The 230,686-nt window shown below is 37.3% G+C and carries 249 protein-coding genes, 2 tRNA genes, 3 other RNA genes, 8 pseudogenes, 3 riboswitches and 1 other annotated feature (2 of these 266 cut by a window edge); of the genes and pseudogenes, 201 read left to right on the top strand and 61 right to left on the bottom strand.

Features of this window, described 5'->3' with window-relative positions:
• From QNH17_RS13795 to QNH17_RS13840, 10 genes are all read left to right on the top strand, one after another.
• Positions 1-596, top strand: the end of a protein-coding gene (locus QNH17_RS13795; RefSeq protein ID WP_283879208.1) for a 4-hydroxyphenylacetate 3-hydroxylase family protein. The gene continues 916 nt to the left of window position 1, outside the view; 596 of the gene's 1,512 nt are visible here — the last part of the coding sequence; the start codon falls outside the window, past its left edge; it ends in the stop codon at positions 594-596.
• A 21-nt stretch (positions 597-617) separates the two neighbouring features.
• Positions 618-1,100: a flavin reductase family protein gene (locus QNH17_RS13800; protein WP_283879209.1), complete on the top strand. Its 483-nt coding sequence runs from the start codon at positions 618-620 to the stop codon at positions 1,098-1,100.
• Positions 1,101-1,140: 40 nt separating this feature from the next.
• Complete coding sequence (locus QNH17_RS13805) at positions 1,141-2,130, top strand: catechol 2,3-dioxygenase (RefSeq protein ID WP_283879210.1); 990 nt, start codon at positions 1,141-1,143, stop codon at positions 2,128-2,130.
• 141 nt (positions 2,131-2,271) lie between these two features.
• A complete protein-coding gene (locus tag QNH17_RS13810; RefSeq protein WP_283879211.1) occupies positions 2,272-3,204 on the top strand; it encodes an FAD synthetase family protein in 933 nt (310 codons plus the stop codon).
• Between the two features lie 52 nt (positions 3,205-3,256).
• Positions 3,257-4,168, top strand: a complete 912-nt coding sequence (locus tag QNH17_RS13815) for an acetaldehyde dehydrogenase (acetylating) (RefSeq protein WP_283879212.1) — start codon at positions 3,257-3,259, stop codon at positions 4,166-4,168.
• Positions 4,165-5,178, top strand: a complete 1,014-nt coding sequence (dmpG, locus tag QNH17_RS13820; protein WP_283879213.1) for a 4-hydroxy-2-oxovalerate aldolase — start codon at positions 4,165-4,167, stop codon at positions 5,176-5,178. Before QNH17_RS13815 ends, dmpG begins: the two co-directional genes overlap by 4 nt.
• 17 nt (positions 5,179-5,195) lie before the next feature.
• Positions 5,196-5,981 (top strand): 2-keto-4-pentenoate hydratase, encoded by a 786-nt coding sequence (locus QNH17_RS13825; RefSeq protein ID WP_283879498.1) that lies wholly within the window; start codon positions 5,196-5,198, stop codon positions 5,979-5,981.
• A gap of 23 nt (positions 5,982-6,004) precedes the next feature.
• Entirely contained in the window at positions 6,005-6,796 is a 792-nt protein-coding gene (locus tag QNH17_RS13830; protein WP_283879214.1) for a 2-keto-4-pentenoate hydratase, read from the top strand.
• A gap of 27 nt (positions 6,797-6,823) precedes the next feature.
• Entirely contained in the window at positions 6,824-7,024 is a 201-nt protein-coding gene (locus QNH17_RS13835) for a 2-hydroxymuconate tautomerase (protein ID WP_283879215.1), read from the top strand.
• The gene (locus QNH17_RS13840) at positions 7,021-8,493 is read left to right on the top strand and encodes an aldehyde dehydrogenase (protein ID WP_283879216.1); all 1,473 of its coding nucleotides are present in this window, start codon (positions 7,021-7,023) and stop codon (positions 8,491-8,493) included. The genes QNH17_RS13835 and QNH17_RS13840 overlap by 4 nt, the downstream gene beginning before the upstream one ends.
• 309 nt (positions 8,494-8,802) lie before the next feature.
• On the opposite strand, the gene QNH17_RS13845 is transcribed toward QNH17_RS13840, so the two are convergent.
• Positions 8,803-9,702, bottom strand: a complete 900-nt coding sequence (locus QNH17_RS13845) for a VanW family protein (protein ID WP_283879217.1) — start codon at positions 9,700-9,702, stop codon at positions 8,803-8,805.
• A 1,360-nt stretch (positions 9,703-11,062) separates the two neighbouring features.
• On the opposite strand from QNH17_RS13845, the gene QNH17_RS13855 reads away from it, so the two are divergent.
• From QNH17_RS13855 to QNH17_RS13875, 5 genes are all read left to right on the top strand, one after another.
• A complete protein-coding gene (locus QNH17_RS13855; RefSeq protein ID WP_283879499.1) occupies positions 11,063-11,518 on the top strand; it encodes a GNAT family N-acetyltransferase in 456 nt (151 codons plus the stop codon).
• Between the two features lie 232 nt (positions 11,519-11,750).
• Positions 11,751-13,298 (top strand): spore germination protein, encoded by a 1,548-nt coding sequence (locus tag QNH17_RS13860; RefSeq protein ID WP_283879218.1) that lies wholly within the window; start codon positions 11,751-11,753, stop codon positions 13,296-13,298.
• 4 nt (positions 13,299-13,302) lie between these two features.
• Positions 13,303-14,403, top strand: coding sequence for a GerAB/ArcD/ProY family transporter (locus tag QNH17_RS13865; RefSeq protein WP_283879219.1), 1,101 nt, complete (start codon positions 13,303-13,305; stop codon positions 14,401-14,403).
• A complete protein-coding gene (locus tag QNH17_RS13870; protein WP_283879220.1) occupies positions 14,400-15,503 on the top strand; it encodes a Ger(x)C family spore germination protein in 1,104 nt (367 codons plus the stop codon). Before QNH17_RS13865 ends, QNH17_RS13870 begins: the two co-directional genes overlap by 4 nt.
• Before the next feature lie 200 nt (positions 15,504-15,703).
• Complete coding sequence (locus QNH17_RS13875) at positions 15,704-16,450, top strand: choice-of-anchor I domain-containing protein (RefSeq protein ID WP_283879221.1); 747 nt, start codon at positions 15,704-15,706, stop codon at positions 16,448-16,450.
• A 196-nt stretch (positions 16,451-16,646) separates the two neighbouring features.
• On the opposite strand, the gene QNH17_RS13880 is transcribed toward QNH17_RS13875, so the two are convergent.
• Positions 16,647-16,937, bottom strand: coding sequence for a GNAT family N-acetyltransferase (locus QNH17_RS13880; RefSeq protein WP_026564936.1), 291 nt, complete (start codon positions 16,935-16,937; stop codon positions 16,647-16,649).
• A gap of 31 nt (positions 16,938-16,968) precedes the next feature.
• Positions 16,969-17,184, bottom strand: a complete 216-nt coding sequence (locus tag QNH17_RS13885) for a (4Fe-4S)-binding protein (protein WP_283879222.1) — start codon at positions 17,182-17,184, stop codon at positions 16,969-16,971.
• 589 nt (positions 17,185-17,773) lie between these two features.
• Between QNH17_RS13885 and QNH17_RS13890 the strand changes: the two genes are divergently transcribed.
• Positions 17,774-18,271: a P-loop nucleotide/nucleoside kinase family protein gene (locus tag QNH17_RS13890; RefSeq protein ID WP_283879223.1), complete on the top strand. Its 498-nt coding sequence runs from the start codon at positions 17,774-17,776 to the stop codon at positions 18,269-18,271.
• Between the two features lie 274 nt (positions 18,272-18,545).
• Here the strand turns inward: QNH17_RS13890 and QNH17_RS13895 are convergent, their stop codons facing one another.
• Positions 18,546-19,823, bottom strand: coding sequence for an ATP-binding protein (locus tag QNH17_RS13895; RefSeq protein WP_283879224.1), 1,278 nt, complete (start codon positions 19,821-19,823; stop codon positions 18,546-18,548).
• A gap of 561 nt (positions 19,824-20,384) precedes the next feature.
• Between QNH17_RS13895 and QNH17_RS13900 the strand changes: the two genes are divergently transcribed.
• The 9 genes from QNH17_RS13900 to QNH17_RS13940 all read left to right on the top strand — a co-directional run bounded on the left by QNH17_RS13900 (position 20,385) and on the right by QNH17_RS13940 (position 29,652).
• A complete protein-coding gene (locus QNH17_RS13900) occupies positions 20,385-20,843 on the top strand; it encodes a hypothetical protein (protein ID WP_283879225.1) in 459 nt (152 codons plus the stop codon).
• Entirely contained in the window at positions 20,840-20,989 is a 150-nt protein-coding gene (locus tag QNH17_RS13905; RefSeq protein ID WP_283879226.1) for a hypothetical protein, read from the top strand. The genes QNH17_RS13900 and QNH17_RS13905 overlap by 4 nt, the downstream gene beginning before the upstream one ends.
• Positions 20,990-21,237: 248 nt before the next feature.
• Positions 21,238-21,978: a GntR family transcriptional regulator gene (locus QNH17_RS13910; protein ID WP_283879227.1), complete on the top strand. Its 741-nt coding sequence runs from the start codon at positions 21,238-21,240 to the stop codon at positions 21,976-21,978.
• A gap of 255 nt (positions 21,979-22,233) precedes the next feature.
• The gene (gene deoD / locus QNH17_RS13915) at positions 22,234-22,953 is read left to right on the top strand and encodes a purine-nucleoside phosphorylase (protein ID WP_283879228.1); all 720 of its coding nucleotides are present in this window, start codon (positions 22,234-22,236) and stop codon (positions 22,951-22,953) included.
• An 89-nt stretch (positions 22,954-23,042) separates the two neighbouring features.
• A complete protein-coding gene (locus QNH17_RS13920; RefSeq protein ID WP_283879229.1) occupies positions 23,043-24,431 on the top strand; it encodes an MFS transporter in 1,389 nt (462 codons plus the stop codon).
• A 955-nt stretch (positions 24,432-25,386) separates the two neighbouring features.
• Positions 25,387-25,659, top strand: a complete 273-nt coding sequence (locus tag QNH17_RS13925) for an HU family DNA-binding protein (RefSeq protein WP_283879230.1) — start codon at positions 25,387-25,389, stop codon at positions 25,657-25,659.
• Between the two features lie 1,048 nt (positions 25,660-26,707).
• On the top strand, positions 26,708-27,349 hold the full coding sequence (gene bluB, locus QNH17_RS13930) for a 5,6-dimethylbenzimidazole synthase (RefSeq protein ID WP_097974747.1): 642 nt from the start codon (positions 26,708-26,710) through the stop codon (positions 27,347-27,349).
• 294 nt (positions 27,350-27,643) lie between these two features.
• Positions 27,644-27,940 carry a hypothetical protein gene (locus QNH17_RS29885; protein WP_349632575.1) on the top strand — a complete coding sequence of 99 codons (297 nt, stop codon included), beginning with the start codon at positions 27,644-27,646 and terminating at the stop codon, positions 27,938-27,940.
• A gap of 353 nt (positions 27,941-28,293) precedes the next feature.
• Complete coding sequence (locus QNH17_RS13940) at positions 28,294-29,652, top strand: SMI1/KNR4 family protein (protein ID WP_283879231.1); 1,359 nt, start codon at positions 28,294-28,296, stop codon at positions 29,650-29,652.
• Between the two features lie 363 nt (positions 29,653-30,015).
• Here the strand turns inward: QNH17_RS13940 and QNH17_RS13945 are convergent, their stop codons facing one another.
• Positions 30,016-30,834 carry a mechanosensitive ion channel family protein gene (locus QNH17_RS13945; RefSeq protein ID WP_283879232.1) on the bottom strand — a complete coding sequence of 273 codons (819 nt, stop codon included), beginning with the start codon at positions 30,832-30,834 and terminating at the stop codon, positions 30,016-30,018.
• 236 nt (positions 30,835-31,070) lie between these two features.
• Between QNH17_RS13945 and QNH17_RS13950 the strand changes: the two genes are divergently transcribed.
• The 3 genes from QNH17_RS13950 to QNH17_RS13960 all read left to right on the top strand — a co-directional run bounded on the left by QNH17_RS13950 (position 31,071) and on the right by QNH17_RS13960 (position 32,157).
• Positions 31,071-31,394, top strand: a complete 324-nt coding sequence (locus tag QNH17_RS13950) for a hypothetical protein (protein WP_283879233.1) — start codon at positions 31,071-31,073, stop codon at positions 31,392-31,394.
• Entirely contained in the window at positions 31,360-31,566 is a 207-nt protein-coding gene (locus QNH17_RS13955) for a hypothetical protein (protein WP_283879234.1), read from the top strand. The genes QNH17_RS13950 and QNH17_RS13955 overlap by 35 nt, the downstream gene beginning before the upstream one ends.
• 114 nt (positions 31,567-31,680) lie before the next feature.
• Complete coding sequence (locus tag QNH17_RS13960; protein WP_283879235.1) at positions 31,681-32,157, top strand: 2-phosphoglycerate kinase; 477 nt, start codon at positions 31,681-31,683, stop codon at positions 32,155-32,157.
• Between the two features lie 363 nt (positions 32,158-32,520).
• Here the strand turns inward: QNH17_RS13960 and QNH17_RS13965 are convergent, their stop codons facing one another.
• The 3 genes from QNH17_RS13965 to QNH17_RS13975 form a co-directional block, all read right to left on the bottom strand.
• Positions 32,521-32,721 (bottom strand): cold-shock protein, encoded by a 201-nt coding sequence (locus QNH17_RS13965; RefSeq protein WP_101646071.1) that lies wholly within the window; start codon positions 32,719-32,721, stop codon positions 32,521-32,523.
• A 469-nt stretch (positions 32,722-33,190) separates the two neighbouring features.
• The gene (locus QNH17_RS13970; RefSeq protein ID WP_283879236.1) at positions 33,191-33,688 is read right to left on the bottom strand and encodes a phosphatase PAP2 family protein; all 498 of its coding nucleotides are present in this window, start codon (positions 33,686-33,688) and stop codon (positions 33,191-33,193) included.
• A gap of 2 nt (positions 33,689-33,690) precedes the next feature.
• Entirely contained in the window at positions 33,691-34,479 is a 789-nt protein-coding gene (locus QNH17_RS13975) for an alpha/beta fold hydrolase (RefSeq protein WP_283879237.1), read from the bottom strand.
• A 429-nt stretch (positions 34,480-34,908) separates the two neighbouring features.
• Between QNH17_RS13975 and QNH17_RS13980 the strand changes: the two genes are divergently transcribed.
• Positions 34,909-35,334 (top strand): MaoC family dehydratase, encoded by a 426-nt coding sequence (locus QNH17_RS13980; RefSeq protein ID WP_283879238.1) that lies wholly within the window; start codon positions 34,909-34,911, stop codon positions 35,332-35,334.
• 214 nt (positions 35,335-35,548) lie between these two features.
• Entirely contained in the window at positions 35,549-36,016 is a 468-nt protein-coding gene (locus QNH17_RS13985; protein ID WP_283879239.1) for a hypothetical protein, read from the top strand.
• Positions 36,017-36,206: 190 nt separating this feature from the next.
• On the opposite strand, the pseudogene QNH17_RS13990 reads toward QNH17_RS13985, so the two are convergent.
• Positions 36,207-36,896, bottom strand: a pseudogene (locus QNH17_RS13990) (aldo/keto reductase); the annotation flags it as partial.
• Positions 36,897-36,962: 66 nt separating this feature from the next.
• On the opposite strand from QNH17_RS13990, the gene QNH17_RS13995 reads away from it, so the two are divergent.
• The 9 genes from QNH17_RS13995 to QNH17_RS14035 all read left to right on the top strand — a co-directional run bounded on the left by QNH17_RS13995 (position 36,963) and on the right by QNH17_RS14035 (position 45,419).
• Positions 36,963-37,916 carry an NAD(P)/FAD-dependent oxidoreductase gene (locus QNH17_RS13995; protein ID WP_283879240.1) on the top strand — a complete coding sequence of 318 codons (954 nt, stop codon included), beginning with the start codon at positions 36,963-36,965 and terminating at the stop codon, positions 37,914-37,916.
• Between the two features lie 264 nt (positions 37,917-38,180).
• Positions 38,181-38,528 (top strand): YolD-like family protein, encoded by a 348-nt coding sequence (locus tag QNH17_RS14000; RefSeq protein ID WP_283879241.1) that lies wholly within the window; start codon positions 38,181-38,183, stop codon positions 38,526-38,528.
• Between the two features lie 146 nt (positions 38,529-38,674).
• Positions 38,675-39,970, top strand: coding sequence for an IS110 family RNA-guided transposase (locus QNH17_RS14005; protein WP_283879242.1), 1,296 nt, complete (start codon positions 38,675-38,677; stop codon positions 39,968-39,970).
• 514 nt (positions 39,971-40,484) lie between these two features.
• Positions 40,485-41,243: a hypothetical protein gene (locus QNH17_RS14010; RefSeq protein WP_283879243.1), complete on the top strand. Its 759-nt coding sequence runs from the start codon at positions 40,485-40,487 to the stop codon at positions 41,241-41,243.
• A 376-nt stretch (positions 41,244-41,619) separates the two neighbouring features.
• A complete protein-coding gene (gene lepB, locus QNH17_RS14015; protein ID WP_283879244.1) occupies positions 41,620-42,159 on the top strand; it encodes a signal peptidase I in 540 nt (179 codons plus the stop codon).
• A gap of 219 nt (positions 42,160-42,378) precedes the next feature.
• The gene (locus QNH17_RS14020) at positions 42,379-42,591 is read left to right on the top strand and encodes a hypothetical protein (RefSeq protein ID WP_283879245.1); all 213 of its coding nucleotides are present in this window, start codon (positions 42,379-42,381) and stop codon (positions 42,589-42,591) included.
• A gap of 234 nt (positions 42,592-42,825) precedes the next feature.
• Positions 42,826-42,999: a hypothetical protein gene (locus QNH17_RS14025; RefSeq protein WP_283873172.1), complete on the top strand. Its 174-nt coding sequence runs from the start codon at positions 42,826-42,828 to the stop codon at positions 42,997-42,999.
• A 408-nt stretch (positions 43,000-43,407) separates the two neighbouring features.
• Complete coding sequence (locus QNH17_RS14030; protein WP_481858600.1) at positions 43,408-44,667, top strand: Nramp family divalent metal transporter; 1,260 nt, start codon at positions 43,408-43,410, stop codon at positions 44,665-44,667.
• Positions 44,668-44,900: 233 nt separating this feature from the next.
• The gene (locus QNH17_RS14035; protein ID WP_283879246.1) at positions 44,901-45,419 is read left to right on the top strand and encodes a YfiT family bacillithiol transferase; all 519 of its coding nucleotides are present in this window, start codon (positions 44,901-44,903) and stop codon (positions 45,417-45,419) included.
• Here the strand turns inward: QNH17_RS14035 and QNH17_RS14040 are convergent.
• Entirely contained in the window at positions 45,388-45,594 is a 207-nt protein-coding gene (locus tag QNH17_RS14040; protein ID WP_283879247.1) for a hypothetical protein, read from the bottom strand. The genes QNH17_RS14035 and QNH17_RS14040 overlap by 32 nt on opposite strands.
• 203 nt (positions 45,595-45,797) lie before the next feature.
• Positions 45,798-45,987, top strand: a riboswitch (cobalamin riboswitch).
• Between the two features lie 155 nt (positions 45,988-46,142).
• On the opposite strand from QNH17_RS14040, the gene QNH17_RS14045 reads away from it, so the two are divergent.
• From QNH17_RS14045 to QNH17_RS14265, 45 genes and pseudogenes are all read left to right on the top strand, one after another.
• The gene (locus tag QNH17_RS14045; protein ID WP_283879248.1) at positions 46,143-46,943 is read left to right on the top strand and encodes a HoxN/HupN/NixA family nickel/cobalt transporter; all 801 of its coding nucleotides are present in this window, start codon (positions 46,143-46,145) and stop codon (positions 46,941-46,943) included.
• Between the two features lie 330 nt (positions 46,944-47,273).
• A riboswitch (cobalamin riboswitch) is annotated at positions 47,274-47,451 on the top strand.
• A gap of 140 nt (positions 47,452-47,591) precedes the next feature.
• Positions 47,592-49,214 carry a precorrin-3B C(17)-methyltransferase gene (cobJ, locus tag QNH17_RS14050; protein WP_283879249.1) on the top strand — a complete coding sequence of 541 codons (1,623 nt, stop codon included), beginning with the start codon at positions 47,592-47,594 and terminating at the stop codon, positions 49,212-49,214.
• A 9-nt stretch (positions 49,215-49,223) separates the two neighbouring features.
• Entirely contained in the window at positions 49,224-50,000 is a 777-nt protein-coding gene (gene cobK / locus QNH17_RS14055; RefSeq protein WP_283879250.1) for a precorrin-6A reductase, read from the top strand.
• Positions 49,981-50,655, top strand: a complete 675-nt coding sequence (locus QNH17_RS14060; protein ID WP_283879251.1) for a precorrin-8X methylmutase — start codon at positions 49,981-49,983, stop codon at positions 50,653-50,655. Before cobK ends, QNH17_RS14060 begins: the two co-directional genes overlap by 20 nt.
• A complete protein-coding gene (locus QNH17_RS14065) occupies positions 50,630-51,766 on the top strand; it encodes a cobalt-precorrin-5B (C(1))-methyltransferase (protein ID WP_283879501.1) in 1,137 nt (378 codons plus the stop codon). Before QNH17_RS14060 ends, QNH17_RS14065 begins: the two co-directional genes overlap by 26 nt.
• Positions 51,741-52,937 (top strand): precorrin-6y C5,15-methyltransferase (decarboxylating) subunit CbiE, encoded by a 1,197-nt coding sequence (gene cbiE, locus QNH17_RS14070; RefSeq protein WP_283879502.1) that lies wholly within the window; start codon positions 51,741-51,743, stop codon positions 52,935-52,937. The genes QNH17_RS14065 and cbiE overlap by 26 nt, the downstream gene beginning before the upstream one ends.
• The gene (gene cobI, locus QNH17_RS14075; RefSeq protein WP_283879252.1) at positions 52,934-53,638 is read left to right on the top strand and encodes a precorrin-2 C(20)-methyltransferase; all 705 of its coding nucleotides are present in this window, start codon (positions 52,934-52,936) and stop codon (positions 53,636-53,638) included. Before cbiE ends, cobI begins: the two co-directional genes overlap by 4 nt.
• Entirely contained in the window at positions 53,638-54,417 is a 780-nt protein-coding gene (gene cobM / locus QNH17_RS14080) for a precorrin-4 C(11)-methyltransferase (RefSeq protein WP_283879253.1), read from the top strand. The genes cobI and cobM overlap by 1 nt, the downstream gene beginning before the upstream one ends.
• Entirely contained in the window at positions 54,414-55,550 is a 1,137-nt protein-coding gene (locus tag QNH17_RS14085) for a cobalt-precorrin 5A hydrolase (RefSeq protein WP_283879254.1), read from the top strand. The genes cobM and QNH17_RS14085 overlap by 4 nt, the downstream gene beginning before the upstream one ends.
• The gene (locus tag QNH17_RS14090) at positions 55,547-56,932 is read left to right on the top strand and encodes a cobyrinic acid a,c-diamide synthase CobB (protein ID WP_283879255.1); all 1,386 of its coding nucleotides are present in this window, start codon (positions 55,547-55,549) and stop codon (positions 56,930-56,932) included. Before QNH17_RS14085 ends, QNH17_RS14090 begins: the two co-directional genes overlap by 4 nt.
• Positions 56,901-57,530, top strand: a complete 630-nt coding sequence (locus QNH17_RS14095; RefSeq protein ID WP_283879256.1) for a precorrin-2 dehydrogenase/sirohydrochlorin ferrochelatase family protein — start codon at positions 56,901-56,903, stop codon at positions 57,528-57,530. The genes QNH17_RS14090 and QNH17_RS14095 overlap by 32 nt, the downstream gene beginning before the upstream one ends.
• Complete coding sequence (gene cobA / locus QNH17_RS14100; protein WP_283879257.1) at positions 57,527-58,288, top strand: uroporphyrinogen-III C-methyltransferase; 762 nt, start codon at positions 57,527-57,529, stop codon at positions 58,286-58,288. The genes QNH17_RS14095 and cobA overlap by 4 nt, the downstream gene beginning before the upstream one ends.
• On the top strand, positions 58,282-58,836 hold the full coding sequence (locus QNH17_RS14105) for a nitroreductase family protein (RefSeq protein WP_283879258.1): 555 nt from the start codon (positions 58,282-58,284) through the stop codon (positions 58,834-58,836). The genes cobA and QNH17_RS14105 overlap by 7 nt, the downstream gene beginning before the upstream one ends.
• A gap of 12 nt (positions 58,837-58,848) precedes the next feature.
• A complete protein-coding gene (locus tag QNH17_RS14110) occupies positions 58,849-59,388 on the top strand; it encodes a cob(I)yrinic acid a,c-diamide adenosyltransferase (protein WP_098574125.1) in 540 nt (179 codons plus the stop codon).
• 94 nt (positions 59,389-59,482) lie between these two features.
• On the top strand, positions 59,483-60,322 hold the full coding sequence (locus QNH17_RS14115; RefSeq protein ID WP_283879259.1) for a methyltransferase domain-containing protein: 840 nt from the start codon (positions 59,483-59,485) through the stop codon (positions 60,320-60,322).
• Positions 60,323-60,425: 103 nt separating this feature from the next.
• The gene (locus tag QNH17_RS14120) at positions 60,426-61,625 is read left to right on the top strand and encodes a CbiX/SirB N-terminal domain-containing protein (RefSeq protein ID WP_283879260.1); all 1,200 of its coding nucleotides are present in this window, start codon (positions 60,426-60,428) and stop codon (positions 61,623-61,625) included.
• Between the two features lie 96 nt (positions 61,626-61,721).
• Complete coding sequence (locus QNH17_RS14125) at positions 61,722-63,242, top strand: cobyric acid synthase (protein ID WP_283879261.1); 1,521 nt, start codon at positions 61,722-61,724, stop codon at positions 63,240-63,242.
• Positions 63,235-64,275, top strand: coding sequence for a nicotinate-nucleotide--dimethylbenzimidazole phosphoribosyltransferase (gene cobT, locus QNH17_RS14130; protein WP_283879262.1), 1,041 nt, complete (start codon positions 63,235-63,237; stop codon positions 64,273-64,275). The genes QNH17_RS14125 and cobT overlap by 8 nt, the downstream gene beginning before the upstream one ends.
• A 75-nt stretch (positions 64,276-64,350) precedes the next feature.
• Positions 64,351-65,226 carry a GHMP family kinase ATP-binding protein gene (locus QNH17_RS14135; protein ID WP_283879263.1) on the top strand — a complete coding sequence of 292 codons (876 nt, stop codon included), beginning with the start codon at positions 64,351-64,353 and terminating at the stop codon, positions 65,224-65,226.
• Positions 65,227-65,516: 290 nt separating this feature from the next.
• Positions 65,517-65,951 (top strand): DoxX family protein, encoded by a 435-nt coding sequence (locus tag QNH17_RS14140; protein ID WP_283879264.1) that lies wholly within the window; start codon positions 65,517-65,519, stop codon positions 65,949-65,951.
• 70 nt (positions 65,952-66,021) lie between these two features.
• Positions 66,022-66,846, top strand: a complete 825-nt coding sequence (locus QNH17_RS14145) for an MBL fold metallo-hydrolase (protein ID WP_283879265.1) — start codon at positions 66,022-66,024, stop codon at positions 66,844-66,846.
• Between the two features lie 259 nt (positions 66,847-67,105).
• A complete protein-coding gene (locus QNH17_RS14150) occupies positions 67,106-68,539 on the top strand; it encodes a sensor histidine kinase (protein ID WP_283879266.1) in 1,434 nt (477 codons plus the stop codon).
• A gap of 3 nt (positions 68,540-68,542) precedes the next feature.
• Positions 68,543-69,115, top strand: coding sequence for an ANTAR domain-containing response regulator (locus tag QNH17_RS14155; RefSeq protein ID WP_283879267.1), 573 nt, complete (start codon positions 68,543-68,545; stop codon positions 69,113-69,115).
• Between the two features lie 103 nt (positions 69,116-69,218).
• A complete protein-coding gene (eutS, locus tag QNH17_RS14160) occupies positions 69,219-69,560 on the top strand; it encodes an ethanolamine utilization microcompartment protein EutS (protein WP_283879268.1) in 342 nt (113 codons plus the stop codon).
• A gap of 39 nt (positions 69,561-69,599) precedes the next feature.
• A complete protein-coding gene (locus QNH17_RS14165) occupies positions 69,600-70,100 on the top strand; it encodes a EutP/PduV family microcompartment system protein (protein ID WP_283879269.1) in 501 nt (166 codons plus the stop codon).
• A 136-nt stretch (positions 70,101-70,236) separates the two neighbouring features.
• The gene (locus QNH17_RS14170) at positions 70,237-71,682 is read left to right on the top strand and encodes an ethanolamine ammonia-lyase reactivating factor EutA (RefSeq protein ID WP_283879270.1); all 1,446 of its coding nucleotides are present in this window, start codon (positions 70,237-70,239) and stop codon (positions 71,680-71,682) included.
• Between the two features lie 17 nt (positions 71,683-71,699).
• A complete protein-coding gene (locus QNH17_RS14175; protein ID WP_283879271.1) occupies positions 71,700-73,064 on the top strand; it encodes an ethanolamine ammonia-lyase subunit EutB in 1,365 nt (454 codons plus the stop codon).
• Positions 73,065-73,076: 12 nt separating this feature from the next.
• Positions 73,077-74,048, top strand: a complete 972-nt coding sequence (gene eutC, locus QNH17_RS14180; protein WP_283879272.1) for an ethanolamine ammonia-lyase subunit EutC — start codon at positions 73,077-73,079, stop codon at positions 74,046-74,048.
• Positions 74,049-74,063: 15 nt separating this feature from the next.
• On the top strand, positions 74,064-74,717 hold the full coding sequence (gene eutL, locus QNH17_RS14185) for an ethanolamine utilization microcompartment protein EutL (protein WP_283879273.1): 654 nt from the start codon (positions 74,064-74,066) through the stop codon (positions 74,715-74,717).
• A gap of 79 nt (positions 74,718-74,796) precedes the next feature.
• Positions 74,797-76,320, top strand: a complete 1,524-nt coding sequence (locus QNH17_RS14190; protein WP_283879274.1) for an aldehyde dehydrogenase family protein — start codon at positions 74,797-74,799, stop codon at positions 76,318-76,320.
• 15 nt (positions 76,321-76,335) lie between these two features.
• Positions 76,336-76,629 (top strand): BMC domain-containing protein, encoded by a 294-nt coding sequence (locus QNH17_RS14195; protein WP_144555092.1) that lies wholly within the window; start codon positions 76,336-76,338, stop codon positions 76,627-76,629.
• Between the two features lie 19 nt (positions 76,630-76,648).
• A pseudogene (locus QNH17_RS14200) lies at positions 76,649-77,278 on the top strand (phosphate propanoyltransferase); the annotation flags it as partial.
• A 242-nt stretch (positions 77,279-77,520) separates the two neighbouring features.
• Positions 77,521-77,796 carry a EutN/CcmL family microcompartment protein gene (locus QNH17_RS14205; protein ID WP_283879276.1) on the top strand — a complete coding sequence of 92 codons (276 nt, stop codon included), beginning with the start codon at positions 77,521-77,523 and terminating at the stop codon, positions 77,794-77,796.
• Between the two features lie 3 nt (positions 77,797-77,799).
• Positions 77,800-78,153 carry a BMC domain-containing protein gene (locus QNH17_RS14210; protein WP_283879503.1) on the top strand — a complete coding sequence of 118 codons (354 nt, stop codon included), beginning with the start codon at positions 77,800-77,802 and terminating at the stop codon, positions 78,151-78,153.
• A gap of 25 nt (positions 78,154-78,178) precedes the next feature.
• Positions 78,179-79,123: a malate dehydrogenase gene (gene mdh, locus QNH17_RS14215; RefSeq protein WP_283879277.1), complete on the top strand. Its 945-nt coding sequence runs from the start codon at positions 78,179-78,181 to the stop codon at positions 79,121-79,123.
• A 138-nt stretch (positions 79,124-79,261) separates the two neighbouring features.
• Complete coding sequence (eat, locus tag QNH17_RS14220; protein ID WP_283879278.1) at positions 79,262-80,665, top strand: ethanolamine permease; 1,404 nt, start codon at positions 79,262-79,264, stop codon at positions 80,663-80,665.
• Between the two features lie 175 nt (positions 80,666-80,840).
• Positions 80,841-80,951, top strand: a riboswitch (TPP riboswitch).
• Positions 80,952-81,096: 145 nt separating this feature from the next.
• Positions 81,097-82,092: an ABC transporter substrate-binding protein gene (locus QNH17_RS14225; protein WP_283879279.1), complete on the top strand. Its 996-nt coding sequence runs from the start codon at positions 81,097-81,099 to the stop codon at positions 82,090-82,092.
• A gap of 13 nt (positions 82,093-82,105) precedes the next feature.
• Entirely contained in the window at positions 82,106-82,396 is a 291-nt protein-coding gene (locus QNH17_RS14230; protein ID WP_283879280.1) for a thiamine-binding protein, read from the top strand.
• Entirely contained in the window at positions 82,396-83,163 is a 768-nt protein-coding gene (locus tag QNH17_RS14235; protein ID WP_283879504.1) for an ABC transporter permease, read from the top strand. Before QNH17_RS14230 ends, QNH17_RS14235 begins: the two co-directional genes overlap by 1 nt.
• Positions 83,160-83,900: an ABC transporter ATP-binding protein gene (locus tag QNH17_RS14240; RefSeq protein ID WP_283879281.1), complete on the top strand. Its 741-nt coding sequence runs from the start codon at positions 83,160-83,162 to the stop codon at positions 83,898-83,900. Before QNH17_RS14235 ends, QNH17_RS14240 begins: the two co-directional genes overlap by 4 nt.
• Complete coding sequence (locus QNH17_RS14245; protein ID WP_283879282.1) at positions 83,897-84,664, top strand: TatD family hydrolase; 768 nt, start codon at positions 83,897-83,899, stop codon at positions 84,662-84,664. Before QNH17_RS14240 ends, QNH17_RS14245 begins: the two co-directional genes overlap by 4 nt.
• Positions 84,665-84,921: 257 nt before the next feature.
• Positions 84,922-86,073 carry a class I SAM-dependent methyltransferase gene (locus QNH17_RS14250; RefSeq protein ID WP_283879283.1) on the top strand — a complete coding sequence of 384 codons (1,152 nt, stop codon included), beginning with the start codon at positions 84,922-84,924 and terminating at the stop codon, positions 86,071-86,073.
• Between the two features lie 300 nt (positions 86,074-86,373).
• The gene (locus tag QNH17_RS14255; RefSeq protein ID WP_283879284.1) at positions 86,374-86,832 is read left to right on the top strand and encodes a spore germination protein; all 459 of its coding nucleotides are present in this window, start codon (positions 86,374-86,376) and stop codon (positions 86,830-86,832) included.
• 4 nt (positions 86,833-86,836) lie between these two features.
• Positions 86,837-87,937, top strand: a complete 1,101-nt coding sequence (locus QNH17_RS14260) for a GerAB/ArcD/ProY family transporter (RefSeq protein WP_283879285.1) — start codon at positions 86,837-86,839, stop codon at positions 87,935-87,937.
• A 16-nt stretch (positions 87,938-87,953) separates the two neighbouring features.
• Positions 87,954-88,148, top strand: coding sequence for a hypothetical protein (locus tag QNH17_RS14265; RefSeq protein WP_283879286.1), 195 nt, complete (start codon positions 87,954-87,956; stop codon positions 88,146-88,148).
• Here the strand turns inward: QNH17_RS14265 and QNH17_RS29890 are convergent.
• Positions 88,135-88,670: pseudogene (locus QNH17_RS29890) on the bottom strand (lysozyme family protein). The gene QNH17_RS14265 and the pseudogene QNH17_RS29890 overlap by 14 nt on opposite strands.
• 264 nt (positions 88,671-88,934) lie before the next feature.
• On the opposite strand from QNH17_RS29890, the gene QNH17_RS14275 reads away from it, so the two are divergent.
• From QNH17_RS14275 to QNH17_RS14300, 6 genes are all read left to right on the top strand, one after another.
• Positions 88,935-89,348 carry a MerR family transcriptional regulator gene (locus QNH17_RS14275; protein WP_283879287.1) on the top strand — a complete coding sequence of 138 codons (414 nt, stop codon included), beginning with the start codon at positions 88,935-88,937 and terminating at the stop codon, positions 89,346-89,348.
• 25 nt (positions 89,349-89,373) lie between these two features.
• Positions 89,374-90,069: a zinc metallopeptidase gene (locus tag QNH17_RS14280; RefSeq protein ID WP_283879288.1), complete on the top strand. Its 696-nt coding sequence runs from the start codon at positions 89,374-89,376 to the stop codon at positions 90,067-90,069.
• Between the two features lie 83 nt (positions 90,070-90,152).
• On the top strand, positions 90,153-91,463 hold the full coding sequence (locus tag QNH17_RS14285) for a hemolysin family protein (RefSeq protein WP_283879289.1): 1,311 nt from the start codon (positions 90,153-90,155) through the stop codon (positions 91,461-91,463).
• A gap of 523 nt (positions 91,464-91,986) precedes the next feature.
• Positions 91,987-92,721, top strand: coding sequence for a cation diffusion facilitator family transporter (locus QNH17_RS14290; protein ID WP_283879290.1), 735 nt, complete (start codon positions 91,987-91,989; stop codon positions 92,719-92,721).
• Positions 92,722-92,791: 70 nt separating this feature from the next.
• Positions 92,792-93,397: a YitT family protein gene (locus QNH17_RS14295; RefSeq protein WP_283879291.1), complete on the top strand. Its 606-nt coding sequence runs from the start codon at positions 92,792-92,794 to the stop codon at positions 93,395-93,397.
• Positions 93,398-93,728: 331 nt separating this feature from the next.
• Positions 93,729-94,115: a GNAT family N-acetyltransferase gene (locus QNH17_RS14300; RefSeq protein ID WP_283879292.1), complete on the top strand. Its 387-nt coding sequence runs from the start codon at positions 93,729-93,731 to the stop codon at positions 94,113-94,115.
• Between the two features lie 310 nt (positions 94,116-94,425).
• Here the strand turns inward: QNH17_RS14300 and QNH17_RS14305 are convergent, their stop codons facing one another.
• Positions 94,426-96,108 carry an Ig-like domain-containing protein gene (locus tag QNH17_RS14305; RefSeq protein ID WP_283879293.1) on the bottom strand — a complete coding sequence of 561 codons (1,683 nt, stop codon included), beginning with the start codon at positions 96,106-96,108 and terminating at the stop codon, positions 94,426-94,428.
• A gap of 426 nt (positions 96,109-96,534) precedes the next feature.
• On the opposite strand from QNH17_RS14305, the gene QNH17_RS14310 reads away from it, so the two are divergent.
• The 3 genes from QNH17_RS14310 (at position 96,535) to QNH17_RS14320 (ending at position 99,308) form a co-directional block, all read left to right on the top strand.
• Positions 96,535-96,783 carry a hypothetical protein gene (locus tag QNH17_RS14310; RefSeq protein ID WP_283879294.1) on the top strand — a complete coding sequence of 83 codons (249 nt, stop codon included), beginning with the start codon at positions 96,535-96,537 and terminating at the stop codon, positions 96,781-96,783.
• A 215-nt stretch (positions 96,784-96,998) separates the two neighbouring features.
• Entirely contained in the window at positions 96,999-97,244 is a 246-nt protein-coding gene (locus QNH17_RS14315) for a hypothetical protein (protein ID WP_283879295.1), read from the top strand.
• Positions 97,245-97,571: 327 nt separating this feature from the next.
• Positions 97,572-99,308 carry a phospho-sugar mutase gene (locus tag QNH17_RS14320; protein ID WP_283879296.1) on the top strand — a complete coding sequence of 579 codons (1,737 nt, stop codon included), beginning with the start codon at positions 97,572-97,574 and terminating at the stop codon, positions 99,306-99,308.
• A gap of 48 nt (positions 99,309-99,356) precedes the next feature.
• On the opposite strand, the gene QNH17_RS14325 is transcribed toward QNH17_RS14320, so the two are convergent.
• The 3 genes from QNH17_RS14325 to QNH17_RS14335 are packed head-to-tail and all read right to left on the bottom strand — an operon-like array spanning position 99,357 to position 100,277.
• On the bottom strand, positions 99,357-99,626 hold the full coding sequence (locus tag QNH17_RS14325) for a Rossmann-fold NAD(P)-binding domain-containing protein (protein WP_283879297.1): 270 nt from the start codon (positions 99,624-99,626) through the stop codon (positions 99,357-99,359).
• Entirely contained in the window at positions 99,608-99,835 is a 228-nt protein-coding gene (locus QNH17_RS14330) for an NAD-dependent epimerase/dehydratase family protein (protein WP_283879298.1), read from the bottom strand. Before QNH17_RS14330 ends, QNH17_RS14325 begins: the two co-directional genes overlap by 19 nt.
• On the bottom strand, positions 99,795-100,277 hold the full coding sequence (locus QNH17_RS14335; protein ID WP_283879299.1) for an NAD-dependent epimerase/dehydratase family protein: 483 nt from the start codon (positions 100,275-100,277) through the stop codon (positions 99,795-99,797). Before QNH17_RS14335 ends, QNH17_RS14330 begins: the two co-directional genes overlap by 41 nt.
• A gap of 191 nt (positions 100,278-100,468) precedes the next feature.
• Here QNH17_RS14335 and gmd point away from each other — a divergent pair.
• The 3 genes and pseudogenes from gmd to QNH17_RS14350 all read left to right on the top strand — a co-directional run bounded on the left by gmd (position 100,469) and on the right by QNH17_RS14350 (position 104,214).
• Positions 100,469-101,556 (top strand): annotated as a pseudogene (gene gmd / locus QNH17_RS14340) (GDP-mannose 4,6-dehydratase).
• A 13-nt stretch (positions 101,557-101,569) separates the two neighbouring features.
• Positions 101,570-102,952, top strand: coding sequence for a sugar phosphate nucleotidyltransferase (locus QNH17_RS14345; protein ID WP_283879300.1), 1,383 nt, complete (start codon positions 101,570-101,572; stop codon positions 102,950-102,952).
• A gap of 725 nt (positions 102,953-103,677) precedes the next feature.
• Positions 103,678-104,214 (top strand): DUF6492 family protein, encoded by a 537-nt coding sequence (locus tag QNH17_RS14350; RefSeq protein WP_283879505.1) that lies wholly within the window; start codon positions 103,678-103,680, stop codon positions 104,212-104,214.
• A 30-nt stretch (positions 104,215-104,244) separates the two neighbouring features.
• Here QNH17_RS14350 and QNH17_RS30025 read toward each other — a convergent pair whose 3' ends face one another.
• From QNH17_RS30025 to QNH17_RS14365, 4 genes are all read right to left on the bottom strand, one after another.
• Positions 104,245-104,481: an NAD-dependent epimerase/dehydratase family protein gene (locus QNH17_RS30025; RefSeq protein ID WP_481858601.1), complete on the bottom strand. Its 237-nt coding sequence runs from the start codon at positions 104,479-104,481 to the stop codon at positions 104,245-104,247.
• A gap of 368 nt (positions 104,482-104,849) precedes the next feature.
• A complete protein-coding gene (gene rfbA / locus QNH17_RS14355; protein ID WP_283879301.1) occupies positions 104,850-105,731 on the bottom strand; it encodes a glucose-1-phosphate thymidylyltransferase RfbA in 882 nt (293 codons plus the stop codon).
• A 308-nt stretch (positions 105,732-106,039) separates the two neighbouring features.
• A complete protein-coding gene (locus QNH17_RS14360) occupies positions 106,040-106,843 on the bottom strand; it encodes a GDP-mannose 4,6-dehydratase (RefSeq protein ID WP_349632588.1) in 804 nt (267 codons plus the stop codon).
• Positions 106,840-107,001: a GDP-mannose 4,6-dehydratase gene (locus QNH17_RS14365; RefSeq protein WP_283879302.1), complete on the bottom strand. Its 162-nt coding sequence runs from the start codon at positions 106,999-107,001 to the stop codon at positions 106,840-106,842. The genes QNH17_RS14360 and QNH17_RS14365 overlap by 4 nt, the downstream gene beginning before the upstream one ends.
• Positions 107,002-107,055: 54 nt before the next feature.
• Between QNH17_RS14365 and QNH17_RS14370 the strand changes: the two genes are divergently transcribed.
• The 4 genes from QNH17_RS14370 (at position 107,056) to QNH17_RS14385 (ending at position 110,592) form a co-directional block, all read left to right on the top strand.
• Entirely contained in the window at positions 107,056-107,178 is a 123-nt protein-coding gene (locus QNH17_RS14370) for a hypothetical protein (protein WP_283879303.1), read from the top strand.
• A gap of 457 nt (positions 107,179-107,635) precedes the next feature.
• On the top strand, positions 107,636-108,874 hold the full coding sequence (locus QNH17_RS14375; RefSeq protein WP_283879304.1) for a hypothetical protein: 1,239 nt from the start codon (positions 107,636-107,638) through the stop codon (positions 108,872-108,874).
• A gap of 342 nt (positions 108,875-109,216) precedes the next feature.
• Positions 109,217-109,666, top strand: a complete 450-nt coding sequence (locus tag QNH17_RS14380) for an AAA family ATPase (RefSeq protein WP_283879305.1) — start codon at positions 109,217-109,219, stop codon at positions 109,664-109,666.
• Positions 109,667-109,692: 26 nt separating this feature from the next.
• Positions 109,693-110,592 (top strand): ROK family protein, encoded by a 900-nt coding sequence (locus tag QNH17_RS14385; protein ID WP_283879306.1) that lies wholly within the window; start codon positions 109,693-109,695, stop codon positions 110,590-110,592.
• Between the two features lie 94 nt (positions 110,593-110,686).
• Here the strand turns inward: QNH17_RS14385 and QNH17_RS14390 are convergent, their stop codons facing one another.
• Positions 110,687-111,982 (bottom strand): glycosyltransferase, encoded by a 1,296-nt coding sequence (locus QNH17_RS14390; protein ID WP_283879307.1) that lies wholly within the window; start codon positions 111,980-111,982, stop codon positions 110,687-110,689.
• 178 nt (positions 111,983-112,160) lie between these two features.
• Between QNH17_RS14390 and QNH17_RS14395 the strand changes: the two genes are divergently transcribed.
• The 3 genes from QNH17_RS14395 to QNH17_RS14405 all read left to right on the top strand — a co-directional run bounded on the left by QNH17_RS14395 (position 112,161) and on the right by QNH17_RS14405 (position 115,330).
• Positions 112,161-113,090: a glycosyltransferase gene (locus tag QNH17_RS14395; protein ID WP_283879308.1), complete on the top strand. Its 930-nt coding sequence runs from the start codon at positions 112,161-112,163 to the stop codon at positions 113,088-113,090.
• A gap of 144 nt (positions 113,091-113,234) precedes the next feature.
• Positions 113,235-114,581, top strand: coding sequence for a hypothetical protein (locus QNH17_RS14400; RefSeq protein WP_283879309.1), 1,347 nt, complete (start codon positions 113,235-113,237; stop codon positions 114,579-114,581).
• Positions 114,582-114,682: 101 nt separating this feature from the next.
• Positions 114,683-115,330 carry a glycosyltransferase gene (locus QNH17_RS14405; RefSeq protein WP_283879310.1) on the top strand — a complete coding sequence of 216 codons (648 nt, stop codon included), beginning with the start codon at positions 114,683-114,685 and terminating at the stop codon, positions 115,328-115,330.
• A 351-nt stretch (positions 115,331-115,681) separates the two neighbouring features.
• Here the strand turns inward: QNH17_RS14405 and QNH17_RS14410 are convergent, their stop codons facing one another.
• Positions 115,682-115,825, bottom strand: a complete 144-nt coding sequence (locus QNH17_RS14410; protein WP_283879311.1) for a hypothetical protein — start codon at positions 115,823-115,825, stop codon at positions 115,682-115,684.
• A 1,255-nt stretch (positions 115,826-117,080) separates the two neighbouring features.
• On the opposite strand from QNH17_RS14410, the gene QNH17_RS14415 reads away from it, so the two are divergent.
• The 8 genes from QNH17_RS14415 (at position 117,081) to QNH17_RS14450 (ending at position 127,153) form a co-directional block, all read left to right on the top strand.
• Positions 117,081-118,517, top strand: coding sequence for an amidohydrolase (locus QNH17_RS14415; RefSeq protein ID WP_283879312.1), 1,437 nt, complete (start codon positions 117,081-117,083; stop codon positions 118,515-118,517).
• 53 nt (positions 118,518-118,570) lie between these two features.
• On the top strand, positions 118,571-119,986 hold the full coding sequence (locus tag QNH17_RS14420; protein WP_283879313.1) for a M20/M25/M40 family metallo-hydrolase: 1,416 nt from the start codon (positions 118,571-118,573) through the stop codon (positions 119,984-119,986).
• Positions 119,987-120,274: 288 nt separating this feature from the next.
• The gene (locus tag QNH17_RS14425; protein ID WP_283879314.1) at positions 120,275-121,483 is read left to right on the top strand and encodes a M20 family metallopeptidase; all 1,209 of its coding nucleotides are present in this window, start codon (positions 120,275-120,277) and stop codon (positions 121,481-121,483) included.
• 60 nt (positions 121,484-121,543) lie between these two features.
• On the top strand, positions 121,544-122,566 hold the full coding sequence (locus QNH17_RS14430) for an ABC transporter ATP-binding protein (RefSeq protein ID WP_283879315.1): 1,023 nt from the start codon (positions 121,544-121,546) through the stop codon (positions 122,564-122,566).
• Positions 122,563-123,579 (top strand): ABC transporter ATP-binding protein, encoded by a 1,017-nt coding sequence (locus QNH17_RS14435; RefSeq protein ID WP_283879316.1) that lies wholly within the window; start codon positions 122,563-122,565, stop codon positions 123,577-123,579. The genes QNH17_RS14430 and QNH17_RS14435 overlap by 4 nt, the downstream gene beginning before the upstream one ends.
• Positions 123,580-123,594: 15 nt before the next feature.
• A complete protein-coding gene (locus QNH17_RS14440; RefSeq protein WP_283879317.1) occupies positions 123,595-124,545 on the top strand; it encodes an ABC transporter permease in 951 nt (316 codons plus the stop codon).
• A gap of 40 nt (positions 124,546-124,585) precedes the next feature.
• A complete protein-coding gene (gene opp4C, locus QNH17_RS14445) occupies positions 124,586-125,491 on the top strand; it encodes an oligopeptide ABC transporter permease (protein WP_283879507.1) in 906 nt (301 codons plus the stop codon).
• Between the two features lie 33 nt (positions 125,492-125,524).
• Entirely contained in the window at positions 125,525-127,153 is a 1,629-nt protein-coding gene (locus tag QNH17_RS14450; RefSeq protein ID WP_283879318.1) for an ABC transporter substrate-binding protein, read from the top strand.
• A gap of 185 nt (positions 127,154-127,338) precedes the next feature.
• On the opposite strand, the gene QNH17_RS14455 is transcribed toward QNH17_RS14450, so the two are convergent.
• Positions 127,339-127,908, bottom strand: coding sequence for a dihydrofolate reductase family protein (locus QNH17_RS14455; protein ID WP_283879319.1), 570 nt, complete (start codon positions 127,906-127,908; stop codon positions 127,339-127,341).
• 396 nt (positions 127,909-128,304) lie between these two features.
• On the opposite strand from QNH17_RS14455, the gene QNH17_RS14460 reads away from it, so the two are divergent.
• From QNH17_RS14460 to QNH17_RS14470, 3 genes are all read left to right on the top strand, one after another.
• Entirely contained in the window at positions 128,305-128,898 is a 594-nt protein-coding gene (locus tag QNH17_RS14460; RefSeq protein ID WP_283879320.1) for a thermonuclease family protein, read from the top strand.
• 90 nt (positions 128,899-128,988) lie between these two features.
• On the top strand, positions 128,989-129,315 hold the full coding sequence (locus QNH17_RS14465) for a hypothetical protein (RefSeq protein ID WP_283879321.1): 327 nt from the start codon (positions 128,989-128,991) through the stop codon (positions 129,313-129,315).
• A gap of 44 nt (positions 129,316-129,359) precedes the next feature.
• Positions 129,360-129,710, top strand: coding sequence for a rhodanese-like domain-containing protein (locus QNH17_RS14470; RefSeq protein WP_283879322.1), 351 nt, complete (start codon positions 129,360-129,362; stop codon positions 129,708-129,710).
• Between the two features lie 113 nt (positions 129,711-129,823).
• On the opposite strand, the gene QNH17_RS14475 is transcribed toward QNH17_RS14470, so the two are convergent.
• On the bottom strand, positions 129,824-130,426 hold the full coding sequence (locus QNH17_RS14475; protein ID WP_283879323.1) for a hypothetical protein: 603 nt from the start codon (positions 130,424-130,426) through the stop codon (positions 129,824-129,826).
• Positions 130,427-130,577: 151 nt separating this feature from the next.
• Here QNH17_RS14475 and QNH17_RS14480 point away from each other — a divergent pair, with 151 nt between their 5' ends.
• From QNH17_RS14480 to QNH17_RS14490, 3 genes are all read left to right on the top strand, one after another.
• The gene (locus QNH17_RS14480; RefSeq protein ID WP_283879324.1) at positions 130,578-131,156 is read left to right on the top strand and encodes a hypothetical protein; all 579 of its coding nucleotides are present in this window, start codon (positions 130,578-130,580) and stop codon (positions 131,154-131,156) included.
• A 120-nt stretch (positions 131,157-131,276) separates the two neighbouring features.
• The gene (gene aac(6'), locus QNH17_RS14485; protein WP_349632577.1) at positions 131,277-131,708 is read left to right on the top strand and encodes an aminoglycoside 6'-N-acetyltransferase; all 432 of its coding nucleotides are present in this window, start codon (positions 131,277-131,279) and stop codon (positions 131,706-131,708) included.
• 339 nt (positions 131,709-132,047) lie between these two features.
• Positions 132,048-132,746, top strand: coding sequence for a YjjG family noncanonical pyrimidine nucleotidase (locus QNH17_RS14490; protein WP_283879325.1), 699 nt, complete (start codon positions 132,048-132,050; stop codon positions 132,744-132,746).
• A gap of 49 nt (positions 132,747-132,795) precedes the next feature.
• On the opposite strand, the gene QNH17_RS14495 is transcribed toward QNH17_RS14490, so the two are convergent.
• Positions 132,796-133,335 carry a hypothetical protein gene (locus QNH17_RS14495; RefSeq protein ID WP_283879326.1) on the bottom strand — a complete coding sequence of 180 codons (540 nt, stop codon included), beginning with the start codon at positions 133,333-133,335 and terminating at the stop codon, positions 132,796-132,798.
• 307 nt (positions 133,336-133,642) lie between these two features.
• Here QNH17_RS14495 and QNH17_RS14500 point away from each other — a divergent pair, with 307 nt between their 5' ends.
• Entirely contained in the window at positions 133,643-134,128 is a 486-nt protein-coding gene (locus QNH17_RS14500) for a DUF2975 domain-containing protein (RefSeq protein WP_283879327.1), read from the top strand.
• A gap of 185 nt (positions 134,129-134,313) precedes the next feature.
• On the opposite strand, the pseudogene QNH17_RS14505 reads toward QNH17_RS14500, so the two are convergent.
• Positions 134,314-134,962 (bottom strand): annotated as a pseudogene (locus tag QNH17_RS14505) (AAA family ATPase); the annotation flags it as partial.
• A gap of 327 nt (positions 134,963-135,289) precedes the next feature.
• Here QNH17_RS14505 and rpsI point away from each other — a divergent pair.
• From rpsI to pqqE, 8 genes are all read left to right on the top strand, one after another.
• A complete protein-coding gene (gene rpsI / locus QNH17_RS30030) occupies positions 135,290-135,355 on the top strand; it encodes a 30S ribosomal protein S9 (protein ID WP_481858624.1) in 66 nt (21 codons plus the stop codon).
• 353 nt (positions 135,356-135,708) lie between these two features.
• Positions 135,709-137,637 (top strand): outer membrane protein assembly factor BamB family protein, encoded by a 1,929-nt coding sequence (locus tag QNH17_RS14510; RefSeq protein ID WP_283879328.1) that lies wholly within the window; start codon positions 135,709-135,711, stop codon positions 137,635-137,637.
• Positions 137,638-137,751: 114 nt separating this feature from the next.
• A complete protein-coding gene (locus tag QNH17_RS14515; protein WP_283879329.1) occupies positions 137,752-138,216 on the top strand; it encodes a hypothetical protein in 465 nt (154 codons plus the stop codon).
• Between the two features lie 467 nt (positions 138,217-138,683).
• A complete protein-coding gene (locus QNH17_RS14520; protein WP_283879330.1) occupies positions 138,684-138,938 on the top strand; it encodes a hypothetical protein in 255 nt (84 codons plus the stop codon).
• The gene (gene pqqB / locus QNH17_RS14525) at positions 138,926-139,852 is read left to right on the top strand and encodes a pyrroloquinoline quinone biosynthesis protein PqqB (RefSeq protein WP_283879509.1); all 927 of its coding nucleotides are present in this window, start codon (positions 138,926-138,928) and stop codon (positions 139,850-139,852) included. Before QNH17_RS14520 ends, pqqB begins: the two co-directional genes overlap by 13 nt.
• A gap of 5 nt (positions 139,853-139,857) precedes the next feature.
• The gene (pqqC, locus tag QNH17_RS14530; protein ID WP_283879331.1) at positions 139,858-140,604 is read left to right on the top strand and encodes a pyrroloquinoline-quinone synthase PqqC; all 747 of its coding nucleotides are present in this window, start codon (positions 139,858-139,860) and stop codon (positions 140,602-140,604) included.
• A 35-nt stretch (positions 140,605-140,639) separates the two neighbouring features.
• Positions 140,640-140,984, top strand: coding sequence for a pyrroloquinoline quinone biosynthesis peptide chaperone PqqD (gene pqqD, locus QNH17_RS14535; RefSeq protein WP_283879332.1), 345 nt, complete (start codon positions 140,640-140,642; stop codon positions 140,982-140,984).
• A complete protein-coding gene (gene pqqE, locus QNH17_RS14540) occupies positions 140,959-142,113 on the top strand; it encodes a pyrroloquinoline quinone biosynthesis protein PqqE (protein WP_283879333.1) in 1,155 nt (384 codons plus the stop codon). Before pqqD ends, pqqE begins: the two co-directional genes overlap by 26 nt.
• A 62-nt stretch (positions 142,114-142,175) precedes the next feature.
• Here pqqE and QNH17_RS14545 read toward each other — a convergent pair whose 3' ends face one another.
• The gene (locus tag QNH17_RS14545) at positions 142,176-142,556 is read right to left on the bottom strand and encodes a YkvA family protein (protein WP_283879334.1); all 381 of its coding nucleotides are present in this window, start codon (positions 142,554-142,556) and stop codon (positions 142,176-142,178) included.
• 319 nt (positions 142,557-142,875) lie between these two features.
• Here QNH17_RS14545 and QNH17_RS14550 point away from each other — a divergent pair, with 319 nt between their 5' ends.
• Positions 142,876-144,141, top strand: coding sequence for an MFS transporter (locus QNH17_RS14550; RefSeq protein ID WP_283879510.1), 1,266 nt, complete (start codon positions 142,876-142,878; stop codon positions 144,139-144,141).
• Between the two features lie 829 nt (positions 144,142-144,970).
• Here QNH17_RS14550 and QNH17_RS14555 read toward each other — a convergent pair.
• Positions 144,971-145,717, bottom strand: coding sequence for an AAA family ATPase (locus QNH17_RS14555; RefSeq protein WP_283879335.1), 747 nt, complete (start codon positions 145,715-145,717; stop codon positions 144,971-144,973).
• A 368-nt stretch (positions 145,718-146,085) separates the two neighbouring features.
• Here QNH17_RS14555 and QNH17_RS14560 point away from each other — a divergent pair, with 368 nt between their 5' ends.
• From QNH17_RS14560 to QNH17_RS14580, 5 genes are all read left to right on the top strand, one after another.
• Positions 146,086-146,589, top strand: coding sequence for a hypothetical protein (locus tag QNH17_RS14560; protein WP_283879632.1), 504 nt, complete (start codon positions 146,086-146,088; stop codon positions 146,587-146,589).
• A 689-nt stretch (positions 146,590-147,278) separates the two neighbouring features.
• Positions 147,279-148,640, top strand: a complete 1,362-nt coding sequence (locus QNH17_RS14565; RefSeq protein WP_283879336.1) for an amino acid permease — start codon at positions 147,279-147,281, stop codon at positions 148,638-148,640.
• Between the two features lie 327 nt (positions 148,641-148,967).
• Positions 148,968-149,915 (top strand): helix-turn-helix transcriptional regulator, encoded by a 948-nt coding sequence (locus QNH17_RS14570; protein WP_283879337.1) that lies wholly within the window; start codon positions 148,968-148,970, stop codon positions 149,913-149,915.
• 67 nt (positions 149,916-149,982) lie between these two features.
• Positions 149,983-150,522, top strand: a complete 540-nt coding sequence (locus QNH17_RS14575) for a DinB family protein (protein WP_283879338.1) — start codon at positions 149,983-149,985, stop codon at positions 150,520-150,522.
• Between the two features lie 15 nt (positions 150,523-150,537).
• Entirely contained in the window at positions 150,538-151,002 is a 465-nt protein-coding gene (locus tag QNH17_RS14580; RefSeq protein WP_283879339.1) for an EVE domain-containing protein, read from the top strand.
• A gap of 212 nt (positions 151,003-151,214) precedes the next feature.
• On the opposite strand, the gene ycaC is transcribed toward QNH17_RS14580, so the two are convergent.
• The gene (gene ycaC, locus QNH17_RS14585; protein WP_283879340.1) at positions 151,215-151,859 is read right to left on the bottom strand and encodes an isochorismate family cysteine hydrolase YcaC; all 645 of its coding nucleotides are present in this window, start codon (positions 151,857-151,859) and stop codon (positions 151,215-151,217) included.
• A 194-nt stretch (positions 151,860-152,053) separates the two neighbouring features.
• Positions 152,054-152,605, bottom strand: coding sequence for an NADPH-dependent FMN reductase (locus QNH17_RS14590; protein ID WP_283879341.1), 552 nt, complete (start codon positions 152,603-152,605; stop codon positions 152,054-152,056).
• A gap of 222 nt (positions 152,606-152,827) precedes the next feature.
• On the opposite strand from QNH17_RS14590, the pseudogene QNH17_RS14595 reads away from it, so the two are divergent.
• The 4 genes and pseudogenes from QNH17_RS14595 to QNH17_RS14605 form a co-directional block, all read left to right on the top strand.
• Positions 152,828-152,963 (top strand): annotated as a pseudogene (locus QNH17_RS14595) (low temperature requirement protein A); the annotation flags it as partial.
• A gap of 1 nt (position 152,964) precedes the next feature.
• Positions 152,965-153,193: pseudogene (locus QNH17_RS30035) on the top strand (YxiJ family protein).
• Between the two features lie 292 nt (positions 153,194-153,485).
• A complete protein-coding gene (locus QNH17_RS14600; protein ID WP_283879342.1) occupies positions 153,486-154,682 on the top strand; it encodes an FAD-dependent monooxygenase in 1,197 nt (398 codons plus the stop codon).
• Positions 154,683-155,127: 445 nt separating this feature from the next.
• Entirely contained in the window at positions 155,128-155,265 is a 138-nt protein-coding gene (locus tag QNH17_RS14605; RefSeq protein ID WP_283879343.1) for a hypothetical protein, read from the top strand.
• A 198-nt stretch (positions 155,266-155,463) separates the two neighbouring features.
• On the opposite strand, the gene rnpB is transcribed toward QNH17_RS14605, so the two are convergent.
• Positions 155,464-155,847: RNase P RNA component class B (gene rnpB / locus QNH17_RS14610), an RNA gene on the bottom strand.
• 276 nt (positions 155,848-156,123) lie between these two features.
• Between rnpB and QNH17_RS14615 the strand changes: the two genes are divergently transcribed.
• From QNH17_RS14615 to QNH17_RS30040, 8 genes are all read left to right on the top strand, one after another.
• On the top strand, positions 156,124-157,002 hold the full coding sequence (locus tag QNH17_RS14615; RefSeq protein ID WP_283879344.1) for an aldose 1-epimerase family protein: 879 nt from the start codon (positions 156,124-156,126) through the stop codon (positions 157,000-157,002).
• Positions 157,003-157,122: 120 nt separating this feature from the next.
• Positions 157,123-157,251 carry a hypothetical protein gene (locus QNH17_RS14620; RefSeq protein WP_283879345.1) on the top strand — a complete coding sequence of 43 codons (129 nt, stop codon included), beginning with the start codon at positions 157,123-157,125 and terminating at the stop codon, positions 157,249-157,251.
• A gap of 113 nt (positions 157,252-157,364) precedes the next feature.
• A tRNA-Ser gene (locus QNH17_RS14625) sits at positions 157,365-157,455 on the top strand.
• A 9-nt stretch (positions 157,456-157,464) separates the two neighbouring features.
• Positions 157,465-157,828: a transfer-messenger RNA gene (ssrA, locus tag QNH17_RS14630) on the top strand.
• Positions 157,829-157,846: 18 nt separating this feature from the next.
• Positions 157,847-157,918 (top strand) — tRNA-Lys (locus QNH17_RS14635).
• An RNA gene (gene ffs / locus QNH17_RS14640) (signal recognition particle sRNA small type) lies at positions 157,918-158,001 on the top strand. The genes QNH17_RS14635 and ffs overlap by 1 nt, the downstream gene beginning before the upstream one ends.
• Positions 158,002-158,644: 643 nt before the next feature.
• Positions 158,645-159,160, top strand: a complete 516-nt coding sequence (locus tag QNH17_RS14645) for a YkvA family protein (RefSeq protein WP_283879346.1) — start codon at positions 158,645-158,647, stop codon at positions 159,158-159,160.
• An 848-nt stretch (positions 159,161-160,008) separates the two neighbouring features.
• Entirely contained in the window at positions 160,009-160,089 is an 81-nt protein-coding gene (locus QNH17_RS30040; RefSeq protein ID WP_481858625.1) for a putative holin-like toxin, read from the top strand.
• Between the two features lie 325 nt (positions 160,090-160,414).
• Here the strand turns inward: QNH17_RS30040 and QNH17_RS14650 are convergent, their stop codons facing one another.
• Positions 160,415-160,864: a hypothetical protein gene (locus QNH17_RS14650; RefSeq protein ID WP_349632578.1), complete on the bottom strand. Its 450-nt coding sequence runs from the start codon at positions 160,862-160,864 to the stop codon at positions 160,415-160,417.
• Between the two features lie 176 nt (positions 160,865-161,040).
• Here QNH17_RS14650 and QNH17_RS14655 point away from each other — a divergent pair, with 176 nt between their 5' ends.
• The gene (locus tag QNH17_RS14655) at positions 161,041-161,184 is read left to right on the top strand and encodes a helix-turn-helix domain-containing protein (RefSeq protein ID WP_283879347.1); all 144 of its coding nucleotides are present in this window, start codon (positions 161,041-161,043) and stop codon (positions 161,182-161,184) included.
• A gap of 95 nt (positions 161,185-161,279) precedes the next feature.
• Here QNH17_RS14655 and QNH17_RS14660 read toward each other — a convergent pair whose 3' ends face one another.
• Positions 161,280-161,714: a CBS domain-containing protein gene (locus QNH17_RS14660; RefSeq protein ID WP_283879348.1), complete on the bottom strand. Its 435-nt coding sequence runs from the start codon at positions 161,712-161,714 to the stop codon at positions 161,280-161,282.
• A 396-nt stretch (positions 161,715-162,110) separates the two neighbouring features.
• On the opposite strand from QNH17_RS14660, the gene QNH17_RS14665 reads away from it, so the two are divergent.
• From QNH17_RS14665 to arsC, 6 genes are all read left to right on the top strand, one after another.
• Entirely contained in the window at positions 162,111-162,560 is a 450-nt protein-coding gene (locus tag QNH17_RS14665) for a DUF421 domain-containing protein (RefSeq protein WP_283879349.1), read from the top strand.
• A gap of 652 nt (positions 162,561-163,212) precedes the next feature.
• Positions 163,213-165,813: a phosphoenolpyruvate synthase gene (gene ppsA, locus QNH17_RS14670; protein ID WP_283879350.1), complete on the top strand. Its 2,601-nt coding sequence runs from the start codon at positions 163,213-163,215 to the stop codon at positions 165,811-165,813.
• A gap of 39 nt (positions 165,814-165,852) precedes the next feature.
• Positions 165,853-166,329, top strand: a complete 477-nt coding sequence (locus QNH17_RS14675; RefSeq protein ID WP_283879351.1) for a hypothetical protein — start codon at positions 165,853-165,855, stop codon at positions 166,327-166,329.
• 290 nt (positions 166,330-166,619) lie between these two features.
• Complete coding sequence (locus QNH17_RS14680) at positions 166,620-166,967, top strand: ArsR/SmtB family transcription factor (protein WP_283879352.1); 348 nt, start codon at positions 166,620-166,622, stop codon at positions 166,965-166,967.
• Between the two features lie 30 nt (positions 166,968-166,997).
• The gene (locus QNH17_RS14685) at positions 166,998-167,639 is read left to right on the top strand and encodes an MIP/aquaporin family protein (RefSeq protein WP_283879353.1); all 642 of its coding nucleotides are present in this window, start codon (positions 166,998-167,000) and stop codon (positions 167,637-167,639) included.
• 11 nt (positions 167,640-167,650) lie between these two features.
• On the top strand, positions 167,651-168,070 hold the full coding sequence (gene arsC, locus QNH17_RS14690) for an arsenate reductase (thioredoxin) (RefSeq protein ID WP_283879354.1): 420 nt from the start codon (positions 167,651-167,653) through the stop codon (positions 168,068-168,070).
• A gap of 408 nt (positions 168,071-168,478) precedes the next feature.
• Here arsC and QNH17_RS14695 read toward each other — a convergent pair whose 3' ends face one another.
• From QNH17_RS14695 to QNH17_RS14715, 5 genes are all read right to left on the bottom strand, one after another.
• Complete coding sequence (locus QNH17_RS14695) at positions 168,479-168,679, bottom strand: hypothetical protein (RefSeq protein WP_283879355.1); 201 nt, start codon at positions 168,677-168,679, stop codon at positions 168,479-168,481.
• Between the two features lie 66 nt (positions 168,680-168,745).
• A complete protein-coding gene (locus tag QNH17_RS14700) occupies positions 168,746-169,228 on the bottom strand; it encodes an ArsI/CadI family heavy metal resistance metalloenzyme (protein ID WP_283879356.1) in 483 nt (160 codons plus the stop codon).
• A 51-nt stretch (positions 169,229-169,279) separates the two neighbouring features.
• Positions 169,280-169,474 carry a hypothetical protein gene (locus QNH17_RS14705; protein ID WP_283879357.1) on the bottom strand — a complete coding sequence of 65 codons (195 nt, stop codon included), beginning with the start codon at positions 169,472-169,474 and terminating at the stop codon, positions 169,280-169,282.
• 70 nt (positions 169,475-169,544) lie between these two features.
• Positions 169,545-169,838, bottom strand: coding sequence for an ArsR/SmtB family transcription factor (locus tag QNH17_RS14710; RefSeq protein WP_144553496.1), 294 nt, complete (start codon positions 169,836-169,838; stop codon positions 169,545-169,547).
• 326 nt (positions 169,839-170,164) lie between these two features.
• Positions 170,165-170,377, bottom strand: coding sequence for a hypothetical protein (locus tag QNH17_RS14715; RefSeq protein ID WP_283879358.1), 213 nt, complete (start codon positions 170,375-170,377; stop codon positions 170,165-170,167).
• Positions 170,378-170,543: 166 nt separating this feature from the next.
• On the opposite strand from QNH17_RS14715, the gene QNH17_RS14720 reads away from it, so the two are divergent.
• From QNH17_RS14720 to pssA, 7 genes are all read left to right on the top strand, one after another.
• Positions 170,544-171,449: a phosphate ABC transporter substrate-binding protein gene (locus QNH17_RS14720; RefSeq protein WP_283879359.1), complete on the top strand. Its 906-nt coding sequence runs from the start codon at positions 170,544-170,546 to the stop codon at positions 171,447-171,449.
• A 74-nt stretch (positions 171,450-171,523) separates the two neighbouring features.
• The gene (gene pstC / locus QNH17_RS14725; protein WP_283879360.1) at positions 171,524-172,447 is read left to right on the top strand and encodes a phosphate ABC transporter permease subunit PstC; all 924 of its coding nucleotides are present in this window, start codon (positions 171,524-171,526) and stop codon (positions 172,445-172,447) included.
• Positions 172,444-173,331 carry a phosphate ABC transporter permease PstA gene (gene pstA, locus QNH17_RS14730; RefSeq protein ID WP_283879361.1) on the top strand — a complete coding sequence of 296 codons (888 nt, stop codon included), beginning with the start codon at positions 172,444-172,446 and terminating at the stop codon, positions 173,329-173,331. The genes pstC and pstA overlap by 4 nt, the downstream gene beginning before the upstream one ends.
• Before the next feature lie 31 nt (positions 173,332-173,362).
• On the top strand, positions 173,363-174,169 hold the full coding sequence (pstB, locus tag QNH17_RS14735) for a phosphate ABC transporter ATP-binding protein PstB (RefSeq protein WP_283879512.1): 807 nt from the start codon (positions 173,363-173,365) through the stop codon (positions 174,167-174,169).
• A 14-nt stretch (positions 174,170-174,183) separates the two neighbouring features.
• A complete protein-coding gene (gene pstB / locus QNH17_RS14740; RefSeq protein WP_283879362.1) occupies positions 174,184-174,957 on the top strand; it encodes a phosphate ABC transporter ATP-binding protein PstB in 774 nt (257 codons plus the stop codon).
• Between the two features lie 14 nt (positions 174,958-174,971).
• Entirely contained in the window at positions 174,972-175,631 is a 660-nt protein-coding gene (gene phoU / locus QNH17_RS14745; RefSeq protein WP_283879363.1) for a phosphate signaling complex protein PhoU, read from the top strand.
• A 627-nt stretch (positions 175,632-176,258) separates the two neighbouring features.
• The gene (gene pssA / locus QNH17_RS14750) at positions 176,259-176,756 is read left to right on the top strand and encodes a CDP-diacylglycerol--serine O-phosphatidyltransferase (RefSeq protein ID WP_481858602.1); all 498 of its coding nucleotides are present in this window, start codon (positions 176,259-176,261) and stop codon (positions 176,754-176,756) included.
• Between the two features lie 278 nt (positions 176,757-177,034).
• Here pssA and QNH17_RS14755 read toward each other — a convergent pair whose 3' ends face one another.
• The gene (locus QNH17_RS14755; RefSeq protein WP_283879365.1) at positions 177,035-177,334 is read right to left on the bottom strand and encodes an MTH1187 family thiamine-binding protein; all 300 of its coding nucleotides are present in this window, start codon (positions 177,332-177,334) and stop codon (positions 177,035-177,037) included.
• 58 nt (positions 177,335-177,392) lie between these two features.
• Positions 177,393-177,827, bottom strand: coding sequence for a CBS domain-containing protein (locus tag QNH17_RS14760; RefSeq protein ID WP_283879366.1), 435 nt, complete (start codon positions 177,825-177,827; stop codon positions 177,393-177,395).
• A 226-nt stretch (positions 177,828-178,053) separates the two neighbouring features.
• Between QNH17_RS14760 and QNH17_RS14765 the strand changes: the two genes are divergently transcribed.
• Positions 178,054-178,734, top strand: coding sequence for a glycosyltransferase family 2 protein (locus tag QNH17_RS14765; protein ID WP_283879367.1), 681 nt, complete (start codon positions 178,054-178,056; stop codon positions 178,732-178,734).
• 64 nt (positions 178,735-178,798) lie between these two features.
• Complete coding sequence (locus QNH17_RS14770; RefSeq protein ID WP_283879368.1) at positions 178,799-179,602, top strand: UTP--glucose-1-phosphate uridylyltransferase; 804 nt, start codon at positions 178,799-178,801, stop codon at positions 179,600-179,602.
• Between the two features lie 391 nt (positions 179,603-179,993).
• Here the strand turns inward: QNH17_RS14770 and QNH17_RS14775 are convergent, their stop codons facing one another.
• Positions 179,994-180,827, bottom strand: a complete 834-nt coding sequence (locus QNH17_RS14775; protein ID WP_283879369.1) for a MerR family transcriptional regulator — start codon at positions 180,825-180,827, stop codon at positions 179,994-179,996.
• A 118-nt stretch (positions 180,828-180,945) separates the two neighbouring features.
• On the opposite strand from QNH17_RS14775, the gene norA reads away from it, so the two are divergent.
• The 6 genes and pseudogenes from norA to QNH17_RS14805 all read left to right on the top strand — a co-directional run bounded on the left by norA (position 180,946) and on the right by QNH17_RS14805 (position 186,392).
• Positions 180,946-182,139 carry a multidrug efflux MFS transporter NorA gene (gene norA / locus QNH17_RS14780; protein ID WP_283879370.1) on the top strand — a complete coding sequence of 398 codons (1,194 nt, stop codon included), beginning with the start codon at positions 180,946-180,948 and terminating at the stop codon, positions 182,137-182,139.
• A gap of 71 nt (positions 182,140-182,210) precedes the next feature.
• Positions 182,211-182,312 (top strand): annotated as a pseudogene (locus QNH17_RS14785) (PEP-utilizing enzyme); the annotation flags it as partial.
• Positions 182,313-182,614: 302 nt separating this feature from the next.
• The gene (locus tag QNH17_RS14790) at positions 182,615-183,055 is read left to right on the top strand and encodes an SRPBCC family protein (RefSeq protein ID WP_283879372.1); all 441 of its coding nucleotides are present in this window, start codon (positions 182,615-182,617) and stop codon (positions 183,053-183,055) included.
• Between the two features lie 406 nt (positions 183,056-183,461).
• Positions 183,462-184,292: an alpha/beta hydrolase gene (locus QNH17_RS14795; protein WP_283879373.1), complete on the top strand. Its 831-nt coding sequence runs from the start codon at positions 183,462-183,464 to the stop codon at positions 184,290-184,292.
• Positions 184,293-184,448: 156 nt separating this feature from the next.
• Positions 184,449-185,636, top strand: coding sequence for an ATP-grasp domain-containing protein (locus QNH17_RS14800; RefSeq protein WP_283879374.1), 1,188 nt, complete (start codon positions 184,449-184,451; stop codon positions 185,634-185,636).
• Positions 185,637-185,654: 18 nt separating this feature from the next.
• The gene (locus tag QNH17_RS14805) at positions 185,655-186,392 is read left to right on the top strand and encodes an esterase family protein (protein ID WP_283879375.1); all 738 of its coding nucleotides are present in this window, start codon (positions 185,655-185,657) and stop codon (positions 186,390-186,392) included.
• A 161-nt stretch (positions 186,393-186,553) separates the two neighbouring features.
• Here QNH17_RS14805 and QNH17_RS14810 read toward each other — a convergent pair whose 3' ends face one another.
• From QNH17_RS14810 to hpaB, 3 genes are all read right to left on the bottom strand, one after another.
• Positions 186,554-187,024 carry a CBO0543 family protein gene (locus QNH17_RS14810; protein WP_283879376.1) on the bottom strand — a complete coding sequence of 157 codons (471 nt, stop codon included), beginning with the start codon at positions 187,022-187,024 and terminating at the stop codon, positions 186,554-186,556.
• A 4-nt stretch (positions 187,025-187,028) separates the two neighbouring features.
• Positions 187,029-187,523 carry a CBO0543 family protein gene (locus QNH17_RS30045; RefSeq protein ID WP_481858603.1) on the bottom strand — a complete coding sequence of 165 codons (495 nt, stop codon included), beginning with the start codon at positions 187,521-187,523 and terminating at the stop codon, positions 187,029-187,031.
• A gap of 332 nt (positions 187,524-187,855) precedes the next feature.
• A complete protein-coding gene (gene hpaB / locus QNH17_RS14815; protein ID WP_283879377.1) occupies positions 187,856-189,301 on the bottom strand; it encodes a 4-hydroxyphenylacetate 3-monooxygenase, oxygenase component in 1,446 nt (481 codons plus the stop codon).
• A 307-nt stretch (positions 189,302-189,608) separates the two neighbouring features.
• Between hpaB and QNH17_RS14820 the strand changes: the two genes are divergently transcribed.
• Both QNH17_RS14820 and QNH17_RS14825 read left to right on the top strand, forming a co-directional pair.
• Positions 189,609-190,502 carry a prolipoprotein diacylglyceryl transferase gene (locus tag QNH17_RS14820; RefSeq protein WP_283879378.1) on the top strand — a complete coding sequence of 298 codons (894 nt, stop codon included), beginning with the start codon at positions 189,609-189,611 and terminating at the stop codon, positions 190,500-190,502.
• Positions 190,503-191,320: 818 nt separating this feature from the next.
• Positions 191,321-192,316, top strand: a complete 996-nt coding sequence (locus tag QNH17_RS14825) for a zinc-dependent alcohol dehydrogenase family protein (protein ID WP_283879379.1) — start codon at positions 191,321-191,323, stop codon at positions 192,314-192,316.
• Positions 192,317-192,369: 53 nt separating this feature from the next.
• Here the strand turns inward: QNH17_RS14825 and QNH17_RS14830 are convergent, their stop codons facing one another.
• Positions 192,370-192,834 (bottom strand): low molecular weight protein-tyrosine-phosphatase, encoded by a 465-nt coding sequence (locus QNH17_RS14830; RefSeq protein WP_283879380.1) that lies wholly within the window; start codon positions 192,832-192,834, stop codon positions 192,370-192,372.
• Between the two features lie 329 nt (positions 192,835-193,163).
• On the opposite strand from QNH17_RS14830, the gene QNH17_RS14835 reads away from it, so the two are divergent.
• A complete protein-coding gene (locus QNH17_RS14835) occupies positions 193,164-193,937 on the top strand; it encodes an SDR family oxidoreductase (RefSeq protein ID WP_283879381.1) in 774 nt (257 codons plus the stop codon).
• 227 nt (positions 193,938-194,164) lie between these two features.
• Here QNH17_RS14835 and QNH17_RS14840 read toward each other — a convergent pair whose 3' ends face one another.
• A complete protein-coding gene (locus QNH17_RS14840) occupies positions 194,165-194,626 on the bottom strand; it encodes a hypothetical protein (protein WP_283879382.1) in 462 nt (153 codons plus the stop codon).
• A 241-nt stretch (positions 194,627-194,867) separates the two neighbouring features.
• Here QNH17_RS14840 and QNH17_RS14845 point away from each other — a divergent pair, with 241 nt between their 5' ends.
• The 3 genes from QNH17_RS14845 to QNH17_RS14855 all read left to right on the top strand — a co-directional run bounded on the left by QNH17_RS14845 (position 194,868) and on the right by QNH17_RS14855 (position 196,674).
• Positions 194,868-195,404, top strand: a complete 537-nt coding sequence (locus tag QNH17_RS14845; RefSeq protein ID WP_283879383.1) for a CBO0543 family protein — start codon at positions 194,868-194,870, stop codon at positions 195,402-195,404.
• A 432-nt stretch (positions 195,405-195,836) separates the two neighbouring features.
• Entirely contained in the window at positions 195,837-195,971 is a 135-nt protein-coding gene (gene yhfH / locus QNH17_RS14850; RefSeq protein ID WP_283879384.1) for a protein YhfH, read from the top strand.
• Between the two features lie 475 nt (positions 195,972-196,446).
• Positions 196,447-196,674, top strand: a complete 228-nt coding sequence (locus QNH17_RS14855) for a hypothetical protein (RefSeq protein ID WP_283879385.1) — start codon at positions 196,447-196,449, stop codon at positions 196,672-196,674.
• A gap of 38 nt (positions 196,675-196,712) precedes the next feature.
• On the opposite strand, the gene QNH17_RS14860 is transcribed toward QNH17_RS14855, so the two are convergent.
• The gene (locus QNH17_RS14860) at positions 196,713-197,342 is read right to left on the bottom strand and encodes a homoserine/threonine efflux transporter (protein WP_283879386.1); all 630 of its coding nucleotides are present in this window, start codon (positions 197,340-197,342) and stop codon (positions 196,713-196,715) included.
• 141 nt (positions 197,343-197,483) lie between these two features.
• Between QNH17_RS14860 and QNH17_RS14865 the strand changes: the two genes are divergently transcribed.
• From QNH17_RS14865 to QNH17_RS14875, 3 genes are all read left to right on the top strand, one after another.
• Complete coding sequence (locus QNH17_RS14865; protein WP_283879387.1) at positions 197,484-198,311, top strand: TrmB family transcriptional regulator; 828 nt, start codon at positions 197,484-197,486, stop codon at positions 198,309-198,311.
• Positions 198,312-198,590: 279 nt separating this feature from the next.
• Positions 198,591-198,941, top strand: coding sequence for a hypothetical protein (locus tag QNH17_RS14870; RefSeq protein ID WP_283879388.1), 351 nt, complete (start codon positions 198,591-198,593; stop codon positions 198,939-198,941).
• A 164-nt stretch (positions 198,942-199,105) separates the two neighbouring features.
• Positions 199,106-199,921, top strand: coding sequence for a lipid II flippase Amj family protein (locus QNH17_RS14875; RefSeq protein WP_283879389.1), 816 nt, complete (start codon positions 199,106-199,108; stop codon positions 199,919-199,921).
• Positions 199,922-200,570: 649 nt separating this feature from the next.
• Here QNH17_RS14875 and QNH17_RS14880 read toward each other — a convergent pair.
• On the bottom strand, positions 200,571-201,053 hold the full coding sequence (locus QNH17_RS14880) for a MarR family transcriptional regulator (RefSeq protein WP_283879390.1): 483 nt from the start codon (positions 201,051-201,053) through the stop codon (positions 200,571-200,573).
• Between the two features lie 138 nt (positions 201,054-201,191).
• Between QNH17_RS14880 and QNH17_RS14885 the strand changes: the two genes are divergently transcribed.
• From QNH17_RS14885 to QNH17_RS14905, 5 genes are all read left to right on the top strand, one after another.
• On the top strand, positions 201,192-201,947 hold the full coding sequence (locus tag QNH17_RS14885) for an NADPH-dependent oxidoreductase (RefSeq protein WP_283879391.1): 756 nt from the start codon (positions 201,192-201,194) through the stop codon (positions 201,945-201,947).
• 30 nt (positions 201,948-201,977) lie between these two features.
• On the top strand, positions 201,978-202,415 hold the full coding sequence (locus tag QNH17_RS14890) for a VOC family protein (RefSeq protein WP_283879392.1): 438 nt from the start codon (positions 201,978-201,980) through the stop codon (positions 202,413-202,415).
• 99 nt (positions 202,416-202,514) lie between these two features.
• Entirely contained in the window at positions 202,515-202,955 is a 441-nt protein-coding gene (locus QNH17_RS14895) for a VOC family protein (protein WP_283879393.1), read from the top strand.
• Positions 202,956-203,199: 244 nt separating this feature from the next.
• Positions 203,200-203,478: a binding site (T-box leader), on the top strand.
• Positions 203,479-203,541: 63 nt separating this feature from the next.
• A complete protein-coding gene (gene metG, locus QNH17_RS14900; RefSeq protein ID WP_283879394.1) occupies positions 203,542-205,176 on the top strand; it encodes a methionine--tRNA ligase in 1,635 nt (544 codons plus the stop codon).
• A 240-nt stretch (positions 205,177-205,416) separates the two neighbouring features.
• A complete protein-coding gene (locus QNH17_RS14905) occupies positions 205,417-205,590 on the top strand; it encodes a hypothetical protein (RefSeq protein ID WP_283873172.1) in 174 nt (57 codons plus the stop codon).
• A gap of 573 nt (positions 205,591-206,163) precedes the next feature.
• Here the strand turns inward: QNH17_RS14905 and QNH17_RS14910 are convergent.
• Positions 206,164-206,706 carry a PepSY-associated TM helix domain-containing protein gene (locus QNH17_RS14910; RefSeq protein ID WP_283873174.1) on the bottom strand — a complete coding sequence of 181 codons (543 nt, stop codon included), beginning with the start codon at positions 206,704-206,706 and terminating at the stop codon, positions 206,164-206,166.
• Positions 206,707-207,154: 448 nt separating this feature from the next.
• Here QNH17_RS14910 and QNH17_RS14915 point away from each other — a divergent pair, with 448 nt between their 5' ends.
• The 3 genes from QNH17_RS14915 to QNH17_RS14925 all read left to right on the top strand — a co-directional run bounded on the left by QNH17_RS14915 (position 207,155) and on the right by QNH17_RS14925 (position 208,607).
• Positions 207,155-207,493: a hypothetical protein gene (locus tag QNH17_RS14915; RefSeq protein ID WP_283873176.1), complete on the top strand. Its 339-nt coding sequence runs from the start codon at positions 207,155-207,157 to the stop codon at positions 207,491-207,493.
• 195 nt (positions 207,494-207,688) lie between these two features.
• Positions 207,689-208,195, top strand: coding sequence for a hypothetical protein (locus QNH17_RS14920; RefSeq protein WP_283873178.1), 507 nt, complete (start codon positions 207,689-207,691; stop codon positions 208,193-208,195).
• Positions 208,196-208,352: 157 nt separating this feature from the next.
• Entirely contained in the window at positions 208,353-208,607 is a 255-nt protein-coding gene (locus QNH17_RS14925) for a DUF7660 family protein (protein ID WP_283873180.1), read from the top strand.
• 157 nt (positions 208,608-208,764) lie between these two features.
• Here the strand turns inward: QNH17_RS14925 and QNH17_RS14930 are convergent, their stop codons facing one another.
• Both QNH17_RS14930 and QNH17_RS14935 read right to left on the bottom strand, forming a co-directional pair.
• On the bottom strand, positions 208,765-209,157 hold the full coding sequence (locus QNH17_RS14930; RefSeq protein WP_283873182.1) for a hypothetical protein: 393 nt from the start codon (positions 209,155-209,157) through the stop codon (positions 208,765-208,767).
• Positions 209,158-209,159: 2 nt separating this feature from the next.
• Positions 209,160-209,357 carry a helix-turn-helix transcriptional regulator gene (locus QNH17_RS14935; RefSeq protein ID WP_283873183.1) on the bottom strand — a complete coding sequence of 66 codons (198 nt, stop codon included), beginning with the start codon at positions 209,355-209,357 and terminating at the stop codon, positions 209,160-209,162.
• 251 nt (positions 209,358-209,608) lie between these two features.
• Here QNH17_RS14935 and QNH17_RS14940 point away from each other — a divergent pair, with 251 nt between their 5' ends.
• A complete protein-coding gene (locus QNH17_RS14940) occupies positions 209,609-209,812 on the top strand; it encodes a hypothetical protein (protein ID WP_283873184.1) in 204 nt (67 codons plus the stop codon).
• 578 nt (positions 209,813-210,390) lie between these two features.
• Here the strand turns inward: QNH17_RS14940 and QNH17_RS14945 are convergent.
• A complete protein-coding gene (locus QNH17_RS14945; RefSeq protein WP_144556147.1) occupies positions 210,391-210,594 on the bottom strand; it encodes a DUF1657 domain-containing protein in 204 nt (67 codons plus the stop codon).
• A gap of 34 nt (positions 210,595-210,628) precedes the next feature.
• Entirely contained in the window at positions 210,629-210,838 is a 210-nt protein-coding gene (locus tag QNH17_RS14950; protein ID WP_283873187.1) for a hypothetical protein, read from the bottom strand.
• Between the two features lie 469 nt (positions 210,839-211,307).
• Between QNH17_RS14950 and QNH17_RS14955 the strand changes: the two genes are divergently transcribed.
• Positions 211,308-211,517: a hypothetical protein gene (locus QNH17_RS14955; RefSeq protein ID WP_260871875.1), complete on the top strand. Its 210-nt coding sequence runs from the start codon at positions 211,308-211,310 to the stop codon at positions 211,515-211,517.
• A 290-nt stretch (positions 211,518-211,807) separates the two neighbouring features.
• Here the strand turns inward: QNH17_RS14955 and QNH17_RS14960 are convergent, their stop codons facing one another.
• Positions 211,808-212,125, bottom strand: a complete 318-nt coding sequence (locus tag QNH17_RS14960) for a hypothetical protein (RefSeq protein WP_283873188.1) — start codon at positions 212,123-212,125, stop codon at positions 211,808-211,810.
• Positions 212,126-212,295: 170 nt separating this feature from the next.
• Here QNH17_RS14960 and QNH17_RS14965 point away from each other — a divergent pair, with 170 nt between their 5' ends.
• From QNH17_RS14965 to QNH17_RS14985, 5 genes are all read left to right on the top strand, one after another.
• Positions 212,296-212,475: a hypothetical protein gene (locus tag QNH17_RS14965; protein WP_283873189.1), complete on the top strand. Its 180-nt coding sequence runs from the start codon at positions 212,296-212,298 to the stop codon at positions 212,473-212,475.
• Between the two features lie 682 nt (positions 212,476-213,157).
• Positions 213,158-213,838 (top strand): DUF3885 domain-containing protein, encoded by a 681-nt coding sequence (locus QNH17_RS14970; RefSeq protein ID WP_283873191.1) that lies wholly within the window; start codon positions 213,158-213,160, stop codon positions 213,836-213,838.
• A 732-nt stretch (positions 213,839-214,570) separates the two neighbouring features.
• Positions 214,571-214,726, top strand: a complete 156-nt coding sequence (locus QNH17_RS14975; protein WP_283873192.1) for a hypothetical protein — start codon at positions 214,571-214,573, stop codon at positions 214,724-214,726.
• Between the two features lie 200 nt (positions 214,727-214,926).
• Complete coding sequence (locus QNH17_RS14980; protein ID WP_283873194.1) at positions 214,927-215,163, top strand: hypothetical protein; 237 nt, start codon at positions 214,927-214,929, stop codon at positions 215,161-215,163.
• Positions 215,164-215,853: 690 nt separating this feature from the next.
• A complete protein-coding gene (locus tag QNH17_RS14985; RefSeq protein ID WP_283873195.1) occupies positions 215,854-216,234 on the top strand; it encodes a hypothetical protein in 381 nt (126 codons plus the stop codon).
• Positions 216,235-216,592: 358 nt separating this feature from the next.
• On the opposite strand, the gene QNH17_RS14990 is transcribed toward QNH17_RS14985, so the two are convergent.
• A complete protein-coding gene (locus QNH17_RS14990) occupies positions 216,593-216,721 on the bottom strand; it encodes a hypothetical protein (RefSeq protein ID WP_260871857.1) in 129 nt (42 codons plus the stop codon).
• 273 nt (positions 216,722-216,994) lie between these two features.
• On the opposite strand from QNH17_RS14990, the gene QNH17_RS14995 reads away from it, so the two are divergent.
• The 4 genes from QNH17_RS14995 (at position 216,995) to QNH17_RS15010 (ending at position 219,010) form a co-directional block, all read left to right on the top strand.
• On the top strand, positions 216,995-217,285 hold the full coding sequence (locus QNH17_RS14995) for a hypothetical protein (RefSeq protein ID WP_283873196.1): 291 nt from the start codon (positions 216,995-216,997) through the stop codon (positions 217,283-217,285).
• Positions 217,286-217,414: 129 nt separating this feature from the next.
• Positions 217,415-217,690 (top strand): hypothetical protein, encoded by a 276-nt coding sequence (locus tag QNH17_RS15000; RefSeq protein ID WP_283873198.1) that lies wholly within the window; start codon positions 217,415-217,417, stop codon positions 217,688-217,690.
• Entirely contained in the window at positions 217,668-218,231 is a 564-nt protein-coding gene (locus tag QNH17_RS15005) for a GNAT family N-acetyltransferase (RefSeq protein ID WP_283873200.1), read from the top strand. The genes QNH17_RS15000 and QNH17_RS15005 overlap by 23 nt, the downstream gene beginning before the upstream one ends.
• Before the next feature lie 203 nt (positions 218,232-218,434).
• The gene (locus QNH17_RS15010; RefSeq protein WP_283873201.1) at positions 218,435-219,010 is read left to right on the top strand and encodes a GNAT family N-acetyltransferase; all 576 of its coding nucleotides are present in this window, start codon (positions 218,435-218,437) and stop codon (positions 219,008-219,010) included.
• A gap of 239 nt (positions 219,011-219,249) precedes the next feature.
• Here QNH17_RS15010 and QNH17_RS15015 read toward each other — a convergent pair whose 3' ends face one another.
• Both QNH17_RS15015 and QNH17_RS15020 read right to left on the bottom strand, forming a co-directional pair.
• Positions 219,250-219,720 (bottom strand): DinB family protein, encoded by a 471-nt coding sequence (locus QNH17_RS15015; RefSeq protein WP_283873203.1) that lies wholly within the window; start codon positions 219,718-219,720, stop codon positions 219,250-219,252.
• A gap of 283 nt (positions 219,721-220,003) precedes the next feature.
• Entirely contained in the window at positions 220,004-221,227 is a 1,224-nt protein-coding gene (locus QNH17_RS15020; protein WP_283873204.1) for an IS110 family RNA-guided transposase, read from the bottom strand.
• 434 nt (positions 221,228-221,661) lie between these two features.
• Between QNH17_RS15020 and QNH17_RS15025 the strand changes: the two genes are divergently transcribed.
• Positions 221,662-222,111, top strand: coding sequence for a GNAT family N-acetyltransferase (locus tag QNH17_RS15025; protein ID WP_283873206.1), 450 nt, complete (start codon positions 221,662-221,664; stop codon positions 222,109-222,111).
• A 478-nt stretch (positions 222,112-222,589) separates the two neighbouring features.
• On the opposite strand, the gene QNH17_RS15030 is transcribed toward QNH17_RS15025, so the two are convergent.
• Complete coding sequence (locus QNH17_RS15030; RefSeq protein WP_283873208.1) at positions 222,590-223,246, bottom strand: TetR/AcrR family transcriptional regulator; 657 nt, start codon at positions 223,244-223,246, stop codon at positions 222,590-222,592.
• 233 nt (positions 223,247-223,479) lie between these two features.
• Here QNH17_RS15030 and QNH17_RS15035 point away from each other — a divergent pair, with 233 nt between their 5' ends.
• The 3 genes from QNH17_RS15035 (at position 223,480) to QNH17_RS15045 (ending at position 225,595) form a co-directional block, all read left to right on the top strand.
• A complete protein-coding gene (locus QNH17_RS15035; protein ID WP_283879513.1) occupies positions 223,480-224,118 on the top strand; it encodes a nitroreductase family protein in 639 nt (212 codons plus the stop codon).
• Between the two features lie 31 nt (positions 224,119-224,149).
• A complete protein-coding gene (locus QNH17_RS15040) occupies positions 224,150-224,446 on the top strand; it encodes a putative quinol monooxygenase (RefSeq protein ID WP_283873209.1) in 297 nt (98 codons plus the stop codon).
• Between the two features lie 942 nt (positions 224,447-225,388).
• Positions 225,389-225,595, top strand: coding sequence for a DUF5316 family protein (locus QNH17_RS15045; RefSeq protein ID WP_283873210.1), 207 nt, complete (start codon positions 225,389-225,391; stop codon positions 225,593-225,595).
• 830 nt (positions 225,596-226,425) lie between these two features.
• Here QNH17_RS15045 and QNH17_RS15050 read toward each other — a convergent pair.
• A complete protein-coding gene (locus QNH17_RS15050) occupies positions 226,426-226,608 on the bottom strand; it encodes a hypothetical protein (protein ID WP_144549427.1) in 183 nt (60 codons plus the stop codon).
• 268 nt (positions 226,609-226,876) lie between these two features.
• Positions 226,877-227,134 carry a hypothetical protein gene (locus QNH17_RS15055; protein WP_283873214.1) on the bottom strand — a complete coding sequence of 86 codons (258 nt, stop codon included), beginning with the start codon at positions 227,132-227,134 and terminating at the stop codon, positions 226,877-226,879.
• A gap of 451 nt (positions 227,135-227,585) precedes the next feature.
• Between QNH17_RS15055 and QNH17_RS15060 the strand changes: the two genes are divergently transcribed.
• A complete protein-coding gene (locus QNH17_RS15060) occupies positions 227,586-228,074 on the top strand; it encodes a hypothetical protein (protein WP_283873216.1) in 489 nt (162 codons plus the stop codon).
• 226 nt (positions 228,075-228,300) lie between these two features.
• Here the strand turns inward: QNH17_RS15060 and QNH17_RS15065 are convergent, their stop codons facing one another.
• Positions 228,301-228,615 carry a DUF3243 domain-containing protein gene (locus tag QNH17_RS15065; protein WP_283873217.1) on the bottom strand — a complete coding sequence of 105 codons (315 nt, stop codon included), beginning with the start codon at positions 228,613-228,615 and terminating at the stop codon, positions 228,301-228,303.
• Positions 228,616-228,853: 238 nt separating this feature from the next.
• Between QNH17_RS15065 and QNH17_RS15070 the strand changes: the two genes are divergently transcribed.
• Positions 228,854-228,979, top strand: coding sequence for a hypothetical protein (locus QNH17_RS15070; protein ID WP_283873218.1), 126 nt, complete (start codon positions 228,854-228,856; stop codon positions 228,977-228,979).
• A 197-nt stretch (positions 228,980-229,176) separates the two neighbouring features.
• On the opposite strand, the gene QNH17_RS15075 is transcribed toward QNH17_RS15070, so the two are convergent.
• Positions 229,177-229,539, bottom strand: coding sequence for a winged helix-turn-helix transcriptional regulator (locus QNH17_RS15075; protein WP_283873219.1), 363 nt, complete (start codon positions 229,537-229,539; stop codon positions 229,177-229,179).
• A 193-nt stretch (positions 229,540-229,732) separates the two neighbouring features.
• Between QNH17_RS15075 and QNH17_RS15080 the strand changes: the two genes are divergently transcribed.
• On the top strand, positions 229,733-230,686 hold the 5' portion of the coding sequence (locus tag QNH17_RS15080) for an MFS transporter (protein ID WP_283873220.1). 240 nt of this gene lie beyond the right edge of the window; 954 of the gene's 1,194 nt are visible here — the first part of the coding sequence; it begins with the start codon at positions 229,733-229,735; its stop codon lies beyond the right edge, outside the window.

Genomic DNA, 230,686 nt, shown 5'->3' on the forward strand with positions numbered 1-230,686 from the left:
TATTATTAAAAGCAACGGAAGCTGCTGGAACAAAGAACTTTAGAGGTGTCCAAGCTCAAATTGGTGAGGTTGTGGCGATACGTAATATGTTTTGGGGATTGTCTACTGCAATGGCAACGGATCCGGATAAAGGACCGAATGGTCTTGTTATGCCAAATGGTGCCTCCAGTGCTGCTTATCGAGCATTAGCGCCAATGAGCTGGGTGAGAGTGAAGGGTATTTTTGAACAAGTGGTAGCCGGTGGTTTAATTCAGTTGCCGTCTAGTTCAAGTGATTTTTTGAATCCTGAATTAAGACCTTTTCTTGATCAATATTACCGAGGAACAGGCATAAATGCTGTGGATAAAGTGAAGTTATTAAAAATGGTTTGGGATTCGATTGGATCTGAGTTTGGAGGAAGACATGAACTGTATGAGGTCAATTATGCCGGCAATCATGAAAATATTAGAATGGAAGCCCTATTCCATGCAGAGGCAGTCGGAGCAGCGGATCGTTACAAATCATTTGTTGACACAGCACTAAACGATTATGACCTAAACGGGTGGACAAACAAAACGTGGCTGGATGCTTTAGAAAAAGAACCAATTAAATTATAAACGGGGAGAGGAGTTGGCAGGATGGATGATCGTAAATTTAGAACGGCGATGGGGAAATTTGCAACTGGTGTGACCGTAATTACGACCGAAATCGCAGGAGAAATACACGGTATGACGGCAAATGCCTTTATGTCGGTGTCTCTTGACCCAAAACTAGTGGTGATTTCCATTGGAGAAAAAGCTCAAATGCTGGACAAAATTAAGAACAGCAAAAAATTCGCAGTAAATATTTTATCGGCGGAACAACAGGAATTATCGATGATATTCGCTGGTCAAATAAAGGAAAAAAGAGAAGTAAGTTTTGAGCAACTAGATGGCCTACCTGTGTTATCAGGGGCCATCGCCCAGGTAGCTTGCGAAGTGGTGAATGTCCATATCGAAGGAGATCACACCTTATTCATCGGCAAGGTAATGGATATCCACCTTAATGAAAAAGAACCGCTTATGTTCTTTAACGGAAAATATCGTGTTTTATCTGCTGAAGGAGTTTTAGCAAGTAAGTAATCAATTCGTTAAATGACAATAAAATTAGGAGGAAATAAAAATGACTTCTTACCAAGAACCTATTTACGATGTTGCTCAGCTGGCTCATGTGGAGATTCTTTCTCCAAAACTTGAACAATCAGTTGAATTCTTTACAAGATTTTTAGGAATGGAAGTAACTGCTCGGTCCGAAGGATCTGTTTATCTAAGGGCATATGAAGATTTTTACCATAATACTTTGAAAATTACAGAAGCAAAAGAAGCGGGAGTTGGACATGTCGCATGGCGTGCCTCCTCACCACAAGCCCTTCAGCGTCGCGTAGAAGAAATTGAAAAAACTGGATTTGGCCGCGGCTGGATAGATGGAGATATTGGTCATGGAGAGGCCTATCAGTTTACAACACCTGATGGTCATTTAATGGAAATTTTATGGGATGTAGAGTATTACAATGTTCAAGATGATCAAAGATCTAAACTATTAAATCGTCCATCAAAGCGGCCAGATCGTGGTGTACCCGTTCGTCGACTCGATCATATTAATCTAATGACTTCGAATCCTGGAGCTGATACGGACTTTATGTTAGATACTCTAGGCTTCCGGTTAAGAGAACAAATTCAAGATAACGGCCATGTACTTGGAAGCTGGATTAGTGTTTCCAATCTTGTTCATGAAATTGCCTATATGCAAGAGCCTAATGGGGTAAAAGGGAAGCTGCATCATCTGTGCTATTGGTATGGAATACCTCAAAATCTTTATGATATTGCCGATTTACTTAAAGATAATGGAGTTTTTGTTGAAGTCCCGCCTAATAAACATGGAATCAGCCAAGCATTTTGTATGTACGTAATTGAACCAGGTGGAAACAGAATCGAATTGTTTGGAGACGCAGGTTATATTATTACGGACCCAGCCTGGAAGCCTGTCGTGTGGGATATAAAGGATGTACCTGGCAACGGGGATACTTGGATTGGTACAGAATTCCCTGTATCTTGGTGGACACAAGGAACACCGATTACAAAAGATGAGTCTGCTGTAGTAGTGAAGCCTTAAAAAATAATAGTAATAGGTACTAGAGTGATGGATTCGATAGCAGGCACAGGTACATTGCTTGGATCGTAGATATTGCTGTCGAACCATCTTGAATGAGAGGGCTTTTGTAAAAAGTTATCTGTTATGGAGGAGGGAGCTTTCTTGGAAATCATTCATGTGACAAACACCAACCGTCAAAGTACTCTTTTAAAAGTAAAGCCTTGTGTGATGGCTCTAGGATTTTTTGATGGGGTTCATTTGGGTCATCAGCAGGTAATAAAAGAGGCAAAAAAACAGGCGGAGGAGAAAAAGCTCCCTTTAGCAATTATGAGTTTTTTTCCGCATCCGAAAGAAGTACTTTCCAATGGAAAAAAGATCGTTCCCTATCTTATGCCTTTAACAGATAAACAAAAAATATTTAAAAAGCTGGGTGCAGATGTTTTTTACATCGTTCAGTTTAATGCTGAATTTGCCTCCTTATCTCCAAAACAATTTGTTCAAAGTTATCTTCTCGACTTTGGAGCAATACAGGTTGTAGCCGGTTTTGACTTTACATATGGGTGCCGTGGAGAAGGAGACATGACTAGAATCAAAAGCGACTCGGATGGAAGAATCGCTGGAATAAAGGTAAATAAAATCGAGTTCGAGGGTGAAAAGATAAGTTCCACACTTATTCGAGATCTGATCTTTTTAGGAGAATTAGAGAAAATCCCACGGTATTTAGGTGATTATTATCAAATAAAAGGAAGAGTTCGTTTAACTAAGCATAATGCAGATATATTAGTCAATCCATATTATTTACTTCCTGCCTCAGGTTTTTACGAAGTAACTGTAACAAATAAATTGATAACTTTAAAGCTAACAGCTTTCGTTTTCAATGGAATGCTTAAATTATTATTTCCCCATGGTGAAAGTTTCCCTTTTAAAGAAAGTGAAATAATTAGACTTTATTGGAACAAACGCTTGACCAATGGATTTTCTAACCAAATAGATAGATGTCAGGAACGGGCCAGTTCAAATGGGATACTTGGATCGGTACCGAATTTCCTGAATCTTGATGGACAAGTGGGCCAACACTTACAAAGTGAAGTCTGATGAAGTCATAAAACCTTAATTGATAGATTAGTAAAAAGAGGGGTGAGAGGTCTTGACAAAAGTAAAAGCTGCGATTTTGGGATCGGGAAATATTGGAACAGACCTAATGTATAAAATTTTAAAAAATGAAGGGAATATGGATTTAGCTTTGGTGGCAGGCATTGACCAAGAATCAGAAGGTCTGGCAAGAGCACAGGCGAAGGGAATTCGTACAAGCCATCACGGAATTGAAGCCATCTTGGAAGACCCAGAGATTAGGATTGTCTTTGATGCGACAAGCGCAAAAGCACATAAGTTGAATGCACCATCACTGCGAGATAAGGGGAAATTAGCGATCGACATGACTCCTGCGGCTATCGGACCATTTGTCGTGCCAACAGTAAATTTAAATGAACATATGGATTCCATGAACGTCAACTTGATTTCATGTGGAGGCCAGGCAACTACACCCCTTGTTCACGCAGTTAATCGCGTTGTACATGTTCACTATGCTGAAGTAATTGCAACGGTAGCCAGTGTATCGATTGGTCCAGGGACAAGACAAAATGTAGATGAATTTGTTCAAACGACTGCGAATGCTGTTCAACATGTTGGCGGTGCCAAACTAGCGAGGGCAATTCCGGTATTTAATCCGGCAGAACCACCTATTAATATGACCAATTCTGTCTATGCAGTGATCAAGGAGGAATTTGATGAAGGAGCTGTCATTGCATCTATTCAATCGATTGTAGCTGAGATTTCAAGTTATGTTCCAGGATACAGATTAAAAGGCACTCCTTTTATCGATTACCGTGAAACACCTTGGGGACGGTTACCAACAGTAGTGATTATGAATGAGGTTGTAGGAGCTGGTGATTTCTTCCCTACCTATGCGGGGAATTTGGATATCATGACCGCATCAGCATATAAAGTAGGAGATTTATATGCCGGACATTTTCTTGGAGTGAAGGAGGTAAGCCGATGAAGATTCCTAGACTGACAGATACGACACTAAGAGATGGCGACCACGCGATTCACCATAGTTTTACACCGGAAATGGTCCGGACGATTGTTCGAAATTTAGATGAAGCAGGGGTGCGAATCATTGAAGTCAGCCATGGTTCTGGCTTAAATGGATCGACACTTCAGCAGGGGTTTTCAGTTCATTCTGAATTAGAACTGATTAAAGTGGCTGTAGAAACAGCGAAACAAGCAAAAATTGCTTCCTTATTCGTTCCTGGAATTGGAACGAGCAAGGAGTTAAGAGAAGCTGCCAAACTAGGAATCTCTGTTATCCGAATCGCTGTTCATTGTACCGAAGCAGATGTAACTGAGCAGTATTTTCGACTAGCGAAAGAATTAGGGCTCGAGGCGGTGGGCTTCTTGATGATGTCCCATTCTCAACCAGCAAAAGTACTGGTTGAGCAGGCTAAGCTGATGGAATCCTATGGTGCTGACTGCGTCTATGTGGTTGATTCTGCAGGGGCACTTGTTCAAAGTGGCGTTAGGGAAAGGGTTTATGCATTAAAGGAAGCGTTGTCCATCGAAGTTGGTTTTCATGCTCATAATAATCTTGGATTAGCGATTGGCAATTCAATTACAGCGCTTGAAGCAGGAGCAGACCAAATTGACGGGACCCTAAGGGGATTAGGGGCTGGCGCAGGGAATGCACCGACCGAAGTACTAGTGGCTGTATTAAATAAAATGGACGTGGATACAGGAATAAATCTTTCCATTTTAATGGATGCCGCCGAGGAAGTAGTGGCTCCGTTGATGCAGACTCCGATCATGATTGATCGTGACAACTTATCGAGCGGATATGCAGGAGTGTATAACAGCTTTTTATTACATGTAAGGCATGCAGCCGAAAAGTTCGGTGTTAACACCTCAGAGATTATGGAGGAATTGGGTAAAAGGAAGGCGGTTGCTGGGCAGGAAGACTGGATTTTAGATGTAGCAGTCGAACTTGCAGAGCAAAAAAAGTTAAAGATTTAGTGGTAGAGATAGGAGGAATCAATGTGACGATTGTTCAAGAAGCTGCCAGCCGCTTATTGGAGGCCGAGGAAACGAAGCAGGTCATTGAACCGTTAACCGTTTCCTATCCAGGGTTTACAGTGGATGAAGCCTACCATACACAATTAGAGATGATCCGCAGAAAAGTTGAACACGGTGGCATCATTGTTGGGAAAAAAATCGGAGCAACAAGTAAAGCTATTCAAAAAATGTTCGGCGTCAACCAGCCTGATTATGGTCATTTATTGGCTGATATGATGGTTGTCGAAGGTGAAACGATATCACTAGATCAATATATTCAACCAAAAGTAGAGTTTGAGATTGCTTTTAAATTGAAAAAGGATTTAAAAGGTCCTAATGTTTCTATCCTAGATGTCATTGAAGCAACAGATTATATCGTTCCAGCCATTGAAGTCATTGATAGCCGCATTCGAGATTGGCAGATCAAATTTGAAGACACCGTTGCAGACAATGGTTCTTCTGCTTGTGCGATTATTGGAGGGAAACCGACGAAGCTAGAAGGACTGGATCTTACCCATATTGGAATGGTTGCTTATCGAAATGGACAAATAATAGATTCAGGCGCAGGTGCCGCCGTACTTGGTAATCCGCTTCGTTCAGTTGCATGGCTTGCGAATTCATTAGGAAAATATGAGGTGGCATTAAAATCTGGAGAAATCGTCCTCTCAGGCGCTTTAACAAGTGCAATAGAAGTGAAGGACAATGACACGTTTACTGCTGAGTTTGCTCATATTGGTTCAGTAACGGCTTCCTTTACACGATAAAAATTAGAAACTAGGTGATAAACATGATTAAGACGGATGTGATCGATCAAATTGCTTTTGAACTATACAACGCGGAAAAACAGAAAAAGTCGGTTAATAAGTTTGTTGATGTCTATCCTGAATTGGATGAAGGATTAGCCTACCAGGTACAAGAACGTTTAATTGAAATGAAATGCAGGGAAGAACAGACAAAAAGAGTAGGTAGGAAACTTGGCTTAACGAGTAAGGCAAAACAAGTAATGATGGGTGTTCATGAACCATCTTACGGGGTATTGCTAGAAAGTATGCAACTGTTTGAAGGAGAACGCGTTTCGCTTTCACCATTTATCCATGCAAAAGTGGAACCGGAAATTGCTTTTATATTCAATAAGGAACTAAAAGGTCCGCATGTAACCGTAGCAGATGTACTAGCTGCAACAGAATATATTGCTCCGGCACTCGAAATCATCGACAGCAGGTTCCAAGGTTTTAGCTTTACACTGCAGGATGCGGTTGCCGATAATTCCTCTTCTTCCCGTTATATTATTGGAGAAAGATTCTATTCACCAGAAAATTTCGATTTGAAATTGATGGGAATAGTCTTCAAGCAAAATGGCGAAGTCGTTGCTACAGGTGCAGGTGCAGCTGTAATGGGGCACCCAGCAAGGGCAATTGCATGGCTAGCCAATAAATTGTATAAGGTTGGGCAGAGCATTCAATCAGGGGAAGTCGTCTTAAGTGGTTCCCTCACATCCGCAGTGAAGATTGAAGCTGGTGACCATTTTTCCGCAAGCTTTGATGGGCTTGGTTCCGTAGAGGCTGTTTTTACTGAATAAACAACAAGGTGAAGGGAGAGAGTTTTTATGCCATTTATTCAGATTAATATTCTTAAAGGCAGATCGCCTGAAAAGAAAGAGCGATTGATTAAAGAAGTTTCTGACTTAGTATCTGAAGTGTTAGAATCTCCGGTTCAAAATGTACGTGTGATGATCAATGAGGTAGAACCTGAACATTGGGGAATCGCGGGGGAATCTGTAAAAAAAAGAAATGAGGTTTCAACATGACAAAAGTACAAATCGGAGTCAGAGAAGTTGGTTTATATATAAACGGTGAGTATATGCAAGCAGGCAATGGGGCAACTTTTGATGTGAAAAACCCAGCTACCCAAGAAATCATTGCGAAAGTAAGTGAAGCAACGGTAGAGGATGTCGATAAAGCCTGTCGCATTGCTAGAGAGGCATTTGAAAAAGGCCCATGGCGGACGATGACTGTAGCAGAGCGTTGTGCAAAACTTCGCCGCATGGCTGAAATTATCCTCGAGCGAAAAGAGGAAATTGCTCGACTAGACGCTACAGATGTCGGAAAACCATTCCACTCTGCTGTCCAGCACGAAGTTCCACGAGCAGCACATAATATCAAGTTCTTTGCAGATTTCATGGAAAAACAGGGCGGGGAAACGTATCCGATGGAAGAAGAATATCTGAATTATACACGGTACGAACCAGTTGGGGTGGCCGCTCTCATTACACCATGGAACGTTCCATTCATGCTGACCACTTGGAAGCTTGGCCCATGTCTTGCTGCAGGGAATACAGCGGTGATTAAGCCAGCGGAAATGACTCCATTATCTGTATCCTTACTTGGTGAAATTGCCAAAGAAGCAGGGATCCCAGATGGTGTCGTAAACGTCATTCATGGTCTTGGAGGAGTAGTAGGAAATGCACTTACTACTCATCCTGAGGTGGATTTAATTTCGTTCACGGGGTCTACCTCTACAGGAAAAAGAATTATGAAGAGCGGAGCAGATTCCTTAAAAAAAGTATCCTTTGAACTTGGTGGGAAAGCAGCAAATATCGTGTTTGAAGATGCAAATCTTGATAAAGCCATCCCCGTTTCAATTCAAGCTGCTTTCATGAATTCAGGGCAAGTATGTCTCGCAGGTTCAAGAATTTTAGTTCAACGCTCCATCTTAGATGAGTTTATAGAAAGATTTAAGAAAGCGGCAATGGAACTGAAAGTGGGCGACCCACAGGAAGCTGAGACAAAAATGGGTCCAGTCGTCAGTGAAGAGCATTATAAAAAGGTAACAAGCTATCTTGAAATTGCCAAGGAAGAAAATGCGACCTTGATCTGTGGAGGAAAGAGACCTGATCTGCCTGTATATTTACAAAAAGGATATTATCTAGAACCTACTGTGTATGTTCAGGAAAATTCAAAAGCGCGGATTTGCCAAGAAGAAATTTTCGGGCCAATCGTCACGATTATCCCATTTGATACCGAAGAAGAAGCACTACAAATAGCAAATGATACAGAATATGGCTTGAATGGTGTGGTCTGGACGGATAACCTACAACGTGCTCACAGAATTTCTCATGCTGTTCGGGCAGGTACGATTTGGGTGAACTGCTGGTTTGTTCGAGATCTACGTGCTCCCTTTGGAGGTTTTAAGAAGAGTGGAATTGGTCGAGAAGGTGGACATCACAGCCTAGAATTCTTTACTGAAGCGAAAAATATTTGTATAGCATTAAAGTAGTTTTTGAAAATGAAATGTAAATAAAGTTAATTTAGCAATTATAAGGGTCTGCCTCCCAGTATGAATAAAGAAATGCCAATCGTACCGTAAAACACTCTCAAATGTTGAAGAATCAACATTTGAGAGTGTTTTTGTTTTGGTGGGACACATTTAGGGATCGGGGTCCAAAGTGCTCGACAATTTGTTAAAGTCATAGTCCGTTGTGAGGAGAAAGTAACTAAATTAACAGAAACTCATATTATAAGGCTCTTAAAAAGAGGTGAAACATTTGCCTGTTTTAGTGAAAAAAGAAAAAACCCCAAAGTAAATTTACTTGTGGGGATGTTTTTCATAGGGAAGATATGGAACTTTCTTAGGGGTATATGTAATTACATCAGAAGAATAAATTTCAATTATTAATTTGTTTTCTATCGATTTTGCAAGTATGAGTATAGGTTGATTGTAATCATTTTTAAAGATAAAATCAGGTCCATTCCAACTAACTGTGGCATCCCGTTTTGGTGGAACATATGAAACCTCTCTACTGTGTGAATTACGCTGAACAACTTTTAAACCAGCATTATCTACTGCATTAAAAAGGGTAGATGATACTTGACATATTCCACCACCAAAGTCCTCTGAAAATTCCCCATTAACGATTACAGTAGCTGGCATATACCCTTTTCCTGCTTTTCTTTCTCCAACCACTTTATTAAAGGAAAATATTTCACCTGGAAAAAGAACATAATTATTAATGGCTTTTGCAGCAAGATAAATATTATTGTTTCTTTCTTTGTTTTTGGAATTGAAGAATGTTACATATTCCCCAATTTTTTCACCTCTAATATTTCCAAGTAATTCACTGTCGACCCTTGGATAAATAGTTAGTAAGGGGACTTCTAATGTAGATGAGCCATTATTAAAATAATAAGAAAAAATATTTTCTGTGAAAACTTGGCGGTTTAAACGGTAACCGAGTTTTTCTGGTATAATATTCCCTTTTTTATCTATAATTGCATTTTTAGGATTTTTAGTTACTTGCTGGTCAATATCGTCCATGAATTTTTCAAACTTTTTTGTATCCAAAATGGGTAATATAGGCCAGTGCATTGAAAAGGTAGTATGGTTGGCAACAGAGATAGGATCACTGTTTTTAGTGATTACTAAACTTCCTGGCATAATCATTTGTTGAGATAAAATTATTATTCCAAGCATCCAACTGAAATTCATATGCTTAAAACCTCCCTAATTTTATTATGAGTTAAAATATCCATTTCATGTAATTGCAGCTTTTCTTTTATTACGGTCATTTCTGGAAATAAAACCTGAGGAAGAAGTATTAGAATGTGTTAAAAAAGTTGTTATCAGTTTAAATGAACTAAATGAAAATTATGATTAATTTTTTGAGACAATGGAGAGAGAAGAATTATATGAGTTTATTACTGGAGCAGCACGAATAGCTGGCTTTGAGTCTGAAGAAGACATAACTGAAGAATGGAGAGAATGGTAAACCTATTTGAACAAATGGGGATTTCTTTTAAGATTTGGTTGCTGCGGCAGCCTTTTTCTTTTTGTGCTAACGGGCAGTTTACTTAAAGAAGGAATGAAAGGATATTACCGTAATATATTGGTCATAAATATTGATTATTGCTGGTGAACGATGAAAAAGACCCCTAGTTTATTAATTTTTTTATTTTACTATTGGTTGTTACTGCTTGCGGTGGTCCTTTTACATCAACATCTTCCGATTTGTATGTAGATAAAAAGGCACATTCAAAGGATGATAAAGAAGCGTGGATAATAGCATATGCCCCCAACAGTATTACAGAAATAGAAAGAAATAAAAATGTGGTGCAAGAACTAATGGTCTGGAACTTGATTAAGGTTAATAAATCTTATTTTTCAAGTTACTCAAAAAAAGGAGATAATCCCTGGATATTAGAGCAAATTTAACATCTTGGTGACAATGCTACTATAAGATGATTAAATTTTAATAATCTCAAGGGTGCTTACTAAGAAGGTACAGCACAATTTTGGGTGCTTTTTTATTGACCTACTGGTCCGGTAATTTGAAGTCGAAAAGGTTAAACGAAGTAAAGGATAGAATTATTTAGTAGAGAAAAAAATGAATAGGTGAAAATCTCTATGAGATACAAAATGAGAATCTTTCTATTGAATGTTTTGATTTTTGGATTGCTTCTAATGAGTGATCTTCCAATTGAAAAATGTTTTCTTTGGATGTCTTACATCAGCCTTGCCTTTCTTGTTTCTATCGTGCTGTGGCAACTAATCGAGTTTATTTGGATACTCATCCTTCAAAAAAAGTCTTATGATCGCTTTTTCTTTTGGATAAAGCCAAAGTCAAAAAGAAAACTCAAGAAAAAAAGAAAAAGGTAAGTAAAAACTTGTTACACTAAAACTTTTCTTGTCTAAATCTTATGTAACTAACGGGTCCAAGAGGTGAATTAGGGGATGGTTTTGCTATCCCCTATCTTTTTGTACTAACTAGTAGATTAGTTGAACAAAATTTAGTTCAGGTGTTTAATTTATTACAGAACTTTTAAAGAATTGCGGGGGACTTAAATTGGATATGTGGGTTAATAAAGGATTTTCAATTTCCACAAATAAAGAGTATTTAGATCTACCATTAATACATAACTTCTTGAGTCAAGAAGCATACTGGTCAAAGGGCATACCCAAGCAAATAGTAAAAAAGGCAATTGAAAAATCTCCGCTATGTTTTGGAGTTTATAAAGGTGAAGCAGGAAAAGACAGTTTTGAACAAGTTGGTTTTGCAAGGGTAATTACTGATTTAGCAACGTTCGCTTATCTTTGTGATGTGTTTATATTACCAGATTATCGGAAATTAGGGTTATCAAAATGGTTAATGGATATTATCACAAATCAATCCGAATTACAGGGTGTTCGTAGATTTATGTTAGCTACTAATGATGCACATTCATTATATAGTCAATATGGTTTTGAACAGAATGTTAATCCCGAACTATTTATGCAAAAGGTACTTAAAAACCCATATAAACAGTAAGATTTCTTCAACTAAACTGGCTGCCACCCATTGGCGGCTTTTCTTTTTAAGAAAGTTCGGTGAAACAATAAATCAAATTCAATTTACTAGGGCGATTGATCAACTACCATGAAAATTAACTTCTGTAACTTCGGTAAAAAGGCAATACTTAGGGGAAGGATTAGAATATTTTTCCTTAGAAAATGCATACTAAAAACATAATCTAAAGCAATTGCAGAAAGGGACGGAGTTGATGTCATATTTTCTGAAGTTTTTAAGAGGAAAGCGCTCTTCTCGGTTCCATCAAGCAAGCTATAGTTCTAATCATCAGAAAAAAAATATGGAAGATGATGTCCTGGACTCTGATTTATCTCAAAATATAGAGAATATCCAACTGCTATTTTCTCAAGCCCCGGATTTAGTGATTCGTCGCTTTCCTATCGCATCGAGTAAAACGAAGGCCGCTTTGGTGTACTTGCCCGGATTGACGGATAAAGATGCGATTCATAATCATGTTCTGAAGCCATTGATGGACAGCTCTTTCGAACTTGATAAGGAACTGCCCATTACAATTGGAGATGTAGAAGTCGTCGATACGTGGGGCCAGATCGAAAGTGCGATTCTAGATGGAGATAGCGTTTTATTGTTACATGGACAAAACACCGGGTATCGATTAGATACAAAAGGATGGCCGCAAAGACAACTGAATGACCCTCAAAACGAAATCGCTCTTAAAGGTGCACATCAAGGGTTTGTGGAAACAGGGAGTCAGAATATCGCATTAATTCGCAGGTATATTCCCCATCACGAATTAATACTGAAAGAAATGACAATCGGTTTACGAGGAAAAACAAAGGTTTCTCTTTTATATTTAAGAGATGTGGCATCTGAAGACGTGCTAAGAGAATTGGAGTCACGGCTTCAAAAAATTACAGTTGACGCGATCATTAATACTGGCGAACTGATCGAGTTCATTGAAGACAATCCTTATTCACCCTTCCCGCAAATAATGTTGACCGAAAGACCTGATACAGCAGTATCCCAAATTCTCCAGGGAAGATTTGTGATTGTTTTGGACCGTTCTCCGAGCGTATTGATTGCTCCGACAAATTTTATGTCCTTTTTTCAGGCTGTGGATGATTACGGTTCCCGTTGGTTAATTTCTACCTTTATCCGAGTAAGCCGATTTTTAGCCTTTATAATTACCTTGTTTTTTCCCGCCAGCTATGTTGCGTTTATTTCCTTTAATTTTGAAGTCATCCCGATGGAGCTTTTACTTTCGATTGCTGAATCAAGGATACAAGTTCCATTCGCGCCTGTGCTGGAAGCGGTAATTATGGAGACAATCTTGGAATTGATGAGGGAAGCTGCATTAAGACTGCCTACTCCAATTGGTCAGACCATCGGCATTGTAGGTGGCATTATCATTGGGCAGGCGGCTGTTGAGGTGGGAATTGTCAGCAACATTATGATTATCGTCGTTGCCGTTACAGCCATCGCTTCTTATAACATCCCTAATTATGATATGAGTTCGTCCATTAGACTGTTAAGATTTCCACTGATGCTATCCGCCGCGATGTTTGGAATTGTAGGGATTGTGGTAGGGTGGATGACAGTAGTTGCCCATCTTGTTAGTCTTGAATCATTAGGCACACCATATGGAACTCCTCTTGCTCCATTCCGATTTGCAGATATGAAGGATGCATTTCTGCGCTTTCCTTTATGGACAATGAAAACCCGCCCAAAAGGAACGGGGGCAATTTCAACTATTCGACAAGGGCGAAATCGCACTAAAAGGTGAAACGATGAAGAAATATGCCTATAATGAAATCACGCTTATGCAGTATATTTTTTTGATTAATGGAACACAGGTGGGGACGGGAGTTTTATCTCTCCCGCGCATACTGGCAGAAAAAGCTGGAACTGACGGTTGGATTGCTATTCTAATTGGCTGGCTTTTCTCTGTGGCTGCCAGCATTTTTTTAGTTAAAACCGCTGCAAAATACCCTGAGGACAGCCTTTTCGAAATTCTAATACGTTTTTTCGGAAAAATACTGGGGAAAGTGATTTTCTCTTTTTACATGGTGTACTTTGCATTTTACGCTTGGACCATTCTTGTAAACGCCAGTCTCTATATCAAGGCATGGTTTCTGCCTAAAACCCCTGGTTATATCATTTTGCTATTATTTTCGATTCCGACTTTTTTTGTTGCCCGTAACGGTTTGCGCGTTTTAGGCAGGTACTCGGAACTATCCTTTTATATGGTATTGTGGATTCCTCTGTTTTTTTTGATACCGCTAAAGGATGGAAATTGGCTCCATTTCCTTCCTTTGCTTAAAGAAGGGTGGCAACCAGTTTTATCTGCTGTGCCGACTACTGTATTTTCCTTTTTGGGATTTGAAGTAGCGTTCTTCTTGTACCCCTTTTTACAAAAAAAGCAGCATGCGGTGCTCGGAATCACGATTGCAAACACCTTAACGATGTTGTTTTATGTATTTGTGACGGTCGTCTGCTTTGCCTATTTTAGCCCCGATGGGATTATTGAATTTAATCAACCTGTACTGAATTTACTTAAACTTATTGAATTTCGTTTTTTGGAGCGTTTTGACATGGTTTTATTGGCTGTATATCTGATTGTTGTTTCTACAGCCTGGATTCCTTGCGTATACATTGCAGCGTTTTGTTCTAGTCAATTACTTGGAAAACAAGATCACAGCAATTACGTGATTATTTTATTATTGATTCTTATTGGATCGGTATTTTGGCTCGATCCTACTTGGTTTGATTCGGAAGGGTGGCAGAAGAAGGTGGTCAAAGGCGGGCTGGTATTGGCATTCGTTGCCCCGCCCTTTTTATGGGTTTATAGCTGGATATATGAAAAGTTCCGTCGGAGGGTAAGCCATTGAAAAGGAAGATATTGCTTTGCCTATCGCTTGTGGCTATGTTGATGACCGGATGTGTGGACCAAATGTATGTTGAAGATGTCACTTTGTCACTAATACTTGGTTTAGACTTGGACGAGGATGACAATTTAGTGGTGTTCATGTCAAGTCCGGTGTTTAACAAAGAAGCAAAGGTAAAAGAGGAGAAAGTCGAAGTGAAGGCTGTTACGATTCGAGATTCCAGGGAACTGTTTGATCAAACCGTAATGGCTTTAACATCAGGAAGCAAAACGCAATTAATCTTAATCGGAAAAAAGCTGTTAAAACGAAAAAATTGGATTGATTATCTCGATCCCTTTTATCGGGACCCCAAAAATACGGTAACCACACGCGTGGTCGCCGTAGATGGACCTGTTTCGGATGTGATTTTTTTCAAGCCAGAAGACAAGCCTCGTCTCCCATTATATTTAACTAATTTAGTTGATACAGCCTTCAGAAGAAATGTCGCTGTAAAAACGACCATTCAAGAGTTTCATGAGCAAACGACGGAAAAAGGGATGACAGCAAGTATTACTGAGATGAAAAAAGACGGTAAAATCATGTTGACAGGCACGGCTCTGCTGGATGAAAAGGGAAGATATAAGTTAAGCATAACACCGCCTGAAAACAAATTATTACGCATCCTTCAGCATAAAACAAAAGGAGATTTCCCATTTACCATTTCAGTTCCTTTGAAATCGAATAGACAGGATAAACATTGGATCAGCTTTAGTACGCCGAGGATCAAGTTAAAAACAAAGGTAAGGTATAACGATCATTTTATTTTTGACACAGAGGTAAAAATGAGAATTGCCATTACAGAACGGCTTTTTCCATTCAATGTACGGAAGGACACAGTGAAACTGCAAAAGAGTATAGAAACGATACTGCAAGCAGATTTCGAGCGCTTAATCAAGAAAACGCAAACCGCCACCATTGACCCGTTTGGATTTGGGATTTATGCAAGAGCCTATACGTATCCAGAGTGGAAAAAAGTCCAAAATCAATGGGGGCAAGCCTTTTCAAAGGCTGATGTAAACGTCAAGGTAAGTGTAACAATTGGCGGGATGGGAACGATTAAGTAACTCGGGCCAATGATGTGATTTCATTTCAAGAAATGAGGAAGAAATTTATGAGTTTTCCAGCTAAAGCGGGCCATTTTTTAAGGGAGAGGTGACCTGATGGAAAAGCTGTTCACATCGTCGTGAGCTATTAGAATTTACGAATTATTAACAAAATAAAATATTAACCTCTTCCCTGTATTTGATTACGAAGGTAATTGTGAATGGGACTTGGTTTTAAAGATTATAATCTTGAAAAGAATGCGCTAGATGCTTTAAAGGATGGCCAAGTGAAACTATCCACACAGAACCTGTATGGTACCTACATGCCTGACGGGGTTGCTGCACAAAAAATTGGCGGCAAGAATTACATCTTTACAGCGAATGAAGGGGATGCAAGAGAATGGGGAGATTATGTAGACACCGGTTCTTATACCTTCCCTGGTACAAAATACAAAATTGATAGTATCTTAAATTCAGAAAGAGACGGGCTAGAAGCAGGTAAGAACTATATATATGGCGGCCGCTCCTTCTCCATTTGGGACGCGGAAACAATGGAACAAGTATATGATAGCGGAAGTGATTTTGAGAAAATAACAGGTAAGCTTTTTCCTGATGCGTTTAATTCATCCAACAACAAAACTGAACTAGATTCAAGAAGCGGAAAAAAAGGACCTGAGCCTGATGATATTAAGGTTATGAAAGTAAATGGTAAAACATTTGCCTTTATCGGTTTAGAAAGAATAAGCGGCATTATGATGTATGATGTAACAGATATCGAAAATGTAAAGTTCTATGATTATATAAACGTAAGAAACTTTGCAGGAAACGATATTGCAACAAGTGGAGATCTGGCCCCGGAAGGACTTTCCTTAGTGGAAGCAAAGGATAGTCCAACTGGAAATCCATTGCTACTTGTAGCAAATGAAGTGTCCGGCAATGTGAGAGTTTTCGAGATTAGTGGAAAATAGGTGGTAGAAGGTTAGTGAGATGTTCACTAACCTTTTTTATTTTTTCGTTGGTTTGGACCAACATTATTTTGTTATTGTAATCTCTCTTTTCATCCTAAAAAAAATAATTTAAAGTAATCCTTTATACAGTTCTTACAAGGGAGCTATAGGAACTATTGCCTAGAACCGCATTAATCGCTGTTTTAATAAAATGGCATTAATTTGCTAGTACATCTTGATACGCTTCCTTACTTTCAAGAACACTTTTTGCGTAAGGACATACAGGAATAATATATAAGTTTTCATCTCTTGCATATTCAGCTATCTTGTTTACTAATTCTTTGCCTAATCCACGACCATTATGTCCATCGTATACAACTGTATGGTTTACAATAATTAAATTTCTTCCATTTACATCTTTTCCGCTTGGGATAAATTGAATTCTTGCAATAATTTCATTAGATTCTTCAATATAGAATTCATTCTTGCCCATTTTAATTTCAGTCATTTCCACATTCTCCTAACTTTTTTAGTTCTGTTTATTTTTGCTCATAAGTAAGTGCTCTGCTTGGACAACGATCAATCACTTCCATGATTTTTTCAGCTGTGGCATTCTGTGGTGATACCCAAGGTCTTTTCTGGGTATTGAATACACTGGGCAATCCCTTTACACATTCTGCTGCATGTTTGCAAATATTGGATTTCCAAAATATTTTGATACCTTCAGCTTCATAAGTTTTAATATTTTCGCTCATAATATCCTCCTTCTAATAGTTCTGTGGGAATAGTAATTTTAAATTTATATTTCACAAAACTGTATGATGGGTTTTTACCAACAAACAAGCAACTTTGTAGCAGCATTATAAATTTTTGAAAAACAATATTAATTTAATAGTACTTTATGTTACAAGGAATCTCCAATTTGAGGCTTGTTATAAAATAAAATAATATAGACGGAGTGAAGTTATTTATAATTAGATTTTAGGATAGGGTCAGAGCCCCAACGTGCGATAAAAAAATGCTTAGCTTATTTCTTAAGCCGTTCTCATTTGAGGTACCCGCATAGTAAAAAAACAAATATATAAATAGTTATAGAAGCAGTGTGTTTCACATATGTAATTACACTGCTTTTTGTACGTTTTCAGTAAGATTATGTATAAAGTATTTATTGTAGCTTCTTTAACTAACTAGGCAGGTTTGTTAAAGAAGGAATATAAAAGAAATTGGTAGAATAAGTAAATTGGATATAAATCTTAACGTCTAAATATTAATAAGAGGAGAATGTCTATGGGAACTAACGAGGTAAAAAGGTTAAACTAAAATAAGCGCGGGGGGTTTAAAAATATGAAACAATTGGGGACGCTATACTTTTTCTGTGGAAAAATGGGAGCTGGAAAATCAACTAAATCACAACAATTGGCGAAAGATAAACATGCGGTACTGTTGTCTGAGGATGAATGGCTTTCATCTCTTTATCCCAATCAGATTGCATCATTTGAGGACTATCTAAAATTCTCAGCGCAGCTCAAGCCGTTGGTGAAAAAGCATGTCCAAAACATATTAAGTGTTGGTACAGATGTAGTGATGGATTTTCCAGCTAACACTCAAAAACTGCGAAAATGGTTTTTGGATATGGCGTCAGAGGTCAATGCAAGCCATCAACTAATTTTCCTGAATCTAAATAACGAGCAATGCTTACGTCAAATTGCACAAAGGCGTAACGAACAACCCGAAAGAGCAGCTTTTGACACGGAAGCAGTGTTTATTCATGTTACTAAATTTTTTGAAGCACCAGAGGCATCCGAGGGTTTAAATATTTTAGAGTTTAGCGGAAAAGAATAACAAGGAGTGCTCTAGTGAAAGAAGGGTAAATAAAAAAGTCGATTTCTTATTGGAAATCGGCTTTTTTAGGTTGAAACTTCCTTAACGTTGTAAATCCGCATTTTCCTGACTCTACCCCAATCTGAAAAACGAGATTGAAAACTTGTTTCATACTTTGAAAGACAAGTTGATAATATCCACTTTCTTTAAAGATAAGTACTTCAACTGTCTCAGTACGGTTATCTACGATCCAATACCCTTTAACTCCTGTCGGTTCATATACTTTTATTTTTAGCTAACGCACATTATTGTCAGTTAATGGCGTATTTTTACAATTATACAGAGGGAACCGAATGGTAAATGTGGTTCCTTTTCCTTTTTGGCTTTGGACGATGATTTTTCCATGAAGCGAGTCGATAATGCGATAGCTCACCATGAGTCCTATACCAGTTCCTTTTTCTTTCAGAGAATAAAAAGGTTGTCCAAGACGTTTCACTTCATCTTCATTCATCCCGACTCCCTCATCTTGGATTTGGATCAGCACATGCTGTGATTCCTGTTTCATGAGAATGGAAACCGCACCACCTTGATGTATCGCTTCGATGCCATTTTTGATGATATTGAGGAAGGCCTGTTTCACTTTTTGGGGATGACCCAATATCACACACTCTTGCTCCGGAAGTCGGACCTCTATGCTTACTTTTCGTTCTAAAGCATAGGAGTAGAGGATATTGACGACCGTTTGTATTGTTTCGCAAACATCGACGGACTCGTTCATATCCGCTTCTGGCTTGGCAAGCGAAAGATATTCGGTAATGACGTCATTTGCCCGATCTACTTCTTCTATACAAATTTGAACATACCCTTTATACGTCTCTGAAATTGGAGATTGTAGAAGTAACTGGAGAAATCCTCGATTGGTCTGCATAGGATTTCGAATTTCATGAGCAAAGGAACTCGCCAATTCTCCGAGTATCTTATATTTTTCCGCCTGTTGAGCTTCCATGTGTAACTGAGAATTTTCCCTTAAGGTTTCAATCAGAAAAATAGTTACAAAGGTGGCAACACATATCGTTAAAACTTCCTGAAGTGTGCTGAACAATTCCATGTCTTGCAAATCCACGAGGATGAAGATCAAGGACATCCCCAATGTTATCCTCCAAGTCAGTTTCATTCGACCTGCTCGATCTTGCTGGACGAAACGTGGATATGCTAAAAAAAACATGGGTAAGAGGAACAAGATTTCGTATACCGTTGAATAAAAACCAGTCCCTCCAAAGTACCAACGATACAACAATAAAATAATCGTGAGAACAATACCTGTTGCGTATCCATCTCCATAAAATATACCTATCATGAGTGCTACAAACCGTAGATCATTTCGCTCGTTTACATCCGAATAGATTGGGAAGGACATGCACAATACTAACGTAATCATTGCCAAGAAACTGAAAATTAATTTTTGACGCTTCGTTTCGATGAATTGATGACGATTGGTTAAATACATAGAATAAAAAAAGACAGGAATCAAAATAATCATTACTTGTAAGAGCAAATTTTTAGTATATTCCATACAGTTTACCTCATTGTTAAACTCATTCTAGTATAAAAGGAAACTGAATATAAAAACAGGGGAAAAAAATGGGTTCTAATGCAAAAAATTCAAAACAATCTCAATTAATCTCTAAAGCTTGGAGATACTGATACTATTACTCTAAAAAAGAGGTATGATCAGTATGGGGTCCTGATACGATTGGTTTATTAAGCATTGCAATTGTTATAGGTTTAGTAGATTATTGAAAAAGGGATTTTTCTAAATATAACCAATTTCGGGCTTTTTAATGTTAGACTTATGGTTGAAACGAAATATATTTGCTAAACAAACCTGTTGTTTAATTCTGTTCTGATTGATTTCCATAAGTGAGTGTGGTCGTATTGATAAAAGTTAAGAAATATTTTTTTATTGCACTTATTCCTTTTTTTGCGTCTATGGCATTAAATTTCCCTTTCCCTGATGTAAACCCATATGGAGACAATTGTTTCAGTATTTGATATACCTGTTCAATCGGCAAATGGAATAAATTATGTAGGAATTACGTCGTTATTATAACTAATATTTAGCCTGTATTTTCTCGTGAAATCTTTAAAAAAATATCATGTTCGATTAGTTATTACTGCTATTATGATAGCAATTTTTACTCCTACTTTCGTAGCCAGTTCATTTCAAAAAACTTTTGCTACTGGTATTTACGCAATTTCATATGAATTAGATGATAGTAAATGTAGTTTTGATAAGACTAATGAGACAACCTTACATGGGGTGTGTGAACTTCCTTTTAAAAATTACAGCAAAAATGATGTTCAGTTTACCATTGAATTTTATAAACGATATTCCTTTGAAGACGAAATACCTATGGTATCTCTCATGAATAACACTGCTCCATATAGGGTCAAGTTAAGAGGAAATGGGACAAAGCGTGTAATAATTGAGACAAATATTGATATCTCTAAGATGGAAAACCAAATTGATGGTGGCGAAGCTACGGGTGTTAATATTATCATTAAGTCGGGGAGAAGAAGCAGAAAATTATGATGCTCACTGGGAAACTTATTAAGTTAACGGGTATTTATGTTAAAAACGAGATTGCTGCTGCGATCCCTTTTGTTAGTCAACTAAAGAAGCAGGTTGAGGAGTGGTGTTTAACTTGTGATCAACAATCGGGTGCGTTTATGGAGTAACAAAAAAGCCTCATTTCTCAGCATTAAATTGAGAAATGAGGCTTTTAATATTGAAAATTCCTTAACGTTGTCAAATCCGGATTTTCCTGACGCTACCCCTAATTGCATTGGCATAAGCATGATGAATTTTTGAAGGTTAATTTCGTTAGGAAAGTAAGGTACAATAGAACAAAGGAAACATTATGTGAATATCGATCAGAAATGGATCGCACATTTATGAATTAAGAAAACTATAGGTGTATAGAAAAATGAACAATAAACTTAATGAACTCAATAAAACGAAAAAACCGTTATTCGTCACGGTGTATGATCAATTGTATAAACTGATCATGGATGGAACGTTTCCACCTGATAGCCGGCTGCCAACAGAACCTGAATTGTCCAAAGTATTTGGTGTCAGCAGAATGACCTTGAGACATGCTTTGGCACTTTTGCACGAAGATGGATTGGTTAAGAAGGTCCATGGTAAAGGGAATTTTATTACTAAATTTCATCAAAATGAAAGTATCGATGGCTTGGAGAAATTGGGGAACCCCTTGTATAAATGCTATACGGAAAAAATCGAGGAGGTTGAACTCGATTTCCGGATTGACTTAGTAACGGATTATGCAAGACAAGTATTAAGACAAGAAATGACGGCAGTGGTAGCATTGGAACGCTGGTATAAAAGCAGCGATAAGGTTGTCGCCTATGCTTTAACCATGATGCCAATAGAAGCCGTATCCGAGTTAAATCTAGATTTGCAGAATGAGGTGCAATTATTGGAGATGTTAGAAGAGAATGTATACGAACTCGCTAATTCCGCTTCTATTGAAATCAAACGTTCCAACTCCGTCAATACTCCATCGCTAAAATATCAAATTTTTGGCGGAGAAGAATGTGATTTGATTTTAGAAAGTGTTTTTATTAGTGATAAATATCCTGTTGTTTATAATAAATACTATATCCCAACAGAGTTTAGTCAAATTAGGATAAATGCGTCTAAATAAATTTATAACGTAAAAAAGCAGTGTGTTTCCTACGAAAACACACTGCTTTTTTGCTACAAAAAAACAAATTTTCAAAAAAAGATGGGTTGTCGATATATAAAAGGTATGATATCCTTTTCATTGTTAAGATATATACAAGTATTTATACAACTATACAACATTGTATAGTTGTATACATCAGGATGACAGCGGATACAAACCTGATAATACTAACGCAAATACTTCCTAGTAAACAATGAGAAGGAGAGAACAATGATGAGTACAACGATTCACAAGGAAACCCCGCATATTAAACCAAAAGGAGTAGAGATTGCTGAAACTATTCTTTTACCGGGAGATCCATTGAGAGCAAAATTTATTGCCGAAACGTATTTAGAGAATGCCGTTCAATTCAATTCCGTCCGTAATATGTTCGGATACACAGGAACTTATAAAGGGAAGAAAATATCTGTCATGGGAACAGGAATGGGCATGCCGAGTATGAGCCTTTATTCATGGGAGCTGATCCATGTATTTGGTGTGAAGAATTTGATTCGCATTGGTACCTGTGGTGCCATGCAGGAACATATGAATCTATATGATATCGTTTTTGCCATGGGCGCTTCTACAGATTCCCGTTATGTTCATCAATTCAATCTTCCTGGAGAGTTTTCCAATATTGCCTCCTTTGCCTTATTGGAAAAAGCAAAAAAAACAGCTGATCAAAAATGTCTTCCTGTACATGTTGGAAATGTCCTTACGAGCGATATTTTTTACAATGCGGATGAAACAGCCTTGGAAAAGTGGCGTAAAATGGGGATTCTATGTGCGGAAATGGAGACGGCTGGTCTTTATATGAATGCATCCTATGCGGGAGTTAATGCACTTACGATTTTAACAGTAAGCGATCATATTATTCGAAATGAACAAACGACACCGGAAGAGAGACAAGTTGCTTTTACCAATATGGTGGAAATTGCCTTGGAGCTGGCTTAAGCACTGAATATCGGATTGTCAGGCATTTGATTCCGACTAATAGGTGATTATGGACTGATTACTAAGAGAGATAGTAAGGAGAGGAATGTATGGCAACAATAAGTGCAAATGCGACCATAGCAGAAGCTAAAGAAGATAATGTCAAGAAAGCAGTACCTATTATCTTATTGTTATTTCTACTATGTTTAGTCATTGATAATTCGTTTAAGATTATTTCTGTCGATATGGCAAAGGATTTTCATATTTCAGCAACAGCCGTAAGCTGGCAGGCAACCCTAGCTGGTTTAGTGATTGGAATTGGGGCAGTAGTTTACGCGACCTTGGCAGATTCTATTAGTCTAAGAAAACTATTTAGCGTCGGGATTATTTTAATCTGTGCCGGCTCCGTTTTGGGCTATATTTTTCAACAATCGTTTTTGCTGGTAGTTGTTTCAAGGATTATTCAAACAGCTGGTTTGGCATCAGCTGAGACACTCTATGTGATCTTTGTAACGAAACATTTGCCTGCAAATGAACAAAAGAAGTTTTTAGGATTAAGTACGAGCAGCTTTGCGCTATCACAGATTATCGGTGCATTGACTGGTGGTTATGTTTCTACCTATTTCCATTGGACATCTTTATTTTTAGTTCCATTAGTCACTCTTCTCATCCTTCCTTTTATTTTAAAATATCTTCCTAAGGAAGAGGGGAAGGACACTCATGTGGATGTATTAGGATTATTTTTAGTTGGAGTAATCTCTGCAGCGCTATTATTATACATTACAGATTTCAACTGGATTTATCTTCTCGTGGTTATTGTGACTTTTGCCTTGTTCCTTGCTTATACCAGCAAGAATTCCAAAGCTTTCATCGGAATTTCGTTTTTCAAAAATAAGCAGTTTCTCTCGTTGCTTGGAGTCGCATTTGTTATTTATTCAGTTCAATTAGCGTATATTTTCTTGTTTCCGTTTTTACTTGAAAAAATTTATGGTTTTAAGCTTGATACCATTTCGTTAATATTAATTCCAGCATATGTATTAGCGGCAACGGTTGGAGTACTTTCAGGAAAAATTGCGAGAGTGATGGGAAGCAGGCAATGTATTACCATTGCTATGGCTGGTATTATTGTAAGTCTATTGTTAGGTGGATTTTTTGTAAAAACATCTGTTGTGATTTTTGTTGTATCCATGATTTTATTTTCTAGTTCATTTGCGTTTATGTACGCACCAATGCTCGATTCCTGCATTAGCACGATTGCAAAAGAAAATTCAGGAACTGCTATCGGAATTTTTAATTTGATTCTTAATGTTGCTGCATCGATCGGAATTGCTTATACTGCAGCCATGATGGACCATTCAGCAATGCGCACCCATCTTCTTGGCTATATAAGCAATCCGGTTGCTTCCATGTATAGTAATGTCCTATTTGTTCTTGCACTCATTACGATTTTCAGTTTAATTCTGTATTGGGGATTAGTGGGGAGGAAAGCGACGAGATAAATTACTTTACAGATTTCATTAGAGCTCCAAGCTTAAAAGTCTGGAGTTCTTTTTTTAAAGCTAGCTTTTTTATGTTTTATAGAACTATTTTACATAATCAGTGAATTTAGGAAATTGATAGATTTTAAAACGTTAATAAACCGACCTTTCGTTCGCTTCACAATTTTCTCTATACCATGATTTTATACATCGTTAGTTAATCACCGTGGTTTTTTCTTTCTTCAGCAATCGGGCGCTTTTCTTGAATAAGAAGGCGTCTTTCTGTATTGTACTGGATTCTGGAACAACAACAATTAATAGGGATTGGAGTTATATTAAGGTGTAGAAGAGATTGTGAAGGATTGCACTTAAACAAACGGATGCTTTAACACAAAGGAGATCGTCTATATGGCGGTCTTTTTTTACTAAATGGTAGGTGTACCTTTGAAATAAAGTCGTACTGTTTATAAAAAAGATGTACCGTTTTAAAGAAAGTTATACCGTTTACCAAAAAGTTGTATCGTTTTATTCCTTTTCAATTAAAGAATTCTATGTGAGTTTTAATCAAACTTTTTATAAAACTAAATGTTTATTCAAAAAGAACTGAATCCAATTTGATTAAACTTTTTTAAATTGGATTCGGTTTATTTTCTATAGAATAGGGATTTGTGAGTTGTTTTTAATTAAACTTTATTCCAAATCAGTTTAGGGAATGTGCCTAATAAAGTAACTGTCTAGTAAATTGCAAGCCGCCAAGGGGCTGGTCCTTGCTTTGGTCACTTGTGCTTGCTGAGATATGGTACCTGTCGATTTACTGATGCTTCAAAGTGTGAATATGTTAGTGAGTCGCCATACATTAAATTCCATTCATCACTATCATGTGTGGGATCACGACGAACTTAATGACAAACATGTAGAACATATGTTATGTTTTATCCCTACATAATTTAAAAATAAAAAGAAGAGGTGTTTGAATATGAATAAAACAGAATTAGTGAATGCTGTTGTAACACAAACAGAGTTAACAAAGATAAATGCTGCAAATGCGGTTGATGCATTGTTTGAAACCATCTCTAATACTCTTGCAAAAGAAGAGAAAATCCAGTTGATTGGATTTGGCACATTTGAGGTGCGTGAGCGTGCAGCTCGAACAGGTCGTAACCCACAAACTGGTGAAGAAATTCAGATTTCTGCTTCTAAAGTTCCAGCTTTTAAACCAGGCAAGGAATTAAAAGAAGCTGTTAAATAAGTTTGTTTAGTTCTTAAAGAATTGGCTCTAAGGTATGATCCCTAGAGCCTTTTTGTGTTTGAAATAGAGTGTCTATTCAGGGAGGCGTTTTGGACATACGGCTATATTATTAAAGAGATCAGGAGGAATTAGAAAACTTATCAAAGTAGATTGTGAAGATTTTTACTTAAACTAAAGATGCAGTTTAGTTGAAGAAGGGTAGGATTTTAATAAGAACTAACTAATAAAAAAGCCTCAGACAACCTCTGAGGCAAATTACATCATATTAGGGATAAATACGTTTGTAAAGAAATAATAACCAAGTGCACCCACTAACACACCAATAAGAACTAAAACAATCGGAAAAACATTCTTTTTCATAATCCCTCTCCTTTTTACTAAATTTTAACATATCGTCTTTTTCAAAGGTAATAGAAACTATCTTTATCGTTTAATTATCGGAAAACAAGACATGATGATATGTTCGCTGTGGCAGTCCTTTTCTATTGTTAAACTCCCATGAAAATAAAAAATAAAAAAGGGCATGAAAAAATAGACCCAGAAAAACCAGTTTTTAAAAAAAGGCTGAGCCTCTTGAAGAAAGAGTATAAGGTTAGCTGGTAAAACGAAATAGTAATACCTTTCTATTTAAAATAAAATCAGGAAAGCTGGCGCAACAACCAGAAAAAGGATTAATCTCCCATAAGTGCTACCCCTAAATGGGCGCGACAGTCGGTGGTACACCGTGGTCGTTGGAGTCAGACTAACGGATGGGCTCAAAGGCACCATAGTTCAAAGACCTTCTTCGCCAGCATTAAAACAGTATAGACTCCAAGATTAATTTTCATTCTCTGTGGTGAAGCGCTGATTTTTGCGCTTCATGGATGGCTAACGGGTAGCTTGAGTTACATATGGGATTCTGTCAATGATCGCTGCGGCGGTCATTTTTCTTGTTGAACAAACGTGGCAGGATAGTGTAAGAAGGAAATCCAATAATAAATGTAGAATAGTTCCATGCAGGAGGAAGAACGAGTAATGTTCTTCATTATTTGATAGGGAGAGAAATTTAATGTTTTCTAATGAAGAAAGAGATGCAATTTATAAAGCTATTTATTATAGGAGAGATATTCGAAGTTTTTTGTCAACTCCTATCCCAGAAAACAAGATACATAAAATATTAAATGCAGCTCATCATGCACCTTCAGTAGGTTTTATGCAACCTTGGAACTTTATTATCATTTCCTCTGACGAAATTAAAGAAAAATTAGCCTGGGCGGCAGAAAAAGAAAGACGAGCATTAGCTATTCATTATGAAGGGGAAAAAGAAATGAAATTCCTTGATTTAAAAGTTGAGGGTTTAAAAGAAGCTCCTGTAACTATTTGTATAACATGTGACCCAACAAGGGGAGGTTCACATGTATTAGGGCGAAATTCAATTCCTGAAACAGATATTTTATCAACAGCCTGTGCTATTCAAAATATGTGGTTAGCATCTTGTGCTGAAGGACTTGCGATGGGGTGGGTAAGTTTTTATAAAAAGAATGATATTCGAGATATTTTAGAAATACCACCACATATTGACCCTATTGCTCTTATATCTATCGGTTACACTAATCACTATCCAGAAAAACCTATTTTAGAATTAGCTAATTGGGAAAAAAGGCGTTCGTTAGAACATCTCATTTTTGAAAATAAATGGGGTAGAAACTAAACGGCTTATTCAACAAACGGGTGCTTTAACAAAGCCGGGTTCCTCCGGATACCGTCTTGTTAATTATTTTAGGAATTTTTACTAATTAATAAAATCACTTCTATTGCTATAATATTAATGGGTCGGGGGTTTTCATGCTCTCGGCTTTTTTCATTTTCAAAACAATTCCAAGTGTAGAATCTGTCATAGTATGTTAGGTTTTTGTATATGTATGTGACGGCATAAAAAAGTATAGTTTGGAAACTTTATACTTTATGTATGATTTGATCATTCAAATTGAGGTGAACTAACCTAATGACTTCAAAAAAGCATAAAGTCTTTAATTTTACTATTATACTGATACCATGGCTATCGTTGTTATTTATAGGGAAACGTAGTATAAAACGTTATTCTGGTGCAGGTGTTTTTATAGCTATTTTTGAAATTATAAATCATTTGTATGGACGTAAGAGGAAGTGGTGGGAATTTTACGAAAAGCCAAAATCATTTAAAAGGGATGAACTTCCTTTTGATATTGGTCCTTATTTGCCTATGTCTGTGTGGTTTCTTAAATTATCATATGGAAACTTTAAAAAATTTGTATTTATTTAATGCGATAGCAAATGGACTCTTTGCTTTTCTCTTCGTTCCTTCCTTAAAAAAAATTAAAATTGTTCGTCTAAATAGGTTAAACTATTTTCAATTCTTTATATATATTCATTACAAAGCGTATATATTGTATGCGGTACAGTATTTATTTGAAAAGGTGAAAGAGTATAACGGTGTACTTGAAAAAATAAAGATAAGGTTACTCAACTAACGGGTGCAAGAGTTAAAGAAGGGGATCGCTGCGGCGATCCTTTTTCTTGTTGTACTAACGGATGCAGTTTAGTACAAGAAGGTATTTACCAAAACCATATTGAATTATAATTTAAATAATGTTATCGAAGCGGGGGTTAAAAAGTATGGAGGATTTTAAAATCCTAATATCAAGATGGGAGCAAATACTACAAAAATTAGAGAACAATAACGGCAATGTCCACCCAATCGAAATTGGAAAGAAAGCAACGATACAGGAGATAGAAGCTAAAGAAAAAGAGTTAGGTTATCATTTACCTCCTTCGTATAAATACATATTACATAACTTGGGAAAATCACTTTCGTTTTATTACTCATTTTCTGAAGATACAATGATTCCTAGTGAATTTTCGGAAATATTCTCTGGAGAGATAAATTGGAATATTGACTTCCTTCAGAATTTAAATATGTTAGCTAACGAACTAATGGAAGATGGGGAAGATTATGGAAGGTCACTGAGGGGAAAATTAGAGTTTTCTCAAGCTGGAAATGGAGATATTTATGCGTTTGATATGTCTGTTGAGAGTGATGAGAAACCAGTAATTTATTGGGATCATGAAGAAGACACAGTTACTTATGTTGCGGATTCGTTTATCGATTATCTATTTAGGATTACTGAACTAGGGTGTATTGGTAGTGAAAAATGGCAGCTTGAATATTTTCTAAGTGATACGGGGTTGAATACTACAAGTCCAGCATCAGTTAAGTGGAAGCATTGGTTTGAGTCATTTTCAGAGACAACCTTAGATGATGTGAAAAATAACATGGAACAGCTAATAGCTTATGTTGTTTATCGAAAGAAATTAGATGAAGAAACAATCGACTTCCTCCAGAAATTTAATAGAAATGAGTTATTTGGCTTCCTTATAGAAGAATTACATAAAAAAGAGGCATTTAATGACCAGAAGATAATATGTGAGATTATCGGAAGAGTTTTAGGAATTTACGCAGAAACCTGGGTTAGAAGCTTATGGGAAACTAAACAAAATAATATGGATACTCGATTACGTTCCTATCTAACTTCTATGTGTATAAGTAAGGATAAGGGACTATCTTTAGTAATTAATTTTCTTGAACAAGAATCTAATAAAAAGATTACTGGGTATGAAGCACTTTCCCATCTTGGTGATTTTCATTCGAGGGATGTTATTTCGTGGATGGAGAATCATGTTAAATTTCCTGTGACAGAAGGCTGGGACGACCTCTTCGTAAGGTCAAACTTTTCATGGGATGACTTAGAAAGGTGGACTTCTTTAGAAGAGAAGCATGAAGTAACTGTAATTCACGCATTAGAAATGTATGTCCATGAGAAGGTCGCAAAAAATAAATTTACTCATGTTATATCAGATCTTCCAACAAAGTCGGAATTTATTGATTTTCTTGTTCAATTCCGTGCTAAGCAAGTGATAAAAAAGAGGATAATACCCATAGAGAATGTCATACAAAACATAAAAATATTTTATTAAGTTTGTGAAACAATGTACTTACGCTAACGGGTGCAAGAGTTGAAGATCCAGCTGCCATTTTTGGTGGCTTTTTTGTTCTTGGACTATCGGGGCAGGTTAGTGGAATAAGAAAAAATAAAAAAGCAAACTGGAGTTGATATGCCTATACTCCATAAGCTTTCCGTATAAATCGATCCAACCAATTTGTATATCGAGTTTAACTCGATTGTGTAAAGGGAATCTAATTTACCCCTGATTATAACTTTAGCTCAGAATCCTAAGTTTGACATCTGGCGTACAACGGGAGGGGGTCCGAACCACCTGTCTTTAATAAAATCCACAGAAAAAAAAGCAAGAGATAAGTACTCTTGCTTTTTATGATATTTAATGGCTTGTGTCGAGGCTCTCCGCCATCTTCAAGTCGTTTTTGTAGGCAGCCATTGCCAGTTCATACCTTACCTTTTTGCTCGCTTCCAAGAAATCTGCTTCTTTCACAAGACCTGATAATGAATACCTGTGACCCCTGAAATCCACGTTCAGTTCGGTGATTTGGTTGAATTTGAAACTCTCCACAGGAAAGCCGTGTTCATCCTTCAACAGGTATTCCCCGTATTTCTCGTTACATGTTTGTGCCACTTCTTCCATCACTTTAAAGGCATAGTCCGGATTTTGCTTATAGTTCAGGACAAGACTTTCGTTCACCCGGCGCATTCCCCGGTTTCCGTTCTGAAGTTCCACGATGCTGCTATAGGAGACAGTATAGAGGTATCCGTCAAACTGGCGAATCTTCAGGTAGCGTATGCTGATTTCCTCGATTTTCCCCTGACGGTTTCCATTGATGATGACATAATCCCCATGATGAATCTGACGCTCAAACAAGTAGGTCAGCCCCATAATGTAATCGCGAATGATATGCTGGAAGATTAATGCCAAGGCACCTGCCACCACTACCGAACCAGTGACAAACTTTTCCAGGTCGAAGAAAATGCTAAGTACATAAATAAAGAAGAACACAAGTCCCAATACCTTTGTCACTTGGTTGGCGAAATGCATCAAAGTCTCTTCCCGTTTTTCATCCAAGAAGTACGTTTTGTCAAAGAAAAGCTTGATGGATTTGCGGATCAAATAAACCGTAAGTATAATCAGCAGTGCCACCGTTAAAATTTTTACGGGCAACTGCTGGAACAGTCCCAAAAAAAACATCCTATCAACTCCCACTTTCTTTACACTATACCAAAGGTTGCGATAAGGGGAAAAAACTTCCTTTCCCAACAAACTTTAACGATAGCATGGATCCATTAAAAAAAGAAGCACTGTCCAGGCTTCTTGAGGAACGATTATATTTACTAACGGGGCAGTATAGTTTAATAGGAAGTAGATTCTCTAATCGAATAATTTGATATAATTTTCTTAAAATAGTTAAATTCGGAGGAGTAACTTTGGAAAATCAACGAATTACTAATAAAAAAGTATTGAAATACCTTCTAATTGTTGTAGCAGCTGTATTAGTTTATGTAATTTTTTATTCTCCTACTTTAAAAATGCCAATAAGTTGGGCGGGCGCTTGGGTAGCAATAGAAGCGGAACCAAGTTATATCCCTTTTGAATATAGTAAGAGTTATATGACTACTACTTCTTGTGGTAAGAGGTGCGATAAACTAAAATTACATTACTTATCAAAAAAAGCCGAGCTCGTTATAACTGCTACAGATTATGTAAGTTGGTATGATGACCCCAAATGGGATAAAAAAAAACAAAATTAAAGGAACAAAATATTTTTATCAAGAAAAAAACGGAAAGCAATACTTAGATTGGGAAGAAGAAAAAGAAGAGTTAGAATTAACAGTTGAATATCAAGGTGAAAACAAATTAACTAAATCAGAAATTGTTAAAATTGCAAACTCTATAAAAGCTGAGGGTAAGTTATTAAACTAACGGGTGCAAGTGTTCAACAAGGGGCTGCGGTGGCGGCTCTTTTTCATGTTCCGCTAACGTGGCAAGTGTAATAATCAACGTTTAGATTACAAATAAAACAGAACGGAGTAATATATGGTAATTTTAATAAGTGCTGTAGGTAGTACAGGTAAAACCTTGATGGCTCAAAAGTTACTAGAAAAATACCATATTTCTTATCTCTCTATAGACCATATAAAAATGGGCTTGTACAGAGGGGATAAGAATTGTGGATTCACACCACTAGATAGTACCGAAGTCATTGGAGATAAACTCTGGCCAATATTAAAAGGGATTATTATGACAAATATCGAGAATGAACAACATATCATTATTGAAGGATGCTATATATTGCCTCACTATATAAAGGATTTTGGCATAAATTATTCAGAAAAAATTATTCCAGTATTCTTAGGTTTTTCAACAAATTATATTCAAGAAAACTTCGAAACAAGAATAGTGAAAAATAGGAATGCTGTTGAACTCCGTAATTGGCCGGAAGAAAGAACGATAAAAGAACTAATCAAGGAACATAAAGAATTTAAAACACCAATGTTTACAAGCAGGTGTTAGGTATTTTGAAATCGAAAACGACTATGATAAAGAAATATTGAATGTTTATGACTATATAGAGGCTAAAAAGCGGAGAATCGATCTTATATAAATTGGGAATCTCAATTATGGGTTATTGAACTAACGGGGGCTATAATGAAAAAAGAAACAAATAAAAAAGGAGTGAACTTTAATTAGCCCACACTACAAATTTAATAAAAATAAATTAGGTTATTACCAAAATGTATGTTACAATTGGTCTACCATTTGATTTACTTTTTGTTTTCATGTGCCCTACTCATTTTGTGAGTGGGGTTTTTGTTTTGTTTATTTAAATAAACAAAACAGACTCTAAAATAGAGTCCGTTTTAATTTGATGGCTTATTAAGCTTTACGAACGTTAGAAGCTTGTGGTCCACGTTGACCTTGTTCAACGTCAAAAGTAACAGCTTGACCTTCATCTAAAGATTTGAAACCTTCGCCTTGGATAGCTGAGAAGTGAACGAATACATCGTCTCCACCTTCGCGCTCGATGAATCCGAAACCTTTTTCTGCATTAAACCATTTTACTTTACCGTTTTCCATTGTGTTTCCTCCTGCTGTGTGCTTTGCACACAATATGTTACTATCCTTGCACTCAGTGATCATCAAGACGAAAAGTTAATCTTATACAATCCTTTACACCGAACAAAAATAATTCTTATATATAGTAACATTTTAATAAAATATTTGCAAGGTTTCCAAAAAATTGTATCTCTAATCTAATAATAAAGTGTGAGCCTAATTAGCCCACTCCTAACACTTTTTACATTCGTATCATTATTTAAAGATGGAGTTATAATCTTCCTTTAAAGTTTGATGTAGTTAAGAATGTGAAGCAATGTTCTTTAACTAACGGAGCAGGATAGCCTTCGAAGGATGCCCTCGTATAGTAGGAACATCCCTTTTATTAAAAATACTTTAATATTATTACTATGAAGATTAATAGGGGTAATTCCATACGGATGGTGACCATATGGATAATAATGATACCCATATAGATAATGATGTCGCTCTATTTTCTTTTTGAAATTTTTAATAATTTATGAATGATCGTACTTGTAAAAGAACCTAAAACTGCACTTCCTGCAATATCAGAGGGATAATGGTGCCCTACCCAAATCCGTGACAATCCCGTTAAAACCGAGAACCCCAACATAATGGATCCAACGGTGCGTTGATAAAAGAGGACTATTGTTGAAACGGCAAAAGTTAGTAAAGTATGTTTACTTGGAAAGGAAGAATCGAATTTAGAGGGGGTAAGTATACGTACTCTCCTGTCTATAAAAGGACGTGGCTTAAAATAAAATAACTTAGTTATAAAATGCATGAATAATGTAATCACGATAGACACTACTGCTTCAATAAATCCATTCCTTTTTCTAAAAAGCAGAATCACTAAAATAAAAAAGAAAACAAATTTGATCTTGTTGGAAATAAGTATCATTGATTTATCGATAACCAAATAACGTCCGGAAAGTAAATTTATAACACGAAATAGTTTGACATCCAAGCTTATTCACCCCGTTTGCTAGAATGTTTCTCAATAAATTGATAAATAACTTTATTCAATTCACCTGCTGTTTTTGTTGGGAGCTGATGTTTAATGCCTTCAACAAAGGTTATTTCGTTTTGAGGAAGTTTACTATGTAATTGCTGTGCATAACGAAAAAATGGTTTATCCTTTTCGCCATATATGAGGGAAATAGGCATATTGATTTTTTTAAGTTGATTCGAACTGTTATAGTCCAAACTGTAATCATAGTATTGCAAGATGTTCCTTGCATCTCCTTTTTTAGCTTCTAGTAAAATTTTCTCGAATAACTCTTCTGTATCTGAATTGCTTTTTGATATTGACCAAGCCAAAGCAGGCAATGCCCCAATCTTTAAAAGGTTTTTAGCAAGAAGTATTCTGTTTTTTAGACGCCAGTCACTAACCTCAGACATTCCACTAATAATGATTCCACCTAAAATACGCCCCGTTGATGTTGATAACAAAAATTCCAATAGGATAGATGCGCCTGCTGAATAGCCACATAAAAAGGCTTGTTTAATTTCCAGATGGTTCATTAGTTTTTTTATATCCTCTACGATGAGTGGATAAGTAACGGGTTTGATTGAAAAAGGACTCCTTCCATGTCCACGTATATCAAAGGTAATGACCTGAAAATACCTGGATAGTTCTTCTGCCTGATATATGAAGTTTGTGGAAGTTAGAACAGGTGGATGAATAAAAATGATAGGAATCCCGTTTCCTTTAACAGAGTAGTAAAGGTTACTTTCATCAACTTCGAGGATTGGCATTATATCACCTCAATTTATAAAACCATGCTGTCATTTATTATTTGGCATTTTTGTTGAATCATACAAAAATAGCTGGGTCTTCCAAACTTTTTTACAACTCAAATTCCCACTCATCCCTTAGAATGTTAAATGTTCCTTGTTTAGAAAGCTCGCTCCTTTCCGAAATAGGTAATTTAGAAAGATTCTGAAACAGTCTACTTAAAGTAACGGGTAGCAAGAGTTAAACAAGAGGTTGCTGCAGCAACGTCTTTTTTTAAACTAAGGGAGGTAAATAAGGTATTTACAATTGCAGAGATGAATTATATATCCCCAAAAAAGTATTCTTTTCTATTAATTTTAGAGGATTTTGAGTATTTTTTTAACTTGATGTGCATTTGATGCTACCTTAATATAAACAAGTGCAAAAGTTTCTAAATAAGAGGTGTAATTATGAAGTTTGATGAGTTTACAGTTGGACAAGTGTTTGAAACTAAGTCCTTCAAAATGACAAAAGCGGATATTATGAGATTTGCAGGAGAATTTGATCCTCAATATATGCATTTAGATGAGGAAAAAGCAAAGCAGGGGAGATTTGATGGAATCATCGCTTCCGGACTACATACATTAAGCATTTCAGTAAGGCTTTGGATTGAACAAGGGATATATGGTGATGATATCATCGCTGGAACAGGGATGAATAATATGAAATTTATAAAACCGGTGTATCCTGGTGATGAATTGTATACCATCGCCGAGGTTATCGATAAGAAAGAGACGAAGAATTCATCGGGAATCATTACTGTATTGTTATCTACTTACAACGATAAAGAAGATAAAGTATTAGAAGTAGACCTGTCGGGATTGATTAAGCGATGATGTGTTGTAATTGAAAATAGGTGAAATAATCTACACAAGTCAATTACGGCTTATGGGTTGAGTATTTTCATAATTGCATTTTGGAAAGGGTCTTATTCGACTAACGGGTGCGATTGTTCAAAAAGAGCAATCGCTTTTCCTGTTCAGCTAACGGGAAGGTTAGCTTAATAATTGTGATTAATTATAAATTATTCAGGTTTAATAAGGAGGTCCTATGATAAATAAGAATATCGTTTGTCGAACTCCAGGTGTATATTCTGAAGGCATAACAAGGGGAAAATCATACCAAGTAATTGATATAAATGCTGACGAAGATATGGTTCGATTAAAATGCGACAATGGAAGATTAAAATGGTTTCCATTATCTCACTTTAATGTTAATAGTGAGGGCGTTATAGATTTAATAAGTTGGAAGTTTGATGATGAAGTATCAAATGATCCTAACGAAATAAATTGGATAGAAATAAGTATGAAAATGAGTGACGGAAGTGAAAGATGGTGTATTCTCTACACTCCAGAACGATTAAGAAACTTATTACAGCAACCAAATATATATCCAACAGGACTCCATATAAAGCATATGATAGTTGTTAAAAGTTACAATATAGAGGATAAACAGAGTGTTTTGGATTATCTAAATCAGGAGGACGAGTTGATTGGTGCAACATTACCATTAACTTAAGTTGATGATCGCTGCGGCAGTCATTTTTTCTTGTTGAACAAACGGGGCAGGTTAGTTTAAGTACATTCCTTCACAAAGTCATAAGAAACGTAATCTTACTAGTTAGGGAATTGGGCACTTATTTTAGTAAAGAACAAAACAAGCTGCCCAATAATAAGTAGGAATCCTTTCATTTTGTTATATATAATCATTAATAATAAAATTTAATGCTACGGAGCCCTTTCACCATCTCAGGATCTCTATGTGAGAAGAACAAACTCTCTTTCGTATCTAACGCAGCAATCGTATCCATATCTTCTTGACTTAATTCAAAGTCAAAGATATTTAAAGTTTTCGATGATTCTTTCCTTATGAACAGACTTTGGAATAACAACGATTCCTCTTTGTGTCAACCAACGTAAAATCACCTGGGCAACGGATTTATTATTCTTTTTGACTACCGATACTAAAACTTCATTCCCGAAGATGTTATTTAGGCAGGAGTTACTTATTATGAATAATCAAATCGTTCAGACGGTCCATCTGGAAGTTACTAACCTCAATCACTCTGATCTTCCTTCTTGGACAATTCCTTCATAGCACGCCAAGAGCCATATACATCACCAAATGGTTGATGAATTAAATATAAATCCAAATAGTCCAATTGCAGTCTTTCTAGCTATTTTGCAATTGCTTTTTGTGTGCTCTCTTAACCAGCATCCTGAATCCAGAGTTTTGTAGTAATAAACAATTCTTCTCTTGCTACGCCACTACGCTTAATTGCTTTGCCAACGGCTTCCTCGTTTTGATAAGCGGCAGCTGTATCAATTAATCGATAACCTGCCATAATAGCATCATAAACGCTTCGTTCACATTCATCAGCGTCTGTAATTTGATAAACTCAGAAGCCCAGTGTCTGGTCGTCTTAATTACAGACTTTTGAATAGTTAAATAAAAGGGTGAAGATATGTCTCATAAAAATTCTTATCAATGCATTATTGTCGGAGGTGGAATTGCTGGGTTGCAGGCTGCAATTCAGCTCGGGCGATACAATCATCAAGTACTTGTGATTGATAAAGGAGAAGGACGTTCCACATTATGTAAATGTTATCATAACGTATTAGGTTGGCCCGATGGTGTTGATGGACAAACGCTTCGTCACTTAGGAAGACAACATGCAGAGAAATATGGAGTAACTTTTAAGGAAGATGAGATTGTAAAAGTAGAAAAACAAGGGGAAAAGTTCAAATTACAAGGAACTTCACTAAATTGCTATGAAAGTAAATGCCTTTTATTAGCTACGGGTATAAAAGATCACATCCCATTAGAAATACCTAACTTAAAGGAATGTCTAGGAATATCAATATATATTTGCGCTGATTGTGACGGCTATGAAGTGACAAATAAAAAGGTGATTGTAGCTGGATCAGGTGATCCTGGGGCAAACATGGCTCTAACCCTTACGTACTGGACGAAGGAACTTATTTATATAAATTCAGACGGTAAGAAAATAAGTGAGGGTGTTCAAATGAATTTAGCTGAAAATGGAATTCCAATGATAGTGGACAAAGTTATTGGAGTAGAGACAAATGGTGAAGGACGGTTTACTGCCTTTTTGACAGGAAATGGAAATAAAATAAAAGGGGAACGAGGGTTTCTTGCCTTTGGTGGAAATAAAGTAAATACAGATTTGTTAAAACAATTAGGCATTGAACGACTAGAAAATCTACATATCCCAACAAATCCGAGGACGAAGGAAACAAATGTACCAAACGTTTGGGTTGCAGGTGATATCGGTGTTCACTCGGAGCTATTAACAATTGCAATGGGAGAAGGAGCACAAGCAGCGGTTTGGATCCATAAACGTATATTAGAACAAAGAAGGGACTCGATTGACAAATTTTTTTCCAATTCTTTTTAGAACACTCATGAAAATAGGGGAATTTGAAGAAAAAGTTAAGGAGTTTTTTCATGAAAGAAAAGGCATTATTTTTATCATCATCCTTATAGGCTTGGGAATGATGACATACTACGGCGTTAAATAAATCAAAAAAATCAAGATAGCTTTACCTATTAGACCATTATCGGATTCCAAGCTTTACTACCTTTAAGACCACGTAAAATTGGTCTTTTTATTTTTCCTTACATACAGAACATTTGTTTGCATATAATAAGAACAAAGGAGGTGTTCGTATTGACGATAAGAGACCGCGGAAAAGTTAAATGGCAGTTCGCCTTTGGAATGCCGGAGCTAATTAAGGCGCAACGTGATTTATGGCGTGATTCAGAACGTATTGAAAAACCGTTACTAGACGTTTATGAACTCGAGGAATTCGATCAGCGGATAGCTTACGCAATGGCGTATAAGCTAACGGTGAAGCTTAGCGTATGGTCTGACGGATTCACCACGGAGATTACTGGCGCCGTTAACCGCGTTGATCCGATTACGCATGAACTCCGAATAGAAGTAAAGCCTGGCGAATATGAACGGGTGGCATTCGAAGATGTGTGCGCAGCTACTGTCGTAGATTAGGTTTTTCTAATTAAACTAACGGGGCAGCATTCCTGTAATGAAAGAAAATGGGGTTTGAACAAAAAAATAACCTCTTGGTAGAATAAGAGAGTCCTGACGCTGGCCAGCAAAAAGGACAAATCTCTCAAAAACCAGGAGGCTTTAAAATGAATTATAACCAGAATAAGAAGATAGCTCAAATAACTTCTCAAACTCTTATTATAGGAGTTGATATTGCGAAGTTCAAGCATGTGGCACGTGCCCAGGACTATAGGGGATTAGAGTTTGGTTCACCTTGTTATTTTGAAAATGCACATGAAGGATTTGAGCATTTTCTTAAGTGGATTTCCGCCATCAAAAAAGAACAAAGTATGGATAAAGTTATAGTTGGCATGGAGCCAACAGGCCATTATTGGTTCAACCTGGCACATATTTTAAAAGAAAACGGGATTAAGTTTGTCGCAGTAAACCCCTTGCACGTCAAGAAAAGCAAGGAGTTGGATGATAACTCACCTACCAAGAATGATGTGAAAGATGCCAAAGTCATAGCTCAGTTGGTCAAGGACGGAAGATACGCCGAACCTACGATACCGCAAGGTGTTTATGCGGAACTCCGTGTGGCAAAGAAAATACGCGATCTTTTAACTGAAGACCTTCAAACAGTCCAAGGACAAGTACACAACTGGATTGACCGGTACTTTCCTGAATTTCTAAAAGTGTTTAAGAAGTGGGAAGGCAAGGCAGCGTTACAATTCTTAAAGCTTTATGCCTTTCCCCACGAGATAGCTGAATTCACTGAAGAAAAACTGCTCGTCCATTTAAGACTCTCGGTAACTCGGAGTGTAGGACTAAACAAGATCCGGGAGTTAAAACAGGCAGCAAGTAAGTCCATCGGACTTCTACAAGGTGCTGAAATGGCCAGGCTGGAGTTGAAAACCATTCTGGCTAAGTATGAATTAATCCAGTTACAATTCGAAGAATTAGATGCAAAAATAGAAGGCCTACTTGATGAAATACCAGGTGTTCAACAAATGTTAGCGATAAAAGGTGTGGGCAGGGATACAATTGCCGGCTTCTTCGCGGAAGTGGGGGATTTAGGTGAATACAATCATCCCCGGCAAATTATCAAGCTGGCCGGCTTAAGCTTAAAAGAAAATACATCGGGTAAGCACAAAGGAAAAACGACCATCACAAAAAGAGGCCGGAAGAAACTGAGGGCCCTGTTATTCAGGGTTTGTATGATTCTCGTCGCCAAGAATTCCGCATTTAAGGCATTGCATGCGTACTATACTCAACGTCGGGATAATCCATTAAAGAAGATGCAGTCCTTGATCGCTTTGTGTAATAAACTGATTCGTATCTTCTTTAGCATTGGTAAAAAGCAATTTGAATTTAGTGAAGAAAAGATGTTAAAAGACATCCCTCATATGGCAGTAACAGAGAAGACGGAAATGGCAGCCTAACTTTGGTTTAGTTTAGAAAAGTAGTAGTTCTGTTTATAGATTTGGAGACATTTGAAGCACGGATTAGTCGGCAAAGCAATTAAATTACGGGCTTGGACCCTGTGGGGCAGCATGGCTGACATCCACCTCATGGAAAGGTTGGACGAAGGAATTTGAGAGCGAAGACTCTGTGAGGCATGGGAGGGTTGACCTCCATGAGTAAATGTGGACATCCACCAGTGCGGTTATATTTTTACTCATCCACCATTTTCTGTAAGAAACTGGTTAGTGGGTTATAGCTCTTTTTTCTTTCTCTGTCCAAAAATATCCTTTCAAGTGAAGATCCTCCAGCTATAAAGGCATTTACCGATAGGTAAACAACTATGAAATTCTAAGAAAACATGAGTAAATCGGTGTTTTCACTTCTTTTATTGAGGCAGGATAGTTGAATAAGTGGTATAAATGTAATGTAAATATTTACCTCTGGTGTATAATGAAATTATATGTTTATGAAACTACTAAAAGGGGTTACAAAATGAAAAAAGGAAAGGTTCTCACTAGTATCCTTATACCCGCTTTATCACTTATGTTATTAAGTGGTTGCGGAAATCAAAAAACTGTGCAATCCATTGAGGAATCTATTAAAGGGGATAATACATACAAAGCAAAGGATACCTATGAAGAGGCTATGAAAGATTTATCTTTAATAGAGAAAGAGGAATTGAAGCAAGCCATATCAAAAGAGTTGATTACTTATCTTGATACGAATTACAAAAACGTCCAAAAGGACAAAGACAAAGAAGCCGCTTTTTATGATACTTTGAATAATATTGAAGAAATTGGCATTACAGATAATACATTAAAAGACAAATTGGCTTCGTACAAAGAGAAATTAGAAGATGATTCACCGGAAGAGGTGTATGTTCAAACTATTCAACAATATTTGGTTGATTATAATACTATTTTAGAGAAGATGAAAGAGCTATATGACAATGAAGACCAGTATGCAAGTGTGGAAGGGTGGCTATTGGCGGCAAAATCTCAAAAGTTAGTTGCGGCTGCTACTTATCTTAAACTAGTTGACGTAGAAAAGGCTCAAACGGTACCATCTTCCTATTCGGACGTTCATCAATTAATAAAAGACAGCTACAATGACATGGCACAGGCGATAGAAAAACTTATTCAAGCAAAGAAAATGAATGACCAAACCTTGTTGCAAGAAGGCAGTCAACTCGTCAATACCAGTAAATCAGTTATGCAAGAAGCAATTAATCAATTAAATCTTTCGAACTAACTGAATACTACAGATAGTTCAAATTAATAATTTTTCGATTCAATTTGAATTTACCTCACTTCTACTGAACTCTAAAATCAATATGCTAATATAAATTGTATTATACTAGTGTCACTTGAAAAGGTACAATTTTCAAAAAAAACATACTTGTCAGGAAAAGGTTAACATACTTTAATTAAAGATTGTGATGGAATGTTCTTAAACCTATAGGGTGCAAGAGTTAAAGATTGGGACTGTTGCGGCAATCCCTTTTTCTTGTTGTACTAACGGAGCAGTTTAGTTGAATAAGGAAGGAAGAATATGACAATAAAAAGGTGTTTTAATCGTAAATGGAGAATGTTTTATTAGGAGAAAAATTAAGGAGTTGGGTTAACTAATGAAATTAAATTCAAATGGGGAATTGAAAAGTTGGGGCAAATCGTTGTTCATTGCATTTGGAGTGGCATTTGTTGTAAGAACATTCCTATTTGCACCATACGTAGTGGATGGTGCTTCAATGGAACCTACGCTACATAATCAGGAAAAAATCTTTGTAAACAAATTAAATTTGACAGATAGTTTTAGTAGAGGAGAAATTGTCATTATTAAAGGGGACGAAGCAAACTATGTAAAAAGAATCATCGGACTTCCAGGAGATACGGTTTTAATGAAAAATGATAATTTATTTATTAATGGTATTTTATTCAAAGAACCCTATCTTTCACAAAATCGTGAACTTGCTAAACAAATGGGTAGTCAATTAACTGGCGACTTTGGACGAATTACAGTACCTAAAAACAAATTTTTTGTTATGGGTGATAATAGATTAAAAAGTAAGGATAGTCGTAATTGCTTAGGGTACTTCACAAAAGAAGAAATAGTAGGGCAAAGTGAGTTTGTTTTTTTCCCATTCTCACAAATTAGAGACACAGAGTAATTTTTGTTTAGCTAACGGGTACAAGATTTTATGTATTTATTTAAACATAAATTGGGTTGTTTCCCATTTAACCTTGTGATTATTTATTTCAAATAACGGGTGCAGGAGTAAACAAGGGAGCTGCTGCGGCAGTTCTTTTTCCTGTTCCACTGAAGGCCAAATTAATAGGAAGGGATTCTTGTAATTCAGGAGGAATTAATAAATAGATAAAATAATTTTATGGAAGAAGAGATAATGATGTATTTGTTTTTATCCATTGTTTTAAGTGCAATTTTAGGCTTCTTATTACTTATGATAGGTCCACCGCAAGTTGCTGGAGTTATTGCTTTTGGTATTATTGTTGGGCTTCTTTTTAGAGGATTGTATTTACTAAATAGTTTACATAAATCATTTAATAATAACTCTTCCAAGTATGCTTCAAAAGACGAATAAATCCTCTTTCTTTAACTAAAATAAACTACAAGAGATTGTGAAGAAATGTACTTAAGCTAACGGGTGCAAGAGTTCAAGATTCAGCTGCCATACATAGGCGGCTTTTTCTTATTGTGTTAACGTGGCAGGTTGAAGAAGGAGAACTTCTTCTACAACTTAAAAAGCTAAAACTGGTATATTTCATTGACATAATCCACACTATATACTTCGAATGATAAATAGGAGGTAATAATAATGGCAAAACATGACCAACATCCAGATAATGTAGTTGAAAACAAGATGCAAGTGTTTAACAATCTAAACCATGCAGCAACACGTTATGTACAGACTGCCATTGAAAATGCATCAGAAACTGGTCAGGATGCAACACAAAATTTAGTGAACAGCATCATAAGGAGAAAAAAGTAAAAAATAATTCTAAAATAAATATAGTTGAACTTTACTCTACGCAAAATTGTGAAGAAATGTACTTAAGCTAACGGGAAGCAAGAGTTATAGAAATGATCGCTGCGGCGGTCATTTTTCTTGTTTGACTAACAGGGCAGGTTTGTTGAAGAAGAATCTCAAATAGCATAGCCTGTTAAAAAGAAAGCAAACTAATATAGTGGTGCCGATAACGAAAAAAATTTGGAAAAAATACTACTCCGATATCTTTAAATACTGTATTTATTATTGTTGGTATCTAATCAATTAGAAAGCCCAATAACTTCATTATGTCGGGTTTGCAACCTGAGACCCCTAAAAAGCATTAGCGAAAAAAAGTATACCGAAAATAAACTATAAGTTCGGATAAAAAAAGGAGGTTGGACCCAAAAATTGTCTAACTCTTTGAATAGAACTTCTAATTCTCCTATAAAAGGAGATTCTAATGGAATTAAAAGATTGCTGCCTTTTTTAGGTCCTGCGTTTATTGCTGCTGTGGCATATATCGATCCAGGTAATTATGCAACAAACATTTCGGCTGGGTCTAAGTATGGATACACATTATTATGGGTCATTTTAGTTTCTAATTTAATGGCTGTTTTGATTCAAACGATGTCTGCCAAGTTAGGGATTGCAACAGGTAAAAACCTCCCTGAAGTTTGCCGAGAAAAATTTTCAAAGAAAACTTCCATACTTTTATGGATACAAGCTGAACTTGTCGTTATGGCAACAGATCTGGCAGAATTTATTGGTGCATCGCTTGGAATCTATTTGCTCTTTGATATCCCACTTGTTTTCGCTACTATTATTGCAGCCATTGGTTCATTCGCCATTTTGGAGATTCAAAGGCGAGGAATGCGTCCGTTAGAAGCTGTTATTACAGCTATGATTTTTATTGTTGTAATTGTTTTTGGGGTTCAAGTTTTCTATGCAGCACCAGATGCAACGGCAATTCTCTCTGGTCTTTTCACGCTCAAATTTCAGGATGTTGATAGCGTTTTATTAGGGGCTGGGATGCTGGGAGCAACAGTGATGCCACATGCCATTTATCTGCATTCTGCCTTAACACAAAATAGAATTGTCGGAGAAACTGAAGAAGAACGGAAAAAGATTTTTAAATATGAGTTTGTAGATGTCATTATTGCGATGATTATTGCAGGTGGGATAAACGCGAGTATGTTAATCGTCTCAGCGGCATTATTTAATAAAAACGGACTTAATGTAAGTGATTTAGAAGTTGCTTTTAATGAATTTGGAAAAATACTTGGACACTTTGTGGCAATATGTTTTGGAATTGGATTGTTATCCGCAGGATTATCAAGTTCTTCAGTTGGTACTATGTCAGGTGACATCATTATGCAAGGCTTTATTAAACGACGCATACCTATTTATTTGAGACGATTTATAACAATGATACCGCCTTTAGGAATAATTCTAATGGGAATTAATCCTTCAAAAGCTCTTGTTATAAGTCAAGTCGTTCTCTCTTTTGGAATTGCTTTTGCTTTAATACCTTTAATAATGTTTACAAGTAACAAAAAACTAATGGGGAAACTTGTAAACCATTTAGTAACTTCAATCTGTGCGTGGATAATTGCTGTACTTATTATAAGTCTTAATTTATTTTTGTTATATCATACTTTTATTAACTAAAGAACGTTTTTACCTCCTATTTATTCTAAGTTTCTTTTTAAGCTTACGGGTTAAGAGTTGACGATTCAGCTGCCAAAAATTCTTGGTGGCTTTTTCTTATTCAGCTAACGAGCAGGATAGTTGAATAACATTTAAGGTGTAAAGGAATTAGAGAAATTAATGTAGAATTACTTTTATTAAACAATTCATTTAGTTAGCCACAAAAACCAAGGAATTTTTAGGGGGAAATGTAGATGGATATGAAATACCCAATTGGCACTTTTCAATTTGATGATGAAATTACTAGCAGGGTTACAAGTGTTTGGATAAATGAGATTGAAGATTTACCAAGATTATTACGAGATGTTGTAAAAGACTTAAATAATGAACAGCTTGATACAGCTTATCGTTCTGGAGGGTGGACTGTTCAACAAGTAATACATCACCTTGCAGATAGTCATATGAATGCCTACGTGCGTTTTAAATTGGCTCTTACGGAAGAAAATCCTGTAATTAAGCCATATGACGAAACGAAATGGGCGGAACTATCTGATTATAAATTGCCAATTGATACTTCACTTTTACTTCTTGAAACATTACACAAACGTTGGACCAACCTTTTACGTAGTCTAACTCCTGCTGATATGAAAAAGACATTTATTCATCCAGATTCAGGTGAAGTTTCAGTAGGTAAAAATATAGGAATATATGCTTGGCATGGTAGACATCATCTTGCACATATTACATCCTTGTGTAATCGTAAGGGTTGGTAAAGACTTTGTGAACGATTTTACTTAAAGTAAGAGTGGATATGGTATCTAATTTAACGTCCTTTAAATACCGAATAAGTAAAGTAGCTTGAAGTTTAAGTGCTTTTAATGTTTGTGGTGAGAACCCTTTAATTCGTTTATCCGATTCATATTTTTCCCATGCCTTAGATAATAACAAAATACATCTCTCCCAAAATTTCTCTTAAAGGGATTATTGACAGGGTTTTCGAAATCGAAACGGAGAGCCTCATCAACTATCTGGGCAGGTATGTTGAACAAGAAAAATTTTCCATTTTTGGTTAATGCAACTTCATATAAATACATTAAAAAAAATTTAGATGGTAGATGTTAAAGATTACAAGTATAATAAAGTTAGAACATTAAATTATAAGCAAACTAGGTGCCCGTGTGAAAACATGGGGTAACAGGGAATCGGGTGAAAATCCCGAGTGGTCCCGCCACTGTAATTGAGGAGCTTTCTATCATTGTGTCACTCAACTATGTAGTTGGGGAAGGCGATAGAGTGTGATGATTCAAAAGCCAGGAGACCTACCTAGGTTGTAACACCAAAACAGCCTTCGCGGAAAGGAGAGGTGTACGAAGATGAAACGACAATTGTATTCTGCCAGTTTGTCGTCTATTTGGACGTACCCATAAATCCTCAATCTGTCAAAGGTTGAGGATTTTTTATGTTGTATTTTGTTTATAAAGGGGAGGAATTTTTAAATGGAAACTGTATCACTGTTTTTACTTGTTTTTGTATTGGGACTTCGACATGGGTTAGATGCGGATCATCTTGCCTTTATTGATGGACAAACCCGTTATAACTGGAGAATGGGAAGTCCATTTGCACGTTGGGTTGGTACGTTATTTTCATTTGGTCATGGAGGAATGGTAGCGCTGACGGCTGGGATTTTGGGAATGGTGATAAAGAATTTTTCATTCCCAGCTTATTTTGATAATTTTGCATCATGGGTATCCATTATTTCTTTATTCCTCATTGGCACTTTAAATACTTACAATCTGTTACGCACTAAAAATAATAAGGAAGAATTTCAACTTAGTGGATTAAAGGGAAAGTTTATTCCGAAAGTTGCGAAGGGAACTACAAATCCCTTTCTTATCATTTTAGTAGGGGCTTTGTTTGCCTTAGCTGCCGAGACTGTAAGTCAAACAGCTGTCTGGTCCATGGCAGCAAGTAACTCAGGTAAATACACACCTTTATTTTTAGGATTAGTTTTTATGTTTGGCATGATGATTACAGATACAATTGATTCTATGATTGTTTATAAAATGGTGAATCAGTCCAGCAAAATCGGTCAAGCTGCGTCAAGACTAATGGGTTGGATGATTGTCTTTTTATCATACGGAGTTTCATTCTATCTGGCATTTACTTTCTTTAACCCTTGGGCAGAACTAGATTTCGAAATCGTGGGAATCATTCTTTTCATTTTCTTAGTCACTTCATTTATTTTTATAAGTTTTCGCTCTAAGAGACAAATACATGAAATAAATACTACGAATTAATTAAAAACGCTCTGACAATTTTATTCTGTCAGAGCTCTTTTTTTTACCTATCAATTCTATTGTCTACACATTATGTAGATCATCTTATGAGTGGGTAGATGAGGTTATCATCTTAAACAATGGCATTTGTTAGTTCAAGGAACAGTCAAGTGAGGTTTTTAATAAAAGAGAAATTCTTGAAAAAAGCCATTTACAAGAACCTTGGATTATGAAAGTGCTTGAAAAATTTCAAAGAACGAATTTATCCAATAAAAAGTATCCGAGGTCAAAAGCTTTCAAAAAAAATAGTATGTTAACTTTCGAGATTATATGGTATAGTTATAAAAAAATTAATAAATACTTTAAATAAGTGCTCACTATTGTGAGGTAAAAGGGAAACTAGTGAAAGTCTAGTACAGCCCCCGCTACTGTAAGAGCTGATGAAATTACAATGCCACTGAGAAATTGGGAAGGTGTAAGAGTAAAAAGAAGCTTAAGTCAGGAAACCTGCTTATTTAAACGACACTTGCTTTTCGGAGGGAGAAGTATAGGCGGGACAATGATACCTATTGTTTTTTGTGTTTCAGTATGCTTTTTTTATACTGCCAATTCACATGCCTGTATTCCTTTTAAAAGGAGTGCAGGCATTTTTTATTTGGAGGTAAGTTTATGAAAAAGGGAAAAATTTTTGTTGTTGGCTTCGGTCCCGGTGATCGTGAGCATATTACAAATCGAGCTGTAGTTGCCTTGCAGCAAAGTGATTGTATTATTGGCTATAAAACATATGTGGAGCTAATTGAACCTTTCGTGACAGCAAAATCCATTGTCAGTACGGGGATGACAGAAGAAGTGTCACGTGCACAGGATGCAGTTAAGAAAGCTGAAGCAGGCCTTATTGTCTCAGTCATTTCCAGCGGAGATTCAGGCGTTTATGGTATGGCTGGATTAGTGTATGAAGTACTGATTGAAAAAGGGTGGACTGAAAAAGAAGGAATTGCGGTAGAAATTGTTCCAGGTATTTCAGCCATTAATTCTTGTGCGAGTTTATTGGGTGCACCAGTCATGCATGATTCCTGCACGATCAGTTTAAGTGATCATTTGACGCCTTGGACTGTAATAGAAAAGCGCATTGAAGCAGCTGCGATGGCAGATTTCGTAATAGCTTTATATAATCCGAAAAGCGGTCGACGGACACGCCAAATCGTAGAGGCACAAAATATTCTATTAAAATATCGTTCGCCTGAAACACCGGTGGGACTTGTGAAAAGTGCCTATCGTGAAAATCAAAATGTAGTGCTGACAACACTGGCTGAAATGCTTGAACATGATATAGGAATGCTGACAACGGTTATTATCGGGAATTCTTCAACTTTCTTTTATGACAATAAAATCATTACCCCTCGAGGTTATCAGCGTAAATATACGTTAGGTGAAGAAAAGCAAAGCCTAAAACCGCATCAGCGTTTGAAAAAAGAAGCCGAACCATGGGCATTAAATCAAGAAACAGGGGAATCGAAAGCTGGCTATGAGCAAATTGAAAGAAAAAAACAGGATGTAAGCTCATTAGATTTGGCCTTAAAGGCTTTATCTATGGTATCAAAATCGGAAATAGAACATCCGCATTTGGTTCACCAGCCGATCGAAAATATATTTGAATTTGCTGTTTCACCTGGTGTTGCTAATAAATTTATTAAGCCAGAGCAAATGCGCGTATTGGCAGAAACCATTGGCGAGACAGGCACCATGGAATATACACCGGATCATCGTTTTTTACTAAAGATTCCAACAGATCAACCGGAATCGATTGTTGAAAAACTTGAAAAAAATGATTTAATTGTCATGCCAGTAGGCGATGTATTAAATGTAAAAGCTTGTGATTTTTGCTACGGTGAAAAAGCAGAATCGATCCCATATGCTGAAGAAATAGCAGCAAAATTAGGAGGCTTAAAGCTTCCAAAAGAATTACATATTGGTTTCAACGGCTGTGGTATGGCCTGTTATCGGGCAGTATTCGATGATATCGGAATCGTTTACCGCAAGAAAAAATTTGATTTATTCATTGGCGCAAAGCCGGTTGGCCGTACAGCCCATGCAGCACAGCCAGTAGCAGAAGGAATTGAACCAGATCAGCTACTGCCGTTATTAACGAAAATTATAGAAGAGTACAAACAAAATGCTCATCCAAATGAACGCCTTTTTAAATATTTTAAAAGAGTGAAAAAAATTCAGTATTTTAACTATCAGGATATGAGCTCCAAAATTGAAGTCGAGCCGGCACCATGTGGAGATTAGGAGGAAGACATGATTTTATTTTTAGCAGGCACAAGTGATGCGAGAGCATTAGCCATTCAATTGCAAAATCAAGGCTATCCTTTATTAGCAACAGTTGTCACAGAATCTGCAGCCGAAAGTTTAAAGGCCCACCATATTCCTTATCAAGTCGGGCGGTTATCAGTTGATGACATGATGGCGCTTATCCAGAAGCAAAAGATGACCTGTGTCATCGATGCCAGCCATCCATATGCGGAAGAAGCTTCGAAAACCGCAATGGCAGCAGCACAAGCATGTGATATTCCCTATATTCGTTATGAAAGGCCGGAAGAACAGTTTATTTCTCCACTAATTACAGAAGTTGAAAGTTATGAAGAAGCAGCTAAATTAGCTCAATCTCACAAAGGGACGATCATGCTGACAACAGGAAGCAAAACCTTGGAAATATTCACCAAATATTTAATACGTGATGAAATTCGGCTTATTTGCAGAATGCTTCCAAATATAGGGAACATGGAAAAGTGCAATAGTTTAGGTATCAGACAAAAGGACATTATTGCGATTCAGGGACCATTTTCGGAATCTTTAAATAAAGCACTATGTGAGCAATATAATGTGACTCTAATGATTACAAAAGAAAGTGGCAAAGTGGGCTCTATTGATGAAAAAATGACAGCTGCTCTGCAATTAGGGATTCCAGTAATTTTAATAAAGCGGCCAGCGATAGAATATGAAAATTTCGGTACTTCTTTCGAAGAAGTAACTCAACTATTAGGAGGTTTTATTCATGGCAAACATGAACTTTAATACAAAATTTATTCCTTTAACGGTCGATCCAGACAAGATTTATGATCACAGTTTCGCCATTATTAAAGAAGAAATGGGCGAACATCCATTTACAGATGAGCAATGGTTAGTTGTTCGGCGGGTGATTCACGCTTCAGCAGATTTTGAGTTAGGCCGCAGCATGATTTTTACGCCAGATGCCATTGAGGCAGGGATTCAATCCATTTTAGCGGGCCGTCATGTAGTGGCGGATGTACAAATGATTGAAAGTGGTTCAGGTCGGAAACGATTCCAAAAACATGGCGGGGACTTACATTGTTATATTGCGGATGAAGATGTTTCAAAGGAAGCAAAGTCTCAAGGAACAACACGGGCTATTATTTCCATGCAAAAAGCAACGCGTTTACATGAAGGAGGAATTTATGCCATTGGCAATGCGCCAACCGCGCTGCTGGAATTAATTCGTTTAATAAAAGACGGTGTGGCAAAACCGGATTTAATTATTGGAATGCCAGTCGGCTTTGTATCAGCAGCAGAGTCGAAAGCGGAGTTAGCAGTGCTGGAAGGGATTCCATTTATTACGAACGCAGGGAGAAAGGGTGGCAGTACAGTGACGGTCGCTGCACTTAATGCCATTTCGATTATGGCGGATGAACGAGCAAAAGAAACGAAATAAAAAAGATCCTTCACAAATGCGCCACGGCTACACGACAGGAGCTTGTGCAACAGCGATGACAAAGGCAGCACTGCAAGCTCTTGTCGTGGGAAAGGTACCAGATGAAGTCACGATTTATTTACCGGTTGGACAATATGCAACATTTAAAGTAACCGCATTTGAAGTGTCAGATACAAGGGTAATGTGTGAAACGATCAAAGATGCCGGTGACGACCCTGATGCTACGCATCAAGCACGAATTCAGAGTACCGTTTGTTATTCCAAAGAAAAAGGCATTCATTTAGATGGCGGGGTTGGTGTAGGGCGTGTGACAAAAGCTGGACTACCAGTACCAGTGGGTCAAGCAGCGATAAACCCCGTACCACGTAAAATGATAAATGGTGTTGTTCAAGAAGCAATTGAAAAATTTAAATTGGATTGCGGAATTGAAGTAATCATTTCTGTACCAGATGGTGAAGAAATTGCTGAAAAAACATTGAATGGGCGGTTAGGCATAATCGGTGGAATTTCGATATTAGGAACACGGGGAACTGTGGTTCCATTTTCAAGTTCTGCTTATATGGCAAGTATCGTACAAGCGATTAATGTAGCAAAAGAATCAGGATGTGAGCATTTAGTCATTACAACGGGTGGACGCAGTGAAAAATATGCGATGAAGCAATATCCTCATTTACCAGAAGAAGCATTTATAGAAATGGGCGATTTTGTTGGTTTTACGTTAAAAAATATTGCACGGAAGAAGATTCCGAGAGTCTCGTTAGTAGGGATGATGGGGAAGTTCTCAAAAGTTGCCCAAGGCGTTATGATGGTTCACTCAAAAAGTGCACCTATTAGCTTTGAGTTTTTAGCAGGTATTGCCAATAAAGTGGGTGTTGATGAGGAGGCACAGCGAGAAATTTTACAGGCGAATACAGCTTCACAGGTTGGTGAAATGCTTCAGGGAAACGAGGCATTCTTTGCAGCACTTTGCAAAAACTGCTGCTACTATGCACTGAATCATATGGATACTGACATGAAAGTATCGACAACCTTGTATGCCATGAATGGAGACTGTTTAGGAAAGGCTGAGAATATTGACAAATTGGATGAAGATGATTGGTATAGGGGATAATGGCGCGGAAGGTTTGCTCCCCCAATATGCTGAGTGGATCAATGAATGTGATGTGCTTATAGGCGGGGAGCGTCATTTAAAATTTTTCCCGGAATATAAAAAAGAAAAAAGAGTAATCAAAGGCGGTTTGTCAGCATTAACAGCTGAATTACAGCAAGAAACACGAAATGTCGTTATATTAGTGTCCGGTGACCCACTGTTTTATGGACTTGGCAGTGTACTTGCGAAGAAGCTTTCATTAGAGATTTATCCTTATACCAGTTCGGTACAGCTTGCTTTCTCTAAAATGCAGGAAAGCTGGCAGGATGCGTATATTGTCAGCTTGCACGGCCGTTCTATTAAAGGGTTTGCACAAAGAATTGATGGACGTAAAAAAATTGCTATTTTAACAGACGAAACGAATTCTCCGCAGGCAATTGCAACGTATTTAAAGCGTTTTGGCATGACAGAATATGATGCCTTCGTTGCTGAAAATCTACAAGGTAAAAACGAGCGCTGTCGCTCCTTCACATTGGACGAAATGGAGCAAACCTCCTTTTTTCCATTGAATGTTGTAATTTTAAAACAGCGTGAGGTAGTGGAACGTTCTTCTCTTGGAATTCCGGATAATGCATTTCTTCAGCGAAAGCCAGATAAAGGATTGATTACGAAAAGAGAAATTCGGACGCTTTGTCTACAAGAGTTAGGGATTAAGGAAAATAGCATTGTTTGGGATATAGGAACCTGCACAGGTTCAGTTGCGATAGAGGCAGCGAAAATGGCTCGGGAAGGTTCCGTGTATGCAATTGAAAAAAATGATGCTGACCTTGAAAACTGCTTGGAAAATCAATTAAAACATCGTACAGATTTTGTTGCAGTGCTGGGGAAGGCACCCGACCGTTTGGATGAATTTCCAGATCCGCATGCGATTTTTATTGGCGGCAACGGTGGAAATATGGAGCATTTATTGCAAACATGTATTTCACGCTTACAGCCAAATGGACGCCTTGTTATGAATATTGCAACGATTGAAAATCTGGCAGAAGCGCTGCAGCATCTAAAAGCATTAGGTTGTGAAGTATCGATATTACAGGCACAAATTTCAAAAAGTAAACCAATCTTAAATTTAACACGTTTTGAACCGTTAAATCCAATCTATATTGTGACAGCAAAGAAAGGAAAAGAATCATGAGAATAGGAACCTTATTTGGATTAGGTGTTGGGCCGGGAGATCCAGAATTAATCACTGTAAAAGCATTTCGCAGATTGCAGGAAAGTCCGGTCATTGCTTATCCTAAAAAATTAAAGGGCAGTAAATCTTATGCCCATCGAATTGTGGAAGTGTATATTAACCCGGCAGAAAAAGAGATGCTTGGTTTAGTATTCCCCATGACAAAAGATGAAGATACATTAAGAACTGAGTGGACAAAATCTGTGGAAGCTATTTATAGCTATTTAGTTCAAGGAAAAGATGTAGCTTTTGTGACTGAAGGGGATCCGATGCTGTTCAGCACATTTATACATTTAATGAACTTAATGAAATCGATGTACCCGGATGTTCCGATTGAAACGGTAGCAGGCATTTCATCGTTTAATGGTTCTGTTAATCGCTTAGGGATTGCATTGGCTGATGGTGATGACCATGTCGCCATGATTCCTGCTACGGAGGATATGGATGAAATGCGCCGTGTGATTGAAAACCACGATGCGATCGTCTTTATCAAAGTAGCAAAAGTGATAGACGCAATGCTCGATCTACTGAAGGAAATGAATTTATTAGAAAAAGCACATGTTGTTACAAAAGTTACATCTGACGAAGAGGTAATTTGGAAGATCAATGAACTACGGGGTACAGAATTAAATTACTTGTCATGTATGGTGGTGCGCAAATAATGAAGAAACTTTGGATTATTGGAGCAGGTCCGGGAGATCCGGATTTAATCACAGTGAAAGGCTTAAAGTTATTAAAAGAAGCGGATGTTGTGATGTATACGGATTCTCTCGTAAGCGAAACGTTAGTAGCGGAAGCGAAGGAGTCGGCCGAAATTATCCGCACAGCAGGGATGCATCTGCAGGAAATGGTGGATTGTATTGTCGAGCGTGTCAATGCAGGCAAAAAGGTTGTACGTTTACATACAGGTGACCCGGCGATGTACGGGGCAACGATGGAGCAAGTGGCTCTATTGAAGCAGCATGATATTAGCTATGAAGTGGTGCCAGGTGTAAGTTCTGTTTTTGCATCTGCAGCAGCTGTTGGTGCAGAGCTGACGATTCCTGATTTAACTCAAACGCTCATTTTAACGCGGGCTGAAGGGCGTACACCTGTGCCAGAGCGTGAAAAATTACAGGCACTTGCAAGCCATCACTGTACGATTGCCATGTTTTTAAGTGCAACATTAACCAAGAAAATTACCAAAGAATTGCAGGCAGCAGGCTGGGCAGACGATACTCCAGTTGCGGTTGTACAGCGTGCTTCGTGGCCTGACCAAAAAATCGTTCGCACAACACTAGCTGAATTAGATGAAGCAATGCGTGTCAATGGCATTCGCAAGCATGCGATGATTCTAGCAGGCTGGGCATTAGACCCGCATATCCATGAAAAAAATTATCGTTCGAAGCTTTATGACAAAACCTTTACTCACGGCTTCCGCAAAGGTGTGAAGGGCGAATGATTAGTTTACGTGAAGGGGAAATTCCTGTAATCGAAAAGCGCAAACCATATGCCCTCGTTGCCATAACGAAACATGGGGTGGCACATGCAAGAAGCTACACGGAAAAATTCCCATATGCGGATCTTTATTATATGAAGAAATTCGAACAGGGGGACGAAGAGGCGCGCCAAATTCAGTTATTTGATGGTACGGTTCGCCTATTATTGCCCGCTTTGTTCCAGCAGTATAAAGGAATCATTTGCATCATTTCCCTCGGTGCTGTTGTTCGCATGATTGCTCCGCTTTTGATTGATAAAAAGAAAGATCCTGCCGTGTTAGTGGTGGATGATAAAGGCCAGTATGTCGTCAGCGTTTTATCAGGTCATATTGGCGGTGCCAATGCCTTAACCCATGAGTTTGCCAATGCGATTGGTGCTTCACCCGTTGTTACAACCGCGTCTGATGTTCAAAAAACGATTCCCGTGGATTTATTTGGCGCCCAATTTGGGTGGATGTGGGAAAGTGAAGAAAAATTAACACCTGTTAGTGCATCGGTTGTCAATGAAGAGCATGTTGCGATCGTGCAGGAAACGGGTGAAAAAAATTGGTGGATGTACGATCGCTCAATGCCGGGCAATTTAAAAATTTATCCAACGATAGAGGAAGCGATTATGGCAAAGCCACAAGCGGCACTGCTTATTACAGATCGTTTAATTGAGGCACATGAAGAGGTCCTGCTCGGAAACGGAGTTTTGTATCGCCCAAAATCAATTGTACTTGGCATTGGCTGTAATCGTGGTACGTCAATGGCAGAAATTGAACAAGTTATAGATGAAACATTAGCGGAGTTGCGTTTAAGTAAAAAAAGTGTCAAAGCAGTTGCGACCATCGATTTAAAGAAAAACGAAACTGGCCTGCTTGAATTAACTGCTAAATATAACTGGCCGTTTGTAACTTACACACCTGACCAGCTAAATGAAATACCGATGCAAAACCCATCGGAAACAGTCTTTAAATTTACAGGTGCATATGGAGTAAGTGAGCCGGCCGCATTGCGCTATGCGAATGCGAAAGAGTTACTGCTGGAGAAAAAGAAAAGCGGAAATGTGACGATATCCATTGCACGTGTCAACTTTGAGGAGGAAGTACGATGAATCGATTTGTTCTAGCCGGCACAGGAAGCGGTGTTGGAAAAACAACATTCACTATCGGCATCATGCGTACGCTTATGAAGCGTGGATTAACAGTCCAGGGCTTTAAATGCGGGCCGGACTATATTGACCCAACGTATCATACAGCTGTCACAAAACGCCCTTCTCGGAATATTGATAGTTTCATGATGTCCCATGATACAGTCCGTGCCATTGTCGCAAGAGCGAGCAAAGATGCAGATGCAGCTATTATTGAAGGAGTGATGGGCTTTTATGATGGCAAATCCCCATTATCAAATGAAGGATCTGCTGCTCATATTAGTGCGATTACAAATAGTCCCGTCATTTTAATTGTCAATGCAGCAAGTAAGGCAAGAAGTGCGTCAGCGATTGTCAAAGGATTTCAACTGTTAGATGAGAATTCAAATATTGTTGGTGTTATTGCCAATCAATTAGGAAGTAAAAGCCATTTTGAAATTGTCAAAGCAGCAATTGAACAAGAATGTGGAATTCCTGTCATTGGCTATCTGCCAAAAGGAGCTGTCCCTTTGATGCCAAGCCGTCATCTGGGTTTAGTACCAGCCATTGAACGTGGTGATTTAGATTCATATTTTGATAGTCTTGCAGAAGCAATCGAAGAAACAGTGGATATTGAACAACTGCTGGAAATTACAAAAACACAACCATTGGACGTTGCTGAATCTATCTTTGATGCACAGCCGCAAAAACAAGAAGTACATATTGCAGTTGCAAAGGATGCCGCCTTTAACTTCTATTATGAAGAAAATCTAGAATTACTCCGAGCATATGGTGCCACATTGCATTACTTCTCTCCATTACAAAATGAAGAAGTTCCAGAAAAAGCGCAGGGGCTGTATATCGGCGGCGGTTTCCCGGAAGAGTTTGCTAAAATCTTGGCGGAAAATGAGGAAACGAAGCAATCAATAAGAGCCGTGCTTGAGCGAGGGGTGCCAACATTAGCGGAATGCGGCGGTTTTATGTATTTAACAGAGGAAATTGTGAATCGTCAAGGACAGGTATTCCCGATGCTCGGGATCATTCCAGGACGTGTGCGGATGCAAGATAAATTAGCAGCACTAGGATACCGGGAAATTACAGGTGTTCCTGGAAACTTTCTAATCAAGGAAGAGGAGCAGGCAAAAGGGCATGAGTTCCATTACTCAACGTATGAGGGGGAGCATACATCACCGGCTTATTTTAGTAAAGGCCGCTTTCGTGCTCAGCAGGAAGGTTATCTACATAAAAATATTGTTGCTGGTTATACACACTTTCATTTTGCTTCGAATCCACAGGTTGTGGAAAATTGGCTGACAGCATGTTTGGAGGTAAACAATGGATTATTTCCCACTATTAATGAATATTGACTACAAAAAGGTTGTTATTGTTGGGGGCGGACATGTAGCACGTCAAAAGGCGGAAGCGCTGCTGCCAACAAAGGCGCTAGTGACAGTAATAAGCCCAGCAGTAACTGAGAAATTGCAGCATTACATCAATGAAGGGCTTGTAACATGGAAAGAAAAAGCATTTGAACCTGCTGATTTAGATGATGCAGCACTGATTTTCGCTGTTACAAATGACGAAGAGGTAAATAATGCAGTGGAAGAAGCGGCACAGCATTGGCAATTACTGAGCCGTGCGGATGCAAAAGGTCGTGTTGATTTTATCAATCCAGCAGTCGTTCGCCGCGGTGATTTCATATTGACTGTATCGACGTCTGGAGCTAGTCCAGGTCTGACACGCCAAGTAAAGACAAATTTAGAAGAGCAATTTGGAGTACAATACGCGCAGTATGTTTCATTTTTAAAGGAAGCACGTCAGCAAATTATACAACTGTTTACGGGCGATGAGAAAAAACAGCTATTAGCAGAGCTCCTGGATCCACAGTTATTACAATGGATGGAGCAAGGTGAAAAACAAAAATGTGAAGCGTGGCTGCAGCAGCGTATAGGAGAAAAACAGTGAGCGGATTTGTATATATTGTAGGAGCTGGTCCTGGTGACCCAAAACTATTGACGATTCGTGGACTAGAGTGCATTCAGCAAGCAGATGTGATTTTATATGACCGACTGGTGAATGCTGAATTATTAAAACATGCGAAAGCAGACGCCGAGCTGATTTATTGTGGAAAAGAACCAGGCAGGCATGGACTGATTCAAGATGAAATTCATCGTGTGCTAGTGGAACAAGCCAATCTTGGCAAGCAGGTTCTTCGCTTAAAAGGCGGTGACCCATTTGTCTTTGGACGTGGTGCAGAAGAAGCCGCGATGTTACGGCAAGCCGATATTCCGTTTGAAATCGTGCCTGGTATTACAGCCGGGATTGCCGCGCCTGCTTATGCAGGGATTCCTGTGACACATCGTGATCATGCTGCAAGCTTTGCGATTGTTACAGGTCATGGCCGCCCAGAAAAGGAGCAGGACTTTTTAAATTGGTCCGCGCTTGCTCAAATTGATACGGTCGCCTTTTATATGAGCATAGGCAATATCGCGCATATATCGAAAAGCCTAATAACCTATGGCAAAAGTGAAACAACCCCTGTTGCCGTCATTGAATGGGGCACAACTAAAAATCAGCGTACGATTACTGGCAATCTCTCCACGATTGCACAAGATATTCAAATCCATCGTATCACTAATCCAGCCATGATTTTAGTTGGCGATGTGGTTAGTGTAAGGGATCAAATTTCCTGGTTTATAGAAAAGGAGCATGAATTATGTTAGATGCCTTAAAAAAGCGACGTGCAATTCGCCAATTTGAAACGCGCGAAGTGGAACGTGACAAAATTGAGACGTTATTAGAAGCGGCAACGTTTGCACCAAATGACCGTATGCGGGAGCCCTGGCATTTCTATGTGTTACAGGGCGACAGCTTAAAACGTTATGAGCAGGTTGCACTGGATTATTTACAAAAACGTTTCTCAACAAAACCACATTTAGTGGAAAGTTCAATGGAGGCCATCACAAAAACACCGCTTGTCATAGTGGTGACATCTGCCATTGTTGAAGGAGATGAAGGCGCCACAAAAGATAATACCTTTGCAGTCAGCGGTGCGATTATGTCGATGTGGTTAATGGCCGAACAGCTGGGTTTAGGCATGGTCTGGCGTACACGCGGTGTTGGCTTAGTGCATGATACAGCATTACATGATTTTATTGGTGCATCGGATGGAGAGCAATTAGTAGGGACGTTATGCATTGGTTACCCTGCAGAAGAAATCACTTCCGCGAAAAAGCGTACACCATTTGCAGAAAAAACAACGTGGCTATAGGGAGGTTTGTACATGGCTCGACAGGGGATGCTGTTAGTTTATACAGGAGAAGGCAAAGGAAAAACAACTGCTTCACTTGGTGTGGCATTACGTGCAATTGGCCGCGGCATGAAGGTGAAATACTTTCAATTTATTAAATCACCTGAACGTACATATGGTGAACAAATTGCTCTGCGAAAACTTGGTGTTGAAACAGTGCAATTAGGAATTGGTTTTACATGGACGAAAACACCGGAGGAGCATCGTGATGCACTTGCAAAAGCTTGGCAGACTGTAAAAGAAGAGCTAAAGGATGAAACAACAGATGTTTTAGTACTGGATGAGCTGAATAATGCGTTAGCCATCACTCGTTTTCCAATCGATGATGTATTGCCAGTACAAGAGGTGTTAACGGCCATACAAAACCGTCCTAAAACGATGCACCTTGTCATCACAGGCCGTTCTGCACATCCATCGCTACTCGCTTTAGCTGATTTAGTGTCAACAATTGATGCCACAAAACATTATTATGCGGAACAGGATGTTAAAGCGATGAAGGGGCTTGAGTTTTAAGCACTCAGGACGCCATGGGTAAATCACAAACTGGCACCCAATTCACCAGAAAAGGGTTTTCCAGTTTTGTTGTCGAGATTGAGGAGAAAATTCAATGATAAAAGAATCCCCTTTACAATTTGATTTTGAAAAGCTGTGGAAAGAAGGCATGTTAGACTGGCATGGCAAGATGCCAGAACGAATGATCGATGATGAGCTGGAAGAAGCATTTTGGGCTCAGTCCATGAAGAAAAAAACATACAAGCAAACAGATGACTATGCAAAAAAAATCTACGAAAAAATGAAACCGCATATCCCGCAAAGTTCAACTTGTATTGAAATGGGGCCGGGATGGGGCAACTATACCTTCCAACTCCGTCAGGATGTCAAAAGTTTAACGTTAGTGGATGGTTCTGAAAGTGTGCTTGCTTATTTACAACAATACTTTGAAAACGATGCAAATGTTCAGTTCGTTCATAGTAAATGGGAAGAAACGCAAATTGAGCAGCATGATGTTGTGCTTGGGGTGAACTGCTTTTATCGTATGTATGAAATGAATGCGGCGCTGAAAAAAATGAACAGGCTTGCCAAAAAGCGCGCCATCATTGGCGTAACAACAGGACCTATTCAGCCGCATTACGTTATTTTAGATGAGCAGTTTGGCTATGACATTAAATATCCTCGCCGTGATTATATTACCATCGTCAATATGCTGTATCAGTTAGGAATTTATGCAAATTGTGAAATGCTAGAGCTGGAGCGTGAATATCGTTATGATACATTGCAGCAATTATATGAAGCACAAAGTAAAAAAATCCTATCACCCCGGTTTGATATGACACATGTCAAGGCATCACTCGAACGCTTCATTGTAATAGATGATGGCCAGTATGTGTACCGACACCCATTCTATGCTGCGGTCATTAGTTGGGAGCCTGTGAAGTTACATGACTAAGTTACGTTTTGACTTTACTAATAGGGGCTCTAGTCGGGGGCACTGTTGATATACAAAATAGACATAATGGTTACAAGATGATGGGAGAGGGGGAGGTCACTTTATGACAACATGGAATTTAACGCAAATGCAGCGTCACTTACTCATTTGCAATGGGGCAACCTGTATGGGAGCAGGAGCTGAGGAGGTCACGCAGCAAATTCGAGACGAAATCCGGAAAAACCGTTTAGATGAGCTTATTCATACATCGCGTACACGCTGTAACGGCCGCTGTAAAGATAAATGCGTCGTAATTGATTACCCAAAAGGGACATGGTATTCGGTTCAACATGAAGAAACTGCACGTGATATTGTTCATGAAGAAGTTAAAGAAGATGCGATAATTTATTCAATGGAGCACGGTGTACGGAAACGCAGCGAAGATCGCATAAAAGGAATTGAAAAATACAAGAAAGGTAATGGACCGGTGAAAAAAGCTGTATTATTTGTTGGACATGGCAGCAGGCTGGAGGCAGGGAATACAGAGGTTCGCGAATTTGTCGGGCAAATGACAGAATACGTTGATCCATCCCTTTTAGTTGAAACATGTTTTTTAGAATTTGCATCACCAAATATTGAAGATGGGATTCAGTTGTGTGTTGAAAAAGGTGCAGATGAAATCCATGTAATTCCCATCATTTTATTACATGCAGGACATTCAAAACTGCACATTCCTGCCGAAATCGAACATGCTAAAGAGCATTTCCCGGATGTTCTATTTACCTATGGCCAAACGATTGGTATTCATGAGGAAGTCTTTGAAATTTTAAAAACAAGACTGACTGAAGCAGGTTTTGATGTGAATCAAAAGCATGAGGATACGGCCATTTTATTAATTGGACGTGGCGGCAGCGATCCATATGCTAATGGTGATTTTTATAAAATCAGCAGATTATTGTGGGAGAAATTAAATGTATCTATCGTTGAAAGTGCCTTTATGGGGGTAACGACGCCAAATGTGCAGGATGGGATGGAACGCTGTATTAAATTAGGTGCAAAAAAAATCATCATGCTGCCGTATTTTTTATTCACGGGAATTTTAATGAAAAGAATGAATAATATGGCCGAACAGTTTAAAGAGTCTTATCCGCATGTATCAATTGATATCGCTCAGTATTTTGGCTATCATCCAAAGTTAAGAACGGTACTGTTAGAACGTATGAATCAGGCCTTAAACGGCACTTCGACTGGAATGCTAGATTTAGAAAATTTCCGTAAATATGCGGAAGAACATGGGTATGAACATCATCATCACCATAATTAGAGGGTAGACAACTGGTATTGTATACTCATTTTGATTTTGGCTCGTGCCCTGGGCTGGTCGGAAATTAAATCAAGAAATGTTAGGAGTTCAAAGAAAATGGCGAAAGCTCTTAAACTGATGTTTCAAGGTACCAATTCTGATGTCGGCAAAAGTGTCGTCGTGACGGCCTTTTGCCGTATGTTCGCCCAGGATGGATATAAAACGGTTCCTTTTAAATCGCAAAATATGGCCTTAAACTCTTATATCACAGTTGACGGAAAAGAGATAGGAAGAGCACAGGGGGTCCAGGCCGAAGCAGCAGGGATTCAGGCGACAACTGATATGAATCCGATTCTGATCAAACCGAATCGGGATAACCAATCCCAAATTGTGGTCCATGGAAAACCGTATAAAAATATGGAAGCCAGTGCGTATCGCAAGGAATTCTTTCAAACGGGTATTGAGCTTATTAAAGAATCGCTTGCTATTCTGTCAGAAAAGTATGAACGGATTGTCATTGAAGGGGCGGGCAGTCCTGCCGAGATTAATCTGAATGACAGGGAAATGGTCAATATGCGGGTCGCAAGAATGGCTGACGCCCCTGTGATTTTGATTGGGGATATCGAGAAAGGCGGAGTTTTTGCCAGTTTAGTAGGAACCCTTCAGCTAATGGAGCCTGAAGACCGTGCCCGTGTCATTGGCGTCATCATTAATAAATTCCGCGGCGATATTCGGCTCCTGGAACCTGGATTAACATGGTTTGAGGAATATACAGGTAAACCAGTTCTCGGTGTGATTCCTTATTTGCAAAATTTAAATATCGATGCCGAGGATTCAGTTATTTTAAATCAATATACATCTGTCCAAAATACCGAAAAAGAACTTGATATTGTAGTGGTTCAGTATCCGAAAATTTCCAACTTCACTGATGTGGATCCTTTTTTTGCCGAACCTGATTGCCATGTTCGGTTTATTACAAGAGCGGATCAATTACACAATCCAGATTTAGTGATTCTTCCAGGAACTAAGAATACCATCGAGGATTTGCTCTTTTTAAGAAAAAGTGGAATATCCGAGAAAATCGTGGAATTACAGAAAAAGAACCAAACCGTGCTATTTGGGGTCTGCGGCGGCTATCAAATGCTTGGTGAAAAAATCGAGGACCCGTTGGCAATCGAGTCACTCCACCAAGAAGCCGAAGGTCTTGACTTACTGCCCATTCGGACGACGATTACAAAAGACAAGACAACCGTATTATCAAACGGGCTCTTAAGTCTTTACGGCAAACATTTCAACGTGTCAGGTTATGAGATTCATATGGGAGAAACAAAGAAGACTAGAGAATCCAATGGGCTCATTGAAACACAAGGCCGATCAGATGGCTGTAAAACGTCAGATGAAAGGATCATTGGCACATACTTTCATGGGATTTTTCATAATGATGAATTTCGTAAGGAGCTATTGAATCAGATTCGCCAAACAAAGGGATTGGCACCTATTAATCAGCGGGTATCTTTTAATCAAATGCGTGAAGAAGCGTTTGATTTGTTAGCGGATCATGTAAGGGCACACGTAAAACTTGATTTGATTGAACAAAAAATGAAGGAATTCAAAAAAAGGGGATTACACAATGAATGATCTAAAAACGACGATTCCACCTCTGGATGCAGAAATGGGTCAAAAGGTCCGTGAGTATATCGATATTTTAACCAAACCTCCAGGCAGTTTAGGCAGATTGGAAGAATTGGCGATACAACTGGCGGAAATGACTTCCGAAGCCTTTCCTGTCGTGTCGCCTCCTGGTGTAATTGTGTTTGCAGCGGATCATGGAGTGTCCGAAGAAGGGGTATCTGCTTACCCGCAGGAAGTGACCGCGCAAATGGTAATGAACTTTTTAAACAGCGGTGCTGCGATTAATGTCTTTAGCAGACAAATTGGAGCGATGTTTGAGGTAGTCGATATTGGTGTCGCCGCTGATATCGAGGCGGACGGTGTAGTGCAACGGAAGATTCGTTACGGAACAAGAAATTTTTGCAAGCACAATGCGATGACAAGAGAAGAAGTGGAAAAAGCGATCACCGTTGGCTATGAACGGGCTGAACATATGATTAAGCATGGATGCAAATGTTTAATTCTTGGTGAAATGGGAATCGGCAATACGACACCAAGCAGTGCCATTCTAGCCGTTTTAAGCGGTCAGGACATCCGTACGCTTGTCGGTCGGGGAACAGGGATTGCACCTGAAAAAATCAGCCATAAGCAAGATGTTATTTCCAGAGCACTAATGGAAAGAAATCCTGACCGGAACGATCCGATCGATATTTTAATGAAAATAGGCGGCTTGGAAATTGCGGGAATGACGGGTGCAATGCTAGCGGCAGCGGCAAACAGGATTCCGATTTTGGTCGACGGGTTTATCTGCACGGTTTCAGCACTACTGGCAAAGGAAATGTGCGAGACTGCAAGTGATTATATGATTGCTGGACATCAGTCCGTGGAACCGGGACACGAAATAGCCCTTCAGTTATTAAGAAAGAAGCCGCTTGTTGATCTGGATTTGCGTTTAGGGGAAGGAAGCGGGGCAGCGATTGCCTTCCCAATCTTACAGGCAGCCACATTAATGCTGAAGGAAATGGCTACGTTTGCATCGGCAGGTATTTTAATAGAGTAGCGTAAAGGAGGCTCATCATGACATTTTGCCATTGTTACGGGCCATAGCGAACCGGGGATGGAGAGGAGATTAAAAATGAAACAGGGTAAAGGAAGCTGTAATGGAACGTTTGGAGAACTTGTACAAGGGGTCATCGGTGACCGCCCTTTTTTAATCACTCTGCCAATCCCAAGTTTAAGAAGCGAGGCTAGTTTTACCCCAGACCCGTCCATTTCCAAAATAAGAGTAGAAGATTCAAAGACAAAAGCCATGAGAGCAGGGGAATTGTTACTCAAACGATTTCACATAAAGGAAGGAGGGCATCTTGAAATACACTCCAATATCCCAGCTGGCAAGGGGCTGGCCAGCAGCTCCGCTGATATCACAGCCGCATTAAGAGCCATTTCTGACAGTTATTCTCTTCCACTGACCAATGAAATGATTTCAACCATTTCCACAAAGGTTGAGCCAACAGATGGGGTGATGTATGAAGGGATTGTGGCCTATGATTATTTTAACGGTAAGCTCCTGGAAAGCTTCGGGGACTTACCTCCGTATATCCTCGTAGGGATAGACCTCGGAGGAACCATCGATACAATCCAATTTAATCAAGTTCGAAAAGCCTATAGCGGAGAGGATCAAAAGCAATTCTTAGAAGCCTATCATCTGGTGAAAAGAGGTTGTAAGGAAAGAAATTTTGCTGATATTTGCAAGGCAGCTACGATAAGTGCACGAGTGAATCAAAAAATATTGCCTAAGCCTGTTTTTCATCATTTAGAAAAAATAGCTGATACCTATCAGGGAGGAACCGTTGTGGCCCATAGTGGAACGGTCGCGGGTATTTTACTAGATCATAATATCCCAAATCGCGATAAGGTGGTATCACATCTATTACGGGAAATATCGATTGCTTTCATGAACTCGCATCTAAGACTTTTTCAATATGATAGCTATGAAAAAATAATAGTTTGATGAAATCATCAATATCTATTCGTCAATATTCAGGATGAAATGCCAGAGCCGGCTGGTACATATGTTTGGATGAATGGATTCCAATCGGGGATGAAACTTGCTTTCAGTAGTCCGTGGCGAAGAAGTTGAGCGATCAACTCGGCAATTTTAACATCTGTTTTACGTCCCGAAGGCCTTCATATGTTGAGCGTTTACACTAAAAATTGTGATAACTTGGTAGGAAGAGAGTATACATATAAAAATCAAGTAGCATCAATAGGTAATTTGGTTGTTAAGAGGAGGAAATATAAATGGCTCCATTTATCATCCTTATCGTAACATTTTTTATTTTGCGCATTATAGGTGTTATAGGAATATCTTATTTTGACGGGTGGGAAAATTCTTTACGGAGTGCTGTTGCTCTAATGTTCTTATTTACGGCGACAGCTCATTGGGGAAAGAGACGTCCTGATCTTATCAAAATGGTACCTCCGAATGTGCCAAAACCAGGGCTCATGGTGACAATTACGGGGATACTTGAGATTATTGGTGCTATAGGTTTACTGATTCCGTTTACTTCAAATATTTCTTCAATTGGTTTGGCATTGCTACTTATTATTATGTTTCCAGCTAATATCTTTGCTTCAAGAAAAGGTATTACAATTGCCGGAAAGCCTACTACTCCATTATTTCTTCGAACGATCTTACAAATCATATTTTTGACAGCTGTTATTATGGCTGGATAAGGTTTTAAACAGTTTTTTATAAAACTACGTTATTAGAAGTGAGTAGTGAAAAAGTAAAGGAGAGGTGTTTTTGAAAAAATATATATGTGAAACTTGTGGAGTTCAGTATTCAAGTTCAATCGAAGCACCAAAACAATGTTTGATTTGCGAGGAAGAAAGACAATTTGTTAGTTCCAAAGGACAGGTGTGGACCACATTAGAAAAGCTGATAGAGGTTGGTACTTATAGTAATATCATTGAGCTCCAAGAAGAAGGATTACATAGCATAAAGACGAATCCAAGTTTTGGAATTGGACAGTCAGCTTATCTTGTAAAAGATAGACATTACAACTTATTGTGGGATTGTATTACATATATTGATCCATCAACCATTTCACATATTAACAAATTAGGCGGAATTGATGCTATTGCTTTATCACATCCCCATTATTACTCTAGTCAAGTAGAATGGGCTGAAGCATTCGATGCACCAATTTATATTCACGAAGATGATAAAGAATGGGTGACAAGACCCAGCGAGAAAATCATTTTTTGGTCTGGAGAATCGAAAGAATTGCAGGAAGGCCTTATCCTTCATAGAATCGGAGGACATTATAAAGGCGGTACTGTTTTAGAGTGGAAAAATGGAAGCAGTCAAAATGGAATTTTATTGAGTGGAGATATTATACGTGTGGCAGCTGATTGTAAATGGGTGAGTTTTATGTATAGTTATCCTAACTTCATTCCCCTGCCCAGTGTAACAGTTGAAAGAATCGCGGATAGGGTAAATAAATTTACATTTAATAGATTATACGACGCATTTCATCGCATTATTAAAGATGAAGCCGATTTGGTCGTTAATAGGTCAGCGAAAAGGTACATTGAAGCACTAAATGGAACACTATTTATTACTTAATGCGTTAATTATTGAAGCGATAGACTTTAAAATTTTACACATTAGGGTGCTTTTGTGAAAAAAGGCGCCTTTTTTGGTATTTGTATATATTTGTTGTTTTATTAAACAAATGATCAATTCTTTTTTATATATGACTTTTTTTATCAATTAATTTTGGTCACGGTGAACCATTTTTTGTAAAGAAACAGAAGATTGACACTAATCTAAATGATATATAAAATATTTTTATATATTAGAAGAATAAGATTGGGGCAATGACATGATTAAAACTGAGATGAACACCGTTGTAACTCTATGTCAGCTTCACACAGACCTATCGGAACAAGATATACAAAAGATCCAAGAAGTCGTTCAAAACCTGCAATTAATTGCCGATTTAAATCAAGCAAATGTGTTTGTCGATTGTCAAACAAGAGAAAAAAAGCATGCGATTGTGGTGGCAGAAGCAGCACCAGCAACGGCCAATTCTGTCTATAAAAATCCGGTAGTCGGAAAGTTTGCGTACGAAACGTTTGAGCCTGCTGTTTTTTATACGTTTCGGACGGGCAAGCCGCTTTTTCTCAATCATGCCTTAACCCAGGAAGGGAAAAAGGTCGAACAAAGCGTTGTTCCGATTGTTGGAATCCATAACCGGGTGATTGGTACGTTGATCATGGAGAAAGACAACAGTGATAAGCTCCAAAATCAAAATAAACTGAAAGCGTTAACAGAGGCGAATGAGACGCTTAGCGAACTCTTACTTGGAATGACTGAAAATCGCCCTTTTATCCCAGAAGTGATGGAGGAAGCTCTATTCATCATTGACGAGGATATACGGATTCAATATTCGAATCCTGCTGCAATGAATCTTGTTTTAGAAATGTGTTCGGAGGAATGTAAAAGCGGCAAACTTTTTACTTCCTATTTTCCAAACCTTGCAGAAATGTGCAGGCTGCCGGATGAACTTGTGATCCAAGAAATCATCATTCAAAATAAAGTCTTTCAAATGAAAAAAATTGCTCTTGGGCAGCATGAGAAAAATAGCGGATCATTTATCATTTTTCGTGACTTAACAGAGCTGCGCGAAAAAGAGAGGGAGCTTACCGTAAAGACCGTTGCTATTCGGGAAATCCATCATCGCGTAAAAAATAACTTGCAAACGGTAGCGAGTCTTCTTCGGCTGCAGATGCGAAGAGGGGTTCCCGAAGAAAGCAAGTTTCATTTTATCAAGAGCCTTAACCGAATTTTAAGTATTGCCTCTGTCTATGAAATCATCTTATCTAATTCTGAAAATCAGGATGATGTAGAACTTGTTAGTTTAATAGAAAAAATCGGGAATATGCTGGTCTTTAGTGAAGATCATGAAGGAACATTGATTTCAATCAACTATTCCGGTCCAAAGATGCATATTAAATCGAATCTAGCTGTTTCCGTTGCTCTGGTTATCAATGAATTAATCCAAAATTGTGTGAAGCATGCATTTGCGGAGATGACTGAGGGCCAAATTGATGTAGTCATCCAGGAGGAGGCTTCTTCAGTAAGAGTCCTCGTCATTGATAATGGAATAGGCTATACTCCTTCCATGAATCCGTCATTAGGACTTGATATCGTTAAAATGATGGTTGAACACGATTTAATGGGCCATTTTTCTATTGAAGGAACAAGGGAAGGAACGGAAGCAATCGTTGAATTTCCCATTGCGAGGGAGGTTTAAGGAATGAAAAAGCGAATTATAGTAGTTGAAGATGAATCCATCGTCCGATTAGATGTTTCCCTCATGTTAAAGGATGCGGGCTTTGATGTTGTGGCTGAAGCAGCTGATGGCGAGAAAGCAGTTGAATTGGCTTACAGCCTTAAGCCTGACTTAATGATCATGGATATTAAAATGCCGAAGCTGAACGGATTAAAGGCCAGTGAGATTATTTCCAACAAATTCAATATCCCGATTTTGCTGTTAACGGCCTATAGTCAAAAGGAATATATAGAAAAAGCGAAGCAGGCAAATATTTTAGGGTATCTTGTAAAGCCGATTTCGGAGGCTAACTTGATTCCGGCGGTTGAAATTGCTTTAAAGCAGGCAGAAAATGCTATTCTTTACAAAGAAAAAGTAGAAGAAATGAATCGGGAACTGAAAAACCGAAAGATTGTTGAAAAAGCAAAAGGAATTTTAATGAAACAATTGAATTTACCGGAGGAAACGGCTTACAATAAGATTAGAGACCTTAGCATGAAAAAACAAATGCCAATGGAAAAAGTGGCAAAGTACATTATTTTGAAGTACCCAAGTTAGTTTACAAGTGAATAGATGAAGCAATGGTGCTTAGTAGGTTTTATTTTTTATAAAAATAAAGTCTATTAGGCATTTTTTTATTAATTTGAGAGGTGGGTTTGTCGTGAACGAAGAGAAAAAGCGGTTTATACAGGAGTTTGTCCCAGGGAAACAGGTAACTTTGAGCCATATTATTGCCAATCCGGACCCGGATATGTTTGAAAAACTGGGGATACAGGAGGCGGGGGCATTAGGGATTTTGACGCTGACCCCAAGTGAGACGGTGATTATTGCCGGAGATTTAGCCACCAAATCGGCTAATGTCAAGTTAGGATTTTTGGATCGCTTTACCGGAAGTCTAGTGATTGTCGGCAATGTTTCAGAGGTGGAAATGGCGATGCAGGAAATCAACCGTTTCTTGCAGGATACGCTGAAATATACCCCAGCGGATATCACGAAGTCATAGAATCAGAAAATAGAATTTTTTAAGAAAGGAGGAAATAGGATGACGAAAAAGAACCGAGCCATGCTGATCGGTTCCATTGGGGCCGGAAAATCGACATTAACGAATGCATTGCTCCGCCGGGAAATGCCTGCTGTCAAAACGCAATCGCTGAATTACTATGATTGGATTGTTGATACCCCAGGAGAATATTGTGAAAACCCGTTCTACTATAAAAATATCATGGCAACAGCATTAGAAGTGACCCATGTCTTGTTTTTACAGGATGCGACCAAGAAGAAAATGATTTTCCCGCCAGGATTCAGCACCGGAATCAATAAAATCCCCATAGGGGTCGTCACAAAAAGTGATTCTGACCAGGCTGACGTTGAACTAGCCATTTCTTTGTTAAAAAAGGTAATTGTAACCAAAGGTCCAATTGTCATTACCTCTTCCATAAAAAATGAAGGAATAGAGGAGATCCGGAATCTGGTAAACTTCCATTCGACACAGGAAATGAAGAAGTATCTTGAAGGAAATCCATCCCCATTTGTTATTTTTTAATTGAAAGCCTTTACAATATCCAGAAAATAATTTATATTATGAATAACAAATGAATTTACTGGCAATGGCGCCTCTTTTAAACTATCTAATTTGGGATAGTTAAAGGGGCGCTTTTTGTTTTTTTGGGGGAGTTGAGATGAAGTTCAAAGGCCCGCAAAAAGAAGAAATGATCAGTGCGGGGATCGATATAGGCACAAGTACAACAAAGCTGGTAATCAGCCGGTTCACGTTAATGAATATGGCTGGCGGGGCACATGTGCCGCGAATTGAAATTATTGACAAACAGGTCATCTATCACAGCCCGATTTACCGGACACCGCTGCTTTCACCAACCACGATTGATATTGAAAAAATTGAAGGCCTTGTCAGAAAGGAATATCAGAAAGCTGGTATTAAGCCGAAGGATATTCAAACGGGGGCAGTGATTATTACGGGTGAAACAGCCACAAAGTCAAATGCAGAAGTCATGCTGCATCAACTGTCTGACCAGGCTGGGGAGTTTCTAGTGGCAACAGCTGGTCCTGACTTAGAAGGAATTATTGCCGCTAAGGGATCGGGCGCCTATGAATATTCGAAAGATACGGGAAAGGTTATCGCCAATATCGATATCGGCGGGGGTACCGCCAATGTAGCCGTTTATAAATCTGGCAGACTTTGTGGAACCTGTACGCTTCATGTAGGTGGCAGATTAATTGAATGTAACGATAATAAAATCCAGAGTATTTCTCCGCCAGTTAAGAATTTACTGCGACAATGGGATTCAAGGATGGTGGAGGGGCAATCCAAAAATCCATCCGCTATAAAACAAGTAACCGATTTTATGGCAGATGTCATTGTGCGGATGCTAAAAAAGGCACTCACAAACGAGGATCTAACGTTGCTGCTGGGGCATGAACCTAACTGGGTGGAAGATATTGAGGCGATTATGTTCTCAGGCGGGATCAGTGAATGCATTTATCAGCATGAGACCGGAACAGTACAGTCGGCCCAATACGATGATATCGGGTGGATGTTAGCCGCCTCCTTAAAGGAAAGCTCAAGTCTTGCAGAGTGGACTTGGGTAAAGCCGCAGGAAACTGTTCGGGCCACAGTGCTGGGCGCCGGAATGCAAACGACTGAAATCAGCGGTGCAACCATTGAAGCCGATCATCGTAAATTGCCGATGAAAAACTTGCCGGTTTACCAGATTCGATTCGAGGGTGATTTTAAAACGGAAATAAACCAATTATCCAAGCGGATTGAAGAAGCACTCGATCTCTATGACCCACAGCGTGACGGACAGAATTTTGCGGTTTATTTTTCAGAATTGCCTTACTTAAGATTCCGTGAAATCGATGAATTTGCTGAATCCATCCTCAAAGCAATGAAACAAAAACCGAACCAAACTCAAGAGTTGGTCCTTGTCCTTGACCGGGATTATGCAAAAGTTCTCGGGCAAACACTCAAGAGGAAGGCTCCAGTGCAATCCGTCATTTGCATTGATCAAATTAAAGTTGAAAATGGGGACTATTTGGATATAGGCCAAGTGCTCGAAACCGATGTTGTTCCTGTCATCATAAAAACATTAACATTCCAGAAATGACGAAAGGGGGCATTTTTATGAGATTAAAGTCCACCTATTTAGGTACTGTCTATCAATTTTCCTCTCTAAAAGATTTATTTGCGAAAGCAAATGAAGAAAAATCCGGCGACCGCTTAGCAGGGATTGCTGCTGAGACCGTTCAGGAAAGAATTGCAGCGAAACAAGTGTTGAGCTATTTAACACTACAAGATATTAGGGAAAATCCTATGCTATCCCCTGAAGAGGATGAGGTTTCAAGGATTATCGAGGGTCAGATCAACGAACCCATCTATCAATCGATTAAAAATTGGTCTGTTTCGGAGCTTCGCGAGTATATCCTGAACGATTCAACTACCGGTGAAGACTTGAAACGCCTCAGCCGAGGTCTGAATAGTGAAATGATTGCAGCGGTGGCAAAGATCATGTCCAACCTCGATTTAGTCCATGCCGCCAATAAAATTGAAGTTTTATCCAAATGCAATATAACGATTGGTCAAAAAGGAGTGTTAGCCTCTAGGCTGCAGCCAAACCATCCGACGGATAATGTCGACGGGATGATGGCCTCAATGAAAGAAGGGCTTGCATATGGGATTGGGGATGCAGTAATTGGAATAAACCCGGTAGATGATTCCGTTGAAAGTGTAAAACGGTTATTGCATGCGACACATGACTTTATTCAAAAATGGGAAATTCCTACGCAAAACTGTGTGCTTGCCCATGTAACAGCTCAAATGAAAGCGGTACAGCAGGGGGCCCCGGCAGATATGATTTTCCAGAGTATTGCCGGAACCGAAGCGGCGAATCGTTCCTTCGGGATTACCGCTTCCCTCTTGGAGGAAGCCAATGAAATGGCGAAAGTATACGGTACAGGAACTGGTCCACAACGTTTGTATTTTGAGACTGGTCAAGGCTCGGAATTATCCGCCGAAGCTCATTATGATATCGACCAGTTGACAATGGAATCCCGGAATTATGGTTTTGCCCGCTACTATGACCCGTATATTGTCAATACGGTAGTCGGCTTTATCGGACCAGAGTACTTGTACAACAATAAACAAGTGATTCGAGCGGGTCTTGAGGATCATTTTATGGGAAAAATGCATGGCATTCCAATGGGCGTTGATATTTGTTATACGAACCATATTAAAGCAGACCAAAATGACATTGAAGATCTTGGCGTGCTGCTTTCGGCAGCGGGAGTGAATTTTATTATCGCTGCGCCAATGGGTGATGATTGTATGCTCAATTACCAGAGCTTAAGTTATCACGATGTTGCGACATTAAGACAGACGCTCAATAAACGGCCTGCACCATTATTTGAAGCATGGCTGGAGAAAATGGGGATTTTTGAAAACGGGAAATTAAGTAAATATGCAGGGGACCCGACGATTTTTTCGCGATAGGAGGTGGAAGAAATGAATCCTGAGTTAGTGGAACAAATCACGAAAATGGTGGTAGAAAAATTGCAGGCGAAGACCGCTTCTGGCGGTGCGGTGGTGGAAGAAGATAAGAAAAAGACGAACGATGATACATCGGCAAAAGCGGAAGTGAAATTTTGGAACCACCGGACCAATCATGTTGAAACAGAGTGCAAACAAAGTCCGGGTTGCACAGAGACAGCCCGTGAAAAAGAAATACTTCTTGAACCAAAGCCCCCTGTAGGACTTGAAAATCCGATTAATAAGGAAGAGCTGGATCTTTTAATTAGCAAAACACCGGCAAGAATTGGCGTCGGCCGTGCGGGATTAAGGCCCAAAACGGACACTTGGCTGAAGTTTCGCTTTGACCATGCGGCAGCAGTCGATGCCGTTTATGGTGATGTCGATCCGAAAATCCTTGAAAGCTTATCCTTATTAAAAGTTAACACGAAGGTTACTGACAAAGAGGTCTATGTCCGCCGTCCTGACTTCGGCCGAAAGCTCTCTGATGAGGCAAAACAATTAATTGATCAAAAATGTAAAAAGTCTCCGACGGTTCAAATTATTGTTTCTGACGGCTTAAGTTCGAAAGCGGTCGAGGAAAATTTAGAGGATGTCTATTTATCTCTTAATCAATCGCTTCAAAGCTTAGGGCTCGATGTAGGAACACCATTTTTTATCGAAAAAGGCCGGGTGGCGGCAATGGATGATGTTGGGGAGATCCTAAAACCAAAAGTGATTGTTTACTTGATTGGTGAACGTCCAGGTCTCGTGAGTGCGGAATCGTTAAGTGCGTATCTCTGCTACGAACCACGCCACGGCACCATTGAGGCCGACCGAATGGTCATTTCCAATATTCATAAGGGCGGCATTCCACCGGTGGAGGCCGGCGCCTATATCGGAACGGTCGTGCAAAAAATATTAAAATATGAAGCCAGCGGTGTTTCGCTAGTACAAAAAGAGCAATAAGGGGAGGGGTAATAAATGGCATTAGAACGAATTCATGCAAATATCTTGGCTGTTCGGATTATTCCAAACGTTGACCCTGCCTTAGCCGCACAGTTTCAGTTAAAACCCGATCAACGGAGTTTAGCGATTTTTACCTCAACGATTGACGATGTCGGCTATACAGCTCTTGATGAAGCAACGAAACGCGCAGATGTTGATGTTGTCTATGCAAAGTCCTTCTACGCAGGTTCCGCACATGCATCAGGGCCATTGTCTGGGGAAATGATCGGCGTGTTGGCAGGTCCAAGTCCAGATGAAGTGAAAAGCGGGATGGACGCTGTGATTCAAACCGCAGAAAATGAAGCGTATTTTGAGGCAATCAATGAGGAAAAAAGCCATGCGCTATATGCTCATGTGGTGGCGAGAACTGGTTCCTATTTATCCGCAGAGGCCGGCATTAATCAAGGTGAGGCGCTTGCCTATTTGATTGCACCTCCGCTAGAAGCAGTTTATGGAATCGATGCCGCTTTGAAGGCATCGGATGTTGAGCTCGTTAAGTTTTTTGGTCCTCCATCAGAAACAAACTTTGGAGGCGGACTTTTAACGGGTTCGCAATCGGCATGCCAGGCGGCAGCGGATGCTTTTCGTGCTGTAATTATCGAGATTGCGAGAAATCCACGACAGTATTAGATTCCTATTTAATTGGCGGATAATGCTGCATACGTGTAATTTTTTTACACAAAAAACAAGAGAGAAAGGAGTGTCCCTGTTGCCATTTGATTTAGATCTACAATCCATTCAGGAAATGCGGGATGCAGTTCAGAAAGCGAAAGAAGCACAGCAAAAGTATATGGTGTTTTCCCAAGAACAAGTCGACAAAATTGTGAAACGGGCTGCCGAAGCGGCTGCTGCCAAATCACTTGAGTTAGCCCAGATGGCGGTCGAAGAAACCGGAATGGGTGTAGTCGAACATAAAAAAATGAAAAATGACGTCGGTTCACTTGCAGTCTATGAATCTATTAAAAACGAGAAAACAGTTGGAATCATTAACGAGGACCGTACAAAGAAAATAGTCGAAGTCGCCTCACCTTTTGGGGTAATTGCCGGGATCATCCCAACGACAAATCCAACTTCGAGTGCGATTTTTAAAGCATTAATCGCCCTAAAAACAAGAAATGGAATCGTTTTTAGTCCGCATCCACGGGCAATGAAGTGCTCAGTCGCCGCTTTAAAGATTTGTTTGGAGGCAGCCGTTGATGCAGGAGCGCCGGACGGAATCCTCGGTTGGATCTCAAAACCAACAATGGCAGCAACCACTGAATTAATGCACCATCGTGATATTAATTTGATCTTAGCAACCGGCGGAAAAGATTTAGTCCGTGCTGCCTACAGTTCAGGTAAGCCTGCCTATGGTGTTGGTCCTGGAAACGTTCCCGTCTATATCGAAAAAACCGCCAATATCGAAAAAGCGGTCAAAATGATCGTTCAAAGCAAAACGTTTGATAACGGCACGATTTGTGCAACAGAACAGGCGATTGTGGTTGACCAGAATGTTAAAGAAATGGCCGTAAGGGAGTTTAAAAATAATGGCGCCTATTTCCTAAATGAGCAGGAGAAATCCCTTTTAGAAAAGGTGATTTCACCATTCCCAGGAAAACTCAATCCGGCCATTGTTGGTCAAAGTGCTGTCAAGATTGCGGAATTGGCGGGTATTTCTGTTCCAGCCGACACAACAATTTTAATTGCGGAAGAAACCCGGATCGGGAAGGACATTCCTTTTTCCATTGAAAAACTGTCGCCGATCTTTCCGATTTATACTGCAGAAAGCTATGAAAGTGCAAAAGAGTTTTGTGTGAAAATCTTACAGTTGGGCGGGATGGGACATAGCTTATCCCTTCACACCAATGATGACAATGTGGCCCGTGAATTTGCGTTAGTAATGCCGGTATCACGACTGATGGTGAATACTCTTTCATCCATTGGAGCGGTTGGCGCCACAACGGAACTAATGCCATCGCTGACACTTGGCTGTGGATCATTTGGCGGTAATATTACTTCAGACAATCTTACGGCCCGCCATTTAATTAATATTAAAAGAATGGCCTATGGAACAAAAGAGGTTAACGTTCCAAAGCCATCCAGCAAAAGTGCTTCTCCACAGTGGGGGGCCAGCAACCATGTAGATGAGATTGTGAATCAGGTTTTAAGCAATGTAAATGGATCCGATCAGCTGGATCCGCAGGTCATTTCTGAATTGGTAAATCAAGTATTAAAAAAATATCAAATGAATTAATAGGAGGAATTGACAATGGCTAGAGAATTAACTGCATTAGGAATGGTAGAAACAAAAGGTTTGGTAGCATCCGTGGAAGCAGCAGATGCAATGGTAAAGGCAGCAAACGTCCATTTAGTCGGAAAAGTACATGTGGGCGGCGGGCTTGTAACGGTTCTTGTACGCGGAGATGTAGGTGCGGTTAAAGCGGCAACAGAAGCAGGCGCAGCAGCAGCAGAACGTGTTGGTGAACTATTATCTGTTCATGTCATCCCACGTCCGCACAATGAATTAGAGAGCATTTTACCAAAATTAGAAGTGGAAGTATAAGAAGTAAGGAGCCAGTTCGATGAATGAACAATCTATTCGAACAGTTGTTGAAGAAGTGATTCAGCAATTGTTAAAAAAGGACTCCAAACCCAATACAATCCCGATGGCTGTCTCTGCGCGCCATTGCCACTTAAGTCAAGCTGATTTAGAAACGCTTTTTGGCAAAGGGTATGAGTTAACGAAAAAAGCGGACTTGTCTCAGCCTGGTCAATTTGCGGCTAATGAAACGGTGGTCATTGTCGGACCAAGAGGAAGCATTGAAAAAGTGCGTATCCTCGGTCCGGCCCGTTCTTTAACACAAGTGGAAGTCAGCAGAACAGATGCAGTAAAGCTTGGGTTAAACGCACCGCTAAGGGAATCGGGCAATATTGCTGGTTCAGCACCGATTACTCTAGTAGGGCCCAAAGGAAGTATTTATAAACATGAAGGACTGATCATTGCCCAGGCTCATATTCATATGAACCCGGAGGATGCCGCTAATTTTGGCGTAGAAAACGGCGAGTATGTACGAATCCGAACAGAAGGGGAACGCCCGGTTTCGCTTGAAAGAGTGCTGATTAGGGTTTCACCGAGATATCGGCTTGAGATGCATATCGATACCGATGAAGCCAATGCCGGGTTTATTACAAGCGGTCAGGCTGGTCTTCTTGTCAAGGGTGGGGAGCCTTTAGTAAAACCCTCGCCTGTGAGCACTCACGTAGCACCTGAACAAAAGGCACCAAAAGAAGTTCAATTTCAAAAAAATCTCTTAACCAAAAGAGATGTGCAGGCATGCCAGTACGAGATGATTTCGGTTCGGAAAGGCACCATTGTGACTCCAATGGCACGGGATGCCGCAAGAGAGCTGAAAAAAACCATCCGGATTATGGATTAGTTTAAGGGGATGATTTTTTGTTAGTTGGAACGGTGATTGGAAATGTGTGGGCGACAAGGAAGGAAGAAAATCTAACAGGATTAAAATATTTATTTGTCCAGCCGGAGCTTCCATCCGGGGCGCCGATCCTTTCACCGTTTATTGCGGTGGATCGGATTGGTGCCGGAGTCGGAGATAAAGTGATGGTCACAACGGGAAGTGCGGCGGCAAATATTATCGGTGAGCCTAGACTGCCGATTGATGCGGTCATTATTGGAATTATCGATTCTATTGATGTAGAAGGAGGTGCGTAAATGATGTCAAAAGCCTTAGGAATGATTGAAACAAGAGGGCTGATTGCCTCGATCGTTGCTGCAGATGCAATGGTGAAAGCAGCGGATGTACGTTTAGTTAAAAAAGAAAAAGTGGATGCCGGACTCGTTTCGATTTTAGTAGAAGGAGATGTCGGGGCTGTCCAGGCAGCGGTCGATGCCGGAAAGTATGCAGCTCAAAGTGTCGGGGTGCTGGTTACTGCGCATGTGATCCCGCGACCGGATGAGGGTGTAGGGCAAATGTTGGCACAGGCGCCGAAAAAGGGCGAGGAGAAACCAAAACCAGCAAAAAGGGGTCAAAGAGCAAAACAAGATGAGCCTCCAGCACAAACAGAATAATTTTTAAAAGAATGGAGGAAGAAACATGGCTTTCAAACGTAAAAAAATTGCAGTGATTGGTGCAGGATTTACGGGTGCAACAGCTGCGCTGATGATTGCACAAAAAGAATTAGGAGATGTCGTTCTGGTTGATATCCCATCTCAAAACGATCCGACCAAAGGGAAGGCACTGGATATGCTGGAAGCCAGCCCCGTCCAAGGCTTTAATGCAAATATAACGGGTACCTCAGATTATGCGGATATACACGATGCTGACTTAGTGTTAATCACGGCAGGGCTGCCGCGGAAACCAGGGATGAGCCGGGATGATTTGGTTTCTACTAATGCAAAAATTATCGAGCAAGTCTCGGAAAATATTAAAAAATATGCGCCGAATAGCTATATTATTGTTTTAAGTAATCCTGTTGACGCGATGACCTATGTTTGCTATAAAACAACAGGTTTTCCTAAAAATAGGGTTATCGGTCAATCCGGTGTCTTAGATACTGCGCGTTTCAACACTTTCGTTGCACAGGAATTGAATGTGTCAGTGGAGGATATTTCAGGTTTTGTCCTTGGCGGGCATGGTGACGATATGGTCCCATTGGTTCGATTCTCTTATGCCGGCGGAATCCCGCTTGACAAAATTCTCCCGCCTCACCGAATTGAAGCGATTGTGGAAAGAACGCGCAAAGGCGGCGGCGAGATTGTCAGTTTGCTAGGTCAAGGCAGTGCCTACTACGCCCCGGCAGCTTCGATGGTCCAAATGGCTGAAGCCATTTTAAAGGATAAAAAACGAATCTTGCCATGTATTGCCTATCTGGAAGGGGAATATGGCTATCAGGATTTATATCTGGGGGTTCCGACGATCCTTGGCGGCGATGGGATTGAAACAGTCATTGAAATTGCGTTAACCCCTGAAGAAAAAACAGCCCTTGATCAATCAGCCCAATCTGTTCGGAAGGTTATGTCGATTTTGAAGACACAATAATATTGGGATAATATATCCTGTGAATCCTTCTACAATTCTATATTAAACTAGTAACACCTAGTTTTGGAATTAGTCATGTATGGGATATGGTTTTACTTTTATATTTCCAGGAGATTTATTTTGAAAGGGGAAGGGTTTATGGAGCAGGGAAACAACCATTTACAAAAAGCGCTTAAACCAATTCATCTCTGGGGTATTGCTGTAGGGATGGTCATATCCGGCCAATATTTTGGCTGGAACTATGGTTTTGAATCAGGAGGCACCATTGGCCTCGGAATTGCCGCACTGATTATTATGGTCTTTTATACAACCTTTATTTTTAGTTATTCTGAGCTTTCAACTTCCATCCCTCATGCCGGCGGACCGTCTGCATATGCCCGAAAGGCAATGGGGCCGTTTATGGGCTTTATTACCGGTTTAGCCTGTTTACTAGAATTCGTATTTGCCCCTCCAGCGATTGCGGTTTCTGTTGGAGCGTATATCAATTTCTTAATCCCAAGTATTAATGCCGTTTATGCAACGGTCGGCATGTTTATTTTATTTATTTTGGTCAACCTCATCGGTGTAAAAGGTGCGGCTATCATTGAGTTAGTGGCAACGGTATTGGCACTAATCGGTCTCTCGATTTATTACGTGGCCGGTTTACCTCATGTTCAATCATCCAATATATTTAATGATATGGCTTTTAGTCATGGTTGGTCCGGTGTTTTGGCAGCGATTCCATTTGCCATTTGGTTCTTCCTTGCGATTGAGGGGGGAGCGATGGCAGCAGAAGAGGTGCGCGACCCGAAGAAGGATATTCCAAAAGGATTTATTTCCGGTATTTTAACGCTTGGTGTGGCAACGATTTTAACCTTAGTCGTAACGGCAGGACTTGGCGGCGGTACCGGTAAACCGGCGGATTATCCACTTCCTCAGGCATTGGCAAGTATTTATGGAGAAGGAAGCTTTATTCCAAAATCAGTTGCCATTATCGGTTTATTTGGTTTGATTGCCAGCTTACACGGTATTATTATTGGTTATTCCCGTCAAACGTTTGCCCTGGCTCGTGCAGGATACCTGCCTAAGTTTTTGTCTAAACTTTCGAAACGCGGGGTGCCGCATTGGGGCTTGATTGTTCCTGGAGCGATTGGCGTGATCGCAGCAGGCTCAGCAAACTTTGCAAATGCGTTGATTATCCTTTCCGTTTTTGGTGCGATTACGATGTACTGCTTAAGTATGGTTTCGTTGTTTGTTCTACGTAAAAAGGAGCCAAATTTGGAAAGACCATTTAAAGTGAGCTATCCTGTAGTACCGGCAATTGCTTTAGTATTGGGTGTTTTCTCATTCTTCTGCGTGGTAAAATACAGCGTGTTAACGACAACTCTTCCATTGTTTGGAGTGCAGCTGCCTTTGGCGGGTGTGATTCTGACGATTTTTGGTGTAGCGATTGTCTACTATTTCTTAGTAGGATCCAAGAACCTTCGTCCAATGTCGGAGGAGTTTGTTTCCATTGAGGATGTGACTTCTGGAGAAACAGGGACAGAGGAGAGAATAGGATAACGTTCAATAGAAAAAGATGTTCCATTGGAGTGGGGCATCTTTTTGGTATTAGTTGAAATTTGGATACAGACCTTTGCCAATTTGAAGTAGGTTCATAGGTATACGGGAAAATACATAAAATAAGTTGGCATTGACTGCCTTGACTGATATAATAGGACAATGTTAAGTGAAATACGATGAAATGTGGGGGAACCGGTGTTGCCGGTTGAGATTTAGTCCGTGAGACTTATGACCCTTGGAACCTGATCTGGTTGATACCGGCGGAGGGAACATATTCTTAAACAAGTAATTGTTTGCTGATATGCACTCAGGTTTCTTTGCCTGGGTGCTTTATTTTGTTTAAGCAAGTTTTTGCCTTCTAACCGAACGGAGATTTCACTCTATTTCGTTTGTTTCACTTTCGATTTTATTTTAATTTTGGGGGATTCTACATGAAGAAATGGCTAGTACTAGTCCTTTCAGTCCTTCTAGTGACTGGATGCAGCAGCAAAAAAGAAACAGAAAACGCAAAAGGAAAAAAACAGCCGCTTAAAAAGGTCTCGGTTGTACTGGATTGGACGCCAAATACCAATCATACTGGATTATATGTAGCAAAAGAAAAAGGATTCTTTAAACAAGAAGGCTTGGATGTAGATATTATCATGCCGGGTGAGACCGGTGCTGACCAACTAGTAGCTTCTGGCAAGTCACAATTTGGTGTTGGCTACCAAGAAGCAATTACCCAGGCCCGTATACAAGGGGTGCCGCTCGTATCGATCGCTGCGGTGATTCAGCACAATACTTCAGGATTCGCTTCACCAGCTGGCAAACAGATTCAATCTCCGAAAGATTTTCAAGGAAAAACATATGGTGGATGGGGCTCGCCAGTCGAAAAATCTGTCATCACTTCTCTAATGAAAAAGGAAAACGCCGATGCTAATAAGGTGAAAATCGTGAACATGGGAGATACGGACTTTTTTACGGCTGTGAAACGAGACATCGATTTCGCTTGGATTTACTATGGGTGGACTGGTGTAGAAGCTGAGCTTCGTAATGAAAAAATTAATATGGTTTACTTAACAGATTACTCTGACAAACTGGACTACTATACACCTGTTTTAGAAACAAACGAGAAAATGATTAAAGAGAATCCTGAAACGGTTAAGGCGTTCGTAAAGGCTGCTGCCGAGGGGTATGAATTTGCGATTAAAAACCCTGATCAAGCTGCAGATATCCTAATTAAAGCAGCACCGGATTTAGATCCAAAGCTTGTCAAGAAGAGTCAAGAGTGGTTGTCTCCGAAATATCAGGATGATGCAAAGGATTGGGGAATTCAAAAGCAGGAAATTTGGGAAAATTATGCCCAATGGATGTATGAGAATAAGCTGCTTGACAAGAAATTAGATGCGAAAAAAGCCTTTACAAATGAATTTTTACCAAAACAATAGGGGGTAGAAAAATATGGCAGATTCATTAATCAGCATTCAAATCATCCCGAAAACAAAGAATGGAGAAGACGTCATTCCATACGTTGATGAAGCCATTAAAGTCATTGCTGACTCTGGTGTGAAATATGAGGTACACCCGTTAGAAACAACTATGGAGGGCGAACTCCACGAATTATTTACGGTGATTTCCAAAATGAATGAACGAATGATTGAAATGGGAAGCAAAAATGTCATTTCTCAAGTGAAAATCCTTTATCAGCCAACAGGCATTGCCATGGATGACTTAACGGAGAAATATCGATGATGAAGAAGAATCTTGTAAAAGGGTGGAGACCGATTTTGGTTCTCCTCCTTTTGTTTGTCATTTGGGAGATTGTCGTTAAAATAGCAGAAGTGCCGGAATGGCTTCTTCCGCCGCCATCAAAGATTTTCACTGAAGCCATTTCCGGCTGGGGTGATTTTTATCCTGATGTGTTTTCAACAGTTAAAATTTCACTGTTTGGATTTGTCGTGGGAGCATTCATTGGACTGGCGGTCGCTATTTTATTCCATCTGGTGCCTGTTTTAAGGGATTCTTTCTATCCATTGTTGATTTTATCGCAAAATGTTCCCATTATCGTTCTGGCTCCACTGTTGGTCATTTGGTTTGGGTTTGGATTATTGCCCAAAATGATTGTCATCACGCTTGTTTGTTTCTTTCCGATTACAGTCGCTGCTTTGGATGGATTTAGCCAAACCCCTTCCGAGTTGAAGCATTATATGAAAATGGCAGGTGCAACCAAAACACAGCTTTTTTGGAAATTGGAGCTGCCGTCATCACTGCCCTCGATTTTTTCAGGCTTTAAGGTTTCTGCCACGTATAGTGTAATGGGTGCCGTTATTTCTGAATGGCTTGGTGCTAAGCAGGGGATTGGTGTCTTTATGACATTCGCCTCGTCGTCTTTTCGAACGGATCGGGTATTCGTTGCCATTTTTACGATCATGTTCTTAAGCCTCTTCTTTTTCTTTTTCATCGTTTTACTAGAACGAAGAGTGGTCCGGTGGCAGCCGAAAGGGGATGAGAAAAAATGAGCTATCTTCGATTTCAACACGTTTCGAAACGTTTCGGGCAAAATGAAGTACTGAAAGACCTTGATTTTTCCATTCATAAAGATGAATTTGTTTCGATTATTGGTCCTTCAGGTAGTGGGAAAAGCACCATTTTCAATTTAATAGGAGGAATTCTTTCGCCAGATGAAGGGGAGATCCTATTAGACGGCCAATGCATTAATGGCAAACGTGGGTTTATTAGCTATATGCCTCAAACTTCTTCTCTTTTCCCGTGGAGGACGATTCTTGAAAATGTCCTTCTTGGCCAAGAGCTTCAGGGTAAAAAAGACGTAAAAGCAGCACGAGAAATGCTGGCGATTGCCGGACTCTCAGATTATGAAAACGCCTATCCTCACATGCTGTCTGGAGGAATGAAGCAGAGGGCTGCTTTTATCCGTGCCTTATTAAGCCCGCAAGAGGTGATCTGTCTTGATGAGCCTTTTTCCGCTTTAGATGAGCTAACCCGGTTTGAAATGCAGAAATGGTTAGTGGACATGTGGGAATCACATCGACGAACAATTCTTTTTATTACTCATAATATTGAGGAAGCACTGTATCTTTCCGATCGTGTGATGATGATGTCTGGTAAGCTAGCAAAAGTCGTTTCAAACATAGAGGTTCCTTTTGATAGGCCGCGGCACGAAGGGATTCTGCTGGATGAAAGCTTTATTCAATGCAAAAGGGATATATATTACCAATTAGTAGGTGAAGTCAAATGAAGATGATCGACGCTCATATCCATTTGGATCACTATCAGGATGAGGAAATCAAACGGATTGTATTGGATTCTGCCCATATCGAAGCTTTGATTTCTGTATCGTTTCATTTGGAATCCAGTAAAAGAAACCTTTTACTTTCACAAAAATATCAAAAGGTAAAACCTGCTTTTGGCTACCATCCAGAACAATCATTGCCTTCTGAAAACGAACTGAACGGGCTGCTCAATTGGATGGACGACCACTGTGACGAAATGATTGCTGTAGGAGAGGTGGGTCTGCCATACTACTTAAGGCAAGAGCAGGGGATTTCAATTGCTCCTTATCTTGAAGTATTGGAAGTGTTTATCAGGAAGGCGAAAATATGGGACAAACCGATTGTTCTTCATGCTGTTTATGATGATGCGCCTCTCGTTTGTGACCTTCTCGAAAAATATTCTGTTTCCAAAGCGCATTTTCATTGGTTTAAAGGGGATCAGAAAACAATAGACCGAATGATACGAAACGGCTATCATATTTCTATTACCCCTGATGTGGTGTATGAACAAGAAATCCAGCAGCTTGTCAGCATCTATCCTCTCGAGCTCATAATGGTTGAAACAGATGGACCTTGGCCATTCGAAGGTCCATTTGCGGGGAAAATGACCCATCCGAATATGATGGAGGAGTCCATAAGGAAAATTGCACTGCTTAAGAAGCTTTCCGCTGAAGAGGTTTCAGATGTCTTTCATCAAAACACAAAAAGGTTTTATCAATTAACATTTTGAAGCTGCCGATCAAACATTGGCAGCTTTCTTTATTTGTAAAAGTTTTTTATCTTCCCTGATTTCCACACTAGAGTAACATGCGTGTTCTAGCAAAAGACTGTCTATCAATGGGGATTCCTCCGTTGAGCAAAACACTTTATCTAGGAAAATCAGAAATTTTTTGAAAAAATAGCAAATTACTATTATAATAAAACTAACCATTTTTAAGACCAAGTCCTAATATGTAGTGACAATTTCAAATAAACTGGAGATAAAACATGTCAATCGAAACGAAACAAAGGAAACCAAGAATTTCTGCTTATTTTAAGACACTCGAAATCAAGGACTGTAAAAGCAAGCGGGGCTTTTGGAAGCACGTTACTGGAGTAGATTCAGTCTTGGCAGAGGAACTTGAACCACTTATATGCCGCAAAAAGCAGGGGAATATTTATGAGGTAAAGAATGGTACTCTGCCTTTCAGCTTGGCAGTGGAATCATGGACGAAGTCATTTCATAAGTCTTTCCTGACTTGGATAAACCAGCATAAACAACTAAAGCCAAAGCGAATTTTGGAAATCGGATGTGATAATGGATTGTTGGCATGCTGGTACGCTACACGGTATCCGGATGCGGAGATAATTGGAATCGATCAGTGTGGGAACGGAATTCGGTGTGCCAAAGAGTTGGCTAAGCACCTAGGTCTTACTAATGTGAGCTTTTATCGAATCGATTTTATAGATTTAAGAGAGCATTTTTTGCTAAACTCTTTTGATCTCATTATTTCTGTGCGGGCCTTTCATGAGATTATGGGACCTTTTTTCTTCCCAAAGTATTGGTCACTACCAGATTACTTGAAGGAAAATCCAACATATGGGGACAGTAAGTATTTACAAATAGTCGATGATTTGTTAACCGAAGACGGAACCTATATCTCTTGTGAGCGATTGGAAAACCCCGCAGATGTCGGGAAGTGGGCAAATTCGCTGTCACAAGCCAATCTCCAAGTCCAGTGGGACGACTGTGACATCATAGATTATCATGAGTTAGGAGCAAATAAGCGTTCTCCTATTATTGTAGCGACAAAAAGGCAGACTGGGATCACAACCTTAGAAGGTATGGAACACCTTTATACGAAAGATCATCCAATTGTATTAGAGTCCGGGAAATCCTACAGCGGGGCGGAAGCGGAGTTTGCCTATCACCGCTTGGGGGAGAAAACATTCAAATCAGGCCACTATCTGGATGTGCCCAACCACTGGCATATGTTTCGATTTGAAATTTGGGAGACCAGCAGTTTTCTGATTGTCTATAATTACGGTAATATGGGGCATCGTCATTTGGACATACTTCCTGCCGGTGCATACCTAGAGGCACGACTGCTGATAGCGGAGGCAAAGGAAAAGTTCAGTCACCTCGAACCAATTGTATAATACAACAGCCTGGAAGCACGTCCAGAAAGCTATTTTATACTTAATTCAAAGGCAATAAAGAAACTATTAGGTTTATATAAAATTAATTTGCAGAATTAGAAAGTCTACATGAAATTGTAGACTTTTTTTCACTCTAAAAATTCAAAAGGGGCAAGTGTTTATTCCTGATAGCAGGAAATATCTAGACTGGGGGTCTGACCCCGATTTTCACGAGTTTCAGGGGAAGGATTAGAATATTTTTCCTTAGACACTGCATACTAAAAATATAATTTAAAGCAATTGCAGATAGGGACGGAGTTGATGTCATATTTTCTAAAGTTTTTAAGAGGAAAGCGCTCTTCTCGGTTCCATCAAACAAGCAATAATTTAAATATGGAAGATGATGCCGTGGATTCTGATTTATCCCATAATACAGAGATACTCCAACAGGTATTTTCTCAGGCACCTGATTTAGTGATACGACGCTTTTCAATTAACGCTAGTAAATCTGATGCTGCTTTGGTTTATTTGCTCGGTTTGACGGTTAAAGATGCGATTCATAATCATGTACTGAAGCCATTGATGAGCAGTTACTTCGAACATGATAAGGGACTGCCCATTACAATAGGAGATGTAGAAGTCGTCGATAAGTGGGGCCAGATCGAAAGTGCGATTCTAGGTGGAGATAGCGTTTTATTGTTAAATGGAAAAAACACCGGGTATCGATTAGATACAAAAGGATGGCCGCAAAGACAAGGGCGAAATCGCACTAAAAGGTGAAACGATGAAGAAATATGCCTATAATGAAATCACGCTAATGCAGTATATTTTTTTGATTAATGGAACACAGGTGGGGACGGGAGTTTTATCTCTCCCGCGCATACTGGCAGAAAAAGCTGGAACCGATGGTTGGATCGCTATCATAATTGGCTGGTTGTGCTCAGTCTCTGCCAGCATTTTTTTAGTTAAAGCGGCTGCAAAACACCCTGAGGACACCCTTTACGAAATTCTAATACGTTTTTTCGGAAAAATACTGGGGAAAGTGCTCATCTCGGTTTATATGGTGTACTTTGCATTTTCCGCTTGGACCATTCTTATAAATGCCTATCTCTATATTAAGGCATGGTTTCTGCCTAAAACCCCTGATTATATCATTTTGCTATTATTTTCGATTCCGACTTTTTTAGTTGCCCGCAACGGGTTGCGCGTTTTAGGCAGGTACTCGGAACTATCTTTTTATATGGTATTGTGGATTCCTCTGTTTATATTGATACCGCTAAAGGATGGAAATTGGCTCCACCTCCTTCCTTTGCTTAAAGAAGGGTGGGGGCCGGTTTTATCTGCTGTGCCGACCACTGTTACTTCCTTTTTGGGATTTGAAGTAGCGTTCTTCTTGTACCCCTTTTTACAAAAAAAGCAGCATGCGGTGCTCGGAATTACGATTGCGAACACCTTAACGATGTTGTTTTATGTATTTGTAACGGTTATTTGCTTTACCTATTTTAGCCCCGATGGGATTATTGAGTTTAATCAACCAGTACTGAATTTACTTAAACTCATTGAATTTCGTTTTTTGGAGCGTTTTGACATGGTTTTATTGGCTGTTTATCTGATTGTTGTTTCCACAGCCTGGATGCCTTACGTATACCTTGCTCCGTTTTGTTTTAGTCAATTGCTTGGAAAACAGGATCACAGTAATTACGTGATTATTTTATTATTAATCATAATTGGAATGGTATTTTGGCTCGATCCTACTTGGATTGATTCAGAAAGGTGGCAGAAGATGGTGGTCAAAGGCGGGCTGGGATTGGCATTCGTTGCCCCGCCCTTCTTATGGGTTTATAGCTGGATATATGAAAAGTTCCGTCGGAGGGTAAGCCATTGAAAAGGAAGACACTGCTTTGCCTATCGCTTGTGCTATGATGATGACCGGATGCGTGGATCAAATGTATGTTGAAGATGTCACTCTGTCACTAATACTTGGTTTAGACTTGATTTTTGGGGTCCCGATAAAAGGGATCGATATAATCAATCCAATACTGGTAGCAAATGAAGTTTCCGGTAATGTGAGAGTTATCGAGATTAGTGAAAAATAAGTGGTAGAAGGTTAGTGAAATGTTCACTAACCTTTTTTATTATTTCGTTGGTTTGGACCAACATTATTTTTGTTAGGGTTATCTCTATAAAACAATGTTCGGCTACAAAGTCGATATAGCCTGGTCCCATATTATAGCTTTGTATAATAGTATTTAAATCGACTTGCCGTTTTGTACGTACTTATACATTTGGGAAAAATGGTAAACACCTTGTTTGATACTGATATGAAGATTTTCAATTTCATTTCTCTTAAGACCAGCAGACTCAGAAGATTGCATTGGATCATTTCCTTTTCCGAGACTTTCTTGATCCATAATTGCAATGAGAATGGGAGTAAACTCAGTTAAGTCGTAATTATTGAGCTCGTTCGAAATCTCAGGTTGATATTGAATAAGTTGTTTTTCCGTTGCTTTTTGCATATTTGTGCTATATTGCCAAAGAATTCCTAGAGCAGAAAATAAATAGAACAGGAAAATATATAGGATTTTCTTTTTTCTACTAATATTCATTAAAGCCTCCATCTAATTTTCCGAAGATAGTAATCTAGCTTTTAAAAGGTGTTCGTGCACCAATTTGAAACTTTTTTTAAAATGCATCGTATCTCATAATAACATTCTCAGAAAACTAGCATCAAAAGTAGAGCTTTTAAAAGATTTCTTAATAATTTTAGTGGATATTAGTTTATGATATCCTTTTTATGGCTATATAAACTGTAACGTTGACTGTATGGTTTGGGATGTGTTATAGTTATCAATTAATTAGGAAGGGGTGAGTAAGTTGGGAAGTTGTATCGAATTGGGGAAATAGCCAGTTTAATGAACATATCAAAAAGAACAATTGATTATTATACCCAACTTGGCTTACTAAACCCTGTAAGGACCGATTCTAATTATCGGCTGTATGGAGAAGATTCTATTCATATCTTGGAATTGGTTGATCACTACAAAACTCTTAATCTTCCACTTGAGGAAATTAAATCCTACATTAAAATGGTTCATTCAGAAAAGACAATAGATCATGAGAAAGTGGCAAAACATTGTGAACAGATTGCTGTTCTCATGGACCATCTTAAACAGGAAATCAAGGCAATGGAGCCTGTCCTACAAAAATTAGACAGAAATGAAAAAGAAATGCTCGTAAATAAACTATCCTTACAGGGTGTTACATTAGCTCAATCATTGTTATTATTATTTGCTTAAAAACATATTGAGGTGAATTTTTTAAATGTTATTCCATCCAATGGATATTTTGATTTTCATTGCTTTTGGATTATCAATCTGGGCACAGTTTAAAGTAAAAGGAAATTTTAATAAATGGTCGGAGATAGGAGTTTCCTCTGGGATGTCAGGTGCAGAGGTGGCTAGGAAGATTTTAGATTCACATGGGTTATATCATATCCCAGTCGAAGCCGTTCCAGGGCGTTTATCTGACCATTACGATCCTATATCAAAAGTGGTTCGATTATCAGAGGATGTTTATTATGGTCGTTCCATTGCATCAATATCGGTTGCTGCTCATGAAGTAGGGCATGCAGTTCAAGATAAAGAGTCTTATAGAGCACTAGTTTTAAGACATCGAATGTTCCCGATGGTGAATATTACTTCTGGTATAGCTCCATTCTTGTTGATGGGAGGTATTTTCCTTCACCAAACTTCACTTATTGGACTTGGTATTATTCTCTTCTCAGCAGCAGTTGCTTTCCAAGTCATAACTTTGCCAGTTGAATTTAATGCTAGTTCTCGTGCAAATGAATATTTAATCGCAGAAGGAATCATACGACAAGATGAAGAAAGAGGAGTAGAAAAAGTCTTAGGAGCAGCTGCTTTGACTTATGTAGCAGCAGCACTGATTTCTGTTCTTGAATTATTAAAATTTGTGATGATTTTCTTTCAAGGAAATAATGAAGAACAAGAAGATTAACAATATCATTTAAAGTATTAACTAAATTTTTTAAACAACCAGGAGGTGTATTCCTCACTTTATAACAAAAAGTGAGGAGACTATTGATAATTATTAATTTGATTGTAATAGCAATTCTAATTGCATTAACCGCATTTTTCGTATCATATGAATTTGCTATTGTAAAAATCCGTAGTACACGAATTGATCAACTAGTTGCTGAAGGAAATAAAAATGCCATCGCTGCTAAAAAGATTGTATCTAACTTAGATGAATATTTATCAGCATGTCAGTTAGGTATTACGGTAACAGCATTAGGTTTAGGTTGGCTAGGTGAACCGACGGTAGAGCATATCCTCCATCCATTGTTGGTCAGCTTGAACCTACCTGAGTCTGTTTCAACTATTGCTTCATTTATTATTGCTTTTGCATCGGTTACTTTTATTCACGTCGTAGTGGGAGAACTTGCACCTAAAACTTTGGCTATACAAAAAGCAGAACTGGTCACATTACTTCTTGCTAGACCAATGATCCTTTTTTATAAAGTAATGTATCCTTTTATTAAAGTACTCAATGGCTCTGCTCGATTAATTGTCGGGATTTTTGGATTAAAGCCTGCTTCTGAACATGAAGCTGCACACTCTGAAGAAGAACTTCAATTGATCATTACTGAAAGCTATAAAAGCGGGGAAATTAATCAATCTGAATTTAAATATGTGAACAACATTTTTGAATTTGATGATCGAATTGCAAAAGAAATCATGGTTCCACGTACCGAAATTGTTGCCTTTGATAAATCTCAAATGTTAGCAGAATGTCTTGAAATCGTAAAAAACGAAAATTATACCAGATACCCAGTTATCGATGGTGAAAAAGATAACATAGTCGGTATGGTCAATATGAAAGAGGTTCTCACGGATTATATTATCAACAAGAAACTAGAAACTCCAATCGAACATTATGTACGCCCTGTCATCCAGGTGATTGAATCAATTGCCATACACGATTTGTTGCTTAAAATGCAGAAAGACCACATTCATATGGCTATCCTAATGGATGAATATGGCGGAACAGCTGGATTAGTAACAGTGGAGGATATACTTGAGGAAATTGTCGGTGAAATTCGTGATGAATTTGATGCCGATGAGGTTAATGAAATCAATAAGATTAGTGAAAATAAAACCATCGTGGATGGGAAAGTCCTAATCGAAGAAGTGAATGATTTATTCGGACTTGATCTAGATGATACGGATATAGATACCATCGGTGGTTGGATATTGTCACAAAAAATGGATATTGCCGAAGGCGAAAAACTTTATCATGGCAATTATGAGTTTAAGGTGATTAAGGTAGACGGCTACCATATCAAGTCATTAGAAATAGTAAAAACTTCAAATCAAGAAGCGCATGCTTAATGATAAATCCCTCTTTATTAAGAGGGATTTATTTTATTACAATTAGCTTATTGATTGAAATAAACTGACAAATAAGCAATGAATAATGTCGAATTGGAATGAGTCTCTTTACGTTTGTTAGATTCTTAATTCAATCAATGGACGAGTATATTTTTGAATCAAATAGTTTGTCTATTTTGGATAATGATCGTGATTACTTAGATTAGGCTGCGTTGTTATTTTTATCGAAAATTAAGACGGAACTCTCAAAGTAACGAAGGAAAAAAACTTAAGAGCCTGAAATATGCAAGTATTTATTCACTTCTTGTATATTTAGGCTCTTTTTTGCATTCATAGAACAAACTGCTATATTTTACTGCGGAATACATCCTCTTTAAGTTAGACGGATTTTACATAGTAAGGTCCATAAAATACTTTTTTTCTTTTTTGAATCTTAATAAATTAATAAAAGTCATTTTTATCAATATTTCCTATTTGTTTTGGGGAACTATAAGAAATGAATTGGGGGAGGTAACCAAAGAATATGGAAATTAAACAGGTGATTAAGTACATAAAAAATGGTAACCAATCTTCAGCATTAGCTATGACAGGAAATATGCTTATTGCTGTTATAGAGTTTATAGCTGGAGCAATTAGTGGAAGTGGAGCCATGTATGCAGCTGCCATGCACTCTTTAGGGGATGCAGTGAACCAAGGTTTCATTTTTATGGGCAGTGTTTTATCACAAAAAAAACCGACAAAACGATTTCCAAATGGATTTGAATCCTTGAACTATATTTTTAGTATAATTGCCGCATTGGTTGTCTTAACTATGGCAATTGAAACGATAAATGAGGGATGTCATTTAATATGGCACCCTTCTGAACCAAGTAGAGGTCTACTCATTAACGTTTTGATTTTAGTTCTAAACCTCGTTATTGATGGAGCCGTCTTAATAAAAGCTATGAAAGAAATTAATGAAGATTCTAGGGTAATTGAAAAAGGATTTAGATTAGTGCTTCAATCTTTTAAAAATGTGAGTAAAGCGGCTCCACCAACAAGGTTTATCTTCTTTGAAGATCTTGTTTCGGTAACAAGTGCTCTGTTAGCAATGATTGCAGTAGTATTTACAGCCATTACCCAAATTCATTTTTTAGATGGAGTTTTTACTGTGATTATCGGATTATTAATGCTTTGGGTATCTTTTCGAGTGGGTTACGACAATATTGTAGAACTAGTTAGAAGTTCTGCGATCATGGACAACCAATACCATGACTGAACAGAAGAAAATACTTTTATCTCAAATGAAAGACTGTTTAGTGTCCATTACTATGGAGTGATAAGTAAGCATGTATATTCTAAAAAAGATGTTTGCAGTAATGCTTGGAAGTTTATTGTTATCAATTGGGATTAATTTCTTTTTAGTTCCATTTGAATTACTTGACGGTGGAATAATCGGTATAAGTTTGATTATTAAGTATTTAACAGGAATGAAACCAGGGCTAGCAATTATATTTTTGAGTATTCCTATATTTGCCTTAGCTTGGTTTTATAACAAACGTTACTTTTATAATAGTCTCTCTGGAATGTTGTTTTCATCAATTGTTATTGATTTGTTATCTTCTTCACGAGCTTTTATACCGTTACATATCCCTCCTGTTTTTAGCTCTATATTAGGTGGTATATTTGTTGGTTTAGGTATTGGGATCATGCTTCGCCATGAAACAAGTACAGGAGGGACAGACTTATTAGCACAATTTTTATCGAAGATATTTAAAATTAATGTTGGGATAATGATATTTATTATCGATGCATTGGTTATTTGTCTAGGAGGATTGTTACTTTCTAAAGAGACTTTTTTATTATCAAGTCTGACAATTACAGTTGTAGGCTTATTTACAAGCTTATGTACTTGGAATGATGAACGGACAAAAATAAAAGACCAGTTAACATAATTGTTTTTTTAAGTATTAAAATCATCCATTTGTTAGACTTTCCCTTCAGTTGGAAGGTATTTGTTACATGGTTGGGATCCGACTGGAGAGACACAAATAAATTGGTAAATACATATTTAGTATCTAAATATGAGTCAGCAGAATTTTTCTGAATTTTTGTAATTAATTTGTAATAAAAATTCAATCGGTTTGTAAATCTCTTTGTCCATTTGTATGGTACATTGTTCGTAGTATGGAATTAAGTTTTATCAATATGCGTGCATTATTTACAAAATAAAACAGCAATCCTTGAACAGTCCAACAATCAATTTCAATTAAATGAGGAATTATTATGCTGATACGTTATAAAAAAAGTTATAAAAAAGTAGCAATGGGCTTATTATCTTTTATGCCAAATGAGAAAAATCTGCAAAGGCTTCAATCGACTATGAACCTTTATGAAACGGCACAAGACCACCAACTCTTTTTATGGAGAGAGGATGAAGGGCTTGTTGGATTAGTTGGGGTTTTATTTGTTAATGAACATCTAATGCAAATTCAACATATTACTCTTAACCCATCTCATCGAGGCCAAGAGCTTGGTAAAAAAATGATAATGAACCTAAAAGAACTTAATCCTGATATTCTTTTTATTCCTCATGATAATACAAAGGAATTTTGTGGTAAATACGACATAAATAATTCTTTTAATACCAGATGCTCAGATACTTCAGCGTGACCATAATAACTATACATAAAATCAAAAAAGTAGTGATTATTGACATGATTAACCACTACTTTTTTACTCACAAATATAGGGCAGTATCCCTTTGAATACTTTGTCTTTTAGCTGAAATTACATAGATAAAGGCAATTATGATCTGTTTAATGATAATTGCGAATAAATGGCTTCAAAAATTAAACTGCCTCTTTCTAATGCAGTAGTATCATCAGGATTTGTTAAACGATTTCCAACGCCAATTTCATATCCAGATTGCCTTAAAAAATACGAAGCAATAAGAGATCCACTTCTTATCGCATCGTATTAATTATTTTACGACCTTAATCGTACGGTAGTTTTTATTACCAGCTTTATCAATAACGTAAACCTTTAAATATGTTTTAGCTTTCTGAGTTTTTATAGGTACTGAAAATTTGCCATTTGAATAAACAGACCCTTTGCCAATAAGTGTACTTCCTCTATAAATTTTCACTGCTGCGTATTTTTCGGCGCTTCCAGTTACAGTTTTAGATTTAGAAGTGACTTTATTAACACTTTGAATAACTGGTGGCGTCTTATCAACGACTTTTAAATTCTTCGGTGCACTTACATTTCCTGCTTTATCGGTAGCAGTTACACTAATTGTTGTTCCGGTTTTTTGCTTCGAAATCGTAAATTTGTAGATGCCACTAGATGCCGCTGTTGTGCTTTTTTGGTACTTACCGTTGATTGATAATCTAACTGTTGATCCAGCTTCAGCTTTCCCTGTTACAGTAGTCGAAAGATCTGAAACACTATTCATCGATGGTGTAACAGGTCTTGTTTTATCAATTGTAAACGTAATTGTTGTTGTGTTACTCTCTTCATCTTTCACAACTAACGTGTATTTCCCTTCTTTTGTAACTGTAGCGCCATTTTTGAAAATAGCTCCATTTAATAAGGATGTACCTTCATCAAAAGTAATCTTTACATCTTTATTATAATACGAATTTTTTTTAACTCCAGTTACAATTGGAGCAACGAAATCTTTCTTTTTTGCTAGATAAGCAGATGAGATATAACCTGATAATGCTCCATCAGCAGATTTAACTGGGAACCAAACATAGTGCTTTTCATTATAATCTGTGCTACCTAGTTTAGTGTATTCAAAATCTCCAGTGATAATAAAGCTCTTATTTAAAGGTTGTTCACTAAACTTAGAATCTTGGGTAGGCTGCTCTCTTAATTTCGTCTTATTTTCGGTAACTATTACAACGTCACCTTTTTTTAGCAAATAACCTGACTCATGGAGCCCATCGGTTAAAACATAGTCAAATTTATTAAACTTAAAAACTGTACTGTTATCTGTTTTGTAATCGAAATCATTATACTCAAATGGATACTGAGCTAAGTTGGTATCATTGTAAAAGCTTCCATCTTCAATTTTACTAAATACCTGATCTTGATATGTAGTCCAATTTCTAGCTCCACCTGTACGGAAAATTGGGCTGTTCGGTGGCACTAAGCCATTGTATGCCATGACAGGAAAATACCAGTTTTCAATGATTGCTCTTCCAGCACCCGCTATTTTAGGTATTCTAGGATCACTAGTTGGATTTTGTAATTTATACTTTGCATTTAAAATATTCAAACCTTGCTCGATATTATAAATAATATCGCTCTTAACTCTTTCAGGATCTGGAACAGAGTCAGTAACTTGCATAATGCCATAGCCTCTAATCTTAGCATTATCCGGAGCGTCAGAAACGACTTTACCGTAATCATCAAACTGCCTCCAAGCAGATTCTTGCTCAGCGACCGCTTTTACAACTTCAGGTGGTATATTCTTACTTAATGCTGCGTTTGTTAATAAACAATTAATTTGTTGATAAGATGGATTTTTACCTGTCTGAATATCACCCATTGACAAACATTTTGTAGCCCAATCCATTTCTTCTGCTGATGCTTTTCCAGCAACTAAACCAACAGAAAGAGTTGTTAATAAACCTAATTTTAATAAGATCGATTTCAATACTCCACTCCCTAATCTATGTAAATATTTGTCTATCTATCAATTGTATCATAAATAGTTTGATATCTTTTTATTTCTTAATCAATTAAAATTGTTGCACCTATAGAAATTGCGACAAACAGCCGTAGAGAACTTGAAGAAAGTGGACATAAGAATGCACGTCGTTTTTGGTTAATACCAGCTAATCCAAATGATTATGATGTTGAGGGGGCATTTAGTTATTATAATACGATAGACTGGAAGCGCTCCTACAACTATGAAAATGGCGATATTTTATTTATATCTGTATCCGGTAATGTTAGGAAAGTCCTTTATAAAGTGGAGGTAATAGAAGGTCTAGTACAAGATCGTCATATTACTTATGATAATACCTTCTGGTTAGATGAAGAAAAATATGAACAATAACAAGAATATGAGCGTTCACGGGTGAGATTGGTAGATGAGGTCAATACTCCTGACTTGTCTCTTGCTAAATTACGTGATCTTGGTTTAAAAGGGAATATTCAAGGTGCCATGAAACTTACTGGAGAATTGCGTGATTATATCATGTCTTTCTTTGAACATAATTTGACCGAAGGATACTATCCTGATGAAGTTGCTGGTACATTGGAGGAAGGGAAACGTAAATCAGTTAGTGTTAATATATATGAACGAAATCCAATTGCTCGTAAGTAATGTATGGATTATTATGGTGTTCAATGTCAGGTATGTGAAATGAACTTTGAAAATACATATGGGCAAGTAGGAAAAGATTTTATTCATGTCCATCACATTATTCCTCTAACAAAGCTTTGTTTGTTATGGCTGTGTCTTCAGACTGCTTATGATGTGTGGTGTAATAAATAGAAGAATGATGCTAGAACTTATGAATCAATGGATGGGGGATTTCAATGAAAGAATATGAAGAAATACAAGTAACAAAAAAAGTTCTGAAATCTATCACTTGCAATAAATGTGGGAAGTCTAAAGAAATAACTGACTTCGGCTTCGAACAAGATGAATTCCATTCCTTGAATTTATCTTTTGGATATGAGTCAGTTTTTGATGAAGAACGATGGAAATTTGACCTTTGTGAATCATGCCTCGTTGATTTTGTAAAAACTTTCAAATATTCACCTACTATTACTAATATCTAGCGTGTAATGTTTTTGGGTCAGACCCCCGGTGCTGTAACACTTAACTACACTGGGGTTCTGACCCTTTTTTTCCAATCTAGACGGTGGAGATTGACTCGAGAGCAGAATGTTTAATAACTAAAAATGTACGAATTGACCACATAACTTGTCCCTATCAAAATAAACACTTTTAGCATTTACTATATTGTTAACACGGAGCTCTGTTCAATTTTACGTTGTTATTGCTGCTAACACCCACTGCTTTTTTATACTCCTTAGATCTATTCTCTCTTGTTGTATATTTACATCTTTACTCAAAATGTATTTTCAAGAAATGAGGAATTTGCTTTGAGTTGGTTAGAACATGCAGAAAAATGGATATCCTTTAGTAACTTAGGTAAAGATTTAAAAGATAAATTGTTTGAATTAAAAAAAAATAAAGATTTACTTGAAGACTGTTTTTATAAACACTTAGAATTTGGTACCGGTGGTATGCGAGGTGAGCTTGGCCCGGGCATAAACCGGTTGAATATATTTACAATTCGCAGAGCTGCGGAAGGTCTTGCTATGTATATGGCAAAACAAGGTAACCATGCAAAACTAAATGGAGTAGTTATTGCTTACGATTCACGTCATAAATCGCCAGAATTCGCTTTGGAAGTTGCAAAAACAGTTGGTAAGCATGGTATTAAAGTTTATTTATTTGATTGGATTCGGCCAACGCCGATATTATCCTTTGCCGTTCGCTATTTACATGCATTTTCCGGAGTTGTGATTACTGCCAGTCATAATCCACCGGAATACAATGGTTTTAAAGTATATGGGGAAGATGGAGGGCAGATTCCACCTGAAGCGGCAGAATCTATCATCCAATATGTGAATTCCATAGAAAATGAGTTAACAATTGAAGTAGCAAATGAACAAGAACTTCTTTCAAGTGGATTATTAACGTATATCGGTGAAGAAATAGATCAAGCTTATATTGAACAATTAAAAAAACTCCAATTAAATCCTAAGATCGTTAAAAATGTAGCAAAAGACTTGAAAATAGTATATTCCCCGTTACATGGTACGGGAAATAAGTCTGTTCGTGCCGGGCTTGAGGCATTTGGCTTTGAAAACGTAACGATTGTTAAAGAGCAAGAGCATCCTGATCCGTACTTTTCTACCGTGAAATCACCAAACCCGGAAGACCACGCCTCTTTTACGTTAGCGATCCAATATGGTGAAAAAATCGATGCCGATATATTAATAGCAACTGATCCCGATGCTGATCGATTAGGCGTGGCTGTTAAAAACTGTGATGGGGAATACGTAGTTTTGACGGGAAATCAAATGGGCGCTTTAATGCTGGAGTATTTGTTATCTCAAAAACGGGCGAAGGGTGTTCTTCTTTCGAAAGGTGCCGTCATTAAAACCATCGTTACTTCAGAAATTGGCAAAGCTATAGCAGACCACTACGGAATCACGACAATCGATACCTTAACGGGATTTAAATTTATTGGAGAAAAGATTAAAGAGTTTGAACAATTAGGCATATATACATTCCTTTTTGGTTACGAAGAAAGTTATGGGTACCTGATCGGTGATTTTGTTCGTGACAAAGATGCCGTCCAAACGGCTGTTTTTGCGGCAGAAGTTGCTGCCTATTATAAATCCAAAGGGATGACAATGTATGAAGGTTTATTATCAATTTTTAATAAATACGGTTTTTATCAGGAATCACTCCAATCCATTACTTTAAAAGGAAAAGATGGAGCCAAACAAATTGGCAATCTGATGGCGAGGTTTAGAAGTGAACAACTAAATAAAGTCGCAGGAATCAAAGTAACAGTAATTGAAGATTACTTCACATCCATTCGAACTGGGGAAAATACTGCAACGATGATTAACTTGCCTCGCTCTGATGTGTTAAAATACCATTTGGAGGATGGCTCCTGGTTTTGCCTTCGTCCTTCCGGAACAGAGCCTAAAGCGAAATTTTATTTTGGAGTTAAAGGAGCATCCTTGGAAGATAGTCAAAAAAAGCTATCAATTATTCAAAAAACGATTATGGATAGATCGAAAGACCTACTAGGCATGTAGGGCATTATTCTTTCAAATCAAAAAAAGGGGAGTACTAAAGTTCGTGTTTTACTCTCCTTTTATATTGCTCCGATACCATTCGATTGTCATATCCAATCCATCGGATAAACTGGTTTTGGCTTCAAAGTCAAGTATATTCTTTGCTCTGGTAATATCAAGACATCTTCTTGGTTGGCCATCTGGTTTCGTTTGATCCCAAATGATTTCACCGGTAAAGTTAGTTTTTTCTGCTATTAATGATACTAAATCCTTTAATAAATATTTCTTCGCCTGTTCCAATATTAATAGGTTCTGCCCCGTTATAAATTTCGGCAGCACGCACGATTGCTTCTGCTGCATCTTTTTACATATAAAAATTCTCTTGTCACTTCTCCTGTTCCCCAAACAGTGATTGAATCTTGTTTTTTCTCCTTTGCTTCCAAACATTTTCTAATTAACGCGGGAATAACATGCGAAGATTCCAAATCGAAGTTTTCTCCAGGTCCATTATAAATTAACCGGTAATAAATAAATAGAATTAAAACCATATTGTTGCCTGTATGCTTGGCCTTGTACTAATAAAATTTTTTTTGCCAGACCATATGGGGCATTCGTTTCCTCCGGATATCCTTCCCAAATGTCATCTTCCTTAAAGGGAACCTTTGTATATTTTGGATAAGAACATATTGTTCCACAGGTTATAAGTTTTTCAACATTGTAGATACGGGAAGCTTCATATAAGTGAAGTCCCATGCTTAGGTTGTCATAAAGAAATAATGCTGGATTTTTTTTGTTTTCACCAATTCCTCCAACAGAGGCTGCTAAATGAATAACAATATTTGGCCTATTTTTTTCAATATATTTAAAACAAGCTTCCTGATTTCTTAAGTCAACGAACTTACTTCTTGGAATCAAAATATCCTTGCAATCTTTCGTTTTTAGAAGTTCTACCACATGAGTTCCAAGAAATCCGGCTCCTCCAGTAACCATAACTTTTTCCTTTGAAAAAACTCATTACTTCACCCCTCGTATACTAACCTCACAACTTATTTTATGCAGGGAAGGATCAAAAGTTTGTACCTATTAATTAAAAATTACTAAGATGATCGCCCTCACTTTTATAAGTTTTTTTCATAAATTATTTCTATAGTATCAAATTTTACAAGAAAAGGAACGATCAAATGGGGAAAACGGCCTTAATCACCGGTGTGACTGGACAAGATGGTGCATATCTTGCTAAATATTTGCTGGAAAAGGGTATACGGTACACGGACTTAAAAGGAGGAGTTCTATAGATAACACCCCTCGAATTAAACCTTTACTGTTGAATGAACATTTTTTTCTTCATGAGGGGGATATGACGGATTCTTTAAGTCTATTTCGGTTAATATCTTCCATTCAGCCTTCTGAAATCTACAATCTTGCAGCGATGAGTCATGTGCAGGTTAGTTTTGAATCCCCTAAGTTTACAGCTAATGTGGATGCACTGGGAACGCTAAGAATATTAGAAGCAGTAAAAATTCTAAACCTTGAAAATAAAACAAGAATTTATCAAGCATCGAGTTCTGAATTATATGGCAAGGTCCAAGAGATACCCCAATCAGAATCAACTCCTTTTTATCCAAGAAGTCCATATGCAGTAGCTATATTATACGCATACTGAATCACAGAAAATTATCGCGAATCTTATAATTTATTTGCCTGCAACGGAATTCTATTTAACCATGAGAGCCCCTTAAGAGGCGAAACTTTTGTTACGAAAAAAATTACAAAAGGGGTGGCCAGGATTGCAACCGGATTGCAAGATGTACTACTTCTTGGAAATCTGAATGCAAAAAGGGATTGGGGGCATGCATTGGATTACGTTAAAGCTATGTGGCTGATTCTCCAGCAAGACCGGCCGGATGATTATGTTATTGCCACAGGAATCACTACGGAAGTAAGGGAGTTTGTTAGATTAGCATTTTCGGAACTTGGAATTGAAATTTACTTCGAAGGTAATGGAGAAAATGAAAAAGGAATTGTGAAAAATTGCAGTAATCCTAGTTATCAATTGGAGCAGGGGAAAATCGTTGTTTCGGTTGATCCTAAATTTTATCGGCCTACAGAAGTAGATTTATTAATTGGAAATCCAAACAAAGCGCAAATGAAACTGGGATGGGCTCCATCCTACACATTAGACACGTTAATAAAGGAAATGATCCAAGAAGATGTAAAAGAAGCAGAGCGAATCAAACTTTTAAAACAACATGGTTATGAATACGATTAAGGGTAGGTGTATTATGAAAATTGTTTTACTATCAGGCGGGTCTGGAAAGAGATTGTGGCCATTATCAAATGATACCCGCGCAAAACAATTCTTGAAATTACTAAAAAACGTAAACGAAGAAGAGTCAATGGTTCAAAGGATTTGGAGACAATTAAGCTCCAAAAATCTTGAAAAGGCTTCCTATATTACTGCCTCAAAAACACAAGTCGATATTATTCGTAATCAACTTGGAGAACATGTTCCCCTTATTGTTGAACCAGAAAGAAAAGATACGTTCCCCGCAATTATATTAGCCATCACTTACTTACATTCCATACAAAAGGTATCTTCCAGTGAAATTATATGTATTGTACCAGTTGACTCATACGTAAAAGATGATTATTTTGAGACCATTGAGAGTTTGGAAACCATATTGTCACACTCAAATGCTAATCTGGCATTAATAGGTGCAAAACCAACTTATCCATCCGGAAAATATGGGTATATCATCCCTGAAAGTAAAGTAGTCTCAACATCTGGTTATTCCTATCAAACTGTTAAATACTTTAAAGAAAAACCTTCGGAAAAAGAAGCCGAGCACTTGATTTCACAAGAAAATGGCCTTTGGAATTGTGGAGTGTTCGCATTTAAAGTTGAATTTATCCTAAATTATTTACGAAAAAATGGGTTGCCGATCAATTATGAAGAACTTCTAAATCTTTACAGCACTTTCCCAAAAATAAGTTTTGATTATCAAATCCTTGAAAAAACCAATAACATTGTTGTTGTCGAATACAATGGACCATGGAAAGACTTAGGGACGTGGAACACTTTTACCGAAGAAATTGGACAGCCTATATTGGGAAATGCGATCATTTCCGACGAATGCAGGAATACCCATATTATTAATGATTTAGATATTCCCGTTGTCACATTGGGTATGGTGGATTCAGTCATAGCATGCAGTTACGATGGAATCTTAGTTGCTCAAAAAAACGAGAGCTCCAAATTAAAAAAATATGTAGAAACGATTAATCGGCGGCCAATGTTTGAAGAAAGAAGATGGGGCTGGTATAAAGTCTTGGATTATAGCAAATATAATCAATATGATGTTTTGACAAAAAAATTAGTAATCAACAAAGGAGAAAATATAAGTTATCAATATCATCAATTTCGTGATGAAGTTTGGACAATTGTTTCTGGACAAGGTATTTTCGTATTAGACGATAAAATAATTCCTGTTAAAACCAATGATGTACTCAAAATTCCTCAAGGGTCCAAACATAGTATTAAAGCGATTACTGAACTTGAAATAATTGAAGTACAGATGGGCAGTGTACTCGAAGAAGAAGATATTGTGCGTTTGTATATGGGCTGGGACGATATGGTGCAAGCCATAAAAAAAGAAGGTCAATGATTTGAACACTCATCATGGTGTTATATCCACCATTGGATAAGAAAGGCCGATTTGGCCATTCGATATTGAAATACATTTTTCTGAAAAGCAAAGACATATATCATGTAATAAATGATTTCGAAGAGTACAACCCTGTAACTTCATATGACTTGTATGAAAGGATCCCCTCACTAAAGATTACTTTCCCATTACTATATATTGTATTATAGCGATATTTTAGCTGTATCCGATAGTCCTTTTTACAGACATTTAAACAGACAAAATATGTTCCTGTTTATTGAATATGATCCTTGGAATAGTTACCCCATCATATTTGGATGTTAGAGCAGCCTAAGAGAAGAGACAATGTGTAATGAAGATTTCTCTTCTCATAGGTCTTAATAAATATCCATGCAAAATAGATTAATAACACTATAAAGTGTTCAAATTCATAAATAATGAAAAGAGGAATTTTAATGGATAATACCAAAACGTTTGATGTGATTATACATACCTGTTGCTAAAGAAGATTTGCCCTTGGCGAACACAAATATACCATTTATTATTAAAATGCTTTCACATGAAAAAATTATTTTTATTGGTCCCAAGGAAATAGAAGTTTCGTTACCGGTTTATGAAAAATTGGAATTTATAAATGAAGATGAGATTTATCACGCAATGACATTTTACACAATTTAATCGATCATGAATAATATTACAGGAACCCCTGGTGGAGCGGCTGGTACCTGCAACAATTTCTTAAGATGGCTTATGCGACATTATGTAAAAAAGAACATTATGTTATTTGGGATTCTGATACAATACCGCTTAATGGCATTTCATTTTTTGATGATCAGACCGATAAATATTTATTTACCATGAAGACTGAATACCATAAACCTTATTTTGACACTATTGAAAAACTTTTTAATGGTGAAGTAAAGAAATACAATAACCAGTCATTTATAGCAGAGCATATGATTATTGATACAAAAATAATGATTGAATTAATCAATAAAATCGAGAGTAATAAACAATTAAAAGGTAACTATTTTTATGAAAAAATAATGTATGCTATTGATCCGAAAGACATTCAGAGGTCAGGGTTCAGTGAATATGAAACATACGGTAACTATGTTATGAAGTATCACTCCATTAAATATATCATGAGAAAATTAAGATCACTGAGAGAAGCAAGGGAGCATATTGGATTTTCACCAACTGATGATGACTTATTAAGGGCTTCAAAGGACTTGGACCTTATTTCATTTGAGAATTGGTAATGCAATTAGTTATTACTGAAAACGTTAGACTTATCGTGTTAAAACCATTTTCATCTTATAATATGGGGACGAGTAACAATCCCCATTTACTTGTGCAGCGTGGTGGTTTATAATGTCTGGTTTTTCTTTATCCAAACAATCTTCGAGAGAATCATCTAAAAGAGATATGTTAATAAAACGGGCCTCTGGATTTAGATTAGACAAAGATCCAGTTGAAAGATTATCCAGTATAACAACTTCATACCCATTATGAATATATTGGTCCACAAGATGTGACCCAATGAAACCTAATCCCCCTGTAACGAGAACTTTCAGTTTTTTTCATCCTCTGTTAATTCTTTATACTTAATAATTTGTTTCCCGAATTTTATATAAATAGTTGTTTAAGAAAGGCTAGGTACCGTCGGCCCAATGTTGAAGGAAAATACAGGTTTTCTCTGTCTTTGTCCACTTGGTTGGGCCTGGTTTACGGTTATTTTCGTCATTCAATAAAGATGTCATAATTTCATTTTTCAACTGCTATTTTTTAAATATTGAAAGTTTTGGATCATAAGAGAGTTTATTTGTAGGAATGTAAAGGAGGATCTGCCTAATTTAATATAAAAGGAGAAAGCAGTAAGAATTAATTTTTTCATTTAGAATAGATCTTTATTTTTTGTTGCAATCTTCATCAAGTATTTTCCATAATCAGTTTTAAGGAGCGGAGTCGATAATGAAAATAACTGCTCTTCCGTAATAAATCCCTTCTTAAAAGCTACTTCCTCTATGCATCCAATTTTAATATTTAAGTTTTCTTCTAATTCTTTTACACATTGTGATGCTTCAAACAATGAACTATGAATTCCGGAATCAATACAAGTAAATCCTTCTTCCAAAACTTCAACATCCAGCTCGTCCATTAATAAATATCTCTTGTTAATATCGGTAATTTCCAATTCTCCTCGTTCGGATGGTATTAAATTTTTTGCTATTTCTACAACCCGATTGTCATAAAAATACAATCCTATTACTGCGTAGTTGGATTTTGGATTTTTCGGTTTCTCTTCAATGGAAATAGCTTTGCCTCTTTGATCAAATTCTACCACTCCAAACCTTATGGGATCATTTACGTAATACCCAAAAATGGTAGCACCGGTTTTCTTAGTCATTGATTTTTGTAGTAGCTCTGTTAGACCGTTTCCAAAAAGGATATTATCACCCAATATTAATGCAACATTATCATCTCCAATAAATTGCTCTCCGATAATAAAAGCTTGTGCAATCCCTTTTGGTGATGGCTCCACTTCATAACATATCGAAATCCCTAAGTCTGATCCATTTCCTAATAACTTCATAAATCTTAATTTATCTTGGGGAGTTGTTACAATTAATATTTCACGTATACCTGCCTCCATTAAAATTGAAAGGGGGTAATATATCATTGGTTTATCATAGACAGGTAAAAGCGATTTTGAAATAACTTTTGTTAAAGGACTAAGTCGTGATCCACTGCCCCCAGCAATTATAATTCCTTTCAACTTTTTACTCCTTTCTTTGATGGAACTTCCTAGCCTGTTTGCCCTAATCATACTTGATAGCTTTTTTAGTAATCAAAGCTTTTATTTACCATATAAAATTCCTTGCCTCTTTATGGTATGCATTTAAAAGTAATTTGATTAGGACTTCATCATTACTAGGGGGAATTAGGCTATTTTCCCAAAAATGTGATTAATTAAACCCATTCCAAAGTTATAGGTAAGAAATTATATGCACCAAGAGCGTTGAATGACTTTGTCTGAAAGAAAAATAAGCCCGGACAAAATCAACCAGGCAAAGAAATTAAGTCTTATTTTTTAATATTTAGCTTGAACCTGTACTGACGAATTGTTTCCTTCAATCCATCTTCCAAAGAAACCGTGGGACTCCAACCTAAAAGTGCTTTTCCTTTTTCTATCACAGGTCTTCTGACCTTCGGATCATCTTGTGGAAGTGGATGGAATGTGATCGTGCTAGTTGAATTAGCTAAAGCCTTTATCAAACGTGCCACGTTTAAAATAGAGTATTCCACAGGATTACCGATATTAATAATCTCTCCATTTGACTCATCCTTTTCCATCAAAAGCTTTAATCCTCTTATGGTATCGGTCACATAGCAGAACGAGCGTGTTTGTGTTCCATCTCCATAAACTGTAATATGGTCTCCTTTTAATGCTTGAGTGACAAAATTTGAAATAACTCTGCCGTCATCATTGGCAAGTCCAGCCGAATAGGTATTAAAGATACGGGCAACTTTGACCTTTGTTTGATATTGCTTATAGAACTTATAACAAAGAACTTCACCAAGACGCTTTGACTCATCATAACACGCTCTAGGCCCCCATGTATTGACATTCCCCCTATAGGTTTCAGGCTGTGGATGAACTTCCGGATCACCATAAGCCTCGCTTGTACTGGTATAAACCATCTTAGCATTGTTTTTTCTGGCTAATTCCAGCATATTCTTCGTGCCAATCGTATTCACATTAATGGTATCGAAAGGAGCTGCCTGATAATATTTCGGGGAAGCAGGTGAAGCTAAATGATAGATTTCCGAGATATTTTGTATAGCAGGATGTGTAGCAACTAATGGGGAACAAACATCTATATTTATAAAAGTAAGCGGTCTTCCGGCAGATTTGTTATATTAGTCATTTTTCCGGATGATAGGTTATCAATTCCCACCAATATAGTACCATCATCCAGTAAATCCTTTGCCAGATGTGATCCGAGAAAACCAGCAACACCGGTAATTAACACTTTCTTCTTCATGATTCACCTCTCGTCTTTAATCACTAACATACTATGTAAATAGGAAAGAATGGAATGGGTGAAAATGAGGGATTTCAGTGGTTACATGCACTTCCAGGTAAGTACATGGCAGAAAATTTGATTGCCAACTTTAAAGGCAAGCGTAAAAAAGAAAGAGCAAGTTGTGATTTCAACTAAAAATGATATTAATTTTGTACCAAATGGAGGTGATATTCGTGTATATCGTATTGGTGGGGGGACAAATTAGCGGAATGCTTGAACTTTGGAGCCAGTCTTCCACGGTATAATGTAATTTCAAAATTTGATGACGATGGGTATTATTCCACTGATTATTTATTGATCTCCTTATTGCTGTTAACAAACTTTGTCCAAAAAGAAATTTTGTAAAACAACATATTTGTTTTGAAAGAATTCGTAAAATTGAAATTCAAAAAATTTCCTGTGTGTATTTCCTAATTTAAAATGGGCTGCTTATTTGTTTATTTAATGAACCTTAATCTGTGTAAGAAATAGAATATTAATATGTTTATTTTTAAATTAATGGAAAGGAACGTTTGTGTCTAAGCGAAAATATTTACTATTTAAAGAAAAATGAAGAACTGTAGATATATTTTCAAAGAGGTGAATAACAGATATGTCCATATTTAACCCTACAGAAGGGGAAACTATATCAGGTTTCATAAAAGTAACTCAAAGTAATAAGCGTCCAAGTAATGTAATAATTACAGTAGGTAATAACGGTACTACCGGAGAAATTGGAGCCATCTGTTTCAATACAAAGAACACAGGAACGATTTATCTTCTGCCTCCGGGCGAAGGTTCAGAAACAGATATTAATGAAAGGCTAGACATGGATGCAGGTGAACCAAAATGTTTTGGAAATTTCCAAGCATTAATAACAGATCTTAGCCCCCATCGAATCCTTCCTGGTCATTGTCAACATTTTGAACTTAGTTCTTCTTCATTTCCGTTAACTGAAGATCAATTTTCACAACAAGCTAATGGATTATATTTTGAAAATTTGCCGGATGGATACGGCGTTTGTTTACCTGGGATATTTGATGTTTATTTTAAATCTAGTGAAACCGAGATGGAAACGGAGACCGAGACGGAGACCGAAACCGAGACTGAAACCGAGACGGAGACCGAAACGGAGACGGAGACTGAAACCGAGACCGAAACTGAAACGGAGACCGAAACTGAAACGGAGACGGAGACCGAAACCGAAACGGAGACCGAGACGGAGACTGAAACCGAGACCGAAACTGAAACGGAGACCGAAACTGAAACGGAGACCGAGACGGAGACCGAAACGGAGACGGAGACGGAGACCGAAACGGAGACGGAGACGGAGACCGAAACGGAGACGGAGACGGAGACCGAAACGGAGACGGAGACGGAGACCGAAACGGAGACGGAGACGGAGACCGAAACGGAGACCGAAACGGAGACCGAGACGGAGACTGAAACGGAAACTGAAACGGAGACCGAGACGGAGACCGAAACGGAGACGGAGACGGAGACCGAAACGGAAACGGAGACGGAGACGGAGACCGAAACGGAAACGGAGACGGAGACCGAAACGGAAACGGAGACCGAAACCGAGACGGAGACCGAAACCGAGACTGATACAGCAACTGAATGTCCGATCCCACCGAAACCGCCAAAACCAGGAAAACCAAAACCGCCGAAACCAGAAAAACCAAAACCGCCAAAACCAGAAAAACCAAAACCGACAAAACCAGAAAAACCAAAACCGACAAAACCAGAAAAACCAAAACCGGCGAAACCAGGAAAACCAAAATCGCCGAAACCAGGAAAACCAAAATCGCGGAAACTAGGAAAACCTAAACGACCGAAACCAGGAAAATAAATCAATAAAATTAACTTCTTTGCTCATTTAAAAAAGAGACTGGTCTAAAGGTAATCAAACGACTTTTTAGGTCAGTCTCTACTTTGTATTTTTAGGTTATTTGAGAATTTGGAGGGCAAAGGATCTCTATTGAGGTAGGAATATGTAGGGTCTCTTTTTCCAACAATCAAAAATAATCAATGCCGGAATGATGTAAAGGTATAGTTAATATCAACAATTGTCCAGTTATAGAAATGATGAAGGCGTAATAGAAAAATGGGTATCCCAAAAATTAACTTCTTAATGTATTCAAGCATTTAATATAGGAGAAGCATTGATAACAGTACTTAGGGGAGATGTATGGTGAAACTTGGAATTATGTGCGGGATTCCACTAAGTGGAAAATCAACTTACGGGAAAACACTTCAGGAACAAGGGTGGACACGCGTATCTATTGATGATCTCAGGCTAGCTTTACATGGCCACGTTTATAAAGCTAAGGCTGAACCAAAAGTATGGAAATCAGCTGAACTCATGGTCCGGACGTTACTTAAAAGCGGCCATAAAGTAGTTGTGGATTCCACAAACAGGACAAGAGAGCGTCGTAATAGATGGATCGAGGTTGCTAAAGAATTCGGGCTAACTTTGGAAATATTTCATGTTGATACCAACTTTGATATTTGTAAAAAACGTAATAAAGTGTTGAAACGATTACCAGAAAATTTATTAAAAAAAATTTACTACGAAGAGTTCGAAAAACCTACCTCGGATGAGGGAGTAATTATTAAGGTAATGAATAACGATCCCACCTAAAACTAGATTAGTCTGGAGGAAGTAATTTGAAAAAGTACATCTGTTTCGATGTAGGCGGGACAAAAGTTAAGTACGGTTTATTATTAGAGAATGGAACTGTTCTCTCAAATGGTAGCTATAATACCCGTCCAATCAACCTGGAACTATTTCTAAAAGACATGATAGATACAATTAACATGTACACAAGTAATACTATTGTGAGTGGGATTGCTATTAGTTTACCGGGATTTATTAATCCCCATACGGGGTATTCTGAAGCAGCAGGTTCTGTAAAGGCATTAAGTAAACAAAATCTAAAAGAATTATTAAAAGCCAAAACTTCCCTTCCGATTGAAATAGAAAACGATGGGAATTGTGCTGCGTTAGCCGAGAGCATCAGTGGAAATGCAAAAAATTGTACGGATTTTATTTGTATAACATTGGGAACCGGAGTTGGCGGAGGGATTTTCACTAACGGGAAGCTTTTGCGTGGTCACAGTTTTAGAGGCGGTGAATTTGGGTTTATGAAGAACCGGGCTAAAAGAGGGCAATTTGAATTATGGCATTCGAATGCTTCTACATCTGCCTTAATTCATTCCTATAAAAAATTAAAAGGCTTAAGTGAAAACGAAAATATTGATGGAGAAACAGTTTTTTTGGATTCTAATAATAATCATTCGGTTAGAAAACTAATTGATGATTGGATAAAAAACATAAGTTATGGAATTTATAACCTTACTGTAACCTTAAACCCTCAAAAAGTATTAATTGGCGGGGGAGTGGCCAATCAACAAGAATTGTTAAGCATGATTAATCATCAACTTGACCGTATTACATGGTGGAAAGTATTCAAGGTACCTGTTGAACTATGTAAATATCAAAACGATGCTGGAATGATTGGCGCTTTGTACCATTTTTTACAAGAACAAACCCGGCCTTTTAAATAAAATAGCTGTTGTAATTGTATATTAATTCAAATAAAAGAAACCCAATCCAAGGAATTTTTTTGGACCGAGTTTCTTTTTAGTTCAGTTTAGCAATTTAACATAAAGATTGAATAATCGGTTCCAATTGATTTTTCCAGATCCACTTTGGAGAATACCGTTGTTTTGCGATTGTTTTTGCATGAATAACTGAATTGGTATCCATCAATTTGATAATTTTGTCAGCATGTTGAGTAAGATAAGCTTCTTCTGAAGGACGATAAATCTCACGAGTATTAAATCCAAAATTCTTGGCATCCCATTTCATAAAGTACGCATCCAATTGGCTTCCGAGTTCATTTAAAGCCGGCACCTGTTCGTTTAAAACAAGAAAATTCCCTCTACTTGCTGCTTCCAGGACAGTTAAACCAAAAGACTCTGAGTAAGAGGGACATATAAATAAGTTTGAAAGTGTGAAAAGTTCTAATACACTTTTTCTTGGGAGCCCTTTATTAAATTCTTTTATATCTGATGTGAATAATAAATCTCCATTATTTAAACCAAAATTTACCCCAATAGAGCGAACAAATTCCTTATAGGCCTCTGGAGAAGTATCTAACTTTGGGAATGTATCACAGAATATTACTTTGACAAACTTGCTTGTTTTTACTTTTATTGCTCCGCATAGAGCAGCAACTTTATCAAATTTCTTTGCCCTCGTTAAACGACCAGGATAGACAACTAAAATATCCGGAGTCAGCAAATCAATATATTTTGATAATAGATTTACTTCCTCTGTTACAAAACCTAGTAGGTCAAGACTGTTATTTACTACTTTACAACGATCTTCAGGAACATTGTATTGTTTTGCCAAGGCTGAAATACCAGATTGTGTTGGATAAATATACAAAGTATTAGGCATTGGTGTAAATCGGGCAGAGAAAGGCCATTTCGGGTTTGGGGGGCGTTTAACAGGCGCGGAGTGGGTAAATGCCAGGAATTTAAGGTTAGGCAGTTTCTTCTGAACTTTTCTAATTGCGATGTTATGGTGTAAATGCCACCCCTGGTAATGAATATCATGCATAAAACAGATATCAATATCTGCTAATTTTTTTACTAAGTCCTCTGCAATCACATCTGCCTCCTTAAAAAAGGTATCATGGACCTCACCATCTGACTGAATGTAGTTTTTCCAATGCATTTGTTTCCCTTCAAGATGGTTACATATTTTCACCCATTTAATTCGTTTATCTAGGAAAATTCCATAAAGTTTATTTAGCGGGCAGATGTCACTTACTAAAATTCTGGTTTCAATATTTGCATCAAGAAGCATTCGAACCTGTTCCGCTACTACATTTACCAAGGAATACGAACTATCTAAGCCATTAAACATTGTAAGAAGTGCTATTTTCATCTCTTAGCTCTCCCTTAATTTTATAGATAATTTTGTTTGATGAACGTCTTATCATATGAATAAACCTGGAAATTTGTTCGGTAGAGATTGTTGCGAAAACAGAAAAATATTTCGAGGAACATATTTTATCTATTAACATACTATAATGGATGGATTAACGAAAAAGGTGGCTTATTTAATGTTAAATCTACTTCTGATAGGTAAAGATACAAAACATAATACTTTCAATGAGAGCTTTTACCATGTTGAGAAAGAATTATCCCAAAAAACAAATTTAGCCATTTGGAGAGATTCTGGACATATACAGGATATTTTAAAGTATATACCTTTTACACCTGATTTTATTCTTATTCAAAATGATATTGGGGGCAGTTTGAAACCTGTAGTTTACGGTTTATCAGATATTAGTATTCCTGCTGGGATTTTTATTGAGGATGTACACCGATTTATTGAAAAAAGAAGAGAATATATAAATTCCAATAACATTCAATACATTTTTTCTAATTACAAGCGGATTTTCAAAAAAATATATCCTGAATTTAAAAATCGACTCTGTTGGTTTCCTCACCATATTAATAGTGAAATCTTTAAGGATTATGGTTTACCAAAGGAAATCGATATGTTACTAATGGGGGCTGTAAATGGCGGTTATCCCTTGAGAGAAAAAATAGTTAAGCAATTTAAAAAAGATCCAAGATTTGTCTATCACCCCCATCCCGGATATCGAAAATATATGGAAGACGAAAAGGCTAAAATTTTTGTAACTGAAAGATATGCAATGGAAATAAATAGGGCAAAAATCTTTTTTACTTGTGGAACGAGAAGAAAGTTTCCGGTAATGAAATATTTTGAAGTTCCGGGATGCAGAACTTTATTGCTTGCTCCACAACTTAAAGACCTTGATGATTTGGGGTTTATTCCTGGTGAACATTATGTTAGTATTACGAAACATGATTTTTACGAAAAAGCAGAATATTATTTAGAACACGAGGACGAAAGGAATAGGATTGCGGACCAGGGTTATCAATTTGTCCAAACCCAACATACTACTAATAAAAGAGTAGAACAATTAATTGCGAAGATTGAAGAAATTTTAGGCAAACAATAGAATGTCCATAACTAACAAACAAGTAATACCCAAAAAATATGAATCATCAATGATAAGGGAATTTCCCTTTTTTATTAATAAATTTGGAAAAAGGTCGATTGTTTCTCCCTTTATCCTTTCATTTATTATATGAGGTGAATGATCATGAATGAAAATGATTCAAAAGTAAATTCACTCCAGAATGGAAATGTAACAAGAGAGCAGACCCTTAAAAAGGAATATAAGTACTTTACTAAAAAACCAAAAAGCAAAATTTGTTTTGCCATCCTTGTTCATAATAATCGTGAGCTTATTAAGGAACTAATCAATAATGTCCGATTTTTTTGTCCGAATAGCACATTCGTTTTATTTAATGGAGGGGGAGATCCATCCCTATGCGATGATTTAGGTGTACCTGCGTGTCCATCCAGTAGAAAATTAAAGTATGGATACACAACTATATATTTTCTTGAGACAATGGAATGGATTGAGGAACTGGGAATAGATTATGAATATTTTATTAATATAGATTCCGATGCTTTATTTATTAAGGACGGATATGAGAACATCATATCCGAACAAATGAGAGATGCAGATTACATGGCCGTTAGACTAAGGATACCTGGACATAATTGGTTTATTGGAAAACAACTAAGAAAAGATATTGATAGATGGAAAGAATTATTCAGGCTTGATCCGTATTATGGTGTATTTAATGTTGGTCAAGTGATGAAAAGATCATTGGTTAAGGCAATTCTGGAACCGAGTAAAAAGGAAAAATACAAAAATGCTCTGTTAGAAACGATATCTTTTGGTTCTGACGAAATATTTTTTGTCAATATCGCACACGAATTAGGGTTTAAAATGAAAAAATATCCATACGTAAGTGACACGGATCTCATACGGTATCGTCCACATTTTAAACTGGATGAAATAATAGACTGTTTAAATAGCAAGAAGTTTAGTGGGTTGTGCCATCCAATTCATCGCCTTAAGAACGATCAATCACGAAGGTTGATTAAACAGCTGGCTTATAAATGCATGATTGAACAATATCGTGACGAGATTTACCCTTGGTATGAAAAAGATGAGTCAAATTTTGCGCCTTCGCTGCCCATTAGAAGTAAATTTGGCAATAAAGAACTAATTGTACGGTCAGGTAATACGTTAACCCACTATTGGGAAAATAGAGTAACAAAAAGATGGAATAGAACGATAACATTTGCTGAAGGGGTAAAGGATATTCCCATTTTTCATGGGAATCGCTCTGGGAATTTTGAGGCAGCATGCAAGTTAGAAAGGGGCGGTATTGGATTTTGGTGGCGAGAGAATGAAAAACGAGGATATCCATGGCATGGCCCAATACTAATTACTCAGGAAGATGTCGAACCTATCCTGCTTGATCAGTTGGAGGACGGCAGGACAATTCTGGTTTGTCAATCGGGAGACAAACTAACATATTGGGCTTGTTCCGTAGAAGGAGAATGGATAAAAGAACCGCATCTATCATAAATACATTTTCTCAAAAACCGAAATACGTTATCCAAATCTTTTCATTTGTGATGTATAAAATAATATAATTGCAGTGTACTTGTTAAGGGAGGTATAAAAAAGTGAAGGTTTTGTTATTTACACCATCGTATAAACGTCCCTACATGATTCGTCAAAGTATACTTAATATGAAAAACCAGTCGTATACAAATTTTACTCATTCAATCAGCATTATGTTTGATAATGAATCCGAAGTTAAAGATTATGAAATTATATTTGATGATATCCTTGACGATCGATTTAAAATTCAGTACAAGAAAAATTCAAGGACCCATACAAATGCAATGACGACAATATCACAATGTCCAGAACCATATGATCTATATATTAAAATTGATGACGATGATATTTATAAAAAGGATTATGTGAAAACTGTAGTTGAATATTTTGAGACACATCAATGTGATATATTAAGCTCAAAAATAAGTTATCAACTGAATAACTACCATTTAGCAAAAGGTGATTACAAAAGTCTGGGTGGTCATTTTCCAAATAATAACTATCGAATGCCTATGACATTTGCATTTAGTCAAAAAGCATACCAAATTTTACTTACTATTAAAGATAATAATAATTACGAGGATTTGCAGTGGAGGACTGCCTGGAGCAAGTATGGATTAAAAGACGATAATGTTGATAATTCAAGTAATATCATTTGGCATATTCATGGTAAAAATACATCAGTAAGTAGTTGGTTCCGCCCTAATTAAGATTCTTTTCAACACATAAAGATCCTTGTAAAAAAGAATATGGTTTTTCGAATTGCCTGAAGAATTACCTGAAATGGATTAGAACTTCTATTTTTAGATTGATATACCACTTCCCCTAAGATTTACAATCTTTAATAGCTTCATATGAACAAAATGATACCTCCCCGGCACGCCCGCGGAAAGCGAAGTGCCTGGAGCGCCAATCAACAGACATATTGAAAAGTATTTATATTAAATAATATTATATCAAATTAACGCGGTGAAATGTTAAAGGAAATAGGTGAAATAAAAGGCTATCGAAAGTTTTTCGACAGCCTGACCGCCTTAAAGGCGGTGACGGTAATATTCAAGTTAGTTTTTGCTTATTCTATTCAAATCTGATTTAGGGTCAATCACTAAAATTTTATCTTCTATTTTTATTAAATCTTCGTAAAGCATTTTTGAGTAAGTACTCATACCAACAGGTATTGAATTTTTGCTTTCTTTATTCGCCATTTTCCTTATATACTCTTAGCTTTTTCATGGTATCCATCAACTGGCTACACAATTTTTAAAAAGTGTACCGTACACTTTTTAGGATATTTAAAGTACTTCTACATCAGCTGGATTATCCCAGTCGCAAGCTTCTGACTCGTTAATCAAAAAATTCAACATCGAATTTGTCTTCAATAGCCCATCTGAGATCGGCAATAAAGCTAGATAAGGTAGCTTCGTTGTCAACATACTCAAATTCAAAACGCTCGTCTGGCAGCATAGTGTCTGCACACTCTTCGTGAATAAATTCCAATATATAAAAATCAGTTTCAGATTCAATATTATTATATATATTTTTCGCTATCAGATTAAGCTGGGATTCTCTGATAATAGTTGTTGAGAAATATCTATAAATCTCTTAATTACAGGATTTGAGAAAGGATCTTCCTTATACATTAAATAAGTCTCTCTTTAGCTTATCAACTTGCGGAAAGGGAATTTCAACCAAAGCCCTGTCTTTCAATTCTTTCTGGACTGCGGACTTTGGCAAGAAGGAAATTCCCAGCTTTCGCATGGTCATCCTTAAAGGAGGATTCTTAATGTCTGAGAAGTGTCAGTATCTCCATGAATACAGGGCTTAATGAATTATATGGATTAGGTGAAGCGAATGCATAACGGCACTAACTGGTAAATAACCCTAAACGATGCCTGACACTCTAACGATAATACCTTAACGAAAATGGAAGTCTTCTTCGCAATCGGAGAGACTTCCATTTTGCGTTAGGTGGTTAAGAGTAGAGGTGAGATATGAAAGTTTACCATCGGTACCGATTTTCAAAGAATTTAAATTGAAATTTTCGAATATAGTAAAACAGTTCTTGAAACGACTTTATTCATTTTGTCGAAAATGTAGTTTGAGTTAACACTAAAATTATGATGTGAACCAAAAAACTCACCAACAGGATGAGTTTTTATTTTATTAGCCGTACATGTACGAATTACATAGTAATAAGGATGAACTAACTAGTGCATCCTTACTCTTTGGCATTAGTAGTGAAGGTAATAATAGGAAAAAGAGTGTTAAGTATCTTCACAGAGTAGTTTACAGAATATTTAAAATTATTTAAATTTGAATAAGCTATTAAAAAAATACAGAGGAGGTGAAGAGAGCTTAATGGATAAAATCTGAAGTTGCTAAACCAATACCATTACCTTAACCAATCAGATGAATCTTCGGAAAGGAATTTTTGACTTAGAAAATGAAGGAGATGAAAAGATGACCAAATTCATTGAAAAAGTGAAAGTAAATAATGTGGTAACAGGTTGGGTAGATGATCATGCAGAGGAATTAATAGATTGGTCGACAAAAATTTGGAATTACGCTGAACTTGGACTCCAAGAATATCAATCCTCTAAATTGTTAGCGAAAAAACTAGAAAAAGAGGGATTTTCCATTGAAATGGGTGTCGCAGGTATGCCAACCGCATTCGTTGCGACGTGGGGGAAAGGAAAGCCTGTCATTGGGATATTAGGTGAATATGATGCATTACCAGGTCTTTCTCAAAAACTAGCAGCAACTAAAGAGCCTATTATTCCAGAAGGAAGTGGGCATGGATGTGGACATAATATTTATGGAGTAGCTGCGGCTGGAGGTGCAATTGCGGCAAAGAAATGGATGGAGAAAGAAGGAATTCCTGGAACCATTAAATTCTATGGCTGTCCTGCGGAAGAAACCCTAGTTGGAAAGGTTTTTATGGCAAGGGATCATGTTTTTGACGATGCGGATGTTAGTATAACATGGCACCCAAATTCATTAAATTCATTATGGGCAAGCCGCTCTTTAGCGATGAATTCGGTCAAATTTAATTTTTATGGGAAATCGTCTCATGCAGCTGCCAATCCAGAAGCTGGGAACAGTGCTCTTAAGGCTGTTCAACTAATGGACATTGGCGTCAATTTTTTACGTGAGCATTTAATCGATCCAATACGGATTCATTCAACAATCACAAATGGTGGAGGTGCACCTAATGTCGTTCCAGACAAGGCTCAGATTTGGTATTACATACGAGCACCACACCGCTCAGAAGTGGTCGAAACCTATGAGAAATTGATCAATATTGCCAAAGGCGCCGCCTTAATGACTGGAACGGATTATACGATTGATTTTATTACAGGATGTTACGATATGCTCCCGAATAAAGTTCTAGGACAAGTTTTACTGAATAACCTGAAAAAAGTGGGAGCCCCATCCTTTGATGAACACGATATGAAATTAGCAAAGGAACTGACCGATTCCTTTGATCAAGGAATGAAGGAAGTAGTTGTAAAAACATCGGGTGCCCCTAATAATCTACTGGACAAAATTATGCATGATGAGGTGATCGAACCTTACGATGAAGGAAAATGTATGTCAGGTTCTACAGATGTCGGGGATGTATCTTGGAACATCCCGACCGCACAATTTACAACGGCATGTGCCCCAATTGGGACACCAGGGCATTCTTGGCAAAATGTTGTCGCCGTAGGATCGACCATTGGCCAAAAAGGAATGATAACAGCCGCTAAGGTGATAGGTCTAAGTGTTGTGGAATTAATAGAGAATCCTAGTTTGGTCGCCCAGGCACAAGATGAATTCAAGAACGAAATAAAACAAAAAGGGGGCTATGTGTCTCCATTACCAGACGGGCTCAAGCCACCTGTCCCATCTATTTAGAAATCTTGATTTTATAAAAAATAATTCTACTAGTTCCCGAAAGGAGATTTACTATGAAAAATCATAATCTAACCGATTTAAGAAATGAAACCAAAGAATCTATTGCCAGTGCAATCGAATGGTTAAAGGAATATTTAACATTCCCGACTATTTCAGCACAAAATTCAGCTATTCCGGAAACGGTCCGTTTTGTTGTGAAAATGATTGAAGAGGCAAAAGGGGGAGCCGAGATCCTTGATGATTTAGGCGGCAACCCCGTCATTTATGGTTTTTTTCCAGCAGGAAGGAATGGTGATTCGACGAAAACTTTACTCTTTTATAACCACTATGATGTGCAGCCACCCGAACCACTTGATGAATGGATCTCTGAACCCTTTCAGCCTGCGATTAGGGAGGGGAAATTATTCGCTAGAGGGGTTGCCGATAATAAAGGAGATTTGATTGCTAGATTAACAGCGATTAAGGTATTACAAAAGACGCAGGGAGGATTGCCCTGCAACATCAAGTTTTTAATTGAAGGTGAAGAGGAAATTGGCTCGCCGAATCTAACACCTTACCTTGAAAAATATCGTGATCTCTTCAAAGCTGATGCCTGTATTTGGGAATTTGGTGGAAAGGATGAACAAGACAGAATCAGCATGGTGGCCGGCATAAAGGGGATGGCTTACTTAGAGCTGACTTGTGCTGGTGCAGATATTGATATGCATTCTTCTGTCGGAGCGTATGTAGATAATGCGGCATGGAGATTAGTCCAGGCACTTGCTTCTATGAAAAATCAGCAAAATGAAATTTTAGTAGAAGGTTTCTTTGACGGCATAGAAGAGCCTTCCGAAGCAGTAAAACAGGCTGTCAGTGCCCTGCCGTTCAATGAAGAGGCTATTTCGACCCTATACGGATTAAAAAGGCCGCTTATTACAGCAGCAAAAGGACAAGACCCAAGGGACGCAATGGTCTTGCATCCTACCATGACCATTTGTGGATTAATAAGTGGATATACTGGAGAAGGGGCGAAAACCGTTCTGCCTAAAGTAGCCAAGGCGAAAGTGGATTGTCGTTTGGTACCTGGCCAAGATCCAGACCATATATGTAGCTGTATTCAAAACCATTTAGAAAAACACGGATTTAATGATATCGAGGTTTCCCTTGTAAATGGGCAGAAGGCCTACCGGTCTGACTTTAGTCATCCATTTATTTCCCATGTCATGGAAACGGCCACAAAAGTGTACCAAAAGGAAGGGATTTTAGCCCCTAACTCCGCTGGCACTGGTCCGATGTTTGAATTCGGTAAACAGCTTCAGCTGCCAATCGTTAGCACAGGGGTAGGGTGGGTCGGATCAAAGGCACATGCACCTAATGAATCTATCAGACTACAGGATTTTGAAAACGGGATCGTCCATATGGCATATATGCTTCTAGGCTTCCCTGAGTCGTTAAACGCTTCACAGGAGAAACTAGAAGGTATAAAATAATCCTGTTTCACAAAGAAAGCAATGATCTCGATTGAGAGAACATTGCTTTTTTGTTTTGTGGAAGAAAATCTAACACAGAATTTTCCAGTTAGATAGAAACCGTTTACTTTATGAAAAGGAAGGGAAAGAAAGCGCTTAATTTATAATTATAATATTCTAAATTGTCAGAATAGTAGATTGACGCTTGGAAGATTCTTCATTATACTCAGTGACATAAGGGCTACATGTTATATTAAATAACATCAAATGTAATCTAGTACCATCAAAAATAGTAACGGAGGGATTTTTGTGATGAAGGATTGGCATTTTCAATTGGAAGAAATGTACGAGCAGATGGTAGTGTGGAGACGGCACATGCATGAAAATCCGGAACTGTCATTCCACGAAGTAGACACACCTAAAATGATTGCAGAAATCTTATCTGACTTTGGAATTGAAGTAAGAACTAGTGTTGGCGGAAGAGGGGTAGTGGGGTTGATAAGGGGGGCTAAGCCGGGGAAGACCATTGCCCTTAGAGCAGATTTTGATGCCCTTCCTATTCAGGATGAAAAGGAAGTTCCTTATAAATCTAAAGTACCTGGTGTCATGCATGCCTGCGGTCATGATGGCCATACCGCGACGTTATTAGGGGTTGCAAAGGTGTTAAGCGAGAATCGCCACCAGTTATCCGGAAACGTCGTGCTTCTTCACCAGCATGCGGAAGAATTAGCACCGGGTGGAGCCATCGCGATGATCGAGGATGGTTGTTTAGATGGAGTGGATGTGGTGTTTGGAACACATTTAGCATCCGGTGCTCCACTCGGTACTTATTTAGTGAAAAGCGGTTATACAATGGCTGCAGCAGATGCCTTTAAAATCAAGATTCAGGGTAAGGGAGGACATGGATCCTCACCGCATGAAACCATTGATGCCATCGCAATCGGCGCACAAATGATCAACCAGCTCCAATACATCGTAAGCAGACGCGTGAATCCACAACATTCCGCCGTTGTATCAGTCGGTTCCTTCCATGCAGGAAATGCATCGAATGTCATCGCTGATTCAGCCGAATTAACCGGAACAATCCGATCATTTGACAAAGACGTAAGAGTTCAAATCGAAGAAGAGTTCAGAACGATGGTGAGTGGCGTATGTTCCGCATTCCATGCTGAATATGAAATTGAATATAACAACGGTTATCCGGCTCTGTATAATCATGAGCGTGAAACTGAAGTCTTTAAGGATATCGTGAAAAATACCTTAGATGAAGGCATGCTTGTAGACATGACCCCAATCATGGGAGCTGAAGATTTTTCTTACTATTTGCAGGAAAAACCAGGGATGTTCTTTCATACGGGTGCCCGGAATGAAGAAATAGGAGCCTCCTACCCACATCATCATCCAAAGTTTGATTTTGATGAAAAAGCGATGATATATGCTGGGAAAGCACTATTAAGCATTGTTCATCAATATACGGTAGAGAACGTGGAACAGATTCTTGAGGAACCTGCTTATTAAAACCAAGTTAGAAGAAGTTGAAGAATTTACCTGATTTTAAGCAGAGCAAGGGGTGAGAAGATGTCTAACAAAATAATCGAAGTAGAAAATCTACAAACCGCTTTCATGGCTGACAAAGGCGAATTGATTTCGGTTGATGAGGTTACTTTCGATCTGGAGCCGGGAGAAACGATTGGGATTGTAGGTGAGTCTGGCTGTGGGAAAAGTGTAACATCCTTGTCGATTATGAGATTGCTAGGGAAAAATGGTTACATAAAAAGTGGTTCGGTCAAGATGAATGGAAAAGAATTAAATAAGTTCACAGAAGCCGAAATGAGACAGGTTCGCGGGAATCAGATCTCGATGATCTTTCAGGAACCGATGACATCCCTGAACCCTGTTTATACCATTGGTAACCAGATGATTGAAGGGATCAAGCTTCACTTAAAAATGAGTACGAAGGATGCTTCAGCATATGCCATTGATATGCTGAAGCAAGTAAAAATCCCGCGGGCTGAAGAAATGATGAATGAATACCCACACGCATTATCCGGGGGAATGAGACAAAGGGTTATGATTGCGATGGCCCTGTCTTGTAAACCTAAGCTGCTCATTGCTGATGAGCCGACGACAGCCCTTGATGTGACCATCCAAGCACAAATTTTAGAATTGATGAAAGAACTGAGAGAAGAATCCGATACCGCGATTATGTTAATCACCCATGATCTCGGCGTGATCGCTGAGATGGCAGATAAAGTCCTTGTGATGTACGCAGGGCAAGTGGTGGAAGAAGCGGATGTGTTTACCTTATTTGATGAACCGAAGCATCCTTACACAAAAGGATTAATGAAGTCGATTCCTCACCTTGAATATGAAGAGCATAAACGGCTTTATTCCATTCCAGGGATGGTACCAACCTTACAGCATATGCCAAAGGGGTGCAGGTTCCACACGAGGTGCCCATATGCTACAGAGAAATGCCTGCAGGAAAAGCCTCCTCTTTCTTCTATTAATAAGGAAAAAGTTCATAAAGTTAGATGCTGGTTAGTGGAAGAAGAAGCGAATCTGACCAAAACGAAATCGATCGAGGAGGTCCATGTATGAGTATTTCAACGGTTGAGGCGAACCAGGATCATATAAAAACACTGCCTGATGTACCCTTGTTAGAGGTTCATAATCTTAAAAAATATTACCCTATTAAAAAAGGGATTATTCCCCGGACAGTCGGGCATGTAAAAGCGGTCGATGGTTTGAATTTCCGCCTCTATCCAGGAGAAACGCTTTCGCTTGTAGGAGAATCCGGTTGCGGTAAATCGACCACGGGCCGGGCCATTGTCAAACTCGACCCTCCTACTGAAGGGAAAGTCATTTTAGAGGGCATGGATTTATCCGATATCAGTGGATTGAACTTGAGAAAAACCCGTACGAAAATGCAAATGATCTTTCAAGATCCCTATTCATCCTTAAATCCAAGAAAGCGGATTGGAGATCTTCTTTCAGAACCACTGCTCGCCCATAAACTGGCAGATAAAGAGGCGGTGGACCGAAAAGTAAATGAAATGCTTGAAATCGTAGGATTAACAAAGCTGCATCGAAGCCGTTATCCTCATGAATTTTCCGGTGGTCAAAGGCAACGAATTGGCATTGCCAGAGCGCTTATGTTAAATCCGAAGTTGATCATTTGTGATGAACCTGTTTCTGCCTTAGACGTGTCCATACAGGCTCAAGTTTTGAATCTACTGAAGGATTTACAAAAAGAGTTTCAGCTTACCTATCTGTTCATTGCTCACGGTTTAGGTGCGGTCAAATATATTAGTGATCGGATCGCCGTCATGTATTTAGGGAAAATTGTTGAACTTGGGATAACAGAAGATATTTTTAAGAAGCCAAAACATCCCTATACACAAGGTTTACTAAGTACCTACCCCATTCCCAATCCGCATCTGCGCAACAGGGAACGAATCTTAGTGGAAGGGGATGTTCCAAGTCCGGCCAACCCTCCTAAAGGGTGCAGTTTTCATACAAGATGTCCAATTGCTCAAGATATTTGCCGTGTGCAAACCCCGGAATTAACCGGTCTTCATCATCAAACCGCTTGTCACTTTCCATTAATGTAAACGAGGAGGGATCCTATGGTTCCGTATATTATTCGAAGAATTCTGATCGCTATCCCTGTCTTGTTTGGTGTAACGATCTTTAACTTTTTAATTATTAATCTGGCACCTGGTAATCCAGTCGACATGTATGTAAGTCCAGATGTAACGGCGGCAGATATAGAGATTAAGAAAGAAGCTCTTGGTTTAAATGATCCAATCTATATTCAATACTGGCATTGGTTAGGGAATTTGCTTAAAGGTGATTTTGGTTTCTCTTACTCCACTTATGAACCCGTTACGAATATGATTTTCGAACGATTGGGTCCAACCCTTATCCTGATGGGATCTGCCTTAATCATTGCTTATCTTATTGCTATTCCAATCGGAATTTTAAGTGCAACAAAACAATATTCATGGATCGATTACTTGACGACTACTTTTTCTTTTCTTGGCGTATCGATTCCACACTTCTTTATGGGTTTAGGGGCGATTTATGTCTTTGCCATAATGTCTCAGATTTTACCGACTGGCGGTATGAATACACTTGGCGGTACTGGGGGATTTTCGGATACGTTATCGCATTTGATGATGCCTGCTACCGTCCTGGGGACAGGAATCGCTGGAAGTATGGTCCGCTATGTAAGGTCTAGCATGATTGAAGTACTAGGACAGGATTATTTACGGACGGCAAGAGCGAAAGGCTTAGGTGAATTTATTGTTACGAATAAACATGCGCTGAGAAATGCACTCATCCCGATTATAACGATCATTGGTTTGGATATCCCTCTGTTAATCGGAGGAGCTGTGGTCACAGAACAAATATTTCAATGGCCTGGACTTGGACAATTAACCATCCAATCGATCGGTTCACGCGATTATTCGGTGTTAATGGCCATTAACCTTTTGGCTGCTTTCATGGTTCTTTTCTCAAATCTGCTAACCGATATCCTTTATTCCGTTGCGGATCCAAGGATTAAGTACAACTAATTTTCGAAAGGAGGAGGTTAAGGTGTCACTAGCAACTAAAATGGCAGGAATTCCGGTAGTCAATGATCCGAATCTCGACGTAAAACAAGAGCTGGGAAAAGAGGAAAGCTACTTAAAAGTCATTAGAAAAAAGTTTTTCAAACATAAACTAGCTGTTTTTGGACTAATTGTTTTCAGTTTAATCGTTCTAATGGCGTTATTCGCTCCTCTTTTGGCACCTCAGAGTCCTTATTCTGTTAACGGCGACTTTGCAGATCAGCCTTCAGCCGAACATTTATTGGGGACAGACCAAGTGGGGCGGGATTTGTTAAGTAGATTGATTTATGCATCTAGGGTCTCCTTGGCTGTGGGTATCGGAGCGGTTGCTATTTATGTCGTAATCGGTACGCTCCTCGGCGCTGTTGCTGGATATTTTGGAAAATGGGTGGATATGGTAATTATGCGTCTAACGGATGTGTTTATGTCCTTTCCATATCTTATGGTTATCCTTGTCCTTGTCAGTATCATGGGACCAAGTCTCCTGAATATTATTCTTGTCATCGGATTATTGGGCTGGCCGTCGGTTGCACGTATTGTTCGAGGGAGCGTCCTGATGATTAAAGAGATGGATTACGTGAAAGCGGGGGTTGCCTTAGGATTACCGTCCTGGAAGATACTCTTTCAACATATATTACCTAACTGTTTAGCACCGATTTTAGTCAATGCAACTTTTGGAATCGCCTCTTCGATTATTTTAGAAGCCTCCTTAAGTTTCCTAGGAATGGGAGTACAGCCGCCAACGGCCAGCTGGGGAAATATGTTGAATGAAGCCCAGTCGTTAACCGTATTAGCCACGCAGCCTTGGTTATGGTTACCTCCTGGTTTGATGATTCTGTTAGCTGTTTTATCTATTAACTTTATGGGTGACGGGTTGCGCGATGCCATGGATCCAAAAAATTTAAAATAATCATTTAAAAAAAGAGTTTAATAGGGGGACATTATGGGTTATCTAAAGAGAACAGTAAGTTTATCCGCTATCGTCTTATCATTGGCTTTAACAGCATGCTCAGGGCAAAGCAAGACTTCTTCGACTGCTTCAAATGGTCAAGCATCAGGTAGCAAAACCATGTATCTGGGAATGGTTAATCCGCCGATTAATTTCAGCACGATTAATTCCTCGGACATCGCTTCCGGATTTATTGAAAAGTTTATGTTTGATTCCTTCTTAGAAATGACAGGTCCGCAACAGTTTGTCCCAAAATTGGCGGATTCCTTTGAAACGACCGATAATCAAACCTTTACAATCAAGTTGAATAAGAATGCGAAGTGGTCGGATGGAAAACCTGTAACAGCGGAGGATGCCGCTTTTACCTTTAACTTAATTGCAAACCCAAAGGTTGAAACCACTGTCGGCACCTATATCTCAGTTTTTGATGGTCTTGATGAAACAGGCAAGTTAAAAGAGGGACAAACTCAAATTCCTTCGGTAAAGGTTATCGATCAACAAACAGTTGAATTTAAAACGAAAACACCTGTTGATCCGAATATGGTTAAGGAACAACTGGGCTCCAAATTAATGATTCTGCCAAAACATGTTTTAGAGAAGATTGCGCCAGCTGATTTATCAAAGGATCCATTCTTCACCAAACCTACTGTCACCAATGGCGCCTATAAGTTTGTTCAATATAAAAAGGATCAATATGTGGAATTTGTAAGCAATCCAGACTATTATTTAGGAAAACCAAAGACGAATAGTCTGTTTGTTAAAATTATGCCTGCTCCAAACCTAGTGGCCCAGCTTCAGACTGGAGAGCTTCATATGAACGTTGCTGCAGGAATCGGAAAGATTCCGGCTCAGGACTATGAAACTGTTGAAAAGTTTAATAATGTAAAAACGAAAGAGGAGCCAACGATTGGTTTTCAAACGATGATGTTTAATACCACAAAAATAACAGATGCCAAAGTACGTCAAGCCCTTGTTTACGCCCTCGACCGTGAAAAATTCGTAGATAAGCTATTAAAAGGAAAAGGGGAAATTGTAGATGGGCCGTATACTTCGGTCAGTCCTTACCTTGATAAGGATTTAGAAAAATTCACCTACGATCCGGAGAAGGCAAAACAATTGTTGAAGGAAGCTGGCTGGGACTTTAACCAGACTCTTCAATTAGTAGTCCCAATCGGTAATAAGGTCCGTGAGCAGTCTGCCGATATTATTACCCAAAACCTAAAGGACGTGGGAGTAAAGGTTAAAGTCACAACGTACGATTTCCCGACCATCATGCAAAAAGGAAAAGCCGGAGAATTTGATTTGTTATTAATGGGCTTTACCTTTACTTTGGATCCGGAAATATCAACTCTTTATAGTAAGGCTGGTTCCTATAACTTTATGAGATATAATAATCCAAAGTCAGATGAGCTACTGTTAAAAGGACAATCAGAAGCTGATCCAGTAAAGAGAAAAGAAATTTATAATGAACTGCAAGCGATTTGGGAGAAAGATGTTCCAATCATTTCACTTTACTCAGACTATGATTTTGCAGCCATTTCTAAACAAGTAAAATTTGGAGAGCCAAAGATATTCGGATTCCATAATAAGATACAGGACTGGTCACTTGTGGGTGCAGAATAAGTAACCCAACAATCAATGAAAATAAGAGCTATCAAAATGAAACATAAACTTGTTTCTTTTGATGGCTCTTTTGTTTTTAAATTAACTTAAATAAGATATTGCTTGAGCTAATCTTGTAATGATCTCGGAGGGAGGAGATTTTCGATCAATCCATTTGTAACCTATCTTTTGGGTGAGAGATATTATTAGTCACCATTCCAATGATAGATTATTTGCACAACGCCAGACGAGAATGTTCTTGTATTTATCATTTTTAAATTTATTCTCTGTTTTATATCAATAAACATCGGTTTTCCTTCTCCCAAAACAACAGGGTGAATAGATAATCTAAATTCATCAATAAGCCCTAAATTTATTAAAGTTGTAATGAGACTTGCTCCACCATATAGCCAGATGTCTTTACCAGACTCTTTCTTCAATTTATTTACTACTTCAAGAATATTTTCATTTATAAATATTGCTTGATTATCAGTCTTTTTTTGTGTTTTGGAAAACACATATTTCTTTTTACTATGAACTAATTTCCAAATTTCCTTTTCGGTATCAGAGTTTTCACTATTTGGAAAATATTGTCCCCATAATTCGTAGCTTTTTCTACCATATAGAATAGTATCAATTTGATTCAAAAAATTAGTGAACCCCATATCAGGGTCCATAATGCACCAATCAACCTCTCCATTTTTCCCTTCAATAAAACCATCTAAAGTAACTGCTAAATCTAAAATTATTCTTCTCTGTTTTATGTTATTAGCCATAACTCTTCATCCTTTTATCATTCAGATTTTGATTCTTCTGCCCTGTTGAATAAGGATTACATAACAAATTTAGATAATCGTAGGCTATACCAATGCCGAATGTTTGTTCTTATCCTGATTTTATCAATAATTCGGAGAGGTATCAACTATCAACATTCAAGCTTTAACCTACCCTGTCCTTTTTCGCTTTTTATTTCTATATAGAAGAGAGCGGATGAAATCTCAGGGAATTGGAATAAAGAACTAGCAGAATCACAGAGCGAACCCCGATGTGGCAAATTGACAACTTGGCTATTCAAATGGAGTCTGATTATCGTTCAAGTGAACGTATTGAACAGACTAGTTTGAACCAGCAAAACCAGAGAGTAGAAGGGAGAAACTAAGGAGGAGTGGAACATGAGGAAAAAATTAACGGGTGGAGCCTTCATTGTAGCAGCATCACTTTTTGCTGTTCATCCTTTAGAAACAATCACAGGTGAAAATAGTCCTGTCAACCATACTGCTAAGGATGTGCATACAGGAGAAGTGGTAGATAGGGTTCGTGAGCAAATTCCTATTACACTAGTAGAAACCATTGATGGGGATACAATTAAGGCAAGAGTAAAGGGGAAGGTTGAGACCGTTCGTTATTTATTGGTCGATACCCCTGAATCTAAAAGGCCAGGTATGTGCGTCCAGCCATTTGCAGAGGAAGCTTTCCAAAGAAATAACGAGTTGGTTAAAGACGGAAGTCTATCATTGGAGGTGGAGGAGGGACCGTCAAGAGATTCCTACGACAGATTACTAGCATATGTTTATGTGGACGGAATGTCCGTTCAAGAAATGCTGATCAAGGAAGGTTATGCACGTGTGGCTTATATTATGGATCCACCCTATAAATATCTTAAATTATATAAAACAGATGAAAATCTAGCTAAGAAGAATAAATTAAGGATTTGGGGCACCAAGGACTATGTGTCATATAAAGGGTTTATTGGGTGTGTACGATAAGGTAAAAGAGCTCTAATATGCTAAAATTAGGGCTTTTTTTATTGAAAATGGAAAATAAAACCACTATAGTAAAGTGGGAGGAGATTATATATGAAAACGTTCGATTTTAAATCTGGAGCAAAGGTAATGGTTGACGAGAATCAGATAATCATTGAAAGATCTGGCGGAAAAAGCGCGATGAAAGGTTTGTTCGCCGGGAGAGCAATGGGACAAATGGCAATAAAAATGTCAGCGCTAACAGGATTGATATACTACGCGGATTACTTGGTGATCTGTGCATCTGGACTACCTTCGCCTAACGATTTCAAAATAACAAGCATACCTGAAATTAAACAGTATCCCAATTGTGTGGTTGCAAAAGAGCAAGAATTAGAAGAACTCTATCAATACCTTAAGGGTTTTATCAAACAAGGATAGAAAAAAATCTTTTTCAAAATTCAATAATTAAAGGAGTATTCAACATGACAATTAAAGTAATTTCACCCAAAGATTTTGATGAGAAACTTCAAAATAATGAACCAATCTTCCTCCTAGATGTACGTGCTGAAGAAAAATACAATGATTATCATATTGAAAATCCAAATATCGAGAATCAGAATATCCCTAAAAATATAATCTTTGACCTTGATAAGAATGGAGAAGAAGAGCTGCAATCTTTGCCTAAAAACAGCGACATTGTCATAACCTGTACAACCGGAAATTCCGCCAGAAAATGTGCAGAAATTTTATCCAAAAAAGATTACCAAGTTACATTACTTGATGGTGGGATTACCGCTTGGAAACAATACACAGACACAAAACATAAAGACTGATAGAAAACATCAAAGGGTAGTCAAACAAGGATAGGGTCAGATCTTCAACGTGCTAACACTTAGCGCACGGAGGGTCTGGCCCCATTTTCAATTTTCCCGTTCCACCGATTTTGTCAGTTGTTTAAAATTTTCGGCAGCATTTCGGTAACAATCTCGACATACATAGCTACTAGCATTATTATTGCGGGGATAGAAAGAATCACAAAGCTCACGTAGGCAAGTTTCAGTCTGACCTTTGATTGGTCGAACCATTTTGTAAGGTACTCAATCAGTAAGGCAAGAATGACAGATCCAATAAAAAATGATACCGAAAATAGGGCTATTCCTAACGGTGCTTGTGGACCGAATAATTCATTGCCAGGATTGGACAGAAACAATGGAGTTCCATAGATAATTAATAGGAACAAACCAAATAATAAACCTTTAACCACCCAACTTTTTCTTGAACGATGAAAAAGAAATGTGTAAATAATACTGTTTGCTAAGGTTACAGCAATGCCGAGTGTTACGATTAACAGTGTTCCTGAGAAATGAAATCCACTCGCTAGTTGAGGGAAGAAATATGCAATGATTCCCATAACTAACCTTAACAAGAGCCCAAAAATAACACCTGTAAAAAGAGCTGCAATATAACCAATACCGTACATTTTTGCCGTTCTTGCCCATCGATTGGAACTTGTTTTCTTGCCCACATCACTATTTACCTGTCCATTCATGGCAATGTCCCCTTACTTAAATAAAATGGCTAATACAATATTTAGTATATTCAGACTCTTTCGTCCTAACAATTGGAATGTTAATAAGACATACTTAACCATGTAATGCCCAGACTTTTCGTGTGATTTCTTTCATAAGGGAGGAATAATGATGTCGAAACTCAATGTTCGTTATGGCCAACTATCGGATTTAAATGGAATGATTCAATTGGACCGAAAGTTATACCCTCAAGATTGGCAAGTTGAGCGTGCATTTGTAGAACGATTACTTGAACGAAACAATAGAGTGTATAAAATTGTAGAGGACAATGGAGAGTTAAAAGGTTATAGCAGTTTAATCCCTTTAGATAAAAGAACGTATGATCGATTATTATCGGGTCAAATAGATGAATCAAGAATTTGTCATCACGCGTTAGCGTATAAGAAAGAGAGAGAAGTGTATATTTATTTATCTTCGATGATAGTTGATATCTTTCATGAAGACAGGAAGAAATACAGTAAGGCATTAATTATGGAATTGCTGGATTGGATCCAAGATATTCAGGAAACTGGAGTCGTGATAAAGGAATTTGGTATGATCGCGATTACAGAAGCTGGGAATCGAATCTGTCAACGTTTGGGATTTAAAAAGGCAGGGGAAGTAAAAGAGCATGGTGAAACCTACAATATATATAAAGGAACGGTTGAGGATGTTAGAAATGGGATAAAAGTAAAACAAATGATGGGATGAAGGGGAAAAGATCGATTGTTCGAAGTGCCTAACACCTTTGGTGCTTAGATACATTTATAATTAATAAATTGTAGAAGAGAAATCAAATAAGAAAAGCAGTTCGTTAGGAGGAATAGATATTTGGTAAAAGCCACGCAGAAGGAATTGGAGGTAATTGTAAAGTTTGCATCGATGCTTTGGCCGGAATGTGATTCAAATGAGTTGAAGGAAGAATTTAGTGAATTATTACATGACCAAGATGCTGCAATTTTTTTAGCAAAAGAAGGAACGGAATTTGTTGGATTTGCTCAATGTCAGCTTCGGAAGGATTATGTGGAAGGAACGGAAAGTAGTCCAGTGGGATATCTCGAAGGAATTTTTGTACAGGAGGGCTTTCGAAGAAAAGGGATGGGAAAACAGCTTTTGGCAGCCTGTGAAATTTGGGCAAAGGAACGGGGCTGTAAAGAATTTGCAAGTGATCTGGAACTAGATAACATAGATAGTTTAAGATTTCATCTGAAGAGTGGATTTCAGGAAGTCAACCGAATTATTTGTTTAACGAAAAAATTATAAAAATCGAACCTTTTTTCCACAGAGATTCGTTCAAAATATTTCATCGGTTTGAAGTGAACCTACAAAACTTTACCAAACTATCCTAACTTTAGGGATAGTTATTCGTTGTAGTACATTGGAGTTAGGGAGTGAAATCGTGGGTTTATTTCAAGAGGAGGATATCCAATGTTCAAAGTGCCTGACACCTTTCAGTTTTTAGTTGGTGCTTAGGCACTTTTTTCTTTTTATTGAACTCCATAGATATTCCAAAAGGGAAGATTCTATGGGGTAAAATTGATGGCACTTGGCGCTTTTGTACGTTAAAATAAAACGGTATTAATGGTCAAAGGGGAAATGATCTTGAATAAATATCAAACCATACTTTTCGATGTAGATGATACGTTATTGGACTTTGCTGCAGCTGAAGCGCTAGCCTTGAATCTGTTGTTTGAAAGTCAGAATATCCCGCCAACAAAGGAAATGGAAGACAGTTATAAAAAAATAAATCAAAGACTGTGGAGTTTGTTTGAAGAAGGAAAAATATCCAGAGACGAAGTGGTCAATACTCGTTTTTCCCTTTTATTTAAGGAATTAGGACAAATAGCGGACGGTGTTTTATTAGAAAAGAACTATCGGGGCTATTTAGAGGAAGGCCACCAATTAATTAGTGGTGCATTTGAATTGGTTTCAGCACTTCAGAACCATTATGAATTATTCATTGTCACTAATGGTGTTTCAAAAACACAGGATAAGAGATTGCGTGACTCCGGCCTTCACCCGTTATTTAAGGAGATTTTTGTCTCGGAAGATACAGGTTTCCAAAAACCAATGAAGGAATTTTTTGATTATGTGTTTGATCGAATTCCTAATTTTTCACCAGAACAAGCTTTAATCATCGGTGACTCACTAAGCTCTGATATTAAAGGCGGACAGCTTGCTGGCCTTGATACTTGTTGGTTCAACCCGAATGCTAAACCAAACAACACTGGTATTCTTCCTACTTATGAAATCAATGATTTGAATGAGCTTTATACAATATTAAATATGAAACAAAGATAATTGATTAAATCAAATAGCCGTCATGTGACTTTTCACATGACGGACTTTTTTATTTATGGGTAGAATTATTGAGACTTTCCATTTGTTCACCAGAGGACTCCTCAATTTCAACACTTGCTTTTTCAACTGTGTCCATTTTTTTGTTATTCGTCTGAAAAATATCTTTAGATACGGTGTTAAGCTTATTAACAAAGCGATTAAAACCAAAACCTACAAAGAACGCAATGCTAATCGGAGCATAAGGAGTATCTTGATAATCAGTAAATTGAATTAAAAGAATCCCGCTTTGAATAATAGTGACAGCAACGACTGCCGTACCAGTAGCAAAAATTGGATAAAAAATATACATAATCCATTTTCGATAATCGTTTAATTCATCTTCCATATAGTGAGTACAGAACATATATAGATGCCTAAGGGAACCGCCAATGGCTCCTGCGAAAAAATAGTACAAAAAGATTTTGATATCAGAAATGAATGGAAGGAATTTTTCCAGTGCACCGGTCCCCAACATGCCGACCGCAAGGAAACTGCCAAAAAACAGAAGGGAAAGGTATGTCAAAATGACTGCTTTTAACCATCTCTTCATTAGTGACACCTCCACTTAATCCTATGTAGCTGCAGTTTGAAATGTCACTGCCTGAGACGAATTAAAGACTAAGCTACCTTAGTAAAGTTTTTTGCTGTTTTAAATAAAATAATAATATTATGTAAACTTATTTGGAAATTTTAAAGTAAGAGCATTTCTTTGTAATGAGAAATGCTTTTTATTTTTTCAAAATTAAAAGGATATTTCAATAACAATAATAATATAATAAAAAATGATATTAATTTATTGTAAATCGATAAATTATATGTTAAAGTCGGATTGTCATTAAATAAGTGAGGTGTATTAAATGAATGTTAAACGAGGTTCTACCACTTTCTTAAAGGTCATTATTTTTCTGGTTGGAATTGCAGTGCTTACTTTGTGTATTTATTGGATGCCTGTGTTAACCATTAGAGATATAAAAGCACATCCAGGTGGGGATTACTCGATATATCCTCTTTTAGTATGTGCGTATGGAATCTGTATTACATTTTCTTTTTCGCTCTATCAAGTATATAAACTATTAACCTATATCGAAAGGGACAACGCTTTCTCCGAGTTATCTCTTAAATCTTTGAAGGTTATAAAAAAATGTGCTTTTACAGCCATTTTCTTCATCGTGTTAATGATAATAAGCCTTAAGGTGATTTCTATAATCAGTGGAGACGACCCAGCAGGTCCAATATCACTAAGTCTAATGTGTCTTTTAGCAACTAGTATCATTGCGGCCATTGTGGATGTACTTCAAAAGCCATTAGAAAATGACCCAGATATTAAGTCAAAAAATGATTAACGGTAGAATTTAAGGGATAGCCATTAAGCTATCCCTTCTTTACGTTTATTGATGTTATTTACTCAAAGAGCACAATTGAGAATTTCATTGATATTAGTAACAAAAAACACGATGTGATTTGCAAGGTTTGCACCTCAAAGGGAACCCGCTAATGGAACCCGTGATTCCTTTTGTTTTTCTCACTGTTAAAACTCCACTTCCGATTCCAAAAGATGATGAAGCATCCTTTTAGGATCATTTAAAAACTGTTTCATGATCTGAAAATGATTGGTTTCTTCAAGTTTTTTCTCTTGTATTCCATCTTCGCTCAATTCATATGAGTGAGTCTGGGTACGACATGATGATTGGTGAATGGGTTGCAATAATGAGTTGGGAGTGTTGATTTACTAAGTCATGGATTCTAGTAACCATTGACATTTGCCGTAGGGGAGAAAAAGCCGATTCAGGTTCATCTAGGATATAGATTCCATTCCCTTCAAAACGATGAACAAAGGTGGAAAAGAAGACCTCTCCATGCGATTGTTCATGAAGGGATTGTCCGCCAATCTTCGGACCGCCACCACCCTGATCTAATTCTTCAATATTCGAAGCCACATTATAAAAGCTTTCCGCACGTAAGAAGAAACCATCTTTAGGCTTATCAATCCCCTTGATCAATTTGAGATAGTTTGTTAATTCAGAGTGGGAATCAAACGTAGAAAAGTTGAAATTAAAGGATCCACCTTCTGGATTAAACCCTAATGAAACGGCGATCGCCTCCAATAAGGTAGATTTCCCCATTCCGTTCTCACCAATCAGGTAGGTAACCTTGGGATGAATGGGAAGATGATCTATTTGTAAATTAAGAACGAAAAAAATACGCTCTTTAAGGGTTAAATGTCCGCAAGTTTGTCCGCATTATTTTTGGATGGTGATTAAAATTATTTAACGAGTAATTTTTGAAACCGCATTTTTGTTTGATTTTTAAACAATATTTACTTCTATTCAATTCAAAATTGAATGGGCGGCATGATGTAAACACTTCTTTTGTTTTTCCGCCTTTTGACCGCGAAACATGTAGAATGATAAATAATCAAATTTCCAAAACACCTAAAAAAGCCCTTTAAAATAGGAATTTTTTGGTACTATATTGTTTTGTGTTTCTTCCTATTATATATATGAATTAAAGAACGTAAAAAATACGGTCTTAAAGGGGCTCGTCGTGCGCCTCAGTTCTCAAAAAGTTAATATAGGTGTTTCAAAGACTCTCAGTCATTGGCTAGGGGTCTTTTATTATGCTTAAAATGGATAATTGGTCGTACAACAGTTCAATTAAACTTTTGATAAAAAAACATTTGATCATTAAGGGGATTGGTCATCGTTTATGAGGTAAAGTGAAATTCATCGAAAACTAATCATTCGCATTATAAAAAGAGGGAAGGAAGAATTATTCATAATTTGCATAATCTATTGTGCCTTAGGTAATTATACCAATGTTCTTATAAAAATTAGAATGTCTTAAGGAGGTTTAAAGACTCTAAATGGAGTAATTCATCATAAAAAATCAATTTATTATTTCATAATGTCAGGAGGGTACTTCCGTGAAGCGATTTTTAAAGTCGTTAGGTTTAGTTTTGCTAGCGAGTATGGTTATAGTTGGCTGTCAATCGAATAATGACAAGAATAATGCAAAAAACAAAGAAGAAACCAAGGAATCCAACCGTGCAAATCAGGAAGATGAGAAAGGATTCCCAAATTGGGGGTATGACCTTCAACATACCCGACATGTGCCCTATAAAGAGATTACAAAAGATAATGTGAAAAAAATGGGGATTGCATGGCAGCAGGATATCTTAGATTGGAATAAGGATGTTCCAAATTTACAAGAAGATTTCCCTGTCGTCCACGACGGGGTCATGTATGTGACTAGTTCGAAAAATCATGTGTTTGCAATCGATGCCGCAAGTGGAAAGAAGCTTTGGGCATGGACACCGCCCAAGGACGTACTTGATCATATTAATGGTTTGCCATGGCAGTCCAATGTGGCGAGTAGGGGTGTCGCAGTGGCCAATGGGAATGTATTTGTCTTGATGATAGATAATCGGCTGGCCAAACTTGATGCGAAGAACGGAAAACTGATAAAAATGGTCAACTTTTGGGATCATGAATCTACTATTACGTTAGAGAACAGATATTATGAATCTTCAGCTCCAATGTATTATGATGGCAACGTTTACGTTGGAAGCAGCGGTGGTGATAATGGTACAAGAGGTTTTGTTTGGGCGTTTAAAGCAGATACTCTGGAACCGCTGTGGAAAGAGCCGTTTTGGACCGTTCCTAAAAGAGGAACGGGTTGGGCGAAAGGTAAATATACGGGCGGAGGTTCCGTATGGACACCGATGTCGTTTGATCCAGATACAGATATGATGTATTTTGCAGTAGGAAATCCAGCTCCGGACTTTTATGATGCAGATAGAAAAGGAAAAAATCCATATACCGATTCTATCACTGCTTTAGATAGTAAAACAGGGAAGTTTAAATGGTCATCTAGTCAAGTTGATCATGATATATGGGATTATGACGCTGCTGCGACACCGATGATTCTCAATGCAAAGGTCGGTGGGAAAAAGCAAAAGGTTGTGGTAGAAGGCGGTAAGAATGGAAAATGGTATGCTTGGGACGCAAAAACAGGGAAAACCATTTATGATGGGGTACCTTTTGTAAAAATTCAACATTCGGACGTACCAAGCGATGAGAGTAAAGCTGTACTTCAATGGCCAGGAACGCCAGGTGGAGAAAGCTATGCTCCACAGACTTATGACCCTGAAACCAACTATGTGCTTATACCAGGTATTAATAGCCCTAATTTAATGGTAGCGGCTAAAGATGCAAAAGAGATTGCAAAAGATAATAATACCTTCCCAGGTACAAAGATCCTTCCTTTGCCAAAGGATGTTGATGTTTCTGGTACCATTACTGCAATTGATATGAATACAGGGAAAAAAGTATATCAAAATAAAACGGACGATCCGATGTATGGCGGATTCACAAGTACGGCCGCCGGTCTTGCTTTCTACGGGGAATTAGATGGAAAGGTAAATGCTCTTGATATTAAAACAGGTAAAGTATTATGGAGTATGCAAAGTGGAGGAAAACAAATCAAAATGGCACCTTCCATATATACCGTTGACGGCAAAGAATATGTTGCAGTCATTACTGGTGGTACGAAGGTTGTTGTTTATGGTCTCGGAGGTAAGTTAAAACCTGGAGTTATAAATAAAAATGCAAAATTACAAGGGGAAGCAGACGTTGTTATCGATCCGGAAAAGGTTTACAAAAGAAGTTGTATTTCCTGTCACGGGGATAATCTTCAAGGCGCAACAGCACCTAATCTTCAACACATAGGTAAAACTATGTCTAAAGAGGACATTTTGAATAAAATTCTTAATGGTGGCGACCGCATGCCAGCAGGTATGGCCAAAGGTAAAGAGGCAGAAGCACTAGCAGAATGGCTATCTAAAAAGAAATGATTATTACTTTAGAAACAATCTGATTCCCTGATTCGGACTCAGATTGTTTCTTAAAAGGATAATTATAAATTGGCGAAACATCAGATATACACGAAAAATAAGGATGGTGGTAAAATGAGGAAGTTACCGATTTATACCGTGCGATTCATTGGTGTCGCCTTATGTATTTCTTTACTCTTTGGATTTGCCTACCCAACTTTAACCAATGCTCAATCAAGTAAAGGCTTAGGTTCATCCGAGGATAACGGAATCAGGTTAACCATCAATGACTATTCGATAATAAACCACGGCCAAGACATTCAGCTGCATTATACGATCACCTCAAATTCAAATATACAAGTTAGTTCGAATACTAAAAGTTTGATTACAAACCCGTATATTTGGATTGGGAATACGTTAATTCGTGAGGAATCAGAATCGTTTAAGAAAATAAGTAATAATGAGTATAAAGGAACGATATTAGCACAGCTGCAACATTACAGATCAGATAATTCTGAATTGTCATTTCACACACATGGAATAATGAATCAAACGGGTCAATGGACAGTTAATTTTAAGATAAAGAGTAGTCAGTACTGAGGTAGAAAGAGAAAAAATTAACTGAAGAAGAGTTGCCTGTAAAACAACGAGAGTTAGATTATTTAATAAATCATTATATTAGTAAGCAGATAATCATAACGTAAACAACCTGAGTTCAATCATTATCCGGACTCAGGTTGTTTCTTTTTTGTTCTTGTCCCTTTTTGCAATATATTGCAAAATCCAATACCACATTAGGACAACTTCTTGTCTAAATTTTGGTTATTTTGAGATATTTATCTACATATGATTATTTTGAAAGGGAAAATCAGACACTCCCGCGCAGGTGAGAATCTTCATTGTGAGTGTCATGAAAGGGGGTATCTAACATGTGGGTGAAGCCTGAGTATAAAGTGATCAATACATCTCCTGAGGTGACAATGTATGCCTATATTGGCTAGCAGCACAGCCATCTTGCCTCTTATGCATGCTTTTAATAGTTTAATAAATCAACGGAGGTAGGGCATATGAAAATAAATCGTTACCTAAAATCAATGATTGGCGCGATGATTGGGTGTGCAATAGCCGGAGGATGGCTGGCCGTCGATCTCCTGCTCCCAGATCCTGTGGGTGACTATCTCCTGTATCCCCTCATGGCTGTAGTGAATATGGCGATTGGGTGGCAAGTTGCAAGGGCATTAGGCAAACCTAAGGATATTGGCAAAGTAGGTGTTCAAGTCTCCAGTGAAAGGACTGAAGCCAAATTCGAATTAGAGTCTTAGGAGCAGCGGCCGGTGGCGGTTTTCCGCAGTGGAACTGTGCATGTCCAAATTGCCATAGTGTCCGCGAAGGAAACGATTCGCTCCAGCCGTTATTACAATCATCGCTTGCTGTAAGTGCGAATGAAAAGGATTGGTATCTCATCAATGCGGGACCGGATGTTCACAAACAGATTGAATCGTTTACTGCTCTGCATCCGGGTCCAGGTATAAGAGAGACTCCGCTGGCTGGTGTTATTTTAACCGACGCCGAGTTCGATCATACGATTGGGTTATTGTCATTACGGGAGGGTTCTTGTTTAACCATCTATGGAACTGAGACTGTACGAAAGAGTTTGCAGACGTTTTTTCCAGTATTACCCCTACTGGAAAACTATTGTTCATGGGAATGGCAGTATCTTCACCCTGATCATCGCAAGCGGATAGGACCTCCAGGTGTAGGAAAAGAAGAAAAAATCATCATCGAGACGGTCCCCGTTTCTAAAAAACCGCCGCTTTATACCCGGTCAAACAAGGAGGAGAAGGACCCGGAAGATTTTTGGGAGGTCGGGCTAGTTCTTCATAATGAGAGGACCGGCAGAAGCCTTGCTTACTTTCCTACTTTGGAAAGGATCACCCCAGCTATAGAAGCTTGCTTTCAGAAGGCGGATATCTTGATGGTTGACGGAACCTTTTGGTCAGAAACTGAATTGGTTGAGATGGGGGCAACCAAGCGCGATGCAAGAAGTATGGGACATTTACCAATTAGCGGTCCATCGGGCATTGCTGAAAAGCTAGCCACATTCTCAGCCAAGCGGAAAATCCTGATTCACATTAACAACAGCAACCCGATTCTAAAGAAGGACTCAATGGAAAGGCATACATTGGAACGGCTTGGTATTGAGATTGCCTATGACGGTATGGAAGTGGAGGTGTGAACATTTTGAATCAAGGTGATTTCCCAAGCCTAGAAAAGGTGTTAAATGAAACAGAGGAAGAACTATGGACGAGGGATGAATTCACAGAGCAATTAAAAGCTGTCGGGAGTTCCTTCTATCATGACAAACATCCATTTCATGTAGCGATGCATAAAGGGAAATTAAGCAGAGAACAAATTCGCGGTTGGGTGGCTAACCGGTACTATTATCAAATATCTGTTCCGATTAAAGATGCAGCTATTCTTTCTAGGCTGCCGTCAAGGGATATGCGCCGTGAATGGATTGGGCGAATCATTGACCATGACGGAACGCAAGGGGAAGAAGGTGGAATTGAAGCATGGCTTCGGCTTGGTGAAGCTGTGGGGTTATCCCGGGAAGAAGTAACACAGGAAGTCAGAGTCGTTCCCGGTGTTCGATTTGCCGTGGATGCTTATGTAAACTTCGCGAGGACAAAACCATGGATCGAAGCCGTCGCTTCCTCCCTAACCGAATTGTTTTCTCCTGATTTAATGTCAAAGAGAATAAAAATCCTTGAGCGGCTTTATCCGTGGATTGACCGTGCAGGTCTGGAATATTTTCAAAATCGCCTTTCACAGGCGCCGCGTGATGCCGATACAGCCCTTAGACTTGTGTTAACCTATTGCCAAACTCCGAACGATCAAAGGCGGGCTGTTGCCGCACTGCGTTTCAAGTGTGATGTGTTGTGGGCACAGCTTGATGCCATCGAAAACGCATATCCCCTGTATGAGTGAACGATGGTTTTATCACACCGAAGAATAAAAGAAAGGTGGTGGAGTCAATTTTAGCTGACAGTATTCCAAGACTCGCAGCAAAGGCGCGATTAAAATTTGATAAGGTGAGGGAAAAGAATCTTCTTTTGTTACCGGAAAAGGTCGTGGTCTTGAACGAAGCGGCTGCATCTATTCTTACTTTATGTGACGGGAGACAAACCGTGAACACCATCACTGAAAAAATAAGGGCCTCCCTGCAGGCAGACACAGAAACAGCAGACACAAGTGCTCTGCCTGATTTGATAACGATGAAGGCTGATATTTCTGAGTTTCTCCGGGAGATGGAGGATCAGGGTTGGGTGGTGATCCATAATCATGGTTCAGTCGATAACAAAGAATAATAATGGGGTTCCCCCCCCATATTCCTTGGTCGCGGAGCTAACTCATCGCTGTCCTTTGCATTGTCCATATTGTTCGAACCCTTTAGAAATGATTTCAAAGGCAATGGAAATATCGGCTGGGGAGTGGTGCCGTGTTTTGTCTGAAGCTGCTGATCTGGGAGTGGTAGAAGTTCATTTTTCCGGTGGAGAACCACTTTTGCGAGGGAACGACCTGGAAGTTCTAATCCGCCATGCAAATACATTAGAGATGTATACCAATCTCATAACAAGCGGCATTGGATTAACAACTGAAAAGGCAGCCCGTCTCTGTGATGCCGGCCTGGAAAATGTGCAGGTGAGCTTTCAGGCAGGCGAAGCGCAGCTTTCGGACATCATCGGCGGCTATAAGGCTTTTGACAAGAAATGGGAAGCTTGCAAAGCGGTAAAAAACGCTGGATTGTATTTATCATTAAATGTCGTGTTGCACCGAATGAATATTGATTATTTGGATGAGATTATCAAGCTCGCCGAAGAGGTGGGTGCTGAACGTCTGGAACTGGCGAATACACAGTATTATAACTGGGCTTTGCTCAATCGGGAGCAGCTATTGCCAAGCCGTGTTCAGATTGAACGTGCCCGTGAAATCTATGAGGCCGCAAAAGCGCGCATTGGGAAAAAAATCGAAATCATTTGGGTTATTCCTGATTATTATGCTCAAGCACCTAAGCCTTGTATGGGGGGATGGGGGACGATTGGCCTAACAGTAGCACCAAATGGGGCAGTCCTTCCTTGCCCAACAGCCGGGATGATTGAGGGTTTCTCCTTTGAAAATGTTCTTGATTCGTCACTGAGGCATATTTGGAATGAATCAGAGTCTTTTAACCATTTCCGCGGTGAAGAATGGATGCCAGAACCCTGCCTTTCGTGTGAACTAAGACACCAAGACGGTGGTGGATGCCGTTGCCAGGCTTTTGCTTTAACTGGGGACGCTTATGCGACAGACCCTGTCTGCCAATGGGCTCCAAAACATTATCTGATTGAAAAAGCTGTAAAGGACGCTAATTCCAACCCCATTATACAGTCATCACCCATCATCTATCGAAGATATCAGCTAGACAGAACCGCATCAAAAAAAAACATAAAACTCTAATAAACAAATGTGATGGTAAATTTGGTGCTAAAGGGCTGCATACATAACCTTTGGCACCTTTTTTATATGACCCATTTGAAAAGAACCGTGGTCGCGATACTGATCCAAACGAGGAGAATGACAACACCTGCCGCCCAATTTTTCCGCAGCATTTTAGGCGTTCGGGAGGCCGTCACCCTGCATTCTTGCAATACTTGATTCGGTATCAGAGTGAACACTCCTAATATCCCCAAGGGAAGCAGAATAACTTCATCCAAGTAACCTAATACTGGAATGAAATCTGGATTAAGGTCTATGGGGCTTAACGCATAGGCAACAATCACTAATGAAAATGCTTTAGCGTACCATGGTGTTTTCGGATGACGGTATGCAAGATACACGATATAGATACTTTGTTTAAGATTTTGTATGAATTCTTTCCATTTGTTTATATGCTTACCCATGTCGTTTCCTTCCCTCCTTAATAAACGATCCTCGTTTTTCATCAGTCAGTCCAGATTCTTTCGAATTATTTTGCTTCGAACATCACCATTTTAAACAACTTATGCTGTCTCCGCTATTTGTGTTTTTGTTTTCTAAAGACATTATGTACATATTGTGATGTTTCCTTTAAAGATAAACGGTAATGGCCATGAATAAATGACAGGATGATTTGGAACTCTTTTAAGTAGAGTAACAATAACCCACGGTTGACCGATATCACCCCATATTTATTAAAAATGATGTAAGAAAAATAGAAAAGAAGTGATAAAGTTGAAGTTTGTGTTTGGTAAGAACGATGTTGAAGGAGCCGGACAAATTCATCCGGCGGCCAAAAAACTTATGCTGGTCAATGCCATTCGAAGTATTGGACAAGGCATGCTAGTTGTTGATTTGTCTCTATACCTCGCTGCACTGGGTTGGAGCACAACGGCGATTGGAAGTGTGCTTGCTGCCGGAGGTTTGCTTGGTGTAGGACTAGCCCCAGTCATAGGTATTTATAGCGATCGACTGGGGAGAAAACCCTTTATCCTTTTTTCTGAACTATTAACAACCGGATGTGCGTTGATTGGGATATTATCTACAAATACTATTTTGTTATTTATTGCAATCACACTTTCTGGTTTTGGGAAAGCGGACGCCGGTTCTCCCAGTCCGTGTGCCCCGGCGGAGCAGGCTTGGCTGGCGGCCTTTATCCCAAAAATAGAGCGTGGAAAGGTATATAGTCTGAATAATGCTCTTAGCTTTTTCGGAATGGCGGCGGGTGCAATGCTGGCGGGGATCACGGCCTTATGGAATCATAACTTTCTAGGAGACTCTTCCTATCGCCCTATATTCTTCTTTATTTTCGTTTTATCCTTTGTGACCGCGTCAATCATTTTAACCATTCAGGAAGGAAAAACTGATAAACAACCAGGATATATAAAAGAGGAGTCAGGGGATCAGGAAAAGAGAATCCTGCGCGAAGAAAATTCTGCGGTCTTAAAGCTGGCAGCCATTAACATCCTTAACGGGATTGCCATTGGGCTTACGGGACCGATGATGTCTTATTGGTTTTCGGCTAAATTCGGGGTAAGCAGTATACAGATTGGAGGCACATTGGCTGTCACTTTTTTTGCGACAGGTGTTACCTCGGTATTACAAGCAAGATTATCCCACAAACACGGGACAATAAGGTCCATTGTGCTAGTACGTTTCATTGCAAGCCTGTTTTTGATTTTGATGCCCTTACTATCGTCCTATGCACTTGTTTCTGTCTTGTATATCATACGAACGGCTTTAAACAGAGGTACACAAGGGGCACAGCAAGCGTTGAGTGTGAGTTTAACTCGTGACATGCGCCGTGGATTCGCATCAAGCATCAATATCTTTTCAATAAGGCTGCCCATATCGATTGGACCGTATTTCACCGGCTATCTTTTTGGATTGGGTTCACTGGCCCTGCCTTTTTACATAGCATCTGGTTTACAATTCAGTTTTGCTTATTTATATGGAAAAGTCTTCAGCTCCTACGAAATTCGAATGAAATCCCATGCTTCATCGGGGTGATGTTAGGGTTTTAGGATTTAGGAATTTTTAGCTATACATTTTCAACAAAAACGAGGCAGGTTTATGGATAAAATGAACCTAGATCTTTTGGCAGAAAGTAAAAGAGGCAGCTGTACAAATTCTAATAGGTAATCTTACAATCAAGCAACTAGAGTCCATTTCCACAGGATGTAGAAGTAAATAATATTGTTTTTTTTTACGGGTGTAAATGCCTATGCTTTACGATACGTTTTTTACATAATGGGAATGGAAAAGTAGGTGATCAAAAAATATATTTACAAAACGAAGCTCAAACACTAGGGATTTCAAAGGTTATGTTTGATGCTAATTCAAATTTTATTTTTCGCCAAGATAATAAATTAGGAATTTTAAATCCTAAGATTTATTGTGAATCAATTTAGCTGGTGTTAAAAAATGGATAGATAAAAATGAAAATAATACTGTGGTTTTAGAACTTGCCGCTAATCTAATTTCTATTGAGTAACTGATCGTTTATTGTTTTTTCAATCTTCAATAAGAATAATGATAATAAATAAGTGGATTCCTTTAAATAAAAAAACACAAAACTATTATTCAAGATTTATTTGGAGTTTATTATGATTTTAGCCGCCTTTTTAGTCTGTATGGCGCAATTGGATCGACTAAACATGCTTTTGAAAACAACCGATAAATAAAATTGGCTCGTAACCTTCCTTATAAGTTTATGTGTATCATTAGTTGTTCAAATCTTAAACATTATTTGAAAGTATCCAATGAGTTAAAAGGGTAAAATGTCAACTTACGGGAGCGGAACGCGTGCTTCCTTTTCCTTTGTTTCTTAAGTCTTTACTCAAGATTCCAAAAGATGATGAAGCATCCTTTTAGGATCATTTAAAAACTGTTTCATGATCTGAAAATGATTGGTTTCTTCAAGTTTTTTCTCTTGTATTCCATCTTCGCTCAATTCGTATATGAGTGAGTTTGGGTACGACATGATGATTGGTGAATGGGTTGCAATAATGAGTTGGGAGTGTTGATTCACTAAGTCATGGATTCTAGTAACCATAGCCATTTGCCGTAAGGGAGAAAGAGCCGCTTCAGGTTCATCAAGGATATAGATTCCATTCCCGCCAAAACGATGAACAAAGGTGGAGAAGAAGGCCTCTCCATGCGATTGTTCATGAAGGGATTGTCCGCCAAAAGAGTTGATAATCTTCGGACCTCCACCACCCTGATCCAATTCCTCAATATTCGAAGCTACATTATAAAAGCTTTCCGCACGTAAGAAGAAACCGTCTCTTGGCTTATCAATCCCCTTGATCAATTTGAGATAGTTTGTTAATTCAGAGTGGGAATCAAACGTAGAAAAGTTGAAATTAAAGGATCCACCCTCTGGATTAAACCCTAATGAAACGGCGATCGCCTCCAATAATGTAGATTTCCCCATTCCATTCTCACCAATCAGGTAGGTAACCTTGGGATGAAAGGGAAGATGATCTAATGACCTAATACTAGGAAGATTGAATGGATACTGGGTAAATGCAGGTACATCCTCTCGCTTTAAAATTACACTTCTCAAATAAGGGGAATTTATCACATTACCTTACCTACCTAACTTTTTTACCATTATTCTATCATATGTGGAGGCTAACCCACGCAAAAATTAGGCTTGGAAAATTAATTTTGGACGATATACGCTTTTACATAAAATAAGCTGAAAAATGACTAAAACATCAAAAAATGCCCTCAAATTTGAAATTTGGTGATTCGCATTACCCTGCCAAACTCGATATCGTAGAAGAGCAGAGGATACGGGCTTTCACCTAAATCCCGCGTAAAGGACATGGAGATAGAAAGAGTGTCATAAAAAATTCACTTTCTAGTGAAAATCCTATGACCTTTTTCTTCGTTTCTTTCTATATGAAATATGAATGAATTTTATTAGAAGAAAGGCAGTGGTTGAGGATGGCAAAGTTTAGAAAAGTACGTATTGATTTTTGGATGGATCCAATGGTTTCAGAGGAAATGACACCAGAGGACAGATACTTTTATTTATATCTTTTAACGAATCAGCGTAGTACTCAAATTGGAATCTATCAGATTACAACTAAAAGCGGTAGCTTAGCAGGTGACCTTTTATCCTTAGTTTCTGATTTTCATAGCTTGTTCTCTCGTGACCGACAACAAGAACTGCAAAACATCTATTCTTCTTTAGTCGATGATGCTTTTATATTTTTAGCGTGGGGAAGAGACATTATTGACTGTGAACCATTTAAACTGCTAGCTGAAAGATGTTTTTCAACTTTACCTCAGAATAAAGTAGTTTTAGGAATACCCGGAGAAGATGATCTAAAGTTCAAGCATCCCTTGCCAAGGGGACGAGGTGGAAGTCCGAGAAAATGGTTGCAGGAAGTTGAGGATTGCTTTAATGAGCATTTTAGGTATCTAAGTGAAAGAGAAATATTATGATCCTTTAAAAGGAAAGATAAAAGCGAGTTGGTCATAAAATCCCAACTCGCTTTTTTAAATTGCCCCTGCCAAGGAACTTTATTTTACCATAAATGATAGGTAAGTGTTTAGCTTATTTAATAAGGTACCTATCCCTAATATAAAGCATCTTATTGGCACAACCTTTCAGAATCTTCTTCTTTCTATTTATAAGAAATGAAGGTGGAAAGTAAATCCCACTATATTCCTTTAGACTTTATTCCTCTCATTTTGTGTGTATTAACTTAAAAAAATCCCGTCCGATCCATTAATGGACTTGAGGATTTTACGTTCACTCACAAATTATCGTTTCACAAATTAATTTAGAGTAATTATTCTTAAAATAAACCTTTTTGGATGCTTATCTGTGATATATATAAACAAAGATAAGAGGTGCACCATTCCAAGTGATATATTGCAGATGCTGTACATAAGGCGGAAAAGCGTTAATTCCGATCATTGCTAGAAAATTCTTAACAGTTTATAACCTTTTAAATGAAGAGAGAAGATTGATGTGAACCAAGTTTAGTTCTATGCTTCTATGTTAGTAGATAATTTTTTCATCTTTTCAGACTTCTTCTAGCATTATCTTCGTTTTTAAGGTACAGTTTAAAAATGTACTTTTTCTTAACTTTTTTACGAACAAATAGTTTTAATTGGAGGAATTTAGGTTGGGTAATAATCATCAAAGTGAGAATCTGCAACGGGGTTTAGATAACAGGCATATCCAGTTAATTGCACTTGGAGGTGCCATTGGAGTCGGACTGTTCTATGGCTCAAGTGCAGCCATTCAAATGGCTGGACCAGCCATCATGGTCTCCTATTTAATCGGAGGCTTGGTTATTTTTATCATTATGAGAGCACTAGGTGAAATGGCAGTCGATCTACCAGTTTCGGGTTCATTTAGTTCCTACGCCAATCGATATATAGGGCCGTTTGCAGGTTACCTTAGCGGTTGGACTTATTGGTTTATGTGGCTTGTCGCTGGAATGGCGGAAATAACCGTGGTTGGTGTTTATGTGAATTACTGGTTTCCAGATATTCCACAATGGCTGACAGCACTCGCTGTGCTTGTCGTGATTACCATGGTAAACCTTGCTAATGTAAAAGCATTTGGTGAGTTTGAATTCTGGTTTGCATTGATTAAAGTTGTAGCCATTATCGGAATGATTCTCGTTGGATTAGGAATCATCTTTCTTGGAATTGGAAACGGAGGTCAGCCCGTAGGTTTGGCCCATCTTTGGACTCATGGTGGATTCATGCCAAATGGAGTCAAAGGAATCTTAATGTCCTTGGTTTTTGTGACGTTTTCATTTGGTGGAGTGGAATTGGTTGGAATTACGGCAGGAGAGGCAAAAAATCCTCAAAAATCAATCCCGTCGGCCATTAACAGTGTTGTCTGGCGGATATTAATTTTTTATGTGGGTGCATTGGGAATTATGATGACTCTCTATCCTTGGAATCAAGTAGGCACGAAGGGCAGCCCATTTGTATTAATTTTTGATAAAGTTGGAATTCCTGGTGCCGCCCATATCATTAACTTTGTGGTCCTAACAGCCGCATTATCTGCTTTTAATAGTGGGTTATTCAGTTCCGGAAGAATGCTCCACAATTTATCCCTGCAAAATAACGGTCCGAAATATTTTGGAAAACTTAATAAGAATGGCAGCCCGATCCGTGGAATACTGTTCACGTCATCGCTGTTATTATTGGCCGTACTACTGAACTACATTGTTCCCGAAAAAGTGTTTATGTACATTTCTTCTGTTGCCACAGTAGCGGTTATTACCAGCTGGGCGGTTATCCTTATTACACATTTGAAGTTCAGGCAATCAAAAACAAAAAAAGAAATTGAAAAACTAGCATTTAAACTTCCGTTATATCCAATTTCAAACTATTTAGCATTGATGTTTTTAGCACTTGTCATTGTCTTAATGGCTTTTATTGAGGGAATGCGAATTGCTTTAGTTGTAGCACCTATATGGTTTACGATTCTATATTTCGGATATAAAATGATTAAAAAGTTCGACTGACAGTTGCTTTGAAAAAGAAACTGTTGGATAAACCTAATGCAATGCATTACTTTGAAAATGTTCTGTTTTTTTGTGAAAATCAAAAACAAGATACGCATATGTATGTTGAGAATTACACTTAAATTAGCGAAATACAGAGCTGCCAATTGTGGCAGCTTTTCTTAGTGTGCAAGAAATGGCACACTAAGGATGGACTACTTATAGTAGTCTTTTAATTGGGAATCCTTTGGCAAAACATCAAGGATGATAAAAAGTGGAAAAAAATGATGACTGAAAAAATAGACTTTTCCAAAAATAGTATTTAGTTTCGCGGGGAGATATAGTTGTATGAACAAGACAGATCGATTGTTAGCCATAGTGCTTGAGTTGCAACGCAAAGAGGTTTTACGAGCTGAGGATTTGGCATCTACATTTGAGACAAGTGTGAGGACCATCTATCGAGATATTCAGGCTCTGAGTGAGGCGGGTGTACCGGTGATAGGAGCCCCCGGAATGGGATATTCCTTGATGGAGGGATATTTTCTTCCACCGATTAGTTTCACAGTGGAAGAAGCCGTGACATTGATCATAGGAACGGACTTTATCGAACAAAGATTTGATGTTGACTATGGCATTGGGGCTCAAACCTCTCGCGGGAAAATTGAGGCTATCTTACCTGAAAGTGTTCGCAGAGAAACATCTCGGGTGCGTAAGACGATACGGTTGCTTTCTTCTGGTGAAGATGTTACGTGGGTAAAAGAGAAAGAATACATCGTATCAGTCCGTGGAGCGATATTGGGGGAGCGGAAAATAAGCTTCCATTATTTGAAAAGAATACCCGAAGCGGATGGGAATCGACATAGCTTTCGTGTTGTGGCTCCTTATGGACTTGTGCTTGTTAAAGGATCATGGATACTAATTGCACAGTGTGATCTGCGTAAGGAAATTCGTCATTTCCGGTTGTCAAGGATGACCGGGCTTACGATTCTTGAAGACCGTTTCAAGGTACCAAGCGATTTTAATTTGAACGATTACAAGCCACCGGATGATCGCAATGTTCGTGTAATCATTCAGATCAACCCTGACATAGCAGATAAAGTGAGGGAATCAAACAACTTTTACTTGGAAGCAATAGAGGAGCATGAGAATCGTTTGCTTGCGAACTTTCGCGTTCGTCAGCCAGACGAGCTACTGCATTGGGTACTTGGCTGGGGTGCAGATGTCGTTGTGTTGGAACCTGAATCTTTCCGAATACGGATTCGTGAAGAAGCCGAAAAAATGTTGAAACGCTACTGACATACTGTTGTCAGTAGCGTTTTGTTATAGTCAGATTAAATTAGGATAAAGGAGTTGTTTGAAGGATATGAATACAATGGAAGCATTACAGAAGTTTAAAGTCTTAGCGTTTCATTATCTTGGTGAATTGGATAATTTCAGTATGGAGCAGTTAAAGAGACAACCGAGTGAGGACGAGTGGTCGATTGGACAAATGTATCAGCATCTGATTAACTCGGCTCTTTATATGCATCTTCGCAATATTGACCATTGCATAATGCAGAGCAAGAATGCTTTGGTCTCTCCAATGGAAAAAACAAGGGAAGGTGCAGCGATATTTGAACAGAATGGCTTCCCTCCCATACGTATTAAAGTTCCGCATTCCCCACAGTATACACCTGTGCAGCCGGAAAGCAAAGAACAACTGATCCAAGGTTTGAACACCGTAATCCATCGAATGGAAGAAGCGGAGCCAAAACTTCAAAAGGCACCAAAACAGAATACAGTCTCCCATCCGAGATTCGGTGCGTTACATGCGAAAGAGTGGTTTTTACTTATTGAAATGCACTTTCGTCATCATCTTCTTCAGTTGGACCGTTTGAAAAAAGATTTAGAAAGGAACGTTTAAATGATGGAGAGGGACATGACAAGATTATTAGGTGAGCAAAGCCGCTACTGGATTGGCGTCGTATCCGCATCACATGTAAAGCTGGGGGTTTTAGGTGGATTTGCCCAGCTCTGCCATGGCAAATCAGGACCTTTAAAGCGTATGTGTCCTAACGATTGGCTGATATACTACTCTCCACGAACGGATTTGGCAAAGGGAGAGGCGCTCCAAGCATTCACCGCCATTGGACAGGTTGCTGATGAAAGAGTATACGAATATCAGATGTCCGAATCCTTTGTGCCATTCCGCCGAAATATCCGATATATACCATGTCAGGAAGTAAAGATTGCCGATTTATTGGAGAAGCTTAGCTTCACGCGTGGGAATCGAAATTGGGGGTATTCCTTCCGCTATGGTCATTTTGAGATTGGGCAAGAAGATTTTCTGACGATTGCTGGCGCCATGCTGGGAGATGCGGAATACATTACAAAGTATACCTAATAGCCAATACTGTGCTAGTTTTGCTTTTTTATTTGCCATTACCGATGTCAAAACGCGGATTTACAACGTTAAGGAAATACATATATAAAAAGCCTAATTTCTCAGGTGTTATAAGTGAGAAATTAGGCTTTAGTTACTTATGAAAGACGCTTTTTCCTGAATAAGCCAGAAGCTTTATATTGGAAAAAGTGAGTTATAAATAAGCTGCTATTCTAGTTAGGCTGCTTGCTGAAATCTCTCTGAGCTCCCCTATAGCTTCCAATAAGATTTTGATAACCAGGAAGATGGCGAGAAATTAAAGCGCCAAAACCTTCAACATCATTGCGCCAATCACGTTGTAATTCGCATGCTATGCTAAACCAGTTCAGAAGCTGCACCCCACCATGGGCCATACGCATTAATGCCGCATCCGCTACTTGTTTACTGAATGTTCCAGAAGCATCAGTAGCAACAAATACTTCATAACCAGCGTTCACAGCGGAAAGTGCAGGAAATGCAACACAAACATCTGTTACTACGCCCGCAATGATCAGTTGTTTTTTCCCAGTTTCTTCGATTGCTTTGACAAAATCTTCATTATCCCATGCGTTAATTTGTCCAGGACGAGCTATTTTTGGCGCATGAGGAAAAAGTTCAACCAATTCTTGCATGAGTGGCCCATTAGGCCCGTTTTCAAAGCTTGTTGTTAAAATAACTGGTAAATCAAAAAACTTAGCAGTGTTAGCAAGAGCCATAACATTGTTCTTGAATTCATCAACACCATAGTCACGCACAAGACCGGAGATAAGGCCGGTTTGATGATCAACTAAAAGAACGGCAGCATCATCTTTATTAAGACGAGAATAGAAATCAGACATTTTATTGTCCTCCCTTTAATTAAGTATAAGTAATCGAAGAAGATTCATAGATTGGAAAATGGATGTTAAACTCCTTCGTTTGTTCCAATGTAATTGAACGAACGGATTACTGGAATTCGTTTTCTAAAAACTCATTATGTGTTAGTAGTATTTTCATAAAAATGATTGAAAAAGCTTGGACTTTTTCAATTAATCTAGAGCTGGAGTGTGTTGATCCACTGAATAAATTGATGTAAATATTGTTGAAGATAACGTTTTGTTTGTTCGTCTGTAAGGACTTTCTGTTCAGAATCAATCTTTTTATGTACTTGGGAAATCAACACTTTTTGAAATGGAAGAACATGAACCTGCATGGCCTCTAGTACTTGTCTTATTTGCAATTGAGCAAAGGCAGTACCTAATCCCCCAGGAGTTGCACCAATTAAACCAACCGGTTTTCTACTAAGAACGGCGGATTCCCGAGGTCTTGATGCCCAGTCCAACGCATTCTTTAATACGCCTGGAATTCCAGAATTGTACTCTGGACTTATAATAATGATACCGTCAACGTCCTGGATAGCAGATTTAAATGATGTCACTGTTTCTGGAACACTTATTTCTAAGTCTTCGTTGAACAAAGGTAGATCATTAATCTCGATCCAACGAAATTGAAGGGAATCATCCATCTCTGTTAATGATTGAGCAATGATTCGATTATAAGAGTTTTTTCGTAAACTACCACAAATAAGGCCGATGGTCTTAGTCATACATTTCCTCCTTGTTTAAAATTATTTTAATGTTACCATAATATACCAAAACAAAAGAGTGTCGTTATACCTAATTGTCTGATTATTTAATTGAGTTTTCTTATTATTCGGCTAGTGTTTTGCAAGCTATGGCAAATGGTCTATGTCAATTTTATTTTCTTTTTCAATTACTATATATTTCAATCATCCTAGTAACTATAAAGAATTGGAGGGAGTGTAGAAATGAAAGAAAAGAAAGTGGCCTGGTTAAAACTCTTTTAAGATTGTTTAATTTGTAGCGGAGGTTGCGGCTGCGACTCATGTTTTACTTCATGTTGAAGATGGTCATATCCATGCAGAGTATTTAGTAAAGTTTGTAAATGCAAAAGGATTTCAAAAAGAAGATTCCCAAGGAGGATTGCTTAAAGGCCGATCTGAATTTCTATTGGATGAATATCGCTGGATGCTTAAGCTATGTATTCAAAGGAAAGGAAAATCCCACAAGGCCAGGTAGATTGGCTTCATTTATCCTTCTTTGACATTTTTGAACAATATCGTTATTTGGAAGAGAAAATCTCCGATTATCAACGTTTTTCAAAGAATATATGAACAACGAAGAAGCACGAAAATTATTGTTAGAGTATTTATCGTTAACTAATCCTTGTTAAGCTAACGGGAGCAAGAGTTGAAGGTCCAGCTGCCATTTATGGTGGCTTTTTCTTCTTGTGCTAACGAAGCAGGAGGGAGTGGAAGAGTCCAGATTAATCATTGGTCAGCAAACGGGCCATTTTGTTGATTAATTAAATTCCTATTATTTTGTTGTGATAATTAAGTAAAAAAGACCGTAAATATACTGTGGATATGTTAAGACTTTAATTAGGATAGGAGTGAATAAGCAAATATGAAACAAAGGATGCGCGTCCTTATTTCTGGTGCGAGCATTGCCGGTCCGGCACTCGCTTACTGGCTTCATCGGCACGGATTCTCCGTGACTGTAATAGAACGTGCACCAGCATTGCGCATGGGTGGTTACGGGGTTGATATCCGTGGTGCAGCCATTACGGTGCTTAAGGGGATGGGTATACTCGGTCAAGTTCGTGCATCTGACACGAACATGACTGGAGTTTACTTCGTGAACTGCAAAGGCAAGATTGAATGTCAAATAAGCGAAGCAAGTATGGGGAACCAGCAGGGTCTGGACATCGAAATCATGCGTGACGATCTTAGTAACATTTTGTACGATTTAACCAAGGATACAGTTGAATACATTTGGGGAGATTCGATTTCCGCAATACATGAGACTGAAGCAGGTGCTGAAGTTCAATTTATACATGGCAAGCCACAGACATTTGACCTGGTCGTCGGTGCGGACGGGCTCCATTCAAATGTGCGCACCTTAACTTTTGGCGATGAAGCACAGTTTAAACGTACGCTTGGCTGTTATATCTCGATTTTCACCCTCGAGAATTACAACAACCTCGACCACCGCCAATTGTTATATACGATACCAGGCAAAACTGTAGGTATGTATAGCGCTCGTGACAATACCGAAGCAAGAGGAATGTTCTTGTTCCAATCAGCGGAATTGACGTACGACCGCTATGATACAGAATCTCAAAAAAAACTTGTTGAAAATGCCTTCTTAGGCCATACCGGTTGGGAAACCTCGCAATTACTCAAAACCATGAAAGATGCAACAGACTTTTATTTTGACGAGATTTGTCAAATTCACATGCCGACATGGTCAAAGGGGCGGATTACATTGGTAGGAGATGCGGCGTATGGCCCATCACCTTTATCGGGTCAAGGCTCTAGCCTGGCGATTGTCGGGGCTTTTATATTAGCTGGTGAACTTAAAGCTGCAGATGGCGATTTCGCCCGTGCATTTGTTGCCTATGAACAAAAAATGAGAAAGTTTGTTGAGAAAAATCAAAAAATAGGACGAATAGCTGCAGGGAGTATGATTGAAAAATCAAGCTTCAAAATCTTTCTACGCAATTTAATGATGCGTATTCCCGCCATTATGGTTGTACAATTTAAGTTGATATCGAAAATGATCGCGAAAGCTGCTAACGGGATAGAGCTGAAAGATTATTGATATGGATAGTTATAGAAGAGTTTTAGCCCAACATTAATTTTGGGGTTGGAGTGTTGCTATCAACAAGTGACATAACAAATAATGGTGACTACCATTCAGTAAAAATAAAACCCGAACAATTTTCCGCTTATCAAGCTAAGCGTAAAAAAGACCCTTAAGCCTTTAAAAATATTTTCAATCTTCCGCAATCGGGCGCTTTTCTTTAATAAAAGGGTGTCTTTTTATAATGATTTAGATTCTAGAACAATACAATTAAGGGATTAGATGATAAAAGTGTATAAGAGATTGTGAAGGTTTTCCCAAGCTAATCAATAAGGAATTAATGAAGATTATTTTTGATCGACTTACATCATAATTTTGGTGACTTTGCGCCTTATTAGGTATCATAAAAAAATTTTTATATAAAAAATGTAGAGGGACAAACTAGATTTGAAAGGGTGAAGTTATGGAAAAGAATAAAAAATCATCGGAGAATTTAAGTTATGAGTCAGATGGAAAAATGGGTAAAAACCATAATACGGTAAAAGATAACAAAAAAGATCAGGCTGATGATTTCTTTAATACCACACAAAACAGCGAATAAAAAATAAAACCTACTTACAACCTGTGTAAGTAGGTTTTTACTAGATTTTACCAACAGATGAAAACAAGCTATCCGAATGGGACAAATATTTATGTATGTTGTGCGGGGATTTAAAACTTGGACGATTGATTTAAAGCCCTAAAATCTCGTCCAACCCGCAATCATTTGTAGCTTTGAACGATAATTTGCTTATGAAATGGCTGTAAGCCAGGTTTTGTCCTTCCGTACTACAATCGGCAGCAAGCCTCGTACTAGAAGTGTAGTCATCTATCTACCGGCCAATGGCCGATTCATCCGTTAGGTTCATTTCCCGCAGGATGATGCCCCTACCATAATTTGGGTTGCTCGCTCGTGGGGTTTACCCGTTCCATCTTTTCCGTTTCCAGAAAAGCTCGTCACTGTGGCACTTTCAGGTTAATCTCAGCATATCCAAAAGGACTTAGCATGATTTCACCGCCGTCAGCCGAAATGTTTAATCGGCTGCCCACCTTTGCAGATGGCACGAACACTACAGGCATCTCAGCACTGTGCGAGCCTGGACTTTCCTCAGCTCCTGTAAAGGAACCGCGACTACTCACCATTTCATGTTTTTGAATTCGTTCAGAAGCGACAACACATACTATATCAAGGATACGATGATAAATCATTAGTAGTTTCATTCCAATGTTTCCAATTATGTTTGTTATTTTTAGGTTAATTTCTCCAAAGGTCAATTTAATATTTAATTTAATACTTTCCACAGCAACAAAAGTCACAAAAAAAATGGTACAAGGTAATTTATTGAGATTTGTACTTGATATTATGAAGGATAACTTCACACCATGATTCATCTTAAACATTAGAATTGAGGGAAATAAGATGCTTGTAATTGAAAATGATTGGCTAAAGGTAGATATAGAAAGAAACGATGCAGAAGTACGAGGAGTAAAGCATAAGAAAAATGGGCTAGACTATATGTGGACAGGGGATAACGCTTACTGGGGACGAGTCTCTCCTGTCTTATTTCCGATTGTTGGACGGTTAAAAGGGGATCAGTATCAACTGGATGATCATACCTACAAGATGTCACAGCATGGCTTTTTGCGTGATGTTGTATTCGAAGTAGAAGAGCAGACAGAAACAACCGTTTCTTTTGTGTTTGAGTCTGCTGGACGCTTCAGTCATGTTTATCCTTATGAATTTAAAGCGATCATTCGTTATTTAATCAAAGAGGATTCACTGATGGTTCAGTGGAAAATAGTAAATGAAAACAAGGAAGAAATGTATTTTTCAATCGGTGCTCATCCTGCATATAAGATTCCGCTTGTAGAAAATGAAACCATTGAGGACTACCGTTTAAACTTTACTCCTGCAGCAAATAAACATGTAATGGAATATGAGCTAAAGGATTCTCTGATCCATGAGAGAGGAAATGCAAATGATATTTCAACAATTCAACTCAAGCCCTCTTTATTTGCACATGATGCTCTTGTCTACAGCAATATCGATCAAATTACACTGGAATCTAATAAATCAGGTCATGGAATAGAAGTATTGTTTGATAAATTCCCGTTTGTTGGAATTTGGTCGAAATATATGGACACTACTGGCACTATAGCACCATTTGTTTGCATAGAGCCTTGGTACGGTATTGCCGATACCTATAAAACATCTGGGAACTTGAAGGAGAAGATGGGAGTGAATAAGCTTGAAGCAGGAGAAACATTCCAAGCTGAATATAAAATGAAGTTTAAATAACAGTCGAAAGGAGATTGTCTATTTGTTTCTAATTATTAATGATAAAGTTAGGCTTCCATCCAATCCTATTTAGGTGAATGCTCATAGATTACATTGACTATTAATAAAAGGAGGATATTAATGTATTACTACATTCTTTATCATCACTATCATCCTTGGTATAGACCAACAGTAATTCCATTTATTCCTCCACCACCAGTGCCGCCAGCAGCTGTTACCTATCGGAATATGTTGAATGGATTTCGGTAATCAGTAAAATCGGGACTTTTGAACTACCAAATTTTACAGCTATCTTCCAAATTGAATCAATGATATATTGTTCTTGTAAGTTCTTAACGGAACTGACGCAAAACTTTTATTACAGAGAAGTACTCAAGAGGCTGAAGAGGCGCCCCTGCTAAGGGTGTAGGTCGGGTAACCGGCGCGAGGGTTCAAATCCCTTCTTCTCTGCCATTATATTATGGGGATGTCTTGGTATCGACAGGGATTGTTTGAGCTTATATTGCGAGTCGAGGGATTCGGCCTCGTTAAAACGATAAAGCCTATAACTGGCAAACATAACAACAACTTCGCCTTCGCTGCCTAATAACAGACGATAGCGGTTCCTCCCTCCATCGTCCATGTGGTAGGGTAAGGGACTCATTCCAAGTGGACTACGCCGGATTCCACCGTCTGAGGATGAAGGAAGAGAATAACCAGACTAGCCGCCTCAATGCCTGTCGGTAGGCTAAAAGAAGTGGGCGAAACCTAATTCTACTGACTACACTCGTAGAAGTATAAGTGCCAAGATCTTTGCACACGGGTTCAACTCCCGTCATTTCCACTAAAACAACAACTAATTTTTACCGCAGTAGTAAAGTGGCAGTCCATTTGGCGTTTAACCGATCGGTCGTAGGTTCGAGTCCTACCTGCGGAGTTTAGTCCAACAAAGACACTAGGAAACTGGTCAGGGCGGGAACGCAGCAGCCATAACTAGTGAAATTGTGTGGGCTATTACATAGACCTAAAAAAGCTCAAAACGCTAAACTCCATTTTAATATGGGGTTTAGCGTTTTTTTCGTTCTAACAATTTGGTGTAATTTGACAAACTGGTTGATGATCGACTTGCATTTATTTGTCAATGATTACGGCCATTGAAATGTACCACATCTGACATAATTTTTACCACCGAATGACAAAGAATGCAACAAAGAATGACAGACTGTTAACTACTGCAATCCATCTGGTGATAAAAGATAAAAAACCATAGTTTTGAGTATCAAAATGTTATAAAAAATTGATTTTCTATTAGATCAGTTTTCTGCAAACGTTCCAGATTAACCCTTGTATTACGTAGTAGACTTATACTACGCAGTAAAAATGGCCTTACACTTAAACGATATATGGAATTCCAAAACAAACAGAAACAAAAAAGTTAATAAGCATAAGTAGGAATGTATCTACTCATTTTTGTTTTTAAGACCAAGAGTATTTCATCGGAGAAGTATATAACCTAATCTATAAAGGTTAGTAGAGGAAAAGGCAAAATGTAAGCAACTTCAACTTAGTAATTAAAGTACTAGTGTTTTAAATTAAATGATGATAAATGGATAATTGTGGTGTAAAATGTATTTGAAATTTACTAATTCTTGGAGTGATTTTTATGTTAAAAAATCTATTTAAGAGGAAAACAGATCTAGACGAATTATCCTCATCTAATATTGATGAAGTCGACGAATTTGATATTGAAGAAGAACTAGTTGCTGAATTAAAAGATGAAGCAGAAAAACTGAATGCTGAAGATATAAACCAACACGAAGAGTATTTCTCTGAGGAAAAGTTTTGGACTAAGGTTCAAAAATTTTCTAGAAGAGCTGGAACTTCTGTAGTCTACGCCGTTCTATTACTTTATTACACACTCCAAAAGCCAGATGTACCATTAAAAGTTAAAGCAACCATTGTTGGGGCTTTAGGTTACTTTATTTTACCTCTAGATGTTATACCCGACTTAGCAGTTGGTGTAGGATATACTGACGACTTAAGTGTTGTAATATTCGCTTTAATTCAAGTAGCTTTATATGTGGATGATGAAATTAAAATGCAGGCCAAAAATAAACTAAGAGATTTATTTGGCAATAATATAGATACAACTGAGATTGATAATAAACTAGGTAGATAATGATATTATGAGTCTGTTTCCAAAGTTTTTGGAAACAGACTTTATTTTTTTGGATTTGTGGTAAGAACTTTAACGTTTTATTGGAGTTTAAATACATGGAGAATTAGACGAATCACTAATAAGCTGCAAAACAAATTCATTTGTTGCACAGTACAAATATATTATTTAAATGAAAATGATATTCCACAAACGGCGTGATAGCGGAATACCAAAAGCCTAAATCCTCGGTGAAAATAAAAGAGGATTTAGGCTTTTTTACTTCGCTTTTTTATTAATGCCCCTGCCAAGGAACTTAATTTTACCATAAATGAGAGGTAAGTGTTTAGCATTTCGAGGTCATGTTGAACATGATATACAACACCTCAACATTAATATGGGTTAAAGCATTCTTTAGGGAAAAAAGAGAATTTTTGAGAAATATTGAGTTTCACATATCCATCACGCACCCATTAAACTAATTCAGGGGTGATGAATGTGTTACATCGAAATCAATTTGATATAACTGAGTATAATCAAAAGTATTTTCGTCCTTCTTGCTCACCAGTTTTAAATTTGAGATTTGACACTTGGAAGTTGTTTAATTCTTATTTTGATTCTAATTAAGATAAAAAACACTAACAAATTCATATTCCAAAAGAGTACACCAATATGAAAAACACAATTCTTAATTAATAAGGTAAAAACTATAAAATTTTAAATGAAGAAGAATTTATTCAATTAATTAACCGGTAAGTAAGAAGAGAACATTCGTTCTATTTTGATTTTAAATATGATAAACTATAAATGGAATAGAATAGGATTTCACAAGGGTGGTCGGCTTACTCCTAGCAGACAGGGGGTGATGCTGAATGACAGTTTTTGAAGCTTTAATGATTGCGATTGCTTTTGCTAGTTTAATCGTAGCCATACTGTCATTTAAACAAAAATAATCCACCCTTGAGTTAACGGCTCGGGTGGATTATCACACCAATTAGCTGATCCCCTATGTGGGAACCGTCTATTGCTGGACCGGACATGTTGCTGCATGTCTGGTCTTTTTTAATTTATTCATTATTAATTTTATTATAACTCATTTCTATACAATCGCAAATTTTTCAATAACATACAACAGTCCAGAAGAGAAAGATATGAAAGTAACATGGATAGAATATTAAAAAATATTAAATATCCAAAGATAATCATAAACACGAACGCCCACTATCTACAATAGTGAGCGTTTTCCATAAAGTGAACCTCATATCCAGTTATTTTAAATCAATGCACTTTTAGCAGCGTTTTATCAATTTCACGAATTTGATCATAGGAATTCACTAATCTTTCAGGTACCAACGTTCTGCCAAGATCCCAGGCATTGTTTTCTATTTTTGCTAGAAATTCTGCTTTTTCATCATCCTCAAAATACTTTAACACCCGTAAATCATGTTTGTTGTTCTTGAAGACTAAATGATAACCGAGCTGACGATAGAGAATAAGTTTGACGCAGTCTTCATCTGTCGCTTTAATTTTAAAGTTAATATTCGCTATGTATCCATTAATTTGTAAATAATTAAACTTAAGGGTATTAGTAGAAACGTTAAAACTCATCGGTGCCGGCAGGGTATTGTTAAATACATAATCAATCGTTATTTTGTGCTCTTCCAATGTATTTTCTATAATTCTCTCAATATCTCTTATATAAAGCATCTTTTCGACACAACCTTTCAAAAAACCTCTCCTTTTTATTTTTAAGAAATCATTGTGGAAAGTAAATCCGACTATGTACCTATAGACGTTATTCGTGTCGTTTTGTTGATTAACTTTTTGCACTTCCGGTCCATCGACTTAAAAAAGGTAATTCTTAAGAAGTTCCTACCAGGCCAAAAAAAGTGGAGGTAAGACCAATGAATAGATATATTGCATTTCAAAAAATTATTGAGCCTAACAGCTTTACCAAAGCAGCAGAAGCACTCGGATATTCACAATCAGCTATCAGCCAAATGGTTAATTGTCGATTAAACTACTTTATTGTTCTCGTGTGGGAGTGAAATTGACATTAGAAGAGGAGGGGGAAGATTTATCATATAAAAAATGGTGGCACAGACCAATTTCTGGGTCTGTGCGCTAATTAAAAGTCCTTTACTTATTGTTGAGGTGCGGAAGGAGTTGAAATACTTTGTAATGCCTGTTCCGCTTCGTTTGCATATTGATTTTGTACCGCTAAATCACCTAAAGCAACCATTCCTACTATTTGTCCATTCTCGATTACCGGCAATCGGCGAATTTGCTGCTGTGCCATCAAATTTGCTGCTTGATGAACATCCATATCAGGTGTACCTTGTACGATTTGCTGTGCAGTCATGACTTGAGATACTGGTGTTTGTGCATTTTCTCCTTGTGCTGTCGTACGAAGGGTAATATCACGATCCGTTACAATTCCAACCATTTGTCTGCTGTTATTTACAACTGGGATAGCTCCAATATTATATTCGCTCATTAACGCTGCTGCTTCCTGTACGGTCTGTGTTTCGTTAACTGTAACAATATTTGATGTCATTATATCTCTTAATTGTGCCATGACACTACCTCCAATTAAATTTATCCTTTATAGGATAGGGTACTTTGGTGATATTATTAATGGTAATTTTTTTCAAATATAAGCTGTATAGTTTTTTATTAAAATGTTCAACTAAAGGGTGCAAGAGTTGAAGATCCGAGTGCCAGAAATGGCAGCTTTCTTTTTCAACTAAGGTGTAGGTTAGTTTTAGTAGAAACTAGGTTATTCGCACTTATTCTTACTCTAAAAAATACCTATATTTAAATTTTTTGTTATTATCTAGTTTTTAAAGCTATCTACATATTAGGTATGTATTTAACAAATAATAACAAAAAATTAAAAAGAATGAGAGAAATGATGGATTTTTTCGACGATCTACCTACCTTACCTTAAATATTTAAGGCATTGTTAATTTTTTTGGCTGTAATTATGCTTTTGCATATCGCAGGAAAGAGATCGCTTGCAGAAACGACAGTTTCGGAAGCAGTGTTAAGGATTTCGATTGGTGCTGTACTAATCCAACCTTTAGCATTAAAAAATGAATGGGAAGCAATATATGCTGGAACTTTGCTTATTATAGGAATTGTAATATTAGCGAAAATACAAATATGGATACCAAAATCCAGAAAGTTTATTATTGGAGTCCCATCAGTACTAATTAATGATGGAAAGATGAAATTAGAAGAGCTTAAAAAAGCCAGACTAACGACAGATGAGCTACAAGGTTCACTTCGCCTAAAAAACATAGGAAATGTCGAAGATGTAGAATTGGCGATATTAAAGTCCAATGGTAGATATCGACTACCCTTAAGCCAAACAAAGTACCTTCAACTAAAGAAGATATTCAAAAAATTTTGGATATATTAGCTTAAAATGGTATTCGTCCCTCATCACAAACCCAGTCTGAAGCGAAAACTCCACCATTATTTCAAGAAGCATATGACGAGGGAAAAATTGTGGACAATTTGCCTCAGGTACATTAAATAAGCTACCTTTTTTTGTCGTTAGGACAACTCATACTAAAGCATTGTTCTTCAACTAAGGTGAGCAGGAGTTAAAGATAAAGGTCGCTTCGGCGATCTTTTTAGTTTGTTGAACAAACAGATCAGTTTAGTTTATGTAAACATGGGCCTCAGGTGCGGATGTTCTATATGGAACGTATACCCTTACGCCGATGGCGAGAATGTAGAAGGATTCAAAGTAATAGAGACAGCATCAAGCAAGATTAACTTCTTACATAAATTCAAAAAGAAGTGACCGATTCCGGTCACTTCTTTTGTACGCTTAGATGCACTATTGATATCGGAACAATATTGGAAAGAAAACCGCTTTTGAATATGTTTGAAAACAAAATTACAAAAGTTAAAGTTGAAGTTGAAGTTCGCTGCGACGGGCTTTTTTCTTTAACTCTTTCTAATTTAATTATACCATTTAAAAAATGGCAAATATAGACTGTTTATTCCCATTTACAACTGCTAAAATTCAATAGAAACTTTAATGATATTGTTGGAGGGATAGAATGGCTTCAGTGGTTTTCGGTTTTCAGGAAATGGAAAAAACACAGCTTATGCTCGTTGGTGGAAAAGGGTTGAATTTAGGGGAATTATCAAAAATTCAAGGAATACAAGTACCAGAAGGATTTTGCGTTACAACCGTGGGATATCAAAAAGCCATCGAACATAACGAAACATTTCAAGCATTGTTGAATCAACTAACGATGCTAAAAGTAGAGGACCGGAATCAAATTGGATATATCAGCAGCAAGATTCGGCAAATGATAATGGAAGCTGAAATTCCTTCTGATGTGGTGACATCAGTTGCTGACTATCTCTCCATGTACGGCAATGAACATGCTTATGCCGTTCGTTCGAGTGCGACTGCGGAAGATTTGCCACATGCCTCTTTTGCTGGACAACAAGACACCTATTTAAATATCATCGGAAAAGAAGCCATCTTGGAGCATATCAGAAAATGTTGGGCTTCACTATTTACGGATCGAGCGGTTATTTACCGAATACAAAATGGATTTGACCACAGACAAGTTTATTTATCCGTGATCGTTCAAAGGATGGTTTTCCCACAGGCTTCAGGGATTTTATTTACTGCTGATCCGCTTACTGGAAGCCGCAAGCTGCTATCAATCGATGCCAGTTTTGGGCTTGGAGAGGCGCTAGTCTCTGGCATGGTCTCTGCCGATTGTTACAAAGTACAGGAAGATCAAATCGTAGGTAAGAGGATAGCAACAAAAAAATTGGCTATCTATGGACGAAAAGAAGGCGGAACAGAGACACATGAGATCGCTCTTGATCAGCAAAAGACGCAAACACTTACTGAGGAACAAATTTTGCAATTAGCTCGGATTGGAAGACAGATTGAAGCTCATTTTGGCTGCCCACAAGACATCGAATGGTGTTTGGCAGATGATACATTCTATATTGTCCAGAGCCGGCCAATCACTACACTTTTCCCGATCCCTGAAGCAAACGATCAGGAAAATCATGTCTATATCTCTGTCGGTCATCAACAAATGATGACCGACCCCATAAAACCATTGGGATTGTCTTTTTTCCTATTAACAACTAATGCACCGATGCGTAAAGCTGGTGGAAGGTTGTTTGTTGATATCGCTCGTCAATTGGCTTCACCTGTCAGCAGGAACATGTTTTTAAATATGATGGGCCAACACGATCCACTCATGAAGGACGCCATTATGAACATCGTTGAGCGTGGAGATTTTATAAAATTATTACCAAATGATCATGAAGCACCGAGGCCCTTGAGAGACAATACGGATATGCTGGCACAAATCGAAAACAATCCCTCCATTGTTTCTGAGTTGATTAAGAAAAATCAAACATCGATCGAAGAGTTAAAACAAAACATTCAATCGAAATCTGGATCGGATTTATTTGATTTTATTCTGGAAGATATAAAGGAATTAAAGAAGATTTTATTTGACCCACAAAGTACAGCGACATTTATGGCTGCTATGAATGCTTCAACCTGGATCAATGAAAAAATGAATGAGTGGTTAGATGAAAAAAACGTAGCAGACACGCTTTCTCAATCTGCACCAAATAATATTACTTCGGAAATGGGTCTGGCACTATTGGATGTCGCAGATGTGATTCGTCCTTATCCAGAGGTAATTGATTATTTACAACATGTAAAAGATGAAAACTTTTTGGATGAACTGGAACAGTTTGAAGGAGGAAGGGAAACCCAAGACGCTTTCAATGCTTTTCTTAACAAATACGGAATGCGATGTGCCGGTGAAATTGATATGACGAGAACACGTTGGAGCGAAAAACCAATAATACTTGTCCCTTTGATTCTTGGTAACATCAAAAACTTTGAGCCTAATGCTGGCAAGCGGAAATTCGAGCAAGGACTTCGTGTTGCTTTGGAAAAGGAAAAAGAGTTATTAGACCGATTGAAACAATTACCGGATGGTGAACAAAAGGCCAAAGAAACAAAACGAATGATTGATCGAATCCGGAATTTTATCGGGTATCGTGAATATCCAAAGTATGGAATGATCAATCGCTACTTTGTTTATAAGCAGGCATTACTGAAAGAAGCCGAACAACTCGTGAATTCGGGCATTATTCATGAAAAAGAGGATATCTACTATCTCACATTTGAAGAATTCCGCGAGGCGGTACGCACAAATAAACTGGATTACCAGATTATTAACAAACAGAAAGCCGATTACAAATTATATGAAAAACTGGCTACTCCGCGTGTGATCACATCTGATGGTGAAACTCTCTCAGGTGCGTACAAACGAGAAAATCTCCCAGCCGAAGCGATTGCAGGTCTGCCTGTTTCTTCCGGCGTGATCGAGGGACGGGCGCGTGTTATCTTAAACATGGAAGATGCTAATCTAGAAGAGGGAGATATATTAGTCACTTCCTATACTGACCCAAGCTGGACACCATTGTTTGTATCTGTAAAAGGCTTAGTCACCGAAGTTGGTGGACTAATGACTCATGGAGCCGTGATCGCACGTGAATATGGGTTACCGGCCGTTGTTGGAGTAGAAAATGCTACCGAACTGATAAAAGACGGGCAACGAATTCGCGTGCATGGGACAGAAGGGTATATCGAAATAGTGTAATTGCTATAAATTAAATATTTCAAAGGTGTTGTTATTTTTTTGGAACAAGCAAGAATGTACAGAATATCAGTGTTATTAATTTTAGTTTTTATGGTTGCTGGGATATTTTTAGGAATATTGTGCATCTTGGCTTTTAGTGCTGCCCCGATTGTGTCAATTATGTTGTTCACTTGTTCTTTTTTCACGATAGGATCTTCGATTTACCTTTGGCGTAAAAGAAATGAAGGCAAAGAATTTTATTGGGATGCTGAGGGAATTGTAGTGGACTTAAACGGAAATAAGGTTTATTGGGATGAAATTGAGGATATTCAGTTTTTTAAAAATAGTGCATCCAGTTTTTCAAAGTCTACTGTAATTTACCCTCACTACACAAATCACGAAAAAATAAGAATTCGCCATAAGAAATGGATGCCAAAAACTGCACATTCAATAGATTGGATATTGATTGAAAAACCAAAGGAATATCACAAAAACTTGATGCAAGCTTGGGAAGAAAAAAAGAATTTGCCAAAATAAAAATAAAAATTATATATTTCTTCTCCAACAAGAGGGTGCAAGATTTACAGATTAAGCTGCCATAATGGCAGCTTTTTTTATGAACTTACCGGTGGGAGTATTTCAAAACCAAGGAAAGTTGACGGGCGAAATTGATTGTTATGGAGATGGAAAGATTATAAGATAACTTATTTCTGGTTATCTCTTTGTTTACAATAACTTAACATAATATAACTTGAAGATAAGGTACTCTTGATATACGATACATAAGTAAATAGCTATATGTTAATATGTGTGGAGGAAACAAAAATATGTTAAATTCATCAATCCAGTTAGAACGGGTTGCTAATGGTTTAAAGTTATTAGGAGATAAAACTAGGCTGACCATGGTCGCGATGCTAAAACACAGGGAGTGCTGTGTGTGTGAATTTCAAGAAGTGTTTGATATGACCCAGCCGTCCATTAGCCAGCATCTGCGGAAGTTAAAGGATTTAGGAATAGTTAAAGAAGAGCGAAAAGGTCAATGGATTTATTATTCCTTGAATTCGCACAGTGATTTTTACGGACTTATCGAAAATATTTTAGAACATGTACCTGTTCAGACAGAGAAAATAAAACTGATTGAAACAAGCAGCCCTACGCTTCGTTGTGGTGGTTAAGTAATTGAAACTTCAAGGGGAAATATCAAAATGAAAAAAAAATTAATCAGCGAATTTTTAGGAACCTATTTTCTTATATTTGCTGGGACGGGTGCTGTTGTAATTGATCATCTTACAAAGAGTTTAACTCATGTAGGTGTCGCCCTTACATTTGGGCTTGTTGTTATGGCATTAATTTTTACGTTTAGTCACCTCTCTGGTGCACATTTTAATCCTGCTGTCACTGTTGGATTTTTAATCCACGGAGATATAAATAAAAAGGAAGCACTTTATTATATCATTATTCAAATCGTTGCAGGCATTGTAGCCAGTGCAACCTTGTTGTGTTTATTTGGAAATGTTGCAACACTTGGAACCACCTTACCAAGAGGTTCATGGGAACAATCGTTTATATTAGAATTTATTCTTACTTTTTTCTTGATGATGGTTATTTTTGGCTCTGCTGTTCATGGAAAAGCGGTAAAATCCTTTGCAGGAATTGCAATCGGTGCTACGGTGGGATTAGAAGCAATGTTTGCAGGTCCAATTTGTGGTGCCTCCATGAATCCTGCAAGGTCTATTGGTCCAGCAATTGTATCAGGTACCACTCAACATTTATGGGTGTATATAGTGGCAACGATTTTAGGAGCAGGGTGTGCAGCAATTATTTATAAAATACTACACGAAAAATAAAGGAGAACATCATGACTAAAAAAACAATCTATTTCTTATGTACTGGTAATTCATGCAGAAGCCAAATGGCAGAAGGTTGGGCTAAATTGCATTTAGGTAGTGAGTGGGAAGTGAAAAGTGCTGGCATTGAGGCGCACGGATTAAACCCAAATGCCGTAAAAGCGATGAAGGAAGCTGGTATTGATATATCTAAACAAACATCCGATGTTATCGACCCTGAAATTCTAAACAATGCTGATTTGGTTGTTACGTTATGCGGACATGCAGCAGATCATTGCCCAGTAACTCCTCCACAAGTAAAACGAGTACACTGGGGATTTGATGACCCTGCAAAGGCAGAGGGAACTGAAGAAGAAAAATGGGCATTCTTCCAACGTGTCCGAGATGAAATCGGGAATCGCATTAAGCGTTTTGCTGAAACTGGGGAGTAAGATGATTAAGTAGTCATTCTCCTGACATTAATTATCAAGCAAGTTTATTACTTTATTTTAAAGCAGTGGATTAAAATAAATAGGCAATGCTAGAGGAGGGAATGGACATGAAAATCACTGACGAAGCTCGTGATGAGTTCAAAAAAATGTTCAATGAAGAGAATGCTAAAAACATTCGTATCTTTTTTGACGGCTTTGGCTGAGGGCAGCCAAGGATTGGACTGGCTCTGGATGAGCCGGAAGCAGACGATATTATCGTCACTATAAATGACATAAAAGTAGCAATCGACCCTATAATTGAACCGAACACGGAAGATCTTATCCTTGATCGCAGCGGAAATGGTCATGGGATTTCAATGATCGGTAATACGGGAAGATGCTGTTAAAAAAAGACCTTTATGGTCTTTTTTATTTTAATGCCAGTTCGTGATATGCATCTAAAAAACGTTGATACGTCTGAAAACCGTATTCGTCTGTGTTGCCATGAAAAAATAGCTCTATGGCAATCTCTTTAGCCTGGTCTAAGGTACAATTTCTCGATATTCTAATTAGGTTTAGATAAGATAAAAAATACTCCTTCTTTAATGTACCTGCATGATTCACAGTCATAATCATCCCCCTTATATAAAAAGGATCTCAACCGAGGGTGAGACCCTTAGTAAAATGAAATGAACTTTAAGAACAGCAATTAGATACATTTTTATTTGGAGCAGTAGTAGAACAACACTCGACGTTTTCAACATTTGCTTGAGGGACACAACATGTAGAAGCATTTTCATTGTTGATACCTACACTTGCTTTTGTGTAGAAAAACTCCCACTCATTTCCATCTGGGTCATGGATCCAGAATTTGTCTTGAAGAGCATAACAACAGGTTGTGTTTATTTCGTCGTATTGGGAAAGGATGCCGTTATCTGCAAGCCTGTTCTTATGTGCGATAACTTCTTCTGTACTTTGTACTTGAAAACCGAAATGTCCCACCTGATTTCCACTTACTTCATCCTGAAGATTAAGGGTGAAATTCAATCCTGGTGTTTCAAGCAAGAACTTCGCATAATCAGGCTTTACCTTCACGGGTTTAGCCCCAAATAGTTTGCTGTAAAACTCGATCGATTTCTCTAGGTTTGTAACATTAAGACCAACATGTGCATACTTCAATTTGATTCCCTCCAGATTGTTTTATATAAAGTAAATAATGAGACTCCATTCTTAGCACTCGCAAGCGCATCCGCCATTTTGTTGTACCGTTATTAATTTCTCGCGATTGATCCATTTTTTGACCAAATTTTGTAGGAATGTTTCCTTCGGAACGTCCTGGTATTTCCAAGCATTGTGGGCTTTTCTTTCCGTTTCTTCCTGGCGCAGTTTTATCATTTTATGGAATTCATATTCATTAAAAAACATCCTGAGTTCCTCCTTAATCAATTTTTATTGATGTATTAATCAAAAAAAATTGATATTAATCCGAAAAAAATTAGCAGTGGGTTGGCTTGAAAATACAGCAAAGCTCATGAGACAATAAATTGTTTAATTCTTCCTGGTTCAGCTCGTAATAACTCCATGTTCCTTTTGTTTCTTTCTTGATTAGGTTGGCATCCAATAAAATCTTTAAATGGTAGGACAACTTTGATTGAGCCATATCTATCAAGGGAGATAAGTCACATACGCACATGCTGCCGTTTTTGGTTAAAAGATTCATGATCTGAAGTCTTTTTTTGTCTGCAAGGGCTTTAAACTTTTGTTCATATTGTTCGAACATTCGGTCCATCGATACGTCTTGAATTTCGATGTTTAATTTCGATTCTTCTTTCATATTCTCACCATCTTTTCTTTCATCAAATAATCTTGATGTATTCATATTATATCCAATATTTTCTTGTGTCAATAAATTAATCAAAAAAATTTGATCGCGTTTTCTTATTGTCCTAACTGGCTGGTTAATTGAAGAAGGGACATGCTAAGAAGCATATTTCTTCATGTTATTTACTAATTATGTTCAATGAAGTATACCGAATAAAAATTTACCAACCCAAATTGCAAGTAAAATCCAAATCATAAAATCCCATCTGGCTAACAGATGGGATTTTACCTTTTTTATTTTTTTACAGGAGGATTGTTGATATCCACATGAAAAGGCAGAAGATTATCATCTTCATTTTGATAAAATTGTTTCTGAATTTCTTGATTGGCCATTTCTGTATCAGAATTAGGCTGGGAAGACATTCTCTCACTATAATCTTGAAAACTTTTATTCATAGCCTGATTTGCCTGCGTGGTAGCATTATTTGTTTCGCTTTCTTTTAACACATCGATCCCTCGCTTAATCATTTTTTGTGCTCATACTATCTCTTATTAATTTTGTTGTTTATAAACAATTCATACACGCGATTTTTTAGCAAATAATATTAATAAAAAAAACTCTGGAAGACATTCTAAAAACGATATTAAAATTTCTTTAGGGAGAATGGTGACTATGAAAAAAATTAGCTTATGGATGACTATTTTAGCATTAATAGTTTTCTCCGCTGCTTGCGGTGGAGGCAATGATAAGAATAAGGGTGGAGGCACTGCTGACAAAGGAGAAAAAGGAGTATCTGGTTCTTTAGTTGTTTCAGGATCATCTGCCATGCAGCCACTGGTTGCAGCTGCAGCGGAAGAATTTATGGCGAACAATCCGGATGTGGATATTCAAGTTAATGCCGGAGGATCTGGTACAGGCTTATCACAGGTTGCGGAAGGATCCGTTCAAATTGGTAACTCAGATGTATTTGCAGAAGAAAAGGAAGGGATCCCTGCAGATCAATTAGTCGATCATAAAGTAGCCGTTGTTGGGATTACTGCTGCAGTCAATCCTGGAGTCGGTATTAAAGACATTTCAAAAGAAAATCTGATTAAAGTATTTACTGGGAAAATTACTAACTGGAAAGACGTAGGCGGAAAAGATCAGAAAATCGTCTTAGTTAATCGCCCTGATGCTTCCGGTACTCGTGCCGTATTTAACAAGTTCGGGCTAGATGGAGCAACACCAGCAGAAGGTATTACCGAGGATTCCTCAAATACGGTTAAAAAAATCGTTAATGAAACCGCAGGTGCTGTTGGTTACTTAGCCTTCTCTTATTTCACTGATGATAAGGTAACGCCGTTGTCAATTGATGGGGTGGAAGCTACTGATGAAAATGTACAAACCGGTAAATTTCCTATTTGGGCCTATGAACATTCTTATACAAAAGGTGAACCAAGTGGGGCAGCGAAAGGTTTCTTGGACTATTTAATGTCAGACGACGTTCAAAATACCTTATTAAAAGATCAAGGGTATCTACCCGTCACAAAAATGCAGGTGGAACGTGACGCTAAAGGGAATCAAACAAATAAAAAATGAGATCCTAGGTGGAAACAGGGTAAATGTACTAACACATTTACCCTTATAACGTAATTCAGGGGTGTTTGTGCATTATGGAAAAACTGCTTCCGGCAAAAGAAAGACTACTAAAATCACCTAAAGATAGAGCGGGCGGGGAATTCAGAGGAAAAGTCCTTGTTCTTTTATGTGCGGTGATCATGATTTCCGCAACTATTGCCATTACTATTTTTTTAACTACAAAAGGGCTGCAATCCTTTATTAAGAATGGTGTCAATTTAGTTGAGTTCTTAACCAGTAAGACCTGGGACCCTACTAACAAAGCTAATCCGAAGTATGGAACGTTACCTTTTATTTTTGGTTCCTTTGCTGTTACCTTTTTATCGGCACTTGTGGCAGCACCATTAGGGATTGGCGGCGCCATTTTTATGACAGAAATTGCCCAGTCTTGGGGGAAAAAGGTTCTGCAGCCGGTCATTGAATTACTTGTCGGAATTCCTTCAGTTGTGTATGGTTTCATCGGGCTTACCGTTTTAGTTCCATTTATCCGGGAACATATTGGAGGACTTGGATTTAGTCTGCTTTCCGGGACGATTGTGCTTTCCATTATGATATTACCAACCGTAACAAGCATTGCCACAGATGCAATGAGTTCCTTGCCAAAACCGTTAAGAGAAGGTTCTTATGCATTAGGAGCAACCCGTTGGCAAACGATTAGGAAAGTGTTGATTCCTGCAGCATTGCCTTCGCTGCTCACTGCTATTGTACTTGGTATGGCGAGAGCGTTTGGGGAAGCGTTGGCTGTTCAGATGGTCATTGGGAATGTGAAGACATTACCATCAAGTTTGTTAGAGGCTTCTGCTACCTTAACAACCATTATTACGTTGAACATGGGTCATACAACATACGGGAGTGTAGAAAATAACACTCTCTGGTCGATGGGATTAATTTTATTAATCATGTCGTTTGCATTTATCCTCTTTATCCGTTATCTATCTGCAAGGAGGAAAATGAATTGAATGCCAAGTCTGCTGATCGAATTGCGTCTTTTATCTTCTATTTAATAGCGTTCATTATTATTTCGATACTTGTTGGTTTGTTTTACTATATTTTAGTCAACGGGCTAAAAAACATCTCCCTTGGTTTCCTAACCACACCATCAAGCAATGTTAGAGGTGGGGGAGGAATCCGTGATCAATTATTCAATTCGTTTTATATCCTGTTTATTACCATGTTGATTGCTGTACCGCTAGGAGTAGGCGGAGGAATTTATATGGCAGAGTATTCAAAACCCGGCAAGGTGACAGATTTCATTCGTTCTTGTGTGGAAGTTTTGGCATCTCTCCCTTCAATCGTTATCGGTATGTTTGGTTTATTAATGTTTGTTAACCTTACTGGATGGGGCTATACCATATTAGGCGGTGCTCTCGCCCTTACAGTATTCAATTTACCCGTTATAGTTCGAGTTAGTGAGGACGCAATCCGAACTGTTCCTCGTGAATTAAAAGAGGCGAGCCTTGCTTTGGGGATCACTCATTGGCATACGATTAAAACAGTAATATTACCAAGTGCATTTCCAACTATATTGACAGGGATTATCCTTGCTTCCGGCCGGGTGTTTGGGGAAGCGGCTGCTCTTTTATTTACAGCAGGATTATCTACACCAAGGCTTGATTATGGAATCTGGAATCCATTTTCAGAAAGATCACCATTAAATATTTTTCGGCCGGCGGAAACTTTGGCAGTTCATATTTGGTCTGTCAATACTCAAGGTTTAATTCCAGATGTCGAAGAGGTGTCCAGCGGTTCGTCAGCTGTCTTAGTCATTTCCGTTTTAATCTTTAATTTATTGGCAAGATGGATTGGCAGTTTGATACACCGGAAAATTACAGCAACTAAATAAAAAGCAGGTGGTAATCTTGGATACAGCTACTATGGAACGAGCGGTTGAAACGAATGTGGAACAAAGCAAAGGGAATGGCAAGCAAACGAATATTTTGCAAGTCAAAAACTTAGAAATTTTCTACGGAGAAAAACGGGCGGTTAATGGGATTTCATTAGATATTGAAAAAAACTCAGTAACTGCACTTATCGGACCATCCGGCTGCGGAAAATCGACTTTCCTGCGAAGCATAAACAGGATGAACGATTTAATTCCTGGTGCAAGGGCTGAAGGGGAAATTGTTTATGAGGACCTTAATATTTTATCAGAGCAAATTAATGTTGTCGCTTTACGTAAAGAAATAGGGATGGTCTTTCAAAAGCCAAATCCGTTTCCCAAATCTATTTACCAAAATCTTACGCATGCATTAAAGTTTACAGGAATCCGAAAGAAAAGTGACCTTGATGATATTGTTGAAGAAAGTTTGCGGAAGGCTGCATTGTGGGAAGAGGTAAAGGACCGTCTTCATAAATCAGCCCTAGCACTTTCGGGAGGACAGCAGCAGCGTCTCTGCATTGCCAGGACGATAGCAATGAAACCAACTGTAATGCTTCTCGACGAACCTTCCTCTGCACTTGATCCTATTTCTAATGCAAAGGTTGAGGATTTGATCGTGGATTTAAAAAAGGACTATTCCATTATTATCGTCACACATAATATGCAGCAAGCCTCTCGTGTATCGGATAAAACAGCATTCTTCCTTAGCGGTGATTTGATTGAATATGATTTAACAGAAAAAATCTTTACCAACCCTTCGCAAACAAAGACAGAAGAATATATTTCAGGAAGGTTCGGATAAAAGGAGGGCGTACGATGTCCGATATATCTGTGCATAGACAGGTTTTTCAAATAAATGATTTAGATCTATATTATGGAGAGCATCAGGCTTTAAAGAAAATAAATTTTCCCATTAACAAAAAAGAAGTAACCGCTATTATTGGTCCTTCCGGGTGCGGAAAATCGACTTTTATTAAAACGTTGAACTTAATGATTAATTATGTCCCAAAGGTAAGGATGACTGGGGAAATTAATTATAATGGTCAAAATATATTAAATGATAAAATCGACCTGGTCGAACTGCGGAAAAACGTGGGGATGGTATTTCAAAAAGGAAATCCTTTTCCGCAATCGATATTTGATAATGTAGCTTATGGCCCAAGAATCCATGGAATCAAAAAAAGAACTCATCTTGAAGAGGTTGTTACGAAATCATTGATGGATGTTGCCTTATGGGATGAAGTAAAGGACCGTTTAGGTGCTCCTGCTCTAGGACTCTCTGGAGGACAACAGCAGCGGTTGTGCATAGCGAGGGCCCTGGCTACAAAACCGGATGTTTTGTTAATGGACGAACCAACATCTGCCCTGGACCCAATCTCAACGTTAAAAATTGAGGAATTAATCTTAGGACTAAAAGAAAAATATACGATTGTTATAGTGACACACAACATGCAGCAAGCCTCCAGGGTTTCGGATAAAACAGCCTTCTTTTTGATGGGGGAGTTAATTGAGCTGGACGACACTTCAAGGATATTCTCCAACCCAAGGGATGAACGTACGGAAGGATATATTACGGGAAGATTTGGTTAAAGGAGTGAAAAATTATGATTACAAGAATGAATTTCGATAATAATTTAAAAGAACTAAAAGATATGTTGATGGAAATGGCCCGAAAATCGGAAAACGCGATAAAAGATAGTATCCATTCACTTATTAATCAAGACTTGGATAAAGCCAATGAAATCCTTACTAATGATGCAGTGATTGATGATTTAGAACATGAAATTAACAATAAAGCCATTACTTTAATTGCAAAGGAATCCCCTGTAGCAAAGGACCTTAGAAGAATCGTAGTTGCTTTAAAAATTTCCTCCGAAGTGGAACGAATTGCCGATAATGCCGTAAACATTGCAAAATCAACTATACATATTGGCAAAGAAAAACATATTAAGGAAATAGTTGATATCCCCAAGATGATGGATCTTGCTTTAGAAATGTTAGGTGATTCTTTAAAGGCATTCCTAGACGAGGATGTAGATCTTGCAAGAAAATGTGCACAGAAGGATGACAAGGTAGATGAAATGTATGGAAAATTGGTTAAGGAACTTATGGGGTATATACAGAATTCTCCCGATCATACCAATCAAATTACACAGTTAGCTTTCGTATGCCGCTACATTGAAAGGCTTGCTGATCATTCTACTAACATAGCGGAACATGTCATTTACCTTGTAACAGGCCAACGTTATGATTTGAACGCTTAACTCAATAAACAAGGGGGCTCCTGTACAATACAAGAGGTATGGAAGCCTTTTTTGTGTTCACAGATTACTTACAAGAACAGGTCTTTAAGTTCGTATTTGACACAAAGAGCAACATAACAGGGTTATAAACACAAAAAAAGCGTCGAAATGACGCTTGATGTGTAAATGTTTACTATAAGGAGTACTTTATTTTATGATAGCTTGTATTAATTTGTGATGGACAAACACGTTTTTAAAATAATATTTTATTTTTTGTAAAGCACATTTATTGAGCAAGAAAAAGACGATTGAAAATAAGTTGACAATAAAAGGCGACATATAAGAGATTGTTTAAAAAGAGCTCTAAGTGTCATAAACGTATTTAAAGAATGCTTGGATGTTTCCTCCAGACCTTTTAAATGTTATTAGCTGATACCTTAACCCAAATAATTTTATCGTTTTTTGTAGTGAAATCAAGAATGGTATATCAATCAAATTGGGCAAGTTAATGATATAAAATAAACCTGTATAATCCCCCTAATTAAACATTAATTTTTCAATAAAATGTAAAATGTGGTTTAAAGAATTAACGGAAGGATATATATATAAATCCTATTTAAATTGGTGAAATTGTTAACGTAAGGAGGGATGACCTTGTTCAGTCAAGTAGCAAAAGCGGTGCCCAATTTATTTACAATGGGAAATTTATTGTGCGGGGTTCTTTCCATTACGAGTAATATGAGTGGATTTTTACAAGTAGCCTCGATTTTAATTTTCATTTCAGCTATTTTTGATCTTCTTGACGGAAGGATTGCAAGAGGATTGAAAGTTAACAGTGAATTAGGTGTACAATTGGATTCCTTAGCGGATATTGTTAGTTTTGGTGTTGCTCCTGCGCTGCTATTTCATACCATTGCTGCACCGTCCATTTTAACCTCTTTGGCATTTATCCTTTTCCCCATATTGGGTGCGTTAAGATTAGCCAAGTTTAATGTCAAACCAACCATAGGGTATTTTAGGGGATTGCCTATTCCAGCGGCAGGGTTACCACTTGCTGCAATGGGGTTCTTTTCTTATAGTAATGCATGGATTACCATCATTCTTGCTGTTTTAATGGTGAGCCCAATTAGAGTAAAAAAACTTTAATTTAGATTCATGTGAAAAAGCTATCCCCTTTTTGCAAAAAGGGGATAGCTTTTTTGTTTTTAGCCATGCCTTTTCGAAAATTCATCATACCTGCTTATACAGGTGCATTTCTTTGATATTGGAGCGAGCCTGTATTTAGAAAAAAGGCCTCTACGCCAATATCGTAGAGGCCTGATTACTTATTAAATTTCCTTTTGAACTAATCGATCAAAACAACCCATAGTTGTAGTATTTCATTTATATGCACACATATATGGTTCCGCTTGGAAGGCGATATCCTAACCCAAATGTTTCTCAACCTTTTCAATTTGCTGATCCATATCCATTTGTTTATCCGTACGATGGTCAATATTAATATTGGTAACGATTCGTTCCGGACCCACTTCGAGTGCTTTTTGGTGCATTTCTTTGGCCGCTTCCCATAAATCGTTGATGTCGCCTTCTAAAACGGTTGATGTTGGTGTCACCTCATACTTTAAATCTTTTTCCTCAATGACCCGTATTTCATCGGTTACCTGTGAACTGAAACTTGGAGAATCTGTTCCAACTGGAACAATACTAATTTCTAATAACGGCATTATTGACACTCCTTTGTTATTTTTCCAGTGGCACATATCGGATACATTGGATTTTTGATTAGAAGTTTGATTGTTTAGGTTCGGCAGGATTTGAAATATTCTTAAGGGCTTGCCCAGCTTCATCAGTCGACTGATTATTAACAGCTAGATCACCTAGAGAGACGATTCCAACCAATTTGTCATCTTCCACAATAGGAAGACGGCGAATTTGATGCTGGGACATGAGTCTTACCGCTTCCTCCACCGACATTTCTTTGCTTCCTTTTACCACATTGTCGGTTACTAATTCAGAAATCGTGGAGTCACTTGAAAGATCATTGACAAATCCCTTTATGACTAAATCTCGGTCGGTTACGATTCCTACTAACTTTTCATTATCACAAATTGGAACGGCCCCTACATCCAGCTCTTTCATTTTCATGGCAACCTCTTTACAAGTACTTTCTGGACTACAGCTATCAACATTGGTCGTCATTACTTCAGCAACATTCATGTTCATTCCTCCTTTATGATGTTTCATTTTATTTACTACCCGCCACAGCATATGGTTAAACGTGATTTCTGGCATTAATCTTCGCTTATTACTTCCAAAAAAATGAGTCTTGGAAAGAATATCATCCTTGACAGGCGTTTTGCCATATCGAAGTTTTTTCAAATGAATATGATAGGGAATAAGACTATAAAAAGGAATGTACTTATACCTAGGAAGGAGAAGTTATATGTTCGAGAATGTTTCAATAATAATACCTTTTCAAAATGATTATGGTCCGCGGCTTGATGCATATTTATGGGTAAAAAAGTTCTTTCAAACAACCATGCCTAACGCCGAATTGATTGTTGGCACAACAAATGGTGGTCGATTTAATAAAGCTAAGGCGGTAAATCTTGCTGCAAAAGAAGCAACAAGAGATATTCTTCTAATTGTTGATGCGGATACTGTGTTCGACCCTAACATTATTCTAGAATCAATAAAATTATTGCGTGATGCAGCATGGGTAATTCCATTTACGGAAGTATATGATCTTCCAATAGAAATTACAGAAAGAGTCTTGAGAAATAAACCGGGCTGGCCTTTAAATGTAAAATTAGAAGAGTGTCAGAAAGTTAATTGGATGTACGATGGATTTGCCGGTAAAGTAAATCTTATTCCAAAAAGGAATTTTGAAAAAGTTGGTGGTTTTGATGAACGTTTTGTCGGCTGGGGAGGAGAAGATGATGCATTTGCATGGTCAGTGAATACCCTGTGCGGGAAATATGTGAACTACGACGCTAAAGTTTTTCATTTTTGGCATCCACCAGCGTTCAATCCAGATAGTAGTGGAAACGATGCTCTAGTTGCTCGGTACATGTTCGCCAATGGAAACAAAGAGGAAATGTTAAAAATAATTAGAGAACGCTAATTAAGTTTCTTTTCAATTTTTATCTTGTGCTTGATATCGGACTTAAAAGTGAGGAATTATTTAAATGGTGAGAAAAGCAATTATCCCTGCAGCAGGTTACGGTATTCGAAGTCTTCCTATTACAAAGGTAATTCCAAAAGAGATGTTTCCGGTTGGCTTAAAGCCAGTTATACACTATATAGTTGAGGAGGCATTTTCTTCTGGAATTGAACAAATACTAATCATCACATCAAAATCAAGAGATTTGATAATGGACTATTTTGATTCTTCCATTGAGTTAGAGGCTTTTTTAAAAAGTAAAAATAAAGAACATTTAATTAAAAAATTAGAGATCCCGAAGGTAGAAATTCTTTATAAAAGACAGGCAGTTGCAAATGGTCTAGGGGATGCTATTCGACTAGGGAAAGAATTTGTTGGAAATGAACCGTTTGCCGTATTATTGCCTGATGATATCGTCATTCCAGAACCCGTTCCTGCCCTTAAAGAATTAATAGAGGTTCACAAGGAAACAAAGGGCAGTGTAATAGGTCTAAAACAAATAAAACAGGATTGTTTAAAAGATTATGGTGTAATACAGGGGTGGCCTAAAGAGAGGTTTATAGAGATTCAAGATATTGTTGAGAAGCCTGAAACCAATGCCCCCTCTGATCTTGCTGTAATAGGTAGATATATTTTCACCCCAAAGCTCTTTACTTATTTAGAACTTACAAATGAAGGAGTGGGGGGAGAATTACAGTTAACGGATGCAATTAAAAGCTTGTTGGCAAATGAATCCGTCTTTGGAAAAATCATTTCCGGTGACAGATATGATATCGGGAAATTAAAGGAATATGTTGAATTAGTGAATAGATTAATTAAGACTGACTAAAATAGGTGAACAAAGCGCATATCCACCTATAAATTTCTTTTCAACATTCGGTTGTGAGGGAGTATCCTTAATGTAATTTAATATCTAAGAATTTTTTATTGGGGAAAATTTAGTGCGATTTGGTAATTTATCAGTGAACAATACGATAAAAATTATAAGCTGAGTGAAAAGCTTTTCGCAAGGGGTTAGCTTTTTTGTTTATAAATTATTCCCCAAAATACTATTTAATTGAATAAAATTACATTTCGGGAGTTAGATATTTTAAGATGGATCTCGTTTCTGGAGGTCCTTTTTTTGTTCAGCAAACGGGCATGTTTGTCTAATAAGTGTTGCTTAATATCACAATAAAAAAAGCTTGGGTTAAAACCTCCCAAGCACGTCTATACATAAATTAACTTTTTATTTGTTCGACTTGAATCATAATTTTGGTGACGTAATGTTCCTTATGATTCATGACAACTGTATCATAAATATACTCTTCAAAAACATAATCAGCTAAGGCTAAATTTAGACGTACCATCTCTGAAAAAAGTCGCTTATATGTTTTATGTATTGTTTTCTCATCACCAATGTGATAACCAATGAGAAAATCACCTTTCACAGCTTGAAAATACGGATATCCCACCTTTGGATGTGGCTGCTCAATATATAAAAAGCTATAATTAGAGAATTCTCCCTTCATTATTTGCTCCCGTTTCGTAATCCCACCTATTGGATATCCTGAATCCAGATGAGATATGTTCAATTCATTAATAAAATCTGAAATCACTTCCACAAATTCTTCATCAGTTATATTTTCAATGTTTCTACTAAGATAAAGTGTTGCTTCTGGTAATGGTTTAAGCGTAATTTGTTGAAAATCAAGATGAGATGCTTCTTCCATTAATGCTATTTTTGCATCAATCATTCTTTCCTTCCTTTCAATCTCCTTACGCTTTTTCATTATCTCTTCTTTTTTTTGATGCATTAATGATAAAAAACTTTCAGGCGATTTATTTTGTGTATATTGTTGAATATCGTTCAGCGACATACCAAGTTCCTTTAATAAATCAATTACAAAGAATAGCTCTATTTGGTGAATTGAATAATAACGATAACCTTTTTCATTTTTCCAAAAAGGAGACAAAAGTCCAATTTGATCATAATAAAAGAGTGTCTGTTTGTTTACCTTACAAAGCTTCGCAAATTCCCCAGTAGTTAAATACTTTCCATTTATTTTTTCCATTTTTTACAGCACCACCCTTGACTATATAGTTACTATATACACTACGATGGAAATTGTAAACAAATGAAAAAAATACAAATTTGTTTAAGATATTTGTTTTGTTAAGGAGAATGAAAAAATGAGGACTCATAAAGTTACCTTAGGATTATTATTAATGAATTTATTCATAGCCTTTTTGGGAATTGGTCTTGTCATTCCAGTTTTACCTACGCTGATGAATGAATTAGGGATAACTGGGAAAACAGTGGGGTATTTAACGGCAGCTTTTGCCATTGCGCAATTGATTGTTTCGCCCTTCGCAGGGAAAGCAGCAGATCAATTCGGCCGGAAAATTATGATTGTTATTGGCTTATTTATTTTTGGCCTTTCAGAATTTTTATTTGGGCTCGGAGAAGAAATCGAAATGCTGTTTATTTCCCGCATTTTAGGTGGAATTAGTGCTGCGTTCATTATGCCAGCCGTTACAGCTTTTATTGCTGATATTACAAATTTGGATACTCGCCCGAAAGCACTCGGGTATATGTCAGCGGCCATTAGTACAGGATTTATTATTGGGCCAGGTATTGGTGGATTCTTAGCGGAATTTGGTACACGTATCCCATTCTTCTTTGCAGGAGGACTAGGTACCATTGCGGCTATACTTTCTATTATTTTATTATCTGAGCCAAATCGTAGTGAAGATAATCATGAACAAGTCTCCGATAGTAAAATTGGTTTCAAACGAATTATTGCCCCAAAATATTTCCTTGCGTTTATTTTAATTTTTATTGCCTCATTTGGTTTAGCAGCATTTGAGTCGTTCTTTAGTCTATTTGTAGACCATAAATTTCAATTTAAACCATCCGATATTGCCATTGTTATCACAGGTGGTGCAATTTTTGGTGCAGTATCACAAGTAATCTTATTTGATCGGCTTACAAAAATTTGGGGTGAAATTAGACTAATTCGATATAGCTTACTCTTATCAGCCGTACTTGTCTTTTTAATGACTGTTGTTCATTCATATCTTTCTATTTTACTTGTTACATTTATTGTTTTTGTAGGGTTCGATATATTCCGACCAGCAGTTACTTCATACCTTTCAAATATTGCCGGGAACGAACAAGGTTTCGTTGGTGGAATGAACTCTATGTTTACAAGTTTAGCGAACATTAGTGGACCAATTCTAGGGGGGATATTATTTGATCTAAATATTAACTACCCTTACTACTTTGCGACTGTGATCCTATCTCTGGGAATCATTCTTACTTTGTTCTGGAAGAAGCAAGCAAGTGATTCTTCAAACAAAGTCAAGACTAGTGTAGCTAATTAATCAAATGGAAATAAACACGAAAATTGTGACTTCACCGGAGAGGGGGGATGACTCTGGAACATGATCCATGTGAATATGGCTTACCGGCCGTTGTCGGAGTAGAAAATACTGCCAAACTGATAAAAGACGGGCATCAAATTCGAGTGAATGGGACAGAAGGGTATAGCGAATAGTGTAATTGCTGAAAACGTCCAGATATATTTTAAGCACCGCTCTAGTGGATGCTAGAGCGTTAAGATTTTTTGTTTAACTACCGGGGGCACAACTAGAACATCTAAAATCAATTGATTTATTCTAGTTACGGTGCAGGAGTTCAATAGCGGGGAATTACTTTTGTTCAATAATCGGGCTAGATTGTAGACGGTTGGAAAAGGAAAGCTATGTAAAATTAGTGATGTAAGTTTATGTTTTTTATGTAATAATTATTTTGTGAATGTAAATTTACAATTCATACATAGTGAAAGTGGGGATCATAATGGCAACGGGAACACATACAGTAGAAATTCCTGTAGATGTACAAGCAGTTTGGGATTATGTCAGTGATCTCGAAAAATGGGCAACGTCAGTACCAGCCTACAAAGAACATGAAATCATAAATGACAAGCAATCTATTTGGACATTTCAAGGTAGTGTGAAAGGTATTAAAAAAACAATCCAAGCGCAGGTAGATATTACCGAAGGGAATGAACCTTCAAATATTAAGTTTGAACTAAAAGGTTTATCAGATAATTTTACAGGAAGCGGACAATTTACTGCAGAAGATATTAATGGTAAAACAACAATGACCTGTACGGTGAACGTCCAAGCAGGTGGATTATCGGGTGCGGTGTTAACACCAATTATTAAATGGGCTGTTCCAAAAGTAGCATCTCGTTTAACAGAATCTATTGCACGTAAAATTGTAGTTTTCTCATAGTTTCAAAGATTGAAAGTCGATTCATTGTGGAAATACCTTCTCTGAATTAAAGATATAACATTGTGAATTGACCAATATCATGATAAAGAGTTTTACTAGAAATTTTATAATTGTAACGGGGGCTGTCCATAAATGGATGGTCCTTTTTTAATATTCCACAAATGGGCACAATACAAGAATTGGATTTACAAAAGAAGATGTGAACCTAGAAGCACCAAAGTTATATGACGATGGATTTTTTTGTAAACTAACCAATGCTTGATTCTGAACTGGATGCCACCCAATGGGGGCTTTTTCTAATTGCACTAATTATGATTTAATGGATCGATTTTCTTAAGATTTTTATTGTGAACATGAAACTAATTCAGTATATTTAATGTAACATCAAAGGAGTGATGAAAGTAAAATGAATCAATCCTATTTTTATTTAAAACTAGAAACACATCAATTACATATGCCTTATAAAAATGAGGAACGTCGCGTGCGTGTGTTATTGCCGAAAAATTATGATAAAGATGAGGCTGAAAATTATCCAGTTGTCTATATGCATGATGGACAAAATGTTTTCTACAGTAGTGAAGCTTATAGCGGTTATTCATGGAAAGTAATTCCAGCAATTAAACAAAACCCCGATTTACCGAAGATGATTGTTGTTGGGATAGATAACGCTGGACAAGATCGAATTAATGAATATACGCCTTGGAAAATTACTGAAAGCCCACTTCCTGAAGATATTGAACTAGGCGGAAGAGGGGCCGAGTTTGCTGAGTTTGTCATGACGGTCGTGAAGCCGTTTATCGATGAGCATTACCGGACTAAATCGGATAAATATCATACAGCTGTGATTGGCAGTTCACTTGGAGGAAATATTTCGGCTTTTATGGGTATCGAATATAAAGATCAAATTGGTGGTTTAGGCATTTTTTCTTTAGCTAATTGGATTACAAGTAAAGCCTTTGACAGTTATATTGCTAGAAAGGAGTTGGATCCTGAACAACGCGTGTACATTCAAGTTGGGACTCAGGAAGGCGATGATACCGATCGACAATTGATGTATGGAAATATGAAGCAGGCCTATATCGATGGCTCGCTTAAGTATTATAAACAACTGATAAAAGGCTCTATTCCAATTGATAACATTCGTTTAAATATTTTTGCAGATGAAGAACATAATGAAAAAGCATGGGCAAAACACTTACCAGAATGTTTACGTTTCTTAAGTGTGAAGTGGTCTTGAATGAACTGAATAATTATCTTAGACTGAATATGAACAAAATAGGAATCTATTAATTTTTCGGAATATTTTTTAAAGTTTATATTGATTATAATTTGAAATAATTGTACCTTAGTCGTGAAAAAAATGAATTTTTTATCTGAGAAAGGGGCTATTTTTATGAATTATATTTTGATATCACCATATTATCCAGAGAATTTCCAACCATTTGCTCATCGTTTAAAAGACGCAGGTGTCAATGTTTTAGGAATTGGTGAAGAGCCCTATGGCCAATTAGGTTCCGAATTACAAAACTCTTTAACAGAATATTATCGGGTGAATGATTTAGAAGATGTAGATGAAGTAAAACGTGCTGTTGCATTTTTATTTTATAAACATGGTCCCATTGACCGCATTGAATCCAATAACGAATACTGGTTAGAACTTGATGCGCAGTTGCGTGAGCAATTTAACGTGTACGGCAATAAAACGGATGACTTGAAAAAAGTTAAGTATAAATCTGAAATGAAGAAGCTGTTTAAAAAAGCAGGTGTCCCTGTCGTAGAAGGAAGAATCGTTAAAACTAAAAAGGATTTATCTAAAGCCATTGCTGAATTAGGACTGCCAGTTATCGCAAAACCGGATAATGGAGTTGGATCAGCTGCAACCTTTAAATTAAGTTCAGAAGAGGATGTACGTCATTTTGAAGAAGAATGGGGAGAAGCACAAGTGTACTTCTTAGAACCATATGTCGAAGGAGGCGTGCTTTGTACATTTGATGGTTTAGTGGATCAAAAAGGGAACATTGTTTTCCAAACTAGCTTTACATATAATGTCCCAACTCTGGAACTCGTTAATGGCCAGTTGGATTTAGCTTATGTGATTCAAAAAGAAATTGATCCAAAGCTCGAAACATATGGAAAGGAGATTGTGAAGGCTTTTGGAATGAAAGAGCGCTTTTTCCATATTGAGTTTTTTAAATTAGAAAATGGGGATTATGTTGCACTTGAATATAATAACCGCTTAGCTGGCGGCTACACGGTTGATATGTACAATTTCGCGTACTCCATTGATTTATTTGCACAGTATGCTTCTCTTGTGACAGGAGGAGAATTTAAAGATTCCGATGCCAAAAACCAGTTTTGTGTCGGTGTAACACAACGTGATGCGTATGAGTATAAACATGATACGGATGCTATTTATGATCGATTTGGCGAACGTGTGAAGTTTGAACAGCGCATGCCAGATGCGTTTGCGGAACTCCAAGGAAATCAATTTTATGCGATTAATGCAGATTCGCAAGAAGAAGTGGATGAGATTATCCGTTTTGTACATGAACGAAAAAATTACATCATTGCAAACGTATAGGGATAGGAGATTTTTTATATGCATATAGAACAGTTACACCATTGGAGTGGCGAATTAGGTCGTGAAATGCAGTTGAACAGATATGGACACAGTGGCATGCCAATCGTAGTTTTTCCTTCATCTGGAGGGACGCTTACTGAATACTATGATTTTGGAATGATTGATGTGTGTCATGACTTTATTGAATCCGGAAAAGTTCAATTTTTTACATTGACTAGTATCGATAGCGAAAGTTGGCTGCACGACTCAAAACCAGCGCATGACCGTGCATTAGCTCATGAGGCATATGATCGTTATGTGATTTCAGAAGCTATCCCATTTATTAAACATAAAACAGGTTGGTTTGATCCTATGATGACAACGGGTTGTAGTATGGGAGCCTATCATGCGTTGAACTTTTTCTTGAGACATCCGGATGTCTTCCAAACAACCGTTGCACTTAGCGGTGTTTACGATGTGCGTTTCTTTTTTGGGGATTACGGAAATGATCCGCTAGTATACGAAAATTCACCGAGTGATTACATATGGAATCAAAATGACGGCTGGTTTATTGATCGATATCGTTCAGCAGATATCATTATTTGTACCGGGCTGGGTGATTGGGAACAGGATGGGCTGCCTTCATACTTTACATTAAAAAAAGCCTTTGAAGAAAAACAAATTCCAGCATTGTTTGATGAGTGGGGCGAAGATGTTTCGCATGATTGGATTTGGTGGCGACGCCAAATGCCGTATTATTTAGGAAAATTACTGTAAAAAATGTGGTGGTAAAAAAAGGCAAACCTTATACCTGCGTCATTAAAAGAAACCCAAAATAATATATTATGGACAATATTCTCACTAAACATATAAAACCTTGAGTTGAGTTATAAGGATCGCTGCGGCGGTCTTTATTTTTGTTCCACAAACTGGGCAGGTTAATGAAACAAGATTTTTTTGCGGTTATTTAACTTAAAGTACCATTTATAAAATACCCACGCTAAAAATAGGGTAGCATAAACGGAAATCCATGTTACATACCACTCCCATCTTAAGTATTTAATGAGGTTTGTGTAATGTTCAATTATTACTTCGGGTACAGTGAGGCCTGTACTAAATGCACTAATATATATAATTTTTTTCCACCTTATACTTGTTCGTGGGTAATAAATGCAAAAGAAGATAGTGACGACAGGAAATAAAAAGAACTCATATAAAAAACTGGTTCCATTCACTTTCGCGAGTTCCCGAACAGGATATTCTAATAGGTTTAATCCTACAGCAAGAATTCCAGCAAACCATGTTACAGCCTGTTGAAATAAAAATATGATACTGGCATCCCTTAATTTATCCTTAGGTATAAATGCTAAAGAAATAAAAGTAAACGAATATAGGATATATATAATCAACAGGTCAACCTTCATTTTGTTCCAGCCTTTCATAATTGGGATGGTCCATAAACCACAAGATATACTGACGGCATAACCATAATTCAATAATAAAATTAAAAAAACTTCTTATTAGGCTTTCAATATTACTATTTACAATGTTACTGATTTTTCCTAACAAGACCATGGCTAATAAAATCATGCTTACCCATAACAAATAATGTAACAATCGTCTAAAAAAGTTTGCATTTTTTGGAAATTTCAGTTGGAACAAAACAGAAAAAAAAGGAAAAACTATATATTCCATAGTCCAATTAATTTTAGTGGCATGTTTGAAAAGCCTAAATGGAGGTTCGTATAAACCACAATATGTAAGGAAAATGCTAACCGACCAAGTTAACATCTGAAAAAACAATAGGGTAGCAATTACTTCCCGAAGTCGATTTCGAGGGGTAACTTTCCAAAGAATAATTGGTAAAGCTATCCAGAGTAAGAGCATCACATAAATATCTGAATTCATGTAAGCACGCCTTTTTTAGAATTAGTTTTTGATAGAACATAAAAAATTATCCAGTTTGAGAAATTTTGTGCTTAAACTATCAGATGGCTTAAGTTAAACAACAATTGGATTGCTGTTTCGGCAGTCCTTTTTATTACATAGTCATATCTGTATTACACGTACAATTAACAATACTTAAATTTTTAGATAAAAGAGTTCAAATAAAAAAACCAACTTCTATGAAACAGGGGGTTCTACAAAAGTAGAATCGCCTGTTTCTTGTTGGGAATGGTGAAGGTTCTTGATTTATTGCTGAAGGATACTGCATAAAATGACAATTTATTCAGACACCCTTAATTATTTAGATTTAAAAATTTGATAATATTTTCAACATGTTGCTCCTTTTGATAGTTCCTGTATAGGTTACTGGATAATCGAACAGGGTCACCAAAAAAGTATCTTTCATATTGGTTTTGCCTTGTACCGAAGGAACTCATTGTAAGATCCCATGCCAAACGAAATAGTTTCACACGGTTCAAAGCATTCATACCATCTGCTTGAAGATATTGGTCGAGCTCTGGTCTAATTTCAGATTCAAAGGCGTTTTCTGTTGGTAAAGAAATCATTCCACTTGCACCAATAATCTGTATAATTTCGCTAAAACGGGGATAAATCTTAGGGAAAATGTTACTGGCGACTTGTAATGGTATCATACTTGGACGCATATATCCCCATTGATCTAATTCAGCATCATTTTCTGCCTTTTCTAAGAGTGCTTTCATGGTTTCAAGGCCAATGATGATTTCGGACAGTTTTTCATGAATATGTTGATATTCCCCAACATTAATCGTATCGACAAGTAGTTTAGCCACTCCAAGAATAAATTCGGTTTTTACAATTTGTCTAGTTACCACTTGATGATAGGCGAATTGGTAAAAAGAGCTTTCAGCCAGAAAATCGGTTGCTGCCTCTACATTGTCGTAATAAAATACACGATCCCATGGTACCAATACATTGTCAAAGACAACAATAGAATCCATTTCCTCATATCTTGAACTTAAGGGATAATTAAAGGAAGATTCTCCCCCGACAAAAGATTCCCTGCAGAAAAATTTTAATCCTTCGGTATTAGATGGAATGGAAAAAGCGAATGCCTCGCTAGGATCAAAAAACACTCTTGGAGCAGAAAAAACTAAAACTTCATCCGTCAAACCACCTTGAGTGGCAAGCAAGCGGGCACCTTTTATCACCAGTCCTTTTTCATTTCGATCGATTACCTTCGCAGAAATGGGCTCATCGGTGAATCCTAAATAGACTTGAGATCGATTGACTTGTGGCGTGATAAAGGTATGGGTAAACGAGAGGTCGTGTTCCATTGCCCTTTCATACAGGCATTGAATATTTTCAGGAAAACAATTTTCTCTATCTTTTAAAAGGATCGATGAGGAGGCAAAGCTCATCACTACAGTATTCATATAATCAGGACTTCTTCCCATCATTCCATGTGTGTTTCTTGCCCAGTATTCAATCATCTTTCTTCTTCTCTTTAAATCTTCTTTTGTTTTTGGCTGCAGATAGGATATCCCTATAGGTTCTTCTTTACCAGGTAAAAGGAAAGTCATCTCCTCTTTTAGAACGGGGTCATTTTGTAAATCATAAAGGGAAGCTTTTGCTTTAAGAATTCCTTTAAAAGCAAGATGCTCAGAAATTTTCCCCTTAATTTTTTTTCCATCAAACCAAATTTCGTTTTCTAACTTATTTAAACGATCAATAAAATTTTTTCCACTAATAGTTCCCATTTATTATTCGCTCCCTTTGTCGCAACCTCCATAAAAACGAACTAGCTAAGCTAGTATCATTTTATTGGATAACTTGAATGCTTGTTCCTATGGGAAAAGCCTTGTTTTTAATTGTGTGTTAGCTTACTTTTATTCCCGACACTTTAGTGACCCCCCCCCCTTAAGGTTCTGTTGACAATCTAAAAAGTCATACTTGATAGCTTCAGATCTAGAAAATAAAAAAGAAGACGAATCCTATATGTTGAGGAATCTGTCTTCTCTTTGTATTGATTTGCTATTTGTTAACAGCCCATTAGCAGGCTTTTTATTGAGTGAAAATGAAAATAAAAATAAAAATATGTCTTCTAGTCGTATTAAGGGGGTTAATACAGTGATGCGCGTGGTGGTTGCGGATGAGCCGGAAGCTGCACTCCTTGTGGTGGCTGCGGATGAGCCGGGAGATGAACTCCTTGTGGCGGCTGCGGATGAGCCGGAAGCTGCACTCCTTGTGGCGGCTGCGGATGAGCCGGGAGATGAACTCCTTGTGGCGGCTGCGGATGAGCCGGGAGATGAACTCCTTGTGGCGGCTGCGGATGAGCCGGAAGGTGTACTCCTTGTGGCGGCTGCGGATGAGCCGGGAGATGAACTCCCTGTGGCGGCTGCGGATGAGCCGGAAGGTGTACTCCTTGTGGCGGCTGCGGATGAGCCGGAAGGTGTACTCCTTGTGGCGGCTGCGGATGAGCCGGGAGATGAACTCCTTGTGGTGGCTGCGGATGAGCCGGGAGATGAACTCCTTGTGGCGGCTGCGGATGAGCCGGGAGATGAACTCCCTGTGGCGGCTGCGGATGAGCCGGGAGATGAACTCCTTGTGGCGGCTGCGGATGAGCCGGGAGATGAACTCCCTGTGGCGGCTGCGGATGAGCCGGAAGGTGTACTCCTTGTGGCGGCTGCGGATGAGCCGGAAGGTGTACTGGGTATGGTGGGTATGGATGAGGAATGCCAGGTGCTCCAAAACCGAGACCAGGAAAATAACCAAAACCTGAACCTGGTCCACCTAATCCATAGCCTGGATAATACCACAAACCTAGACCAGGTTCACCAAATCCCAAACCAGGATAAAAACCATAACCAGAGCCAGGTCCACCCAGACCAACCCCTGGATAAATCCTTTCATCTCTTGGATAAGCAATATAATATACAGTTACATATGGAATCACAATAATCCTCCTTATTTTATTTTGCTTTAGAGCATTCATTCCTGAATTGGGGTAATTGATCTAAAAATGTTGAAGACCACAGGGATTCTATGCGTGGGGAGACATATGTTGCATATATCCCATAATTCAAATCCCTCCTTATTGAAACAGACTTATAACCAGGTTATGCTAAAGGTCAGAGCTTGGGTTGGGTTTATGACCTAGATAGTTTATGAAAAGGGATAGCTGTCTCCAATGTATCGGCAAGCCCCAATCCCTTTTTTACTTAAGGTATAAGTCATTTCCAATTGAAGAAACAATACAGGTAAATTCGATTCTGTGAGAATTTGCTTTATCAAGATGACTTATCAACAATTGAATTAAAGTTCATTAATAAATTTACAGAAGGAAATTTTTTATAAATCAATTCGCTAAGAGTAGAGTGATTACTTATAAATTCTAGTTATTTATTATTTATCTGAAGTATAAGATTTTAAAAAACTTTTATCCATTTACGAGTTTCTACCGGATAGATATAAGAATGAAATTGGTGAGTTCGTAATGAAATACGGAATGAGGAATATGACAAACAATAAAATTGCAGGTGATTAAAAAAGATAGTTGTTTGTTAATACAGATTGGTCTTGTTTTAGTAACAAGATTGTTGTGAAGTAATGAACTTAACCTATCGGGTGCTTGAGCTCAAGAATGATTGCTCCGGTGGTCTTTTTCTTTATTAAAGGAACGGGAAGGTTAGTAAAAGACACAAGAAGATTCAGATTCACATTATTTCAATAAATATAAATACTCAGGTAAAATGGATAGGAGAGGAGAGTGATAACAATTGAAAGCACAAGTGATAAAAAAATTTGGGAATCCATCTGTTTTTGAAATCGCTGAGGTTCCTAAGCCTGAAGCAATTCCTGGGCATGTTGTTATTCAAGTAAAAGCAACAAGTGTCAATCCAATTGATACAAAGATTCGGTTTGGAGTGGTGCCTGCTATTGCACCAGAATTTCCAGCGATATTAAACAGTGATGTAGCAGGAGTTGTTGTTGAGGTCGGAGAAGAAGTAACAGAGTTCAAGGTTGGTGATGAAGTCTTTGGTTGTGCAGGTGGTGTTAAAGGAACTGGCGGTGCCCTTGCTGAATATATGCTTGCGGATGTGCAGCTTCTAGCTCCTAAACCAAAAAATGTAACGATGGTACAAGCAGCGGCTCTTCCTCTCGTTACCATTACAGCATGGGAGTCACTTTATGATCGTGCGAATGTTCAAAACGGTCAATCGGTACTTATTCATGGAGCCACAGGTGGGGTAGGTCATGTCGCCATACAACTAGCAAAGTTAGCTGGTGCAAAAGTATATACTACTGCTTCATCAGAGGAAAAGTTAAGCATTGGAAAGCGTTTGGGTGCTGATGTGTCCATTAATTATCTGGAACAGTCAGTGGAGGAGTACGTAAAGGAATATACAGATCGAAAAGGGTTTGACGTTGTGTTCGATACAGTAGGAGGTGAAAACCTCGATCAATCTTTCCAAGCTGCTGCCACTTACGGAACGGTATTATCTATCGCAGCACGCTCAACACATGATTTGTCACCTTTACATGCTAAGGCACTATCCTTACATATTACCTTTATGATATTAAAAATAATGGATAAGGAAAAAAGGCAGGATTATGGAAACATTTTACGAGCAGTTACAAAGCTTGTTGAGGAAGGGAAAATCCAGCCGTTAGTCGATGAGAGGGTTTTTAATTTTGATCAAGTACAGGAAGCACATACTTTATTGGAATCTAAAAACGCTATCGGAAAGGTCGTCTTGAGAAATGAATGGTAAGTAGTTGGGAACTGAATTGTTTTGCTCGTCGGATTAAGATTGATGTCTTGTTGTTATAATTTTTGTTCGCTGCGTATTTTATTGAGTAATACCTGGCACCCAGCTGAAACAAGACGATAGGTTTCATCAAAATCACCTGTATAAAATGGATCGGGGACATCTTTCCTGTATTTGGTCAGGTCAAGCAGCCTAATGATCTTTGGATGATTAGGCTTCCCGGTTATCCTGTAAATATTTTTTATGTTGCTTTCGTCCATACCGATAATATAGTCGAATTTCCAAAAGTCTTCTTTCTTTAGTCGGCGTCCAACAAGCCCATTAGAAGAGATATTGTATTTCTTCAGAATATCAAGAGTACCTTCGTGCGGAGGGAAGCCGATTTGCCATGAACTCGTTGCAGCGGAATCAACTGCGATTTTGTTTGTCAAATTTTCCTTTTTGACTAAGTTGCGAAACAAAGCTTCAGCCATCGGTGAACGGCAAATATTCCCCAGGCATACAAATAAAACGTTGATCATGAACTTTAACCCCTTTAATTGATTTTATTTTTTTCAATTTAATAGTTTTTTTGAAATGAATTATGTATTTGCAAAATAGTGGATTGGACAGGTGTGTTGTTTTGCACACCTCCTGGCGTTCTTGGGGTCTTTTAATACCAGCAAAACCAGCTCCGTAAGTACCGGCTGCCAAGTACAGTGCCTTCTTTGCATTCGTAATCACAAAGTATGTATCGAACAGAAAAATGGAACGGCGCTAGTGCTATTTTTAGAGAGTGTTTCCTTGCAACTGAAATGCGAAGAAAGCTAAGGACCTTTTTTATGCGTCCTTCATTTGGAGGAATATTTTAATGAACCAATTAAAAGAAAAAATTGCAATTATTACGGGTGTAAGCCGTCTGAAAGGGATTGGGGCAGCTATTTGTAAAGAGTTAGCTGATACGGGTTATCATATCTTTTTTACGTACTGGACGGAATATGATAAAAAAATGCCTTGGAGCATTGATTTAGATGAGCCAATGAAATTAAAAGAAGAATTATTAAAAAAAGGTGTTAAGGTGTCATGTATGGAGTTGGATTTAACGCAACATAACGCACCTGAACAACTTATAAATAGAGTTTTGGAAGAACTTGGTTATCCTGATATTTTAATTAATAATGCAGCATATTCAACGAACAACGATTATTCAAATGTAACTGCTGAAGAATTAGATAAACATTACATGGTAAATGTTCGTGCAACAACATTATTAAGTAGTAAATTTGCTCAAGGGTTTGATAAAAAATCTGGCGGAAGAATAGTCAATATTACTTCAGGTCAATTTCAAGGACCAATGCCTGGTGAATTAGCATATGCAACAACTAAGGGAGCAGTTGATGCTCTAACTATTACATTGTCAGCTGAACTAGCCCCATTAGGAATAACGGTCAATGCAATAAATCCAGGTCCAACCGATACAGGTTGGATGACAGAGGAAATAAAAAGTATGGTACAACCGAAGTTTCCTTTCGGTAGAATAGGTGAACCGAGAGATGTAGCAAAAAGCATTAAATTTCTAGTCAGCGATGATGCGGATTGGATTACAGGTCAGATTATACATTCAGAAGGTGGATTTAGAAGATAAATTAATCTAAAAAGGCTCTGATTCTAGAGCCTTTTTGCTGTATTATATTTCAAAGATATATATATCAATTTGTGTGAAGGATTACACTTAAAGTAACCCGTGCATATGTTAAAGATGGGATGGCTGCGGCAATCCTGTTTTTTTGTTGTGTTAACGTGGCAATATTTAGTTTACCAGGAAATACTTTCAGTATAATTTAAAAGATTATAGGACTAATAAAAAAGGGGTTAGCTTTCTCCCTTTTTTATTAGTCTTCTCACAAACCAAACTTGTATAAATAGCATCTCGTATAAAAATGGATAACAGATAGCTGAATGCCACCATTTCCATCCACCATGAAAGTGTTCATATCCTGCAAGATAAAAGGAATATTCAAATGCCGTTGAGAAAATAGACCACGCAAGGACATACGCCACTTTTGCTTTTATGCCTCTTTCATAAGGAAACCAATTAATCAAAAGGATTGTAGCTGCTGGATATATACCAAGGATAATAAGAGTCGTTTGCCAGTCAATAAGCTTCGGTTCAAAGAATCCATACCAATCCCATTTGTCTGTCCATCTGTCTGTAAATTCTGATACAAACAGACCCCAGAAGACGGACGCATAATATACAATAGGTTGTAACTTCTTTTTGGTTAATAATGCTATTGTATTAAAGGTCAAAACAGAAACATAAAGATACCACATAAATTTCCTCACTTGTCACTTGTTAAGTATAGATTGTCAATATGGTATCTTTTTTAATCACTACGTATGTAGCATAGGCGATCTTGCTGTAGAATTGTTTGTAATTCCTTATTAATGTAAAGAGTGCATTAATGGAACAACGGTAATACCTTTTTTCTTCTTAAAGTGGATGCCAGTATAGATAGAAAAAAGAGGTGCAATATATTATTGTTAGGATCATTCAATAATGAGGGATGAATTTATGTATAGCCAAATAGATAAAATGGGTAGCAAATATCATTCACTTCAAACTGATATATGGCTGCATCACGATTTATTTAGTGCTGGTTGGTTAAGTATCGTTATTATAAATATTGTATTTCTTATCCTGTTCATTCTCTTAATCGACCGTTATCGAACGTTATTAATTTCTTTTGCTTTTATGGTTAGTTTTTTAAGTGTTGGTATAGCAAATGAAATAGGTTCTTATTTTGATTTTTGGAGTTATCCGCATCAGTTCCTTGTTTTTACACATCGTTTTAATGCAGTAGATTTTTCTGTGATGCCAGTTATTATGACTTTAACTTATCAATACTTTTCAAAGTGGAAGCCTTATTTTGTCGCCACTGTTATTATGTCGGCAATAATTTGTTTCATCGGGGTACCGATTTTTGTTATTTTGAGATTGTATAAATTAGAAAATTGGAACTACTTCTACTCTTTTTTGGTCACTCTTTTAATGTTTGTTATCATGAAAATGATTGTTGATTTTGTAAACAATAGGTCAAAAAAGCAATAATATTCTAGTTTGAAGTTCATTCTTTTGATAGGGCGATGCTGTAAGAAGACATCGTTTATCTAACTTTTCTACAGCTGCCAATGTAGAAGCTTTTTAATTTGTAAACAGGGTATGTTAGTTTGTGAAGTATTGTACCTAAACAAACGGGTAGCTTGAGTTCAGTAAATTAAATTTGATAAAGAAGAGTGTCAGTTAATGGCACTCATCTTTATTATATGGAATTGATAATATTTATCATTACTCCTAACTTGGAATGGGATAATATTACTGAAGATTTTTATTGAGATATACAAAATAAAAATAGAGTTGGGAAACATATTAAAATTTTTATAGTTTTCTAAAAAAAGGTCTATACATATTTCTTTTTTTTGATTACACTGTATTATAACAACAGAAATTTAAATTAACTGTATTAATAAAGGGGGAGTTAAAATGTTAATGAGTCCAGTTGAATTTTTCCGCAACATGCCAAAAAAGGAATGCACTGAATGCGGGCAGCATATTCAAGAGCAAGCAGAAAGTTATTTGATGGATTGTGACCAATGTTTATCCAAAAAAGAACAGTAAAGTTTGTTAACTCTCCAGCACTGCTGGGGGGTTTTTTACTTTCATAACAATAAGTTACCGTTAAGTGAGTGAGACTGAAATATTGAATTGAAGTAAAAAGTCCCCAGAGGAGAAACTAGTATTCTTTAATGGGATACTCTTTTTTGTCTTCCCTATGATCTGTTTAATTAATAAATATTACTCTCGTTTGTTGACGAAATTTATCTCTGGGTCAATATGATATATTGTGAAGATTTACACTTAAACTCCCATGAAAATAAAACCTGAAAAAGGGCATGAAAAAATAGACCCAGCAAAACCAGTTTTTAAAAAAAAGGCTGAGCCTCTTGAAGGATCGTATATAGATTGGCTGGTAAATCGACTTGTGAAACCTTTCTACTTAAAATGGAAAAGTTAAAGCTGGCGCAACAACCAGAAAAAGGATTAATCTCCCATGAGTGCTACCCCTAAAGGGTGCGACAGTCGGTGGTACACCGTGGTCGTTGGAGTCAGACTAACGGATGGGCTCAAAGGCACCATAGTTCAAAGACCTTCTTCGCCAGCATTAAAACAGTATAGACTGCATGATCTATTTTCATTCTCTGTGGTGCAGCGACGATTTTGCGCTGCATGGATGGCTAACGGGGCAGGTTACTTGAACAATGTTGTTAGTTGCACGTTTGAAGCAAATGAGGACAAAAAGAAAAACCGTTCAGTTGTCTGAACGGAGAATATTGAATTAGGAGTGTTAATAAATGAAATTTAAATTCCTGTTTTAACGCCAAAACCTACTAAAATTAAGCCAGATGATTTTTGGAATACTTTCTGGAATTTGGAGTTATTCAACCATTTTTTTGCATAATCAATTACATAAACAAGGGTTAGAAACCATAATACAGCGAGTAAAGTAAGGATTGATGCTAACTCAATCAATTGCTGATTTACATTTTCGTTCAAATCGATAAATTGAGGCATGACAGTTATATAAACCAAAACAGTCTTTGGATTAAGAACATTACTAAGTAATGCTTGCATAAAGGACTTTTTATTATGCCGACTTGAAGAATTGATAGGTGCATTCGCTTGTGCTTGAATTTCCTCCAAAGAAAACGCACTTTTGGCAAAAAAACTTTTTATACCCAAATAAATTAAGTAAGCAGCTCCCAAATATTTGATTGTGCTAAAAAGAATTACAGACTTTGCAATGACAACAGATAATCCAAGAATAGCTATAAGCGTCCAAAAAGAAAGTCCAGTTGCCATTCCGAGAACCGTATAACGTCCAGCTCTTGGACCATAGCTAAGCGTGTTTTTCACCAGTAACATAGTATCTGCTCCAGGTATTACAACCATCATTGCAGCAATTGATATGTATGTTAGTAAGCTATCCATGTTGTGTCTCCCTTCCTTTTTTAATAGTGACTACCAAAGTAACTACTTAAATAAGTATATCAGAAGCAATTGGAAATAATCAACAGATTTTGATAAAATATTAGTTACTAAGGTAGCGACTAATTTTATGTTGGAGGGTTTATGAAAGAAATCATTTTTGGAACATTAAAGAATCTAAATTTTACCGAATATGAAGCGAAAGCGTATCTTACCTTATTGGAGGAATCTCCATTAACTGGATATGCAGTAGCGAAAAATTCTGGTGTACCACGTTCAAGAATATATGAAGTTCTAGATAGTCTCGCCATACGAGGAGATATTCTGGTTAGTCCTGGCAACACGCCACAGTATACTCCTGTTCCTGCAAAGGAGCTAATTAAAAACCGCCGAAGGGAAGCAGAAGAGAATTTTGAACTGGCAGAAAAATCATTAGCGGAGTTCGAACGTTCTGCAAATGACCGTGAAAATATCTGGAATATCACGGGTCGCAATGAAATACTCGATAAGGTAAAAGATTGTATATTATCTGCAAAAAAAAGAATTCTCTTAGAGGTTTGGAAAGAGGAATTCGAAGAATTGGAGTCTGAACTAAGGCAGGTAGCAAAAAGAGGGGTCAACGTCACAATTATTGCTTATGGGGAAATCGCCTCTGATTTTGCTAATGCTTACCTTCATTATATGGGTCATGAAATTACAGAAGAGTATGGTGGTCGATGGATTGTTATTAGTACAGATGATTCAGAAGTAGTAGCAGGTATTGTCTCGCTGGGGAAAGATAGCCGTGCAGCATGGACAAGGCATGTAGGTTTAGTCATGCCAATTACAGAAGTCATGATTCATGATTTGTATCTCATGGAAATTATGGAGAAACATAGAGAACTTTTAGAGGAAAGTTTTGGGGAAAACCTCGTGAATTTACGCCATAAATTCTCTATTCACCCAGATTTTAAAAAACATTATGTAAAATAAATTTGTCCTATTGTCTGTTTTATATAACATAAGAAGAGCATTACTTCATAGCAAATAGGCTGTTCTTCTTCAACTAAAGGTGGCGTTAGCTTAAGTTGATGATCGCTGCGGCGGTCATTTTTTCTTGTTAAACTATCGGAGCAGTTTAGTGAAAGATCAACTAAGCCATACAAACCTTTTATTTTTCCATTAAAGCATCCTTCTATATTTTATAGTGTTCATAGTTGCCCCAAAAAGATAAAATATTTGTATATCAAAACTTCAATAAGGTGAAATTATATGTTTAAGAGGAAAATACTGGTTGCTTCTGTTATGACTTTACTATCGTCCATAATGTTTAAGGATATTAGTGCGTTGTTTTTTGTATTTCCATTTTTCTTTTTATATGGTATTCCTGTTTCGTTATTTGCTGAATTTTTATTAAGGAATTTAAATAATCATATCAAGAGAGCTTTATACTCTATGGTCATTCATATAGGAGCAGTTGCTATTTTTTATCCTTGGGATGGCGGTAGTGGATGGGTAACACTTTTCTGTATTAATGCCTTTTCCTTTTATATATTGGATGAGTTTATAATATTGATAAAAAAAAGAAGAAAATCATATTTAATTAACGAGGGCAAGAGTTAAAGATTCAAGCTGTCATTTTGGCGGCTTTTCTTTTTGTGCTAACGAAGCAGGTTAGTTTAATAAGGATTCGTAAAATAATTATCTTCGTTTCACTTCTTTAAAATTCCAAAACAATAGATATAGTTTATAATACAGCTATAATAAATTTTTTAAGGTGGCTATTTATGGAACTAATTACAGGTAAGGTTATAACAATATCTTTATTTTTATTGATAATTACAATGATTGAGACATTAGCTTATTCAACAAGGATTTCAGGAGCAAGAGTAAAATTAATTGCCACTGCTTTATCTTTGTTTAGTACACTCGTAATTATTTCAAGGTTTTCTACAATGATTCAACAACCTCTTACAGCAAAACTGATCGCAGAAGCACCTCATATAAACAAATTACACTACATAGAAGAACAATATAGGATTTTAATTGGGATAACGTCTATTGGGGTGTTGTTCGGCATACTTCTCTTTCCCACATTCATCAATATCTTTTCGCGGGCAATTATTCAACTTTCAAATCAACGTGGTTCAATAATTGCACTATTTGTTAATCAATTCAGTCGAAACGGCATTAGGAAAATATTAATGTGTTTTAGGCTACCGAGATTTACATATCTAAAGGGGATTACCTTAAAAACCATTCCAAAGCGACTCTTTGTGATTAATGTGATCATTTCTGCTGTATTTACCATTGGGGTGTTATCTTCCATTTATGCATCAATGTTAGTTCCTAAAGATTATGCTCAGGCTGCATTAATGTCATCAGGTATTATAAATGGTATAGCAACTATTCTATTGACATTGTTCATTGACCCTAAAGCTTCTGTATTAGCTGATAGAGTAATGAAAAAACAAAGTGATTATATTTACCTAAAAAGTTACTCTTTGACAATGATTAGTTCAAAATTCTTGGGTACTATTGTGGCTCAACTTCTGTTTATCCCTGCGGCGTATTATGTAGCTTGGTTTGCTAAGTGGATTTAATTAGTGCTCGTTAAAAAACTTACACTTAACAAAGAGTCGTAGTTGCGGCTCTTTTCTTGTTCCACTCCCATGAAAATAAAACCTGAAAAAGGGCATGAAAAAATAGACCCAGCAAAACCAGTTTTTAAAAAAAAGGCTGAGCCTCTTGAAGGATCGTATATAGATTGGCTGGTAAATCGACTTGTGAAACCTTTCTACTTAAAATGGAAAAGTTAAAGCTGGCGCAACAACCAGAAAAAGGATTAATCTCCCATGAGTGCTACCCCTAAAGGGTGCGACAGTCGGTGGTACACCGTGGTCGTTGGAGTCAGACTAACGGATGGGCTCAAAGGCACCATAGTTCAAAGACCTTCTTCGCCAGCATTAAAACAGTATAGACTGCATGATCTATTTTCATTCTCTGTGGTGCAGCGACGATTTTGCGCTGCATAGATGGCTAACGGGGCAGGTTAGCTGAATAAGACATAACCAATGTTTACAGAAAATGACTCCATTATTTTATAATGGAGTCTAAATAATTTGCAAAAAAAACAATTTCTTTATGACCAATGGAATCCAGAACTTGTAAGTTCTAGACTCCATATGTCTGGCATGCTGAACTAATCGCATTATAGTATATTTTTTATTAACACTAGAACTTCATTTTAAATTAATCAATTTTAACAAAGGAAGTCTTCGACAAATCATCCAATATCTTCTCCAAGAAAATTAACTCTTGTTCACTGTATTTTTCTATAAACTTTACATAATTTTTTTTTATTTCTTTGTGGAGCAAATTATGTAGATTACAAAGTTCATTTCCTAGTTCAGTCGTACTAAAATATATTTCTTTGTTATTATTTGGGGGATATTCTTTCTTGATTAATTTCTTTTCCACTAATTTTCTAGATATTTTAGTAACAGTGCCTCTTTGCATATTTAATTCTTTAGCAATAGTAATACCTTTTATTGGCTGATCTTTCTGAATGCAATCTAATACATGTAACATCAATATAGTAATATCCTGTAAAATAATTAATAACTCTTCGTTTTTACAATTTTGAATAAGCCAAGTTTTTTCTTTATCATCTTCATTGTTTTTCTCTATTAATTTTATAAATCCATCTAATATATTCTTCTTAATTTTATCCAACTATATTAAATCCCTTCCTATTCGAATATTTATTATTATAACCTATATTGTTTCCAGTAAACAAAATTGACTTTCAAATCGATTTATTTTATAATTGTTTCCAGGAAACAAAATCACCACAAAAGAAAGAGGAAACTCATGATGAATAAAGTATTAGAAACAATCATGAATCATAAATCGATAAGAAAGTTTAAGGATATTAAATTAACAGACGAACAAGTCTTGACAATAGTAAAAGCTGCCCAAATGGCACCATCATCACTCTTTATGCAAGATTATGCCATTATAGGAGTTTCGGATCTGAAAATTAAAGAACAACTTTATCAATTAACAAAAAGTCGTTGGGTGAAAGAGAATGGGTTACTTCTTATTTTTTGCTCGGATTTACATCGAATTACCGTTTTAGCCAGTGATGAACAAAAAAAGAAACTAAGATTAGCTTATAAATTTGGACCTTCCAAAAGAATTTCTACAATTAATACATCTATTGCAGCTCAAAACGCTACTCTAGCTGCCGAATCTATGGGGTTAGGGGTTGTATATAGTGGTGCGATAGCTGTACATGAGAAAGCTGTCAAAAAGATCTTAAAACTACCGAGAAATGTAGTACCTTTATTTGGCCTTTGTATTGGTGTATCAGATAGTACACCTGAACAAAAACCTCGTCTACCTTTACATGCTGTGTATTTTCAGAATGAATACATTCAGGATAAGGAAAAACAAAAGGATTTACTTATTAAGTACGATGAGACAATGAAGAGTTATTATGCATCAAGAACAGATAATAAAAGATCAACTACTTGGTCTCAAAAGACACTTGTTCCAATAAATCAAATTCCATCTTCAAAAATTGGCTTCATGATATTTGCTTTAAAAAGACTATTTTCAAAGTAAATAATTCTCCTAAAACGAGAGGTAAATACAATGAAAAATAAATCGGAACATGAAAATTATCCTGTATTGGACAAGTTACAACATGTAGTTTTTTATGTAAATGATTTAGAGGTTTCACAACGTTTTTATGAAATGATTTTTGATGTACAATGTTCAGCCACGGCTCATCCAGATAGTAGTGCAGCAATGCGATTAGTAGGAAATACAATGAAATTTTATAGTTTTGGGCATTATCAACATGATATTTGTTTAGTACAAAACCCTAAAGTCGTAGTAGATAATGAACAATGGAATCATTACAGTCTAAAATTAGCAAACGGAATTAGATTGGATGAAATAAAGAGGCGTTTAGAAAAACTTCGAATCCCTTATTTTGAAGGTAGAATGTTACCAATATTTTCGAATGAGCAAGAAAAAGTAATTCATTTTAAGGATCCTAACGGTCATGTAATTGAAGTAGTTGAATAGAGAGGATAAGATCATTATGGCTAAACAAATGAGTAAATTACAATCATATTTAAGCCCTGTGTTAAAGAGCAAATTTGTACGTGAGTTAATATTAAAAGAGTGGCTATTTACGTGTCTGATTTGGAGAATTCTATAAATTGGTATATAGAAAAGTTAGGCTTCACTTTAGAAAGGATTACAGAAAAAATTGAGGGTGAGACATTACTGGATCAAACAATCCGTTGTGCTCTTTTAAATACGAAGAACCAAAGGAATGCTCTTGTATTAGTGGAGAGAAGAGATGCCTGTGGTAAAAAGATCCTTCCGTCTACAAATGGATATTTTCATATTGCTTTTGAAATTGAGGAGCATCGTACATCCTTTGAATTTGCTCAACGTCTAAGAGAAAAAAATGTATTTATTAGCTATGGTCCAGTAAAACATAGCCGTGAGGGTGATGGTGAGATTGGTGGTAATATCGCAGTTTATTGTTTAGACCCAGATAATCATTATTTAGAATTCTTTTTTGGTATGGATAAATATGATTCTTTATGTTACTAATAGGTGCAATCCTTCAAGATGAAGATCGCCTTTTTTCTTTTCTAAAAAAAGATTGTGAAATGATGTACTCAAACTAACGGGTGCAAGAGTTAAAGAACCAGCTGCCTGGTTGGCTTTTTTGTTATTGCACTACTGGGGCAGTTAAGTTAAAGATCCGTCCCAATGTATTTCAAAAATAAAAATATTTCGGAATATTTACGTTGACTTCAGGAAAATTATTGAATAAACTATTGGTAATTATCAAATAAAGGCAATGAAGAGAAAAAGTAAAATGATATTGTTTTTCACCAGAGAGCTTCGGTAGCTGAAAAGAAGCAAAACGTTCATTTGAACAATGGTCTCTGAGCTTCGTACTGAACGTACAAATTTTGTATTAGTAGAATACGACGGGATTTGGCACTCGTTATCAATGTCACAGTATAAGAGTAGCATTTAATAATACTCCGTACTTGTTGAGGCAAAAAGTGTGAGCTATTTGCAAATTAAGGTGGTACCACGTGGAAATTCAAACCTCGTCCTTAACTATTACAGTTAAGGCGAGGTTTTTTTGTTTTCAAAATTAAAATCATATGGGAGGTTTTTATTAATGAGTATTTTTATTGGTGGGGCTTGGGCTTATGCGAACGGCTCATTACATTTAGGTCATATTTCAAGTTTGTTACCTGGCGATATTCTTGCGAGATATTACCGTTTAAAGGGAGAAAATGTTTTATATGTTTCGGGAAGCGATTGTAATGGAACTCCTATTACAATTAGGGCAAAACAAGAAGGTGTAACTCCAAAAGAGATTGCGGACCGTTATCACCAAGAATTTGAAGATTGTTTTGCAAGATTAGGATTCACATATGATACCTATACAAGAACAGACACAACACATCACCATAAAATCGTTCAAGAGATATTTTTAGAGTTGCTTGACAAAGGATACATCTATAAAAAGGAAATTGAACAAACCTATTGTGAATATGATCAGCAATTTTTACCTGATCGTTATGTTGAGGGTATCTGTCCTCATTGTGGTGCAAATGCTCGTGGCGACCAATGTGATGCTTGTTCAAGCGTGTTAGAACCACTTGAATTGCTTGATAGAAAATGTAAAATATGCGGGAATCCGCCTACAACAAGGTTCACAGAGCATTTTTACTTTTCTTTAAGCTCTTTCCAAAATGTCTTGGAAAACTATACTCAAGAAGCAGATGACAAGAACCTATGGAGGGAAAATGCTATTTCTCTTACGAAACGCTATTTAAAGGAAGGATTGCAAGATAGAGCCGTTTCGAGGGATTTGCCTATTGGGGTAAGTGTTCCAGTTGCTGGATATGAAGATAAGAAAATCTATGTTTGGATTGAGGCTGTATCAGGATACTATACAGCAAGTAAACTATGGGCGAAGGAAACAAATAATGATGACTCAACGTTTTGGAATACCTCCGCTCAATCTTATTATGTTCACGGGAAAGATAATATCCCTTTCCATTCGATTATATGGGCTGGAATTCTTGCTGGTCTTGGAAAAGAACCATTGCCAACGCATATTGTTTCAAACGAGTATTTGACTTTGGAAAAGAAAAAATTATCTACAAGTAATAATTGGGCTGTTTGGGTTCCAGATATTTTAGAAAGATACGAACCAGATTCTATTAGGTATTTCTTAACAATAAACGCACCAGAGAACCGAGATGCTGATTTTTCTTGGAAAGAGTTCATTTATAGCCATAATAGCGAGTTATTAGGGGCTTATGGAAACTTCGTTAATCGGACTTTGAAATTTATTGAAAAGTCAATTGATGGGTTAATCCCTGAAAAAGAAATAACTTCGAATATACAGGATAAAGTTAATCGTTTATATAAAGAAGTGGGTTATTGCATTGAAACCACTTCCTTCAAACAAGGATTGGAAAAAGTATTTGAGCTTGTTAGATTCTCGAACAAATACATTGATGAACAACAACCTTGGAAACAAATAAAGGATGATACCGAGTCTTGTAAACAAACTCTTGCGGATTGTGTTTATCTAATTGCAAATTTAGCTCATATCCTTACTCCATTCCTTCCTTTTTCAAGCGAAAAGGTAAAGGAAATGATAAATACATCAAAAACCGATTGGAGTGCGTTTTTTGTTAAATCGCAGCATTTGTCAAAAGTAGAACCATTGTTTGAACGAATAGACCCAGTAAGAATTGAAGAAGAGCTTGAAAGATTAAACCACCAAACTGTTTAAATAAAAGTTTATTTATACTAAAATAACAACCTTTATAGAGAATGTGAAAGATTACACTTAAACTAAAGGGTGCAAGATTTCAAGATTCAGCTGCCATACATAGGCGGCTTTTTCTTATTGTGTTAACGTGGCAGGTTGAAGAAGGAGAACTTCTTCTACAACTTAAAAAGCTAAAACTGGTATATTTCATTGACATAATCCACACTATATACTTCGAATGATAAATAGGAGGTAATAATAATGGCAAAACATGACCAACATCCAGATAATGTAGTTGAAAACAAGATGCAAGTGTTTAACAATCTAAACCATGCAGCAACACGTTATGTACAGACTGCCATTGAAAATGCATCAGAAACTGGACAGGATGCAACACAAAATTTAGTGAACAGCATCATAAGGAGAAAAAAGTAAAAAATAATTCTAAAATAAATATAGTTGAACGGTTACTCTACGCAAAATTGTGAAGAAATGTACTTAAGCTAACGGGTGCTAGAGTTTTATATCAAGCCATTCTGCTAAGTTGGTTTCATAATTTTGAGAGGTGCATTATTTTGTACTAATTGCAATTTATGAACGAAAAAGCAGCCATTATTAGTAATAGAAATTTAAAAAGGACATAAAAGAGTAGCTGACTGGTCACTCTTCTATTTGTGTATGGGATATGATCTTTTTTATTGGGGGTACCGCCAGCAAAACGTAGATTTACAACGTTAAGGATATTCTGGTATTAAAAATCCCAATCTCTCGGTGATAAAAATGAGAAATTGGGATATTATTATTCAACAATTGACCGATTGTTTAAAAACAACAACCTGTTCCAATAAAGAACATTATTGTTCAGTAAATGACTATTTTACCAAGAAAAAAGCCTTAATGACAAACAAAAAATCGCAACAAAATTATTTGACATAATGTATATTCCTATTATTATGACGCTTTGCACTTTTTCGTAAAGATTATCTCCCATCTCATCAAGTCCTGTGGCTAAACCTCCAAATTTTTTGCTTTTTTTCTCGCCATTAGACGCTTATAAAGAGGAAAGCCAAACATATAATACCCTGAGAAAGATAACAGGATTAGGGATAACCCTGTCATTGTTAGGATACTGTATCTATACCAATCACCAAAGTAGGATCCATCATGCAAAGTAATAAGGAAAGTTGAGTAATCTGGGTTTGTAGATAAAACTCTTCCCGTACTCGCATCGATTTGAACCCCTTGACTGTTATTAAAGCGAACCTGGTAAATATTTAAACCTGGTCTATATTCTATTCTAAAGATATCTTCAACCGATTTTACACCTGGAAGCCCCTGAGAGGTGGCAATGGACACGACCTTATCCATAGTTATAGATTGACTTGGACTCGCCTTTTTCCCCGTTCTTAACTCATCAGCTACTCCGAGTGGTAGCATATAAACAAGTATTAATCCTGTGACTGCAATGAACATAAAAAAAACAGATAGAATTAATCCAGCCCATTTATGTACTATTCGACTTATTTGATATAACTTTACAGCATTTGACATTATTCCCGTCACACCCCTAGTCTTATTTTTAATTAAATATCAGCAATCATACCGAAACCGAAACCGTTGTTGATTCCGTTATTGCCAAGTTTACAAATTCAAACTCTTTTAATTTCGATAATAATATTTGGAATATTCCCAATTAAACAGAGAATTAATGTGATTTTACGGTAAAAAATTGGGGTTGTCAATTATAATTTTCCATATTTTACTATATTAGTAAAATGCTTTGTTAATAAGGTGTTGTACTAAAGTAAAACTCTGAATTTATAATGGAAACAAACCATTTGAAAATAAGGAGGCAATAGAAGAATAAAAAGAAAGGCGACCAAAAGATAGAGAGGAGATTGTGAAGGAATGTACTTAAAGTAACGGTGCAGTTTAGTTGAATAAGGATTGATAAAATTTATTATAATTACAGTTATTAGGTTTTAAGGATGTGATAGCCTTGTGTGGAATAGATTTTGCAATGGGAGTAACCGATAAAGAAGCATCTAAGGCAGAAAAATATGTTCATTTTAACGAAAGAATACACGCTTACTTAATAAAAAAGGAAAAGGGTAATGGTAATGACTTTAATCTTCTTCTGAATCTTGACCCTTATCGGCAAACAATAATATATAGAGATAAGATTCCAGATTTAGTAGCAATATGCGAAGACTTAATTAATAAATACAATTTGACTTGTGAAAAAGAGCAAGAAATAAGCACTTTTGCACGAGAATTAAAGGAACTATGCGAAAATGCGATAATACAAAAGAAACATATATACGCTATTGGAGATTAGTTAATATTGATAATTACTCTTGTCTTCCAATTTGTTCACCAATGGGTGCAAGAGTTGTAGATCAGAGCTGTTAATATGGTAGCCCGTATTTTTCGACTAACGGGGCAGAATGGATAAAGAATAATTGGTAAAAAGGCAATCTCCTTCTGTCTTTATGGGCTTTACAAATTCGTAATCAAATAGGTGATTTTTTGTATGTTGGAAAAAAGGGAAGGCACAATAAATGAAATTGTATATGAATTTACTTCTTATCGTAATGGGAAGTACAGTATCTACCCAACCATTTCAGATTTGTATTTACTTTTGAATAAAATTATTCGTTCCAAAGTTACAACTGAATACATCAGAATCACACCATTTTATTTAAATGAAAAGGTTAAATTACAACGTGAATTTGATGAATATATGTTCTTTTTAGAATGTAGGGAACAGTTTACCGTCCAAGATGAGGAATTTCATATTTTAGAAAATTTAGGTAGGGATGCTAATTCTGTAACATCCGAAGAATATGAAACTGGAAAAATTCTTACCCCCTTGTGCAGATATGATGATCCAAAAACTTATATATCCTTACTCGAAGGATACCGTAAGTTTTTAGATATGATTTTACCTCGCTTATTTGAATTTGCGAAGATTGACTTGGAGCTTACTGATGAAGACTTGGCTTTCGGTTATTTTTGTTTTGAAATCCATAGTGAATAACTGTTTATGAAACATTGTACTTAAACTATCGGGTGCAGGTAAAGGTACCTGATCGCTGCGGCGGTCTTTTTTTCTTGTTGTGCTTGCGGAGCAAGTTAGTCAAAGAGGGGAAAGCCTAACCTTTTGGAGAAATTTAGAATAAAAAGGTGGTTTAAAGATGGAATTATATGAAAAAGTAGAAAACGTAAAGAGTCTAGAAGATTTAATCAAATTCATAAAGCACTTGAGAATGGATTTACAAACTAATAGGGCAGAGTGGGAGAATAATACACTTGAAGATTATTTAGAAGCTATGGAGGCTTGGGTTAAGGATATGGAAGGCTATTATTCGAATACAAATCAACCTGTTCCAAAAAAACCATCTTGGCAGACTATTGCTGACATACTAGTAGCTTCAAGGATGTATGAATGATATTCAACTAATTCGTGTTTTGTTAAGAATAATGATCGCTGTGGTGTTCATTTTTTCTTGTTGTACTAACGGAAGCAGGTTAGTACAAGAAGGACTGGGTAAAAGCACAGAACGATTTCCTAAAAGAGAATCGTTCTGTGCTAAACAATTAAATGAACTAGATGATTTTCGAGTAGATGACCATTGTTCCTGGAATAGTAATTATCATGATACAAAAGAGTACAATTAGCACCTGCGTTGCATCTAATGTTAAGAATTCAAAAGAACCTGTTGCAATAAATAAAACTAATATTGATAAAAAAAGAACAAAGTAGTTTATTGTCATTGATTTCCCGATTATTTCTTTTGCCCGTTCATCTTTAGGGAAAATGTTAGGTGATAAATATGCTAGAAGCAACTGATTTATCCCCAGTGCAAGTAACATAATTGCATCAGGAAATTCACCTTTTATTATGTCTTCATAGTTTAAATAGACACCCATTATAGTCAATAAAAAGCCTAAACATAAATAGATGATTCGATTTTCTTTTGACTTTTTAATACCAGCCATTGTTATTCCTCCTCATAAATAAAAATTTCTTCAATTTTGCAGTTAAAAACTCGTGAAAGCTTGAAGGCTAAAATAATTGAAGGATTGTATCGTCCTTTTTCTAGTGAAATAATCGTTTGTCTTGATACCTCTAATCGCTCAGCCAATTCATCTTGAGTAAAATTATGTTTTGACCGCATATTCCTAATATTATTTTTCATATTATCACCACTTAATGTGAAGTTAACTTTACGTTAAGTTCACTTTACATTGATTTTAATAATAAGTCAAGCTGGCTTTACATTGTTATTAAACTACGGGGGGTAGTTAAATAAGAGAAAGTTAAATTTTAGGAAAAACAGCTAGATTTTTCTGGCTGTTTTCTTTTTACTTAAAAATCAACATAATTATTTAACAGAGCCAGTAAAATAAAGTAATACTTGAAGCCACTTAATAAAAGGGGAGGTATTTTATGGGTGATAAGAATGTACGATGTGACTTTTGTAATGACTATTTCGAAGAAAATAACATCCTAGATACAGGCTATGAGTGGAAAGCATGCGAAGATTGTGCTGATGAGTTGATTAAGTGCGGATGCTGTAGCCAGTTGTTCCTATATGAGGAATTAAGTAAGGATAAAATAGATGGAATTTACTACTGTGAAAATTGTCCGTAGTAATAGATAAATTTAAAGGATAAGTTAAGAGTGGCTGAAATGGTCGCTCTTTTTTATGTGGATATTTAAGCAATTCCCTTTGTTTTATAATTTAAATTTACAGAAAACTTACATTGTGAAGGAATACACTTAAGCTAACGAAGCAGGTTAGTTTAAGAAAGAGATGAAATTCAATTTCACTTTTATGTCGCCTTTGACTCAAATTCTGAAAGAAAAAGAAAAAAAGCGTCTAAGTGACGCTTCTTGGGCAGTAAGTGTTGTGTTGTAAATATTTAACATTTTAAGGAGTACTTTATATTTTGGAAAAATAACGAAATGGAGATGGACAAACATGGAATTTAAAAAAATATTTTATGTTTCGTAAAAGACTAAATATTGTGCAATAAAATTGATTTTTTCTAATGTATTTTAGATAAGAACTTATGAAATAGAATAAATGGTGTTCTAAAAAACAAAACCATCCTAGAAAGGATGGCTTTGGAAAATGGACAAGAATTTTTTATATAACATCATATTCCGACCGCCAGAAAATGTATCTGGGATAGTTTCTCATTTTTAAGAATAACGGTAATAATTCCTTACTGATTATACTGAGGTTCTTCACCTAGAATTTCTTGAAGACGAGGTTCAAGGCTATCAAGCACGGATTGTGTTTGTTGTGCGGCTTGTTGATAAAGCTGTTTTGCATTTTGATTATCGGTAGCTAATGCAAAAGATTCAAAGCTTACCTGAGCACTTTTTAAACCTGCTAAAGCTTGTTTTACCTGTGTTCCAACTGTCATTTAAGAGTCCTTCTTTCGTTTGATTATTGAAAATCTACTCTGCTCGGTTTGTGGCGTTATTGTTGGCAACATTAGCACCTTCGCCAGCATTGTTGCCCACTGCACCTCCAGCAATTGCACCCGCAGCTGTGCCAACTGGACCCACAACTGAACCCACGACAGCACCCGCAACAGCACCGACTCCGGTTCCTACAGCCTTACTAGCGTTGTTATCAGTACGATTAGTTTCTTTGTTATCAGTCATCAATCTCACTCCTTGGTTTGTTATAGGGAACTGCTAATGCATTGTCATCGCAGTACCAAAACCTATTTTGCCCAAACGAGGACGATTTACGCAGAGGAATAAAATGAAGTTGTACGCCAGAAGAATGCAAAAGTAAGTGAATAGAAAACAAAAGTCTAATGGATGCTTTACAACAAAAAAAGGCGTCAGATTGACGCATCAATTTGAAACAAAAACATGTTGAAGGGTTTATGAAGGATTACTATGATTATGAGAAAAATGTTGAAATATGACAGACAAGCGGGATTGTAAACAACGATAATGTGCAACAAAAGTGAAGGTGTTTGTTTAACTAATGGGTGCAAGAGTTGAAGATTGGGACTACCGCAGCGATACCCCATTTTCAATTTTGAGGTAGTTTTTACCTTTAATAAAAATTAAATGTAGGGTGATTATATAGAAGTAATTTAAAACAAAAGGAGAGATTCCCATGACTCAAATTGATGTAAATCAACTAAATCGAGCAAAAGCAAATGTAACACTCACGCAGGAATTGTTAACTAAAGCAATTGAAAAGGTAAATTCAGATCCTACACTCGCTCAGGAAGCGATTAAACAGGCTTCGAACGAAATTTCGTCTGCTTTAACTGCCGTAACTCAAGTAGAAAAGTCATCACAAGCCCCATCGACAGAATTATAATATCGTTTTTGAATGAAATACTGAGAAAAGTAGTTGTAAATCCCCGTGACAATGTCAGGGGATTTTATTATAAGGATTAATTGCTGATTGTTCTTAAACTACTTACATAGGCAAGGTATTGTACTTAAACAAACGGGTGCAAGAGTTGAAGAACACGGCTGTCATTGAGGCAGCTTTTTTTATTGAGCTAACGTGGCAGTTTAGATTAAAAAGGAAAAGTTGTAAAGGAAAACAAAAAGAGTCTAGAATTCCCCCAAGCTCTTTTGAAAAGTCTTAATTCACTACTTATTTTAAAAATAACTTCTGTAATGATATACCATTACAACCAATGTGATGATGGTATAGGCAAGTGATGTGAAAAAAGTAATATTAGGTTTAAATTCAAACTTCTGCCCTTCCATTTTTATTCCTGTTGTTCCTTGGATGGTCATATCCATATGACGTGATGTAAAACCACCTTTAGAGTTAGAAAACCAAATAATAACTGTGCCTATCATTCCAATAAGAAACGAATAATCAATGAATTTTGTATGGGTAAGATAGGTTAAGCCAAAACTCAACCCTAATAAAACTAATAAAGTAATTAAAATGTTTAATATAATCTTCATATGTTGTTTATCCCCCTTTTGGATTTATCTGTATATTTAAACGATAACATAAAATGGATATTATGGATATAAAGTGTCATTCGTTGTTCTACTAACGGTACAGTATAGTTGAAGAAGGAGTTGTCCTGTATAATTAGCATTAACCACCGAAGTTAAAGGAAGGTCTAAAAATGAACACTGATATTTTAATCCCACTAATTCCTTTTTTACTCGGATTATTTGGAATTATAATAGGGTTTACTTACACTAAGGAAGATAGAAAAAATGATAAAGAACTAAACGGGCTCTCATCTCGTACATCGCAGAATTTATTCCTGTTTGGCTATATCGATTTAGATTTATTTTTATAGGTATCATGTTAATTGCCTTTGCAATTATTGGTTGGATGTAGGATTTTATATTTTTTGTAATACAACTTACGGGATCTTGAGTTAAACAATTAGCTGCCAATATTGGTGGTTTTATAATTCCACTATATTTGATTTACGAAAGGTTATAATGATGATTTCAAATTTATTATTGGATTTACTTATTACAGTGATTATTATTTATGTTTTTGTCCGAGGAAAAAAATCGGAAAAGATTTTAGTAGTTTGTTCAGCCATATTTCTCATAGTTAATTCATTAGGATTTGGGTATTATATTTCGAATATTTCAGGATACTTATATTCAATTGTTTCGAGTGTGTCGATAGCAATAATTTTTATTAATACAATCAAAAGAAAAGATTTTGTATGGAGTGTTGTTTCCTTTTTGGTATTACTTTTCTTCTTTGTAAACCTAATAACATTATTATTTGTTTTGCTTTAAAAAATTAAGAAGCAAGAGCGAACTCATATTTCTTATTGAGCTAAAGGGTGCAAGAGTTGAAGGCCCAGCCGCCATTTGGTGGCTTTTTCTTATTGAAGTAACGAAGCAGTTTAGTTGAAGATGCAATGCTATAATTATTATCAAATCGATTATTTATGTAGACAAATCCAAACCTTTTTCTGATACCTTGAATTCGATTTAAATGAAAGCGAGAATTAGTAAATGAACATAATGGACTATCTTAGGGGAAAGTTTCCAACTGTCGAATTAATCCCAAGCATTTATTATCAATGGGACATTGGCATCCACTTTTCACTTGGTGGGGAAATCTATCAATTCAAAGATAATGATGATCTCAATCTTGATCGATTTCGACTTGTATATAAGCAAACCTCAACAATTTTCAATGAGTTGTTTGAGCAAAACGACGAATTGTTCTTCGTGACGAATGTTTATAAGCACAAAACAAAAGAGAAACATACTAGAAAACTGAAGGTATATCAGCCGTTTCTGAAGTGTAAAAATAGTTTGAATCGAATTCAGGTGAAAACGTACCCTTATCCGTTCGAGTTGGATAAAGCAGAAGAATTCGAGCTGCAACAATTTTCCTTGCTGTGTAAGCGAGGAGACATACGTGTGAATGAATTACTTAAGGCAGCGAGTAATGAAGATTTTCCATTGAAACCAAAGTTCGGTAGGTACTCCATCGATTATCCCGATGTTTTCTTAGTGAACATCACAAAAGACATTATTTTCTTTGTCTACGACGACCGAGGGTGCGAAGTTATAGCCCGTGAAACAGATCGAATACGTCCACTTTATGAGAAATACTACGATTGGGTAGAAGAAGTTGATAGAAAAAGGATTGAACAAGGGTTAGGAAGAAGAGGATTGAAAAAATGAAAACAATCAAAGTATTCATCTATTTTCTCTTGTTCAAATAACGGGTGCAAGAGTTGAAGATTGGGATTGCAGCGGCGATCCCATTGCTTATTCAGCTTATGAAGTAGTTTAGTTCAAGAACGAAAATGATAAATTTAGAATATATCGTATAAATTTCAGTGTTAAAGAGGTCGAGTATGAGAGAAGAAATTAAATCTCAATTAGGAAGATTAGAGGGTTTGAAATTAGAGTATGCAGGAAGGCATCTAACCTCTTTTGGCTTGGTTTTGGGGATATAGTTCAAATCATCCGAAGAGGCAGAACCGAGAAAACTGCAGAATACGCTTTACATATCCAATGTTCGTGGAGAATTACTTTAGGAAACAAAATTGTTGTTGCTTCTAGGGATTTCTATTCTCCAAACTCACAATGGGATGAAAAAAATGGAGATTTCGATTGGGATATACAAGGTAACAACAGATTTGATGAACGTATTAATACTTTTATAGGAGACAATGGACAAATAAAAGTATTACAAATTGATTCTGATGAAGTTGGTGGATTAAATTTCACTTTATCTGGGGGTTACAAGTTAGAAGTATTTCCAGATAGTTCAGAAGACGATAAACAAAGCGAACACTGGAGATTCTTTAATCGAAAAGAAAACAATCCTCATTTTATTGTTACTGGGAATGGAATTGAAAAAGTTTGAACTTCAACTAACGGGTACAAGAGTTAAAGACGGGGATCGCTGTGGCGATCTTTTTGCTTGTTGAGCTAACTGGCAAGTTAGTGAAAGAAGGAATTTATTCAGATATTGAAGAATTTACTGGATTAAGCGAATGCAGGAGAAAACGTATGTTTAATATGAAGTGTCGAAAGAGGGATACCGATAGAATCAATAATTAAACAATTATTTGAAAGTACAGATGATGAATTAAAAATTACAACTGTTAGGTATTTATATGAAAAATCGCATTAATTTTAGCACTAAGAAAATAACGCACAATCACTTATGTCCTTACTGATTGAAGTGCGATTTTTGTGGCTATAATGCTTATCTCCGTTAGATTTTTGGCAAATATCAACGAAGGGAAGATTCTAGGGGAATGTTAGGTGGGCTAATTGTATTTTTAATAGGTCTAGCTTCTTTTATAGCCCTATCTGTGTATATCTACAAAGAACTTAAGTCAGATGATTCTAAAACATCAAAGAAAGTGCTTTTTGTATTTTTAGGAATACTTGATACCTTTTTTGGTTCTGGAGGTGAATTAGTAGGCTTTGCTTTAATAATATCACTTGCAGCTATCCTTATAGGTCTTGCGATGATGGGAGTTTTTCATTAATATAGCGATAAAAATGATTTATAGTAACGGGTGCGATGCTGTAACAAGTCACGCTTTTCCTTATTCAAGTAATGAGTAAGTTAACTTTTCGATTAAATCCGAGGCGATAGAGAAAATGTGTAGCAGGAATAAATTTACGATAGAATACAAGTAAATTAAATGGAAATAATAAAAAAAATTATTGCAAGGGTAATATTGGAGTTGTCGGTAGAGTATGCAATTGCTCATAAGTTCATGTATCGCTTGGATAACAATCATTTTATTTTCGATTATACCCAAAAAGCTGTCTATACTCGATTTTGTCTTTTTATACTGTGTTCTACTATGCCTTACCTCAACTTCGTTTACAATTTTTGAGTTGAATTTTAATATTATTACCTTTCCAATGCTCGGTGTAAACTTGTGGGCAGTCACGATATATCGTTTGGTTACGTCTCCACTTCTAATCCTGATGATTTTTAATGCTTTACAGCCTTCAGAAGAAAGAAAAACAAATTGGACCTTATCCATTGCCATTTGGATAGGGCTCACCACATATGATTGGACACTCGACCATTTTAAAATTATCAAGTATCAAATTTTGTACGTATGGACCTCAATTGGAATAGCATATTTGTGTTTAATCTTAATTACATGGGGGTTGTTGAAGTGGTACAAAAGGTTTGATTATATCCAGAAAGAGGAGCATACATGATAGCTACAATCGTTTACGATAATCGATTCAATGCTAATGAATGGTTTGGTATTATTGGATTGTGCATTGGACTCTTTTTTATGATTAAACTTCCGTCGCGTTTCCCAAGAAAAATTGCGATTCTATTTTTTTTATGTGGTTTAACCTTCGGAACATTAGCCGACCATTACATAGGCACAACCCCAAAGAGTTTATATGATACTGGTAATACATCCGATTTTGACCTTACAGATGTTCCCTCTTTATTAATGTACGGTCCATTCAGTTATTTGTTTTTTTACATTTATGATTTCATTAAAATCAAAACAAATTTTATTCCAATATACATTTTATTCTGGTCGTTGGCTTCATCACTTTTCGAATGGCTGGGGGGGTAGCAGGTCTTTTTCACTACAATAATGGCTACTGGATTGGGATTTCGTTTATGATATACCTTTTGGTTCACTCAATTTGGATTATTTTTTATCACATTATTTACCAACATGAAAAAACTTTGAAAGTTTAACCCTACACACAAAAGTATAAAGATTACATCTATCGGAAGATGTGCCGATTGCGTTTTTTTATTTGTGAATGTTTTCACTTAAACTATCGGGTGCAAGAGTTGAAGAAATGATTGCTGAGGCGGTTGTTTTTCTTGTTGTGCTTACGGGGCAGTTTTGTTGAAGAAGGAATTAATTATTAATGCCTCATTTGACACAGAAAGCGACGAAAAAGAAAAAAACAGAAAAAGTATCACCCTTTTCCTGTTTGATCTTTGATATCCAATAGTAACCGAATAATAACAAAACTAAATATAGTCGAAATGAAAGCAGCGACCAAGCCTAGTGAGATAATGGTACTGTCTTTGTTTTTCTTAAACATAAGTTTCTCCTTTGTAAAACAATTGTAAAGTTAGTTTATCCAAGTATAACCAATTATTTGCAACTAGTTCATAAATACTTACGTCATTGAACGAAGAAAATGTGCAGTAAATGAGAAAGGGCTTGTTAAACTAACTGGGTGCTTATGTTAAGGAAGGGATCGCTGCGGCGGTCTTTTTTGCTTTTTGCGCAAACGTGGCAGTTTAGTTCAAGAATATTTTTTCCAATATTTGTATAATTATTCTTATAAATACGATGTTGAGGAGGAACCTCGTTGATCCAAAACAGATTAGGATGGTTATTTTTAGGGTTTGCTGGATGCTTTGGCTTGTTATTTATTTTGATGGCTGGGGAAGGCAATGGGTTAGTAAATTGTCAAATTGATGGGACTATGCAATTAAACTTCTTAGGAATAAAGATTGCCGAAGATATTTCGACAACGGAAACTTGGAATCAGTTTGGAACATATTTTTATCTATGGAGTATATTACCGTTTGTATTAACGATTGTCTGCTATCGAAAGTTTTTAAAACTGGTCCCAACTAAAAACAAATCCTTCGCCTAATAACCGTAGCCGCCACCTTGGCGGCTTTTTCTTATTAAACTAACGAAGCAGGTTAGTTCAGGAAAATAATGCAAAAAATTCCAATGCATAGGACTGATTAATGTTATTATTTAGTAAAGGGGTGGTTGTATGAAAGATGAGAATAAACCATTTAATGATGCGATAGACCATTTTAACGAGATTGAAGGAAATGCTGGTAACCCTTCTAATGCTAAGATAAACAAGTTACCAAAACCATTAAAAATACTTTGGATACTTTATGATTGGTTTCATTTCATTATCCATTTTGTTAATGATTTTATTAAATTTATTAAATTAACTAATACTGACTGGTGGCTTTTTCTAACGGGTGCTTTAGTTCAAGAAGACAGGGGCTGCCCTAATGAAGATAATTGGAGAAGATAATGTGAAGATAGATATGGTATTTGATTATGAGATGGGTAATAATTTAACTTCAAATATACAAGAATTGTTAAGCGAATGTTTTCAAGAAGACTTTCCAAAAAACAGAATTTATTTTAAACAATTACCTCATTTTAGATTTGTAGCTTTTAACCAAAAAAATCAACTTGTAGGACATGTAGGAATAGATTACAGAGTGATGAATCTTAATGGAAATCCTATAAAAGTGCTTGGTCTAATTGATTTATGTGTCACCCAAAACACTCGCTCACAGGGGATAGGTTCGATGTTACTTTTAGAAATTGAACAGTTTTGTTGCAATAGAAATATTGATTTTTTATTGTTATTTGCTGACAACGAATCGTTGTATTTAAAAAATGGATACAGGTCAGTTACGAACAAATGTAAATGGTTAAAAATTGACCATGAAAGTCAAATTACAAGGGGTATAGGTTATGAAGTAATTGAGGGATTAATGATTAAAGAAGTTGGTAAGTATGGTTGGCGCGAAGGAGATCTAGATTTTTTAGGCTATCTTTATTAAGCTAACGGGTGCAATAGTTTAAGATCACAGCTGCTTCGGCGGCTTTTTTTCTTGTTCCACTAACGGGCAGGTTAGTTCAATATGTATTATTAATGGACTAATATTTTCTATTATTCTAGTTAAGAGTTATTTATATTAGTAAAATAGCAATAAGAGTCGTATCAGATTTTACAAATTTTCTTAAAAAAACAGGAGAAGAATTTATGATTGAATTACTGCATTTTCAACAAGGAGATTGTCCCTCTTATATAAAAAAACAAATTATATCTTTAATGAGACAAGAATGGCCACAAGCGTTTGGCGATAATGACGAGGAGATACATTGGCCAGATAGTATAGAGACTCAACCAACTTCTTTAGTGTTTGTCGAAAACAATATTGTAATTAATCATGTTGCTATTCCTTGGAAGTATATAAGTCATAAAGGTCAAAAGTATAAAGCTTTTGGGTTAAGTGAAGTCATTACGAATTCATCTTTCCGTAAGCAGGGATTCGGTTTAAGGCTTATAAAAGAAGCTTATTCACTTATTGAAAAGAACAATCCTGATATTAGTTTATTTACTTGTGAACCTGCATTAGTGCATCTCTATACAAAAGGTGGTTGGGAACATAAACAAAACATAAACCTCATCGGAGGTACACGAAATCAACCTTTTCGAAGTGATTCGTTAGGGCTGTGTACCATGATAAAACTATTTTCAGCTAAAGCTCAAATTAAACTTCTTACTTTTGAAGAAACTGACGTTTATCTTGAGTTAGGTGAACGGAAGCTATGGTAGAGTTTATACAATCAAAGTTTGTAATTTCTTATTAAAGAATTGAATCAGGAGTAAAAAATATATAGATTGTGAAACATTGCACTTAAAGTAACGGGTGCTTGAGTTCAAGAAGGATCGCTTAGGCGGTCTTTTTGCTTGTTGTGCTGACGAAGCAGTTTAGTTGAAGAAGGGAACACTTATAAAAAACCATACAAAATAAAAATGGTGCTCCACAACAGTGAAAGCACCTATATTACGCACTAATCCCAGATACGGATTCTTGGAACACCTGCGGTTCTTAAATAATCTAATAACTGACCAGTATGAACAGATTCGTGGTACGCAATGCGTAGGAGCATATCCCCCAGGTCTCTTATGTATCCTGCATCAGAACGGTCAATTTTAATATTTGTTAAGTCTTCTTCAGAAAATGATCTAATTGTACTTATGAATTGATTACGATAGGGTTCGGCATATTCCAATTCAGAATTTACAGAGGTATAAGGTCTGTTTTCAAAAGGAGAATTAAAAACGGATAAACTTCCTTGATTTTTAATTGCCAGGTGATAATAATGTTCGCTTTCCAGTACGTGCCTGACCATTTCTAGGCAATTCATTGCTTCATTATCTGGCTTCCAACTTAGTTTTTCTTCAGGAATAGATCTCCAGACTTTTATGCTTCTTCTTCTAACTTCATTTAAGTTTAAAATAATTAATTCAATTGAATTCATAAAAGTTCCTCCTTTGATAAGCATATATTAATTATACACGAATGAACGTTCGTGCCAATCTGTAGGAGGATTATTTTACAATATTTAGTTATACGTTACACGAACGGTGCAAGAGAAAGAGGTGCTGCGATTTAAAGGACTCTTTCATTGTTGTTGAACTACCATGAAAATTAACTTCTGTAATTCAAAGAAAAAGGCAATACTGAAGAGGACGCAGCTCATTAGTTTTTTTAAAAGGGGAGAGCGCCAATTTCATTGATCTATGGTAATAAAGTGAACTGGATTAAGAAGCTTTAAGTTCTTCGATCGTAACGGTGTACCCTAAACTTTCGAGTCGTCTCAGAGAATGCCGAACAATTGATTGTTGTCTCTGCTTGTCAAAGTAGTCTTCGCCTAAGTCTACATACATTTCTTTTCTGGTTAAGAGATAATAAGAGATACGTAACATTGCGTGAGCGACTACAATACCAGCACGTTTCTTGCCTTTTCGTGATGCTGTACGCCTATACAGTGCTCCGAGATAGTTTTTGGATCCTCTTACTGAATGAGCTGCTTCGGTTAACGCCGATCTTAAATACTTATTTCCTTCTTTAGTTTTGGCTGATTTTCTTTTTCCCGCACTTTCGTTTTGACCAGGCACTAATCCTGCCCAAGAACACATATGAGCTGCAGTAGGGAATTGTTTTTTTACATCAGTCCCTATTTCAGAAAGGATTTGCTCAGCCATTCTGGTCGCTATACCAGGAATAGAATCCAGGCGTGCCACATCTTCTTGATGAGAACTGACTCTTTCTGCAACCTCCTTATCAAGCATTTCGATTTGCTCAGTCAGAAAATCAATATGAACTAAAATGGTTTTTAACATGAGGCGTTGATGTGAATTGATATAGCCTCTTAGGGCGAGTTCCAGCTCTTCTTTCTTCTTTTTCATAGTGCGTCGTGCAAAGTTTGCTAGTTTTTCAGGATCCTCCTCACCATCGGCTATGGCATCAAGCATATCCCGAGCCGAAACACCCAGAACGTCGGAAACAACAGATCCCAATTTAATGTTCGCACCTTCTAAAACCTTCTGGATTCTGTTATGTTGCCTGGCTCGCTCTTCGATAATACTTCGGCGATAGCGAACTAGCTCACGCAGTTCACGTTGATTTCGATCTGGAATATAACTTGATTTGAGTAGTCCGTGGCGAAGAAGCTTGGCAATCCATTCTGCATCTTTCACATCTGTTTTGCGTCCTGGAACTGCCTTCATATGTTGGGCATTCACAACTAAAAACTTAATATCCTCAGCTTCAAGTAAATTCACAATCGGCTTCCAATAAACACTTGTGCTCTCCATTGCGACATGGGTACAACTATGTTGTTTAATCCAGTCAACCAACTGTAATAGAAATACAGTTTTAGTAGAGAACGTTTGAATCTCCTTTCCTTCAGGTGTCACAATACATGCAGTAATATTGTCCTTATGGACATCCATACCACATGCTCTTTCAATGACTACATCCATTGAAAACATCCTTTCTACGGCGATCGTTATGATTAGAGGCTGGTGCATCAACCAGAATAGGATTAATCTACCATGTGTGCTTCCCGTAAGGGAGCGACAGTCAGTGGTGCACCGTGGTCGTTGGAGTCAGACTAACGGATGGGCTCTAACGCACCATAGTTCATCGACCTTCCTCTCCCAGCCGTAGAATCAGTATTGACGGATTCAAACAATTTTCATTCTCTGTGGTGAAGCGCTGATTTTTGCGCTGGCTAACGGGTGCATTACTGGAGCAGCGGTAATGCTTTTTCTTATTGAAGTAACGGTGCTGTATAGGGAGAGAAGCTAGGAAGAAATTTTATAAAAGCTAAATACACGTAATGGGTAGTATTCATCGAATTTATAACAAGAAAACAACAAAAAAAGTAGTAAACAAAAATTGAGGAGGTATTGTAGTGAACCAACACCAAATCATAATTACTCAGTATAATCCCAAGTACGCTGAACAAACAGTGAAAATGTGGCGAGATAGTAGGGAACAGGCAATTGGTCAGAAAGAAATTCATAGCTTTGAAAATCACGTTTATTTTTTAAATAATATATTACCTGAACAGTGTCAATTAAATTTAGCTTTAATTGACAATAGAGTAGTTGGAATGATTGCTTCTAATAAAACGGAAATAAACCAACTTTATATTCATATAGATTATCAAGGAATGGGTATAGGTCAAACATTACTAGATAAAGTAAAAGCAAAATCAAGTGGGAGATTAACATTATATACATTTGAAGTAAATGAAAATGCACAACGATTTTATGAAAAGAATGGATTTAAAATCATTGGTAGAGGACACGAAAATGAAGAAAATTTACCTGATATTCAATATGAATGGATATCAAAATAAACAATGCTAACGGAGACTACAGGTATAAAAAAGCTATAGGAAAAGCAATTGCTTAACTGAAAAATGTCGGTTCTTTATTGTGTTGGTCGAAACACTAACCCAAGATTGTGAAGTGATGTACTTAAACTAACGGGTGCGTTAGTTTAACAAGAGAAAGTAGTTAAGATCTTCAACAACCGGGCGCATTTCTGAAGTAACGAAAAAAGTCCAATTTCTCAATTTTAATACTGAGAAATCGGGCTTTTTAATATTGTAATTTCCTTAACGTTATAAATCCACATTTTCTGACGCTCCCCCTCAAAGTAAAAGTAATAATATAGATTAAAACAAAATAGATTTGGTTCTACAAATTGTAGTGCCGAGTCTATTTTTATTTTTATTTTTCACTTTATCAATGTAAAAGGCATAGTTTAGTCAAATTAAAATGCTGCTAATAGTAATGAGGCGGTATCCTCCGCTAAAAACATAAAAAAGCTAGCTATACCAGTTTTTTGAGGATGTTTTCTACCATTGCATTAATATCTTCATTTTCAGTGCTTTGCAAGTACTCGGGGTTTAGGACCTGGGTTTTCTTCGCTACATAATAATCGAATATAGCCTGTTTCAATGACAATTCTTCTTCCACTAAAAAGGCTGTATTCACCAATTTCCCTAGTACAGTTTCATCCTGAATAATTAAGATTGAGGGATTCAATTGATTAAAAACTTCTGCTTTCATGCCATTTCGATAAAAGGTATGAATGGCAGAAAGTTGTTCTTTTCTTGATTGCATCTTTTTTTCATAAAGATGTCTACAGCTTGTTTTTAAATCAGACAGATAAATATCTGAAGCATAGACAGCTGAAAAAACAGCTTGTTCAAACACTTTTTTGAAACGAAGTGGATAAGATAACTCTTCATTGGAAATGGTTTGACCAGCTTCATTTATATAATCAATACAGAGATTAGTCAGCTCCATAATAATGTCTTCCTTCGAAGAAAAGTAGTTATACAAGGAAGCCCGGCTTAAATTCATCGTTTTTGCGATATCTTGAATGGTAAGGGAAAGGAATCCTTGAGTCCGAACGACATGGATTAACTTTTTTACATAGGCTTTTCTCATCATCTGTCTTTCTTCAGGTGCAATTTTTCTCAAACTACCACTCCCTTTATCAGGAAATTATATCATAATCCAATGGTGTTCATTCAAATTCTGATATTCCAATTCTTTTCAGTTTACAACTAAAAGAAAGTGGAGTAAGGTTATAGGCAGTTAATATTTTAGACACTTTACGATATTTTTGTCTAAAATGAATAAAAGTATTTAAAGAACTCAAATATTATAAACAACACTTATAACGAAAAGAGGAGAATATAACAATGACTTCTATGACTACAACACAAATAACGAATAATTTTAATAAAATTGTGACAGAACGCCGTTCCATTAAAAATTATGATAAATCTGTAAAAATCAGCCATGAAGAAATGACAGAAATTCTTACATTAGCAACACGTGCTCCTTCTTCTGTTAATATGCAGCCATGGCGCTTTCTTGTGATTGAAAGTCCTGAGGCAAAAGCAACACTTGCCCCACTGGCACGTTTTAACCAAACTCAAGTTGAAACCTCATCAGCAGTTATTGCTGTATTTGGTGATTTGAAAAATTTTGAGAAATTTGAAGAAATTTACGGTGCAGCTGTAGAGAAGGGATTTATGCCTTTAGAAGTAAAAGAAGGTATTCACGCTTCCTTTTCAGGCTATTTTGAAACGATTTCACGAGAAGCTATGGAAGATATTGTTTTAGTAGATGGCGGTCTTGTATCCATGCAGTTCATGCTTGCTGCCCGCGCTTATGGATACGATACAAATCCAATCGGCGGATTTGAAAAAGACAAAATTGCAGAAGCATTTGGATTGGATAAAGATCGTTATGTTCCGGTTATGTTAATCTCTATTGGTAAAGCAGCAGATAACGGACATCCATCAGTTCGTCTGCCTATTGATCAAGTAGCGCAATGGAAGTAATGAAATTTAAATAAGAAGGGATTGACGTTCGATGATTATTATTCATGCAACATTCCATATAAATCCAGCGAAACAGGATTTGTTTCTAGAGGAAATTCAGCCGTTAATTACTGCCTCAAGAGAAGAAAACGGAAATATTTCATATCGCCTTCAAAAAGATACAGAAAACGAAAATGTATTTACGATGGTGGAAGTTTGGCAGGATATGCAAGCTGTTTCCAATCATAACTCAAGCGAGCACTTTACCAAGTTCGTAGCAAATGCAAAGGACTTTTTGACTGCCCCTTTAGAGGTTAAAGCATTTGAGGGGCAGCTATTAAAATTATAGATTTCGGACTCTTAAATAGAATGAAATGGTGAACCGTATCATAAGTAAATAAGGTTTTTTTCCAAAAAGCAAACAAGCCTACTCAAGAGCATTAAATCTTGAATAGGCTTATTTTGATTTTAATTAAATATCCCCGCTTTTTTAGAAAAGGGACTAAAATTGGCAATAAGGCAGCTACCAAAAAAAGCATTCTTATAATGGAATCCCACTGTTAATCCCAAGCAAACTAATCAATAAACGAACCACTCCATATTACCGTTGCCCGCTATATTATATCCAGTAAAAATGTATAAAAGGCAATGCGTATAATTTTTATGCAAATAAAACGCCCAGATAATACTCTGAAGAAAATTTAATCGCTAGTTGCAATATGTAATAAGCTTTCACTTTTTCCGGATGAATATGAACTTTTTGTTAATTTCCCCTACAAAAAATAAAGGAAAAACGTGGAAATACTATTGAATATGTTCTTTAGAGCTCGACTTAATAAAATTTCCTTTCATATAATTAGAAGGGAGTTGTATTTACGCTATAAGATTGTGAAGATTTACACTTAAAGTAACGGGTGCTTGAATTCAAAAGGGCGCATTAAGTTAATGGAAAAGCAACTAAAGGAAGGGTTTGTATAATTATTTATATTATTGAATAAATATTCATTATATGTTAATATAACAATAGTTTAAATTCTTCTGAGTTTAGACCTCCTAAATGAACTTAGCCTAGACCACTAAGTTCCACTTTGACCTTTGATTTTATAGATCAAAGGTATTTTTTTGTTTGGATATTGTTGTAAATTGGACTCTTTCTACATAATTTTAATTTAAATTGAAAATAGTTTTGTGAAATTTTGTACTTAAACTAACGTGGCAGGTTAGTTGAAGAAGGTATTTGTATTCATTTCTAGAATATACATAATTAGGAAATTAGAGGGTGGGAGTTTAAATGTCTCAATTTTTTTTAATCTTAGGGATAGTCGGTATTATTATTTCTGGAATTTTTATGGGGGTATGGACTAATGGACAACAACAGAGAGCAAATTTTCATTCAGAAACAGGAGAACATAGAAACTTCAGAACTAAATTAGCATTGTATTCGGGTTTGGCAGGAGTAATCTCATTGGGGATTTCTGGATTAATATATTTACTATAAGGACGGACGTTTTCTTAAAGATCTGGCTGCTAATTATGCAGCCTTTTTTTCTTATTGAACTCCCATGAAAATAAAACCTGAAAAAGGGCATGAAAAAATAGACCCAGCAAAACCAGTTTTTAAAAAAAGGCTGAGCCTCTTGAAGGATCGTATATAGATTGGCTGGTAAATCGACTTGTGAAACCTTTCTACTTAAAATGGATAAGTTAAAGCTGGCGCAACAACCAGAAAAAGGATTAATCTCCCATGAGTGCTACCCCTAAAGGGTGCGACAGTCGGTGGTACACCGTGGTCGTTGGAGTCAGACTAACGGATGGGCTCAAAGGCAACATAGTTCAAAGACCTTCTTCGCCAGCATTAAAACAGTATAGACTGCCTGATCCATTTTCATTCTCTGTGGTGAAGCGATGATTTTGCGCTTCATGGATGGCTAACGGGGCAGGTTTGTTCAAGAAGACCTGTAAATATAATGGGCACAAAAATCTAATTAGGATAAAATTTAGTGAGTGGCATTTAAAAAAAGAGGGTGAGTTCGCTGATTTTAAAAGATATAGATTTAGACTTAACATATAAAGAAAATAAGGCTTTTATTGAAGAAATTGTAAATAAACAAAATATGCCGGAAAGAGATGCAATACGTCTTGATTATGAGATGAATTGGAAAGAGAAGCGAATGAATTTTCGGGATGAGATTAGATGTATTGCCGAGTTATATCTACATCATTTGGGTGAATTTCAAACGCTAATCGTAAATATTTATACTAAAACGCCAAATAATGGCGTTTTTTAAGTCTTAGAGGACATCATTCAATCGCTTCATCTGTTTTTACTTAATGTTCTGGTGGAGCAATAACCGGGTCATTGGGGGCATTTGAGTTTGTTGAAACATTAGCGGTTGCTCCCGGTGATTCACCACCGTCTGAAATGGAGCCTGCAAAAGATGGAATACCTTCCCCGCCTTTAGTCGGTTGAGCTGCTGTTTTTAAACCTGTTATATTTTTCATTTCTGGCATGTTTTCACCTCCTTTATAATAGTTTGCACATTTAAAATATTTTCTATTATGAATGAAACAATCTAGTTATAAGGTTACATTCGCGGAAATTAGGAGAACCCTTGATCCATAAGGGATTGAAGTATAAATCTAGTTTACGCGCGACCAATAAAAATACTTGTCCTGTCTTTTCGAAGAGAAACAAGGCTTGAGACATACTATCCACCATATCATCATGTTTGTAATTCGGAAAACTGACACTTCTTTAACGAAATCATAATATGTACCGTTATTTTTCTTTTCTTATTAAGGATACGACTAATAAATCTTTAATTGGTATATCCGATACTAAAAATGACTTTTTATATTGAAGATATTTTTTAACTATTTCTTCATAAGTTCCTTTATCCTTAATAAATTCAGGGCTGTAAATAAAACATTTCGCATGTTGAATTTGTGTAAACATGGTGTCAGTATAAATTTTATCTGTTCTTTTAAACGGTTCATAGCAGACCATGCAATGCGGTTGTACTTTTTCCTTTTCCACCTCCCTTCACAATAAAAATATACAACCTTGGAAAAGAGGATTAAATATAAAATCCCAAAAGTTTATTATTAATTCACATGTTCGATTACCGTCAATTCTTTACACCTATCTCCCTTCTATTTTCTAATTCTACTTACCTAAAAACTTTTCCTAATGGTTTAAGTATCCCCATTGCTTAAAAACGTAACAGAAACGCTTCTATGAAAAAAAGAGAGAATTTACATGAGGTTTATATTAAGTAGGGAATTGACGGTAAGAGGTTCGCTGCTTTGTAAATAATCAAGATTGTGAATATTTGAACTTAAACTAAAGGAGCAGGTTAGTTCAACAAGAAATTCATAAGTCATGGTTGTTTCATATGTCCGTAATGCCTTTTATAAGTGGATTTTTAATATAATGTTTGGTTACATTAAAAAAATGGAACAAATTCGGAGAGAGGTGAGATTTACATATGTCTTCGAAGAGGCATAAATTATTAAATATATTTTTAATACTGATACCCTGGTTATCGTTGCTATTCATAGGTAAGCGTAGTATCAAACGTTATTCTTTAGCGAGTGTTTTTATAGCTATTTTTGAAATTATAAATCATTTGTATGGACGTAAGAGGAAATGGTGGGAATTTTACGATAAGCCAAAATCTTTTATAAGGGATGAACTTCCTTTTGATATTGGTCCTTATTTTCCTATGTCTTTGTGGTTCCTTAAATTTTCATATGGAAATTTCAAAAAATTTGTATTGATTAATGCCATAGCGAATGGACTATTTGCTTTTCTCTTCATGCCTTTCTTAAAAAAAATTAAAATTGTTCGTCTAAAAAGGTTAAACTATTTTCAATTCTTTATATACATACATTACAAAGCGTATATATTGTATGCGATCCAGTATTTGTTTGGAAAAGTGACAGGTTATAACGGTGTACTCAATAAATGGAGCTAAAGATACCCAACTAATGGGTCCAAGAGATAATGATGGGGATCGCTACGGCGATCCCGTTTTCTTATTGTACTAACGGGGCAGTTTAGTTTAAACAGATACGGATACTTTCTGTGGACTTGTATATTGAGATTTGAAGTAAAAAAACTCGCCAGGGGCGAGTTTGGTTGATGTCAATTTGATTCTTTTTTCAGTCTGAAGGTATAAGGAACAAAAGGGCTTTAGATATTTATTTTGCTAATTTTACAAGCATATGAGCTAATTTGTGTTGTTCCTCTTCGTTTCCTACCTTCCAGAGCTCCTGGAGGAGAATTTCCTCACGGTTTTGAGGTTCAGTATTTTTAGCAAGATAGTCGGCAACCTTTTCAGCACTTTTCGCCAATTGCTCTTCATTCATGCCCAGTTTTTCCCCTACTGATATTTTGTTGTGTAGGTATGATTTAAACTCATTAAAATTTTCCAACTTGTCATACATTTCGCTATTGTCCATGTTTTTTACGGCTTCTTCAGCTTTGTTAGGATTTGCTTCATTATTGTTAAACATGTAATATCCCTCCATTTTGTTTAAGTCCCTTAATGTATACCCCTTAGAGAAATGTTCAAACTGAAAGAGCGGTGTAACAATGTAGTTTTCAGTTATCTTATGGTAAAAAAATTTCGTTTAATCAGGTCACTTTTGAACACCTTATTGAGCTAACGTGGCAGGTTAGTTTAACAAGGGATGTTATAATTAGGATAAAAAAAGCAACTTATTTTAAATAATTTAAACTGAGGTATACAGAATGTTTCTAGAAAAGCACGAACCAGTACAAGGTGAGGAATTTACTTGGTTTGATGAAAATGGAAACGCTGTTGAAATTGAAGAAACAAATATAATGTCACAATTATCCATGATAAATAGGTTGTAACTTTTCAATTGTTTTGTCGTTTTTTTTATCAATAGGGTATGCGGGGATTTTGTATACAAAAAAGATTTTCAAACTAAAAAATCCGATTTCCTAAATTATTGAGGAATCGGATTTTTTGATTTGTCTTATTACATAATCTGCCCTATGGTTTTGCGATTTTTGCTGGACTATTTTACGTTATGATGGCAAAAATCAATCTATTTGTTTAAGATGTTGTCCTCTAAGACAGATGATTTATCACCATATACTTTCGTAATATGATTTTCTCCCCAAACACATAAAGAATCCAAAATACTTTTCATACTCCAGCCATATTCGCTAAGCTCATATTCCACTTTTGGGGGAATTTCATTATAAATAATCCGGTTAATAATTCCATCCTGTTCTAATTCACGTAATTGTTGAGTTAACATTTTCTGTGTGATGGCAGGCATAAGGCGTTTTAATTCACTTGTTCGTTTCTTACCATGTGTTAAATGACAAAGGATTACACACTTCCATTTCCCACCTATAACCTCAAGTGTAGCTTCAACCGAAATATTATACTTTTTAGTAGACATACTTAACCTCCTACTCAAAATTATAGGAACTAAAAAGTACCTATATTACTTTCAGGTGCTTATATAACTTTAAAGTGCGTACTTACTTTTATAAAACACACTCCATATAATACATCTTGCGGGCATTTTCTACCAGAGTTTTTGCAGTTCATGTCCTAGAAAAATTTCACATCACTAGAAAGGAGGAAGGACCATGGAAAATAAAAAAAGTACATGGGCACTTTTAGCTTTAGCAGTAAGTGCATTTGCAATTGGAACCACAGAATTTATAAGTGTTGGTTTATTACCCCTCATTGCAAATGACATGCATATTTCTGTTACAACAGCGGGGTTAACAGTTTCCTTTTATGCATTAGGGGTAACTTTTGGAGCACCCATTCTGACACCTTTAACATCGAGCATATCTCGAAAAGCTTTGTTGCTTTGGATTATGGTCGTCTTTATTGTTGGAAATAGTATCGCGGCAAGTGCAACGAGTTTTACAGTGTTGATAGTTGCGCGTGTAATCACAGCTTTTTCACATGGAGTATTCATGTCTGTGGGTTCAACCATTGCTGCTGATGTAGTTCCTGATAATCGTAGAGCTAGTGCCATTTCCATTATGTTTTCAGGGCTAACTATAGCAATCGTGACTGGAGTACCTTTTGGTACTTTTATTGGTCAACAATTTGGATGGAGAGAAGCCTTCATTGCAATTGTCATTATTGGAATCATTGCATTTATCGCAAATTGTATTATGGTTCCATCTAATCTGCCAAAAGGTACTCGTACATCATTACGCATGCAATTCAAACCCATTACCAATGGTCGTTTACTACTTGTTTTTATTATTACAGCACTAGGTTATGGAGGTACATTTGTTGTTTTTACGTATTTATCTCCTCTACTTCAGCAAATTACACATATTAAAGAAGGTACTATTGCCATTATTTTACTTGTGTATGGAGTAGCTATAGCAATTGGTAATATCATTGGTGGAAAGATATCGAATAAGAAACCTATTGTTGCATTATTTTATATGTTTATCATACAAGCCATTGTGCTTTTTATTTTAACATTTACAGCACCGTTTAAAGTTGCGGCATTAGTAACCATCTTGCTTATGGGACTCTTTCATTTTATGAACGTACCTGGCCTTCAAGTATAT

The sequence above is a fragment of the Neobacillus sp. SuZ13 genome (assembly GCF_030123365.1).
Classification (GTDB): Bacteria; Bacillota; Bacilli; order Bacillales; family Cytobacillaceae; genus Neobacillus.

What these genes read in the sequence shown, in the direction of transcription:
- QNH17_RS15005 (WP_283873200.1), top strand. Translation starts at nt 217,668, where the DNA reads ATGAAGATAATTGGAGAAGATAATGTGAAGATAGATATGGTATTTGAT.
- opp4C (WP_283879507.1), top strand. Translation starts at nt 124,586, where the DNA reads ATGGCAGGAATTCCGGTAGTCAATGATCCGAATCTCGACGTAAAACAA.
- QNH17_RS14195 (WP_144555092.1), top strand. Translation starts at nt 76,336, where the DNA reads ATGGCTAGAGAATTAACTGCATTAGGAATGGTAGAAACAAAAGGTTTG.
- QNH17_RS14420 (WP_283879313.1), top strand. Translation starts at nt 118,571, where the DNA reads ATGAAAAATCATAATCTAACCGATTTAAGAAATGAAACCAAAGAATCT.
- QNH17_RS14945 (WP_144556147.1), bottom strand. Translation starts at nt 210,594, where the DNA reads ATGACAGTTGGAACACAGGTAAAACAAGCTTTAGCAGGTTTAAAAAGT.
- norA (WP_283879370.1), top strand. Translation starts at nt 180,946, where the DNA reads ATGAGGACTCATAAAGTTACCTTAGGATTATTATTAATGAATTTATTC.
- QNH17_RS14580 (WP_283879339.1), top strand. Translation starts at nt 150,538, where the DNA reads ATGACAAGATTATTAGGTGAGCAAAGCCGCTACTGGATTGGCGTCGTA.
- QNH17_RS14020 (WP_283879245.1), top strand. Translation starts at nt 42,379, where the DNA reads ATGGAAGAAGAGATAATGATGTATTTGTTTTTATCCATTGTTTTAAGT.
- deoD (WP_283879228.1), top strand. Translation starts at nt 22,234, where the DNA reads ATGAGTACAACGATTCACAAGGAAACCCCGCATATTAAACCAAAAGGA.
- QNH17_RS14260 (WP_283879285.1), top strand. Translation starts at nt 86,837, where the DNA reads ATGAAGAAATATGCCTATAATGAAATCACGCTAATGCAGTATATTTTT.
- QNH17_RS14600 (WP_283879342.1), top strand. Translation starts at nt 153,486, where the DNA reads ATGAAACAAAGGATGCGCGTCCTTATTTCTGGTGCGAGCATTGCCGGT.
- QNH17_RS13835 (WP_283879215.1), top strand. Translation starts at nt 6,824, where the DNA reads ATGCCATTTATTCAGATTAATATTCTTAAAGGCAGATCGCCTGAAAAG.
- QNH17_RS14240 (WP_283879281.1), top strand. Translation starts at nt 83,160, where the DNA reads ATGAGCTATCTTCGATTTCAACACGTTTCGAAACGTTTCGGGCAAAAT.
- QNH17_RS13940 (WP_283879231.1), top strand. Translation starts at nt 28,294, where the DNA reads ATGGAGGATTTTAAAATCCTAATATCAAGATGGGAGCAAATACTACAA.
- QNH17_RS14010 (WP_283879243.1), top strand. Translation starts at nt 40,485, where the DNA reads ATGAAAAAAGGAAAGGTTCTCACTAGTATCCTTATACCCGCTTTATCA.
- QNH17_RS14875 (WP_283879389.1), top strand. Translation starts at nt 199,106, where the DNA reads ATGGAACTAATTACAGGTAAGGTTATAACAATATCTTTATTTTTATTG.
- eutL (WP_283879273.1), top strand. Translation starts at nt 74,064, where the DNA reads ATGGCATTAGAACGAATTCATGCAAATATCTTGGCTGTTCGGATTATT.
- bluB (WP_097974747.1), top strand. Translation starts at nt 26,708, where the DNA reads ATGTTTTCTAATGAAGAAAGAGATGCAATTTATAAAGCTATTTATTAT.
- QNH17_RS14885 (WP_283879391.1), top strand. Translation starts at nt 201,192, where the DNA reads ATGATGAATAAAGTATTAGAAACAATCATGAATCATAAATCGATAAGA.
- QNH17_RS14515 (WP_283879329.1), top strand. Translation starts at nt 137,752, where the DNA reads ATGAGGAAGTTACCGATTTATACCGTGCGATTCATTGGTGTCGCCTTA.
- QNH17_RS30040 (WP_481858625.1), top strand. Translation starts at nt 160,009, where the DNA reads ATGACAGTTTTTGAAGCTTTAATGATTGCGATTGCTTTTGCTAGTTTA.
- QNH17_RS14590 (WP_283879341.1), bottom strand. Translation starts at nt 152,605, where the DNA reads ATGACTAAGACCATCGGCCTTATTTGTGGTAGTTTACGAAAAAACTCT.
- metG (WP_283879394.1), top strand. Translation starts at nt 203,542, where the DNA reads ATGAGTATTTTTATTGGTGGGGCTTGGGCTTATGCGAACGGCTCATTA.
- arsC (WP_283879354.1), top strand. Translation starts at nt 167,651, where the DNA reads ATGACTAAAAAAACAATCTATTTCTTATGTACTGGTAATTCATGCAGA.
- QNH17_RS14005 (WP_283879242.1), top strand. Translation starts at nt 38,675, where the DNA reads ATGAATTATAACCAGAATAAGAAGATAGCTCAAATAACTTCTCAAACT.
- QNH17_RS15075 (WP_283873219.1), bottom strand. Translation starts at nt 229,539, where the DNA reads ATGTCTACTAAAAAGTATAATATTTCGGTTGAAGCTACACTTGAGGTT.
- QNH17_RS14210 (WP_283879503.1), top strand. Translation starts at nt 77,800, where the DNA reads ATGTCAAAAGCCTTAGGAATGATTGAAACAAGAGGGCTGATTGCCTCG.
- QNH17_RS14860 (WP_283879386.1), bottom strand. Translation starts at nt 197,342, where the DNA reads ATGGATAGCTTACTAACATACATATCAATTGCTGCAATGATGGTTGTA.
- QNH17_RS14255 (WP_283879284.1), top strand. Translation starts at nt 86,374, where the DNA reads ATGTCATATTTTCTAAAGTTTTTAAGAGGAAAGCGCTCTTCTCGGTTC.
- QNH17_RS14770 (WP_283879368.1), top strand. Translation starts at nt 178,799, where the DNA reads ATGGTGAGAAAAGCAATTATCCCTGCAGCAGGTTACGGTATTCGAAGT.
- QNH17_RS14575 (WP_283879338.1), top strand. Translation starts at nt 149,983, where the DNA reads ATGAATACAATGGAAGCATTACAGAAGTTTAAAGTCTTAGCGTTTCAT.
- QNH17_RS14245 (WP_283879282.1), top strand. Translation starts at nt 83,897, where the DNA reads ATGAAGATGATCGACGCTCATATCCATTTGGATCACTATCAGGATGAG.
- QNH17_RS13845 (WP_283879217.1), bottom strand. Translation starts at nt 9,702, where the DNA reads ATGAATTTCAGTTGGATGCTTGGAATAATAATTTTATCTCAACAAATG.
- eutC (WP_283879272.1), top strand. Translation starts at nt 73,077, where the DNA reads ATGAATCCTGAGTTAGTGGAACAAATCACGAAAATGGTGGTAGAAAAA.
- QNH17_RS14980 (WP_283873194.1), top strand. Translation starts at nt 214,927, where the DNA reads ATGTTAGGTGGGCTAATTGTATTTTTAATAGGTCTAGCTTCTTTTATA.
- hpaB (WP_283879377.1), bottom strand. Translation starts at nt 189,301, where the DNA reads ATGGGAACTATTAGTGGAAAAAATTTTATTGATCGTTTAAATAAGTTA.
- QNH17_RS14620 (WP_283879345.1), top strand. Translation starts at nt 157,123, where the DNA reads ATGTATTACTACATTCTTTATCATCACTATCATCCTTGGTATAGACCA.
- QNH17_RS15065 (WP_283873217.1), bottom strand. Translation starts at nt 228,615, where the DNA reads ATGTTTAACAATAATGAAGCAAATCCTAACAAAGCTGAAGAAGCCGTA.
- QNH17_RS14935 (WP_283873183.1), bottom strand. Translation starts at nt 209,357, where the DNA reads ATGAAAAATAATATTAGGAATATGCGGTCAAAACATAATTTTACTCAA.
- QNH17_RS14110 (WP_098574125.1), top strand. Translation starts at nt 58,849, where the DNA reads ATGGCTCGACAGGGGATGCTGTTAGTTTATACAGGAGAAGGCAAAGGA.
- QNH17_RS14760 (WP_283879366.1), bottom strand. Translation starts at nt 177,827, where the DNA reads ATGAATGTTGCTGAAGTAATGACGACCAATGTTGATAGCTGTAGTCCA.
- QNH17_RS14970 (WP_283873191.1), top strand. Translation starts at nt 213,158, where the DNA reads ATGAACATAATGGACTATCTTAGGGGAAAGTTTCCAACTGTCGAATTA.
- QNH17_RS14765 (WP_283879367.1), top strand. Translation starts at nt 178,054, where the DNA reads ATGTTCGAGAATGTTTCAATAATAATACCTTTTCAAAATGATTATGGT.
- QNH17_RS30045 (WP_481858603.1), bottom strand. Translation starts at nt 187,523, where the DNA reads ATGAATTCAGATATTTATGTGATGCTCTTACTCTGGATAGCTTTACCA.
- QNH17_RS14805 (WP_283879375.1), top strand. Translation starts at nt 185,655, where the DNA reads ATGCATATAGAACAGTTACACCATTGGAGTGGCGAATTAGGTCGTGAA.
- QNH17_RS14475 (WP_283879323.1), bottom strand. Translation starts at nt 130,426, where the DNA reads ATGAATGGACAGGTAAATAGTGATGTGGGCAAGAAAACAAGTTCCAAT.
- QNH17_RS14710 (WP_144553496.1), bottom strand. Translation starts at nt 169,838, where the DNA reads ATGGACCGAATGTTCGAACAATATGAACAAAAGTTTAAAGCCCTTGCA.
- QNH17_RS14175 (WP_283879271.1), top strand. Translation starts at nt 71,700, where the DNA reads ATGAGATTAAAGTCCACCTATTTAGGTACTGTCTATCAATTTTCCTCT.
- QNH17_RS14655 (WP_283879347.1), top strand. Translation starts at nt 161,041, where the DNA reads ATGAATAGATATATTGCATTTCAAAAAATTATTGAGCCTAACAGCTTT.
- QNH17_RS13975 (WP_283879237.1), bottom strand. Translation starts at nt 34,479, where the DNA reads ATGCCAATCCTCGAAGTTGATGAAAGTAACCTTTACTACTCTGTTAAA.
- QNH17_RS14280 (WP_283879288.1), top strand. Translation starts at nt 89,374, where the DNA reads ATGTTATTCCATCCAATGGATATTTTGATTTTCATTGCTTTTGGATTA.
- QNH17_RS14400 (WP_283879309.1), top strand. Translation starts at nt 113,235, where the DNA reads ATGAATGAAAATGATTCAAAAGTAAATTCACTCCAGAATGGAAATGTA.
- QNH17_RS14835 (WP_283879381.1), top strand. Translation starts at nt 193,164, where the DNA reads ATGAACCAATTAAAAGAAAAAATTGCAATTATTACGGGTGTAAGCCGT.
- cobJ (WP_283879249.1), top strand. Translation starts at nt 47,592, where the DNA reads ATGAAAAAGGGAAAAATTTTTGTTGTTGGCTTCGGTCCCGGTGATCGT.
- QNH17_RS15045 (WP_283873210.1), top strand. Translation starts at nt 225,389, where the DNA reads ATGTCTCAATTTTTTTTAATCTTAGGGATAGTCGGTATTATTATTTCT.
- QNH17_RS14795 (WP_283879373.1), top strand. Translation starts at nt 183,462, where the DNA reads ATGAATCAATCCTATTTTTATTTAAAACTAGAAACACATCAATTACAT.
- QNH17_RS13895 (WP_283879224.1), bottom strand. Translation starts at nt 19,823, where the DNA reads ATGGAATATACTAAAAATTTGCTCTTACAAGTAATGATTATTTTGATT.
- QNH17_RS15070 (WP_283873218.1), top strand. Translation starts at nt 228,854, where the DNA reads ATGTTTCTAGAAAAGCACGAACCAGTACAAGGTGAGGAATTTACTTGG.
- QNH17_RS14390 (WP_283879307.1), bottom strand. Translation starts at nt 111,982, where the DNA reads ATGAAAATAGCACTTCTTACAATGTTTAATGGCTTAGATAGTTCGTAT.
- mdh (WP_283879277.1), top strand. Translation starts at nt 78,179, where the DNA reads ATGGCTTTCAAACGTAAAAAAATTGCAGTGATTGGTGCAGGATTTACG.
- QNH17_RS14395 (WP_283879308.1), top strand. Translation starts at nt 112,161, where the DNA reads ATGTTAAATCTACTTCTGATAGGTAAAGATACAAAACATAATACTTTC.
- yhfH (WP_283879384.1), top strand. Translation starts at nt 195,837, where the DNA reads ATGTTAATGAGTCCAGTTGAATTTTTCCGCAACATGCCAAAAAAGGAA.
- QNH17_RS14520 (WP_283879330.1), top strand. Translation starts at nt 138,684, where the DNA reads ATGAAAATAAATCGTTACCTAAAATCAATGATTGGCGCGATGATTGGG.
- QNH17_RS15040 (WP_283873209.1), top strand. Translation starts at nt 224,150, where the DNA reads ATGATTATTATTCATGCAACATTCCATATAAATCCAGCGAAACAGGAT.
- QNH17_RS13855 (WP_283879499.1), top strand. Translation starts at nt 11,063, where the DNA reads ATGTGGGTTAATAAAGGATTTTCAATTTCCACAAATAAAGAGTATTTA.
- QNH17_RS15000 (WP_283873198.1), top strand. Translation starts at nt 217,415, where the DNA reads ATGAAAGATGAGAATAAACCATTTAATGATGCGATAGACCATTTTAAC.
- QNH17_RS13800 (WP_283879209.1), top strand. Translation starts at nt 618, where the DNA reads ATGGATGATCGTAAATTTAGAACGGCGATGGGGAAATTTGCAACTGGT.
- QNH17_RS14375 (WP_283879304.1), top strand. Translation starts at nt 107,636, where the DNA reads ATGTCCATATTTAACCCTACAGAAGGGGAAACTATATCAGGTTTCATA.
- QNH17_RS13985 (WP_283879239.1), top strand. Translation starts at nt 35,549, where the DNA reads ATGATAAATAAGAATATCGTTTGTCGAACTCCAGGTGTATATTCTGAA.
- QNH17_RS14775 (WP_283879369.1), bottom strand. Translation starts at nt 180,827, where the DNA reads ATGGAAAAAATAAATGGAAAGTATTTAACTACTGGGGAATTTGCGAAG.
- QNH17_RS14460 (WP_283879320.1), top strand. Translation starts at nt 128,305, where the DNA reads ATGAGGAAAAAATTAACGGGTGGAGCCTTCATTGTAGCAGCATCACTT.
- QNH17_RS15060 (WP_283873216.1), top strand. Translation starts at nt 227,586, where the DNA reads ATGTCTTCGAAGAGGCATAAATTATTAAATATATTTTTAATACTGATA.
- QNH17_RS14480 (WP_283879324.1), top strand. Translation starts at nt 130,578, where the DNA reads ATGTCGAAACTCAATGTTCGTTATGGCCAACTATCGGATTTAAATGGA.
- QNH17_RS14165 (WP_283879269.1), top strand. Translation starts at nt 69,600, where the DNA reads ATGACGAAAAAGAACCGAGCCATGCTGATCGGTTCCATTGGGGCCGGA.
- QNH17_RS14985 (WP_283873195.1), top strand. Translation starts at nt 215,854, where the DNA reads ATGATAGCTACAATCGTTTACGATAATCGATTCAATGCTAATGAATGG.
- QNH17_RS14235 (WP_283879504.1), top strand. Translation starts at nt 82,396, where the DNA reads ATGAAGAAGAATCTTGTAAAAGGGTGGAGACCGATTTTGGTTCTCCTC.
- QNH17_RS13925 (WP_283879230.1), top strand. Translation starts at nt 25,387, where the DNA reads ATGAATAAAACAGAATTAGTGAATGCTGTTGTAACACAAACAGAGTTA.
- QNH17_RS14150 (WP_283879266.1), top strand. Translation starts at nt 67,106, where the DNA reads ATGATTAAAACTGAGATGAACACCGTTGTAACTCTATGTCAGCTTCAC.
- QNH17_RS14035 (WP_283879246.1), top strand. Translation starts at nt 44,901, where the DNA reads ATGGATATGAAATACCCAATTGGCACTTTTCAATTTGATGATGAAATT.
- lepB (WP_283879244.1), top strand. Translation starts at nt 41,620, where the DNA reads ATGAAATTAAATTCAAATGGGGAATTGAAAAGTTGGGGCAAATCGTTG.
- dmpG (WP_283879213.1), top strand. Translation starts at nt 4,165, where the DNA reads ATGAAGATTCCTAGACTGACAGATACGACACTAAGAGATGGCGACCAC.
- QNH17_RS14170 (WP_283879270.1), top strand. Translation starts at nt 70,237, where the DNA reads ATGAAGTTCAAAGGCCCGCAAAAAGAAGAAATGATCAGTGCGGGGATC.
- QNH17_RS14470 (WP_283879322.1), top strand. Translation starts at nt 129,360, where the DNA reads ATGACAATTAAAGTAATTTCACCCAAAGATTTTGATGAGAAACTTCAA.
- pstB (WP_283879362.1), top strand. Translation starts at nt 174,184, where the DNA reads ATGTCCGATATATCTGTGCATAGACAGGTTTTTCAAATAAATGATTTA.
- cobT (WP_283879262.1), top strand. Translation starts at nt 63,235, where the DNA reads ATGAATGATCTAAAAACGACGATTCCACCTCTGGATGCAGAAATGGGT.
- pstC (WP_283879360.1), top strand. Translation starts at nt 171,524, where the DNA reads ATGGAAAAACTGCTTCCGGCAAAAGAAAGACTACTAAAATCACCTAAA.
- QNH17_RS14695 (WP_283879355.1), bottom strand. Translation starts at nt 168,679, where the DNA reads ATGACTGTGAATCATGCAGGTACATTAAAGAAGGAGTATTTTTTATCT.
- QNH17_RS14990 (WP_260871857.1), bottom strand. Translation starts at nt 216,721, where the DNA reads ATGTTTAAGAAAAACAAAGACAGTACCATTATCTCACTAGGCTTGGTC.
- QNH17_RS13905 (WP_283879226.1), top strand. Translation starts at nt 20,840, where the DNA reads ATGATGCTCACTGGGAAACTTATTAAGTTAACGGGTATTTATGTTAAA.
- QNH17_RS14065 (WP_283879501.1), top strand. Translation starts at nt 50,630, where the DNA reads ATGAACGAGCAAAAGAAACGAAATAAAAAAGATCCTTCACAAATGCGC.
- QNH17_RS14025 (WP_283873172.1), top strand. Translation starts at nt 42,826, where the DNA reads ATGGCAAAACATGACCAACATCCAGATAATGTAGTTGAAAACAAGATG.
- QNH17_RS14090 (WP_283879255.1), top strand. Translation starts at nt 55,547, where the DNA reads ATGAATCGATTTGTTCTAGCCGGCACAGGAAGCGGTGTTGGAAAAACA.
- QNH17_RS14060 (WP_283879251.1), top strand. Translation starts at nt 49,981, where the DNA reads ATGGCAAACATGAACTTTAATACAAAATTTATTCCTTTAACGGTCGAT.
- QNH17_RS14115 (WP_283879259.1), top strand. Translation starts at nt 59,483, where the DNA reads ATGATAAAAGAATCCCCTTTACAATTTGATTTTGAAAAGCTGTGGAAA.
- QNH17_RS14870 (WP_283879388.1), top strand. Translation starts at nt 198,591, where the DNA reads ATGTTTAAGAGGAAAATACTGGTTGCTTCTGTTATGACTTTACTATCG.
- QNH17_RS14545 (WP_283879334.1), bottom strand. Translation starts at nt 142,556, where the DNA reads ATGGGTAAGCATATAAACAAATGGAAAGAATTCATACAAAATCTTAAA.
- QNH17_RS14680 (WP_283879352.1), top strand. Translation starts at nt 166,620, where the DNA reads ATGTTAAATTCATCAATCCAGTTAGAACGGGTTGCTAATGGTTTAAAG.
- QNH17_RS14120 (WP_283879260.1), top strand. Translation starts at nt 60,426, where the DNA reads ATGACAACATGGAATTTAACGCAAATGCAGCGTCACTTACTCATTTGC.
- QNH17_RS14455 (WP_283879319.1), bottom strand. Translation starts at nt 127,908, where the DNA reads ATGGCTAATAACATAAAACAGAGAAGAATAATTTTAGATTTAGCAGTT.
- QNH17_RS14450 (WP_283879318.1), top strand. Translation starts at nt 125,525, where the DNA reads ATGGGTTATCTAAAGAGAACAGTAAGTTTATCCGCTATCGTCTTATCA.
- QNH17_RS13995 (WP_283879240.1), top strand. Translation starts at nt 36,963, where the DNA reads ATGTCTCATAAAAATTCTTATCAATGCATTATTGTCGGAGGTGGAATT.
- QNH17_RS14570 (WP_283879337.1), top strand. Translation starts at nt 148,968, where the DNA reads ATGAACAAGACAGATCGATTGTTAGCCATAGTGCTTGAGTTGCAACGC.
- QNH17_RS14330 (WP_283879298.1), bottom strand. Translation starts at nt 99,835, where the DNA reads ATGGTTTTAATTCTATTTATTTATTACCGGTTAATTTATAATGGACCT.
- QNH17_RS29885 (WP_349632575.1), top strand. Translation starts at nt 27,644, where the DNA reads ATGACTTCAAAAAAGCATAAAGTCTTTAATTTTACTATTATACTGATA.
- QNH17_RS15010 (WP_283873201.1), top strand. Translation starts at nt 218,435, where the DNA reads ATGATTGAATTACTGCATTTTCAACAAGGAGATTGTCCCTCTTATATA.
- QNH17_RS14920 (WP_283873178.1), top strand. Translation starts at nt 207,689, where the DNA reads ATGTTGGAAAAAAGGGAAGGCACAATAAATGAAATTGTATATGAATTT.
- QNH17_RS14840 (WP_283879382.1), bottom strand. Translation starts at nt 194,626, where the DNA reads ATGTGGTATCTTTATGTTTCTGTTTTGACCTTTAATACAATAGCATTA.
- pqqE (WP_283879333.1), top strand. Translation starts at nt 140,959, where the DNA reads ATGGTTCAGTCGATAACAAAGAATAATAATGGGGTTCCCCCCCCATAT.
- QNH17_RS14135 (WP_283879263.1), top strand. Translation starts at nt 64,351, where the DNA reads ATGAAACAGGGTAAAGGAAGCTGTAATGGAACGTTTGGAGAACTTGTA.
- QNH17_RS13885 (WP_283879222.1), bottom strand. Translation starts at nt 17,184, where the DNA reads ATGAGCGAAAATATTAAAACTTATGAAGCTGAAGGTATCAAAATATTT.
- eat (WP_283879278.1), top strand. Translation starts at nt 79,262, where the DNA reads ATGGAGCAGGGAAACAACCATTTACAAAAAGCGCTTAAACCAATTCAT.
- QNH17_RS14705 (WP_283879357.1), bottom strand. Translation starts at nt 169,474, where the DNA reads ATGTTTTTTAATGAATATGAATTCCATAAAATGATAAAACTGCGCCAG.
- QNH17_RS14790 (WP_283879372.1), top strand. Translation starts at nt 182,615, where the DNA reads ATGGCAACGGGAACACATACAGTAGAAATTCCTGTAGATGTACAAGCA.
- QNH17_RS14230 (WP_283879280.1), top strand. Translation starts at nt 82,106, where the DNA reads ATGGCAGATTCATTAATCAGCATTCAAATCATCCCGAAAACAAAGAAT.
- QNH17_RS14965 (WP_283873189.1), top strand. Translation starts at nt 212,296, where the DNA reads ATGAACACTGATATTTTAATCCCACTAATTCCTTTTTTACTCGGATTA.
- pstB (WP_283879512.1), top strand. Translation starts at nt 173,363, where the DNA reads ATGGAACGAGCGGTTGAAACGAATGTGGAACAAAGCAAAGGGAATGGC.
- QNH17_RS13805 (WP_283879210.1), top strand. Translation starts at nt 1,141, where the DNA reads ATGACTTCTTACCAAGAACCTATTTACGATGTTGCTCAGCTGGCTCAT.
- ycaC (WP_283879340.1), bottom strand. Translation starts at nt 151,859, where the DNA reads ATGTCTGATTTCTATTCTCGTCTTAATAAAGATGATGCTGCCGTTCTT.
- QNH17_RS13965 (WP_101646071.1), bottom strand. Translation starts at nt 32,721, where the DNA reads ATGGAAAACGGTAAAGTAAAATGGTTTAATGCAGAAAAAGGTTTCGGA.
- pssA (WP_481858602.1), top strand. Translation starts at nt 176,259, where the DNA reads ATGACCTTGTTCAGTCAAGTAGCAAAAGCGGTGCCCAATTTATTTACA.
- QNH17_RS14440 (WP_283879317.1), top strand. Translation starts at nt 123,595, where the DNA reads ATGGTTCCGTATATTATTCGAAGAATTCTGATCGCTATCCCTGTCTTG.
- QNH17_RS13865 (WP_283879219.1), top strand. Translation starts at nt 13,303, where the DNA reads ATGAAGAAATATGCCTATAATGAAATCACGCTTATGCAGTATATTTTT.
- QNH17_RS14685 (WP_283879353.1), top strand. Translation starts at nt 166,998, where the DNA reads ATGAAAAAAAAATTAATCAGCGAATTTTTAGGAACCTATTTTCTTATA.
- QNH17_RS15035 (WP_283879513.1), top strand. Translation starts at nt 223,480, where the DNA reads ATGACTACAACACAAATAACGAATAATTTTAATAAAATTGTGACAGAA.
- QNH17_RS14890 (WP_283879392.1), top strand. Translation starts at nt 201,978, where the DNA reads ATGAAAAATAAATCGGAACATGAAAATTATCCTGTATTGGACAAGTTA.
- QNH17_RS14155 (WP_283879267.1), top strand. Translation starts at nt 68,543, where the DNA reads ATGAAAAAGCGAATTATAGTAGTTGAAGATGAATCCATCGTCCGATTA.
- phoU (WP_283879363.1), top strand. Translation starts at nt 174,972, where the DNA reads ATGATTACAAGAATGAATTTCGATAATAATTTAAAAGAACTAAAAGAT.
- QNH17_RS14925 (WP_283873180.1), top strand. Translation starts at nt 208,353, where the DNA reads ATGGAATTATATGAAAAAGTAGAAAACGTAAAGAGTCTAGAAGATTTA.
- cbiE (WP_283879502.1), top strand. Translation starts at nt 51,741, where the DNA reads ATGAAGATGATTGGTATAGGGGATAATGGCGCGGAAGGTTTGCTCCCC.
- QNH17_RS13875 (WP_283879221.1), top strand. Translation starts at nt 15,704, where the DNA reads ATGGGACTTGGTTTTAAAGATTATAATCTTGAAAAGAATGCGCTAGAT.
- QNH17_RS14845 (WP_283879383.1), top strand. Translation starts at nt 194,868, where the DNA reads ATGTATAGCCAAATAGATAAAATGGGTAGCAAATATCATTCACTTCAA.
- QNH17_RS14645 (WP_283879346.1), top strand. Translation starts at nt 158,645, where the DNA reads ATGTTAAAAAATCTATTTAAGAGGAAAACAGATCTAGACGAATTATCC.
- QNH17_RS14295 (WP_283879291.1), top strand. Translation starts at nt 92,792, where the DNA reads ATGTATATTCTAAAAAAGATGTTTGCAGTAATGCTTGGAAGTTTATTG.
- QNH17_RS14910 (WP_283873174.1), bottom strand. Translation starts at nt 206,706, where the DNA reads ATGTCAAATGCTGTAAAGTTATATCAAATAAGTCGAATAGTACATAAA.
- QNH17_RS14955 (WP_260871875.1), top strand. Translation starts at nt 211,308, where the DNA reads ATGACTCAAATTGATGTAAATCAACTAAATCGAGCAAAAGCAAATGTA.
- QNH17_RS14045 (WP_283879248.1), top strand. Translation starts at nt 46,143, where the DNA reads ATGGAAACTGTATCACTGTTTTTACTTGTTTTTGTATTGGGACTTCGA.
- QNH17_RS14615 (WP_283879344.1), top strand. Translation starts at nt 156,124, where the DNA reads ATGCTTGTAATTGAAAATGATTGGCTAAAGGTAGATATAGAAAGAAAC.
- QNH17_RS14140 (WP_283879264.1), top strand. Translation starts at nt 65,517, where the DNA reads ATGGCTCCATTTATCATCCTTATCGTAACATTTTTTATTTTGCGCATT.
- QNH17_RS14345 (WP_283879300.1), top strand. Translation starts at nt 101,570, where the DNA reads ATGAAAATTGTTTTACTATCAGGCGGGTCTGGAAAGAGATTGTGGCCA.
- QNH17_RS14430 (WP_283879315.1), top strand. Translation starts at nt 121,544, where the DNA reads ATGTCTAACAAAATAATCGAAGTAGAAAATCTACAAACCGCTTTCATG.
- QNH17_RS14830 (WP_283879380.1), bottom strand. Translation starts at nt 192,834, where the DNA reads ATGATCAACGTTTTATTTGTATGCCTGGGGAATATTTGCCGTTCACCG.
- ppsA (WP_283879350.1), top strand. Translation starts at nt 163,213, where the DNA reads ATGGCTTCAGTGGTTTTCGGTTTTCAGGAAATGGAAAAAACACAGCTT.
- cobM (WP_283879253.1), top strand. Translation starts at nt 53,638, where the DNA reads ATGAAGAAACTTTGGATTATTGGAGCAGGTCCGGGAGATCCGGATTTA.
- QNH17_RS14560 (WP_283879632.1), top strand. Translation starts at nt 146,086, where the DNA reads ATGGCAAAGTTTAGAAAAGTACGTATTGATTTTTGGATGGATCCAATG.
- QNH17_RS13890 (WP_283879223.1), top strand. Translation starts at nt 17,774, where the DNA reads ATGAAACAATTGGGGACGCTATACTTTTTCTGTGGAAAAATGGGAGCT.
- cobK (WP_283879250.1), top strand. Translation starts at nt 49,224, where the DNA reads ATGATTTTATTTTTAGCAGGCACAAGTGATGCGAGAGCATTAGCCATT.
- QNH17_RS14250 (WP_283879283.1), top strand. Translation starts at nt 84,922, where the DNA reads ATGTCAATCGAAACGAAACAAAGGAAACCAAGAATTTCTGCTTATTTT.
- QNH17_RS14410 (WP_283879311.1), bottom strand. Translation starts at nt 115,825, where the DNA reads ATGGCGAATAAAGAAAGCAAAAATTCAATACCTGTTGGTATGAGTACT.
- QNH17_RS14800 (WP_283879374.1), top strand. Translation starts at nt 184,449, where the DNA reads ATGAATTATATTTTGATATCACCATATTATCCAGAGAATTTCCAACCA.
- QNH17_RS14365 (WP_283879302.1), bottom strand. Translation starts at nt 107,001, where the DNA reads ATGAAGAAGAAAGTGTTAATTACCGGTGTTGCTGGTTTTCTCGGATCA.
- QNH17_RS13920 (WP_283879229.1), top strand. Translation starts at nt 23,043, where the DNA reads ATGGCAACAATAAGTGCAAATGCGACCATAGCAGAAGCTAAAGAAGAT.
- QNH17_RS14950 (WP_283873187.1), bottom strand. Translation starts at nt 210,838, where the DNA reads ATGACTGATAACAAAGAAACTAATCGTACTGATAACAACGCTAGTAAG.
- QNH17_RS14905 (WP_283873172.1), top strand. Translation starts at nt 205,417, where the DNA reads ATGGCAAAACATGACCAACATCCAGATAATGTAGTTGAAAACAAGATG.
- QNH17_RS14300 (WP_283879292.1), top strand. Translation starts at nt 93,729, where the DNA reads ATGCTGATACGTTATAAAAAAAGTTATAAAAAAGTAGCAATGGGCTTA.
- QNH17_RS14720 (WP_283879359.1), top strand. Translation starts at nt 170,544, where the DNA reads ATGAAAAAAATTAGCTTATGGATGACTATTTTAGCATTAATAGTTTTC.
- QNH17_RS14225 (WP_283879279.1), top strand. Translation starts at nt 81,097, where the DNA reads ATGAAGAAATGGCTAGTACTAGTCCTTTCAGTCCTTCTAGTGACTGGA.
- QNH17_RS14495 (WP_283879326.1), bottom strand. Translation starts at nt 133,335, where the DNA reads ATGAAGAGATGGTTAAAAGCAGTCATTTTGACATACCTTTCCCTTCTG.
- QNH17_RS14960 (WP_283873188.1), bottom strand. Translation starts at nt 212,125, where the DNA reads ATGAAGATTATATTAAACATTTTAATTACTTTATTAGTTTTATTAGGG.
- QNH17_RS13840 (WP_283879216.1), top strand. Translation starts at nt 7,021, where the DNA reads ATGACAAAAGTACAAATCGGAGTCAGAGAAGTTGGTTTATATATAAAC.
- QNH17_RS14105 (WP_283879258.1), top strand. Translation starts at nt 58,282, where the DNA reads ATGTTAGATGCCTTAAAAAAGCGACGTGCAATTCGCCAATTTGAAACG.
- QNH17_RS14415 (WP_283879312.1), top strand. Translation starts at nt 117,081, where the DNA reads ATGACCAAATTCATTGAAAAAGTGAAAGTAAATAATGTGGTAACAGGT.
- QNH17_RS13960 (WP_283879235.1), top strand. Translation starts at nt 31,681, where the DNA reads ATGGTAATTTTAATAAGTGCTGTAGGTAGTACAGGTAAAACCTTGATG.
- QNH17_RS14435 (WP_283879316.1), top strand. Translation starts at nt 122,563, where the DNA reads ATGAGTATTTCAACGGTTGAGGCGAACCAGGATCATATAAAAACACTG.
- QNH17_RS14290 (WP_283879290.1), top strand. Translation starts at nt 91,987, where the DNA reads ATGGAAATTAAACAGGTGATTAAGTACATAAAAAATGGTAACCAATCT.
- QNH17_RS13910 (WP_283879227.1), top strand. Translation starts at nt 21,238, where the DNA reads ATGAACAATAAACTTAATGAACTCAATAAAACGAAAAAACCGTTATTC.
- cobI (WP_283879252.1), top strand. Translation starts at nt 52,934, where the DNA reads ATGAGAATAGGAACCTTATTTGGATTAGGTGTTGGGCCGGGAGATCCA.
- QNH17_RS14605 (WP_283879343.1), top strand. Translation starts at nt 155,128, where the DNA reads ATGGAAAAGAATAAAAAATCATCGGAGAATTTAAGTTATGAGTCAGAT.
- QNH17_RS14660 (WP_283879348.1), bottom strand. Translation starts at nt 161,714, where the DNA reads ATGGCACAATTAAGAGATATAATGACATCAAATATTGTTACAGTTAAC.
- QNH17_RS14315 (WP_283879295.1), top strand. Translation starts at nt 96,999, where the DNA reads ATGAAAGAATATGAAGAAATACAAGTAACAAAAAAAGTTCTGAAATCT.
- QNH17_RS15015 (WP_283873203.1), bottom strand. Translation starts at nt 219,720, where the DNA reads ATGAATTCAATTGAATTAATTATTTTAAACTTAAATGAAGTTAGAAGA.
- QNH17_RS14335 (WP_283879299.1), bottom strand. Translation starts at nt 100,277, where the DNA reads ATGGTTACTGGAGGAGCCGGATTTCTTGGAACTCATGTGGTAGAACTT.
- QNH17_RS14500 (WP_283879327.1), top strand. Translation starts at nt 133,643, where the DNA reads ATGAATGTTAAACGAGGTTCTACCACTTTCTTAAAGGTCATTATTTTT.
- QNH17_RS13945 (WP_283879232.1), bottom strand. Translation starts at nt 30,834, where the DNA reads ATGTTTTTTTTGGGACTGTTCCAGCAGTTGCCCGTAAAAATTTTAACG.
- QNH17_RS14930 (WP_283873182.1), bottom strand. Translation starts at nt 209,157, where the DNA reads ATGGCTGGTATTAAAAAGTCAAAAGAAAATCGAATCATCTATTTATGT.
- QNH17_RS14085 (WP_283879254.1), top strand. Translation starts at nt 54,414, where the DNA reads ATGATTAGTTTACGTGAAGGGGAAATTCCTGTAATCGAAAAGCGCAAA.
- QNH17_RS14370 (WP_283879303.1), top strand. Translation starts at nt 107,056, where the DNA reads ATGGGTGAAAATGAGGGATTTCAGTGGTTACATGCACTTCCAGGTAAG.
- QNH17_RS13830 (WP_283879214.1), top strand. Translation starts at nt 6,005, where the DNA reads ATGATTAAGACGGATGTGATCGATCAAATTGCTTTTGAACTATACAAC.
- QNH17_RS13860 (WP_283879218.1), top strand. Translation starts at nt 11,751, where the DNA reads ATGTCATATTTTCTGAAGTTTTTAAGAGGAAAGCGCTCTTCTCGGTTC.
- QNH17_RS14865 (WP_283879387.1), top strand. Translation starts at nt 197,484, where the DNA reads ATGAAAGAAATCATTTTTGGAACATTAAAGAATCTAAATTTTACCGAA.
- QNH17_RS14755 (WP_283879365.1), bottom strand. Translation starts at nt 177,334, where the DNA reads ATGCCGTTATTAGAAATTAGTATTGTTCCAGTTGGAACAGATTCTCCA.
- QNH17_RS13980 (WP_283879238.1), top strand. Translation starts at nt 34,909, where the DNA reads ATGAAGTTTGATGAGTTTACAGTTGGACAAGTGTTTGAAACTAAGTCC.
- QNH17_RS14125 (WP_283879261.1), top strand. Translation starts at nt 61,722, where the DNA reads ATGGCGAAAGCTCTTAAACTGATGTTTCAAGGTACCAATTCTGATGTC.
- QNH17_RS13880 (WP_026564936.1), bottom strand. Translation starts at nt 16,937, where the DNA reads ATGACTGAAATTAAAATGGGCAAGAATGAATTCTATATTGAAGAATCT.
- QNH17_RS14940 (WP_283873184.1), top strand. Translation starts at nt 209,609, where the DNA reads ATGGGTGATAAGAATGTACGATGTGACTTTTGTAATGACTATTTCGAA.
- QNH17_RS14465 (WP_283879321.1), top strand. Translation starts at nt 128,989, where the DNA reads ATGAAAACGTTCGATTTTAAATCTGGAGCAAAGGTAATGGTTGACGAG.
- QNH17_RS13955 (WP_283879234.1), top strand. Translation starts at nt 31,360, where the DNA reads ATGACCCCAAATGGGATAAAAAAAAACAAAATTAAAGGAACAAAATAT.
- QNH17_RS15050 (WP_144549427.1), bottom strand. Translation starts at nt 226,608, where the DNA reads ATGCCAGAAATGAAAAATATAACAGGTTTAAAAACAGCAGCTCAACCG.
- QNH17_RS15020 (WP_283873204.1), bottom strand. Translation starts at nt 221,227, where the DNA reads ATGGATGTAGTCATTGAAAGAGCATGTGGTATGGATGTCCATAAGGAC.
- QNH17_RS14095 (WP_283879256.1), top strand. Translation starts at nt 56,901, where the DNA reads ATGGATTATTTCCCACTATTAATGAATATTGACTACAAAAAGGTTGTT.